Source organism: Pedobacter ginsengisoli, from assembly GCF_030244015.1.
Taxonomy (GTDB): Bacteria; Bacteroidota; Bacteroidia; order Sphingobacteriales; family Sphingobacteriaceae; genus Pedobacter; species Pedobacter ginsengisoli.
The window spans coordinates 519,045-749,730 of record NZ_JASSYX010000002.1; the positions used below are offsets into that span (position 1 = coordinate 519,045).

Annotated in this window: 196 protein-coding genes and 4 tRNA genes (2 of these 200 only partly in view); 114 read left to right on the forward strand and 86 right to left on the reverse strand. The window is 45.0% G+C overall.

Annotation, left to right across the window (positions count from 1 at the left end; genetic code table 11):
- From QEP08_RS09345 to QEP08_RS09360, 4 genes are all read left to right on the forward strand, one after another.
- Window positions 1-1,052: the 3' portion of a GH36-type glycosyl hydrolase domain-containing protein gene (locus QEP08_RS09345; RefSeq protein WP_285057455.1), read on the forward strand. 256 nt of this gene lie to the left of the window's left edge; the window shows 1,052 of its 1,308 coding nt (coding positions 257-1,308); its start codon lies off the left edge, out of view; it ends in the stop codon at window positions 1,050-1,052.
- A 42-nt stretch (window positions 1,053-1,094) separates the two neighbouring features.
- Complete coding sequence (locus tag QEP08_RS09350) at window positions 1,095-4,238, forward strand: GH92 family glycosyl hydrolase (protein ID WP_285057456.1); 3,144 nt, start codon at window positions 1,095-1,097, stop codon at window positions 4,236-4,238.
- A 152-nt stretch (window positions 4,239-4,390) separates the two neighbouring features.
- The gene (locus QEP08_RS09355) at window positions 4,391-5,326 is read left to right on the forward strand and encodes an endonuclease/exonuclease/phosphatase family protein (protein ID WP_285057457.1); all 936 of its coding nucleotides are present in this window, start codon (window positions 4,391-4,393) and stop codon (window positions 5,324-5,326) included.
- 14 nt (window positions 5,327-5,340) lie between these two features.
- The gene (locus tag QEP08_RS09360; protein WP_285057458.1) at window positions 5,341-7,647 is read left to right on the forward strand and encodes a GH92 family glycosyl hydrolase; all 2,307 of its coding nucleotides are present in this window, start codon (window positions 5,341-5,343) and stop codon (window positions 7,645-7,647) included.
- Between the two features lie 15 nt (window positions 7,648-7,662).
- On the opposite strand, the gene QEP08_RS09365 is transcribed toward QEP08_RS09360, so the two are convergent.
- Window positions 7,663-8,394, reverse strand: coding sequence for a GntR family transcriptional regulator (locus tag QEP08_RS09365; protein ID WP_285057459.1), 732 nt, complete (start codon window positions 8,392-8,394; stop codon window positions 7,663-7,665).
- A gap of 213 nt (window positions 8,395-8,607) precedes the next feature.
- Here QEP08_RS09365 and QEP08_RS09370 point away from each other — a divergent pair, with 213 nt between their 5' ends.
- Both QEP08_RS09370 and QEP08_RS09375 read left to right on the forward strand, forming a co-directional pair.
- Window positions 8,608-10,416, forward strand: a complete 1,809-nt coding sequence (locus QEP08_RS09370; RefSeq protein WP_285057460.1) for a class I mannose-6-phosphate isomerase — start codon at window positions 8,608-8,610, stop codon at window positions 10,414-10,416.
- A gap of 30 nt (window positions 10,417-10,446) precedes the next feature.
- On the forward strand, window positions 10,447-11,826 hold the full coding sequence (locus tag QEP08_RS09375) for a sugar porter family MFS transporter (protein WP_285057461.1): 1,380 nt from the start codon (window positions 10,447-10,449) through the stop codon (window positions 11,824-11,826).
- On the opposite strand, the gene QEP08_RS09380 is transcribed toward QEP08_RS09375, so the two are convergent.
- Window positions 11,827-14,187, reverse strand: a complete 2,361-nt coding sequence (locus QEP08_RS09380) for a GH92 family glycosyl hydrolase (RefSeq protein WP_285057462.1) — start codon at window positions 14,185-14,187, stop codon at window positions 11,827-11,829.
- 103 nt (window positions 14,188-14,290) lie between these two features.
- Between QEP08_RS09380 and QEP08_RS09385 the strand changes: the two genes are divergently transcribed.
- Both QEP08_RS09385 and QEP08_RS09390 read left to right on the forward strand, forming a co-directional pair.
- Entirely contained in the window at window positions 14,291-15,022 is a 732-nt protein-coding gene (locus QEP08_RS09385) for an endonuclease (protein ID WP_285057463.1), read from the forward strand.
- Window positions 15,023-15,124: 102 nt separating this feature from the next.
- The gene (locus tag QEP08_RS09390; RefSeq protein ID WP_285057464.1) at window positions 15,125-16,552 is read left to right on the forward strand and encodes a tetratricopeptide repeat protein; all 1,428 of its coding nucleotides are present in this window, start codon (window positions 15,125-15,127) and stop codon (window positions 16,550-16,552) included.
- Here the strand turns inward: QEP08_RS09390 and QEP08_RS09395 are convergent.
- From QEP08_RS09395 to rnhA, 9 genes are all read right to left on the reverse strand, one after another.
- Window positions 16,542-17,213, reverse strand: coding sequence for a lysophospholipid acyltransferase family protein (locus tag QEP08_RS09395; protein WP_285057465.1), 672 nt, complete (start codon window positions 17,211-17,213; stop codon window positions 16,542-16,544). The genes QEP08_RS09390 and QEP08_RS09395 overlap by 11 nt on opposite strands.
- Complete coding sequence (locus QEP08_RS09400; protein ID WP_285057466.1) at window positions 17,210-18,031, reverse strand: alpha/beta hydrolase; 822 nt, start codon at window positions 18,029-18,031, stop codon at window positions 17,210-17,212. The genes QEP08_RS09395 and QEP08_RS09400 overlap by 4 nt, the downstream gene beginning before the upstream one ends.
- A complete protein-coding gene (locus QEP08_RS09405; protein WP_285057467.1) occupies window positions 18,028-18,429 on the reverse strand; it encodes a holo-ACP synthase in 402 nt (133 codons plus the stop codon). The genes QEP08_RS09400 and QEP08_RS09405 overlap by 4 nt, the downstream gene beginning before the upstream one ends.
- Window positions 18,422-19,231, reverse strand: a complete 810-nt coding sequence (locus QEP08_RS09410) for an enoyl-ACP reductase FabI (protein ID WP_285057468.1) — start codon at window positions 19,229-19,231, stop codon at window positions 18,422-18,424. The genes QEP08_RS09405 and QEP08_RS09410 overlap by 8 nt, the downstream gene beginning before the upstream one ends.
- Window positions 19,232-19,233: 2 nt before the next feature.
- Window positions 19,234-20,583 (reverse strand): beta-ketoacyl-[acyl-carrier-protein] synthase family protein, encoded by a 1,350-nt coding sequence (locus tag QEP08_RS09415; RefSeq protein WP_285057469.1) that lies wholly within the window; start codon window positions 20,581-20,583, stop codon window positions 19,234-19,236.
- A 2-nt stretch (window positions 20,584-20,585) separates the two neighbouring features.
- Window positions 20,586-20,846, reverse strand: coding sequence for a phosphopantetheine-binding protein (locus QEP08_RS09420; protein WP_285057470.1), 261 nt, complete (start codon window positions 20,844-20,846; stop codon window positions 20,586-20,588).
- Window positions 20,847-20,851: 5 nt separating this feature from the next.
- Entirely contained in the window at window positions 20,852-21,400 is a 549-nt protein-coding gene (locus tag QEP08_RS09425) for a hypothetical protein (protein WP_285057471.1), read from the reverse strand.
- Between the two features lie 16 nt (window positions 21,401-21,416).
- A complete protein-coding gene (locus QEP08_RS09430; RefSeq protein ID WP_285057472.1) occupies window positions 21,417-22,139 on the reverse strand; it encodes an SDR family oxidoreductase in 723 nt (240 codons plus the stop codon).
- Window positions 22,140-22,247: 108 nt separating this feature from the next.
- Complete coding sequence (rnhA, locus tag QEP08_RS09435; protein ID WP_285057473.1) at window positions 22,248-22,712, reverse strand: ribonuclease HI; 465 nt, start codon at window positions 22,710-22,712, stop codon at window positions 22,248-22,250.
- A gap of 175 nt (window positions 22,713-22,887) precedes the next feature.
- Here rnhA and QEP08_RS09440 point away from each other — a divergent pair.
- Window positions 22,888-22,964, forward strand: a tRNA-His gene (locus QEP08_RS09440).
- 129 nt (window positions 22,965-23,093) lie between these two features.
- Here the strand turns inward: QEP08_RS09440 and QEP08_RS09445 are convergent.
- Window positions 23,094-23,552 carry a MaoC family dehydratase gene (locus QEP08_RS09445; protein WP_285057474.1) on the reverse strand — a complete coding sequence of 153 codons (459 nt, stop codon included), beginning with the start codon at window positions 23,550-23,552 and terminating at the stop codon, window positions 23,094-23,096.
- Between the two features lie 202 nt (window positions 23,553-23,754).
- On the opposite strand from QEP08_RS09445, the gene QEP08_RS09450 reads away from it, so the two are divergent.
- The 10 genes from QEP08_RS09450 to QEP08_RS09495 all read left to right on the forward strand — a co-directional run bounded on the left by QEP08_RS09450 (window position 23,755) and on the right by QEP08_RS09495 (window position 36,308).
- On the forward strand, window positions 23,755-24,348 hold the full coding sequence (locus QEP08_RS09450) for an RNA polymerase sigma factor (RefSeq protein ID WP_285057475.1): 594 nt from the start codon (window positions 23,755-23,757) through the stop codon (window positions 24,346-24,348).
- 79 nt (window positions 24,349-24,427) lie between these two features.
- Window positions 24,428-25,720, forward strand: a complete 1,293-nt coding sequence (locus QEP08_RS09455; protein WP_285057476.1) for a FecR family protein — start codon at window positions 24,428-24,430, stop codon at window positions 25,718-25,720.
- Window positions 25,721-26,022: 302 nt separating this feature from the next.
- Window positions 26,023-29,541, forward strand: a complete 3,519-nt coding sequence (locus QEP08_RS09460; protein ID WP_285057477.1) for a TonB-dependent receptor — start codon at window positions 26,023-26,025, stop codon at window positions 29,539-29,541.
- 23 nt (window positions 29,542-29,564) lie between these two features.
- Complete coding sequence (locus tag QEP08_RS09465; RefSeq protein ID WP_285057478.1) at window positions 29,565-31,028, forward strand: RagB/SusD family nutrient uptake outer membrane protein; 1,464 nt, start codon at window positions 29,565-29,567, stop codon at window positions 31,026-31,028.
- A gap of 31 nt (window positions 31,029-31,059) precedes the next feature.
- Window positions 31,060-32,442 (forward strand): DUF4832 domain-containing protein, encoded by a 1,383-nt coding sequence (locus QEP08_RS09470; protein WP_285057479.1) that lies wholly within the window; start codon window positions 31,060-31,062, stop codon window positions 32,440-32,442.
- Window positions 32,443-32,467: 25 nt separating this feature from the next.
- Entirely contained in the window at window positions 32,468-33,325 is an 858-nt protein-coding gene (locus QEP08_RS09475) for a PKD domain-containing protein (RefSeq protein ID WP_285057480.1), read from the forward strand.
- Between the two features lie 135 nt (window positions 33,326-33,460).
- Window positions 33,461-34,573, forward strand: coding sequence for a PQQ-dependent sugar dehydrogenase (locus QEP08_RS09480; RefSeq protein ID WP_285057481.1), 1,113 nt, complete (start codon window positions 33,461-33,463; stop codon window positions 34,571-34,573).
- 152 nt (window positions 34,574-34,725) lie between these two features.
- The gene (locus QEP08_RS09485) at window positions 34,726-35,289 is read left to right on the forward strand and encodes an RNA polymerase sigma factor (protein WP_285057482.1); all 564 of its coding nucleotides are present in this window, start codon (window positions 34,726-34,728) and stop codon (window positions 35,287-35,289) included.
- Window positions 35,270-35,542 carry a hypothetical protein gene (locus QEP08_RS09490; RefSeq protein WP_285057483.1) on the forward strand — a complete coding sequence of 91 codons (273 nt, stop codon included), beginning with the start codon at window positions 35,270-35,272 and terminating at the stop codon, window positions 35,540-35,542. The genes QEP08_RS09485 and QEP08_RS09490 overlap by 20 nt, the downstream gene beginning before the upstream one ends.
- A gap of 82 nt (window positions 35,543-35,624) precedes the next feature.
- The gene (locus QEP08_RS09495) at window positions 35,625-36,308 is read left to right on the forward strand and encodes an ATP-dependent Clp protease proteolytic subunit (RefSeq protein WP_285058360.1); all 684 of its coding nucleotides are present in this window, start codon (window positions 35,625-35,627) and stop codon (window positions 36,306-36,308) included.
- Window positions 36,309-36,312: 4 nt separating this feature from the next.
- Here the strand turns inward: QEP08_RS09495 and QEP08_RS09500 are convergent, their stop codons facing one another.
- The 3 genes from QEP08_RS09500 to QEP08_RS09510 form a co-directional block, all read right to left on the reverse strand.
- The gene (locus QEP08_RS09500) at window positions 36,313-38,184 is read right to left on the reverse strand and encodes a PAS domain S-box protein (protein ID WP_285057484.1); all 1,872 of its coding nucleotides are present in this window, start codon (window positions 38,182-38,184) and stop codon (window positions 36,313-36,315) included.
- A 296-nt stretch (window positions 38,185-38,480) separates the two neighbouring features.
- Entirely contained in the window at window positions 38,481-38,960 is a 480-nt protein-coding gene (locus QEP08_RS09505; RefSeq protein WP_285057485.1) for an Lrp/AsnC family transcriptional regulator, read from the reverse strand.
- A gap of 190 nt (window positions 38,961-39,150) precedes the next feature.
- A complete protein-coding gene (locus tag QEP08_RS09510; protein WP_285057486.1) occupies window positions 39,151-40,236 on the reverse strand; it encodes a phosphotriesterase family protein in 1,086 nt (361 codons plus the stop codon).
- 369 nt (window positions 40,237-40,605) lie between these two features.
- On the opposite strand from QEP08_RS09510, the gene QEP08_RS09515 reads away from it, so the two are divergent.
- The 3 genes from QEP08_RS09515 to uxaC all read left to right on the forward strand — a co-directional run bounded on the left by QEP08_RS09515 (window position 40,606) and on the right by uxaC (window position 46,112).
- Window positions 40,606-43,380: a carboxypeptidase-like regulatory domain-containing protein gene (locus tag QEP08_RS09515; protein ID WP_285057487.1), complete on the forward strand. Its 2,775-nt coding sequence runs from the start codon at window positions 40,606-40,608 to the stop codon at window positions 43,378-43,380.
- A 126-nt stretch (window positions 43,381-43,506) separates the two neighbouring features.
- The gene (gene uxuA, locus QEP08_RS09520; protein ID WP_285057488.1) at window positions 43,507-44,700 is read left to right on the forward strand and encodes a mannonate dehydratase; all 1,194 of its coding nucleotides are present in this window, start codon (window positions 43,507-43,509) and stop codon (window positions 44,698-44,700) included.
- A gap of 2 nt (window positions 44,701-44,702) precedes the next feature.
- Window positions 44,703-46,112: a glucuronate isomerase gene (gene uxaC / locus QEP08_RS09525; protein ID WP_285057489.1), complete on the forward strand. Its 1,410-nt coding sequence runs from the start codon at window positions 44,703-44,705 to the stop codon at window positions 46,110-46,112.
- Between the two features lie 130 nt (window positions 46,113-46,242).
- Here uxaC and QEP08_RS09530 read toward each other — a convergent pair whose 3' ends face one another.
- From QEP08_RS09530 to QEP08_RS09540, 3 genes are read right to left on the reverse strand one after another with little or no spacing between them, the layout of a single operon-like run.
- A complete protein-coding gene (locus tag QEP08_RS09530) occupies window positions 46,243-46,887 on the reverse strand; it encodes a LutC/YkgG family protein (protein WP_285057490.1) in 645 nt (214 codons plus the stop codon).
- A 1-nt stretch (window position 46,888) separates the two neighbouring features.
- Window positions 46,889-48,280 (reverse strand): lactate utilization protein B, encoded by a 1,392-nt coding sequence (locus tag QEP08_RS09535; RefSeq protein ID WP_285057491.1) that lies wholly within the window; start codon window positions 48,278-48,280, stop codon window positions 46,889-46,891.
- Between the two features lie 10 nt (window positions 48,281-48,290).
- Window positions 48,291-49,082, reverse strand: a complete 792-nt coding sequence (locus tag QEP08_RS09540; RefSeq protein ID WP_285057492.1) for a (Fe-S)-binding protein — start codon at window positions 49,080-49,082, stop codon at window positions 48,291-48,293.
- Window positions 49,083-49,499: 417 nt separating this feature from the next.
- Between QEP08_RS09540 and QEP08_RS09545 the strand changes: the two genes are divergently transcribed.
- Genes QEP08_RS09545 through QEP08_RS09565 form a run of 5 tightly spaced genes read left to right on the forward strand, consistent with a single transcriptional unit; the run spans window position 49,500 to window position 54,582 of the window.
- On the forward strand, window positions 49,500-50,534 hold the full coding sequence (locus tag QEP08_RS09545; protein WP_285057493.1) for a LacI family DNA-binding transcriptional regulator: 1,035 nt from the start codon (window positions 49,500-49,502) through the stop codon (window positions 50,532-50,534).
- Between the two features lie 27 nt (window positions 50,535-50,561).
- On the forward strand, window positions 50,562-51,752 hold the full coding sequence (locus QEP08_RS09550; protein WP_285057494.1) for a glycoside hydrolase family 88 protein: 1,191 nt from the start codon (window positions 50,562-50,564) through the stop codon (window positions 51,750-51,752).
- A gap of 51 nt (window positions 51,753-51,803) precedes the next feature.
- Complete coding sequence (gene kduI / locus QEP08_RS09555) at window positions 51,804-52,646, forward strand: 5-dehydro-4-deoxy-D-glucuronate isomerase (protein ID WP_285057495.1); 843 nt, start codon at window positions 51,804-51,806, stop codon at window positions 52,644-52,646.
- A 7-nt stretch (window positions 52,647-52,653) separates the two neighbouring features.
- Window positions 52,654-53,790, forward strand: coding sequence for a BT3233 family polysaccharide utilization protein (locus tag QEP08_RS09560; RefSeq protein ID WP_285057496.1), 1,137 nt, complete (start codon window positions 52,654-52,656; stop codon window positions 53,788-53,790).
- 21 nt (window positions 53,791-53,811) lie between these two features.
- Window positions 53,812-54,582, forward strand: a complete 771-nt coding sequence (locus QEP08_RS09565; protein WP_285057497.1) for an SDR family NAD(P)-dependent oxidoreductase — start codon at window positions 53,812-53,814, stop codon at window positions 54,580-54,582.
- Window positions 54,583-54,585: 3 nt separating this feature from the next.
- Here QEP08_RS09565 and QEP08_RS09570 read toward each other — a convergent pair whose 3' ends face one another.
- The gene (locus QEP08_RS09570; protein WP_285057498.1) at window positions 54,586-55,455 is read right to left on the reverse strand and encodes an AraC family transcriptional regulator; all 870 of its coding nucleotides are present in this window, start codon (window positions 55,453-55,455) and stop codon (window positions 54,586-54,588) included.
- A gap of 177 nt (window positions 55,456-55,632) precedes the next feature.
- On the opposite strand from QEP08_RS09570, the gene QEP08_RS09575 reads away from it, so the two are divergent.
- Window positions 55,633-56,052 carry a response regulator gene (locus QEP08_RS09575; RefSeq protein ID WP_285057499.1) on the forward strand — a complete coding sequence of 140 codons (420 nt, stop codon included), beginning with the start codon at window positions 55,633-55,635 and terminating at the stop codon, window positions 56,050-56,052.
- A 1-nt stretch (window position 56,053) separates the two neighbouring features.
- On the opposite strand, the gene QEP08_RS09580 is transcribed toward QEP08_RS09575, so the two are convergent.
- A complete protein-coding gene (locus QEP08_RS09580) occupies window positions 56,054-56,287 on the reverse strand; it encodes a hypothetical protein (RefSeq protein ID WP_285057500.1) in 234 nt (77 codons plus the stop codon).
- Window positions 56,288-56,520: 233 nt separating this feature from the next.
- Between QEP08_RS09580 and QEP08_RS09585 the strand changes: the two genes are divergently transcribed.
- From QEP08_RS09585 to QEP08_RS09600, 4 genes are read left to right on the forward strand one after another with little or no spacing between them, the layout of a single operon-like run.
- Window positions 56,521-57,084 (forward strand): UbiX family flavin prenyltransferase, encoded by a 564-nt coding sequence (locus tag QEP08_RS09585; protein ID WP_285057501.1) that lies wholly within the window; start codon window positions 56,521-56,523, stop codon window positions 57,082-57,084.
- Window positions 57,085-57,108: 24 nt separating this feature from the next.
- A complete protein-coding gene (mtaB, locus tag QEP08_RS09590) occupies window positions 57,109-58,428 on the forward strand; it encodes a tRNA (N(6)-L-threonylcarbamoyladenosine(37)-C(2))-methylthiotransferase MtaB (protein ID WP_285057502.1) in 1,320 nt (439 codons plus the stop codon).
- Between the two features lie 28 nt (window positions 58,429-58,456).
- Window positions 58,457-59,611 (forward strand): prolipoprotein diacylglyceryl transferase, encoded by a 1,155-nt coding sequence (locus QEP08_RS09595; RefSeq protein ID WP_285057503.1) that lies wholly within the window; start codon window positions 58,457-58,459, stop codon window positions 59,609-59,611.
- Between the two features lie 14 nt (window positions 59,612-59,625).
- Window positions 59,626-60,420 carry an inositol monophosphatase family protein gene (locus QEP08_RS09600; RefSeq protein WP_285057504.1) on the forward strand — a complete coding sequence of 265 codons (795 nt, stop codon included), beginning with the start codon at window positions 59,626-59,628 and terminating at the stop codon, window positions 60,418-60,420.
- Between the two features lie 212 nt (window positions 60,421-60,632).
- Here QEP08_RS09600 and QEP08_RS09605 read toward each other — a convergent pair whose 3' ends face one another.
- The 3 genes from QEP08_RS09605 to QEP08_RS09615 form a co-directional block, all read right to left on the reverse strand.
- Entirely contained in the window at window positions 60,633-61,190 is a 558-nt protein-coding gene (locus QEP08_RS09605) for a NifU family protein (RefSeq protein ID WP_285057505.1), read from the reverse strand.
- 123 nt (window positions 61,191-61,313) lie between these two features.
- Window positions 61,314-62,660: an adenylosuccinate lyase gene (gene purB / locus QEP08_RS09610; RefSeq protein ID WP_285057506.1), complete on the reverse strand. Its 1,347-nt coding sequence runs from the start codon at window positions 62,658-62,660 to the stop codon at window positions 61,314-61,316.
- Between the two features lie 106 nt (window positions 62,661-62,766).
- Complete coding sequence (locus QEP08_RS09615; RefSeq protein ID WP_285057507.1) at window positions 62,767-62,979, reverse strand: hypothetical protein; 213 nt, start codon at window positions 62,977-62,979, stop codon at window positions 62,767-62,769.
- 328 nt (window positions 62,980-63,307) lie between these two features.
- Between QEP08_RS09615 and QEP08_RS09620 the strand changes: the two genes are divergently transcribed.
- The 20 genes from QEP08_RS09620 (at window position 63,308) to QEP08_RS09715 (ending at window position 92,317) form a co-directional block, all read left to right on the forward strand.
- The gene (locus tag QEP08_RS09620) at window positions 63,308-63,874 is read left to right on the forward strand and encodes an RNA polymerase sigma factor (protein ID WP_285057508.1); all 567 of its coding nucleotides are present in this window, start codon (window positions 63,308-63,310) and stop codon (window positions 63,872-63,874) included.
- Window positions 63,875-63,879: 5 nt separating this feature from the next.
- On the forward strand, window positions 63,880-64,971 hold the full coding sequence (locus tag QEP08_RS09625; protein WP_285057509.1) for a S1C family serine protease: 1,092 nt from the start codon (window positions 63,880-63,882) through the stop codon (window positions 64,969-64,971).
- A gap of 252 nt (window positions 64,972-65,223) precedes the next feature.
- Window positions 65,224-65,832 (forward strand): Pvc16 family protein, encoded by a 609-nt coding sequence (locus tag QEP08_RS09630; protein ID WP_285057510.1) that lies wholly within the window; start codon window positions 65,224-65,226, stop codon window positions 65,830-65,832.
- Complete coding sequence (locus QEP08_RS09635) at window positions 65,829-66,938, forward strand: hypothetical protein (RefSeq protein WP_285057511.1); 1,110 nt, start codon at window positions 65,829-65,831, stop codon at window positions 66,936-66,938. Before QEP08_RS09630 ends, QEP08_RS09635 begins: the two co-directional genes overlap by 4 nt.
- 15 nt (window positions 66,939-66,953) lie before the next feature.
- Window positions 66,954-68,729, forward strand: a complete 1,776-nt coding sequence (locus QEP08_RS09640; RefSeq protein ID WP_285057512.1) for a phage tail sheath family protein — start codon at window positions 66,954-66,956, stop codon at window positions 68,727-68,729.
- A 3-nt stretch (window positions 68,730-68,732) separates the two neighbouring features.
- Window positions 68,733-70,157 (forward strand): phage tail sheath family protein, encoded by a 1,425-nt coding sequence (locus tag QEP08_RS09645; protein ID WP_285057513.1) that lies wholly within the window; start codon window positions 68,733-68,735, stop codon window positions 70,155-70,157.
- A 22-nt stretch (window positions 70,158-70,179) separates the two neighbouring features.
- Window positions 70,180-70,614, forward strand: a complete 435-nt coding sequence (locus QEP08_RS09650) for a phage tail protein (RefSeq protein ID WP_285057514.1) — start codon at window positions 70,180-70,182, stop codon at window positions 70,612-70,614.
- Window positions 70,615-70,624: 10 nt separating this feature from the next.
- A complete protein-coding gene (locus QEP08_RS09655) occupies window positions 70,625-71,104 on the forward strand; it encodes a phage tail protein (protein WP_285057515.1) in 480 nt (159 codons plus the stop codon).
- A 2-nt stretch (window positions 71,105-71,106) separates the two neighbouring features.
- Window positions 71,107-71,268, forward strand: coding sequence for a DUF5908 family protein (locus tag QEP08_RS09660; RefSeq protein ID WP_285057516.1), 162 nt, complete (start codon window positions 71,107-71,109; stop codon window positions 71,266-71,268).
- Window positions 71,268-71,987: a CIS tube protein gene (locus tag QEP08_RS09665; RefSeq protein WP_285057517.1), complete on the forward strand. Its 720-nt coding sequence runs from the start codon at window positions 71,268-71,270 to the stop codon at window positions 71,985-71,987. Before QEP08_RS09660 ends, QEP08_RS09665 begins: the two co-directional genes overlap by 1 nt.
- Window positions 71,988-71,992: 5 nt before the next feature.
- On the forward strand, window positions 71,993-73,723 hold the full coding sequence (vgrG, locus tag QEP08_RS09670; protein WP_285057518.1) for a type VI secretion system tip protein VgrG: 1,731 nt from the start codon (window positions 71,993-71,995) through the stop codon (window positions 73,721-73,723).
- A gap of 5 nt (window positions 73,724-73,728) precedes the next feature.
- Window positions 73,729-74,007 carry a PAAR domain-containing protein gene (locus tag QEP08_RS09675; protein WP_285057519.1) on the forward strand — a complete coding sequence of 93 codons (279 nt, stop codon included), beginning with the start codon at window positions 73,729-73,731 and terminating at the stop codon, window positions 74,005-74,007.
- Between the two features lie 3 nt (window positions 74,008-74,010).
- Window positions 74,011-74,430, forward strand: coding sequence for a GPW/gp25 family protein (locus QEP08_RS09680; protein WP_285057520.1), 420 nt, complete (start codon window positions 74,011-74,013; stop codon window positions 74,428-74,430).
- A gap of 2 nt (window positions 74,431-74,432) precedes the next feature.
- Window positions 74,433-77,687, forward strand: coding sequence for a baseplate J/gp47 family protein (locus QEP08_RS09685; RefSeq protein WP_285057521.1), 3,255 nt, complete (start codon window positions 74,433-74,435; stop codon window positions 77,685-77,687).
- Window positions 77,684-81,637: a hypothetical protein gene (locus tag QEP08_RS09690; RefSeq protein WP_285057522.1), complete on the forward strand. Its 3,954-nt coding sequence runs from the start codon at window positions 77,684-77,686 to the stop codon at window positions 81,635-81,637. The genes QEP08_RS09685 and QEP08_RS09690 overlap by 4 nt, the downstream gene beginning before the upstream one ends.
- A gap of 11 nt (window positions 81,638-81,648) precedes the next feature.
- Entirely contained in the window at window positions 81,649-84,783 is a 3,135-nt protein-coding gene (locus tag QEP08_RS09695; RefSeq protein ID WP_285057523.1) for a hypothetical protein, read from the forward strand.
- Between the two features lie 2 nt (window positions 84,784-84,785).
- Window positions 84,786-86,279, forward strand: a complete 1,494-nt coding sequence (locus tag QEP08_RS09700) for a contractile injection system tape measure protein (protein ID WP_285057524.1) — start codon at window positions 84,786-84,788, stop codon at window positions 86,277-86,279.
- Entirely contained in the window at window positions 86,246-87,625 is a 1,380-nt protein-coding gene (locus tag QEP08_RS09705; RefSeq protein ID WP_285057525.1) for an ATP-binding protein, read from the forward strand. Before QEP08_RS09700 ends, QEP08_RS09705 begins: the two co-directional genes overlap by 34 nt.
- A 3-nt stretch (window positions 87,626-87,628) precedes the next feature.
- Window positions 87,629-91,732 carry an eCIS core domain-containing protein gene (locus tag QEP08_RS09710; RefSeq protein WP_285057526.1) on the forward strand — a complete coding sequence of 1,368 codons (4,104 nt, stop codon included), beginning with the start codon at window positions 87,629-87,631 and terminating at the stop codon, window positions 91,730-91,732.
- A gap of 24 nt (window positions 91,733-91,756) precedes the next feature.
- A complete protein-coding gene (locus tag QEP08_RS09715) occupies window positions 91,757-92,317 on the forward strand; it encodes a hypothetical protein (protein WP_285057527.1) in 561 nt (186 codons plus the stop codon).
- Here the strand turns inward: QEP08_RS09715 and QEP08_RS09720 are convergent.
- Together QEP08_RS09720 and QEP08_RS09725 are read right to left on the reverse strand one after the other, a co-directional pair.
- A complete protein-coding gene (locus QEP08_RS09720; RefSeq protein WP_285057528.1) occupies window positions 92,314-93,294 on the reverse strand; it encodes an SH3 domain-containing protein in 981 nt (326 codons plus the stop codon). The genes QEP08_RS09715 and QEP08_RS09720 overlap by 4 nt on opposite strands.
- 78 nt (window positions 93,295-93,372) lie before the next feature.
- Complete coding sequence (locus QEP08_RS09725) at window positions 93,373-93,921, reverse strand: hypothetical protein (RefSeq protein WP_285057529.1); 549 nt, start codon at window positions 93,919-93,921, stop codon at window positions 93,373-93,375.
- A 140-nt stretch (window positions 93,922-94,061) separates the two neighbouring features.
- On the opposite strand from QEP08_RS09725, the gene QEP08_RS09730 reads away from it, so the two are divergent.
- A complete protein-coding gene (locus QEP08_RS09730; RefSeq protein WP_285057530.1) occupies window positions 94,062-95,006 on the forward strand; it encodes a DUF72 domain-containing protein in 945 nt (314 codons plus the stop codon).
- Window positions 95,007-95,068: 62 nt separating this feature from the next.
- On the forward strand, window positions 95,069-95,704 hold the full coding sequence (locus tag QEP08_RS09735) for a peroxiredoxin (RefSeq protein WP_285057531.1): 636 nt from the start codon (window positions 95,069-95,071) through the stop codon (window positions 95,702-95,704).
- A 304-nt stretch (window positions 95,705-96,008) separates the two neighbouring features.
- On the opposite strand, the gene QEP08_RS09740 is transcribed toward QEP08_RS09735, so the two are convergent.
- Window positions 96,009-99,002, reverse strand: coding sequence for a glycosyltransferase family 117 protein (locus QEP08_RS09740; protein WP_285057532.1), 2,994 nt, complete (start codon window positions 99,000-99,002; stop codon window positions 96,009-96,011).
- Between the two features lie 614 nt (window positions 99,003-99,616).
- On the opposite strand from QEP08_RS09740, the gene QEP08_RS09745 reads away from it, so the two are divergent.
- Window positions 99,617-100,585 (forward strand): Rpn family recombination-promoting nuclease/putative transposase, encoded by a 969-nt coding sequence (locus QEP08_RS09745; RefSeq protein ID WP_285057533.1) that lies wholly within the window; start codon window positions 99,617-99,619, stop codon window positions 100,583-100,585.
- 206 nt (window positions 100,586-100,791) lie between these two features.
- On the opposite strand, the gene QEP08_RS09750 is transcribed toward QEP08_RS09745, so the two are convergent.
- Window positions 100,792-101,763, reverse strand: coding sequence for an NADP-dependent oxidoreductase (locus QEP08_RS09750; protein ID WP_285057534.1), 972 nt, complete (start codon window positions 101,761-101,763; stop codon window positions 100,792-100,794).
- Window positions 101,764-101,853: 90 nt separating this feature from the next.
- Here QEP08_RS09750 and QEP08_RS09755 point away from each other — a divergent pair, with 90 nt between their 5' ends.
- A complete protein-coding gene (locus QEP08_RS09755; RefSeq protein ID WP_285057535.1) occupies window positions 101,854-102,717 on the forward strand; it encodes a helix-turn-helix domain-containing protein in 864 nt (287 codons plus the stop codon).
- Between the two features lie 71 nt (window positions 102,718-102,788).
- Window positions 102,789-103,121 carry a hypothetical protein gene (locus tag QEP08_RS09760; RefSeq protein ID WP_285057536.1) on the forward strand — a complete coding sequence of 111 codons (333 nt, stop codon included), beginning with the start codon at window positions 102,789-102,791 and terminating at the stop codon, window positions 103,119-103,121.
- Between the two features lie 217 nt (window positions 103,122-103,338).
- Here QEP08_RS09760 and QEP08_RS09765 read toward each other — a convergent pair whose 3' ends face one another.
- Complete coding sequence (locus QEP08_RS09765) at window positions 103,339-103,986, reverse strand: hypothetical protein (protein WP_285057537.1); 648 nt, start codon at window positions 103,984-103,986, stop codon at window positions 103,339-103,341.
- Between the two features lie 58 nt (window positions 103,987-104,044).
- Complete coding sequence (locus QEP08_RS09770; RefSeq protein WP_285057538.1) at window positions 104,045-104,497, reverse strand: hypothetical protein; 453 nt, start codon at window positions 104,495-104,497, stop codon at window positions 104,045-104,047.
- A gap of 235 nt (window positions 104,498-104,732) precedes the next feature.
- On the opposite strand from QEP08_RS09770, the gene QEP08_RS09775 reads away from it, so the two are divergent.
- Window positions 104,733-105,299 (forward strand): RNA polymerase sigma factor, encoded by a 567-nt coding sequence (locus tag QEP08_RS09775; protein ID WP_285057539.1) that lies wholly within the window; start codon window positions 104,733-104,735, stop codon window positions 105,297-105,299.
- Between the two features lie 45 nt (window positions 105,300-105,344).
- Here QEP08_RS09775 and QEP08_RS09780 read toward each other — a convergent pair whose 3' ends face one another.
- Window positions 105,345-105,917: a dihydrofolate reductase family protein gene (locus QEP08_RS09780; protein ID WP_285057540.1), complete on the reverse strand. Its 573-nt coding sequence runs from the start codon at window positions 105,915-105,917 to the stop codon at window positions 105,345-105,347.
- A gap of 211 nt (window positions 105,918-106,128) precedes the next feature.
- Between QEP08_RS09780 and QEP08_RS09785 the strand changes: the two genes are divergently transcribed.
- The 11 genes from QEP08_RS09785 to QEP08_RS09835 all read left to right on the forward strand — a co-directional run bounded on the left by QEP08_RS09785 (window position 106,129) and on the right by QEP08_RS09835 (window position 122,255).
- Window positions 106,129-106,680 carry a fasciclin domain-containing protein gene (locus QEP08_RS09785; RefSeq protein WP_285057541.1) on the forward strand — a complete coding sequence of 184 codons (552 nt, stop codon included), beginning with the start codon at window positions 106,129-106,131 and terminating at the stop codon, window positions 106,678-106,680.
- Between the two features lie 84 nt (window positions 106,681-106,764).
- On the forward strand, window positions 106,765-107,871 hold the full coding sequence (locus QEP08_RS09790) for a helix-turn-helix domain-containing protein (protein ID WP_285057542.1): 1,107 nt from the start codon (window positions 106,765-106,767) through the stop codon (window positions 107,869-107,871).
- A 66-nt stretch (window positions 107,872-107,937) separates the two neighbouring features.
- Window positions 107,938-109,200 carry an amidohydrolase family protein gene (locus tag QEP08_RS09795; protein ID WP_285057543.1) on the forward strand — a complete coding sequence of 421 codons (1,263 nt, stop codon included), beginning with the start codon at window positions 107,938-107,940 and terminating at the stop codon, window positions 109,198-109,200.
- 75 nt (window positions 109,201-109,275) lie between these two features.
- Window positions 109,276-110,451: a FecR family protein gene (locus QEP08_RS09800; protein ID WP_285057544.1), complete on the forward strand. Its 1,176-nt coding sequence runs from the start codon at window positions 109,276-109,278 to the stop codon at window positions 110,449-110,451.
- Between the two features lie 326 nt (window positions 110,452-110,777).
- The gene (locus tag QEP08_RS09805; protein ID WP_285057545.1) at window positions 110,778-114,188 is read left to right on the forward strand and encodes a SusC/RagA family TonB-linked outer membrane protein; all 3,411 of its coding nucleotides are present in this window, start codon (window positions 110,778-110,780) and stop codon (window positions 114,186-114,188) included.
- 5 nt (window positions 114,189-114,193) lie between these two features.
- On the forward strand, window positions 114,194-115,615 hold the full coding sequence (locus tag QEP08_RS09810) for a RagB/SusD family nutrient uptake outer membrane protein (RefSeq protein ID WP_285057546.1): 1,422 nt from the start codon (window positions 114,194-114,196) through the stop codon (window positions 115,613-115,615).
- 108 nt (window positions 115,616-115,723) lie between these two features.
- Window positions 115,724-116,803 (forward strand): TlpA disulfide reductase family protein, encoded by a 1,080-nt coding sequence (locus QEP08_RS09815; protein WP_285057547.1) that lies wholly within the window; start codon window positions 115,724-115,726, stop codon window positions 116,801-116,803.
- Between the two features lie 41 nt (window positions 116,804-116,844).
- A complete protein-coding gene (locus QEP08_RS09820; protein WP_285057548.1) occupies window positions 116,845-119,667 on the forward strand; it encodes a M16 family metallopeptidase in 2,823 nt (940 codons plus the stop codon).
- 130 nt (window positions 119,668-119,797) lie between these two features.
- Entirely contained in the window at window positions 119,798-119,959 is a 162-nt protein-coding gene (locus tag QEP08_RS09825) for a hypothetical protein (RefSeq protein WP_285057549.1), read from the forward strand.
- Between the two features lie 5 nt (window positions 119,960-119,964).
- Entirely contained in the window at window positions 119,965-120,474 is a 510-nt protein-coding gene (locus QEP08_RS09830) for a DUF6266 family protein (protein WP_285058362.1), read from the forward strand.
- A gap of 119 nt (window positions 120,475-120,593) precedes the next feature.
- A complete protein-coding gene (locus tag QEP08_RS09835) occupies window positions 120,594-122,255 on the forward strand; it encodes a hypothetical protein (protein WP_285057550.1) in 1,662 nt (553 codons plus the stop codon).
- Window positions 122,256-122,284: 29 nt separating this feature from the next.
- Here the strand turns inward: QEP08_RS09835 and QEP08_RS09840 are convergent, their stop codons facing one another.
- The 9 genes from QEP08_RS09840 to QEP08_RS09880 form a co-directional block, all read right to left on the reverse strand.
- Window positions 122,285-122,683: a VOC family protein gene (locus QEP08_RS09840; protein ID WP_285057551.1), complete on the reverse strand. Its 399-nt coding sequence runs from the start codon at window positions 122,681-122,683 to the stop codon at window positions 122,285-122,287.
- Window positions 122,684-122,685: 2 nt separating this feature from the next.
- Complete coding sequence (locus tag QEP08_RS09845; RefSeq protein WP_285057552.1) at window positions 122,686-123,219, reverse strand: DUF4199 domain-containing protein; 534 nt, start codon at window positions 123,217-123,219, stop codon at window positions 122,686-122,688.
- Window positions 123,220-123,331: 112 nt separating this feature from the next.
- Window positions 123,332-123,787, reverse strand: a complete 456-nt coding sequence (locus tag QEP08_RS09850; protein WP_285057553.1) for a response regulator transcription factor — start codon at window positions 123,785-123,787, stop codon at window positions 123,332-123,334.
- Window positions 123,788-123,898: 111 nt separating this feature from the next.
- Complete coding sequence (locus QEP08_RS09855; RefSeq protein WP_285057554.1) at window positions 123,899-124,327, reverse strand: DUF1810 domain-containing protein; 429 nt, start codon at window positions 124,325-124,327, stop codon at window positions 123,899-123,901.
- An 81-nt stretch (window positions 124,328-124,408) separates the two neighbouring features.
- Complete coding sequence (gene arsB, locus QEP08_RS09860; RefSeq protein ID WP_285057555.1) at window positions 124,409-125,476, reverse strand: ACR3 family arsenite efflux transporter; 1,068 nt, start codon at window positions 125,474-125,476, stop codon at window positions 124,409-124,411.
- Window positions 125,476-125,898 (reverse strand): arsenate reductase ArsC, encoded by a 423-nt coding sequence (locus QEP08_RS09865; RefSeq protein WP_285057556.1) that lies wholly within the window; start codon window positions 125,896-125,898, stop codon window positions 125,476-125,478. The genes arsB and QEP08_RS09865 overlap by 1 nt, the downstream gene beginning before the upstream one ends.
- 9 nt (window positions 125,899-125,907) lie before the next feature.
- Window positions 125,908-126,399 (reverse strand): GNAT family N-acetyltransferase, encoded by a 492-nt coding sequence (locus QEP08_RS09870; protein WP_285057557.1) that lies wholly within the window; start codon window positions 126,397-126,399, stop codon window positions 125,908-125,910.
- Between the two features lie 8 nt (window positions 126,400-126,407).
- A complete protein-coding gene (locus tag QEP08_RS09875) occupies window positions 126,408-126,986 on the reverse strand; it encodes a DUF6428 family protein (protein WP_285057558.1) in 579 nt (192 codons plus the stop codon).
- A 38-nt stretch (window positions 126,987-127,024) separates the two neighbouring features.
- Complete coding sequence (locus tag QEP08_RS09880) at window positions 127,025-127,354, reverse strand: ArsR/SmtB family transcription factor (RefSeq protein ID WP_285057559.1); 330 nt, start codon at window positions 127,352-127,354, stop codon at window positions 127,025-127,027.
- A 96-nt stretch (window positions 127,355-127,450) separates the two neighbouring features.
- Here QEP08_RS09880 and katE point away from each other — a divergent pair, with 96 nt between their 5' ends.
- Window positions 127,451-129,631: a catalase HPII gene (katE, locus tag QEP08_RS09885; RefSeq protein ID WP_285057560.1), complete on the forward strand. Its 2,181-nt coding sequence runs from the start codon at window positions 127,451-127,453 to the stop codon at window positions 129,629-129,631.
- A gap of 132 nt (window positions 129,632-129,763) precedes the next feature.
- Here the strand turns inward: katE and QEP08_RS09890 are convergent, their stop codons facing one another.
- From QEP08_RS09890 to QEP08_RS09915, 6 genes are all read right to left on the reverse strand, one after another.
- Entirely contained in the window at window positions 129,764-130,249 is a 486-nt protein-coding gene (locus QEP08_RS09890) for an ankyrin repeat domain-containing protein (RefSeq protein WP_285057561.1), read from the reverse strand.
- A 61-nt stretch (window positions 130,250-130,310) separates the two neighbouring features.
- Window positions 130,311-131,510 carry a class I SAM-dependent methyltransferase gene (locus tag QEP08_RS09895; RefSeq protein ID WP_285057562.1) on the reverse strand — a complete coding sequence of 400 codons (1,200 nt, stop codon included), beginning with the start codon at window positions 131,508-131,510 and terminating at the stop codon, window positions 130,311-130,313.
- Window positions 131,507-132,775, reverse strand: coding sequence for an aspartate kinase (locus tag QEP08_RS09900; protein ID WP_285057563.1), 1,269 nt, complete (start codon window positions 132,773-132,775; stop codon window positions 131,507-131,509). The genes QEP08_RS09895 and QEP08_RS09900 overlap by 4 nt, the downstream gene beginning before the upstream one ends.
- On the reverse strand, window positions 132,776-133,582 hold the full coding sequence (locus QEP08_RS09905) for a DUF3298 and DUF4163 domain-containing protein (RefSeq protein ID WP_285057564.1): 807 nt from the start codon (window positions 133,580-133,582) through the stop codon (window positions 132,776-132,778).
- Between the two features lies 1 nt (window position 133,583).
- The gene (locus QEP08_RS09910; protein ID WP_285057565.1) at window positions 133,584-134,069 is read right to left on the reverse strand and encodes a GNAT family N-acetyltransferase; all 486 of its coding nucleotides are present in this window, start codon (window positions 134,067-134,069) and stop codon (window positions 133,584-133,586) included.
- A 2-nt stretch (window positions 134,070-134,071) separates the two neighbouring features.
- Window positions 134,072-134,761, reverse strand: coding sequence for a YggS family pyridoxal phosphate-dependent enzyme (locus tag QEP08_RS09915; RefSeq protein WP_285057566.1), 690 nt, complete (start codon window positions 134,759-134,761; stop codon window positions 134,072-134,074).
- A gap of 72 nt (window positions 134,762-134,833) precedes the next feature.
- Between QEP08_RS09915 and QEP08_RS09920 the strand changes: the two genes are divergently transcribed.
- The 5 genes from QEP08_RS09920 to QEP08_RS09940 are packed head-to-tail and all read left to right on the forward strand — an operon-like array spanning window position 134,834 to window position 140,415.
- Window positions 134,834-135,484: a DUF4296 domain-containing protein gene (locus tag QEP08_RS09920; RefSeq protein ID WP_285057567.1), complete on the forward strand. Its 651-nt coding sequence runs from the start codon at window positions 134,834-134,836 to the stop codon at window positions 135,482-135,484.
- Window positions 135,485-135,486: 2 nt separating this feature from the next.
- A complete protein-coding gene (locus tag QEP08_RS09925) occupies window positions 135,487-137,862 on the forward strand; it encodes an endonuclease MutS2 (protein ID WP_285057568.1) in 2,376 nt (791 codons plus the stop codon).
- Window positions 137,863-137,909: 47 nt separating this feature from the next.
- Window positions 137,910-138,998: a PQQ-dependent sugar dehydrogenase gene (locus QEP08_RS09930; protein ID WP_285057569.1), complete on the forward strand. Its 1,089-nt coding sequence runs from the start codon at window positions 137,910-137,912 to the stop codon at window positions 138,996-138,998.
- Window positions 138,999-139,048: 50 nt separating this feature from the next.
- Window positions 139,049-139,750: a CoA transferase subunit A gene (locus tag QEP08_RS09935; protein ID WP_285057570.1), complete on the forward strand. Its 702-nt coding sequence runs from the start codon at window positions 139,049-139,051 to the stop codon at window positions 139,748-139,750.
- Between the two features lie 5 nt (window positions 139,751-139,755).
- Window positions 139,756-140,415 carry a CoA transferase subunit B gene (locus QEP08_RS09940; RefSeq protein WP_285057571.1) on the forward strand — a complete coding sequence of 220 codons (660 nt, stop codon included), beginning with the start codon at window positions 139,756-139,758 and terminating at the stop codon, window positions 140,413-140,415.
- Between the two features lie 18 nt (window positions 140,416-140,433).
- Here QEP08_RS09940 and QEP08_RS09945 read toward each other — a convergent pair whose 3' ends face one another.
- On the reverse strand, window positions 140,434-141,075 hold the full coding sequence (locus QEP08_RS09945; protein ID WP_285057572.1) for a uridine kinase family protein: 642 nt from the start codon (window positions 141,073-141,075) through the stop codon (window positions 140,434-140,436).
- Window positions 141,062-142,300, reverse strand: a complete 1,239-nt coding sequence (locus QEP08_RS09950) for a LysM peptidoglycan-binding domain-containing protein (RefSeq protein ID WP_285057573.1) — start codon at window positions 142,298-142,300, stop codon at window positions 141,062-141,064. The genes QEP08_RS09945 and QEP08_RS09950 overlap by 14 nt, the downstream gene beginning before the upstream one ends.
- 185 nt (window positions 142,301-142,485) lie before the next feature.
- Here QEP08_RS09950 and QEP08_RS09955 point away from each other — a divergent pair, with 185 nt between their 5' ends.
- The gene (locus QEP08_RS09955) at window positions 142,486-142,965 is read left to right on the forward strand and encodes a Dps family protein (protein WP_285057574.1); all 480 of its coding nucleotides are present in this window, start codon (window positions 142,486-142,488) and stop codon (window positions 142,963-142,965) included.
- Between the two features lie 173 nt (window positions 142,966-143,138).
- Window positions 143,139-144,989 (forward strand): UbiD family decarboxylase, encoded by a 1,851-nt coding sequence (locus QEP08_RS09960; RefSeq protein ID WP_285057575.1) that lies wholly within the window; start codon window positions 143,139-143,141, stop codon window positions 144,987-144,989.
- Between the two features lie 79 nt (window positions 144,990-145,068).
- On the opposite strand, the gene QEP08_RS09965 is transcribed toward QEP08_RS09960, so the two are convergent.
- Together QEP08_RS09965 and QEP08_RS09970 are read right to left on the reverse strand one after the other, a co-directional pair.
- A complete protein-coding gene (locus QEP08_RS09965; protein ID WP_285057576.1) occupies window positions 145,069-146,604 on the reverse strand; it encodes an OmpP1/FadL family transporter in 1,536 nt (511 codons plus the stop codon).
- Between the two features lie 17 nt (window positions 146,605-146,621).
- Window positions 146,622-147,569: a hypothetical protein gene (locus QEP08_RS09970; protein ID WP_285057577.1), complete on the reverse strand. Its 948-nt coding sequence runs from the start codon at window positions 147,567-147,569 to the stop codon at window positions 146,622-146,624.
- Between the two features lie 104 nt (window positions 147,570-147,673).
- Here QEP08_RS09970 and proS point away from each other — a divergent pair, with 104 nt between their 5' ends.
- The 4 genes from proS (at window position 147,674) to QEP08_RS09990 (ending at window position 152,060) form a co-directional block, all read left to right on the forward strand.
- On the forward strand, window positions 147,674-149,146 hold the full coding sequence (gene proS / locus QEP08_RS09975) for a proline--tRNA ligase (RefSeq protein WP_285057578.1): 1,473 nt from the start codon (window positions 147,674-147,676) through the stop codon (window positions 149,144-149,146).
- An 11-nt stretch (window positions 149,147-149,157) separates the two neighbouring features.
- Window positions 149,158-150,297 (forward strand): cystathionine gamma-synthase, encoded by a 1,140-nt coding sequence (locus tag QEP08_RS09980; protein WP_285057579.1) that lies wholly within the window; start codon window positions 149,158-149,160, stop codon window positions 150,295-150,297.
- Between the two features lie 89 nt (window positions 150,298-150,386).
- The gene (locus QEP08_RS09985; protein WP_285057580.1) at window positions 150,387-151,277 is read left to right on the forward strand and encodes a TIGR02757 family protein; all 891 of its coding nucleotides are present in this window, start codon (window positions 150,387-150,389) and stop codon (window positions 151,275-151,277) included.
- Between the two features lie 279 nt (window positions 151,278-151,556).
- Window positions 151,557-152,060 (forward strand): YdeI/OmpD-associated family protein, encoded by a 504-nt coding sequence (locus QEP08_RS09990; protein WP_285057581.1) that lies wholly within the window; start codon window positions 151,557-151,559, stop codon window positions 152,058-152,060.
- 1 nt (window position 152,061) lies between these two features.
- On the opposite strand, the gene QEP08_RS09995 is transcribed toward QEP08_RS09990, so the two are convergent.
- The 5 genes from QEP08_RS09995 to QEP08_RS10015 all read right to left on the reverse strand — a co-directional run bounded on the left by QEP08_RS09995 (window position 152,062) and on the right by QEP08_RS10015 (window position 158,336).
- Entirely contained in the window at window positions 152,062-152,787 is a 726-nt protein-coding gene (locus QEP08_RS09995) for a polyprenol monophosphomannose synthase (RefSeq protein ID WP_285057582.1), read from the reverse strand.
- 126 nt (window positions 152,788-152,913) lie between these two features.
- A complete protein-coding gene (locus tag QEP08_RS10000; RefSeq protein WP_285057583.1) occupies window positions 152,914-154,497 on the reverse strand; it encodes a peptide MFS transporter in 1,584 nt (527 codons plus the stop codon).
- A gap of 82 nt (window positions 154,498-154,579) precedes the next feature.
- Window positions 154,580-156,148 (reverse strand): peptide MFS transporter, encoded by a 1,569-nt coding sequence (locus QEP08_RS10005; RefSeq protein WP_285057584.1) that lies wholly within the window; start codon window positions 156,146-156,148, stop codon window positions 154,580-154,582.
- An 85-nt stretch (window positions 156,149-156,233) separates the two neighbouring features.
- Window positions 156,234-157,157: a hypothetical protein gene (locus QEP08_RS10010; RefSeq protein ID WP_285057585.1), complete on the reverse strand. Its 924-nt coding sequence runs from the start codon at window positions 157,155-157,157 to the stop codon at window positions 156,234-156,236.
- Window positions 157,158-158,336, reverse strand: a complete 1,179-nt coding sequence (locus QEP08_RS10015; RefSeq protein WP_285057586.1) for an acetyl-CoA C-acyltransferase — start codon at window positions 158,334-158,336, stop codon at window positions 157,158-157,160. It lies immediately after the preceding gene.
- Window positions 158,337-158,846: 510 nt separating this feature from the next.
- Here QEP08_RS10015 and QEP08_RS10020 point away from each other — a divergent pair.
- Both QEP08_RS10020 and QEP08_RS10025 read left to right on the forward strand, forming a co-directional pair.
- A complete protein-coding gene (locus QEP08_RS10020; protein WP_285058364.1) occupies window positions 158,847-160,853 on the forward strand; it encodes an HD family phosphohydrolase in 2,007 nt (668 codons plus the stop codon).
- A 66-nt stretch (window positions 160,854-160,919) separates the two neighbouring features.
- Window positions 160,920-161,006 (forward strand) — tRNA-Ser (locus QEP08_RS10025).
- 129 nt (window positions 161,007-161,135) lie between these two features.
- On the opposite strand, the gene QEP08_RS10030 is transcribed toward QEP08_RS10025, so the two are convergent.
- From QEP08_RS10030 to QEP08_RS10050, 5 genes are all read right to left on the reverse strand, one after another.
- Window positions 161,136-161,537 (reverse strand): DinB family protein, encoded by a 402-nt coding sequence (locus tag QEP08_RS10030; protein WP_285057587.1) that lies wholly within the window; start codon window positions 161,535-161,537, stop codon window positions 161,136-161,138.
- 83 nt (window positions 161,538-161,620) lie between these two features.
- Window positions 161,621-162,184, reverse strand: coding sequence for a DUF417 family protein (locus QEP08_RS10035; RefSeq protein WP_285057588.1), 564 nt, complete (start codon window positions 162,182-162,184; stop codon window positions 161,621-161,623).
- A gap of 64 nt (window positions 162,185-162,248) precedes the next feature.
- Complete coding sequence (locus tag QEP08_RS10040; protein ID WP_285057589.1) at window positions 162,249-163,106, reverse strand: helix-turn-helix domain-containing protein; 858 nt, start codon at window positions 163,104-163,106, stop codon at window positions 162,249-162,251.
- 361 nt (window positions 163,107-163,467) lie between these two features.
- A complete protein-coding gene (locus QEP08_RS10045) occupies window positions 163,468-165,456 on the reverse strand; it encodes a beta-L-arabinofuranosidase domain-containing protein (protein ID WP_285057590.1) in 1,989 nt (662 codons plus the stop codon).
- A 286-nt stretch (window positions 165,457-165,742) separates the two neighbouring features.
- Window positions 165,743-166,573, reverse strand: a complete 831-nt coding sequence (locus tag QEP08_RS10050; RefSeq protein ID WP_285057591.1) for a hypothetical protein — start codon at window positions 166,571-166,573, stop codon at window positions 165,743-165,745.
- 265 nt (window positions 166,574-166,838) lie between these two features.
- Here QEP08_RS10050 and QEP08_RS10055 point away from each other — a divergent pair, with 265 nt between their 5' ends.
- From QEP08_RS10055 to QEP08_RS10070, 4 genes are all read left to right on the forward strand, one after another.
- Window positions 166,839-169,271: a TonB-dependent receptor domain-containing protein gene (locus QEP08_RS10055; protein ID WP_285057592.1), complete on the forward strand. Its 2,433-nt coding sequence runs from the start codon at window positions 166,839-166,841 to the stop codon at window positions 169,269-169,271.
- Between the two features lie 83 nt (window positions 169,272-169,354).
- On the forward strand, window positions 169,355-170,485 hold the full coding sequence (locus tag QEP08_RS10060; RefSeq protein ID WP_285057593.1) for a YncE family protein: 1,131 nt from the start codon (window positions 169,355-169,357) through the stop codon (window positions 170,483-170,485).
- A 95-nt stretch (window positions 170,486-170,580) separates the two neighbouring features.
- Window positions 170,581-172,878, forward strand: a complete 2,298-nt coding sequence (locus QEP08_RS10065; protein WP_285057594.1) for a glycoside hydrolase family 95 protein — start codon at window positions 170,581-170,583, stop codon at window positions 172,876-172,878.
- A gap of 197 nt (window positions 172,879-173,075) precedes the next feature.
- A tRNA-Pro gene (locus QEP08_RS10070) sits at window positions 173,076-173,149 on the forward strand.
- A gap of 202 nt (window positions 173,150-173,351) precedes the next feature.
- Here QEP08_RS10070 and QEP08_RS10075 read toward each other — a convergent pair.
- The 14 genes from QEP08_RS10075 to QEP08_RS10140 form a co-directional block, all read right to left on the reverse strand.
- Window positions 173,352-173,843 (reverse strand): DUF6691 family protein, encoded by a 492-nt coding sequence (locus QEP08_RS10075; protein WP_285057595.1) that lies wholly within the window; start codon window positions 173,841-173,843, stop codon window positions 173,352-173,354.
- A gap of 9 nt (window positions 173,844-173,852) precedes the next feature.
- Window positions 173,853-174,461 (reverse strand): YeeE/YedE family protein, encoded by a 609-nt coding sequence (locus QEP08_RS10080; protein WP_285057596.1) that lies wholly within the window; start codon window positions 174,459-174,461, stop codon window positions 173,853-173,855.
- Window positions 174,462-174,543: 82 nt separating this feature from the next.
- Window positions 174,544-175,932: an MBL fold metallo-hydrolase gene (locus QEP08_RS10085; RefSeq protein ID WP_285057597.1), complete on the reverse strand. Its 1,389-nt coding sequence runs from the start codon at window positions 175,930-175,932 to the stop codon at window positions 174,544-174,546.
- A 155-nt stretch (window positions 175,933-176,087) separates the two neighbouring features.
- Window positions 176,088-176,879, reverse strand: coding sequence for a sulfite exporter TauE/SafE family protein (locus QEP08_RS10090; RefSeq protein WP_285057598.1), 792 nt, complete (start codon window positions 176,877-176,879; stop codon window positions 176,088-176,090).
- Window positions 176,880-176,933: 54 nt separating this feature from the next.
- A complete protein-coding gene (locus tag QEP08_RS10095; protein WP_285057599.1) occupies window positions 176,934-177,560 on the reverse strand; it encodes a Crp/Fnr family transcriptional regulator in 627 nt (208 codons plus the stop codon).
- A 90-nt stretch (window positions 177,561-177,650) separates the two neighbouring features.
- Complete coding sequence (locus QEP08_RS10100) at window positions 177,651-178,106, reverse strand: DUF2231 domain-containing protein (protein WP_285057600.1); 456 nt, start codon at window positions 178,104-178,106, stop codon at window positions 177,651-177,653.
- A 21-nt stretch (window positions 178,107-178,127) separates the two neighbouring features.
- The gene (locus tag QEP08_RS10105) at window positions 178,128-178,508 is read right to left on the reverse strand and encodes a hypothetical protein (protein ID WP_285057601.1); all 381 of its coding nucleotides are present in this window, start codon (window positions 178,506-178,508) and stop codon (window positions 178,128-178,130) included.
- Between the two features lie 306 nt (window positions 178,509-178,814).
- Window positions 178,815-179,585, reverse strand: coding sequence for a phosphatase PAP2 family protein (locus tag QEP08_RS10110; RefSeq protein WP_285057602.1), 771 nt, complete (start codon window positions 179,583-179,585; stop codon window positions 178,815-178,817).
- A gap of 1 nt (window position 179,586) precedes the next feature.
- Window positions 179,587-180,795, reverse strand: coding sequence for a DUF3570 domain-containing protein (locus tag QEP08_RS10115; RefSeq protein ID WP_285057603.1), 1,209 nt, complete (start codon window positions 180,793-180,795; stop codon window positions 179,587-179,589).
- Between the two features lie 11 nt (window positions 180,796-180,806).
- A complete protein-coding gene (locus QEP08_RS10120) occupies window positions 180,807-181,040 on the reverse strand; it encodes a DUF4266 domain-containing protein (protein ID WP_349019030.1) in 234 nt (77 codons plus the stop codon).
- Window positions 181,037-181,975 carry an FAD:protein FMN transferase gene (locus tag QEP08_RS10125; RefSeq protein ID WP_285057604.1) on the reverse strand — a complete coding sequence of 313 codons (939 nt, stop codon included), beginning with the start codon at window positions 181,973-181,975 and terminating at the stop codon, window positions 181,037-181,039. The genes QEP08_RS10120 and QEP08_RS10125 overlap by 4 nt, the downstream gene beginning before the upstream one ends.
- Before the next feature lie 7 nt (window positions 181,976-181,982).
- Window positions 181,983-182,414: a thioredoxin family protein gene (locus QEP08_RS10130; RefSeq protein WP_285057605.1), complete on the reverse strand. Its 432-nt coding sequence runs from the start codon at window positions 182,412-182,414 to the stop codon at window positions 181,983-181,985.
- 100 nt (window positions 182,415-182,514) lie between these two features.
- Window positions 182,515-183,780, reverse strand: a complete 1,266-nt coding sequence (locus QEP08_RS10135; RefSeq protein WP_285057606.1) for a sensor histidine kinase — start codon at window positions 183,778-183,780, stop codon at window positions 182,515-182,517.
- A gap of 2 nt (window positions 183,781-183,782) precedes the next feature.
- The gene (locus tag QEP08_RS10140; protein ID WP_285057607.1) at window positions 183,783-184,454 is read right to left on the reverse strand and encodes a response regulator transcription factor; all 672 of its coding nucleotides are present in this window, start codon (window positions 184,452-184,454) and stop codon (window positions 183,783-183,785) included.
- Between the two features lie 397 nt (window positions 184,455-184,851).
- Here QEP08_RS10140 and QEP08_RS10145 point away from each other — a divergent pair, with 397 nt between their 5' ends.
- Both QEP08_RS10145 and QEP08_RS10150 read left to right on the forward strand, forming a co-directional pair.
- The gene (locus QEP08_RS10145) at window positions 184,852-185,520 is read left to right on the forward strand and encodes a DUF6266 family protein (protein WP_285057608.1); all 669 of its coding nucleotides are present in this window, start codon (window positions 184,852-184,854) and stop codon (window positions 185,518-185,520) included.
- Window positions 185,521-185,522: 2 nt separating this feature from the next.
- Window positions 185,523-186,161 carry a DUF6266 family protein gene (locus QEP08_RS10150; protein WP_285057609.1) on the forward strand — a complete coding sequence of 213 codons (639 nt, stop codon included), beginning with the start codon at window positions 185,523-185,525 and terminating at the stop codon, window positions 186,159-186,161.
- Here the strand turns inward: QEP08_RS10150 and QEP08_RS10155 are convergent.
- The 4 genes from QEP08_RS10155 to QEP08_RS10170 all read right to left on the reverse strand — a co-directional run bounded on the left by QEP08_RS10155 (window position 186,158) and on the right by QEP08_RS10170 (window position 189,034).
- Entirely contained in the window at window positions 186,158-187,231 is a 1,074-nt protein-coding gene (locus QEP08_RS10155) for a class I fructose-bisphosphate aldolase (protein ID WP_285057610.1), read from the reverse strand. The genes QEP08_RS10150 and QEP08_RS10155 overlap by 4 nt on opposite strands.
- Window position 187,232: 1 nt before the next feature.
- Window positions 187,233-188,093 (reverse strand): universal stress protein, encoded by an 861-nt coding sequence (locus tag QEP08_RS10160; RefSeq protein WP_285057611.1) that lies wholly within the window; start codon window positions 188,091-188,093, stop codon window positions 187,233-187,235.
- 11 nt (window positions 188,094-188,104) lie between these two features.
- Entirely contained in the window at window positions 188,105-188,293 is a 189-nt protein-coding gene (locus QEP08_RS10165) for a hypothetical protein (protein ID WP_285057612.1), read from the reverse strand.
- A 69-nt stretch (window positions 188,294-188,362) separates the two neighbouring features.
- Entirely contained in the window at window positions 188,363-189,034 is a 672-nt protein-coding gene (locus QEP08_RS10170; RefSeq protein ID WP_285057613.1) for a BON domain-containing protein, read from the reverse strand.
- Between the two features lie 238 nt (window positions 189,035-189,272).
- On the opposite strand from QEP08_RS10170, the gene QEP08_RS10175 reads away from it, so the two are divergent.
- Genes QEP08_RS10175 through QEP08_RS10185 form a run of 3 tightly spaced genes read left to right on the forward strand, consistent with a single transcriptional unit; the run spans window position 189,273 to window position 194,168 of the window.
- Window positions 189,273-190,268, forward strand: coding sequence for a 2-hydroxyacid dehydrogenase (locus tag QEP08_RS10175; protein ID WP_285057614.1), 996 nt, complete (start codon window positions 189,273-189,275; stop codon window positions 190,266-190,268).
- Entirely contained in the window at window positions 190,265-191,665 is a 1,401-nt protein-coding gene (locus QEP08_RS10180) for a L,D-transpeptidase scaffold domain-containing protein (RefSeq protein ID WP_285057615.1), read from the forward strand. Before QEP08_RS10175 ends, QEP08_RS10180 begins: the two co-directional genes overlap by 4 nt.
- A 19-nt stretch (window positions 191,666-191,684) precedes the next feature.
- Window positions 191,685-194,168, forward strand: a complete 2,484-nt coding sequence (locus QEP08_RS10185) for a cation-translocating P-type ATPase (RefSeq protein WP_285057616.1) — start codon at window positions 191,685-191,687, stop codon at window positions 194,166-194,168.
- On the opposite strand, the gene QEP08_RS10190 is transcribed toward QEP08_RS10185, so the two are convergent.
- Window positions 194,165-194,629, reverse strand: coding sequence for a pyridoxamine 5'-phosphate oxidase family protein (locus QEP08_RS10190; RefSeq protein ID WP_285057617.1), 465 nt, complete (start codon window positions 194,627-194,629; stop codon window positions 194,165-194,167). The genes QEP08_RS10185 and QEP08_RS10190 overlap by 4 nt on opposite strands.
- A 211-nt stretch (window positions 194,630-194,840) precedes the next feature.
- On the opposite strand from QEP08_RS10190, the gene QEP08_RS10195 reads away from it, so the two are divergent.
- Window positions 194,841-195,218, forward strand: a complete 378-nt coding sequence (locus tag QEP08_RS10195; protein ID WP_285057618.1) for a patatin-like phospholipase family protein — start codon at window positions 194,841-194,843, stop codon at window positions 195,216-195,218.
- A gap of 31 nt (window positions 195,219-195,249) precedes the next feature.
- On the opposite strand, the gene pfkB is transcribed toward QEP08_RS10195, so the two are convergent.
- Entirely contained in the window at window positions 195,250-196,227 is a 978-nt protein-coding gene (gene pfkB / locus QEP08_RS10200; protein ID WP_285057619.1) for a 1-phosphofructokinase, read from the reverse strand.
- Between the two features lie 31 nt (window positions 196,228-196,258).
- Window positions 196,259-196,654: a hypothetical protein gene (locus tag QEP08_RS10205; protein WP_285057620.1), complete on the reverse strand. Its 396-nt coding sequence runs from the start codon at window positions 196,652-196,654 to the stop codon at window positions 196,259-196,261.
- Window positions 196,655-196,809: 155 nt separating this feature from the next.
- Between QEP08_RS10205 and QEP08_RS10210 the strand changes: the two genes are divergently transcribed.
- The 3 genes from QEP08_RS10210 to QEP08_RS10220 all read left to right on the forward strand — a co-directional run bounded on the left by QEP08_RS10210 (window position 196,810) and on the right by QEP08_RS10220 (window position 199,767).
- Complete coding sequence (locus QEP08_RS10210) at window positions 196,810-198,234, forward strand: MBL fold metallo-hydrolase RNA specificity domain-containing protein (RefSeq protein WP_285057621.1); 1,425 nt, start codon at window positions 196,810-196,812, stop codon at window positions 198,232-198,234.
- 4 nt (window positions 198,235-198,238) lie between these two features.
- Complete coding sequence (glk, locus tag QEP08_RS10215) at window positions 198,239-199,261, forward strand: glucokinase (RefSeq protein WP_285057622.1); 1,023 nt, start codon at window positions 198,239-198,241, stop codon at window positions 199,259-199,261.
- Window positions 199,262-199,377: 116 nt separating this feature from the next.
- Entirely contained in the window at window positions 199,378-199,767 is a 390-nt protein-coding gene (locus QEP08_RS10220; RefSeq protein ID WP_285057623.1) for a hypothetical protein, read from the forward strand.
- A gap of 161 nt (window positions 199,768-199,928) precedes the next feature.
- On the opposite strand, the gene QEP08_RS10225 is transcribed toward QEP08_RS10220, so the two are convergent.
- Window positions 199,929-200,483 carry a DUF1003 domain-containing protein gene (locus tag QEP08_RS10225; RefSeq protein ID WP_285057624.1) on the reverse strand — a complete coding sequence of 185 codons (555 nt, stop codon included), beginning with the start codon at window positions 200,481-200,483 and terminating at the stop codon, window positions 199,929-199,931.
- A gap of 398 nt (window positions 200,484-200,881) precedes the next feature.
- Here QEP08_RS10225 and QEP08_RS10230 point away from each other — a divergent pair, with 398 nt between their 5' ends.
- The 5 genes from QEP08_RS10230 (at window position 200,882) to QEP08_RS10250 (ending at window position 205,457) form a co-directional block, all read left to right on the forward strand.
- A complete protein-coding gene (locus QEP08_RS10230) occupies window positions 200,882-201,739 on the forward strand; it encodes a COG1470 family protein (protein ID WP_285057625.1) in 858 nt (285 codons plus the stop codon).
- Window positions 201,740-201,743: 4 nt separating this feature from the next.
- Window positions 201,744-202,691 (forward strand): ABC transporter ATP-binding protein, encoded by a 948-nt coding sequence (locus tag QEP08_RS10235; protein WP_285057626.1) that lies wholly within the window; start codon window positions 201,744-201,746, stop codon window positions 202,689-202,691.
- 5 nt (window positions 202,692-202,696) lie between these two features.
- Entirely contained in the window at window positions 202,697-203,662 is a 966-nt protein-coding gene (locus QEP08_RS10240) for an ABC transporter permease (protein ID WP_285057627.1), read from the forward strand.
- Window positions 203,663-203,811: 149 nt separating this feature from the next.
- Window positions 203,812-203,885 (forward strand) — tRNA-Pro (locus QEP08_RS10245).
- 348 nt (window positions 203,886-204,233) lie between these two features.
- Window positions 204,234-205,457, forward strand: a complete 1,224-nt coding sequence (locus QEP08_RS10250; RefSeq protein WP_285057628.1) for an MFS transporter — start codon at window positions 204,234-204,236, stop codon at window positions 205,455-205,457.
- A gap of 76 nt (window positions 205,458-205,533) precedes the next feature.
- Here QEP08_RS10250 and QEP08_RS10255 read toward each other — a convergent pair whose 3' ends face one another.
- Window positions 205,534-207,717 (reverse strand): phosphocholine-specific phospholipase C, encoded by a 2,184-nt coding sequence (locus QEP08_RS10255; protein ID WP_285057629.1) that lies wholly within the window; start codon window positions 207,715-207,717, stop codon window positions 205,534-205,536.
- A 168-nt stretch (window positions 207,718-207,885) separates the two neighbouring features.
- On the opposite strand from QEP08_RS10255, the gene QEP08_RS10260 reads away from it, so the two are divergent.
- The 5 genes from QEP08_RS10260 (at window position 207,886) to QEP08_RS10280 (ending at window position 212,387) form a co-directional block, all read left to right on the forward strand.
- The gene (locus QEP08_RS10260) at window positions 207,886-208,758 is read left to right on the forward strand and encodes a ThuA domain-containing protein (RefSeq protein WP_285057630.1); all 873 of its coding nucleotides are present in this window, start codon (window positions 207,886-207,888) and stop codon (window positions 208,756-208,758) included.
- Window positions 208,759-208,781: 23 nt separating this feature from the next.
- Complete coding sequence (locus tag QEP08_RS10265; protein WP_285057631.1) at window positions 208,782-209,666, forward strand: sugar phosphate isomerase/epimerase family protein; 885 nt, start codon at window positions 208,782-208,784, stop codon at window positions 209,664-209,666.
- Between the two features lie 82 nt (window positions 209,667-209,748).
- On the forward strand, window positions 209,749-210,915 hold the full coding sequence (locus QEP08_RS10270; protein WP_285057632.1) for a mandelate racemase/muconate lactonizing enzyme family protein: 1,167 nt from the start codon (window positions 209,749-209,751) through the stop codon (window positions 210,913-210,915).
- 26 nt (window positions 210,916-210,941) lie between these two features.
- The gene (locus QEP08_RS10275) at window positions 210,942-211,430 is read left to right on the forward strand and encodes a VOC family protein (protein ID WP_285057633.1); all 489 of its coding nucleotides are present in this window, start codon (window positions 210,942-210,944) and stop codon (window positions 211,428-211,430) included.
- Window positions 211,431-212,387, forward strand: a complete 957-nt coding sequence (locus QEP08_RS10280) for a 2-hydroxyacid dehydrogenase (RefSeq protein ID WP_285057634.1) — start codon at window positions 211,431-211,433, stop codon at window positions 212,385-212,387. It abuts the gene before it with no gap.
- Between the two features lie 10 nt (window positions 212,388-212,397).
- On the opposite strand, the gene QEP08_RS10285 is transcribed toward QEP08_RS10280, so the two are convergent.
- Window positions 212,398-215,571, reverse strand: a complete 3,174-nt coding sequence (locus tag QEP08_RS10285; protein WP_285057635.1) for a PVC-type heme-binding CxxCH protein — start codon at window positions 215,569-215,571, stop codon at window positions 212,398-212,400.
- Window positions 215,572-215,702: 131 nt separating this feature from the next.
- Here QEP08_RS10285 and QEP08_RS10290 point away from each other — a divergent pair, with 131 nt between their 5' ends.
- Window positions 215,703-217,184 carry a family 43 glycosylhydrolase gene (locus QEP08_RS10290; RefSeq protein ID WP_285057636.1) on the forward strand — a complete coding sequence of 494 codons (1,482 nt, stop codon included), beginning with the start codon at window positions 215,703-215,705 and terminating at the stop codon, window positions 217,182-217,184.
- A 7-nt stretch (window positions 217,185-217,191) separates the two neighbouring features.
- Here QEP08_RS10290 and QEP08_RS10295 read toward each other — a convergent pair whose 3' ends face one another.
- On the reverse strand, window positions 217,192-218,610 hold the full coding sequence (locus QEP08_RS10295) for a DUF1501 domain-containing protein (protein ID WP_285057637.1): 1,419 nt from the start codon (window positions 218,608-218,610) through the stop codon (window positions 217,192-217,194).
- Window positions 218,611-218,646: 36 nt separating this feature from the next.
- Entirely contained in the window at window positions 218,647-221,028 is a 2,382-nt protein-coding gene (locus tag QEP08_RS10300; RefSeq protein WP_285057639.1) for a DUF1549 domain-containing protein, read from the reverse strand.
- A gap of 225 nt (window positions 221,029-221,253) precedes the next feature.
- Between QEP08_RS10300 and QEP08_RS10305 the strand changes: the two genes are divergently transcribed.
- The 3 genes from QEP08_RS10305 (at window position 221,254) to QEP08_RS10315 (ending at window position 228,054) form a co-directional block, all read left to right on the forward strand.
- Entirely contained in the window at window positions 221,254-222,252 is a 999-nt protein-coding gene (locus QEP08_RS10305) for a glycoside hydrolase family 5 protein (protein WP_285057641.1), read from the forward strand.
- 116 nt (window positions 222,253-222,368) lie between these two features.
- Complete coding sequence (locus QEP08_RS10310; protein WP_285057642.1) at window positions 222,369-227,015, forward strand: PKD domain-containing protein; 4,647 nt, start codon at window positions 222,369-222,371, stop codon at window positions 227,013-227,015.
- 4 nt (window positions 227,016-227,019) lie between these two features.
- Window positions 227,020-228,054: a PorP/SprF family type IX secretion system membrane protein gene (locus tag QEP08_RS10315; RefSeq protein ID WP_285057644.1), complete on the forward strand. Its 1,035-nt coding sequence runs from the start codon at window positions 227,020-227,022 to the stop codon at window positions 228,052-228,054.
- A 139-nt stretch (window positions 228,055-228,193) separates the two neighbouring features.
- Here QEP08_RS10315 and QEP08_RS10320 read toward each other — a convergent pair whose 3' ends face one another.
- Window positions 228,194-228,535 carry a hypothetical protein gene (locus QEP08_RS10320; protein ID WP_285057646.1) on the reverse strand — a complete coding sequence of 114 codons (342 nt, stop codon included), beginning with the start codon at window positions 228,533-228,535 and terminating at the stop codon, window positions 228,194-228,196.
- 91 nt (window positions 228,536-228,626) lie between these two features.
- On the opposite strand from QEP08_RS10320, the gene QEP08_RS10325 reads away from it, so the two are divergent.
- The 4 genes in view from QEP08_RS10325 to QEP08_RS10340 are tightly spaced (at most 50 nt apart) and all read left to right on the forward strand, a layout consistent with a single transcriptional unit that may run on beyond the window.
- Window positions 228,627-229,454, forward strand: a complete 828-nt coding sequence (locus QEP08_RS10325) for an ABC transporter ATP-binding protein (protein WP_285057648.1) — start codon at window positions 228,627-228,629, stop codon at window positions 229,452-229,454.
- Between the two features lie 13 nt (window positions 229,455-229,467).
- The gene (locus tag QEP08_RS10330) at window positions 229,468-230,232 is read left to right on the forward strand and encodes a hypothetical protein (RefSeq protein WP_285057650.1); all 765 of its coding nucleotides are present in this window, start codon (window positions 229,468-229,470) and stop codon (window positions 230,230-230,232) included.
- Window positions 230,233-230,250: 18 nt separating this feature from the next.
- Window positions 230,251-230,625: a GntR family transcriptional regulator gene (locus tag QEP08_RS10335; RefSeq protein WP_285057652.1), complete on the forward strand. Its 375-nt coding sequence runs from the start codon at window positions 230,251-230,253 to the stop codon at window positions 230,623-230,625.
- Window positions 230,626-230,675: 50 nt separating this feature from the next.
- Window positions 230,676-230,686, forward strand: partial view of a GIN domain-containing protein gene (locus tag QEP08_RS10340; RefSeq protein ID WP_285057653.1) — the beginning only. Its footprint extends 850 nt past the window's final position; 11 of the gene's 861 nt are visible here — the first part of the coding sequence; its start codon is at window positions 230,676-230,678; its stop codon lies beyond the right edge, outside the window.

The following is a 230,686-nucleotide window of genomic DNA, read 5'->3' on the forward strand; positions in this document are numbered from 1 at the left end:
TCCGAAAACACCTGCTCACTTTTTTTCAGTTCCAGCAGCCCGATGGCGGTATCCTGGATGGTTATGTGCCAAATCCGAAGGGTTCCGGCGTACCCTACAATTATTACCATTCAAAACTGGCGCCTGAATATGCGGGCCATAAAAATACAGTGGAGACTGATCAGGAAACTTCATTGGTACAGGCTGTAGCCAAATACATCCGAAGTACAGGTGACAAATCGATCCTGCAGGATACGGTGGCATCGGGCACGGTACAAAAGCATCTGGAAGAAGCCATGCAGTTTTTACTGAAACATCGTTTCAGTGAAAAATATGGGTTGATATGGGGTGCAACTACTGCTGACTGGGGTGACGTACAACCGGAGCACAGCTGGGGTGTGGAGATCGATGCGGATACGCACAAGGCGATTGATATTTATGATAACGCCATGTTTGTGATCGCCATCAATGATTACCTGGGTTTTACTTCAGTTTCGGGCAAAGAACGCAAATACTGGTCGGACGTAAGGGGCAAACTCAAAACAAATATCCGGAAACACCTTTGGGACAAGTCAAGACAAAAGTTTGTTCCGCACATTTATTTAAACGGATCTCCGTTTCCGGCATCGCTGGATGAGTCTGCGATTTACTACCATGGGGGAACCACAATAGCAATTGAAGCAGGTTTGCTCAGCAAGGCTGAAGTGAAGGCTGCTTATCTGAAAATGCAGGAGAATGTAAAGGCCGCCAATGCAGCCACAATTGGTCTGACCATTTACCCGGTTTATCCGGCTGGTACCTTCAAGAATAAAGGAATGGGGCCTTATTCCTACCAGAATGGCGGCGACTGGACCTGGTTTGGCGGAAGAACGGTTTCTGAGCTGATCCGTTATGACCTGATACCTGAGGCTTGCGAGGCGCTGGAGCCTATGCTTCTGCGTGTGATCAAAAACAAGGGTTTTTATGAATGGTATACTCCGGACAACCGGCCGCAAGGTTCTTCCAGTTTCAGGGGAGAGGCGGGAGTACTTTGGACGGCTATAACCGCAATGCAGGCTAAAACAAAAAAATAATTTAAGAAATCATCCCGGATTGTTTAATAAGAATATACACACATGAATGACAAAAAAATAATGCTGACAAAAATACTCACACTGTGCCTGTTGTGCTTTGCCGGGCTACTGGCAAATGCTCAAAAGACCATTTGGAAGATCGGAAACGAGGATGACAAGGCTGATGGTATGGCACTGGCTCCATCGGGATACCAGCATTTCCTGGAACAGGATTTCGGCTGGGAAGATAAATTTTATCTGGTCGGTGTTTCTGAAGCTGATCAGAACTGGTCGTATATACTGCCGGGACCGAAAGATGGCTGGGGCGGAACTGGTGGTACGTCAGGTTTGAGGACGCACAATGCCAACATTCTGTTTGGACTGCAGAACAAGCCTTCGGTGGGCGATTGGAAGTTTGTAGTGGATCTGCTGGGATATCAGGGAGCTTTGCCGCCATTGCTAAAAATCAGTATAAATGGCAAGTCCTATGTAAAGCAATTGCCTAAACGCGATGAAGACAAAACATTTGACGGTGATCTGAAAGGTGCCCGGGAGTACAAAATAGAGATTCCGCTGTCAGCCGGGCAGTTGATAAAAGGCGGCAATGAAATTCTGATGACGATCCTGGAAGGTTCATGGCTGGTCTTTGACCAGGTAAGGCTTGAAGGACCTGATGGGACAAAACTCACCGCCGGCACGAATATATTTCTGAGAAGTGTGAAGCCGGCTGAATATCAGCTGGACGACAATGGTAAGAAGATCCAGCCGCTGCTGGTTGATGCGCAGCTCATTTCCGGTAAACCAAAACTGAGTGTGAAATTGGATGGTCGTTTTGTTTTTGATGCAAAACTGGATAGTGCGAGGTATCAGTTTGAGGTGCCTATGCCTGCTGTTTCTGTGCCAAAACAAAGTAAATATGAAATTTTCAGCGATGGGGTGTTGCTGGAAAGCGGGATGGTAAGACGTTCTCCGCAGCAGGTATTTACTCCTGCCGATTATGTGGACACCAAAATGGGAACAGCCCATTCCAGGTGGATGATCGCTCCTGGACCCTGGATGCCATTTAGTATGGTGAAACTAAGTCCTGATAACCAAAATAGTGGCTGGCAGGCCGGATACGAGCCGAGTTTTGAAAGCGTTGGCGTGTTTAGTCATATCCATGAATGGACAATGGCAGGTCTGGGTATGCTGCCTGTAAACGGTCCGTTAAAGATCCGCACCGGTGATCAGCGGAACGGAACCGATGGTTACAGGTCTCAGATCGATAAATCTACAGAGGAAGCACCTTTGGGTTATTACAAGGTCATGCTTACCGATTATAACGTTAAAGCAGAACTCACCGCTACTACGAGATGTGGTTTCCAGCGCTATACTTATCCAAAAGCAACAGATTCACGGATTATGATTGATCTGCAGATCCCTGCTGAATACAGATACCAGCTTAAAGATGTGACGCTTAAGAAGGTAAGTGATTATCGTATTGAAGGAGTAACCCGTCAGTTTACACCGGGGGCCTGGTCCGGGGATGTAAATCAGGACTACAAGGTTCACTTTGTCATCGAATTTGATCAGCCGATAAAGAAATTCGGTACCTGGTTGAACAACGATATCGGCAATAAGAATATAGTAGCGGCAGGTGAGGTTAAAGATGCAGGTGCCTATGTTGAATTTGATACCCGTGTAAATCAGGTTGTGCAGGTACGTACAGGGATCTCAATGGTGAGTATCCAGAATGCTTCGGATAACCTTCATCAGGAAGTGACAAAGCCGTATGGCTGGAGCTTTGATAAGGTACGTGACGGACAGCGCGGGGTATGGAATCAGCTGATCGGCCGTGTGGCCATTACTACAAATGACAGGCGGGAAAAGATCAGGTTCTATAGCAATATGTACCGTGCGCTGGCAAGCAGAAACATCTGGAGTGATCTGGATGGCAGCTGGGTAGATGCTTTTCAAAAAGTACAAAAACTCAAAGATCCAAATTCGCTGGCTTTGGGCTGTGATGCGTTCTGGAATACCTTCTGGAACTTGAACCAGTTCTGGAACCTGGTGACACCGGAGTGGTCATCTAAATGGGTAAAATCCCAGCTGGCCATGTACGATGCCAATGGCTGGCTGGCCAAAGGGCCGGCGGGTATGAATTATGTGCCGGTGATGGTCGCAGAGCATGAGATCCCGCTGATTGTGGGCGCCTATCAGATGGGGATCCGTGATTTTGATGCGGAAAAGGCATTTCAGGCGGTGAAAAAGATGCAGACCACGCCTTCGCAAAAAGTAGGTCTGGGCTATGCGGGCAACAGGGATCTGGCACCCTATCTTAAATATAAATATGTGCCTTATGACCTCGGCCGTTTCTCCAATACACTGGAATATTCCTACGATGACTGGACGGTGTCGCAGTTTGCCAGATCATTGGGCAAGAAAGAAGAGGAGAAAGAATTTGCACTGCGCGGCAACTATTGGAGAAATGCCGTCGATAAAGAAACCGGCTATGCGCGCCTGCGTCATTCAGATGGAAAATGGATGTCTGATTTTGATCCTTTTAAATCGGGTGCAAACGAACATTATGTAGAAGGGAATGCATGGCAGCTGACCTATTTTGTACCGCAGGATATACCTGGCCTGGCGAAGGAAATAGGTGTGGACAGATTTGTGGAGCGTTTGTCCTGGGGTTTTAACGAAAGCAATAAATTGAGATTTAACGCACCCGGGGACCAGTACTGGGATTATCCTGTGATACAGGGAAACCAGCAGTCGATGCACTTTGCTTTTCTGTTCAACTGGGTACAGAAGCCATGGCTTACCCAGCAATGGAGCCGTGCGATCATAGACAGGTATTATGGCGCAGATCTGGCAAATGCGTACCTGGGTGATGAAGATCAGGGCCAAATGAGTGCATGGTTTGTGATGGCAGCGCTGGGTCTGTTTCAAACCGACGGCGGTTGCAGTGCTGATCCGGTTTACGAGATCGCGAGTCCAATTTTTCCTGTCGTTACGATAGACCTTGGGGAACAATACGGAAGAGGAAAGTCATTCACGATCGAAGCACCAAATGTTTCAAGGGACAATAGATATGTACAGAAAGCAACCTTAAATGGTAAACCTTTAAACTCTTTTAAATTCCCGGCCAGCGAATTGCTAAAAGGCGGGAAATTGATTTTAGAGATGGGAGATAAGCCTAACACCAGTTGGGGTACGGAGTTATAAGCGTAAACTCCAGGGAGCATGTTCCGAATGCGTCCGTATAGCATGAAGCGTTAATTTAAGGCGATAGACAGGGGGAAATGGAAATTTTTACCAGATAGCTGATGAAATTTTTAGATATTCCAAATATTAAAAATTTAAAACTTATATAAATAATGATAAAGAGATTAATTTATTGCTTAATCCTGGCCGCTTTTTTTAATGTGGGAAACGTGTGTGCACAGCAGTTTACAGTTGCTTCATATAACATCCGTTATGATAATAAGTCAGATTCAATTACCGGAAACAGCTGGAAATCAAGGTGCCCCGTGATCACTAAACTCATAAGGTATAATGATTTTGAGATTTTCGGAGCACAGGAAGTACTTAATCACCAGTTAAAGGATATGTTAAAAGAAATGCCCGAATACAGCTATATAGGTGTTGGACGTGATGACGGGAAAGAAAAGGGTGAATATGCCCCGGTATTCTTTAAAAAGGAGCGGTTTAAAGTACTTAAGTCCGGCCAGTTTTGGTTATCTGCCATTACAGACAGGCCCAATAAAGGCTGGGACGCTGTTTTGCCCCGTATATGCACCTGGGGTAGGTTTCAGGACCTGAACAGTAAGCTTACATTTTGGTTTTTTAATCTGCATATGGATCATGTTGGCGTAGAAGCACGAAAAAACAGTGCTACCCTGGCCCTCAATAAGATTAAAGAAATGTGTAAAGGCGAACCCGTTATTCTTACCGGTGATTTTAATGTAGATCAGACACATGAGAACTATCAGATTTTGAACGGTTCAGGGATTGTAAAAGATGCTTATGAGACTTCAAATATACGGTATGCAGTAAATGGCACCATTAATAACTTTAATCCGAATTTAAAGACCGATAGCCGTATAGATCATATTTTTGTTAGTAATAACCTGCAGGTTGAAAGATATGGAATATTAACGGACACCTATCGTTCTGAAGTTAATGAAAGTAAAATCATAAAATCCGGAAATTTCCCAAAAGAAATATCTTTGCATGAATATCAAGCCAGGATACCTTCAGATCATTTTCCTGTAAAAGTAGTGGTAAAGTATGTTCGTGCTGTTAAGCGATAAATAAACAAATCACTATGAATTTAAATACCTTTCTTAAGAGCACCACATTTGTATTTTTTTTAGCTTCCTGTGCAGTGCTTGCTTCAGGGCAAAGCAAAAGAACTCCTGTTGATTATATCAATACGCTTATTGGATCTTTATCCAGTCGCGAATTATCTGCAGGAAACACTTATCCTGCTATTGCAAGACCATGGGGAATGAATTTCTGGGTTCCGCAAACAGGAAAGATGGGCGATGGCTGGGTTTATACTTATACTGCTAATAAGATAAGGGGATTTAAGCAGACCCATCAACCAAGTCCATGGATGAATGATTATGGTCAGTTTTCTATTATGCCCACTACGGATACTCCCGCTTTTGATGAAGAAAAACGTGCGAGTTGGTTCTCACATAAATCGGAAATAGCCCAGCCTCATTATTACAGGGTCTATCTAGCCGATTCTGATGTAGAAACAGAAATCACCCCTACTGCAAGGGCTGCTATGTTTCGCTTTACTTTTCCTAAGTCAAGAAAAGCTTATGTAACAATTGATGCTTTTGATAAAGGTTCTTATATCAAGATCATTCCGGCACAAAACAAGATCATAGGTTATACCACTAAAAATAGTGGTGGCGTACCTGATAATTTTAAAAATTATTTTGTAATGATTTTCGATCGGCCTTTTGTTTATAAAGCAACGGTAGCGGATGCTAAAATTACTGAAAATGAATTAGAGATGACATCTGACCATACTGGCGCTATTGTCGGCTTTGACGATAAAAATGGTCAAAAGATACATGCAAGAGTGGCTTCTTCCTTTATTAGTTTTGAACAGGCCGAGCTCAACCTAAAGGAACTTGGGACAGATGGCTTTGATGAGATCGTAAAAAAGGGAAAAGATATCTGGAATGGGGTTCTTGGTAAGATTGAGGTTGAGGATGATGATGCCGATAAGCTCAAGATTTTTTACTCCTGTCTTTACCGTTCTGTGCTATTTCCCCGTAGTTTCTTTGAAATAAACTCCCGGAATGAAATTATACATTATAGTCCGTATAACGGCAAAGTGCTTCCTGGATATATGTTCACCGATACTGGATTTTGGGATACTTTTCGGGGGTTGTTTCCTTTTCTTAATCTGATGTATCCTACTATGAATGTTAAAATGCAGGAAGGCCTGGTTAATGCTTATAAAGAAAGTGGCTTCCTTCCTGAATGGGCCAGTCCCGGGCACAGAAGTATTATGGTGGGAAACAACTCTGCGTCGGTTGTAGCTGATGCTTATATTAAAGGTTTGCGAGGTTATGATATTGAAACACTTTGGGAAGCAGTAAAACATGGGGCAAATCATGTTCATCCTAAGGTTCCTGCATCAGGGCGCACCGGTTATCAGGAATATAATCAATACGGGTACGTACCTAACAATGTAAATATAACTCAAAATGTAGCCCGTACCTTGGAGTATGCTTATGACGACTGGGCTATATATCAGCTGGGGAAAGCTTTGAACCGTCCAAAAAAGGAAATAGAAATCTACGCGAAAAGAGCATTGAATTATAAAAATCTGTTTGATCCCAAATTCAACTTAATGCGCGGAAGGCAATCTGAGGGCAAATTTCCTGAATATTTTAAACCTACAGACTGGAGCAAGGATTTTACGGAAGGAAATAGCTGGCACTACAGCTGGTCGGTATTTCATGATCCGCAGGGATTAATCAATTTGATGGGGGGTAAAAGCCAATTTAATACCATGCTCGATTCTGTTTTCATTATGCCTGGATCACTTGGGATGGACAGTCGCCGGGTAATTCATGAAATGCGTGAAATGCAGGTTATGAATATGGGCCAGTATGCGCATGGCAATCAGCCTATTCAGCATATGGTCTATCTTTACAATTATTCTGCTGAGCCCTGGAAAGCACAATATTGGGCGAGGGAAATAATGGATAAATTGTATTCATTTGGTCCGGATGGCTATTGCGGAGATGAAGACAATGGCCAAACCTCAGCCTGGTACGTATTTTCAGCGTTAGGATTTTATACTGTATGTCCTGGAACTGACCAATATGTCATTGGTTCTCCTTTATTTAAAAGGGTTAGATTAAATCTGGAAAATGGAAAACAGCTGATTATCAATGCCGATAATAACAATGAGAAAAACCGTTACATAAATTCATTGAAATTGAATGGTAAGAACTACAGTAAAAATTACCTTATACATAAGGCGATCAATGACGGCGGTACTTTAGATTTTGAAATGTCTGCCGAACCGAACAAAACCAGAGGTGTTGATGAAACAGATGCCCCATATTCTTTTAGTACTGGGCTTAAGACGTTAAATTAAGGTAAAAGTTTGCACCTAACTGCGCCTGCTTTCTACACTATAGACAAAACTGTCGGCTTTGTAATAGCCCAAGTTATATTCGACAGGCCGTTCGGCCTGATCGTATACAAAGCGTTTGCGGAACAAGATGGGGCTTCCTGGTTCGGTCTCCAGTTTCGCGGCTATGAATTTATCCGCACCTTTAGCACTGATCTCTTCTTTGGAAAGTTCTGTAATGATGTTGTGGTCCTTTTCCAGGATATCGTAAAGCGGTCTCTTGAAATCTTCTTCGCCGGTTAGGCCTGTTCGCGGGTGAAAATAGGAGACGAAGTATACAAAAGGACCTTCAGGCCTGCCCCTGAGACGTTCCAGTTTTAAAATCTTCTGATCGGTTTTGATATTAAAGAAATTGGCAATGACCTCTTCGGGATAGATCCAGCTCACATGGAGCTCAAAGTTCCTGATGGGAATACCTCTTGCTTTCATCTCCTGGGAGAAACTCAGCCAGTTGACAGATTTAGAACTGATCATTGCATCAGCTACCTTAGTACCTACCCCTTTTTTCCTGATCAGCAGTCCCTCGTAAACGAGTTTGTTTAAGGCCTGACGCAATGTGGTACGGGATATGGCCAGCTGATTGGCCAGATCAACTTCATTGGGCAGCAGTTTTCCGTTCTGAAACTGCGGGTCTTTAATCATTTTACGAAGTAGCTCCTCAGCCTGAATGTGAAGCGGTATGGGACTTTTATGATTAAGCGCGATTTTCATCTGTTTATGATTGTTTTTATTTGTGATGAAGTTATCATGATCTCAAATCATTTCTTATGGTGTTGTTTTGAAGATCATGAGGGTTTCACGGTGATAAAAATACACTTAATACTTGCAATATTATGAAAATATCTTTGCAAAAGGTGATTAAAACATTATGTTTGTACATATGTATGAATTGTAGTTACATACATCTAAAAATAACAGTATCAAATGAGCAAAACCAACAATACTATTAGTGCCGGGAAATGGAGAGAAAGTACGCAGCCCCTATTAAATAAACAGGTTTCAACTCTGACTACGAGTGGAGCTTTTTATAACCACACACCTTTTCATGCTTTGGGAAATGACAAGATCTTTAACGGTTATGGAAGTCTCGCCGATTGGATCATTGAGCAGAAAACAGTTTTAATTGATGGGTATGGTGGGGTATTTTATGAAGAGGTTCAACAATTTATTCAGCAGGAGCTGACAAAAAAAGGTTATTCGGCAAACTGGCAGGCTACAGCTGACCACTTTAACCCGGAAGAGGAGATCGACGCCATGGTTGGGCCGTTTACGGGCGAGGAAACGGATGTATGGGGAACTAAGACCAGTTTGGCGCTTAGGGATTTTTTTAATGAAGATTTTTTTACAATAGCAGCAGATCCATCATACGAGATTAATATTATCATCGGTATTGGTGCAGGGCTCCTGCAATGGGATGCGCCTGTAGTGTACCTGGACATTCCTAAAAATGAGATCCAGTACCGGATGCGGGCTGAATCGATTACAAATATCGGTAAAATGAGCAGCGAAAGTACCTTTTTGATGTACAAACGCTTTTATTTTGTGGATTGGGTAGTGCTGGACAATCATCGTAACCAGTTGCTGGACAGGATCGCCATTTTAGGAGACGGACAACAGTTTGACGACCTCAACTGGATGTTTAAAAAGGATCTTGTCGATGGCCTGAAACAAATGGGGCGTACGGTATTTCGTGCGCGGCCGTGGTTTGAAAAAGGCTCCTGGGGCGGACAGTGGATGAAGGAACACATTGGTGGGCTGAACAATAACGAGGTAAATTATGCCTGGTCTTTTGAGTTGATTACTCCTGAAAATGGATTGTTGTTTGAAAGCAATTGCCTGCTGCTGGAAGTATCTTTTGATTTCCTGATGTTGTATGCCTATAAAGATGTGCTTGGCAAACATGCGGAATTGTTTGGTAAGTATTTCCCGATCCGCTTTGATTTTCTGGACACCTTTGATGGCGGGAACCTTTCTATACAGTGTCATCCTTCTAAAAAATACATCTCGGACAATTTTGGAGAAACCATTACCCAGGATGAAACTTATTACATTTTAGATTGCGCACCGGGTGCAAGGGTTTATCTTGGTTTCCAGGAAGACATTGATCCTGCAGCCTTCAGGGCTGCGCTTGAACACAGCCAGGATAAGAAAGAGAAGCTGGAAGTGGAGAAATATGTGCAGAGTTTCCCTTCACATAAGCACGATCTTTTTTTGATCCCGAATGGTACGGTCCACAGTTCGGGGATCAACAACATGGTGCTTGAAATCAGTGCTACCCCGTATATTTTTACGTTTAAAATGTATGACTGGCTTTCATTGGACCTCAATGGAAACCCGAGGCCGATCAATATTGATCATGCCTTTAACAACCTTCGGTTTGAACGTAAAGGGGATGTGGTGACACGTGAACACATTTCCCGTCCGGTGAGCATGGATAGGGGGACAGACTGGGAGCTGGTCCACCTGCCAACCCATAAGGACCATTTTTATGATATCCATAGGATAGAATTTGATTCGGAAGTGCTGGTAGACACCAATGAATCTTGTCATGTTTTGATGCTGGTGGAGGGGACGTCGGTTGCTATTGAGATTGACGGGCAGCTGGCCGGTCATTTTGCATATGCAGAAACTTTTATTGTTCCTGCTGCTGCAAAAAGGTATAAACTGATCAATAAAGGTCCCTATAGGGCCAAAGCAATCAAGTCTTTCCTTAAGGATCAAATCAATTTATAACAATCGAACCAATTTATAAACCACTATATAATGAACAATTCTTATAAATTTTATCTGGGTTTAATTACCGTGGTCGCATCTCTCGGAGGGCTGCTGTTCGGTTTTGATATGGCTGTGATATCCGGTGTGCTGCCCTTTGTAGAAAAGCAATTCAGCCTGACACCTGTACAGGAAGGCTGGTTCGTTTCTTCAGCTTTGGTAGGTTGTATCGGGGGGGTGGCTTTTTCCGGTGACCTGAGCGACAGGCTGGGCCGCAGAAAACTATTGTTTCTTTCTGCTGCACTGTTTCTGATCTCTGCAGTGGGCTGTGCATTGGTACATTCGCTCAACCTGCTCATCATTGCGCGCCTGACCGGTGGTATAGGTGTGGGTATTGCATCCATCGTGGTGCCCTTGTATCTTTCAGAGATCTCCCCTGCAAATATCAGGGGCAGGCTTGTGACTTGTTATCAGCTGGCTATTACGGTCGGCATATTATTGGCGTATGTGAGCAATTCGTTACTGTTGAATTATTCTGAACATCATGTTGCTTCTGCGGCACCGCAATTATTTGACCTGATCTATGTAAGTGAAGTGTGGCGGGGAATGTTCAGCATCGGTACGATACTGGCGCTGTTGTTCCTGACCGGTTTGTTTTTTGTTCCGGAAAGTCCAAGGTGGCTGATCAGGAAAGGTTTCACGACAAAGGGACTGGACATTCTTAGAAAGATTAACAATGGAAATGTGGAAGGGGTGGATACTGAACAGGAAGATAGCAATGACATGGGTTCTTACAGAGAATTGTTTACACCGCGACTTCGTAAAGCTTTGCTGCTGGGTATATTGTTGCCTTTGTTCTCGCAGCTGAGCGGGATCAATGCGATTATTTATTATGGTCCTTCTATTCTGAATGATTCAGGCATTGCACTGAGCAATTCCTTTTTAGGACAGATTATATTTGGCGCAGCCAATCTTATTTTTACATTTATTGCGATATGGAAGGTCGACCAGTGGGGCAGAAGACCGCTTTACATCACTGGTACAATTGGCGCGACCATTAGCCTGGTGGTTACTGGCATCTTATTCTACCTGGGACTGACCAGCAGTATTTTGCTGATTGTGAGTGTAACCCTATTCCTGGCCTGTTTTGCTTTTTCTATTGGTCCGCTGAAATTTGTAGTGGCTTCAGAGATTTTTCCTACAAAGATCCGCGGTAAGGCAATGGGGATCAGCATCATGGTCATGTGGGTAGCCGATACGATCATGGGGCAGATCACCCCGGTATTATTGCGTGAAGTGGGTACGGCGGCTACCTTTTGGGTGTTTGCCTTTTTCTGTTTCGTTGCGTTTCTTACGGTTTACAAACTTTTACCCGAGACCAAAGGCAAATCTCTCGAAGAGATTGAATCATTCTGGGAAGAAAAGAAATAATTATTGAACAGAAGAGGGAGGGTTCGCTACTCCCCATTTTGTATTTGGCTGCTTGCCCATTATAAATTCCAGGTGCCCGCCTTTCATCAGTTCATCCCGGTACATCCAGCAGTTGTCCAGATTTTTTCCATTAAAAGTTGCTGACTGGACATAAACATGCTCTGCGGAATTGTTCCGTGTCGTAATCAGCAATTGTTTTCCGTCTCCAAGCCTTATCCTGGCAACAGGAAACAACGGGCTGCCGAACTGGATGATGGGTCTCAGGTCCGTTAAACCTTTTACGTCAAACAGTCCTAATGCGGCCATGACGTACCAGGAACCCAGCTGGCCCTGGTCTTCATCTTGTCCGTAGCCATACCCGTGGATATTGTCTGTACCGTAGAATTCTTTACAAATTGCACGTGTCCATTTTTGCGTGAGCCAGGGCTTGCCCGAGAAATTGAACAGCCAGCTCACATGAAGGTTTGGCTGGTTGCCATGGTTGTAATTGGATTTGATCCCAGAAAAGGCATCAATGGTTTTTCCACCGCCAAAGCCGTTTTTTTGCGCTGTTTGGAAAACACTGTTTAAGACAGTGTTGAATTTGTCCGGACCGATAGCTTCGATCAGTCCGTGCGGATTTTGAGGGACATAAAAACTGTACTGCACTGCATTGCCCTCCTGGAATCCTCTCCATGGCTGGAAAGGATCAAATTTATCTATAAAAGAACCGTCTGCTTTTTTTGGCTGGATGAGCTTGCTCTGCGGGTTCAGCAACAATCTCCATCCATTTGACCTTCGAATAAAGGTGTTGTAGTCGGCGGTTTTTCCAAGTGATTTTGCCATTTGGGCCAGTGCGAAGGCGCTGTAGCTGTACTCCATAGTGTGTGACGCTGAGAACCGGGAGCCGGCAGAGTCGGTTTTATCAGCTTCAAGAAATGGAACGTAGCCGTGTTGTATAAAAGACTTAACATCCATTTTGCCAGATCCTTCAGGCCTGTTCTGCCAGCTTTCTTCATTTTCCTTAATGGCTTTGTAGGCGAGATCTATATCATAATCACGGATGCCGGAATTGAAGGCGCCTGCAATCGCAAGCCCAACGAAGTTTGTTCCCACACCAGAGGTAAACTGGCCATTGGAGACACCGTCGGCAAACCAGCCCCTGTTTTTGTAGACTTCCAGCTGGGTCTGCACATAGTCTCTGTAGCGTTCCGGATAGGACAGGGCCCAGAGCTGTGTAAGGTTCCAGAATGCACCCCAAATGGCATCTGTATTGTAATAGTTATAACTGAGTTTTCTTTGCTTATTGAGCGGCAGATGACCTATGGAATCAGTTCCGAATTTTGGGAAATCGCCGTTGACATCATTCGCTATACCTCTGCCAAGCAATGCATGATACAGACCTGTATAAAACTTAACTTTGTCGTTTTGATTGGTTCCGGTCACCTCTAATTTGCCCAGTTCCTTCCGCCAGATCTGCTGTGCTCTTTCTTTTGCTTTATCGAATGTAAGTTTACCGGCTTCAGTAACCAAGTTTGCCTTCGCATTTTCTGCTGATGTATACGACAAACCGATCTTAAGCTCTATGGCCTCTTTGTCTTCGGTTTTATATTCGAGGAATAGCCCTGCACCTACTCCGTTAGCACTACTGCTGTTTTGCTGAATGCCCTTGTGGTTAAATGAACCCGTACTATTGGGCTTTTTACTAAGCTCCCCAAAGAAGTACATGGAGATCTTACCTTCAGGATCGTATTTTTTGATGTATTTCGGATAAGTGGTTACCCAGCCTTCGAAATGTATATCGTCAAGCATTTTTACGGAAGCGTCGCAAACAACATCACTTTCTCCTTGTTTGTTCCCGATGTCCAGGATGATTCTGGACTGCTCATTTTTCGGGAAAGTGTATCTGTGGAAACCTGTCCGCTCAGTAGCGGTAAGTTCGGCGGTGATTTGATAGTCGTCCAGCAGTACTTTGTAGTAACCCGGCTGTGCCAGTTCATTTTTACGGTTAAATGCAGATCGATAACCTTCTCCGGGGCCGTCGAGTTTGCCCGGTTTAACTTTAAGCTTCCCTGTGGCAGGCATTACGGACACGCCTCCGATCTGCCATTCATGGAAATGAACGAAGCCTTCTATAGAGGTATGCCTCGTATCGTAACCCACGGCCTCCCAGCCTGAAGGATTGCCATAATGTCCGTTAGTAGACGGCGCAAGTTTGGCCATGCCATGTGGCAATGCGGCAGGGGTATAGAAGAACCAGCGACTGTGGGCTGCGCCAATGTTCGGATCAACATATTTCAAAACATTCTCCCGGGGTACGCCGCAGGAAATGCAGATCATGATCAGCGCCAGGAGTAAATACCGCAATGAATGTGTGTACATTGTTAGTTGTGTTTTTATAGATTGTATGTACAAACATATTAATATTATTCCTTAATTTATGAAAAACTTTTAATCCTTACAGCTGTTTCCTAATAAATTCAAAATGCCTGAAGGACCATCAATCGTTATTCTGAAAGAAAAGGTCAGTTACCTTAAGCATAAGATTGTAGCCGGGGCTTCCGGATATGCAGATCTTGATATGGGAGCGATCGCGCACAGGAAAATCACCGATTTTAAATCCTGGGGCAAGCATTTTTTAATTTGCTTTTCTGACTTTACGGTCAAGATACATTTTGGTCTTTTTGGCAGTTACCAGTTACATGAGCCCAAAAAAGTAAACCCTAAAATAGCATTGCATTTTAATGATGATGACCTGTATTTTTATGTGTGCTCGGTGAAACGGCTGGAGCAGCCGCTTGACGAAATTTACGATTGGGAAGCAGATGTGATGGGAGATCACTGGAAACCGGCTAAGGCCTTAGAAAAACTGGGTTCACGCGGAGACAGGCAAATAGCTGATGTCCTGCTGGATCAGAATATTTTTAGCGGGGTAGGCAATATTATCAAAAACGAAGTGTTATACAGGTGTAAAGTACATCCGGAGAGCCTGGTCGGTAAAATACCCAAAGCAAAGCTTAAAGCCATTGTAAAGGAATGCAGGAACTATAGTTTTGATTTCCTCAAATGGAAAAGGAACAATGAGCTGGCCAGACATTTTGAAGTTTATGAGCAAAAGAAAAATAAGGGTTCGGGTAAGGAGGTGCATCGTAAAGCGACCGGAAAATTGAAGCGCAACAGCTACTTTATCGAACCTGTACAGAAATTATACAATTAATTTTTACTTACTTTGAATGCGTTAAAAATCACCTTTACGAAAATCCGCATGCCTTTTAAATATCTTTTACCTGCTGTATTACTTGTATTTTTTCATCATTCAGTGAAAGCTAATTTTGTGTTCGATCCCAACTCGGCGGCGGCATACAAAGCAATATTTGACCTGCGGCTGAATGATGCCAGAAGGTACATTGCAGAAGAAAAGAGTAAATATCCGCAAAATGGGATTGCGATTCTGCTGGAGAACTACGTGGATTATTTTCAGCTGCTGACTTCAGACAGTAAAGCAGATTATGATAAGTTTAAGACGCGCAGATCAGAAAGGATAGATGCCCTGGAAGAAAATGACGAGAATTCGCCTTATTATTTGTTTGCCCAGGCAGAAGTATACCTGCAATGGGGCCTGATCAAAGCAAAATTCGGAGACTATACTTCTTCAACCCTGGATCTGAGGAAAGCTCAGGGCCTGCTGAAAAAGAACAATGAGAAATTCAGGGATTTTCTTCCGAACCAAAAAAGCCTGGCATTGATAGAAGTAGTTTTTGGCGCAATTCCCTCAAATCTGAAAGGAATAGCAGACTTTATAGGTGTCCGGGGCAACATTTCAAAGGGTGTGCGGCAGCTGGAAGCATTTAAATCAAATATCGCCGGAACAAAGTATAACTTCTATGATGACGAAGCGATCTTTTTGTTGTGTTTTATGGATATTGACCTCCTGCATAACCGGGGCAATTACACCAAACTAAATTCTTATCTGAGTGAGATGAGCGACAAGAGTATGCTCAAAACTTATCTGCAGGGCTATGTGGCCTTTAAGACCGGGCATAATGATACTGCGATCACTTATTTTGAAAATATTTCTGAGTCAAACCAGTATACACCTATGCCCACTGTCCAGTATTTGCTGGGCAATGCCAAGTTGTGCCGTATGGATAGTGATGCACATGTTTATCTGACAAATTACCTGAAAAGCTACCGGGGGACAAATTACATCAAGGATACTTATCTGAAACTGGCTTATCATTATCTGTTAAAAGGTGATATGCTGGGATATTCAAATTATTTAAAGCTGGTGCGCTCTAAAGGTTATGCTATTGACGAAAAAGATAAGCAGGCGCTGAAGGAAGCCAATGATGCAAAGCCTGACACGGATCTTTTAAGAGCAAGGTTTTATTTTGACGGAGGCTATTATCCTAAGGCGCTCGCGCAGCTCCAAAACAAGCGTCAGAATGAGCTAAAGCTGCTGCGTGATCAGATAGAGCTCTATTACAGGCTGGGAAGGATCTATGACCGCATGAATTCTTTTAACGAGGCCATAACCAATTATCAGAAGGCCATAAATCTGGGCAGAAATGAAGCCTTTTATTATGCTGCCAATTCGGCACTATTTTCAGGAATGTTGTACGAGCACAAAAAAGACCATGCAAAAGCCGCAGCCTACTACAACATGACCCTGAAGATGAAAGGTCATGAGTATCAAAATAGTATTGATACTCAGGCAAAGGAAGGGCTGAGCAGAATTAAGCAATAGGTTGTTGTGAAGCAGTTTCTTCTGTGAACCGGATATTTTTTTTCATGGCATTGTAGTGATGCAGGTTTACTTTTTTTTGCAATGCTTCAAAATCAAATTCACTGTTGCTACCACAGTCCAGCATATTGAAATGGATAGACGGCTTTGTACTTTCAAAGTATTCGATCAGGTTACTGCTCCAGATGAGCTGACATTTGCCCTGGATTTGCGGGACGATCTGCCTGAGGCCGTCCTCGAACTGGATATGTCTGATATGGATGCTTTCCAGGTTTCCCTGCGGATAAAAAAGCAGGACATTTCCGGGAGTGGACAATACTTCGGCTGCATACTCAAAGCTTTGTTTAATGGAGCGTTTCCGGGGCTCAACAGAGAAACAACCGCAGTACTTGAGCCATTTATTTTTTTGCATCTGTTTTTTCAATACCATGATGTACAAACTCTTCATCGCGTCTTTCTTTTTCAGGGCTTTGTTGCAAAGGTAATAGGCAAGGAACCCGTCGAGAAAGCTGAAATGGTTGCACATCAGCAGGTAGGAGTGATCAGGTTTAATGGCGATGCCCTTAATGACAATTTTGTTGAAACGTCTTTTGAGCAGCCAGCCGATCAGAATGGCACCGCACCAGAAAAAGAAGGGGCTGAGTGGTCTTGCTTTGATCATCATAGGAGAGATTGGGCTAGTCTGTTTACAAAATTAAGGTTGATCATTTCGTGGTTTTCGTCGAGTATGATCACTTCATCCGGTTTGAATTTGGAAAAGAATTTCTTTCCGATTCGAGGCAGATACATTTTGTCGTATCGCCCAAATATAAATATACTTTTGATCTTATATAAATTGAGCAGCCTGATGAGTTTGTCTTCATTTGTTTCCAGCAGGCGCAGATAGGTAAAAGACGCATATAAGGCAAACCTTAGTTCAGAGGTTCCTACTTCTTTTTGTAAAATATCCCGGCCGGTAGCGTCTATGAATCTGGACCATTTAAAGAAATTGATGATCCTGCTCATTGCTTTTTCGCTGAGCATCAGCTTTTCAAGAATCTTGTTGCCGGCTTTGTTTTTGCCAAAGAATCGCGTCAGCATACCGGGATTAATGGAGGATGGTGCAGCAATAATATATTCTCTCACCATGGCAGGCAGCTCTTCGACAACAGCTGTTGCATAGTGGGAACCCATAGAATATCCTATCACTGAAAAAGCGCTGATCTGTTCATGTTTGCAAAAAGCGAGGATCATTGCTGCAAGTTCAGCTTTTTGCACCCCCTTTTTTACGGTCGCGAGAGTCTGATCTTTTAACCGGGTTTCTTTATGAAAAAAAAGGTCAAATCCCCAGAAAGTGTATTGATGTCCCAGGCTGGCTTCCAGCAGCTTAAACTGTTTTCCATGCATTCCAAATCCGTGAAAGCACAACATGTGTCTCGGTCCGCTGCCAAATTTATAGTAATGGAGCTTTACAAACTGGTCTTCAAAGTAGTGTTCTGTCATTTCAGTTCAGCAATAGCTATCGCCCAGGCATAATCACCATCGTGTGACAGCGTTAAACTGACCCGGAAAGGATTTGCGGGACTATGGTGAAACACGACGCGGGGACGGCCGCCGGTCTTTTCCCTGATGATCTCGATTTTTAACCAGGACAAGGCCGAGGGATCGATCTGTTTGATGGCTTTATATACTGCTTCTTTTGCGGCCCAGGTAGAGGCATACCGGAGCAATGAATCATCAAACCGGTCACAGTAAGTGATTTCTGCTGCGGTATAGACTTTGCTCTTGAACAGCGGAGTCAGCGAATGTTTAAAATCAGGGACAAACACCAGGTCATTGCCTACGGCAAAATTCTGATCTGCGGTCAATCCTTCAACTGATTTCAACAGTTTGCTATTCATCGATTGCCACCCCCATGATGTTAAAACCCCCGTCGACGAAATGGATGTTGCCGGTTATCTTTTTAGAAAGGTCTGAAAAGTAATACAGGGCAGCGTTACCCACATCCCCGGCATCAATATTGCCGAGGGGTGCGGTTACTTTTCCCAGCTTCCGAAGTTTGCGTACACCATTAATCCCGCCTGCCGAGGTCGTCATCACCAGGCCTGCCGATAGCGCGTTTACTCTTATTTTCTTATCCCGGAAATGACTGGCCAGGTATAATACCATGTTTTCCAGCGCCGCCTTATTGATTGACATGCCTGCATATCCAGGGAATACCCGCTGGGAAGCATTATAGGTCAGTGTCAATATGGAAGCATTAGCTGCAAGGAAAGGTTCAGCAACTCTCGCGATCCTAAGCAATGAATAGGCGCTAATGTTGAAGGAATCCATGAAATCTTCGAAGGGAATGTTCAGGTAGCTCGGAGCGGGGATGTCACTGCCAGGAAGACTGTAACACATGACCTGCTGGCTGCCAAATGCTACCCCATGCAGGACATAATCGATCGGGCCAAGTTCTGCGTAAATATGCTGCATAAATGCGGTGATCTGCCCCTCGTCTCTGACATCAACATGCATAGCGAATTTTTGAGGGATACCCAGCTCGTCCAGCAGGTGCAAGACGTTTAATTTGGTATCCTCTACATAGCTTAACGCAACCCTGCATCCGGACTGGTGGAGTTTGACTGCAACATCATAAGCGATGGAACTGTCATTTCTGACCCCGAAGATAACGGCGACTTTATTTTTATTGTCAATCATTTCTACAGATGTTTTGAGATGGACATTGCACTGTTGGTGCCGCCAAAACCATAGTTTAAACAAACGATCTGGTTGATCTCCTTGCGTACTATTTCCTTTGAGATCAGGTGCCTGTATCCTTCAAGAGGTTTTTCAGGTCCTTCCCATTCAGGTGATTTTTGAAAGCTCTCCAGCTCCGGATTCAATACGTCTGAGTTCAGGCATGGCAGCACCTGTTGTTTTTCAAGCATTAATATGGAGGTAATGAGTTCTACAGCCCCGGCTGCACCCAGCATATGGCCAAATTGCGATTTCGGAGCTGAGATATGATAGCCTTCATCACCCATAATGTCGACGACACTCAGCAGCTCAATGGCGTCCCCGACAGGGGTTGATGTGCCATGGACCTTTACTACCTCAGGTTTAATCTGCAGGTCGCCGATGAGCCCTTTCCATAATCTCTTCTGACCGGAGAACGAGGGGAAGAACATGTTACCCGCACCATCGGAATTGTTGTGGTAATTGTCGATCACAGCCAGGATCTTCGCACCTCTGGCCTTGGCCATTTCGTATTCTTCCAATGCCACGATGCCACATCCAAATGAGCATACAAAACCATTTCTGCTGGTGTCAAAAGGACGGGAGCTTTCACCGGCGGCAAAACCTTTGCTCAGGACCTGCATGGCATCAAAGCCGATGAATGTTTCCAACGAGGTTCCTTCTACTCCGCCTGCCACTACACGGTCCTGGATGCCGAATTTGATCAGCCGGTAGGCATAACCAATATTGCCCAGTCCAGTAGCGCAGGCAGAACCGATGGCCTCACAAACGCCTTTATTTTTGATCAGACAGGAAACATTGGCTGCGTCCCTGTAGACCATTGCCCTGTCTACGGTATGCGAACCGGCGATCCTGGTTTTACGTTTCAGTTCAAAAAAGTTGTGCCACGCTGTTCTTAAGATGACATGGCCTGCGCCACCTGAACCGATGACGACACCTGTCTGTTCGGATTCAGTTTCGGCATCCGACCACCCAGCCATTTTTATGGCTTCCTGTGAGCCGATCATAGACCAGATACTGCCCACATCAGCGGTAGATAAATTGCCGTCAGGAATTCTGCCGAGATGATCAATATAGGTTTCCGGATATCCTGCTGCAAGGGTAGAATAGATGGCTTCAAGGCCCATTTCAGCTTCTGTAATGTAACCGGAAACTGTGGAACGGATATTTTTTCCATGTGCCCTGGCCTCATCCCAGTCTCTGATCAGGCTTTCGCCGGCAAATAGCTTTTGTTTGAATTCATTCAGGTCCTTACAGTTGGGGAAGGCCCCGCCCATACCTACTATTGCCACTCTTCTTCCTTCTGCAGCCATGGCTATGCCCTTTCTTTAGTTCTGATGATGAGGTCAACAATATCTTTAACCGTCGATCCGAGGTCGTCGATGTCGTCGTCTTCAAACTCGACATCAAACTTCTGCTCTGCTTTTGCGGCAATATTGATCATTTCCGTAGATGGGGTCTTGAGGTCCGCTATGAAATCCGTTTCTTCGGTTAGGTTTTGCAGTTTTTCCTGATCTATTGTTCTTACAGTCTTTAAGATTTCTACTAATCCGTCAATAATTTCTTGTCTTTCCATATGGGTTATCTAGTTATTTTATCTCTTTTCATTCCTTTTCCGGTCACGTCAAACAGCTCTGTGATCAGGGTAAAGTCATCACCCAGTTCATAATTGAGAAACTGTTCTTTAGTATAATTGCGAAAATACGAATCAAGGTCCAAACCTTTAGGTACTTTGTAAATTCTGCCGTCACAGGTCATTTGCCTGAACTTGTAGAAAGTGATCTTTCCCATGCTGATGAAAACATCGCCTTCTTCGAGGTAGCTTCTGAAATTTACCTGTCCGATACTGATGAACAGCGGAATAAAATTGGCCTTGAGGTATTCAGGGTCACATTTTTGCTTAATGCATTCCAAAAATCCACTGCAGGATACAATGGTTGCCTGGGCAAATGCCTCGATCTGATCTACACCCCTGAAAACTCCGAAGTGATCTTCTACATCTCTGGCGGTAGGAGAATAGCTGGCTACAATCCCGGTATCAGGTAAATGCCAGTGGTAAGCATTTAAAAGCGTTTTTTTTGGTCCGTGGATTAATAAGCCTGCCGGGGATATTCCTAAAAGGTTATTCATAATAAATGTATCTTGATCAGGCCAGGCCTCCGTTAATGTGAATATTTGTCCCATTGACATAAGCGGACTGCTCGGATAGCAAAAAAGAAATCAATTCTGCAACGTCTTCAGCTTTACCAAATCTTTTTGACGGGATCATTTTTAAATACTTTTCCTTTTCTTTTTCCGGGAGCTTATCTGTCATGTCGGTTTCTATGAAGCCGGGGGATATGCTGAGTACCCTGATGCTGTGTTCTTCATTCAAGGCAGCCACTTCTTGTGCCAGTGATCTGGAGAGTGCAACTAAGCCTGCTTTTGTCGAAGCATATACCGCCTGAAATGCATTGCCTGTTTCTCCAACTACCGAACTGATGTTGATGATCACGCCCTTTTTACTAAGGCTAAAAATCTTCATCGCGGTTTTGCAGATCATGATCGGAGCCCTCAGGTTGACATTAAGCATGGTATCTATTGCCTTTTCCGGCTGAAATATCAACGAGTTGTCGAAGGTGACGCCTGCATTGTTGATGACACCATAAAGCTCGCCACCATGTTCTTTTTTTAATTGCTTGCAAAAATCAGATACCTGTTCAGGATTCGAAAGATCGGCACACAAGATGTGACTGTTTGGAAGTGTTGTGGTAAAACTTTCTTTGCTTGATGCATGCAGGATCAGTTCGTATTGCGAAGAAAGTTTCTTAGATATTGCTAAACCAAGACCCCTGCTAGCTCCGGTTATTAATATCTTTTTATTCGTCATGTAGAGTTCAATTTAGCTTAACAATGATGTTGCAACTACCGGTAAATGTTCTGGGAATAAGTAATGGTTAAATATGCTTATTTTTTTTAAATTATGTGGTAAAGATTTCTAAATAGCGTCTTTAGCGGCCTCAAATTCGACGTCAATTGCGAGTTCCGCTCTATTTTTTGAGGCAGCAACCGCAAGTACATCACAGCGTTCGTTTTCCGGATGGTTATTGTGGCCTTTAACCCAAACGAATTTTACATGATGCAATTTGTAAATGTTTAGAAACTGTATCCAGAGGTCTTTGTTTTTCTTGCCTTTGAAGCCAGTCTTTACCCATCCAAATACCCATTTTTTTTCTACGGAATCGATCACATATTTGGAATCAGAGAAAATCGTTACTTCCTGTCCATGCGCTTTTAAGGCCTTCAGTCCTACAATCACTGCAAGGAGTTCCATCCGGTTATTGGTGGTGAGCCTGAAGCCACCACTGATCTCTTTATAATGCTGACCGGACCTTAAAATAACCCCGTATCCTCCCGGACCGGGATTTCCACTAGCTGCTCCATCAGTATAAATTTCGATCATATGAACGCAAATCTAGCTTTTTAGGCGTTAAATGCAATTTTTTCAATTGAATTCGCCTGATAGTAAAAATTAAATCAACTGAGATTTAACTGGTTAAAAGAAATTGTTAAGCAAAATTTAAAAATATTTGAATAAAATGTTTTAAATCGTACTTTTGTAGCGTTGAAAAAACACGGTGGCTGTAGCTCAGTTGGTTAGAGTATTGGTTTGTGGTGCCGAGGGTCGTGGGTTCGAGCCCCATCAGCCACCCCAAAGCCCTTTAAGATACCTTAAAGGGCTTTTCTTATTTTTGGCTATTTTTAAATCGTAGAATAGGGTAAATAGAGACCGATTTTTGGTTACCTGTAAGATTGATAAAGGTAAAGCTTGCTGCCGGTTGAATCAAATAAAATGGTACAGGAATACAACACTACCTGTGTAAGCTGGTTTTGGCTGATCCTTAATGATCAGTGTGGCTTCGATAATAACTTTGGTAACCCCTCTTAGATTTGCTATCGAATTCAATTTAGCCTTTAGCTGAATTTCACTATCTACCAGGACCGCCTGGCCAAATTTGAAACTTTCGATACCGTAGTTTATTTCCATCTTAATGTTGCGGACATCTGCAATCTGTTTCCATAGATATGGAATTAATGATAAAGTTAAATAGCCATGCGCAATGGTAGCTTTGAAAGGTCCCTCAGTTTCAGCTTTTTCCTTGTCTACATGTATCCATTGGTGATCCAGTGTCGCGTCAGCAAATTTATTAATCTGTTCCTGATCTATTTTATGCCAGTTAGAAACACCTATTTCTTTGCCTAAAAGCGCGGCATATTCTTCGAAACTATTGATTATCAGCATATTTTTTCATTATCGGTTGAACCAATCAGGACAAAAGTCCGTTTTTTCCTTACTAACCATTCATAAATATATAAGTTTTAGCTTAATTCACTAAGGGAAAGACATATTTTCTCTTTAGCAGCGTCGGGGCATAGCCAGCCCGGGACCAGGGTCTGTCTTAACAATATTGTAGAAACTTATCAACTTATTGTTAACTTTAATTTTGGGAGAACTTAATATCATGGCTGCTTATAGTTCATACACCGATGCGGAACTGATTGCTTTACTGAAAAGTGGAGATAGGGCTGCGTTTTCTGAAGTGTACCAACGGTACTGGCCTTTGCTGTTCAGGCATGCGCGGAAGTTATTGCAGGAAGATGAAGGCGCTAAGGATGTAGTGCAGGATGTGTTTATTTCCCTATGGGCCGCTGTGTTTGGGTTTAACGAAGATACCGCACTGTCAGCTTACTTATATGCCAGTACACGCAATAAGATTCTGAATATGTTCAGACGAAACAAGGTGGCCGCGGCACATTTGGAAAGTCTGGGAAAGTTTATGGACCAGGGAACCAATGTAACGGACCACCTGGTGCGGGAACACATGCTGGCCAAACAGATTGAAGATGAGATAGCGAACTTGCCTGCAAGAATGCGTGAAGTATTTGAACTGAAGCGGAAGCACAACCTTTCTTACAAGGAAATCGCCACAATGATGAATATATCGGAGCTGACGGTAAAAACACAGATGAATAAGGCCATTGGTACGCTCAGGGGAAAGCTGGGGAATAGTGTCAACCTGTTTTTCCTGCTCTTCTGATTCTTTTTATATTTTCTTATACAACATTGATCTGAACAGGGTGTCTTAACCATATACGCACCAATCAGGCGATTATACAATGGAAAAACAGACACCACAGGAGCTTATAGATAAATACCTTTCGGGTAAGGCGACGATTGAAGAGAAAGCGACGCTGGAAAGCTGGTACCTGACACATGCTGAGAATATTAAGGATCTACTGCCCGAGCCGGATTATGCCAGGCTGGAAGAGGAGATGTGGCCGGTAATAAATGAACAGGCATTTCCGGAAAGAAAATGGATCAGATTGTGGCCGCGTGTAGTGGTTGCTGCAGCTGCGCTGGCTGCCATTACTTTAGGCGTGTGGTTATATTATACGTCATCTATAGACGGCCGTCATTCTGACGCAGGCCGGAATCCTGCACTCGCTATGAATGACATCGCTCCCGGAAAGAACGGTGCAACAATAACACTGGCTAACGGTAAGGTGATACAATTGAGCGATGCGAAGAATGGAGTAGTAATAGGAAGTGAGGTTAGTTACTCGGACGGGAGTGACGTTCGGTACTCCTCCGGGTCTCGCTCCTCAGGTTCGCTGAAGGGCTCACAGAGTAGCACAGGCCCCGTCGGAGTACGCTCACTTACTCCCACCGAGTTGCAGGGTGCAAATGGGGAAGCGCAGATTTTAACGGCGAGTACCGCAAAGGGGCAAACGTACCAGTTTACGCTTCCCGACGGAACGAAAGTCTGGCTGAATGCGGATTCAAAATTGGAGTTTCCATCAAACTTTAATGGGATTAAAGAAAGAAATGTAAAGCTGTACGGTGAGGGGTATTTTGAGGTAGTAAAGGATAAGACGCATCCATTTATAGTAGCGACGGATAAACAAAAAGTAGAAGTACTTGGTACGCATTTCAACATTAATAGTTATGCAGATGAAGGAAATGTGAAGACTACATTGTTGGAGGGCTCTGTTAAAGTCTCGTCATTGCAAGGAGGAACGACGCGGCAACCTCACACCAGTAATGAGATTGCTTCGATACCTCGCAATGACAAACGTACAGATGAGGTGGTGTTAGGGCCTAATCAGCAAGCGGTTGTAACGAAGTTTAATCGGATAGATGTGAATAGTGTAGATGTGAACGATGTTGTAGCATGGAAGAACGGCAAGTTTGTATTCGTAAGAGAAAATGTACGGAGTATCATGAATAAAATCGCACGGTGGTATGATGTACAGATCATATATGAGGGTGATGTGAAGGGTAAGGCTCTGGGTGGCTCAGTTTCCAGATTTAAGAATGTATCTGAAGTATTGGAGATGTTGAGCGCTACCAAAGCCGTGCAGTTCAGGATTGAGGGCAGGAAAGTGATCGTCATGCCATTTAAAGAATAAAAAATAACAAATCAACTGACCATAACCAACGAACCAACATGAAAAGAATCTACAAAAACGACCCTTAAAGCATTTGCGAAGCCATAAAGTGTTTTGCTGAGCGAATAGTCCTGTAAATGAAGGCCGCGAATCAGCAAAAAAAAACAGGGATGGTTGAAACACCCCTGTTTATACCAGGTGGCTGAAACTATGTATGAACACAATTTTAATCACTGTGTGTGCCTCACGTCCTGGAAGATAAAAAGCACATCACAGTCTAACCCAGTAAACAAATGTATAGAAATTTTACTAAAATTTTTTGTATGCCTTCGGGCAGCAAACAACTGTTCCTTGTGGTGGGGAATTATCGTCCGGCAGGAGGCGTAAGGAGATACCTCAGGGAGCTAAATATAGGTTTAGCGATGAAGATAACTACTATTCTATTGATCGTTAGTATTGTACAGGCAAGTGCTTCCTCCTTTGCACAGAAGGTAAGTATAAACCAAAAAAACATTTCCCTGGAGGAGGCTTTTAAGCAAATCCACTCGCAATCCGGTTATGACATTTTGTATGATGTAGACCTCTTGAAGGACAAACCATTGATCACTTTAAGCATAAAGCAGGTCTCTGTAGACGAAGCTATGAATGCAGCTTTAAGGAACCAGGCGCTGACCTATGCCGTGAAGGGCCTGACAATCATTCTTCAAAAAAAAGCAATACCCCTTTTTATGGGTGGGCCGGCCGGCCGGCTCGTCTATATTGATGTAACGGGTCGTGTTACCGATAAGAACGGGGCACCAATACCGGGAGTAACCGTTACCGTTAAGAACCGTAGCGCAGCGACCTCAACCAATACAGATGGAAAATTTGCGATCAGCGCAGACCAGGGAGAGATCCTGGTCTTCAGAATGCTCGGTTTCATCGGCCAGGAGATCACGGTGGGTGCTCAGGCCATCATCAACGTTACTTTGGAAGAATTCAGTTCAGGATTGGATGAGGTAGTGGTGATCGGTTACGGTACACAAAAGAAAAGAGACCTGACCGGTGCGGTATCCTCTGTCAAGACAGAGGACCTTGTCATATCTTCAGGTCCGGAGATTGGAAATATGCTGAAAGGTAAGGTGGCAGGTCTAACGATCCGGCAGAACAGTGCCCAGCCGGGTGGCGGAGTAGATATCCAGGTAAGGGGATTTGGATCGGATCAAACCGGTAATATGCCACTGTATGTTGTCGACGGGTTTCCAATATCAGATTTACAGCAACCAGATGAAGCTACTAACAAATACAGACCAGGTTCTCAGAGTATCCTGAATTCTTTTAACCCGAACGACATTGAGTCCATTGAGGTGCTGAAAGATGCCAGCTCAACCGCTATTTATGGCTCACGTGCCGCTAATGGCGTAATCCTGATTACCACCAAAAGAGGTGCTGAGGGGAAAACCAAAGTAGATTATTCAAACAACTTCACCATACAGCAATACAATGATTCATTTGATGTACTCCCTTTAAATGAATGGATGCAGGTAAGAAATGAAGCAGGCAAAGAGCAATGGGAGTTTGACAATGGCGTAATCCCCTATGGCACCAGGACCTTAGCTGATGCACTGGCGAATCCGGTAAATGGCTTATACAAGAATTTATATACTCAAAACGCCATTAACAATGTTGGCAAGGGAACAGACTGGCTGGAGCTGGTAACGCGTAACGGATTTACCCAGCAACACAACCTGTCAACCTCAGGAGGTTCCAGAACTACCAAATACCTGCTTTCCGGTAATTATTACGACCAGGATGGCATTATTAAAAATTCAGGTTTTAAAAGATTCTCCCTAAGGGCCAATGTGGATCAGGAGATCAGTAAATACATTAAACTGGGTGTAAACCTCACTACCAGCAGGATAGACAACAACAACAGTCAGCTTGGCGGAGAGCAGTTTGAAAACTCAGGTATCATCAGGGCAGCCATCCAACAGGGACCGCATATACAGGCCATCGATGAAGATGGCAATTATCCGCTCAATCCGCAATTGGCACTGCAGCCCAATCCTTATTCTTTGTTGACCATTTCAGACAAGGGAAGGATTGAACGTATGCTGTTGAACTCGTTTGTTGACATTACACCACTTCAGGGGCTGGTAGTAAGGCTAAAAGCTGGTATGGACAGGGGACTGACCAAAAGACAAAGCTATATACCCAATACAACATTAGCCGGAGCTTTGGAAGGCGGGAGAGCCTATATAGGAAGTGCAGATAATGATGATTACCTGCTGGAAGCTACGGCCAACTATACAAAAACACTAGGCACCGATCATAAGTTTGAGGTGCTTGCCGGTGTATCTCAACAGAAGACCATTAAAAGGTTTAGTAACAGTTCAAGCACGGGATATATTACAGATGCATTTCTTTGGAATAATTTGGGTGCAGGTACCAATCCGTTAGCACCAGGTTCATCTTCCAGTGAAGTGATGATTGCTTCTTACTTTGGCAGACTGAACTACAACTACAAAGGCAGGTATCTGTTTACCTTCACTACCCGTACAGATGGATCGAGTGTGTTTGCTGTAAACAACAAATGGGGTACTTTCCCATCGGCTGCTGTGGCATGGAACGTTGCGGAAGAGCCGTTCTTTAAAGGGCTTAAAAATGTAGTTTCCCAATTTAAAATCAGGTTAGGCTATGGGCAAACCGGTAAGGCGAGTATCAATACCGATGCATTTGCTGCTTACGGTACCTATCCGGCCTGGTTGTCTGGCGATGATCAACGTTTAATAGGCGTATCGCTTTCCAGACTTGAAAATCCTGATCTGAAATGGGAAACTACTACCGGTGCAAACTTTGGTATTGATTATTCCATTTTAGATGGCAAAGTTGAAGGATCATTTGAGTTGTTTAATAATGAGGTGTCGGATCTTTTGGCTTATAAAGACCTGAACTCTTATCACGACGTTAACAGTGTCATTTATAATGTTGGTACCACCAGGAGTAAAGGATTTGAATTTAGCATTACAACCCGAAACATCAGGACAAATAATTTTCAATGGAAAACAACCTTTAATATCTCCAGATACAAAGACAACTGGAAAGAAAGAGCACCGGACTGGAAGCCGCGGGTTTATCAAAGCGATACCGATCCAATCCGGGCGGTATACAGCAGGGTTTCTGATGGGATCTTGCAGATCGGCGAAACAGTACCCGTGTCGCAGCCAGAATTGAAGCCGGGGATGATCAAGATAAAAGACATCAACGGATATGTAAGGGATGCCAATAACAATCCGGCAGTGGATGCAAACGGCCGGTTCTTAAGGACAGGTACTCCTGATGGAATCATTGACGATGCCGATACCAGGCTGGTTGGTACATCTGACCCGAGTATGATGGCCGGCATCACCAATATCCTTTCTTACAAGAGATTCAGTCTTAATTTTGATTTTAATGGTTTGTTTGGCCGCTCAATGGCAGATCCTAACTACGTCACCTACGGCTTTAGTGCATACGGTGTTTACTCAAACGGTTACAACGCACTCAGAACAGTGAGAGACAGATGGACACCGCAAAACCCATCCACGACAACACCCAGTTCTTTCTGGGGATTTTCTCCATATGGTGTAGGAGACTTCTTCACGCAGGAAGCCTGGTTTGTAAGGCTGCAGAACGTTTCGCTTGGCTATAATTTGCCTACCAGATGGACCAGAGGGGCTTTCTCATCTATCAGGGCACATGTTGATGCGCAAAATCTTTTTGTCATTACACCCTACAAAGGAGTAGACCCTGAAACCGATTCTTACACAGCAGCTTATCCCAACATCCGCACCTTTACGGCTGGTCTGAACTTCACATTTTAGCAGCACGATTAAAAGACATAAAAATGAAAAGAAAAACATTATTATTCCTGTCAATAGTGCTGCTACTGGGTAGCTGCACCAAAGACCTGGTACCTCTGGACTATTCAGAGATCAATCCAAGTATTTTTCCTAAAAGCGCAGCAGATTTAGAGGCTATGGTAAATGCCGCTTACCATCCTGTTCGAGGGTCGTATAGCGACGGCATTTTTTCTACTTCCGAAAAAGGGGTGATGTACATCAGCGATGCGACCACCGAAACACTTTATGGCACTTATGGCGATCAGCAGATTGCTACTTTACACAATTACAGGCCAGAAAATACAGCCTTTACTCACTATTACGACGATTACAACAACAAAATCAGCCGGATGACGACCACGATAGATCTTATTCAGAATTCAACTGTAGGAGATGATTTGAAAAGAAGGGCAATAGCGGAAGTACGCTGTGCAAGAGGACTACTGGCGTATACCTTATTCGACCTGTATGGCCCGCTTGTCATTGCACCGCTCGAGCTCCTGAAAAACCCCTTAAAAGAAGAACCTCTTGCGCGGTTAACGAACCAGGAGACTGTAGATTTTATCACTGCCGATCTTGTAGCTGCTGCCGCCGACCTTCCGGGTCCGGCCGAGGCAGAATACGGCAGATTCAATAAAGCGCTGGCTAAAATGCTATTGATCCGGCTGAACCTTCACGAGAAGAAATGGGCCAATGTAATTACCCTGGCCAACGAGATCATCGCCTACAACAAGTATATCCTTGATCCGGACTATGTGGGGATATGGGATCTTGAAGGTGCTAAAAACAGTAAAGAAGTGATCTGGGCCATTCCGTGTGATTATGCCGGTACAAGTGAAAACCAATGGCAGCTGATGGTGCTTCCTGCTGTATTTTCACCTAAAGGTGGATTTGGGACCATTCAAAGTACCTGGTATTTCTATGATTCATTTGAAGACAATGATAAAAGGAGAACCATGCTGATCTCCGAATTCACCGGGACAGATGGTATTTCTTACAGCAGGGCTAACCCGGGGACGCTCATCAATTTCGGGCCGATCCCGCTGAAAATGAACCAGGATGCAACAAGAACAACCGGTGTATCGACCGTGGATATCGTCATGTACCGCTACGCAGATGTTTTATTGTCTAAAGCGGAAGCGCTGGCAAACCAGTCAGCCCCGACACAGGAAGCTATGGATCTGGTCAATATGGTACGAAGAAGGGCCGGACTCGAAGATAAGGTACTTTCTGGTTACACCAGTCTTGCCGCATTTAACGACCTGATCCTGACAGAAAGAAGTCATGAGTTCTGGTGTGAAAATGGCCAGTACAGGGCAGACCTGATCCGGATGGGCAAATTTGTGTCCCGCACACAGGAAGTTAAGAATTCGACCTATACCGCACCTTACAAAGTATTGTTCCCATTTTCTCCTGCAAGGATTGCTGAAGGAAAAGGCAAATTCATACAGAACGCCGGATATAACTAAAACGGGCAGAAACTTAAAATAAAAGAAAGCAATGAAGCAGGAAAAAAGTCTTAGCAGATGGCTAAGGAACGGGACGTGGACCGTTTTGTTATTCAGTATTGCATTTGCATGTTCAAAAAGTAAAGCAAAGGAAGCCGAAGTGCAGCCCGAACAGGGGATTAAATATGAACTCTCCACAGAGCTGTTTCCAAATCCGGAGAGAGGTTTTGCCAGGACATTTACAGTTCAGTCCGGAGGCGTGCCAATGAGCCTGGCACAGCTGAACACATTGCGCGGGCAGAACATTTCACTTGTCGTTCGGGTGTTCTATTTTAATTCCTATAAAGACAAGCCCCTGGATGCACCGGAGCTGAGCCTGATCCAGACAGATCTGGATAACCTGAGGACAGCCGGATTAAAAGGGGTGATCCGTTTTGCCTATACCGATCAGATGACCGGAACAGATGCGTCACTGGAGATTGTGCAGCAGCACCTGGATCAGCTAAAACCAATTTTTGAAGCCAACAAAGATGTAATCGCATTTGTACAGGCAGGGTTTATTGGCGCATGGGGAGAATGGCACAACTCCAGCAACGGGCTAGCAACGGTCCAAAATCAAAAGCTCGTTCTGGAAAAGCTGCTCAGTGTATTGCCAAAGGAGATCATGGTACAAGTGAGAACGCCCGGCCAGAAACAAGGGGTATTTAATACCACTGCAGCCCTTACAAAAGCCCAGGGATATTCCGGCGAAAATATAGCCAGGGTAGGACACCATAATGATTGTTTTTTGTCAAGCACAGACGACTACGGAACCTATAACAACGTCGTTGCAGAAAAACAGTACATCAGCAATGACGCCCTGTATGTCCCGGTAGGCGGCGAAACCTGCCCTCCTCTGGCGGGGTTTTCACCAAATTGCCTGGAAGGCAGAACACAGATGAAATTGCTGAAATGGAGCTACATCAACATCGACTACTACCAGCCGACAATCAATGCCTGGAAAGCCTCAGGATGTTTTGAAGAGTTTCAGCGCAGCCTTGGCTATCGGTTCTCTATGGTAAGCGCTGTGCTGCCTGCAGCAGCAAGTGGCAGCCTAAAGCTGAACGTGCAGCTCATTAATAACGGGTACGCACCGCTGTACAATAAAAAGATCATCAGTTTGGTCCTGAAAAATAAGGCAACAAGCGTTTTCCACACGGTTCCCGTTACCCGCGACCTGCGCGAATGCAAACCTTCAGAGACGATCACATTGGATGAGACCGTTAGCCTGGCAGGAATTCCTGCCGGAGATTATTCGCTTTACCTCAGGATAGCTGATCAGGCCCCAAGTCTGAAGGACCGGCTGGAATATGCGTTAAGGCTTGCCAATACAGGTACCTGGGTAACGGAAAACGGAGGCATGAACGACCTCAAATCAAGTTTAAAAATCAATTGATTAACCGAATATTAAATCATATAAGATGAAAAATAGCATTGTTTTAGTGTATTGCATCCTGATTGCACTGCTAACCAGCAGTGCCTGTAAAAAGGATGACGAAGGCAGCGGCACAAAAGCTGTATTTAGTTATGTGGCTGATGGCTATAAAGTGAATTTTACCAATTTCTCGACAAACGCAACCGAATTCGTCTGGGACTTTGGTGATGGCAGCAATGAAAGCTCCAACAAAAAATCCCCGCAGCATATTTTTAAAAGCAAAGGCAATTTCCTGGTTTCTTTAACAGCCAAAAGCGGATCTTTGACGAGTACCTTCATCGACACAGTAAGTGTCGTGGGGCCCAATATCAAGATCGATGGTGACTTTACCGATTGGGAATACGTAAGTTATTCACATACCAATGCACCGGGTACCGGAGGAAATTTGCAGGCCATCAAAACCTTTGCCTCGCCGACCCACCTCAATTTTTACCTGGAAGGAGGAGCGGACATGAAGATGGAGATCCTGGACCTGTATCTTGACGCAGACAACAACACCGCCACCGGTTTCAGTACCTGGCAATATCCGGCAGGATCGGGTGCGGAATTCTTATTTGAAGGCAGCTTTGTGGGTGGCTGGGGAGATATGTATGTGCATTCGGGGCCCGCTGCAGCGTTTAACTTTTCTCCGGTAAGCAGCTTCGCGAATGAACTCAGTTACTCTGCGATCAAAACCGTATCGGGAAAAAAGGTGATTGAATTTTCCATCAAGAAAGAAAAGCTAGGTGCGATAAGAAACTTTGTGAACTACTCGATTACAGAACTTACATCCGGATGGACTGATGTTGGAAGTATCCCCGTAAGCCAGACACCTGCATCTGCTTATGGTAAAATACAACTCTAAGCCTTTGCCAGCCGCTATGCCAACCGCGCCAAACAGATTTTTATCTAACATTTATGTGATTAATGTTTTTTACAAAACATTAATGATAAATTGCAGGTGTATAACACAATAGAAATTAATTGATACATGTATAAGATGAAAAGAGTTTGCTTCTTCCTGATGCTCGCATCCGGACTCACATTTTCCCTGGCCAGGGCACAGGATGCCGCTAAATCCGACGTTACGATAGAAAAACTATACGAGGGCAATGGCCTGAAAAATCCATGGGGCATGGTCTGGCTGCCTGACGGCCGCTTACTGATCACTGATCGCTCCGGTGAAATACTGGTGTTTAAGAACAATAAATTTACAGGGGAAAAACTTGCAGGTGTACCTAAAGTAGTTGCCAAAGGGCAGGGTGGACTGATGGACATCAAATTGCATCCCGATTATAAAAAGAATGGCTGGATCTACATCACCTTTTCAAAACCGGTAGGCGATCTTGCTTCCACTGCAGTGGTCAGGTTCAAACTGAAAGGCAACCAGATCGTTGACAAGCAGGATATTTTTGAAGCCAAACCAGCGCTTAAAGCAGACTTCCACTTTGGAAGCAGAGTGGTCTTTGACAAAGACAAATACCTGTTTGTAAGTGTGGGCGAAAGAGGAACACAGCCAAAGGTTTGGGAGCTGGACAATGACCATGGCAAAATTCACCGTATTTTTGACGATGGACGTGTACCGACAGATAACCCCTTTGTAGGAAAAGAAGGTGCACATGGTTCCATTTGGACCTACGGTCACCGCAATCCCCAGGGAATGGTTTACGACGCGGTCAATGACAGGATATGGGCAGTGGAACACGGGCCTAAAGGCGGAGATGAGCTGAACCTCATCGAAAAAGGCAAAAACTATGGCTGGCCTAAGGCATCCTACGGGATCAACTATGATGGTACCATCTTGACACCAGACAAAGAACTGCCGGGAGTAGAAAATCCCAAACACTATTGGGTGCCCTCCATCGGTCCATGCGGTTTGAGCATTGTGACCGGGGATAAGTACCCGGGATGGAAAGGCAATCTGCTGGTCAGCGCACTCGCATTTTCCCTGCTCAATAAAGTTACCCTTGATGGCACAGCATTTAAATCCGAAGAAAGGCTGTTTCAGGGCACAGGCCGTTTCAGGTATGCCACAGAAGGTCCGGATGGCTATATCTATGCGCTGACCGAAGGCGCAACAGGTACATTGCTGAAACTGGTTCCTAAGAAATAAGCTGGCTGAAAAGCCATTTAAAACCCCGCGGGGCCGATAAGGCTTCCTGGGTTTTTTTATACCCGCTCAAACCCGTAAATTAGAATTTCAATATTTTTTAATCTCCTGGTGATATTTGGTTTAAAACCGGCACATATTAATAAAAGCTCAAGATGAACCCAATGATCGTTGACGAAAAACAGCAGCCTGACAGAGAAGCCATGTTTATGTCGCTTTATCTGGAATCCTTTCCGGCCATTGCCAGGCACATTAGCAAAATGGGCGGCAGCTTTGAAGAAGCAAAGGATGTATTCCAGGATGCACTGGTAATCTATTATGAAAAGACCAGACTGGACAAATTGGTGCTGAAACAAGGAGAAATGGCCTACCTGTTTGGTATAGCCAGGTACCTTTGGAACAAGCGTTATAAAGAAAACAGCAAAGAAGTTTCCCTGGATCAGCTGGATGACAGTCTGGATGAAACCTCAGGTCTTGCCGATCCGCCATATGAAGAAGTATCCTCCGTCAGATTGCTGGGATTGCTGGCCAGGGCAGGAGAAAAATGCATGCGGTTGCTGAGCGCATTTTATTATGAAAATCTGGACATGGAAACTTTAGCCATACGCTTTGGCTTTTCGGGAGCACGATCAGCAACAGCACAAAAGTTCAAATGCCTGGAAAAAGTGAAAGAAACAGTCAGACAAAGAGCCCTGCAATATGAAGACATCATTGAATGACACCCGTCTGATCGAAGCGCACTTGCTGGGCAAAGCAACGGCAGAAGAGCGCGTACTGTTTGAAGCCAGGCTGATTTTACAGCCTGATTTAAAGCAAAGTATGTACTGGCAGCAGAAGACCTGTCACTTAGTGAAGCTATACGGAAGACAGCAGCTCAAAAAAGAAATAGAACAGGCACACCAAAAGCTGTTTTCTTCCGCAACGCCACATCAGTCGTTCAGACAGAAGATCCTGAGGCTGTTTAACAGATAAAAACCCCATTTAATTTAATAACCCGGTCAATACCCCTAAAAGAGGTACAGGCAATACTATGTCCAATTTTAAACAATCACCGATACCTATGAACAACAATGAATTTCGTCTTTACGCGGTAAAGCACCACAGGATCAGCAGCAATTACCTCGACAATTACATGTCCCGCACATCAGCCTATCCGGGACCAAAAGCCATGACACCTTACATCATAGAAGAACGCCAGCTGAACGTGGCGCAAATGGATGTATTTTCACGCCTGATGATGGACAGGGTGATCTTTATCGGAGAAGCCATAGACGACAGGATTGCCAACGTGATCCAGGCGCAGCTGCTTTTCCTGCAGTCGGCAGACTCTGCCAGGGACATACAGCTGTACATCAATTCGCCGGGCGGCTCAGTTTACGCAGGGCTGGGTATTTACGACACCATGCAATACATCTCCCCGGATGTAGCTACCATTTGTACCGGAGTTGCTTTGTCTATGGCCTCGGTGCTTTTATGTGCCGGATCACCCGGCAAACGCTCGGCACTTCAACATTCCAGGGTGATGATCCACCAGACATCCGGCGGGACACAGGGAACAGCCGCAGACATGGACATCAGCATCAGAGAAGTGCTTAAAATCCAGAAAGAACTCTACCAGATCATTGCCAGACATAGCGGACAAGACTATGATAAGATCACTGACCTCGCAGGACGTGACTACTGGATGACCGCACCGGAAGCACAGAAATTTGGTATGATCGATGAAGTGCTGAGCTGATTTTTTACAGGTCGAGGTAGAAGTAAAAGGTCGATCCGGCACCCTCCTTACTTTCTACTTCGATCTTACTGTTGTGGTAACGCAGGATCTCCGAGACCAGGAATAATCCGATGCCGAAACCTGAGATAGACTTTAGCTTATCACTATTTACCCTATAGAAACGCTCAAACAACCTTTTCTGATCGGCCTGACCGATGCCCACGCCTTCATCAGTAACGTAAATCTTTACTTTTCCCTCCATCACGACACAGCCGATTGTGATGTTGCCGCCTTCAGGAGAATATTTAATGGCGTTGCTCAGTAAGTTCATCAGGACATGACCTATCTTATCCTTATCTGCATTAACAATGATTTCATCACAGTCCTGCAGTACGATCTTATGTTTTGCAGTCTGGAACTGAGCATCTTCCGCGACTTCTTTCATCAGGGGATGTAATTCAAAAGCCTCCTTGTAGATCAGGATCTTTCCTTCTTCCAGTCTGGCCAGGTTCAGGAAATCCTGGATCATCGTTTTCATTTTTTTGGCCTGCGTCTCTGTCCTGGCCAATGCAGAAGCGGTAAACTCGTTTCCTTCTTTTATTGATCTGGCCATCAGCACCTGGAGGTAAGAGATGATCGAGGTCAGCGGTGTTTTCAGCTCATGGCTCACCATTGCCACAAAATCATGCTTGCGCTGTTCCTCCTGCTTTTTTTCAGTGATGTCCCTTGCTATTTTCGACAGGCCGATAATATTTCCGAGCTCATCCTTAACAGGCGAAATGGTGAGGGATACGTCCAGTAAACTGCCGTCCTTTCTGACCCTCCTTGTTTCGAAGTGCTCCACGCGCTCACCTTTTCTCAGTCTCGAAAGGATCCGAGGCTCCTCGTCCTGCCGGTCTGCCGGGATCAGCTTCAATATGGACTGTCCGATCATTTCCTCAGCAGTATAGCCAAAAGTTCTTTCCGCCGAAGCATTCCAGCTGGTAATGATGCTTTCCAGGGTTTTACTGACGATTGCGTCATCTGTGGAGTTAATAATAGCGGCCAGCCAGGCACTTTTTTCTTCAGCTTCTTTGCGGTCTGTGATGTCCAGGACAGTTCCGGTAAATCTTTTGGCCTCGCCCTCATCGTCAAAACTTACCATGCCCTGCACCTTGATCCATCTGGTCAGGCCATCACTAAACCGCAGTATTCTGTAGATAATATCATAATTCCCGTCACTGCCCCTGGCTATCGATTTCTGTATAGCTTGCTGCACATGCTCACGGTCCTCCGGATGAATACAATCAGAAAACACCTCGAAAGTCACAGGCTGATCAGGCGGCAGGCCATAGATTTGTTTACATTCATCAGACCAGTACAGTTCACCGCTTACCGGGTTCCAGTCCCAGGTGCCGAGGTTTGTAGACCTGATCGCCATTTTAAGCCTCGCTTCACTTTCTTTGAGTTCATTTAAAAGGTCCGACTTCCGTTCTGCTTCCTGTATCATCGGCGTCACATCCCGTGTAAAACAGCGGGTATGCATAAATTTGCCATCCTTTCTTAAAACATTGGAACTGATGAGCACATGCCTGATACTTCCATCTTTACGCCTGAGCTTTGCGGGGAAATTGTGTAGTGTTTCATTATTGGTCAGACGGTTCAGTATCTCCTGGATCGTCTCCTGATCAGCATGAAAAGCGCTGATATGAGTGCCTATATATTCTTCCATGGTAAAACCCAGCGTGTCAAGCTCCGCCTGGTTTGCCCAGATAATCATGCCATTGCCATCTACCCAATGCAGCGGCACAGCAGCATTTTCCAGAAAATCGCTGAGTTCTTCAACACGGAATTTAAGTTCTTCATTTTCCTTTTCGCAGCGGGCCAGCCGCTCTGGCAGGTCGTTTAGTTTTTCCATAGTTTTATGACCAGGTCAAAGCCTGGAGTGAAGAGGTTTTTAGAGACGAAATATAAGCAATTTATAGATACAGCCCAAGGCAGATTATCCGCGGCTTTAAACCAGGGGCAGGAGCCAAAGCAAGTATATGCCCTGACGGAAGCAAAACACAGTCTGTTAAAAAAGCGGAAAAGGTAGTTTCGCCGATATCTCCGGATGTAGCCGGGAGAGCTTTCTCAGCTGAACTGGTCATACTTAAAAGTCTAAAATACCCTATGATAAGTTTATCGCAGACTTTAACTTCCCGACTGACTTTTTCAGACCAGATTATCCAGTGGATAGGCCAGTTCCCTTTTGATTTCATTGATCACGAAGTGACTGGTATAGGCCTTAACATTCTGCATTTTAGATAAGTTCTGTACCAGGAAATCCTTGTATGCCAGCATGTCCTGTACCACCACTTTAATGACAAAATCAACCTGTCCGGTAGTGTGGTAACATTCCATTACTTCAGAATAGGCCTTTATATCACGTTGAAATTCATATAAAGCCTCAGCATGATGGTCATTGAGCTGGATATTAATGAATACAGCCATTAGCATACCTACTTTCTCACGGTCAATCAGCATGATGCTGCCTTTGAGGTAGCCGAGTGCCTTCAGTTTATTAAAGCGTGCAAAAATTGTTGTCGGCCGCTTGCGTAATTTAGCTGCGATTTCCTTGCTGCTCAGTCTGGCGTCCTGCTGCAAAAGAGAAATGATGTCACGATCCGTCTGATCCAAAATATGGCTGCTCATATAACCAATGGTTACTGTTTAAATAAATAAATATTAAATATTATTTAGGTCCTATATTAGAGACTAGGGATGAGAGTCTGTGTTACAAATAGAGCTTATTATTTTGGGATATGCAAGTATTTTGAAATATAATTTCACGTAAAAACGAAAATTGCCAGCTGCCGGAATTAAATTCTGATTGCGCCCAAAATTACATGCTCAGAGGTTTCCGCTGTATTGTAAATGCATCAGCCGGATTGCTGACCATAATCTGATGAAGCTCCCGGTCTGAAAAACCCCCGTTTCTCAGTGCCGGCTTAAGTTTGTTCAATACTGAAGTATAAGGACTGGTGTTTTCCTTATTGAAAAGCTCAAAACCCGAACCGTTTTGGACCACTGCAAATCCTTCATCCTGAGAGATCAGCACTTTATTGAGCAGTCCGGCCGCTTTAAATGCCCTCAGGTACCCGGTATATTTCGCTACCGCCCTCTCAGACCCGTTAAAACCGTCCAGGCTGATCCAGCAGCCTTTCCGGGCCAGGTCGGTATGATATTCGCCGTCATCGTCATTTTGGGCATGCACCCAGATCATTGCACCGGGATCTACACCCAGAGCCGCCAGCAATCCGGCCTCCTCAGCGACAGCCTCCCCATTGCCAGTATGGATCGCAATCTTTAACCCGCTTTTCAGGTGAGTGACTGCCGCCGCACTGATCAGTTTCTTTTCCAAAGATTTCAAGGGTGCATTTCCGACACCGAGCTTGATGAATCCGGGCCTGATGCCTGTGTCTTCTATTCCGTATTCCCACTCTCTGATCCATCTTGCCGCCAGCTGTTCAGCACTTTCAGTATGGACATGTGCAGGCAGGTATTTGAAATCTACCGCCGCATAGTAACCCGTATTGGTGATGATGTGGATTCCGCTGCCGCGGGAAAGCTGTTTCAATAAAACAGCATCTCTGCCGATATAAGCCGGTGTGCACTCTGCCAGCGTGCTTACCCCGCTTGCCTTTAGCCTTTTAAGATGAGGCAGTATGAATTCAAGAGCCTTTTTGCGGTCATACTGAGGCTGGACCACCTTTTCAGCACCAATAAAGTCTGTAAAAGTATGCTCATGCGGCAGAAAGACCCCCGCACCGGCCAGCTTCATTTTTCCGGTTACGCTAATGAGATAGCCCTCTTCCGCTCCGCGGGCCGGGCCGGAGCCTGATGCATGCCCATAAGCAAGGATGCGGGAAGGGAATGCAGCATACACTCCCGAAAGGAGCGACAGGCTGATAAAACAACGTCTGTTCATCTTATATTTTGATCAACTGCATCTTACATTTTGATCAACTGCTTAAATGTACCAAATTTCGACCATATCTCACATTCAGCAGCTTATTTTCTGACTGACAAGCAATCGGTCCTATATCCTTCCGTATCCCCGCTGATTTTTACAATGGAAAAAGGATGTCTTAAGTAGTGAATTGTCAAAGAGTTGATTAAGCTGTATCTTAACCAACCCTTAATTAACCCTTAAGCAAACCTTAAGAAATTAGGGGGCGGAGTCGGAAGAAATCAGGACCACTGTAATATGGGTAATAATTTCATAAATAAGAAAATCTGTTACAAGCTTCAATAATTTTAATATATTTACTTGATTAAAAAACCAAAACAAACAAATATGAACTTAAAACGCTCTCAATGTGCCAAACGCTTTATGCGATCTCAGCAGTCTTTGCGTTCAAAGGCCGCAGTAGCAGGTCTGGCAATGCTGACCCTTGCGGGAATCTTCGCTTTCACATCAAAAGAAGACGACCCTTTTGAAAAAATAATTGCCGCTCTTGAAAAATGGGCGAGCACCAATCCCCAGGAAAAAGTATACCTGCACACCGACCGGCCGTACTACCTGGTAGGCGATACCATATGGTTTAAGGCCTATGTTACCCTGGGTGCCAAACATCAGCTGAGTATGCTGAGCGGGGCGGTGTACGTAGACCTGATCAATGAAAAAGATTCCACCGCGGCTTCCTTAAAACTTCCTTTATCGGCCGGTATGGCCAATGGTGACTTTGTGCTTGCCGATTCGTCTATGAATGATGGCAATTACCGGGTCCGGGCCTATACCCAGTGGATGCGCAATGCAGGTCCCGAATATTTTTATGACAAGGTGATCAAGGTCGGAAACTCGATCAGCAACCCGGTCTTCTCATCGGTCAAATATGAATACACAAAAGACCCGAAGGCTCCTGTCACAGCGGTTATCCTTTATACTGACGAGAAGGGCGAGCCATATGGCAGCAAGAAGGTCAATTTTGAGTTGCTGGAAAACAGCATGCTGATCATGAGCGGAAAGGGAGAGACCGATGCGAAAGGCGAGCTGCGTGTCGCGCTCAAGCCAAATAAAGAAGGTAAATACATCGGTGCCTACCTGGTGACCAAGCTGGAAGCCAAGGACAAAGAAATGGTAACCAAGAGTTTTCTCATAAAATCTGTCGCTACCCAGTCTGACATTCAGTTCTTCCCGGAGAGCGGGCACATGGTCAACGGGGTGCGGACCAAGGTGGCATTTAAGGCGATAGGTACGGAAGGAACCGGTGTTGCGGTAAAAGGTGTAGTGACTGACAATACCAATGCACAGGTTGCTGAATTTGAAAGTACGCACCTGGGTATGGGCTTTTTCCAGCTGATGCCGGAAAGCGGCAAGACTTATCAGGCAAAAGTGACTTACGTCGACGGATCTGAAAGTACGGTCAAACTGCCTGTGGCTTCGGAAACCGGGTACGTGCTGAGTGTATACAATACGGAGTCAGATACGGTTCTGGTCAGGATACGTACGGGTGAAGAGACGCTGAAAGGCGGTGAACAGACTGTAGGCCTGGTAGCGCAGATGGGCGGGGTTGTTTATTTTGGCAGCCAGATCAGTGTGGCCCGGCCAATGGTTTCTATTCCGGTACCGGCAAAGGATTTTCCTTCGGGGATCATGCAGTTTACGTTGTTTTCTGCAGCAGGTGTGCCAATCAACGAGCGGATCATTTTCCTGCAGCGCAATGACCAGATGGACCTGATGCTGAGCAGTGCAAAACAGACTTATGCGGCACGGGAAAAAATTGGCATAGACCTGGATGCTAAAGATGCTAAGGGGCAACCGGTTACGGGTAGCTTTTCGGTGTCTGTGATCAATGAAACTGCGATTCCGGTTGACGAAACTAAAGAAAATACAATCTTCTCACAATTGTTGCTGAGTTCAGACCTTAAGGGCTATATCGAAAACCCAAATTACTATTTTCACAATTCCAGTGAGGAAACCCGGGGCAATCTCGATATCCTGATGCTGACCCAGGGATACAGGAGGTTTACCTGGAAAGAGCTGACTTCGGGCAAGCCATTCGTTCCTGTACATAAACCGGAAAAAGTTGGAACCACTATTACGGGTAAATTACTGACCCTGAGCGAGAAACCAGTAGCCGGTGGCTCGATCATCCTATTGAGCAACAAAGCGGGCGGCAAGCCGCTTGATACGGTGACGGATGCCCAGGGCAATTTTAAGTTCAGCAACCTGATCATCATGAAGGGAATGGGCATGACCCTGCAGGGCAGAAATGAAAAAGGCAGCAATAAAGTGGAACTGAAGGTGGATAAGGTCAGCAGTCAGCTGCCTACGCCCAATCCGAATATCGGGGATATTGAAAATGATTCAAGACAGCTCATGGCAGCCGCGCTGGAAAACAGCCGCCAGCAGGAGAATGATATGCTGAAACGGGGCATGATGGGCCGTACCCAGCAGTTGAAAGAGGTGGTGATCAAGGCGCGTAAACGCTGGGCAGTGAAAAGCACGAGCAGTTACAATATCCCCGAAGGGCATGCTGATTTCACTTTAAAACCAGATCCGCGGGACAGTTTTAAAGATGTGCTGGAGTTTCTGACCTTGAGGCTGACCAATGTTACTTTCCCTATGCAGGATACCCAGGAGTGCGGTATGATGCCTGTGCCAATGTCCAGGGGCGAAAGGCTCACCATTATCCTCAATGGAAGTAAATTGAATGTCTGCCAGAACCTGGCGCTTTATGAGGCCGATCCGTCTGACATTGTAAAAGTAGACGTGGTGCGTACAAACCAGGCGCTGATCAATATGGTGGGCGGTCCGGCATTGGTGATCACCACTAAATTTGGTAATTACCGTACGAGCAACGACTTCTCCATAAAACATTACGCTCCGCAGGGCTTTGATGTGGCCAGGGCGTTTTATTCACCGAAATACAACAATAACGACACCGATCCTAAACTTTCCGATCTGAGGACTACGATTTACTGGAATCCGGGACTGATCTCTCAAAGTGGCAAGGGCAGATTTGAGTTTTTCAATGCCGACAGCAAGGGTTCTTACCGTGTGGTCGTTGAAGGGATGAATGCTTCCGGCGTGCTGGGCAGACAGGTATACCGTTACAAGGTTGAGTAGCAATATTTTTAATGCGGGACGGCCCTGAAAGGGCTAGGTCCTGCGCAAACGTTTTCGATAATAAAAGGGGCAGGTGATGCCCCTTTTGTTGTTGACAAGCTATATATTTAAGTCGATTAAATATTTATGAACGAGAACAATACGATATATCGAATGGAACAGACCATGCGCTGGTTTGGGCCTAAAGATCCGGTGAGTTTGTCTGATATCAGGCAGGCTGGATGTACTGGAGTAGTGACTGCGCTTCACCATATTCCCAACGGGGAAGTGTGGACTGTTGAGGAGATCACCAGGCACAAGGCGCTGATCACAGCGGCCGGACTGAATTGGGACGTGGTAGAAAGTGTGCCCGTCCATGAGGCCATCAAGACCCGCTCTGCCGGATTTGAAACCTATATTGACCATTATAAGGTTTCCCTGCGAAACCTGGCGCAATGCGGAATTTCTGTGGTCACCTACAATTTTATGCCGGTGCTGGACTGGACACGTACCAACCTGGCTTTTGAACTGGAAAATGGGGCTAAGGCGCTGAAATTTGAAAAGGCGGCCCTGGTGGCGTTTGATGTGCACATGCTGCAAAGGCCTGATGCGGCAGCGGATTATTCTGCGGAGGAACTGGCTGCCGGCAAAGCGCGGTTTGATCAGATGTCTGCCGGAGAACGTGCTGTACTTCAGAAAAACATCATCGCCGGACTGCCGGGCAGTGAGGAGAGCTTCTCCCTGGAGCAGTTCCAGCAGGCATTGGACAAATATGAAGGCATAGATGCGGAACGGCTGTCGGCCAATCTGATCTCTTTTCTTTCACAGATCGTACCTGTTGCCGATGAAGCGGGGCTGAAGCTGGCGATCCATCCGGATGATCCGCCATATCCGATCTTTGGTCTGCCAAGGGTAGTGAGTACTGCTGAACTGCTGCAAAAGCTGTTTTCGGCAGTGCCTTCTTTAAGCAATGGCCTTTGCTTTTGTACCGGCTCGTTTGGCGTAAGGGCCGACAATGACCTGGTGGCTATGGTAAGGTTGTTTGCGGACAGGATCCACTTTATCCACCTCAGGAGTACGCGCAGGAATGCTCAGGGTGACTTTTATGAAGACAATCACCTGGAGGGGGATGTGGACATGTACGGGGTAGTGAAACAAATCCTGGAAATACAGCAGGAGCGGAAGGTCAGCATCCCGATGCGGCCGGATCATGGGCACCAGATGCTGGACGATCTGCATAAGAAGACCAATCCGGGTTATTCTGCCGTAGGCAGGTTAAAGGGACTGGCAGAATTAAGGGGGCTGGAGTTTGGCCTCATCAACGAATATTTAAAGAAATAAAAATGAAAGACGGAGCTGTAATACCTGAGGATTTTTTGCTGGGCACTGAAAAAGCCAGGATATTGTTTAATGAGTATGCAAAGGATCTGCCCATTATTGATTATCACAACCACCTTCCGCCTCAGGAAATAGCGGAGAATAAGAAGTTTGCCAACCTGACGGAAATCTGGCTGAAGGGAGACCATTACAAATGGCGGGGCCAGCGGGCGCTGGGTGTCAGTGAGGAGCTGATCACCGGGAATGCTTCAGATGAGGATAAATTTATGGCCTGGGCCAAAATAGTGCCGGCTACCGTGCGCAATCCTTTATTTCACTGGACGCATATGGAATTAAAGGATCCGTTTGGTGTAAATTCTTACCTGAATGCTGCCTCTGCGGCCGAGATCTATGAGCATTGCAATGCTTTGCTGACTAAAGATGAGTTCTCTACGCAGGGTCTGCTCAGCCATTTCAAAGTGAAAATGCTAGGGACGACTGATGATCCCTGTGATGATCTGGTATACCACAAGCAATTGGGCTCAAGTGATTTTGGGGTAAAGGTAAAGCCTTCTTTCCGGCCGGATAAAGCGCTGATGATCGATAAGACGCAGCAGTTCCGGGATTATATGAAACGCTTGTCGGCCGCTTCGGGCCTGGAGATCACAGACCTGGAGTCGCTGATCCTGGCTCTCCAAAGCCGTGTGGATTATTTCGCTGCGCATCAGGGCAGTATTGCTGATCATGGCCTGGCTTTTTTACCTGCGTCTTATCAGTTGAGCGATGCGGAGAAAAGAGAGTTTGCTTCGTTCCTGAAGAGCAGTGATGCGGTATATTCCAATCCGGATGCTTTTGCGGGTTATGTACTTACGGCGCTGTCAAAAATGTACCATGAGAAGGGTTGGGTGCAGCAGTTTCACCTCGGTGCCATCAGAAACAACAACCTGGGAATGTTCAGCAAACTCGGCGCGGATACCGGTTATGATTCCATTGGTGATTTTAAGCACATCGAACGGATGTCTGCTTTCTTTGGGAATCTGAGTTCGACAGATCAGCTGACCAAAACGATCGTATACAATCTGAACCCTTCGGACAATGCTGCTTTTGCGGCCATGGTGGGCAATTTTGCGGATGGCTCGCTAAAAGGCAAGATGCAGTTTGGCTCGGGCTGGTGGTTTCTGGACCAGAAGGATGGGATAGAGCAGCAGCTGAACGCATTGTCCAATATGGGCATCGTCAGCAATTTTGTGGGGATGCTGACGGATTCACGCAGTTTCCTTTCTTATTCCCGGCATGAGTATTTCCGCAGGATCCTGTGCAATTTGTTTGGCGCGGAAATGGAAAACGGCCAGCTGCCCGATGATGAGCAATGGATCGGACAGATCGTAAGTGACATTTGCTATTACAATGCGGAAGCGTATTTTAATTTGAAATAAGGTACACTATGGCGTCATTGCGAGAAGCTTTTCGCGACGAAGCAATCTCATCATGGGATTGCTTCGTGCCTCGCAATGACGATAAATGACGGTTGATGACAGTTAAGACGGTTAATGCCGGTTCTCCGTACTAACCGATTAAAAACACCGTCATGCCTTTAGGGCCGTGCGCACCGAGGACCAGCGATTGTTCAATGTCCGCTGTTTTCGATGGCCCGGCTATAAAGGCGCCAAAGCCATATTCGGCTTCGCCGATTCTGGCATAAGCATCGTGCATGGTGGCCAGTATTTCGTTTTTGCTGACCACCACTGCCAGTTGCTGACAGATGAACGGCGCTACCCGCTGCTGCATCAGGTCTTCGGTGATCCATAACGCTGCATTTTCGGCTACACCAAAGTGTGCGCTGATGATGGCCAGGTCTACATTTTCCAGGCTATGCGGATCGTTGTTTTCCCAGCCGGGTTCAGCAATGCTGCTGAGCTCGGGCAATGTCGAAATGATGCGCTGTTCCGCCTGGTAATGTTCTTTTAAATATTCCAGGATCTCCCCGTAGCTGGGTACTTCGATCAGTGCGCCGCCTATTGTGGTCAGTACACTGCGAAACTGTTCCAGGTTATGCAACGTCTGACCGGCATTCGCGGATGCCGGCTGCTGCTGAACTGTGTCCGGAGTTTTACCCCAGTTCTCCGACAATATGAGTTCAGCCGGCGGGAGGGGTTTCAGCTCAGGCTGATTTTCTTTTACCCGGGCAAGTATCTGTGCTCTGCTGGTCATGCTAGTTTGTTTTTTCTTTGGAAAAGTCCTGCTGCTTGTACCATTCGCCAAAAGATTGTTTGGGCGGCTCGGGCATTTCCCGTTGGTTATACCAGAGGTTGAGTTTATTGTTTACCATAAAAGGAGCGTATTTCATTACCATTCTGCCTGTTTTACCTGCTATTTTATAGACTGAAGGGCTGGATAATGTGAATTCCATGGCTTTCATGGCGATGCTTTTCGCAGGGTCGGCATGGCCTTCTTTTACAATCACCTGCCGCCATTTATACAACTGTTCATGGATGTTGATCTTTACCGGGCATACATTGGTGCAGGATCCGCAAAGGGTAGAGGCAAAAGGGAGGTCAGCATATTGCTTCATGTCCAGGTTGGGCGCCAGGATAGAGCCGATTGGCCCGGCTATGGCGGTATGGTAACTGTGCCCGCCGCTGCGGCGGTAAACCGGGCAGGTGTTCATACAGGCCCCGCAACGGATGCATTTCAGTGAATTCCTGAAATCCGGCCGGCCAAGCTGTTTGGTCCGTCCATTGTCTACCAGTACAATGTGCATGGTCTGTCTGGGCCTTGGTTTTTTAAAATGGCTCGAGTAGGTCGTGATCGGCTGCCCGGTGGCACTGCGTGCGAGCAGCCTGAGGAACACGGAAAGGTGCTTGCGCTGGGGTACCAGTTTTTCTATTCCCATGCAGGCTATGTGCACATCAGCGAGGTGTGCGCCCATATCGGCATTGCCCTCATTGGTGCATACCACAAATTCCCCCGTTTCGGCTACTGCAAAGTTCACCCCGGTAATGGCCGCCCTGCGTGTAATGAATTTTTCTCTAAGATGGACACGTGCGGCGGCGGTCAGAAATACCGGATCGGACATCCCTTCCGGTGTTCCCAGGTGCTCGTGAAAGAGTTCACCTATTTCTTCTTTCTTTTTATGGATGCAGGGCAGTACGATATGGCTCGGCGGCTCTTCTGCAAGCTGCACGATCCGCTCGCCCAGATCCGTATCAATGACTTCTATGTCGTGCTGTTGCAGGTATTCATTGAGGTGGCATTCTTCAGTCAGCATAGATTTGCTTTTCACGATCCGGTCAACACCGTTTTCTTTGAGGATCTGGCGGACAATGCGGTTGTGCTCTTCACCATCGGCGGCCCAGTGTACGGTGATGCCATTTTCCTGCGCATTGGCTTCAAACTCCAAAAGGTAGCTGTGCAGGTCTGACAGTACATTGTCCTTGATCTGTGAGGCGATTTCTCTGAGCATTTCCCATTCAGGAATGTTGTGTGCAGCCTTATCACGTTTGGCACGGACAAACCACAGGGTTTCATCGTGCCAGTTTACACGTGCTTCATCTTCGTTAAAAACATCAGATAATTGTGCGTGGTCTTTAGTTCCGGTACCCATCTGTTCTATATTATGCGTTTAATGGTTTGTTTGAATTCGCTGCTGTTGTTCCTGTCGCTGCAACCGGTGCTTCTGCATTCAGGATCTCTGCAATATGGATCACCTTGACCTTGCTTTTTTGCCGGCGCAGTATGCCTTCCATGTGCATCAGGCAGGACATGTCTGCGGCAGTGATGTATTCTGCTCCGTTCAGCAGGTGGTCGGCCACTCTGTCTTTACCCATTTTCACAGAAACTGCTTCTTCGGCCACGCAGAAGGTTCCTCCAAAACCACAGCATTCATCCGGACGGTTGAGTTTTACCAGTTCCAGGCCTTCAACCATATTGAGCAGCTGCATCGGTTTGGAGTAAGGTCTGTCTACCAGCTCGGTCATCTGTGCCAGCATCAGCCCCCGCTGCCCGTGGCAGCTTTGGTGCAGGCCTACTTTGTGGGGAAAACTGGCTGTCAGCTTTTCTACTTTCAATACGTCTGTTAAAAATTCGGTAAGCTCGTAGATTTTTTTGCGGATCTGGATTGCCTCCTCTTTCTTGCCCTGTGCATGCAGATGGTCTTTGATGTGCAGTACGCAGCTTCCCGAAGGGGAGACAATGTAATCGAACTCAGCAAAATTATCGGTAAACAGGTCGTTGCAGCCCTGGGTAAGGTGTTCAAAGCCCGAATTGGCCATTGGCTGGCCGCAACAAGTCTGCTTTGGAGGATAAACAACATTTACGCCGAGTTTTTTAAGCAGGGTTAATGTTGCAATAGCTGCATTGGGATAAAACTGGTCAATATAACAAGGTATAAACAGGCCTACAGTCATGGTATTTTTGGTGTGAAGAGGGTAAAAATAGTTTTTAAAGTATATTGAAATTCTACGTTTTTGGCTAAAAAGTAAATGATTTGAACATACGGGACTGACAGGGAATGCGGGTAAAGCTATTCACACTTTCTTCACACCTCGTTCACACCAAAGCCACAAAAGGGTACCTTTTTGTGAAGAAAGTGTGAGCCAGGTGTGTTTTATGTGAGGACTAGCCCTCAACCGTACCATATCTGTTGCTGAGCTGATCTGAAACCATACGGGAATTAAAGAAAGGATAATCTACTATAAATAAGTGACATTCAAATACTGAAAACGTTTTCATAAAATTAAAAATTATGATTAGCTTGCGGTTCAATTTGTGTTTTGTGAAGGGTTGCCAGCCCGCAGACTGAATTGGCCAGAACAATAAGTAAAATGACCAGAAAAAAAAGAGCTCAGGAAAATACGATTCTTGATATTGCAGGCGCATTAAATTTGTCTGCGGCTACTGTTTCAAGGGCGCTAAACGGTCAGATCCATGTCAAAGAGAACACGAGGAACGATGTGCTTAAAATGGCTGAAAAACTTGGTTACAGGCGCAATCAGATGGCTTCCGGACTGCGCAGCAATAAAACTTATACAATAGGGCTTATTGTACCGCGTATTTCTATGTTTTTTCACGCAGAAGTGATTACGACAATTCAGAACAACCTGCACAAGCATGGCTATAACCTGATGATCTGCCAGTCCAATGACGACATCAGCATGGAGAAGGAACTGACAGAAATTCTTTTTTCATCAAGGGCGGACGCACTTATTGTGGCCTGTACGTTGTTTACTGTCGATTTTAGTCACTTTCATAAGTTTACGGAGTGCGATATTCCTGTGCTTTTTTATGACCGTGTGCCTCTGGACCTTCCCGGTGCAATGGTCATCAGGGGAGACGATAAAAGAGGTGGGTATCTTGCGGCATCGCATCTGATAGAGACCGACTGCAGACGTATTGCGCACATTTCAGGACCGCTGAGCTGCAATCTTTACCAGGACAGGTCTGCCGGATTTTACAGCGCTATGGAGCAGCATGGATTGCCTGTCAATGAAAACTGGATCTTTCACCAGGAATTGACTATGGACAATGCACGTGATGCGATGAGAAAGCTTTTTGAGGGAAAGGAGGTTCCTGACGGACTCTGTACTGATAATGATGCGAGCGCTATTGCTGCACTGGAATATGCACGTGAAACAGGTATTGACGTACCTAAAGACCTGAAGATCATTGGTTATTCAAATGATCCGCGGACTGCTATCATTTCACCGGCGATCACCACTATTGAGCAGTTTCCACATCAGGTGGGCAGGAAGATAGTTGATGTGCTGATGGAACTGTTAAAGAACGGAAAAAACATAGATGAGCTTAATGATGCTCCCGTCATCATCCCAATAGAACTGATCAGGAGGATGTCTACTTAAACCGATACACATTAACCAAATATCAATATGCGAAGACTATTATTTATTTTTTCATTGCTTTTGTTGCATCAGGGAGTGGCCGATGCTCAAACTAAGGATCTGCCAATGGCAAAGCTGATCGATGAGCAGTTCAAATTTGCAGGCCAGCAGTATAAAGTGCTTGCCGGAAATGTACCGACAGATCAAATGCCTAAGACATTTTACCCGCAGACGGGAAAATCAGAAAACAGCAATACGGGTTGGTGGTGCAGTGGATTTTTCCCGGGGTCATTGTTGTATATCTATGAGTATACCAAAGATGCGGATGCTTTGAAGGAAGCTAAGGCGAGACTGGCCATACTGGAAAAAGAGAAACTGAATAAGGGGACTCATGACCTGGGTTTTATGATGTACTGCAGTTTTGGTAATGCTTACCGGTTATTTAAAGATCCGGCTTACAAGGCCATTATTGATGAGTCTGCGGCGTCTTTGTCGACCAGGTACCACCCGGGTGCAAAAGTGATCCAGTCATGGAATTCCAGCAAGGCCTGGGCGGGTCCGGTGATCATTGACAACATGATGAACCTGGAGTTGCTGGGCTGGGTGACAGATCAGGGCGGGGATAAAAAGTACAAGGAAATCGCGGTAAACCATGCGAATTCGACGATAAAGAACCATTTCAGGTCTGATTTTAGTTCTTATCATGTGCTGGATTATGACATGAAGACGGGGGATGTATTGCAGAAGAAAACGGCTCAGGGTGCTGCTGATTCTTCTGCCTGGGCAAGGGGACAGGCCTGGGGACTGTATGGTTTTACAGTGATGTACCGCATGACAAAGGACAAGCAATACCTGGAACAGGCAAAAAAGATTGCTGCTTTTATGCTCAATGACAAGAATATGCCTGCTGATCTGATCCCTTACTGGGATTATGACGCTCCCGGGATTCCTGATACTTACAGGGATGCTTCTGCGGGGGCAATTATGGCTTCGGCTTTACTGGAGCTGGCGCAGTACGCGGATAAAAAAGAGCGCAGGCGATATCTGGATGTTGCGGAAAAGGTGATCAGGGTGCTGTCCTCGGATGCGTATCGTGCAAAGCTGGGAGAAAATGGCGGCTTTTTATTGCTGCACAGTGTAGGTTCGCTGCCCCATAAGTCGGAGGTAGATGTGCCGCTTACTTACGCCGATTATTATTTCCTGGAAGCGCTGCTCCGTTATAAGAACTGGTATTTGTAACATGCCGGGGCGTTGAATTAGACCGAATGAAAAGATCAATAAAATACTACGATGAAAACACATTTTGAAAGCCGTTATGCGCATAGTCCGACTGAGGTGAAACACATGGTCACCGCAGATCTCAGAAAGAATTTTTTGATCAGCGAGCTGTTTGAGGCTGATCATATTTACCTCACACTCACACACTTTGACCGCTATATCGCCGGTGGTGCGATGCCTGTCAGAGAGACTGTTCATTTGTCGAATCCTGACTACCTGAAAGCCTCTTATTTTTTAGAAAGAAGGGAACTCGGTATCATTAATGTTGGGGGCAAAGGAACGGTAACTGCTGATGGCCAGGGCTACGAGCTGGATTTTAAAGAGGCATTGTATATTGGCAGGGGTACTAAAGAAGTGGCTTTCTCTTCTTCAGATCCGGCAAATCCTGCGAAGTTTTATATCAATTCGGCTCCAGCGCACCATGCTTATCCGACGAGGAAAGTGTCTAAAGCTGAAGCTGAGGTAGTGGAGCTTGGTACTCCGGAAACGGCCAACCACAGGGTGATCAACAAGTTGTTGGTGAACAGTGTATTGCCTACCTGCCAGCTGCAAATGGGCATGACCGAACTGAAAAGCGGCAGTGTCTGGAATACCATGCCGGCGCATACGCACGACCGGAGAATGGAAGTTTACTTTTATTTTGAAGTGCCGCAGGGACAGAGTGTATGTCATTTTATGGGTGAACCGCTGGAGACCAGGCACATCTGGATCCAGAATGAACAGGCGGTGATCTCGCCGGACTGGTCCATACATTCGGGTGCGGGTACCAGTAATTATACTTTTATATGGGGTATGGCCGGGGAGAACCTGGATTATGGAGACATGGACCATTGTGCGATTAATGAACTGAAATAATATGGCTATGAAAAAGATGATGGGTGTTTTGCTGATCTGCGGATCAGGCTTGATGGTTAAGGCCCAGGCAAAACGGGATACTGCATTTATACATGCAAGTTACCAGATAGAGATAACCGAACAGCGAATTGTAGCCATCAGCTGGTCTGATATTCTATCTAAACATCCTAAGTTGGTGCCCGGCAATTTCCGTGTTCTTGAGCAAAAGAGTGGTACGGAAATTCCCTATCAGCTGCTGTACCTGGGAACAAATGAGCCTAAGAACCTTTTGGTGAAATTAACTTTTGAAGGACCTGGTGCGGATATCATGATCGTGCAGGGTAAACCTGCAGCGTTTCCGTTGAAAACTTATGGCCGGTACGTTCCGGAGCGTAAGGACGATTTTGCCTGGGAAAATGATAAGATTGCCTTTAGGATGTATGGTAAGGCATTGGAAGGCAGCAGTGATAATGCTTTTGGTATGGATGTTTGGGCAAAGCGAACTGATCAGCTGGTGATTGACAAATGGTATAAATCCGGTGATTATCATGTGGATCATGGCGATGGCCTGGATTATTACCATGTGGGTTTTACCCTTGGAGCCGGTGATATCGCTCCTTACGTGAACAACGCTATTGTTTTTCCCAAAAACTACAGAAGGTGGAAGGTTTTAGACAAAGGGCCGCTTCGCTTTACTTTTCAGCTCGAATATGATGGCTGGGATGTGGCTGGAAAAACAGTCAGTATGATCAAGAAAATATCCCTGGATGCCGGGTCGCAGTTCAACAGGGTAGAAACGACCTTTGATTATGGAAATGATACTGCTTCGTTGCCCGTAGTAATCGGTATCGTCAAGAGAAAAGAACCTGGTGTGATCAACCTGAATGAAAAACGGGGCATTATGAGTTATAGTGAGCCTGAACATGGCAAAGATGGTGTAATGAATCTTGGAACAATATTGCTTTCAGCAAAGCCAGAGGGGATGCTGGTGTCTGATTCACACTTGCTGACAGTGGTAAAAGCTAAAAGCAGGCAGCCTGTGGTTTATTATACCGGGGCGGTATGGAGCAAATCAGGAACCAGAATTGACAATTGGGCTAGGTATCTCGATTTGCATTCATTGACAGATATGCTGTTAAATAACATCTCAATAACGGTAAAGTAGATTATTTATAAAAATTTAAGGATGTCAGTATTGAATCTGTTTGAGTTAAAAGGAAAAACAGCGCTGGTGACGGGCTGCAAAAGAGGTATTGGTAAAGCGATGGCCGAGGCGCTGGCTGAAGCCGGAGCGGACATCATCGGGGTGTCTGCCAGTTTGGAACTGAATGGCAGTGAAGTGTCCCGGTCGGTTGAGGGCCTGGGTAGAAAATTTTATGCGTATCAGTGTGATTTTAGCAGCAGAGATTCTCTGAGAGGTTTTTGTGAGCAGGTTAAACAAGATCACCCAATGATCGACATCCTGGTCAATAACGCAGGAACGATTTTAAGAAAACCGATTGCCGAGCATCCGGATGAGTTCTGGGATGAGGTGATCGCGGTCAATCAATCTGCTCCTTTTATCCTGACCAGGGAGATTGGACGGGATATGGTTTCCCGCGGCAGCGGAAAGATCATCTTTACGGCATCGCTGCTTACATTTCAGGGTGGGATTACTGTGCCTGGCTATGCAGCGAGCAAGGGTGCCATTGGTCAGCTGACCAAGGCCTTTGCCAATGAATGGGCTTCAAAAGGGGTGAATGTAAACGCCATCGCCCCCGGATACATTTCGACGGATAATACGGCTGCGCTGAGGGCTGATGAAGGCCGGAGCCGCGCTATCATGGAAAGGATCCCGGCAGGCCGCTGGGGTGAGCCTGCGGACTTTAAAGGACCAGTAGTCTTTCTGGCGTCTGCGGCATCAGCTTATATGCACGGTACAGTGATGACTGTGGATGGGGGCTGGATGGGCAGGTAATCCTTATTTTTGCAGATAGGATTTCTGATAGGTCAGGGGGCTTTTCCCTGTGATCATTTTGAAATGCTTGTGAAAGCTGGCGAAATTGTGAAAGCCGCTTTCATAGCAGATCTGTTTGACATTCATGCTGTCTTCAATCAATAGCTTGCAGGCATGGCCTACCCTGATTTCGCTGATGAACTGGGTATAGGTCTTGCGGGTCCTCGATTTAAAGTAACGGCAGAACGAATTTGGACTGATATTGGCAACTGAAGCCATTTCTTCCATTTGTATCTTGCGCTTAAAATTGGCAAGGGAATAATTGTAAATGGCATTGATCCGGTCATTTTCCGTTTCTTCGAAGTTGTGACGGAAGCCCATGGAAGATAAGAGATTGGTCTGTGCATTGACCTCGATGGCCAATAAAGCTTCCATCAGCAGGATGATTCTTTTGGTGCCTTCTGCATCCAGTATGGATTCGATCAGTTCACCAATGTGTTTTTTGCTTTTATCCTGTACCACAACACCCCGCTGTGCTTTTTCGAGGATCAGTTTTAGCGATTTGTTTTCCGGCAGGTTGAGAAATGTGCTGCCCCAGAAGTGCTCGCCAAAATGCACCACTACGACATCGGCATGGTTTTTTTGCTCGTCGCTGAAATAGACCTCGTCAAATTTCCAGTAATGTGGTAAATGGGCCCCGACAAGGATCACGTCACCGGAGCGAAACCTTTTGATGCTGTCGCCGATGAACTGGGTGCCATTGCCTTTTTTGAAATAAATGAGCTCGACCTCTGAATGGTAATGCCAGCGGTTGTTGATATAAGGAAGATTGTCCCTTCTTACATTAAAGGAATTGATGGGATGGTTTGAAACTTTGAGCAGTTGCGGTTTCATACATTTGGTTTATTGTGTGTGGTGTTAAAATTATAAAAATCTTTTATAATTACATATTTATTTAATGGATTGATCAATTGTCGCCAATATTACTGAATCTTTAAAAAAAAATAAAACCAGGGTTGCTTTCGTTTGTTATCATAGGCCATTACCAAGAAGCATGGCCGACTTACCGCAATGAAAGAACTTAAACCGAAGGGTATCCTTATAATTGAGAATGATGAAAGCGTGCTGGAATTGTTGCAGGAGATATTCAAAAATGAAGGTTATGAAACTCATTGTTATCGGCAGGCTGATGACATATTTAAGCTGGTAGATGATTTTAAGCCGGACCTGGTATTGCTGGATTATATATTGCCAGGCATAAATGGCGGTGAACTTTGCGCGCAGCTGAAGAAAGATCCGGAGACCAGGCACATTCCTGTGGTCATTTGCTCTGCATATCCGCAGGTCATGTTGTCGCTGGGCAGTTACGGTTGCAATGCTTTTATCGCCAAGCCTTTTGAGCTGACTGACATGGTAGCACAAATTGAGGATTGCATAAAAAATCCGGATCAGGTGTTTTCAGGCAGGTATCAGCGTTCTGCAAGGGTATAGCTTATATTTCTTTCTCAATCGCTGCCCCGAGCTGCGCTACTGTTTCCGGCTTTAAGTCGCCCCAGATCAGTTCCCACTTTTCATCTTTGCGGAGCTGGATCTTCTGGCCCGCAATATTAAGTTCATAATAGGGTGCCCCGTCGGTGGTTTCTTTATAATTAACTTCTACAGGTGCTTCTTTCCTGCCTTCAATGCCGACGTTTATTGTGAAATTTTTGCTTTCTAATGCTTTCATAAGAATGGTTATTACTGCTATTAGAACAATAGTTGCGGGCAAAGGTTTCGATGGGAATAATTTTATAATTGACCCGATAAAAAAGTATGTTTAAACTTTCATTTATTGAAAAAGATATTTACATTTGAGCTTACCCTTTCAAAAGGGTATGTTTTTCATAGGTAGATGTAGGGTCGAATATTAATATTCGGCCCTTTTTTGTGGACCTGGTTCTGTATCTTTGCTGCGTTTATATGAAGAAGAAGAAAGTCATTGTTGCCATTACCGGAGCCAGCGGATCAATATATGCGAAGCTATTGCTGGACAATTTATTGGTACTTTCAGATCAGGTGGATAAAGTGGGTGTTGTCATGTCTGACAATGCCAAAGAGGTGTGGCGCTTTGAGCTTGGTAATGAGGCTTACGATAATTATCCGTTTACATTTTATCATAAAATGGATTTTAATGCTCCCTTTGCTTCAGGCTCCGCGAGATTTGACACAATGATTATCATTCCCTGTTCTATGGGAACACTGGGCAGGATCGCACATGGCATCTCCAATGACCTGATTTCAAGAGCGGCTGATGTAATGCTTAAGGAACGTAGAAAACTGATCGCTGTAGTACGTGATACACCTTTCAGCCTGATCCACATCAATAATATGAAAGCTGTTACGGAGGCAGGCGGCATCATTTGCCCGGCCAGTCCTTCCTTTTATTCCTTGCCAAAAAGTATAGCCGATGCAGCACAAACGGTGGTAAGCAGGGCGATAGACCTTGCCGGATTTGAGCAGGACAGCTATCGCTGGAATGAATAGTTTTTTCTTATCTTTGCAGCCTCAATGAAGACGGTAGCATTTTATACACTAGGCTGTAAGTTAAATTTCTCTGAAACCTCTACGATAGGCAGGTTGTTTACCGATGCCGGATATGGGGTAGTGGATTTTACAGCCGGTGCTGATGTATATGTGATCAATACCTGTTCGGTAACAGAACATGCGGATAAGAAGTGCCGTAAGGTAGTAAAGGAAGCGCTGAAGTATGCACCTCATGCCTATGTAACGATTGTAGGTTGTTATGCGCAGTTGAAACCTACTGAGATCGCGGAGATCGAAGGGGTGGATATGGTTCTTGGTGCGGCGGAAAAGTTCCGCATTGTCGAATACATCACTGACCTGACCAAACAGCCAAAAGCTGTGGTGCATCAGCAAAATATTGAAAAGGTAAACCATAATTTCATAGCCGCGTATTCAATAGGCGACCGGACCCGTACTTTTCTGAAAGTTCAGGACGGTTGTGATTATCCCTGTACTTATTGCACCATTCCGCTAGCCCGTGGCGGCAGCAGGAGCGATACCATAGAGAATGTGATCGGCAGGGCGCGGCAGATCGCGGAGAGTGGTGTGAAGGAGATTGTGCTTACTGGTGTCAATCTTGGTGATTTCGGAATCAGGAATGGCGAGCGTGAGGACAAGTTCTTTGACCTGGTAAAGGCGCTGGATGAAGTGGAGGGCATAGAAAGAATCAGGATTTCGTCGATTGAACCGAATCTGCTGAGCAACGAGATTATTGAGTTTGTAGCCACATCAAAGAGATTTGTTCCCCATTTTCATATCCCGTTGCAGTCCGGCTCTAATAAGATACTCGGATTGATGCGCAGGCGCTATCAACGTGAACTGTATACAGAAAGAGTTGCCAAAATTAAAGCTGTAATGCCAAATTGCTGCATCGGGGTTGATGTTATAGTGGGTTTCCCGGGTGAAAAACAGGAGGATTTCCTGGATACTTACCAGTTTCTCAATGAACTGGATATCTCTTATCTGCATGTGTTTACGTATTCGGAACGTGAGCAAACCGCTGCTGCGGAAATGAAAGGCCGTGTAGCAGGAAGTACCCGTGCAGACCGCAGTAAGATGCTGCACATCTTATCTGATAAAAAAAGAAGGGCCTTTTATGAATCGCAGATCGGTGCTGTTGCGGAGGTGCTGTTTGAGGATGATCAGAAAAATGGTTTTATGCACGGTTTTACCAGGAATTATGTGAAGGTAAGGGCCAAATATGATCCTGTGATGGTCAACGAGATCAAAATGGTAAAACTCGTGGAGTTCAGTGCCGGCGGTGAGGTAGAAGTTGCAGAAACAGAAGAAGTTTTAGCGCATTAATCCTATATTCGCATAAATTTTTATCCGTATGTTTCCTACTGTATCTCATTTTTTAGAATATCTTTTCGGCGTACAAATCCCACTTCCCTTTAATACTTTCGGGGTATTCGTTGCGCTTGCCTTTATTGCGGGATACTGGGCTTTTTCTCAGGAGTTTAAACGAAAACAAGCCCTGGGAATACTTCATCCGGTCAGGAAGCTGGTTACAGTGGGTAAACCTGCTACCAGCACGGAGTTGGTCCTGAATGGCTTATTTGGCTTTTTGATCGGATATAAGCTCGTACACGCTCTGCTAAATTATAAATTGTTTGTAAACGACGCCCAGACGGTTTTACTTTCTACACAGGGAAATCTATTGGGCGGACTGTTCTTTGCCGGCCTGTTTGCCTATTGGGACTATAAGGAAAAGAATGCCCATAAACTGGATAAACCTAAAACTGTTGAGGTTATACAGCAGCCCAATGAGCTGATGGGCAACCTGATCGTGTGGGCTGCCGTATGGGGGTTTTTGGGTGCCAAGATCTTTGATAACCTGGAGCATTGGGATACTTTTGTGCAGGATCCTATCGGTGGTCTGCTTTCTTTTAGCGGACTCACTTTTTATGGCGGGCTGATCTGCGGTGGTGCTGCGGTATTGTACATCGCCCGCAAAAACGGAATTAAGCCTTTACATATGCTCGATATCGGCGGGCCGGGTATGATGCTGGCCTACAGTGTAGGCAGGATTGGCTGCCATATGTCTGGTGACGGTGATTGGGGGATCGTCAATTTGAATCCTAAACCTTTTAGCTGGCTTCCGGACTGGTTGTGGGCTTATACCTACCCGAATAATGTTGCGGGTGAGGGCGTGCCTATTCCCGGTTGTACAGGCAAGTTCTGCAATGTGTTGCCAGACCCCGTGTATCCAACACCAATATACGAGGTGATTATCTGTTTTATTTTGTTCCTGTTTTTATGGAAGATGCGTCACCGCATTAAGTCTCCTGGTACCATGTTCGGGATTTATCTCATGTTAAATGGTATTGAACGTTTTTGCATTGAATTGATCCGTGTGAATACCAAATATCACGTGGCCGGTATCCCCTTTACCCAGGCGGAACTGATAGCCAGTCTGCTTTTCCTGGCTGGCTTGCTTCTTGTGGGCTATTCTCAAAGGAATAAAGAAAAATTGGCTAATTATTAAACTCATTTACGGATTTGGATTACGAACTGCTGTGCAATAAAGTTATCGCCATTACGCGTCTGACGGGCAATTTTATCAGGAAAGAATCTATGAATTTTGATGCGAGTGCCATCGAGTTCAAGGGGTTGAACGATCTGGTCTCTTATGTGGACAAAAATGCGGAGAAGCAACTGGTGAGGAACCTGAAGAAACTGATTCCGGAGGCCGGGTTTACAACGGAAGAAAAAACCATCAATAGCAAAGGCGAAGTCTACAACTGGATCATAGATCCCCTTGACGGTACTACAAATTTCATCCACGGGATTCCAGCTTACGCCATCAGCATTGCCTTATATGAAGGGGAACTGCCCGTAATAGGAGTGGTCTATGAAATCAACAGGGGCGAAATGTTTTATACCTATAAAGGCGGGGCGGCTTATCTGAACAATAAAGAGATCAGGGTTTCAGGGAGAACAGCCTTGTCCGGTTGCCTCCTGGCCACCGGATTTCCTTATTATCAGTTTGACAAACAGGCGAAATATATGCAGCTCTTTTCTGAGATGATGCAGAAATGTCACGGTCTGAGGCGGATCGGTTCAGCTGCTGTTGACCTGGCATATGTGGCATGCGGCAGGTTCGATGCTTTCTTTGAGTATAACCTCAATGCCTGGGATGTGGCAGCGGGTGCCTACCTGGTACAACAGGCTGGAGGAAATATACTTAATTTCAATGGTGGCGCTGAGTTTATCAATACGAGGGAAATCCTGGCTACTAATGCGAAGATCGACGGGGAGTTGCTGGAGACGATTGACCGGCATTTTAATCAGTAGTGAGTCGCTGGTATCAACTGGTCTTTCTATTCCGGGATCCTGAAATAAATTCAGGAGACGACCGTAAAATTAGGCGCATAAAAAAACCTTTGTACTTTGAGGACATGTAAAATCTTTCCTTCAAAAGATTTTGGGTCCGAAAAGTACAAAGGTTTTTATTTGTTGAAATTTGCTGATACTTTGAATTGTCATTTTAAAAGGCGGGTTGCCTCTTACAGTGCTTCAGACACCACTTCCTTCACTTCAGGTACCATTCTTTGCAATAAGTTCTGTATACCTGATTTAAGAGTGATTATCGAAGAAGGACAGCCGCTGCAAGAGCCTCTGAGCTCTACGGTAACTACGCCATCATTCTCATCAAATGATTTATAGCTGATTGCTCCGCCATCCTGTTCTACCGCAGGACGAACATAATCGTGCAGGATCTGCTGGATCTTGATCTCAGTATCTGTGCCCTCAAAAGCAGGAGCCTCTTCGGAAGTATCTTCCTTGATCTTATATTCTGACTCAACGGCACCTTTGACAAATTCTTTCAGGATGGGTTCCACATCTGCCCAGTCCGTACCTTCGGTCTTGGTGATGGTTACGAAATTACTGGCAAAAAAGACACCGTTTACAAAGTTGAACTTGAACAGTTCTTTGGCAAAAGGAGAATGCTCTGCACTTTCCTTAGTTGCGAAATCCTCACTGCCATTGATCAATAATTTATTGACCATGAACTTCATTGTAGCAGGGTTCGGTGTTTGTTCTGTATATACGTTGATAGTCATTGTCTTATTTTTTTCTACAAAAATAATTAATTCATTGATGTAAATTCAGACCACGGTGTCTGTTTTAGGTCATTATATTTTAGAATGATTATAATCTGCTTATGTGATGCGGATACGAAACAGTTAAAATACGCCTGTATATGTAAAAGGAGTGATCTTTTTAAGTTCTGCCTTTACCTGTTCATTTACATCCAGTCCGTCTATGAAATTGGCCATGGTCAATGCTGTGATTTTCTCATTGGTACGGGTGAGGTCTTTCAGGGCCTCATATGGATTGGGATATGCTTCCCTTCTCAAAACAGTCTGTATGGCCTCCGCTACTACCGCCCAGTTGTTTTCCAGGTCGGCGTTTATAGCGTCTTCGTTCAGTAATAATTTGTTCAGGCCTTTTAAAGTTGATGCTATAGCTATGGAAGTATGTGCCATCGGCACGCCAATGTTCCTGAGAACCGTAGAGTCCGTAAGGTCTCTTTGGAGTCTGGAAATCGGAAGTTTGGCTGCAAAGAATTCAAATAAAGCGTTGGCTATCCCTGCATTTCCTTCTGCGTTTTCAAAATCAATGGGGTTTACTTTATGCGGCATGGCCGATGAGCCCACTTCACCTTCTTTAATCTTTTGCTTGAAGTAGTTTTTAGAGATATAAGCCCAGATGTCCCTGTCCATATCGATCAGGATATTGTTGATTCTTTTTAAGGCATCGCACTGTGCAGCAAACTGATCATAATGTTCGATCTGGGTAGTGTATTGGGCACGGCTCAAGCCCAGGACCCCGTTTACAAAATTATTCGAAAATACTACCCAGTCAGTTTGAGGGTAAGCGATATGATGTGCGTTGAAATTGCCTGTCGCTCCGCCAAACTTGGCACTGTTCGGAATGCTCTTTAAATTATTCAGTTGTATTTCGAGGCGTTCGGCAAAAACCATAAATTCTTTGCCCAGCTTAGTAGGAGATGCCGGTTGTCCGTGTGTATGCGCCAGCAACGGGATGTTTTTCCATTCTGCGGCAAGTTCTCTTATTTTAGTAATCAGCTCAGCAATCTGAGGATAGTATACCTCATTCAGCGCCAGCTTTACTGTAAACGGGATTGCGGTATTGTTGATGTCCTGAGAGGTCAGCCCGAAATGGATGAACTCTTTGTAGTCCTGCAGGCCAAGGTCATCAAACCTTTTCTTGATGAAGTATTCTACAGCCTTTACATCGTGATTGGTAATTTTCTCGGTGTCTTTGATTTCCTGGGCATGCTGGTCATTGAACTGCTCATGTATAGCCCGGAGCCTGGTATAGTTAGATTTATCAAAATCCTGCAGACCGGATATTTCCGCCTCACAAAGTGCAATAAAGTATTCTATTTCTACATGTACCCTGTATTTGATGAGTGCATATTCAGAAAAATATTTAGAAAGGTTTTGTGTGGTATTTCTATAACGGCCGTCAACCGGAGAAATGGCTTGAAGAGGAGATAAATTCATGGACTATACTGTTTTTTCAAGCGCAAAGGTAGCATTATTAGTCCAACAAAAAAGGCGTACGATGTTGATCGTACGCCTTTTTATAAGTTTTTGACTTAGCTTAGTACTAGTGTTTTACTGTATCAGTAGTTGTAGTAGTAGTAGTAACAGCTGTATCTTTTACAGTTGAATCAGTAACTGTAGTATCAACATCAGTAACAACTGCTGAAGAATCAGTTAAGGTAGTATCTGTAGATTCGCCAGTTTTTTCTGAGTTACAAGCTGCTACTGATAAAGAGATTGCTAAAGCTAAAAAGCCAAATTTAAATGCGTTTTTCATTCTAATTCTGTTTTAAATAATTAATTAATTTTAGTGGTTAATACCTTAAAGTTTAAAAGGTAACCCAGGTAACCGAAAAAAAATAAAATATTTTTTATTTGTTCCTGTTTCACAGCGCAAATGTATTGTTTCTGCTTAAATAATCAGGAAAAATTTAAAAAAATACAATTTGGGTTACCCTTAGAGGTTGTAATGTATTAAGCAATGAGCATCAGGAGCTGCATAGTTCACTAAGATGAGCAGTAAACGATGTATGAATGAAAAAATCAAAAAAGATTATTTTTTTATTTAACATTGGGTTACCATTCACACATAAATGTATTAATTGGTGAGTAATAAGTTAAGCAGTTCAGTTCCAACAGATAGAGAGGTAGTTTTAGGGATCTTAAACAACTCGGAAGATGCGCTAAATAAACTGTATACCGGATATTTTCCGATGGTATTGCAGTTTATCCTGAATAACAATGGCGACGAAGATGATGCAAAAGATGTGTATCAGGAAGGGATCATTGTTCTTTACAATAAAATAAAAGGCGGAAATTTTGAGTTGAGCAGTAAACTAAAGACATATATATATTCGGTATGCCGGCGCATCTGGCTAAAAAAGCTAGCCCAGCAAAGCAGGAAGACCAGTAATATCGCCGACTTTGAAGATGTCATCGCTACTGAAGATGATGTGGAACAGCACGAAGAGAAAGACTTGCAGTTTGAGAAAATGCAGGCTGCGCTCCTTCACCTTGGTGAACCCTGTAAAACTATTATTCAGGACTTTTATATCAATAACCTGTCTATGCAGGACATCTGTGAAAAATTTGGTTATACCAATACAGATAATGCCAAGACACAGAAGTATAAATGTCTGCAGAGACTTAAAAAAATATTTTTTCAAACCTAGTTGAAATGAGGAACGAGATAGAGTTAGAAGGTATCATTGAAGATTACCTGAACGGCAAGCTGACTGAGGGAGAAGCCAAAGCTTTTGAAGAGTTACGTTTAAATGATCCTTCAGTTGATCACCGGGTGGTTACACACAAGGTTTTTCTGGAATCTTTGCAGGACTATGCTGCGATATCGGAACTTAAGCATAAAATGGATCATGCGCATGCGCAGATCGATGTCGATGCACTGAGCAGGAAGCTTGGGCCACATCCTTCATTTGTAGTGAACATCTGGCGTAAAAACAAAGCGGCTTTAGGTGTGGCAGCATCTTTTATCCTGCTTACGATGGCGATGCTTTATTCTATACAGCAGAATACACAGCAGATCGGGAGTGTGGAACTGATGAGAAGTGAGCTTGGTAAGATTAAAAATTCCCAGAGCAGCCTGATCAGAAAGATCAATTCTACTGCAAGCGAACCGAAAAATGAACGTCCTGCAAATTATGGGGGGACAGGTTTTGCGCTGACTGCAAATGGCTATGTGCTGACTAACCTGCATGTAATTAAGGATGCGGAATCCATAACCGTTGTGGATAATAATGGCAATTCCTATAAAGCAAGGGTGATCAGAACTGATTCTCAGTATGACCTGGCTATTCTTAAGATAGCTGATGACAATTTCACGCCGCTTTCAAATCTGCCTTACAGGTTAAAGCAAAATGGTGTAGCTATGGGGGATGAGGTTTATACTTTGGGATTTCCTAAGGATGACGCTGTGTTTAATCAGGGTTATGTAAGTTCGAAAACAGGTTACAATGGTGATTCTACGCAATACCAGGTGTCGATTCCGGTCAACCCGGGTAATAGTGGCGGTCCGCTTCTTGACCAGCATGGCAATATTATAGGAGTGATCAGTGCCAGGCAATCGCAGGTTGACGGTGCAACGTTTGCCGTGAAAGCGAAATATATCCAGGAGACGTTAAATACCATTCCAAGTGATTCTTTAGGTAAAAAGCAGGTTTTCAATAAAAGGAACTCCATGCAGAACTTAAGTAAGAGTAAGATCATTCAAAAGTTCGATGATTATGTGTTCATGATCAAAGTATATAAATAGGCCTGAACTGTTCTTTTTGTCTCATTACGCGCAGCGGGTTATCGGGTTTGTTTATGAAACCTGATAACCCGCTGTTTGCTAACCCATATGCCCACTTCACTTAGTAGAGAAATTAGCGAAGATCTAAAGCTATACTTTAGTGCTAATCATCCTTATTGAATTTTTTTTTACGCTAATTAATTGCCATTAACCGTGCTGTTGATTTAGCGAAGCGTTTTCATTGAGGGAGATTATGTATTGTAATTTAACTCTATGATCCACAATGCTTTAAGTTTTATTTCTCAGGAGATTAACAGGTACCTCAACAATGCTGCGGGTACAGCTAATGACAGCCTTGTTGCCGTGACCAGTATTGTTTCCAGTGGAAAGCTGGCCATTCCGGGAAAAACGATCGGCCTCACCCTGATGAATATTGAGGAAGACCGTGTGGCTAAAGACCAACGGGTTACGGTTAAGAATGCGCTGGGTGAAATTGAAACCAGGAACCCGGATATTTACTTGAACCTTTTTATCCTGATTTCCGCGAATTTTGAAGCGGAAGATACAGAAGATCCCACTGAAGACTATTTGGAGGGATTGAAACAGCTCTCGCAGATCATTACTTTTTTTCAGGGCAAGAGTGTATTTACCCAGTCAAATTCCCCGTTGCTGGCGTTGATAGATCCGTCTATCGAACGTCTGAGCGTCGAACTGTTCAGTTTCAATTTTGAACAGATGAACCATTTCTGGAGCATAGTCGGTCATAGTTATCTGCCCTCTGTGCTGTATAAAATACGCATGATCACCATTCAGCAAAATGTACAGCTGGTACCGGATGGAATAGTAACCAATGTTGAACTGCTAACCAAACACAGATCATGACAGCCTACAGCAAACTGATTTCTTTAAGAGTTAAGCACGATTATTACCAGGATAATCTGAGTGCAGACCTATATTTTAATCCGGTAGCAGCTGTAAAAAATACCTTTAAGAATCAGCGATGGCTGAGTAAGGTATATGATACCGGATTTAGTGTGATCTGCCAGGCCGATGCGACCAATAAGCCGGTCATAGGTATCGGTGACATTATTTTGCATTATGGTATTGGACTTAGAAATGCAGCGAAATTTAGCGCGGTTACGGTTCTGGACCAAATGGCACCTGCCAAAGCGTTTTCAAATCAAAAAAAGATGTATTTCTACAATGATGCTTTGAATGAAGTATTGAAGTATAAAATTCTTGACGACATTATACCGGATGTGTGTAGTTTGAGGTTTTCAGTAGCAGATGTCCATACTGCCGTGACACTGAGGGTCAATAGTGAAGCTGTCGATAACCATACTGTTGAGTTTGATGTCAGCGGTGCTCCTCTTCCCGGGCCTTATCACATCGACAGGAAATCGGATAAGACTTTCTCAAAGTTATTGGAGATGCGGCATTTGCCGGATGGACTGTATACCATCTCTGTGAAAAATGCCGCTGATACCGGTGCAGATATCGTAACATTTACCTTTTTCAAAAGTACTGAACTGGCAGCAATGTCAATTTTCGGAGTTCTTGACCTTAGTATACCTGCGAGCAATTCAGCTATTACGGAAACGAAGTTCAGTATCGATTTTAAACGTAAGTCCACCACATGGAAGTATTTTGTTGTCAATCAAAGCGGAATTGATCTCGATGATTTTGACATTCTTTTAAAAGACAAAAGCAATGACGGTACGCCGGATGGGAACCCGGTATACAGTAAATATAATTTTTCCGGAAACCCGCCCGCACAGCCAATACCTGATTCTCTTAATAATGTAGCGGGAACGAGCACCCTGCTGTTTGCCAGTACGGCGAAAATCCCATTTTTTGAAACGGTTAAAACAGGACTTAAACTGATTAGAAAAGAAGGGGGGACTGAAGTTGTATTGTTGGAAAATTTACCCAACCCAATGCCGGAAAAACAGGCCGGAGAGGAAAGTAAGATTTATGTATATGTTTAAATAATTCATTAAGATATGGCGTTGACCTATAAACACCCCGGAGTTTATGTTGAGGAGATCTCAACAATTCCACCCTCAATTGCACAGGTAGAAACTGCTATTCCTGCATTTATCGGTTATACCGAGAAGCGGGAAAAAAATGGAATTGAATTTGGCGCAAACCTTCCTCAGCGGATCACCTCGCTCCTGGATTATGAAAAGATGTTTGGCTATGCTTTCAAAGAAACGCTGGACGTAGTGATCAATGAGCCCAAACCCGGCGAGAACTTTCCGGCTATTGCGGTTTCCGCACCGACGCCTTCACCTTACATTTTATACTACCATGTGAAGATGTTTTTTGAAAATGGCGGCGGACCATGCTATATTGTATCCGTAGACAAATTTGACCTGGGAGCCCCTGCGGTGACCAAGGCAAAGCTGAAGTCAGGTGTCCAGGCATGCGAGAAGGAGGATGAGATCACATTGCTGGTACTCCCTGAGAGCATTGGCCTTGTGGCTGCAGATATTAAAGAACTCAATGACGCCATGCTTGCCCAATGTGCCAAATTGCAGGACAGGTTTACACTTATAGACGTCCCGCAGGGCGGTACTGCAGTCATCACGACAGTGGCCGATAATTTCAGGAATAACCTGGTGAGCTCGGACAATTTGAAATATGGTGCCGCTTATTATCCGCAGATACAAAGCGGGGCTACCTACAACCGTTTGGGAAATGATGACATAAAAATACAGGCAGATAACAGGGGCGGGATCAACGCCGGAATCTACAAAAAAACAGGAACTGCTAAAGCAATCACAAAGGTCATCGATACCGCTGCGCCTGTGGCGGCTGTTAAGGCAAGTGCAAAGATAACGATTACCGGCATTCAAATTGAGAATCATGCGATCTCCATTAATGGAATGGGGCTGTTTTTCGGAGCTGGAGGCATTGCGATCGGGGCAAATCCAACGGCTGCTGCCGCTGCGCTGGTAATCGCAATTAATACGCATACTGACATTAAAGAGCTGGTTGTGGCATCGAGTATTGCCGATGTAGTCACGCTTATAGCTAAAGTAGCCGGCAGCGACGGCAATAAGATCACGGTAGTCTATGATCCGAAAGGAGGTGTACCCAGGATCACCGTGAGTGGCAAGACACTAACCGGTGGTTTTAGCAGTGTGGATTTTGGCCTGTACAATTCCATTCTTGCTGCGCTGGACGGCTTTACGGTTCCATTGTACCCGTCAGGTATGATGGCAGGAGTGATGGCCAGGGTAGATAGCGAAAGAGGAGTCTGGAAAGCACCGGCAAATGTAAGCATTAGGACTGTCGACAAACCGCTGGTCAACATCAGTGATGAAGACCAGGATTACCTGAATATTGATGCTACGTCCGGAAAAAGTATCAATGCAATCAGGAAATTTGCCGGAAAAGGGACATTGGTATGGGGAGCAAGGACATTAGCAGGCAATGACAACGAATGGAGGTACGTTCCGGTGCGCCGGCTTTTCATTATGGTGGAGGAAAGCGTAAAGAAAGCCACTGAATTTGTGGTTTTTGAACCAAATGATGTCAATACCTGGTACCGGGCCAAAACCATGTGTCAGAGTTTTTTAACCCAATTGTGGCGGCAGGGTGCCCTGGCTGGTGCAAAACCTGAAGATGCTTTCTTTGTGAATGTTGGATTAGGGATCACAATGACTGCACAGGACATTCTGGAAGGCAGATTAAACATAGAAATTGGTATGGCTGCAGTAAGGCCGGCTGAGTTCATCATCTTAAAGTTCTCTCACTTATTAGCAAAATCTTAAATTATGGCAACGAATTACAAAACACCCGGTGTTTATATTGAAGAAATAAGCAAGTTACCGGCTTCCGTAGCCGCTGTTGAAACGGCTATACCCGCATTTATGGGCAGAACAGAATTTGCCAAAGATGAAAACGGGCTTGATGCTCCAAATGTCCCGATCAGGATCACTTCCTTTTTAGACTATAGCAAATACTTCGGCGGAGCGAATCCTGAAACTGCAGTTTTTTCAGCTTCAGGGACACCAACCATTACTGATGTAACAGAGTCTGGAAAGATCCGCCGTACGATTACCTGCGAGGCCAGGAAAACTGCTGTTTCGGGGGCTTATATGTATTACGCCATCCAGATGTTCTATGCAAATGGTGGCGGCCCTTGTTATGTTGTGTCAAGCGGACCTTATGGCTCAAATTTTACCAATGCCCTGGGCACAGCGAGTCTGGCCGCGATCGCAAAAGTGGATGAGCCAACGATGCTGATCTTTACAGACAAGCACACCAGTGCGACTGCTACCTCATCTGGCTACCAGACCCTTTATGATGCGGTTTTAGCCCAATGTAACAGGTTGCAGGACCGGATCGGGATCTTTGATCCCTGGGTGCTGACAGACAATCCTTTTGATGACGCAGCTAAGATCAGGGACAGCTTTAGCATGGATTACCTGAAATATGGCTGTGTGTATTATCCATGGCTGCAATCTGTGCTGAACTATGGTTATGACGAAGGTGTGGTCACTGTGGCTCATACACTTGACGGAGTGAACAGCGCCTATAACGGGTTGACCTTGTCGGCAATAAAGGCAATAGACCTGAGTACTTACCGTGCTGTAAAACTGGAGATCGACAAAAATGTGATCGATCTGCCTCCATCAAGTTCTGTTGCAGGGATCATGGCCAGGGTAGATAACAACAGGGGCGTGTGGAAAGCACCTGCCAATGAAAGCGTAAAAATGATCAGCGGACCGGCTTTAAAAGTGACCTCGGAACAGCAGGAAGGTTTGAATATCGACGCGACCACAGGAAAGTCCATCAATGTCATCCGGTTCTTTACCGGTAAGGGAACTCTGGTCTGGGGAGCGCGTACACTTGCCGGAAATGACAATGAGTGGCGATATATTCCCGTCAGACGTTTTTACAATTTCGTAGAAGAAAGTGTGAAGAAAGCAACTGAATTTGTGGTCTTTGAACCCAATGATGCCAATACCTGGCTGCGGGTGAAGACCATGTGCGAAAATTTCCTGAATACCCTGTGGCGCCAGGGGGCCTTGCAGGGTGCTAAACCGGATGACGCTTTTTTTGTAAAAATAGGCCTGGGCATCACCATGACCTCTCTGGATATCCTGGAAGGGAGAATGAATGTGGAAATTGGTATGGCTGCGGTCAGACCTGCAGAATTCATCATCCTTAAATTTTCTCACAAATTACAAGAATAATAAATCATAAAATTTAAATATTATGGCAAATACTTATCCATTGCCGGTGTTTCACTTTCAGGTGGAATGGGGCGGTTCAAGAATTGGTTTTACAGAGGTTTCCGGACTTACGGTCGAAACCCAGGCTATCGATTATCGTGAAGGCAATTCACCGGAGTACCATGTTACAAAAATGCCCGGCATGCAGCAATTTGCAGCAATATCCATGAAACGGGGCATTACCAAAGGCGATAATGAACTTTTCCAATGGTTCAATACTGTGAGCCTCAACAAGATCGAGCGACGGGATCTCACCATTAGTTTACTCAACGAGAGCCATGAGCCTGTAGTCGTCTGGAAGGTTAGGAATGCCTGGCCATCAAAAGTGGACGGACCAACTTTGAACTCTACAGGCAACGAGGTTGCTATAGAAACTGTGGAACTGGCGCATGAAGGTTTAAGCATAGAATTCACCTAGTTTTTGACGTATGCTCCCGTTTTTATCTCCCCCGGTTGGCTTCCACTTTCTGCTCCGTATAGAGGGCCTGCTCCTGGAGTTTCCGGGCATGCCGGATATTGGTTTTACCGACGCTACCGGACTGGAAGCTGCGATTACTACCGAGGAGTACAAAGAAGGCGGCGAGAACCGTTTTGCACACAAACTGCCGACTGCGGTGACCTATAGCAACCTGACCTTAAAGCGCGGCCTTTTACTGGGCTCTTCTGCAATGAAGTGGTTCAGGGAAAGTGTGGAAACCTTCAGCTTCAAGCCAAGGGACATCACCCTGATCCTGCTGAATGAAGAGCACATTCCTCTGCAGGCCTGGAATTTTGTGAATGCATATCCGATAAAATGGACTATTGAAGGGTTCAATGCGCAGCAAAACGGATTGGTGATAGAAAGCATCGAGTTTGCGCATCAATATTTCAGAAGAATAGACGTAACGGATTTATCAGGAGGAATTTAACCATGCCAGTAGAAATTAACGAGATCATCATTACGACTACCGTCACCAATAATGTAGCGGGATCTGCCGTGGTAAGCGCAACCGGACAAACGGCAACCGATAAGAAGCTGAAAAAGGCGCTGGAAGAGCTTAAGAAACAAATAAAAACCAAGAACGAAAGATAATGTCGATCAGTCAGCTGTTAGGAGAATTGGGCAACCTGGAAAAACTCGTGATTGAGGTTTATACGGGAAGGGACTATTCGGGCTCGCCTGCGGAGACCTTTAATGTGCTCTACAATCCGAATACTTATTTTATTGAGTACAAGAATGAGCTGGACAGCGAGACCCCGGTCAACGCAACGGACAGTGTAAGGCAATTTAAAACATCAGGGGGTAAAGAATTAAAACTTGACCTGCTCTGGGATGCGACATCTGCTTCCTATTCGGGAAACTCGACTTTTCAGGCCGACATTCAAAAAGACAAAACGGTACACAAGGTGATTGAAAAATTCATCGACACCTGCTTCAAAGTAAAAGATGATACCCATCAGCCTTATTTTTTAAAGATACACTGGGGTGAATTTACTTTTCAGGGGATACTGACAGCGGTGAAAGTGACTTATACCTTGTTTGACAACACCGGGAAGCCCCTGCGGGCAAAAACGGACTGTACATTCAGCAGCTATACTTCACTCGTGGAGCAGTCGAATGAGCAGCAGAACAATTCACCCGACCTGACCCATCAGCGCACTGTTGAGGGTACGACTCCGCTGCCTTTGATGACCTTCAATATTTACAAAAATGACCGCTATTATCTGGAAGTCGCAAGGGCAAACCGCCTGAACAATTTCAGAAAATTAAAACAAGGACAACAGATCTTATTTCCACCAATTGAAAAATAATTGCCATGCCAGAGAATAAAGGAGCACAGAGCTTTAGCATTACGATTAACGGACAGGTTTTACCGGATTCGGTGGGCTTGCTGGAAATCGTCGTGACTAATGTAGTCAATGCTATTCCGAAGGCAAGACTGGTGGTGAAAGACGGAAGTGCTTCTGCACAGGACTTTGAACTGAGCAACGGGACAGATTTTATTCCCGGTGCGGAGATACTGATCGCTGCCGGAAACGGCGGGGAAAATGAAACCATCTTTTCCGGGCTGATCGTTAGTCAGACCATCAGAGCGGATCAGGACGGCAGTTTTATGGAAATAGAATGCCGTGATCAGGTCGTCAAACTGACTGCCGGTCGTAAAAATAAGGTATTCGATGAAGACATCTCTGATGCCGACGCCATTACCCTTATCGCTGATGATGCCGGGATTGCCGCGGACATCACCGGACTGGACATGGTGCACAAGCAACTTGTCCAGTTCAATTGCAATAACTGGGATTTCATTCTGGTCAGGGCAGAGTTAAACGGCGCGCTGGTGATTACGGAAGGTGGAAAGCTGATCATAGCTCCTCCCGATGCGGCACAGGAAAGTACAGCTACTTATACTTATGGCAGTGAGATCTATGAATTTGAAGCCCAGATGGATGCCCGGACACAATTTCCGAAGGCACTCACGAAATGCTGGGACTATAGCAACCAGGAAGTACAGGAAAGTGAATCTGAAACCACCGCACTGCCGGAGCAGGGTAACCTGAACGGGGATGACCTCGCTGAAGTACTGGGCTGGGCAGATAATTCCTATTACCATTCGGGTAAGATTTCCAGTACAGAAAGTGCGAAATGGGCCAGTACGGAATTGTTCAGAAGCCGCCTGAACCGGATTGTAGGGAACTTTAGGGTGATGGGGGACAACAAGCTGAAACCGGGCATTGTCGTTGAACTTCTGGGTATAGGCGAAAGATTTAGCGGGAAATGCCTGGTAACAGGCGTGATCCATTCTTATTCTAACGAAGCTGCCTGGTATTCCCATGTTCAGTTTGGTCTGGACAAGACCCTGCACAATTATAAGTTTGACGATGTGGCTGAAAAGCCTGCTACAGGAATGGTCCCCGCGGTTAACGGATTGCAAGTCGGACTGGTCACCAATATCCATGAAGACCCGGACGGAGAGAGCCGGATAAAAGTGAAAATACCGACAGTAGACAATGACGGAGAAGGAATATGGGCCCGCCTGTCAAATATGGATGCGGGCAACGGACGCGGCTGGGTATGGAACCCCGAACCAGGCGATGAAGTCATTGTCGGGTTCATTAACGACGATCCGCGCGATGCTTTGATCCTGGGCCGCCTGTACAGCAGCGCCAACCCGCCGCATTTGACCGCGGATGAAGACAATAAACAAAAGGGGCTTTTAACCAAAAGCGAGCTGTCTGTTTTATTTGACGATGACAAAAAGATCATTAAGATCAGCACTGCCAAAGGCAACCTGATCACGCTGGATGAAGATCAGGGCAGCATCACCATCCAGGATGAAAACAACAATAAGATAGAAATGACATCCTCCTCGATCAATATAGAAAGTGCCGCGGACATCACTATAAAAGCGGCTGGCGACATCAAGATTGAGGGTGCCAACATCACCACTACTGCCAATGCGCAGCTTAAACAGAGTGGCAGCGGAGGAGCAGAAATCAGCTCGTCTGCGATCACAAAAATTAAAGGAAGTATGGTCAATATAAATTAAATGATATGCCAAATGCAGCCAGAGTAACAGATTCTACAAATCACGGGGGAATGATCATTGGCCCCGGGGTACCAACAGTTTTAATCGGCGGTATGCCTGCCTGTGTAATGGGAGACAATCATGTTTGCTCAATGCCGCCCAATGCGCATCAGCCTACCGTAAGTGCTTTCCCGATGGGAAGCGTGACAGTCATGATTGGGGGAAAGGCAGCCATAAGAACGGGTGATGCCTGTATTTGTGGCGCGAGTGCAGTGGTAGGTTGTCCAACAGTAACAATAGGATAGGATATGGAAACAGAAAGCAGCTTTTTAGGTACGGGTTGGTCATTTCCTCCAAAGATCACCAGGTATGCCGGTTCAGACAGTTTTGCAACCGACATGGTCTCCGATGTAAAGGACATCAACCAGAGCCTGGAGATCCTGTTTGGAACTGCAGTTGGTGAACGGGTGATGCAGCCGGATTATGGCTGCAACATCAATGACATGATCTTTGAGCCTATAAACGTCACACTCGTGACCAGAATTACCGAACGGATCCGGAGGGCCATCATTTATTATGAGCCGAGAATAAAACTGGAACGGCTGGATGTCGTCAAAAATGACGAATACGGAATCATCAACATGGTTGTTGAATATACCGTTCGCAGTACCAATACCCGCAACAATATTGTATACCCTTATTACCTCAACGAAGCAACAAATCTTTAATTATGGGCGCCTCCTGCAATAAAAATAATTCTCCAAGAAACGGCACAAACCGTTTGAACCGCTTGCCCAAAGCTTTGGATGCATCTTTTGTTGCCATTGATGAAAGGGACAAGGCGGCGCTTTATGATTTCTGTGAGAAACTGAGTGCATTTATCAATTACTACTATTTTGATGGCGTCGAAAAAAGCGGTAAATGGAATACCGTTTTTAAAATTGAAGAACTTAAAGCGGATGGTTCAACGGAACCCCATCAGGGACTTTTCGACGCATTCTTAGACTTATATTCCATCGCACAAAAAGACTTGAACGGGTTTACGGCTAAGCATCTGGATTACTTTTTTGAAACCGTGCTCGGTTTTAAAAAGAAACCTGCCGTGCCCGATAAAGTGTACCTGACTATACAATTGGCGAAACACATCACGCAATATATTCTGGACGACAGCACCCAGTTTAAAGCAGGCAAAAACAAAGATAAAAAAGAGCAGTTCTATAAACTGTTATCTGAATTTAGTTTTAGCCACGCACAGGTGAGCCAGATCAGATCGATCCTGGTTGATCAGGACGAAAAAAGCAGGGTTTACCTTTCACCGGTGGCCAATTCAGGCGATGGTACAGGAGGAGATCTGATAAATGCAGATGGCAGCTGGGATACTTTCGGGAATGACGAAAGAGCTGAGGCTGTTTCCGGTTTTGCCATTAGTTCTCCCTTATTTCGAATGGCGGAAGGCATCAGGATCATCACTTTGACCATAAATTCCATTGCTGATTTTGGCCCTTTTCCAATCATTGCCAAAGAAAAGTTTAAGGCATATGTAAGTGCCGAAAAAGGCTGGAGCGAAATCAGTGTAGAATCCGTGGTCTTTCCTGCGGCAAACCGGATGGTGATGACGCTTAAAGCCACCGAAACGACACCTAAAATTGTAGACTATCAGCGCAAGCTGCATATTGAACCGTTTGAAACGGAATATCCGGTTTTGAAAATAACTGTGTCAGCTGGTGCAGCCACTAATGTTTACAGCACGCTGACCCATTCCGGGCTCAGTTCGGTTAAAATTGACACCAGTGTCACCGGGGTTAAAAACTTGCTGGTGCAGAACAGTTTGGGTAAACTTGATCCTTCAAAACCCATGGAGATCTTTGGTTCCACACCAACTATCGGCGCAAACTTTTACATTGGCAGTTCTGAAGTATTACAGCATGACCTGAGTTCGCTGAAGCTGAATTTCGAGTTTCTGAACCTGCCGGGGATTTCATTTGATATTTACTACAAGGCATATGTAACAGCCGGCGATTTCTATACGGTCATTTTAGACCTGAATACTTATAAAGAAGAAAAGCTGGGGCTTAAAGAGAAAAAATCAAACGAATCCAAGAAAGAATCTTTTGCATTAGAAGCAGGTACAATCATGTACATGGGATTTGTTGATTCGCCGGTATATATGCTCCTTGCCAATAGTTATGTCTATAACTCCAGCTTTAAAGCAGAGGTATCTTATTTGTACCACCGCAACTGGATTCCTTTGCCACCACAGGCCCCATCAAAGGTAAACCTTTTTGGCACGGATGACACCCATGCTCCGAAGGCTGTCTTTAGTGAAGCATTGGTTGTTCCTGCTTCTATGGAAGAAGATTATGAGACCAATGCCGGAGAAGGCTATACCCTGGATACAGAACGTGGTTTTTTGAAGCTTAAATTTACCGACGGCAGATTTGGACATGCAGATTATCAGCTGGCTTACAGCCGGGCCATTCTAAACGGGATCGATGACCCGACAAAAATTGATCTGCCAAACGCGCCGTATACTCCTTTGATCCAAAATCTAAGCCTGGACTATACCTGTACAGCAACTTTGGATTTCAGTGCGGCAAACGCAAATAAAAGCCAGTACGACAACCGGGTACATATATTCTTTAATCTGGAGCCTTTTGGTCCTGCTGAAGTCCATCCCTATACCCACGAACTGGTTACCCTGCTTCCTTTAAGGGCTTATGAAGGCGAATTATACATTGGGTTGAGCAATGCTGTGGTTGCACAGAACATCAGTCTCCTCTTTATGGTCAGTGAAGGCAGCTCAGATCCTGATATAGAGAAAGCCATAGTGAAATGGGCTTACCTGGAAAAAAATGTCTGGAAAGAATTTAAAAAACCGGAAATATTAAGGGAACAGACCAATGGCCTGCTGACCAGCGGGATTGTGACCCTTCAGATCCCTAAAACGGCAACTCATAACAATACATGCCTGCCATCAGATCTCATCTGGCTGCGTGCAGCTGTAGAAAACCACGCCATGGCAGTTTGCGACATCATCTCAATTGATGCACAAGCTTCCGAAGCCGCGTTTTTCTGCTATGAGGATGTGGTGCCGGAACAGATATCGATACCGGCCGGTACCATTTCCAAACTTAAAGAACCGGACGCTTCCATCAAAAAGGTCGTGCAGCCTTATGCATCCGTAAACGGCAAACCAGCAGAGCAGGGGAATGAATATTACCTGCGGGTAAGTGAACGGTTAAGGCATAAAAACAGGGCCATTACCCTGTGGGATTATGAACGGCTGATCCTGGCTAAATTTCCTGGAGTATACACCGTTAAATGCATCAATCATACCTATTATAACGGGACGGTGAGCACCTATAACTCCTTATCCCCGGGCTCGGTAGCGATCATTGCCGTTCCTGACATCAGCATCTCCAATGCGCCAAATCCGCTGAAACCCAAGGTGTCGAAAAATACGCTGGAGGAGATCAGGTCATACATCACCAAAACAAACTCTGCATTTGCCGCGGTAAATGTTCAAAACCCGATTTTTGAAGAGATCAAGCTTGATTTTCATGTCAAACTGAGGGACGGATATGAAGAGAACATCTATATGGAACAGCTTCAGCAAAAGATCAAATCCCTTTTGGCACCATGGATCAGCAACAGCAGCATACAGCTGGAATTTGGCGGTAAAATAGAAAAATCAACGCTGATCTACCAGCTCGAAAAACTGAAATATGTGGATTATGTGACCTGCTTCAAAATGTACTTGTTCCGGCCGGCGGGGCTGGAAGACATATCGGCCAAAGACCTGGACAGTGCTGAAACCGCCACAGCAGCAAGTATCCTGACCTCGTACACCAGTCACAACATCCTCAATATAAGCGATATTCCATCAGGAGGCAACCCTGATTGTGACTGCGGTGACTGCGATGACAACGTGGTGAAAACAAATGAAAATACATCTCCTGTAAACGAATGCGGTTGTAACTCATGAGCGAACTAAAAACCATATCGAAAGAAACGCCGGAACAACTGAGCCTGCAGTTTGATAGACTGCGGGAACTAGGTCTGGCCAGGATTCAGGACCTCAGCAAAGAGGTATGGACCGATTATAACCTGCACGATCCGGGAGTTACTACACTCGAGGCATTGTGCTATGCAATAACCGACCTTGGTTATCGCCTTACATTTGACATACAGGACCTGCTGGCCAACAACCCCCATGACGCAGATGAAAAGGATGTTGATTTTAAAAATTTTTACACGCCCAGGGAAATTCTGCATAACGCCCCCGTCACGCTCAAGGATTTCAGAAAGCTCCTGATGGATGTTGCGGTAGAAACAGACGATACCCATGAACTGCTGGGGATCAAAAACGCATGGCTCCTCCTGGCGACTGATGCCGAGAAAAAACTGTTTGCGGACTATGTTGCTGACAAGCTTTCCTATACGCCTACCGTTACAGATCCAACAGGTTTCTTTGTGAGGGGCCTGTATAATTTCTTATTGGAGTTTGACAGTTCCGTTGTTCACGGAGATCTGAATTCCAATGCTTTAGATGGTATATACCTGATCAATAACTTCTCTGACCCTCATCTGGACGGGGTAGAAATCAAGATCAACATTCATTTCCCCCGCTGGGATGACCCTGCTGTAGATTTTGAGGACGACGGCAGCATCATCGACCATATTGAAGCCCTGGAAGTAGAATTTGACGAATTGCCGGCCGGATACACGCTGGAGGATACCGATACAACTGACAATAAGATCACGCTTGCCGGCATTAAAAAGATCGGTGGTGTTCCCGTTGCCATTCCGGATCTGAATGTCATCGATGCGGAGTTAAACGCATTCCTGTTTACCGCGGCTGACAGTCTTTTGGCACAATACAAACGCAAGATGGCCATTGTAAAAGCCATCATAAAAAAAGCTGAAGACCGCCTGTACAACAACCGCCCCCTCTGTGAGGACTACTTAAATATTAAAGCGCTCCGTGTGGAGGAAATTGCCATCTGCGGGGATATTGAAATTGACCCTTTTGCTGACCCTGCTACCGTTGCAGCACACATTTATTATGCGGTTTCCAAATTTCTTTCACCCGATGTCTACTTCTACAGCCTGCCTCAGATGAAAGATAAAGGCAAGACCACAGAAGAGATCTTTGACGGGCCGGCATTGGAGCATGGCTTTATTGACGACGAGGAACTGGATGCCTCCGCACAGAAATGCAACATCAGAACCAGCGACCTGATCCGTCTGATCATGGACGTGGAGATCGACGGACAGAAATCCGTCAAATCTGTCAGCGGCCTGCAGATCGCCAATTTTCCGGAAGACAATGACGGAACCATCACCCAGAAAAGCGTGAAATGGTGCATGAGCCTGGCCATTGACCAGCTCTACGTTCCAAGATTGTCTACCAAACTTTCCAATTTATCATTTTATAAAAGTGACCTGCCATTTTCTTTTGATGACGAGGATATGGACCTCATTTTTAACACGCTAAGTATCAATGCACAAAAACGCTATCCTTTGAACCCTATCTTAGACCAGCCGGTACCAAAGGGGCAATGGCGGGAAACGACAGATTATACCTCAGTTCAGGAAGATTTTCCATTGGTCTATGGAGTGGGTTCTCAGGGCATCCCCAATTTACCGGTGACGGAGCCGGAACGTTCAGAAAGAATCACCAGTGCCAAACAGTTCAAAGGATTTCTTTCCTTCTTCGATCAGCTGCTCTACAATTACCTGCAGCAGGTGAACGGTTTAAAATCCCTGTTTAGCCTGAACCAGGAGCTTGATATCTACGGACAGCCCCTCCTGAACAAAACCTATTTCAGCGAATCGCTTCTGGGCGATGCGGCTGTAGCGGAGATTGTGCCGAACGGGGCTGACCTGGTGTTGTTTGACAACGATTATGGAGTCAGCCTGCAGGGGATTACCGAGTCTAAAGCCGATTTTGAGAAAAGAAAAAATCGGTTTCTAGATCATTTACTGGCCCGCTTTTGCGAGCAATTTAGTGACTATGCCATCATCGCTTATACCATTGACGGGCAGAAAGCCGGAGCAGAACTGATCAAAGATAAACTCTCGTTTTTAAATGCATATCCCGAAATCAGCAGCAACCGGGGAAAAGCCTTTAATTACAGACATGCTTTGAACTGGTACTATCAGAATGTATCTGGCTTTGAGAAGAGAACATCCATGCTGCTGGGCATTGATCCCAGAAAGGCAGATGAGCTCCTGTTCTCCAAAGAGTTTATCATTAGCGAAACAGCGGGGAAATGGGGCTTTGAGACCAAGATCATTACCAAATTGTATTTTAAGAACCCACTGCCTTTTAAAACTAAAAATGAAGCAAAGGCAGGGGTCGAACAATTGGTGAGTGCGGGCGCGCTGCTCAAAAATTATAAACTGGTCCCGGGTACTTCGGTCAATAAATTTCAGATCGCAATTTACGGCGATGGCCTACAGCAAAGTTTGGTCGCGCTGAGTAAAAGTACCAATTTGACAGAAGTTGCTGCGACAACCATGATCGGCGAACACCAGGCACTCTGTCTGAATGAACTGCAAACACAGATTCTGGCCAGCCGCAAAAACCTGGCTCCGCCCATTGAAAACTATTTTACGGTTTCTACCCATACCATCGACAACACTACTACGCCCCACTTGCACAAGATCAGCTACAAGTTGTTTGACAAACCCGTGCAGGATTCTACCCGAAAGGTGATCATGACAGGTGAACTGGAAGGGCCGGAGCAAAAAGGGGTAAATTCGGCAGAAATTAAGAAGAATACCAGGTTAAGCCTGATCTGGAACTTCATCAGGTTTGCTTCTGATGAAGATTATTACCGCTTCGATCCGGAAAATGTAGTCGTTGCCGATCCAAATTATCACTTTGAAATATTTGACATCTACGGAAATACGATAGGCAAGCACCTGGGCAAAAATTACAATAAAGCACTGGCGGAAAGGATAGAGGATGCTGTGCCGGCCACTGTGATGATTACAGATTCCATTTCCAATAATGGTATGTACACCGTAAACAATACCGTAGCAGTGGGCCCCAACATTAAGATTGAGGTCAACGAAACTTTGCCGGATAGTTATCCGGATGGCAAGGTCGTTTTTGACGAGATATTTACTGGCAGTGTTGCCTCAAACCGGAGGGAAATCACCATAAACGGTACTGATCTGACTGACCAGTTGAGGGCAGGTGATGAGTTGTCATTAAAGCGGGTCTCCGGTGATTTTCAATACTTCAATATTCTGAGCATCAGTTTCTCAAGCAACAAAACGCTGATCGTTTCCGATGTCTTACTGGATAAGCCGTTTGTTCCGGAACAAATCAGCTATACCAAGACTTTTGGCATTAAGAGCTTGTCTGCCAAAACCATCATCATCAGGGCAGGGATGGAAAAAGTCGCGGTTTCTGATATGGTGGCTTTTATCAACAAGGTCTTTATTGAGCGTGAAGGAATGCACTTAATTGAGCACCTGCTGCTTCGTCCAAAAACAACCCTCGATAAATTGCTTGACATCCATACCGATGTGGACTGCGAGCAATGTAAAATAACCGACACCTATAGCTTTGTGATGACCGCAATATTGCCCTACTGGCCCAACCGGTTCAGGGACAGGAACTTCAGGAATTTCATCGAAAAAACACTAAGGGAAGAGACTCCGGCGCATGTGGCTTTAAACGTCTGCTGGGTCAGCCCTCTGCATATGGATTTATTTGAAAAGGCCTATAAATACTGGCTGATCCAATCCAACACGCTTCCTGTTGATCATCCGGAAAGGATCAATGCACTAAAAGAATTCATCGAGATCACGCAGAACCTGCGCAGCGTCTATCCTTCCGGTAAACTGCACAGCTGCGACGAAGACGATGTGCAAAAAAATACACTTATCCTCAATCAAACTAACATTGGCATTTTTTAACTAATTGACTTATGGAACTCATTAATAAAACAACGGTATTTGAAGAAAATCAGGTCCTTACTGCCGGGCAGCTGAATACCATGCAGGATTTTTTGTTTCAGGAGAGCCGATTGACCAGAATCCGACTGATAGGGAGAGGTATAGCCTGTGGGCTCGAAGCCAGCAGGACCGGCAATGTGTACCACATTACCAAGGGCGTGGGGGTATCTTCATGGGGGTTTTTAATTTCCCTGGGTGATTGTGAGCTTACCCATTATAAAGAATATGTATATCCGGATGGAATGGACTATCCGTATTTTAACGACAGTACAGGCAACCGGGTTAAGCTCTATGAATTGGTGAAAGCGGAAAATGCAGTATTGCTGGGCGCCAAGCTGATCGATGCTGTGATCACCGCGGGCAACTATGTCGTGGTACTGTTCCTGGAGGCGGCTACAAAAGACCTGAAAAGCTGCCTGGGCAAGAGCTGCGATGATCTGGGGATAGAGAAGACCTTTACAGTAAGGAAGCTCCTGATCTCTGCTGCTGACCTGATTAAAGTTAACACCGTAAATAAGAATAAGGGCGGGGCAATGTACCCGGCGTTGTATAATCTGGAAACCATAGAATACCCAAGGGCACTGATCTCGGCAAGCCAGGCTTCAGATTATTTTGACCTGGTATTCAGTTATTTAAATCCAGTGGACTCGGTCCTGGACCAACTGATCAAGCAGCTGGAAACCATCTATAACGAACTACCGGTTTTACAAAAGAACTTTAATGTGGTACTGGCCGATATCGGCACCGAATGGCATCAAAAGTTACTGGAGCTCGCGACGGGGTATATAAGCGGATCAGCATATGGTTTTCAATACGTTTACGACGCCTTTGAAGACATCATCAAATCGTATGAAGAACTGAGGTGTGCCGCCATGCACCTGAACAGCGTTTGCCTGCCTGACAACGACGCCTTTCCGATGCACCTCATGCTGGGCGATATGGCTTGTCCACCTGCAGACAACCGCCAGGAATTTGAATATTCTCCTTTATTCAATGACTATAAAAGCTGGTCTAAGAAAGTCGTGACCATATTTGGCCGTATTCTGACAATGCTGAAAGGCTATCATGCGGAATTTATGAAGGAAGCCGATGAACAGGGGGTACTGGCCACTCCGAGTAAAGAAAAGCAGCAGCCACTGGGGAAAAAAGCATTTCCGATCTACTTCAATCCTTACCTGCCGGACTTTGAGAAGTTCTGGAATGATTGCTCTTGCCATGGCTGCGGCGGTGAAAAAGGGCTTAGCTATCACTACCAGCTGCCGGAAGAGGACCAGGACTATGGCTTCAGTAAACTGGAAACACCGTTGTTCTATAACATCAATGAATATAATTTTTTCAGGATGGAAGGGCATTTGGGGCTTGATGAGGCAGATGCCGTTAACCGGTACAGAAGGATCAGGCGCAAATTTAATATGCCATTTAAAGTAAAGTCCCTGTTCATAGGGGATGGCGATGAAATAACAACCACGTGCCGCTATCCCGACCTGGATTCGCAATATCTCGTCTGGCGGAATGTCATGCTGTACTATCTCAATAACCTTTTGAAATACGGTAAAATTGCCGAAAGCATGGCGGCAAGGTACAAAGACGTGGCCGATGCAGTAAAAAATGCGGCCGGAAGTACAAAAACTGCTCCTGAGACAAATGTCCGTACTGCAAAAATGGCCGGAACCACTGAGGCGATAGAAGTTAGCACAGATAAGGTATCTTTCTTCCGGAAGGCAAGTGAAGGTGTTTTTGCCGCAGGAGCTTTTACAGAAAACCTTAACCGTACCGATCATTCCCGGATCTTTAAAGACAATCCCCGGGCCGCCGCACCTGAAAATGAAATCCATAAAGAGCTGCTCAACTGGATCGCCGATTTTAATGACAATATTGAGGTACTCATAGCAGCCCTGCCACTGGAATTCACTGAATTTGATGAGGATGCATTTAAAGATAAATATGTTGCTGAGCTCAACCATTATGTAGGTTTAATGAAAATCCTGGCCAGGATCATCAACCGGGAGAGAGATAAGGAGATGCTTTCGTACCTGCTGATCCTGACATTGGCGCACCGGGTTTTGAATACGATGATGATCAGGCCTTACATCACGATAGGCACGCTGACAGACATTAGGAAACAGCGAAACCTTGACTTAAGAACCAGCAAGTCTTTTGTGGATTACCTGAAAGCACATGGGGGCGCAGAACATTTGGCAGGGGTAGAAAGAGGCAATACATTGCTGCTGATCTATCATGCCGGGGAACAGGGAGGTGAAAAAAGGCGGGTCGCTGCAGAAAAGGAACATTTAAAGGTAGAAGGCGATCTGGTTGAGGTCGATATAAAACGGAAACCGTTCGGATTCAGAGATGGTGAGCAAACAGAGTTCAGTAAGAACTTTGCAGCGCTGTACGAAAAAATAGGAGCCGATCAGGCCTTAAAAGAATTGGGCGATACTGTCATTGCGGATTTTACGGTTTATGAAGACGACAGCTGCTGTGAATGTGATCCTAAGGACTATAAGAACAAAGAACTGACCCCATTGGCAGTGCCAATTTCCAGGGTAGTTTCTTATAGCGCAACCAGAGTAGTTGTTTCAAAAATACAGGTACTGAATAATTTATATCATCCGGGATTTTATAAGGTTTCATTGGCGACAGAGCCCGTCTATGGCGAGGTCGAGTTTACTGAAGAGGATTATGAACCGATCCCCGGACAGAAAAAGCAGATCCTGAACTATACGCTGAACAATGAAAAAATCAAGGCAAACAGAAAAGCAGGTTCGGCGATTGTGGATATAGACGAATTTGATTATCTGATCACAGACGATAATGGTGATGAAGCCGGACGGGCGACGATTACGGTTTTTATAAATTTCGAAAGCCTTACTCCGCAGACCTACAAGCTGAGCGGTACGGTAAGTTATTCTAAAAGATACACGATCACTGTACTGGATCCTGCAGGATCTGTTGTGCAGGAAGGTGTGTTTACGGATGGGACTTATAGTTTTCAGCTCAAACCTGGAGACTATGTCGTAAGAGCAATAAATGAACAGCAGGATTCACAAACAGGCAATGTACGTATTGTGGACAAAGACGAAGTGGTTGATTTTAATTTCGGATAACCATGCTCAGCAAGCACATCATACACTCGCAAAAAATGGTCATCAGTGTGGATAACCAGCAGGATGCGCAAAAACTGCAGCTCGAGCTCAGGGATTTTTGCCGGGATGTGCTGCCTCATCTTTTTAATGAAGTATTTGATGCAGTGGCGCCTGTCAGGACGCTGCGGATCGAACAGATCAAACTTGATCTTGGCAGTATCCGTACAGATCATTTTATTGCAGACATCAAAGAAAAGATCATCGCCCAGCTTTATGAGCAGTTGAGGGAACATCAGCTGAACATCAGCAAGAGCAAACCATATCAACTGACACAGGACGAACCGGTATCTGATGCCTACTACGGCCCTTTCTCTGCCGACAGGCAGCCGGGACATTTTGATGAGACAAATGACATTAGCAGATATGAAGCATTAGTGCATTATTGCCTGCACGGATTAAGACCATGGTGGATCTCAGGTTCGGCCGGATTTTTTCCTTCAAAAATGCTTAAGGATCTATATGTATCGAACTGTGGTGTTTTTATCAGACTGATAAACAAGTTTGCTCCCGCATCAAAAGCGCAGCAGCGTTTAATGGCATTGATCAGTAAACAACAGTTTTTTTTTCAATACAACCTGTTTCGGGGTAACGATAGTGAACTGGTCATGCGCTTTGCCGGTAAACTTGATTTTCAGAATTATCAAAAGGTGCTGCAATACTGGCTGTCCGCCATTGAAGAACATCAGGAAGAAAACGAGCCGGTTAGTTTTGCCTCATGGATCTTGAAATGTGTCCACGCGGTTCCGGAATCCGGAAAGAAATCCCTGCAGATCATAGCAGACCTGATCACCAAGATGGAAGATGATCAAAGCGAAAGAGCTTTGGTAAGCTCCCTCAGCCAATTGGCTGATCAGCTGAAAACGGTGTTCAAAGTCAAAAGGCCTGCCGGGGCTCCCAAAAAAGAAGAAAATACGAAGCCGGTTCAACCGTTGAAAAGACCGGTTCCGGTTGCCGGGCAGTCCCTTGCCATTGAAAATGCAGGCCTGGTACTGGTCTGGCCGTTTTTAAAAGCCGCTTTTTTAAAGCTGGACTGGCTTTTGGAAAATAAACTCAAAGACAGGACGATTGCGGAAAAGGCGATATGCTGGCTTCATTTTTTAATTTATGAGGAAATGCCGGATGACGAAAGTCCCTTGTTGCTGAATAAACTCATTTGTGGTATTGAAGCTGACGAAGCATTGGCCCTGAACCAAATCAGGTTTAGCAAAAAGGAACTCGCTGAAGCAGAGGAAGTCAAGCGGGCAGTGATCCAAAACTGGCCCGCCTTAAAGACAACAGTGACCTCTGCTTTGAAAGAGAATTTTTTTAAACGGAATGGCCTTTTAAAATCGAAAGACGACAACTGGTATTTAAATATTGAAAGAAAAGGAATAGATGTTTTGATTGACCGGTTACCCTGGCCAATAGCCCATATAAAATTGCCATGGAACAACTATATGATACACGTAAACTGGTAAGCAGGAACCTGCGTGCCAATGCTGATGTACTTGCCGCGGAGCTGGACTGGTTTGAAAGTGTGCTTCAGCTGAGGAGTGCAATAAATGCGGGAAGTGTCGCCGAAGGCGCCTCCATATTTGACCTGCAGCCCCCAACGCTCGAACCAAACAAATCGGCCTATGGTGATTTTGTGATCAGGCACGATCTGCAGTTTTGCGACCGGTTCCTGCTTTTCCTGGCAATGGCTCCGCAGATCAAGCCGCAGTGTCTGGATATCTTCCTGGTTCAGAACTCGAGGACCGGACAGATATTTACCGAATTTGGGGGAAGAAAGGGCAGTGTTTTCAGTGGTTTTCTACCTACCGCTGAAACCTTTCTTTTTTTACTTGCTGCCGATGACCTCGCTTTGAGGTTCGACCTCCTGAAGCTTTTTGACGCTACACGTCCTTTGTTTGCGCTGAATGTTCTGGAATATGAGCCACTCCCTCCCGGAGAACCCTTGTCAAGTATTCCATTAAACGTCAGCAAAACCTGGTTTGAGGAATTTACCACAGGAGAAAGAAGCAGGCCCAGGTTTTCGGCCGAGTTTCCGGCCCAGCTCATTGAAACCGATATAGACTATGATGACCTGATCGTTTCCGGCCATACCAGCGGGCAACTCGATCTGATCAATTCCTGGCTGATACACGCTGACTTCATGATGCACGAACTGGCCTTGAAAAACAGGCTGAAACCTGGCTTCAGAACCTTGTTTTACGGTCAGCCGGGTACCGGTAAATCTCTGGCAGCAGCCGTGCTGGGCAAGAAACATAACCTGCCTGTGTACAGGATCGATCTCAGCAAGATCGTCAGCAAATACATCGGTGAGACCGGGAAGAACCTTGCCAAAGTTTTTGATGTTGCAGAAAACCAGGGATGGATCTTATTTTTTGATGAGGCAGATGCACTGTTTGGCAAGCGTACCAATGTAAGCGATGCCAGGGACCGTTATGCCAATCAGGAAACTAGTTATTTACTGCAAAGGATTGAAGACTATAGCGGATTGGTCATTCTAGCCACCAATTTTAAACAGAATATAGATCAGGCTTTTTTAAGGCGTTTTCAGTCGGTGGTCGAATTTCCAATTCCGCAACCTGACCAGCGGGCCTTAATCTGGCAGCAGGGATTCTCAGCTAAAACTCCATTGGAATATAAAGCCAGCATACCCGAAATTTCAAAGAAATATGAGCTGTCGGGCGGCGTGATCATAAACGTGATACAGTATGCTACCATGCAAATGCTGAAGGACAACAACCCCGAAATCAGGTACAAAGATATTATAGAGGGCATCAAACGTGAATTGAAAAAATCAGGCAGGACATTGTAACCCATGAGCGCAGCTTTAGCACATAGCGATCCCCATTTCAAATCTGTTACCCACAACAGACCGGGGAAGACCTGTATCCAGGCAAAGCTGCAAATCGGAGGAGTTAATGACCCGCAGGAACAACAAGCTGATCAGATCGCAGAAAAAGTAATGCGGATGCCTTCGGGGGCCAGCGCAGCAATGACGGGATTGGGCAAAGGGGAAGAGATGAAAGTGCAGCGCAAATGCAGCAGCTGCGAGCATGAAGAAGAAACGATAAAGCGCAAGGAGAAGGAAATGATCTCTCTGAAAGCTGATGAGAAACTGGTCAGAAAAGAAGAAGAGAAGTTAACACGGAAGGAAGACGAAAAGCTGCTGAGAAAAGAAGACAAAAAACTGCTCAGGAAAGAAGATGAAAAGATCGCCAGAAAATCTGAGGAGTTACAAAATATAGACCAGCCTGAAATGCTGCTGGCCAAAGGCGGAGCAGCATTTTCAGGAGGAGGAGCCGCACCATCCAGTGTACAATCAGGGATCTCATCTACCAAAGGCGGGGGCAGCAGCCTGCCAGGCAGCGTAAGCAGCGAGATGGGCAGTAAAATGAATGCCGATTTTAGCGGAGTACGGGTGCATGACAATGCCCATGCCGCAAAAATGAACACCCAGATCAGCGCAAGGGCATTTACTGTTGGCAATAACATTTATTTCAACCAGGGCGAATACAATCCATCATCACAAAGCGGAAAATTCCTGCTGGCGCACGAGCTGACCCATACGATACAACAGGGTGGAGCAGTTCAGCGCAAAACTGAAGATCAGGAAAAGATCAGCAGGTGTGCCGATTGCGGACCAAAAGAAGAGAAAGTGCAAAGAGGACTGGGCGACTGGCTCGCAGAGCGCGCATGGGACATTGCAGAAGAAATAGCTCCGGCAGAGTTTGTGCAAATGCTCAGGGAGGTCAGCAATAAAGGTATTTTAGGCTTCCTGCGTGACAAGCTGATGGAAGGCCTGAACCACCTTTTCGACCGCTTCCCATCCGTAGGCAACTTTGTGACCAACCTGGTAGCGGTATTCACGATGCTGTATGACCGGGTATCCGTCATCATGCAGGCCTTAATCGCCGGAGACTGCGCCCCACTGCTTGCCGCGGTAGAAGAACTGAAAAATATAGTCACCACCATAGCCACTGATGCCTGGAACGACCTGACCGAATTTGTCCGGCCGATAGGCGACTTCTTTACGGGCTTGTGGGCTTCATTTGGAGCTCCCGTAGTGGACTGGCTTGGCCAGACGGCTTCAGATATCTGGGAATGGCTTCAAGGTGTAGGACAGCGCATATGGGACTGGACAGCCCCGGTGAGGGAATACGGTGCCATGGCCTGGGACTGGGTGAAATCTACTATAGGCATTGGCAGTGACAGTTCCGGTGCTGAAAATTCCAACGGAATCATCCAGTGGATCCAGGGCAAGGCGGAAGAAGCCTGGACCAGCATCAAAGAAATTATGCGCCCGGTCATCGAACCGGTACAACAAATTGCGGCTAAAGTAGCGGAGATTTTGCCGCTTGACGCCATTACCAACCTGCGGGACATCGTTTCCAATTTCGCCCAGGGTGTCAACGGAATGGCTGCGGCGATGGGCGAAGACGGGGCAGGAGTTGCCGCGCAAGCACAACAGGCCTCACTCCGTGATGTCATCCTGCCTGCCGTACAGAACGCCATACTGGACGTGCGAACCGGCATCAGCAATACGGGACTCTGGATTGCAGATAAAGTAGGCGGTTTTGTCGGCATGGTGACCGGCTTCTACAACTCGGTTGCATCCAGCTCCATTTTCAGTGCTGCTGCGCCTGCCATCGCCTGGATCAATGACATCGCCGTTAGCCTGGGCAATTGGGTACAAACAGGAGTGATCAGCCTCTTTAACATGGCGAGTGATGGATTGGGCTATCTGGCCACATTCATTGAACCGGTTCTGAATGCATTACAAAGTATAGTAAGTACCATTTCCGACCTTATGGGCAGGGCGGCTGACTTCATCCTTGGGCCATTTATGCTCATTCCTGAATGTATCCGAACGCCGATAAAGAACTTCCTGATCGAACAGATCCTGAGCAGGATACCGTTGTTCAACCAGATCATGGCCATAGGCGATCTCTGGTCGAGAGCACAGCAGGTGGTGATGACCATCTTGTACCAGGTATTTGTAGACGGTAATCTGCCTGGGGCAGTCTGGACCTTCTTCAGGGAACTGCTGAGCCTGGTCGGCATCCCACCGGAACTGATTGTTTCCATTCTGGCCAATGCATCATCGGCGATAGTTGATATCCTGGCAAATCCGATCGGTTTCTTCATCAACCTGCTGAGCGGTTTGAAACAAGGATTTACCCAGTTCTTTGGCAATATTGGAACCCATTTGATCAATGGAGTGGTCTCCTGGCTAACGGGTGCAATGCAGACCATGGGTATTCAGCCGCCTGCTGATTTCTCATTCGGATCCATATTCGGCTTTATTCTCCAAGTACTGGGTATTACCATTGACAACATTTTCCGGCTGCTGGCCACAAGGATCGGCGAAGAAAGGGCACAACGCCTGCGCGGCATGCTGGACATGGCCACCGGTGCCTGGAGCTTCGTCGCCGATGTGGTCGAACGCGGCCCGGTAGCCATATGGGAGCATATCGAACAGCAGCTGAGTAACCTATGGGACACCGTACTGACCAATATCATTACCTATATCAATGAAAGGATCATTGCACAGGCCACCGTCTGGCTATTGGGAATGCTGGATATCAGCGGAATCATGCCAGTCGTGAACAGCATCATCGCCATATACAATGCCGTGCAGAGCTTTGTTGAATATTTTGTACCGATACTCAGGATCATTAACCAATACGTCAGCATGCTGGCCGATGTCGCGCGCGGCAACATTGCAGGAGCCGCTGATTATGTGGAGGAATTGCTGGGCGATTCGATGCCGATTATGATCGGCTTCCTGGCCAACCAGTTCGGTTTTGGGGACATAGCCAACCGGATGCAGGAAATACTGGAATCTGTTAAGCTGCGGATTGATGCAGGCATTTTATGGGTGATAGATCAGGCCATCGCCATTGGCGGGGCTATCATGGATGCGGGTAGGGCTGCTGTCGACGCGATACGTGGCTGGTGGAACCGCAGAAGATCATTTACTGCCGCAGACGGAGAACACCATGAAATGTATTACCAGGGAGAAGGCCAGGCTGCCCAGCTCTATGTGGCCAGCGCCAATCCGCGTCCTGCAAGACAACTGATCACTGAACTGGAGACTGAATATGCAGGCGCTACCGCTGAACCCGAATTGACGAAGAAAAACAGGGTGCAGACTGCAAAAACATTATACGACGGAGACATCGTCAGGCTGCTCACCAATGTAAAAGCGTTGTCTGCAGACCCTACGCAGGCAGAACTCGTTGAACAGCATCCAGACTATGCCGCACTGCTGACCAAGGAAACAGAACTGATGGATATTTTAAGAACTGTTATGGGCAATGGCAGGCTGGCAGACATGCGGAGAAGGTACTTGTATGAAGGTACAGTCGGAACCTACACTGGTGTTCCAACCCCTACTTATGACAGCATAACTCCGGACCATCAGCCACAATGCGCCACACTGAAAGCAGCCGAGAGAATGGTCTTCGGCCCGCTCGCTGCCCCTGTATTCTTACCTGGCAACCCGATTTTCGGACTGACCAATGGTAGTCATTGCAGTGGGGCCTATGTCGTAAACCTCCACAGCTACCGGCATAATTTTGGAGTGAGCAGGACTTATGGCACTACCCCGCACACCGCCAATTTCGTAACCAGGACACAGCCATTGCTGAACGCAGCTCCAACAAGAGGCGCGGCGCAGCAGATCGTCGTCACCCAGCTCCGCTCAGAATTAAACGCCGACGCGGAAGCCATTAGGACCAACGTGATTAATAAGCCACTTACAGATCACGTTTGGAGAGACATTAATACCGAAGGTATGGAAGGGCTCACATTAAGTATGGCTGACAAAGACACCATGTACACCTTTGTCAAAGGTAACATCGCCCAGGGCGAACGTCAGATGGCCAACCAGCCTCTGAATTCCATCAGAACAGACTAGACAAAATTCCAAAACTCTGCAGCCATGAAAAATCTCATACCTCTATTCAGCGATACCCGGGCGATTCAATTACTGGATGACATACTAAAGCACAATAAGGAAATATTTGGGTTCTTTAATGACGACGAAGATGCAAAGTTCTTTAAAGAAAGAATGACCAGGAAAGATAATTTTAAATATCTGCTGCACGCCCAATCCGGAACCATGATCTTGCTTTACAACAGGACTAAAGAGGTCAAATGGGACAATGCCCATGTCGTATGGAATGACTCCTCGGGTGAACCCACGGGTATTGTGGCAAAGAACCTGGATGACTTTTTATCGTTGCTGCACTTTGGAGACGGCTTTCTTTCAGAATTTTTAATGGCCGCATATATGAACAAGCTGATGCTGGATACCTATAAAAATCCTTTAACAACTGTGACCGATGTCAAAATAAATTCCATCATAACTAATACCCTTGCCAGCGACAAAAACTTTGGCTGGTTAACGGAGAAATTAACAGAGAGCGGATATCCCAAAGTAGAGAACCCGGTTGAAATGGCCTGGAAAGCATTTAACATTGAATATCCTGTAGTTATTTAAATCAGGAATTGCTTTTTCACCCATTTGTTATCTGCACTGATCTTGCACCAGCCCTGCTGCTCGTCAATGATGAACACCTCCTGACCTTTCATGAAAGAACCTACTTTTGGAAAGCTTGTTCCGGGGCCGCTCCTGACGTTGAGCGTCGTTGCGTTCACAGTCGCCCGTGTCACATCCAGTGTATACGATCCGTTGACCCAATGCTGCTGAGAACCCGAGATCCGGTACCAGCCGTTCTTTACCTCAAAAACCCGCAATACGGAGCCCAGCACAGCAGGTAAAACCCCGCTCACCTTAGCGCTTTGGGCACTGGCACCGGTGCGGATGTTCAGACTATCTGTATTGGCAGAAACATATTTCATAATATTTGCAGGCCCAGGAGTGGGCGTGCCACTTAAAACCACATTGACCAGTGGCAGAAAGTTCTGTTCACAGGCGCTCACCGAATTGCCACCAAAGAAGGCGGTTCCCGGACAGGTCTTGTTGTTTTTTGTGCCATTGTTGCGCTCACCAGTAGTCAGGTTGAACCAATGGTGGTATACGACCTTATTGCTGTTCACCGTTATCCCAAACTTTTTGCAGAGTGCGGCAGTCATTCTGATGATGGTGTCTTTATGTGCTGCAGTCATAACATCTTTACCCGTATCAAAATTGCCCAGATTTTCGATACAGACCGAGTTGGAATTGAACCCAAAAATGCAGGCCGGTGTCTGCTCCAGGTTCCTGCCCGTCAGGATGCTCCCGTCTGGAAAAGTGGTAAAATGCTGTCCGATATCCATCCAGCCGTTATTGCTCACGTGATAAGTTTTCATGCCCTGCTGGACTTGAAAATGATTGGTTGGTGTGCAGGAGGCGTAGCTCGGGTTCCAGGTATGGTGTTCCTGAACATAAAGAATGGTTCTTGCTACTCTCAGATTTGAAATCCAGGATTCAAATTCAGAGATATTCATTTTGGTGAAACCAAATTTGGTAGTCATGATCGTTGATTTAGATGCTTTATTAAAAATAATAAAAAAACAAATAAAAAACAACCTAACTTTTTTTAAATCAAATAGTTAATTCTTTTTCCAGACCCGGCTTTCATGCCTCGAAAAGTAAGAAAAAGAACTGTACAGTAAAAAACTGATCACCCATATACCGGCCTTAAAGAAAAATCCGCTTTCGCTGTAAAATAAGGTGAGCTGATAGGCACCAACAGCGATCAGCACCATGACCGGCATACTGTAAAACCAGATCACGCGCGGCAGTACACCCCGGTTGCCATGAAACTCCAGCATATTGTGCCTGATCTGCGGAATCCAGGGATGCTGTTTTTCCAGGAGGAGGCCTTCTTTAAAATTGGCATCCAGCAATTTCTGGTAGACGCTCAGGTCCATGTTCCAGAGCATGATCATGCCTATAGCACCCGCATAGCAGATCAGCGCGATGAACAATAAAGGATGAAACGGCAGTGCAGCTTTCTGTGTCAGCGCGAAACCTATGCCCGCGAATGTCGCCAGCAACCAGCCGGAGCCAATTTTGCGGTATTCATTCTGCATGTTGTTGAAATGTTTTTCACTGTCAGTGATCTGCTTGTTCAGATCCAGGATTTGTTGTACCTCCATAGGGTTGAGATTAATTAAAATAGGTACATAAATATAACGATCTCCGACCGCAATAAATGAAAAAACAACGAAAAAATAACGATAAGTAAGGGAAACTTTGCTTAAGTTTTCGGAGTTTTATATTTTATAATCAAAAACCTATGGATTTTGGAAAAGTAGCCGATAGCGCAGTTAAAGACGTAGACTTCACATTGCCCCCGGACGGTGTGCAAACAGCAAAAACTTTGGCGCATACCCAACCGGTAAAGCACCCGGATTTTTTTGTCGGCTGTGCCAAATGGGGGCGAAAAGAATGGGTAGGCATGATCTATCCGCCAAAGACAAAAGAAGCCAATTTTCTGGATGAGTATGTAAAACATTTCAATTCAATAGAGCTCAATGCTGTTTTTTACAGCATACCCAACGCAGATCTGATCCGGAAATGGAGGCAAAAGACTGAAGAGAACGCCGGACATCATTTTGTCTTCTGTCCTAAATTCTCCAGGACCATCACACATATTAAACGACTGAAAGATGCCGAAGTACCTACCGACCTCTATCTGTCCAGCATCCATGAGTTTGGTCAATACCTGGGCCCCTGCTTTTTACAGCTGGGCGACAACTTTGGCCCCAGGAATGCAGACATTCTGGACAATTACCTCAAACACCTGCCCCAGGACCTCGAGGTATTTGTAGAAGTACGGCACGAAGAATGGTTTTCAGATCCGGCAGTAAGGAGCACGTTTTTTGAGATGCTTGCCAAATATAAAAAAGGGGCTGTTATCACAGATGCCAGCGGCAGGAGGGACTGTGTGCACATGGAACTGACCATACCGGAAATCTTCATCCGCTTTGTGGGCAATGGAGCAGCGCACCAGGCATCAGACTTTGCAAGAGTAGACGAATGGGTGGAAAGGATTAAAGCATGGCAGGAAAAAGGACTTAAAAAGACCTACTTCTTTCTGCACCAGCACGACGAAAAGGATACCCCGATACTTGCAAACTATACGATACAGCAATTCAACAAACATCTTGGCTCCAATATCCCGCCAATAAAATTTCTTGGAGATGATGGAGATATTACAAAACAAGGAGAATTATTTTAAATACTATACTTAATTTGTAGACATTAATTATTTAATTTAGCAACACCAAAAAATAGAACATTATGAGTTTAAGAATAGGGGACATCGCTCCCAACTTCAAAGCACAAACCTCAATAGGCGAAATTGATTTTTATGAATACCTGGGCGACAGCTGGGGCGTTCTGTTTTCACACCCCGCAGACTATACCCCGGTATGTACAACAGAACTGGGACGTACAGCAGCGCTGAAGGGCGAATTTGAAAAAAGAAACGTAAAAGTGCTTGCCCTGAGTGTTGACTCCGCTGAATCACACAAAGGCTGGATCAAGGACATCAACGAGACCCAAAACACCAGCGTAGAGTTTCCGATCATTGCCGATGAAGACAGAAAAGTAGCCGATCTTTACGATATGATCCATCCGAACGCATCAGACACCCTTACCGTGAGGTCTCTGTTTGTGATCTCACCTGATAAGAAGGTTAAACTGACCCTGACATACCCTGCATCTACGGGCCGCAACTTTAACGAAGTATTGAGGGTTATTGACTCCCTGCAACTGACCGCCAACTACAGTGTAGCCACACCAGCAGACTGGAAAGACGGAGAAGACGTGGTTGTAGCCAATAGCATCAAAACTGAAGACATCCCCGCAAAATTCCCTAAAGGGCACAAAGTAATCAAGCCTTATCTGAGAACAACACCTCAGCCAAACAGGTAATACCTCGGCCGAGCAAGTAATCCTTTAGCCGAACAGGTAATTCTTTAGCCAAACAGGTAATACTTCGGCAACGGTCATTCACTTATTGGTTTACAATTACGTCATTGCGAGGTACGAAGCAATCTCAGGAGTAGATTGCTTCGTACCTCGCAATGACGTTTTATATGCAGATCAGATGAGCTGCTTCCCAACCCTTCCGAAAGCGGGACTTTAAGCCAAACTTTTGAGCTCAGACTAAACTTTTGAGCTCAGACTAAACTTTTGACTTCAGACCAAAACTTGACTTTAAGCCAAACTTTGACTTTTATCCAAACTTCACCTGCAATTCCTTAAACTTCTCATTGATCTTTTTGCTCAGTTCCTTTTGCTGATAGCCAGCAGCTACCCGGTCAAGATTAGCGAGCACATACATACCCAGCTGTATATCTCTTTCATAAGAAACATACCTTCCCTGCTCAAGAGAAGCAATATAACTCAGTTCCTGATCTAAAAAGTCCAACGTTTCGACCGCCAGCGCATTGGCAGATTTTACCTCATTTACCGCATACAAATTCTGGATCGTCTGAAACCTGTTGATGGTATCACCAATAGAAGAATTTTTTAGCGGGATCTCCCTCAAGCCCTTCACCAGGATGTCCCTCGCCTGGCTCAGCTTACCATCCTGCGTCAGGTTGGCAGATAGCGTGTTGGTGATCTGCCAAGTGCCCTGCGCCACCCTTCTGCTCTCCGGATCAATGTATTTTGCAGTTTTAAAACCCTTCAGGTCAAACTTCATCATGTGGTCATACATCGCATCATTATTCGTTTTGTCCATGATCTCCTGTTTATCAGCTGCAGGATCAGTTTTAAACGGAAGCAAACGAAGCGCATAACCCTCCAGGTACAAATACTTGTCCAGCCCGATATAAGTATCCTCAGAAACATTACTTTCAAAATAAACCGGCCTTTCCCAATTGTTATTGGCCAGAATATCAATCAGTGCCAGATCGTATTTAAACATCACATTCTTACCATAGTTCCATTCCATTTTAGGCGCAATCCTATCCCTGTCCTTCGCGTCAACCGTCCCGGTTTTCAGCACCTGCGCCGCATCCACCGTCATCATGAATTTTTTAGTAGGAAGAAAATTTTCATAGGTACCATCGTTCAGAGGCAATTTATCCGCCTGCTCATCAGACGTCATTACCGCCAGCAAATCCTTCAGCTCCACACTATCCTTAAAGCCGTAATCAAAATAATGCATATAATCCCGCACACCATTCACATACTTTTCATTCGCCATAGAAATTGGCAAAGGAGCTGACTGGTTCAGTTTTACCTTCATCTGGTTGATGTAAGCATCGTCAGAAAGATACTGGATATTGACCACCCTGATGTCCGTACGGATGCCCTCAACCTCCTGTGCGTACCACAACGGAAACGTATCATTATCTGCCGTCACAAACAGGATCGCATTAGGCGCGCAGGAGTTCAGGTAATTCTTAGCCCATTCCAGCGCGATCGTTTTGCCCGAGCGGTCATGATCATTCCAGCCCTGTGCACCCATAATCACCGGAGCTGCCAGCAAACCAACCAGACACGCCGTAATCAGGCTCAGCTTTGGTGCATTAAAGCGCGATAGCCATTCCCTGATGGCAAAAACTCCAAAACCAATAAAGATCGCAAAAGCATAAAAAGAACCCACATATGCATAATCGCGTTCCCTGACCTGCAAAGGATCCTGGTTCAGGTAAACAATAATAGCAAGGCCAGTGAACAAAAACAGCGACATCACCACCAAACTGTCATTCCTGTTCCTGCGGTATAAAAATATCAGCCCGGCGAGCCCCAAAATCAGAGGCAGCCCGTAAAAACGGTTATAACCCTCATTACCAGTAATGCTTGGCGGCAAATGCTTCTGGCTGCCGAGCCTTGCTCCATCCAATGCCTTAAACCCGCTGATCCAGTTGCCGTCACTATAATTTCCCTGGCCCTGGTTGTCATTCTGTCTGCCAACAAAATTCCAGAAAAAATAGCGCCAGTACATAAAACCCATCTGGTACGAAGTAAAGAACTTCAGGTTTTGCGCAAAAGTAGGCGTCTCGCCCTCAGCCAGGTTTAACCACTGCCTGTAGAAATTGATATGCGGTGGCTTATCGCTATATGTCCGCGGAAACAATAAATTCTTATCGTATTCAATTTTTAAGCCCTTTCCGGAAACCTCATACTTCTCCTTTCCCTTCCTGTATTTTGTATAAGTATCCTTTGCACTGACCTGGTTTGCGTCAAAAGTCTGCCCGTACAGCAAAGGCGTCTCCCCATAATTGGTACGTCCCAGATAGTTATATAGAGAAAAAGCATTGTCAGGATTGGTCAGGTTCAGGCTGGTCTTTGCATCAGCCCTGATGATGATCAGGAAGTAAGAACTAAAACCCAGCAATACAAAAGTAAGGCAGATCATGCCGAGGTTGAGGTTGTATTTTTTATGTTTGATTGAATAATGAATGGCGTAAGCAATCCCGGCAGCAAGCAATACAATAAAAGCCATGGCCCCATAACCAAAACCAAAACCAAGCGTATTCACGAAAAACAAGTCGAGTTTAGCCGCAAATAATACAAAATACTGAATGATCACAAACTGCACCGCAACCCAGATCAGCCCCGCGGCAGCAAGCGCTTTGATGATGCCGAAAGTGGTGGTTTTTGCCGTTTTTTTGAAATAATAAACCAGAACAACAGCCGGAATAGCGAGCAAACTCAATAAGTGGACACCTATAGAAAGACCGATCACAAAAGCGATCAGGATCAGCCAGCGATCGTCGCCTTTGCTTTCCCATTTCAGGATTGCCCAGAACACCACCGCGGTAAACAGCATCGAGAGCGAGTATACCTCTGCCTCAACCGCCGAGAACCAGAACGTATCAGAAAAAGTAAATGCCAGTGCACCGATCAGTCCTGTTGCGATGACTGTGAGCATATCCATGGTGGATTTTTCCTTTTTGTACAGTTTGACCGCCAGTAAAGTGATGGTCCAGTACAGAAACATCACGGTAGCTGCGCTAAACAAAACCGAGCTAAAGTTGATGAAATAGGCGATTTTGCCGGTATCGCCGATGGCAAGCAGAGAAAACAGCTTTCCAATCATGAGGAAAAGAGGGGCGCCCGGCTGGTGTCCGACCTGCAGTTTATAAGCTGCGGCCAGGAATTCGCCGCAGTCCCAGAAACTTAAAGTAGGCTCCATTGTGAGCCAGTAAACAATACCGGCAATAGCGAAAACTGCCAGTCCGGCGATGTTGTTGATCTTTTGAAATCGGTTCATGGTTGAGGTTGTGGTTTTAGTGAGGGTCAATGAGGTTTCAAATGAGTATTTATATCGTGCAGGGAGATTTGGGTACTTAAATGTAAGTATGAAATTGAACCGATTTCAAAATTTAACATTTTTTCACATTTGGGCGTTGAGGGTTGGTTGTGTTATGACGTGTGATGGTTTGCTTTTGATTACTCGTCCCGGAATCGGAATCGAAAGAATGGAACGCCTGGAGCTGGAACCAGGAAATGGGAACCGCTTGGAGCTGGAAAAAATAACCATTCTCTTCGAAGACTGCATTTAATTCGGTAGTGTTTATTGTTTTTTGTCTCATTGAGCTCCTTTCAGTCGGTTCTTAGGTTCGCTGAAGGGGGAGCAAAGAGCGCTGATGTCTTCTCTGAGAAGGTGATTTTTCTGCTCCGCGCTAGTGCAGAACGAGCAGGTGCGTGTTCCTGGTGATGATGCAAGGATGATATTGTTCCCGGTAAATTCAACCATTACATTGTATTTTTATACAATTAATTGAATTATTAAGAAATATAATGGAAATTATATTAATTAATAATTACATTTCATTTGTTTAATTCTATCTTCTGTCTTACATTTGACGAATAAGACACTTGAACATGCAGGATAAATCAATAGAAAACGACAATGATCTCGCCGAACCCGGGGGGAATTACCATGTAGAGCCCCAGTCAAAATATGTCCGTTATGTTCATCCCCTGTGGGACAAGTACTTTAAAAAGATATTTGCTTCGGAAAGCAGTAAAGAAATATTGAGGTCTTTCCTGAATGGCGTACTGGAAGGTATCAGGGAGGTGGAGACGGTCACTTACGGCAAAAATGAATATCCCGGAGAATTAAAATCCGAAGGCAACGCTGCATTTGATGTGATATGCACAGATACCGACGGGGTTACCTTTTTAGTGGAAGTACAGCGGCATGACCAGCGGTATTTTAAGGAGCGGTCGATTTACTATGCCGGCCGCCTCATGAGCGATCAGGCACCAGTAGGCAAACTCTGGGAGTACAACCTCAAAGACATTTATGTGATTTGCCTGCTTGAAAATTTTGTGCTGCCGGGTGGTGAGGAAGGGGCCTACCGTCGTGATGTTTGTCTATGCGATAAGACTAATGGCGAAATATTTTATGATAAGCTTGATTTTATTTACTTGGAACTTAAAAAGTTCAATAAAAAGCAAGGAGAACTGCATACCATACTGGATGAATGGCTGTACGCTTTGAAACACGCAGACAGATTTAATGAGCGGCCCTGGTTTTTTAAAACCCCTGAACTGGTCCACTTTTTTGAACTTGCCCAATATTCAAACCTGACGCCCGAAGAAAGGGAAATGTACAGGGCCCAGCAAAAGGTATGGTGGGACACTCAGAATACCCATGATTTTGCTATTGAAGAAGCGGAAAAGAATGGAATGGCACGCGGTTTAAAAAAAGGAATGGCCCGCGGAATCAAACAGGGGAAAGAACTGGGGAGGAAAGAAGGAAAGACAGAAGGAGTTAAAGAAGGAATAGAACTAGGCTTAAAAAGAGGGATAGAAAAAGGAATAAAACAAGGAATAAAGATGGGTTGAAAGAAACTGTGCTGAAAATGAAGCAGAAAGGTATCGATTTGGCGGTTATAGTTGAGTGTACAAGTTTGTCGAAAGAACAAATTGAGGCTTTGTAAAAACCGCCGAATTGCACTGTATGCTTAGGCTGGCCTGCGATCTATCTGAAATGAAAGATCTCTTGAACTGTGCCTGCTCAAGAGATCCTTCTTCTTCCTGTTTTCCTTTTTTCAGCGATCATAACCGCCAAACACAGCTCTGCTCAATTCCAGCACCACTTTTCCAACGGTACGGCCGCTCTCAATCTGCTGATGCGCGGCTGCCATGTCCTCAAAAGCAAATACCTTGGAAACATGCGACTTAACAATCCCTTTTTCCAGCAAATCCGCAACAGCCGCCATATCCTCCGCAGAAGGATGCACGAGGATAAAATACCCCTTGATACCCAGGGCTGTAGCTTTCTCAGTCACTGTCTCATTCAGGCCGGAAGGAATGCTGATGATCGTGCCCCCCTTTTTGATCACCTTCAGAGAACGGTCAATATATTCCCCGCCAATCGTATCCAGTACAAAATCCAGATCTGAAACCACCTCTTCAAAAGGCTGCGCTTTGTAGTCAATATGCTCATCAGCACCCAAAGACAACACAAAATCCTTGTTTTCTGCGGAGGAAGTACCAATCACATATGCGCCCAGATGTTTGGCGATCTGCACCGCATAATGGCCAACACCCCCGGCAGCCGCATGGATCAGCACCCTTTGTCCGGGCTGTATTTTAGCGTTGACATAAAGCGCCTGCCAGGCTGTTAAGGCCGCCAAAGTGCCGGCAGCAGCCTCATTGTGGGAAATGTTTGCCGGTTTCAGCGCCAGGTCAGCTGCTTCGGAGGCTACAAATTCCGCATAGGCACTCGCCAGTTGCGGGAAAGCCACCATGCCGAAAACCTCATCACCCTTTTTAAACGCAGCTACGTCAGCACCCGCCTCCACAACAACTCCTGAAATGTCCCAGCCCAGTATTGCCGGCAGCTGATCCTTGATCCGGCCGGCAATCCCCTTCCCGGCACGGGTTTTTACATCCACAGGATTGATACTCAGCGATTTTACTTGAACTAGTACTTGTGTTGGGCTGATGGCAGGAACAGGGACTTCTGAATTGCTGAGCACCTCAGTGCCGCCAAAACCATTTAATAATATTGCTTTCATTTATTTCATCTTTAAATTAATAAAACAAAGTTATACCAATATTTTACGATAAAATGGTATAACTTTTCTATAGTTCGGTATCTTTACTCCATGAAAAAGGAAAACCTGCACGAACCATTTTCCATCAGTTACGTAACCATGGACAAATGTCCAAAACAGGAACATCAGCACAGCTTTTTTGAACTGGTCTATATCATGTCCGGTACCGGAACACAATGTATCAATAAAAACAGTTTTAAATACCATGCGGGCCACATGTTCCTCATCACACCGGAAGACTGTCATTCCTTTGAGATCGAAAGCACTACCGGGTTTTTCTTTTTGAGGTTCAATAACATCTATATCAAAAATAAAGGTCTGCTGAGCGAAAATGTTCAGCGACTTGAATATATATTGCAAAACGCCAACCATCAGCCCGGCTGTATCCTGAAAAACCAGACCGACAAAGGCCTGGTCAGACCAATGGTCGATGCGGTGATCAGGGAAATGGAAAACCGTGACCTTTACAATAAAGAACTGGTGCAGCAATTGGTCAATACCATGATCATTGTAGTGGCGCGCAATATAGCCAAGTACCTTCCCGGGCAGATAAACCTGGGCACCGAAGAAAAAGCGATGGACATTCTGCAATACATACAGGGCAATATTTTCCTGCCAGAAAATCTTAAAGCCGGGGTGATCAGTGACCATTTTAACATTTCAAATGCCTACCTGGGCAAGTATTTTAAACAGCATGCCAACGAAACCATGCAAGGTTATATCACCAATTACAAGACCCGGCTCATCGAACACCGGCTGCAGTTCAGCGACAAGAGGATCAATGAGATCGCCAGTGAATTTGGTTTTACAGACGAAAGCCACCTCAACAAATTCTTCAGAAAACAAAAGGGCAGCAGCCCCAAAACCTACCGGCAGCAGATGCGGCTGGAGAGCAACCACAAAGCTATTCAGTAAAACAAAATTCCGCAACAAAAACGTAGTTCAGATGTTATCCAGTTGAGCTGACATCAATAAAAACTACTGTCATGAAAATGAAAACTGCAAGCATAGCACTGGCCATTGCCATTTGTACCAGCGTATCCTTTACTGCCGCTGCCCAGGAAAAGAAAAAAGAAACCGTTGGTGAGACCGTTGATAAAACCGGGAAGGCCATTAGTAAAACTGCTACTAAGGTAGGCAACAAAACCGCTGAAGTCGCTGTAAAAGGCGGGGCAAAGGTGGTTGACCAGACTTACAAAGGCATGATGGCCCCTGACGGGTCCAATGTATACATCGATGGCAAAAACCGCAAATACTATATCAATAAAAAAGGGGCAAAGATTTACCTCAAAGCTTCACAGATCAGGAAAAGACCCTGATCTCATATGGGCGTGATTAGGAGCACCCAGCTTCGGGTCTCTTTCGGTTCTCTCTCGTCCCAACTTCAGGGTTGAGACACCTTTGATACACATCACAGACAGGGTTGGTTCAGTCTGAACTGAACCAACCCTGTCTGTGATGTGACGCAGTCTGAGTAAATACTGAGGGTAATCTAAGAGACTACTGAAGTATACCTTGCGGGAAAACAAGACAATACTAGCTTTTTGAGTAAGGAAAATTACGCGAAACTTTGCGCATCATGTGTTCTACCATATCATCAGTAGAAGCCATAATATTGTCGTTCATGGTTTTGAAAAAGCGCCAGAGCAGATCACCGGATTGACCACTGTTTAAAGTAAGTGTCAGCGTGCCGGTACCGGTTTTTCCACCTAAACCACCAAACATCACTGCAGAAACAAGCGCACCAGCTTCAGATTTTGTCTGTTCAGTTTCAAAGGATCCGCCAAGGATGGCATCAACACCTAAAATTTTTGCGACCTCATCTTTAGTCATTTCATCCATCTTTTCAGAAACCCCTGCTTTTTTTAAGAGGATGTTTGTTTTTTCCGGATCCTGAAACTCGACTGTAAAGTTCTTTGCCTTCCTCAAAAGAAACGTGTACATACTTGACTGGATAGATTTCGACATTGTCTTCTCCTGATCCCTGTTGGCTTCAGCATTGAAGTTTTTTGGCATTTTTTTGTAGGAGATTTTTGTCGCAAAAGGTAAGATCGCTATGATCTTGTGGGTGACTTTTTCATCATTCAGTTTCGGACTTTCAAAAACTTGTTTTGATCCTTCAAGTTGAGCGTTTGCACCATAGGCGGTCATTACGACTAAGAGTGTCAATAAGATTTTTTTCATTTTTTTAAAGATTTGTTTGGTATGCCGAATATAAAAAAAAACTATCATATCGTTAGATTTACTTGCTCAGCCAGGGAAACAACAGGGCGGCTAGAGCAGCGATGGTGCAGGTTCCCCTGATGACGATGAGCTTTAGCCAGGTCAGTTGCAAAGTTCTCCAGTCAGCATTCATATCCGGATAGTTCTGAAATGAATTGTTAATCGGCACACTCCCTTTTATTGCCAGAATTACATCGGCCAAAACCAATACTGTGGCCATAAGCGTGGTGATAAAAATTGTACCCCGTATATTATCCCTGCAGATCACCAGGATGATCACACCAGCGAGCAGGTTGGCATAATACAAAAACCGCAACCTGTCTGCGATCACAAGGTCGATGGCTTTACGTGTTTCAGCGAATGTGGGCACGGATATATTTTTGAACGCCTCGGCCAGTGCCAGGATATAAAATATGCCTTGTGAGGCAAGAATAATGGTAATAAACAATTGAAATAATCTTAATTTGTCCATGTCATGTAGTTTTCCGGTAAAGATCGGCGTAGTCAAACTACTTTTTTTGGCCGATATCACTAAAAGAAAAGGCAGGCCTTTATAAAACCTGCCAAAAAGAAATTACTTCTTGTGCCTCACAACACAATGGATGTGGTTCACCATAAATACTTTTCCTGTAATTACCGTTATTTCACTGGAATAGCATAAGTTTACAGCAACTTATAGTTACCTTTATTAGAGGACATTTCATAAAATGACGGCTCATGGCGCATATACCGATCGGGAACTGGTTGCTTTGCTTAAGGGCGGCGATGAGGCTGCGTTTACAGAAGTATATGAACGTTATTGGAAGACCTTGTATGCTATCGCCTATAACCGTTTACGGAACAATCAAACTGCTGAAGATGTGGTGCATGATGTGCTGGTGAGCCTTTGGAAGCACCGTGATACTGCGGAAATTGAGAACCTGTCCGGCTATCTGGCTAGGGCGACCAAGTATATGGTGTTTCATGTGATGAAGCGCTCCAGAAAGTTTTCTACTGAGGAGCATGAAATGGAACAGGCCGAACAGATCCGGGACCGGGAAGACCTGGAGGACCGGCTTCATTACAAGCGGCTGCTGGAAATGATCAGTGAAGAGGTGGAGAAGCTGCCGGAAAAGTGCCGGCTGGTTTTTAAATACAGCAGGGAAGATCAGCTGACCAATAAGGCGATTGCCGAGAAAATGGATATTTCCCAAAGTACGGTGGAAAATCAAATGAATAAGGCGCTGAAAACCTTACGTGGTAAGGTCAAAAACAGCCACCTTATTCTATTTTAAGTGCTGGTGTATTTTTTCATCAGGGGATACTCTATCATAGGTGTTTTATGATTTTTTTAGCCGTCCAAGGTGTTTAAAGGTGTTGATGAGCAAGCCGCTTGGTGTAGTTTTCGAATCGACAAATTCCAGTTCACGGGCGTCAATACTGTCGGCTAACAGGCGTTTGCCATGACCGAGCAGGATCGGGTAGGTGATGAGGATGACTTCGTCGGCGAGTCCCTGGTCGAGCAATACTGAGGTTAGTGTTGAACTTCCGATGACGATCAGGTCGGGGCCATCGCTTGACTTAAGGTTGCGGACCCCCGCTACAATGTTCTCGCCCAAATTCTGTACCGGATTCCAGGTTAGGTTGTCTGACCTGTGGGTTGCTATATATTTCGTTGCCGCGTTTAGTGCGTTTGCCATTGGAAAATCTCCGGCAGTGGGCCAGTAGTTGCCCAGTGCGTCGTAACTTTGGCGGCCAAGCAGCAGGTCAAAGTTTGAGCCGTATGCCTCCAGGAGCATTGCCGCACCAGCGGGAGTGCGATAGGGTATGGTCCAGGCGCCATAAGCATAGTCTCCGGCATGCTCTATTACTCCATCAAGGGAAATGTGTTCGAATATTCTGATCTTTCTCATTTTGTTTCTTTTAGTTTAAATTGTTATTTCAAATTTAAGGAGGCATAATTACACCGGTGAGGTGTATTTACGTCAAAAAAAGGGGCTATTTTGACAGCTGATAGCCCGGTTACCCAAGAAGTTGTGATTTTTTTACACCGTGTACTGAGGGTTCAACATCTGTGACAGATATTTATTCGTATCTGCTTAAGAAAAAACAAAACATCTATCTATGAAAAACATTTTTTTATCAGTTGTTGCTTTAGTAGCTATGGCATTTACAACTCAAACTTATGCACAGAAAAATCCGATGGTTGGGGGAGCCGCAATGTATGCCTCTAAAGACATCGTTGACAATGCTGTAAATTCTAAGGACCATACCACATTGGTAGCTGCTGTTAAAGCGGCAGGTCTGGTTGAAACGCTGAAAGGCAAAGGTTCTTTTACGGTTTTTGCGCCAACAAACATGGCATTTGACAAACTGCCGAAAGGCACAGTGGAGTCTTTGCTGGAGCCGGCTAATAAGCCTATGCTGACCAAAGTATTAACCTACCATGTGGTGGCGGGTAAAATGGATTCAAAAGCGATCGCAAAGGCCATTAAGATGGGCAAAGGCAAAGCTGAACTGAATACTGTAAGCGGCGGTAAGCTGTGGGCCTGGATGGAAGGCGGCAAGCTGATGCTGAAAGACGAAAAGGGCGGCATGGCCAGCGTAACTATTGCTGATGTGATGCAAAAAAATGGTGTGATCCACGTGATCGACACCGTATTGATGCCCGAATAAGTAGCTTAATTGGGGGGATGATTGAAGCCGGTCGCTTAGTGCGCCGGCTTTTTTTAGCATCAATATATTTTGTTATTTTTGATAATGAGCTCGCTTCGTTTTGACTTTTGGGACGCATTGTTGTTTTGTGGTGTGATTCAGGGAGTAATCATGTCGATACTGGTGAGTGCCAGGGGAAACAGACGGAGCACTGCCTCCTGGTTTTTATCGGCCATGCTGATGATCTTCGTGCTTCACAATGTATTGATCCTGATTCATGACAGCCATTTGTCCCAGGTTTATCCGGCACTCAGTCATCTCCCGCTAAACCTGATCCTGGGATTTGGTCCGTGTATTTATTTTTATGTGCTCTTTTCGCTGAATCCCGGTGCCAGGCCGCAAGTCTTCATTCACTTCATTCCGGTATTGGTTCAATTTTGCTATTACCTGCTGTGGTCGGCGGGCGTAAATTTGCACATTGATTACCCCGTTTGGAAGATGATCAGCCAAACCGAGCAGTTAGGTGGGTTGACTTCGGTATGTGTTTATAGCCTAATGTCCCTGAAAATCGTCAGAAACCTGCGCCGGCAGGGCAGAGCTGCTGAACTGAAAATAAGAAAGGGGGTGCTGGGCTGGCTGACCAAATTGCTGATATCGTATTCATTTTTATGGGCGGTTTGGCTGGCTTATACACTGGCTGATATCTTTTATTTCAATTATCAGTTACACCTTCGCGATTACTTTCCGCTTTATCTGCTGGTTGCGGTTTTGACTTACTGGATTGGCGTCATGGCGTATTTATACCCTATCGGAGTCGTTCCTGAGACAGGCAATAAAGCCTATAACGACATCAGTGAGGAAGAGGCTGCCAGAAATTTGTCCCGGCTGGGGAAAATCATGGATCAGGAACAGATGTATCTTGACCCAAACCTCAATTTAAAGCAAGTGGCCAAGCTAGCAGGCATTCCGGCCAATATGATTTCCTTTCTGATCAACAACAAGCTGGACAGTTCTTTTAATGAATGGGTAAACCGGTTCAGAATCGAGGCGGTAAAAGAACAAATGACCAGCAGCCGTTTAAAAGAAATCACGATTGCGGGTATTGCGGCTGAATGTGGTTTTAATTCTAAGGCTACCTTTAACCGTGTTTTTAAACAGCAAACGGGTATGACGCCAAGCGATTATCTTGTACAGGTAAATGGGGATAAATGATGTCTCAAAATGCGTTATAAGACGCTGGATGATTAAAAAAGGAATTTCTTTGTAAAAAATAAGACCATGAAACCCACTATCATTCTATTTCTCTTTAGTATTTTTTCTGTAACGGTACAAACCGGGGTAAGTGCGCAAACCCAGGCCGATGGGCAAAACGGACTGACTGTAATCAAAGCGAAAGGTATGGTCGATGTCAGGCGGGGCAAACTCATTGAACCGGCGATGGTCCATATCCGCAATGGCAAAATTGAAAAAATTGACAATGATTTAAGCATTCCTGCGAATTCAACGGTTGTTGACCTCTCCAATCTATATTTATTGCCGGGGCTGATCGATGCGCATACACATCTGTGCCACGAATACCAGTATGAACTGGAAAAGGTTCCGGGCGCAAATACAGTTGTCGAAACTGCGATTGTTGATGATGCCACGCGTGCGTTGCTAGGCGCCCGAAATGCCAGGGATCTAATCAATTCAGGATATACGACGGTAAGGGACCTGGGAAATTCAGGTGTAAATACGGACGTTGCGCTGCGTGACGCGATCAATAAGGGCTGGCTCACTGGCCCGCGGATGTTCGTGTCTACCCGTGCGCTGTCTCCGATCGGTGGGCAGTTCACAAAAATGCCTGCTGATATGCGCCATGCCATCATTCCAAAAGAATATGTTGAAGTTAGCGGAGCCGAGGAAGCGAGAAAGGCTGTAAAGCAGGCCATTTATGACGGGGCCGATTGTATCAAGATCATCGTCAATGAGAACAGGATGGTTTTGAACCAGGAGGAACTCAATGCGATAGTGGATGAAGCAAAAAAAGCCGGACTGAAGGTCGCTGCACATGCCACTAATGGCGACGGTCCGGCATTGATGGCTGTCAAAGCCGGGGTAAACTCTATTGAACATGGGTATACGCTGTCTGCGGATGTGCTTAAACTGATGGCTGCGCAGGGCACCTACCTTGTTCCGACAGACCAGACAGGGGTGGACAGGTATCAGAAAAGAATTCAGCGGGCGCTCCAGGCCAATGTGAAGATCGCTTTTGGTTCAGATATGTATTTTTATGATCCTCAGCGAAATCGCGGACAGGTGACGGTAAGTACCTACCATTCTTACATTGAAGCAGGTATGAGCAATGTTCAAATTCTGCAGTCGGCTACGATGCATCCCGGAACACTGGTAGCGGGTGAGGGCAAGGTCGGGCTGCTGGAAGCGGGCTATTATGCAGATGTGATTGCTGTTGAAAAAAATCCATTGGAAAATATTGAGGCGATTGAAAATGTGGTGTTTGTGATGAAGGAAGGGAAGGTCGTTAAGTCTTCTGATCATTAAGTTCTAAATTTTTTTATTCCGGGCGTAGGTGCTGGGATTGTTTCGGTACACATACTATAAAAGGGCAAAGATAGTATGCAGCAGACAGACGAACTTTTAGAGGCAATTGAGCGATACCTGGCAGGTAATGCGACTGCGGCGCAGCGGCAGCTGGTCAATCAATGGTACCATTCATTTGATGATGAGCTGGTAACTGTTGAGACAGTTGATGTTGCGTATGAGGAGTTGCTGGAAGCGCGTTTGAGGCTGAGGCTGGCTGAAAGCACGGGTATTGGTGTGGCTGGTAAAACGGAAGTGAAACGGGTAAGATTGTGGCCGAGGATTGCGGTTGCGGCCGCTGCGGTTGCGGCGATTACTCTGGGGACATGGATATATATGAATGTGAGTCCCGATGTAAAATCGGGAGACGAGGTGGCAAAAGTGAATGATATTGCTCCTGGCAAAAACGGGGCAACGATTACATTGGGTAATGGAAGGGTGATCCAATTGAGCGATGCGAAGAACGGGGTTGTGATTGGTAGCGAGGTGAGTTACTCGGATGGGAGTGACGTTCATGACTCACTTACTCCCGCCGAGTTGCAGGGCGCAGATAGCAAGGGGCAGATGTTGATTGCGGCTACAGCGAGGGGGCAAACGTATCAGTTTATGTTGCCGGATGGAACGAGGGTCTGGTTGAACGCAGATTCAAAGTTAGAGTTTCCATCCAGTTTTGTGAATAGTAATACAAGAAATGTGAAATTGATAGGTGAGGGGTATTTTGAAGTGGCAAAGGATAAGGCGCATCCGTTCATAGTAGGTACTAAGAACCAGGATGTAACCGTACTCGGTACACATTTTAACATTAGCGCATATCAGGATGAGCATGTGACCACGACAACATTGGTGGAAGGATCGGTGAGGGTGAGTTCGTTTGATGTAGCGCTGGGGCGGAGAACTGAGACGCTGAAACCTAACCAGCAGTCTATACAAAATCCAAACGGGGGAATGCAGGTCAGGAATGTGGATGTGTCAGAAGCGCTGGACTGGAAGAACGGATTGTTTATTTTTAATGATGAGCCCTTGCAAAATGTGATGCGCCGTGTTGCCCGCTGGTATGATGTTGAAGTCAGCTATGAAGGGGTAGACCAGAATGAACTATATGGGGGAAGTGTTTCCCGTTATGATAATGTATCTAACGTATTGAGAAAATTGGAATTAACAGGGGGTATACATTTTAAAATTGAAGGGAGGAAAATCAAAGTTATGAAGTAAACTTTACCAAACCAGAAACCCAGTCCATTTGGCTAACCACCTTCTAGCGAATGCAAGAAAAACCGGAAGTGTTTTACCCACCCCCGGTTTAGTGTCCTTGGTCCATCCCTAAAAGAAATGTTTATTCAATGCACCGGCTTGAAATTTTCGACGATCCAAAGGCCGTTGCGATCAACCAAAACACAAACGAATTTATGAATTTTAATCATGTATTTGGGTGCCGGATACTTTTTATCGTACCCAGACAAATACTGCACGTTATGACCTCGCAGCCAGCGCAGCTGGGAAGAAGCCATAACACAGTTAAAAATAAGATATTGCGCGTTATGAAACTGATTATTATCTTAATGACAGCTTTTCTACTGCAGGTCAGTGCTTCGACCTATGGGCAGTATATTACGCTTAAAAAAGACAATATCACTCTTAAAAGTGCTTTTAATGAGATCCGTAAACAGACCGGGTATACGGTTCTGTATAAATCAGGACTGATTAACCATATCAGGCCGGTTAAGCTGAACTTACAAAATGTTTCTGTGGAAAATGCTTTAAATCAAATTTTAGCGGGGCAGAATCTGGCGTATTCGATAGAGGATAAAGCAATCATTATAAGGGAAAAAGATCCGTCCTTTATGAATAAGATCGCAGATGCTGTGCCCAGTGCTTTTAATTTTAACAAAAATGTGAGCGGTACAGTTACCGATAGTACAGGAAGACCCTTGGCAGGTGCTTCTGTTTCCTTAAAGGGACCGAAAAATTATCATGCGTCAACAGATAATGCCGGAAGATTTGATTTTGGATCGATTCCGCAGGGAAAATATAAACTGACTGTCACCTTTGTCGGATATTCTCTCCTGGAAAAAACACTGGTTATTAAAGATGAGGATGAATTCAGCCGGCTTGTCCTGATTTTAAGTATGGCTAATTCCAAACTTGATGAAGTCCAGGTGATCGCTTACGGTACTCAGTCCAAACGCTTTAGTGTTGGCTCGGTTTCAACCGTTACTGCAGAAGATATTGGAAAACAACCTGTAACCAATCCGTTACTGGCTTTGCAGGGGCAGGCACCAGGATTGGCCATCACCTCCACAAGCGGTATTCCCGGCTCACAGGTACTGGTACAGGTGAGAGGGCAAAATACTATAAATGCTTTAAACCCGGCTACTAACTTTAACCTGAATAAGCCTTATGATCAACCTTTGATTTTGATTGATGGAGTGCCATTTGCCACCCAAAATAAAAACATCAGCCAATTTGCCTCGCTTTTGAGCGGGCAAGGCAGCCAAAACCTCAATCTTAGCCCGGGTAATGTAGGTATAAGCCCTTTTAATAATATCAACCCTGCAGATATAGAAAGTATCAGCATTTTGAAAGATGCCGACGCAACATCTATATATGGATCACAGGGTGCCAACGGTGTGATCCTGATTACGACAAAGAAAGGAAAAGCCGGAGCTACGGCTTTTGATTTGAATGTAAACACAAGTGTCAATTCGGTTGGCCGCCCAGTTCAGTTGCTGAATACAGAGCAGTACCTGCAATTAAGAAAAGATGCTTTTGCTGCCGATGCCACAACACCAACCGATAATCCGAATGCGTATCCAGCTGTTTACGCACCCGATCTGTTAATTTATGATCAAAATAAATATACCGACTGGGAGAAAATCATCTACGGGAAAAACACCAGCAATACAGATGTTCATGCCAGCCTGTCGGGCGGGTCTAGTAACAGTACCTTTCTCATCTCGGGTGGCTTTAACAGGTCAAATTACAATTATCCCGGCGATTTTTCTGATCAGCGATATTCACTCCATAGTAACATTGCCCATAATTCGAATGATAACCGTTTCTCGCTTGACCTCATCACAGATTTTGGCTATGAAAAAAATAAGTCCGCAGGGTTTGGGGGCGCACAGGATGTGATCTTTTCGCCCAATTTGCCTGATTTATTGCGCCCTTCAGGTGACTTAAACTGGAATTACAAGGGGGTAGATCTAACCAGCTACCAGTTTTACGCCTCTCTGCTTCAGCCAACCTACCTGGAAAATTATAATTTCAACACCTCATTTCAGATTGCCTACAAATTGTTTAAAGGGTTAAGGATTTCGGCCAACATGGGTTATAACCGTAATACTACTAATGAAAATTCGAAGACCCCGGGCAGCTCACAAAACCCGGCATCTTTTAGTTTCCTGAGACAAGCTAACTTTTCTACCAACAACGCTCAGGCCATTAATATTGAGCCTCAGATTAACTATAACAGAACTATTGGCAAGGGTGTATTTAGCGCCCTGCTAGGGGGTACTTACAAGACGAATCCTACCAGGTCAACATACGCAACCGGAACCGGGTATTCAAACGATAATTTTTTGGGCTCATTAAATGGTGTTTCTGTAACTGCCAGTGACAACAGCAGTAATTATAAATATGTTGCTGCTTTCGCCCGTTTAAATTATATCTATAATAATAAGTTTATTATCAATATAACCGGCAGGCGTGATGGCTCAAGTAATTTTGGCCCAAGCCACCAATTTGGTAATTTTGGCTCTGTTGGTGCAGGATGGATATTTTCGGAAGAAAACCTGATCAAAAAATTCCCTGTTTTGAGTTATGGCAAGCTATCCGGAAGCTACGGAAGTTCCGGGTCTGATGGTATAGCGGCGTATCAATATCAGTCTTTATACCAGGCGATCCCTTATGTCCCTGCTTTCCAGGGTATCGGACCGAGTTATTCGTCAAATCTTTACAATCCTGATTACAGTTGGGCATCAAAACTATCTCTTAATCTGGCTTTAGATCTTGGGTTTTTTAATAACCGGCTTTTGTTGAATGCGACTTATTACCGAAACCGGGAAGGTAACCAGCTCAGCTATTACCCATTGGCTATACAAGCGGGTATTTCGCAGGTATTGGGTAATTTGGATGCTACTATTCAAAACAAGGGTTTTGAGTTCTCTGTATCTTCAACTAACGTTAAAACGAAAGATTTTACCTGGAGAACCAATTTCAACCTGTCGTTTAACCGCAATAAATTAATTGAATTTCCTGGCCTGGAATCATCTTCATACAGCTCGCAGTACGCGATAGGCCAACCAACTTCTATGGTATATGGATATAATTATAAGGGTGTGAACCCGACTACCGGCCTTTTTGAATTTTATAAAAAAGACGGAACTGTTACCTCCAGCCCTAAGTATGGATTAGCGTCAGCAGGCGGGGATCAGGTCGTCATTGCAAACCGCGAGATTAAATACATGGGTGGTTTTGGAAACACTTTTACTTATAAGCAATTCAGTCTGTATGTGTTCTGCCAGTTTGCCAGTCAGAATGCACCCAATTATTTGTATCAGATATATAACAGTAACCAGCTTGGTATGATGTATAACCAGCCTTCGGAAGTACTGGGTAATTATTGGAAAGCGCCGGGAGATGATGCGCAGTTGCAGCGTTTAACAGCCAGTTACAGCTCTCCTGCTATAAGCACTGTGTTTAATTTTGGACAATCAAACGGAGTTTACAGTGATGATACTTATCTGCGTATAAAAACAGCTTCCTTATCCTACCAGGTACCGGGTACACTTGTTAACAAAGTACATATCAAAGGGGCAAGTGTTTTTGTAAATGCACAAAACCTGTTTACGGTTACAAACTACAAGGCGGGAGATCCGGAGCAGCCCGGTTCCTTTACTGCTGTTCCTGTACAGCGTGTGGTGGCATTTGGTTTAAACCTCAAATTTTAATGATCATGAAAAAGATACTCAATCTATATACTACAATGACCGGTCTTTTATTGGTTGCCGTGTTATTTACATCCTGCAAAAAGCTGATAGAGATTCCCAACCCGCCTTCTGCGATTACACGGGAGGTACAATTTGCCGATAGTTTAACCGCATTGTCTGCCGTAACGGGTATTTATGCATTAGATAATGCACACGGGTTTGCCTATAGCAATGTGGTTTTTACGGCTCTTCCCGCACTTTCGGCCGACGAATTAACCTATATAAACACTACCAGTGACTATCAGCAGTTTTATAACTATTCCCTGACTCCGGTAAACGGTGGGGCAGCCACTTTATGGGGAAATATTTATCAAAGCATTTACCAGGTAAATTCGGTATTGGGTGGTGTTGCTAACAACAATAGTTTATCCGCAAGCTTCCAAAAACAAATTAGCGGCGAAATGGAAGTTGTCCGCGCACTGTATTATTTTAGTCTGGTTAACTTTTTTGGCGATGTGCCCCTGGTAACCACAACAGACTATAGTACATCAGCCCGTTTGCCAAGAAGTCCGGTAGCTGCTGTTTATAGCCAGATTATGGCAGACCTGGCAGATGCCCGTAAAAAATTAACACCGACTTACCCTTCAGCAGGACGCGCAAGACCAAATCTGTATGCAGCGATAGCCTTGCAGGCAAAAGTCAATTTATACCGGGGTAACTGGCAAAGCGCTTATAACGGAGCCGATTCAGTGATCCGGCTGGGTGGTTACAACCTGGTACAAACCGGTCTTACTAAGGTGTTTTTGAATGGAAGTACCGAAGCGATATGGCAAATACCCGGAGCCCAGGCATTTAGCAATGGAGTGCCGGATGCTGTAGCTTTCGTTCCTGCTGCTTCCGCTAATTCCTTCCCTAATTATATCATCAGTCCGTTTTTACTGAATGCTTTTGAGACGGGAGATCAGCGCCTGGCAGATTGGACAGGTTCAAAAGTCAGGGTTGTTGGTGGGGTAAATCAAACACAATATTATCCTTACAAGTATAAAAACCGCTTGTCAACTGCCGCTCCGGCAGAAGATCAGATGGTGTTGAGGCTTGCTGAAATGTACCTGATCCGCGCCGAGGCTGCTGCGCATATTGGTGGTGGGGACAACCTGGAGCAGGCTTTGGCAGATGTAAATACCATCCGCCTCAGGGCAGGGTTATTGGCCAGTAATGCTGATGTAACATCGCAGGCTGCCGTGCTGAACGCGGTTATGAAGGAAAGGCAAACAGAGCTTTTTTGTGAATGGGCAAACAGGTGGTATGATCTGAAAAGGACAGGTACAGCGGCGGCAGTACTGGGGGCAGAAAAGACAGGTTATAATAATAATGCCACATTATATCCGGTACCGCAGGCACAAAGAGATTTAAATAACCAGTTGACCCAAAACCTGGGATATAACTAGAAAATCTTTTTGATCATCATAGCGTCTTAAAATCAACTTCTGGGGTATACCTATACCCCGGCAGTGCTTTTATCTGAAAAAATTATTTACATCAAAATTGAATATCATATGAAAAGAATGACTTTACTGAGCAGTATACTGCTTGTTCCAATGTGTTTGCTAAACTTCAAGGCCCATGCACAAAATACAGAGCTTACAGGCGAGATAAAAGGCCTGTCTGGCGCAACTGTTGAAATCAACTATAGTAACAATGGCGTATTTAAAACGGATTCAGTAACAGCAACCGGTGATGTTTTCACCTGGAAAACAAATTTAAATGAACCACAGCTCATTTCAGTGATCATCAGTCAGAGCAGTTATCCTTTTTTTGCAGAGCCGGGCCATATGAGATTTACGGGCGTTAAAGGCGCTATGCAGACTTATAAAGTAACTGGTTCGTCTATGCAACAGGATGCAGAAGCATTTGCCAACTCTGTTAAAGATCTGACAGACCAGCAAAACCTGCTGAGCATGGGATATAATAAAGCATCTGCAGAAGAAAAAGCAGCATTGGGTAAAAAAATGGATGCACTTCAAAGCCAAAAGAAAAACCGGGCGGATCAATTTATAGCCAGCCATCCCAAAAGTTTTTTTAGTGTTTACCTGATTTCAGGACGGACATCCTACGGTTACGACGAGGCTAAACCTCTGTATGATAAGCTTGATGAGTCGGCAAAACGGAGCGTAGCCGGTAAAAACCTTGCCCAGAAGCTGCAATTATTAGAAAAAAGCCAGATCGGAAAACAGATGGCAGATTTTACACAGGCAGATACCAGTGGTAACACGGTGAAGCTGAGCAGCTTTAAAGGAAAATATGTGCTGATAGATTTTTGGGCCAGCTGGTGTGCGCCCTGCCGTGCAGAAAACCCTAATGTGCTGAAAGTTTACAATGCCTATAAAGACAAAGGATTTGCCGTTGTGGGGATTTCGCTGGATGATAAAGCAGCCAACTGGAAAAAGGCGATCCGTGATGATAAAATGCCATGGACACAATTATCCGATCTAAAAGGCTGGAAAAATGCAGTGTCTGCCAGTTATGGTGTACAGTCCATCCCCAGCAACCTGCTCATTGATCCGTCCGGAAAAATTGTGGCAAAGGACCTCAGGGGTCCGATGCTTGAATATAAGCTGAAGGCATTATTGAATTGACCTGGGATGATCTGGAATTAAAAACCTCATAAAAAACAAAAATGAATATAAGCTTTAAATTAAAACTACTGGCAATATCGGCGCTCGTTCCTTTGACGCTGTCCGCGCAAACTGCTAAAACATCTGATAGAGCGCTGCCGCTTGACCCGGCAGTACGTACCGGAAAATTGCCTAACGGCTTTACTTATTACATTCGTCATAACGAAGAACCTAAAAACAGGGTGACATTTTACCTGGCCAATAAAGTAGGTTCGATATTGGAAACAGAGGAGCAGCGTGGTCTTGCCCATTTTTTGGAGCATATGAGTTTTAACGGAACCAAACATTATCCTAAAAATAAATTGGTTGATTATCTGCAAAAATCAGGTGTCAGGTTTGGCGCCGACTTGAACGCCTACACCAATTTTGATGAAACAGTATATCAGTTGCCTATACCGTCAGATAAGCCGGAACTGGTGCAGGGCGGATTACAGATCATGCGCGACTGGGCGCAGGACGCTACACTGGATCCTTTGGAGATGGATAAAGAACGCGGTGTAGTACTCGAAGAAAAGCGCCTTCGCAAAGGCGCGGGCGAACGTATGCGGGAAGTGTATTTTCCTGTTATTTTGAACCAGTCACGTTATGCAGGCAGGTTGCCTATCGGCGTGGATACGGTATTGAACAATTTCAGACCCGAAACACTTAAAAGTTTTTATCGGGATTGGTACAGGCCCAATCTTCAGGCGCTGATCGTAGTGGGTGATATCAATGTAGATGAGATTGAAAAAAGCATCAAAGCCAAATTCGGCGACCTTAAAAACCCTGTAAAAGAGAAGCCGCGTACTGTTTATACGGTTCCGCTTAAGGGAGCAAACCATTTCATTTCAGTGACGGATAAGGAAAACAGGGCTACCTTTGCCGAAATAATGATCAAGCATCCGGAACAAAAAATAAGGACCGCCGCCGATTACCGTAATATGATCATCCGCTCCCTGTTTAACGATATGCTTAGCGACCGATACGAAGAAGTAACCAGGCAAGCTGATCCACCTTATATTTCCGGCGGTGGAAGTATTACTAATTTTCTAAACAGCCTGGATGTCTATTCTGCCCGTGTGACGGTCAAGCCCGGTCAACTCGAAAAAGGCTTGAAGGCCGTATGGCGCGAAACGGTCAGGGTTAAAAAATTTGGTTTTACCGAAACGGAACTGGAAAGGGCTAAAAAGAACTATCTGAATATTTTAGAATTTAGTTTAAAAGAAAAAGATAAGACTGCTTCAGCCCGCTATGTTGGTGAGTATCTCCAATACTTTTTGAAAGGTACTGCTGCACCTGGAATCACTGAAGAGTACAGGCTGACACAAAAGGATATGTTGACCATCAGTGTACAAGACATTAATGCGGTTTCCAGGGCAATTGTTAAATCCAGGGACCGTGATATTTTAATTACGGCGCCTGAATCTGAAAAAGTGGGTTTACCAAACCAAAGTACCGTAGAAGACTGGCTTGCCCAGGTAGAAGCAGAACCGTTGCAGCCTTATAAAGATGAAACGAGCAAGCTTCCTTTACTAGCGCGGGAGCCTGTGCCGGGCAAAACCGTTAAGCTGGAGACTGACGAGGTGATACACACGACAACATTAACGCTAAGCAATGGCGTCAAAGTAGTACTAAAGCCTACGGATTTTCAAAACAACCAGATCATACTCAGTGGTTTTGCACCCGGTGGAAGTTCTTTATATAGCGGCGCCGATATACAATCTGCAAAATATGCCGCTACTATTGCATCTTTAGGCGGTTTGGGCAACTATACCGTAGGCGAGCTTAGGAAATGCCTTGCGGACAAACAAGCCGGCGTAGGCGTAACGATCAGCGAAAATTATCAATCGATGGGCGGTGGATCGGCCACAAAAGATGCTGAAACGATGCTGAAACTGGTATATGCCAATTTTACGGAACCCCGTATGGACAAGGTCATGTTTGATGGCTTTATCAATCGCAATAAAGCCGCCCTTGCCAACCGGTCCAACGATCCGAACGTTGTTTTTGCAGATACGGCGATTGCAGTTTTGAATCAGGGCAATATCCGCCGGACTAGTCCTTCAGCTGCAACTTTTGATCAGATCGATCCAAACCGGTCCCTGGAGATCTACAGGGAACGTTTTTCAGACGCATCTAATTTTACTTTCGTTATTACGGGAAGCTTTAATATTGATGAGCTCAAACCCCTGCTGGAAAAATATCTGGGCGGGCTGCCATCTACTTTTAAAAGCGAAAGCTACAAGGATCTGGACATACACCCACCTGCTGGAGTGATCGAAAAAACGGTTTATAAAGGGACCGAGCTTAAGTCCCAGGCTAACCTGATCTTTACGGGAACTTTCGACTATAGCGATGGCGAGCAAATTCAATTAGATGCTTTAAAAGAAGTACTGCAGATCAGGCTAACAGAGCGTTTGCGTGAAAACGAAAGTGGTGTCTATAGTCCTCGTGTAGGCCAATCTGTAAGTAAATATCCTCAAGCCCGTTATAATTTTTCCGTTTCGTTTGGCTGTAACCCGCAGAATGTTGAAAAATTAATAGCCTCTGCATTGGATGAGATCGCCAAAATAAAGACTTCAGGGCCACTGCAAGTCAATGTTGATAAATACAAAGCTGAGGTTCAGCGTACGCAGGAAACCAACCTGAAATCAAACAATTGGTGGCTTGATTATTTGGTCGCCAGCTTGCAAAACCATGATGACCTGCACAGCCTGAATAATTATGACCTGGAGTTATCAAAGGTTACCCCTGAAAGTATAAAGGCCATAGCAAACAAATATTTGAGCGGAAAGAATTATATCCGCCTGGTTTTAATGCCGGAGCAAGCTGCTGCCGGTAAATAAGAAATGAATACAGCTGCCCTGGATGGGGCGACTGTATTTTTTATTTTCCCTGATTCACATTGCTACTGAAAAAATATATAAACTTGCCATAACTTATTATTAACTTTAATAGGAGGGATTCATAAAAACGATGGCTGCTTATAGCTCTTATACCGATCAGGAACTGGTTGCTTTTATGAAGAACGGCCCTCATGGGCCGATATATGGTAAGGTTGACAATTTGGTCACTTATAGGCTGTTGAATAAGGATGTGCTAAGAATGGTGGGGAAAATAATAGAGCGCCTTCTGTAAAACAGCTGGCCTGCAGGCAGCAGATGGGGGTGGTCATTAGTTTTCTGAAGCCGATCGTTGGTTTTATTAATGTGGGTTTTAAGGTGGAGGCGGCCAGGGCTAGTATGTATGCGCACAACATGGCGGTTTCTTATAATAAAAAGTTTGCTTTACAGGAGATGTATCCTGATGTATCGATCGATTTTAGCAAGGTTTTAGTGGTGCAGGGTGGTTTGCCGGTTGCTGTTAATGCGGCTGTTTCAATGGTGGCGGAGGGGCTGCGGTATAACTGGGCTACGGGTTCATGGATGGATTTTCCGGAAAGGAGACATATTGCGATGATCATGGCTTATTTTCCTGAGCTGGGAAGGGCCGCTTATTGTATGAATGGGGCGACACGGTATGAGGGCACTGATGTGTTGTATCTGCCTGATGATTTGAAAAATGCGTATATGGAAACGTATTTGTCATTTATGGAGGTGGGAAGTAATGAGGTAGCGGATAGTGTGTATCTGGGCAGGTGGCCGATGTTGTAGGTGCCTCTTGCGCAGGATGGTGCAGGTTGCCACATCAAGATAATTGGTACAAATTGCCTGGATCGAAACAGAGAATGCCCCTTATTCAGGTTTACAGAACAAAAAATACCATCACCAATATGACAGAGAGATTTATTTTTCAAATAACGACTTTATTATTTGCCATACTTTTGCCATCGGTTTGCCTGGGGCAGCAGAAAAAAATGGCCGGCCGGAAAGAACCTAAGATTGTCAATATTGTCAATTTTATCCGCGACATTGAACCGCGTGAAGCGCATGTGACCAGGGATGTGCTTTATCAAACGGTAGTTAAGCAGATAGAACTTATGAACAGGTATCATCTGGGTGGTACCTTTTTGCTGCAGTATGATGCGCTGATAGACCCGCGATATCAGGAATTGCTAAAAACACTGCCTAAAGGCGAATTTGAAATCGGAGCGTGGTGGGAACTTCCCCAGCAGTTAATTGAAAAATCGGGCATCAGATGGCGTGGTAAATATTCCTGGGACTGGCATTCGGATGTCGGTTTTTCCGTAGGGTATACTCCGCAGGAAAGGGAAAAGATCATCGATACGTATTTCGCTGATTTTAAAAAGGTATTTGGCTATTATCCGAAGTCTGTAGCTTCATGGGTCATTGATGGGCATTCACTAAGCTACATGTATGATAAATATAAGATTGTGGCTTCTGCGAACTGCAAGGATCAAGTGGGAACGGATGGTTTTACGCTTTGGGGCGGATACTGGAACCAGGCTTATTATCCGAGCCGGGTCAACGCTTATATGCCTGCTCAACATGCTGAAAAGCAGCTGCCGGTTCCGGTATTCCGGATGCTGGGCAGTGATCCGGTCAGGCAATATGCGGATGGCCGGTCAGTGACGACACTTGAACCGGTATATCCTCATGCCGGGGGCAACGAAAAATGGATCAATTGGTTCCTGCAAAGTTTTTCCAGCGATCCTTCGCTTGGCTTTAATTATACCCAGGCTGGTCAGGAAAATTCTTTTACCTGGCAAAACATGAGTAAAGGCCTGGAGATTCAATTTCCGATCATCGCCAAACTTAAAGAACAGGGTGATGTGCGGGTGGAAACCATGTCGCAATCGGGAGAGTGGTTCAAAAAAACATATAAGGTCACGCCTGCAACGTCTTTCACCGTCACTAAAGATTTGGGTGACAGCGATGCACAGACCATTTGGTATAACAGTCGTTTTTACCGGGTTAATTTGATGTGGGAAAAAGGCAGCATGATGATTCGCGATATTCATTTTTTCAATGAATCTATAGCTGATAAGTACATGAAAGAGGTGACTACCATCAATCAAAGCTTCTTTTATACGTTGCCGGTAGTGGACGGGTTTAACTGGGGCAAAACCGAAAAAACAGCGGGATTGAAATTGATGGTTTCGGCAAATGGTACTGAGCAACCGGTTTTGGGAGGGAAAGCAACCTTTGAGAATTCAGGAAAGCATACTGCCAAAGTTTTCTGGACCTCTGATGCGGGAAATTTCACGATAGAGCTGAAAGAAAGTGAGCTGACGATCGACTGCAAAAACGAGACAAATGGCGGTTGGTTTTTGGATCTGAATGTGGCTGATGCGGCTAAAACGCCTCTGAAAAATGTCGGTGATAAGAGCATTGATTACGAATTTGACGGTCATAGCTACAAAATGAATGCTTTGAAAGGCTCATTTGAGAAGCCGGTAAATGGCGCCTTGTACCGGATCAGACCGGAAGGTCAGCGCATCGTTTTGAAAATGTCCGATCAGCAGGTTCCCTGATCAATGGAGCCCTGAGGGAATGGCAGCTTCTAGGATAAATTCACCTGCCAGGAGATGCCGAACTGATCTGCAACCCATCCGAATTTTTGACTGAAGCCATAGTTGTCCAGCGGCATCATCACACGGCCACCTTCCTGCAGTTTTGAAAAGAGCATTTGAAGTTCGTCCTCATCTTTGCAGTCGACCCAGTTTGAAATGGCGGGAGTGAAATCCCAGTTGTGTTTAACGAAGCTGTCACTGCAAATGAATTCCTTCCCGTTCAGCTCAAATCTGGCGATCATAACTGAGCCTTCTGGTCCGGGGCCTTCTTTTCCGTACCTTCTGATATCGATAATTTTTGAGTTGCTGAATAAAGTGATGTAAAAGTTCATGGCCTGCTCTGCGTTGTTTTGCTGGAAGGTCAAAAATGTTGTGATTTGTGTTTTCATAATTATATCTGTTGTTGATGATCTGTTGAATTTATTTTCGCTTTTTTCTTTAATATCAGTCCGCTGATCAGGGCCACCACCAGGCCGACAGGCAGTACTTCCGAATAGGTGATCAAGATCACGAATAAGGGATTTTTGTACATTTCTTTAAGGTTTTGAAGCTCCTGGGTTTTTAGGGGCAGGTCCGAAGGTGCACATTGCCGGAGTACGCAGGTTGTGTATACGTCGATAAAGTCCGGGACGAACAGGTAGTAGTAAAAGAGCCAGACAACAACATAGACCGTTGCGGCTGTGAAAGCAATAAGGGCACCTGTTTTAAAAGCTTTTCCAAATGATAACTGATTGCCGGGCTGCTTGCTCCGGTAATTTCTTACGCCAAAGAAAACGAGGGAAAATATGAGGACCATTGTGGCATATCCGACAAGGTCGTTGCTTTTATGGGTGACATTGCTATAGATCATTTGTACCATCGCCACCATATTTATTACCAGGACGGCTCCGATGATCAATCCAAAAATCCAGACTGTTTTTTTCATGTGCTATTTTTTTAAAACTGCTCCAAAACTAAAACAGGGAAGTGAAAATTCCATCATACTTTAGTACCAAAAACAGGATTTTGGCAGTTTGGTACTAAAGTATGCAGCTTGATTACTTGATGATCCCCAGTCTTTTGGCTTTGTCTACAGCTTGGGTCCTGCTTTTCACATCCATTTTTGAAAAAAGATTGGATACATGGCTTTTGATGGTGCTCACTGAGAGGAATAAGGTTTTGGCGATGTCTGCATTGCTGTAACCTGATGATAAAAGTTGTAGTACTTCAAATTCCCGGCGGTTCAAATGGAGTTTTTGTAATTCAGTTTCATTTAGAAAAAAACTTTCCGGCACTTTTTTTTCTATCACTATGGTCTGGACTTTTGGTGTCAGGACCTGAGTGGCGACCCATACGCCCAATGCGGTAAATAATAGTGCGACAAGTCCGATGTATATCTCAATGGCATTGTCCAGGATAAAAAATCTCCACTGCAGCCATTTGAGTACGAAGGTCAAAACCGCTAAAATTATTCCGTATAAAAGAATGTGTTTAAAGTCGTTCCATCTGTTCATGGGGATGCTGCAGTTAATGGGTTCGTGTTGTTGTTTGCAACAAAAATACGAAAATGATTAAATTGACCGGATCCTGTTCTATAAAGGATTATCCTGCAGGAAATTTAGCTCCTAAGGCTGCAGGCCTAGTATTCTTTGGGTTTTCGGGTCTTTTTCGCCATCGAAAAACTGATCCAGAACTTGTTGAAATACCGGGTCGGCATTGGGTACTGCGGCAAACAAAGTCATGCAGGAACGCAATTTAAGGTCATCAGGACTCCCGAAAATCTCATAGGCGCTACGGTCCTGGTGGCGGAGCAGTTCTTTGGAAATTTTAACCAGCCTTGGCCCAAGGACAGGATGCATCAAATAGTTCGCAGCTTCTTTAAGGTCTTTGATGGCGTAAAACTTTGCAGCCTCCGAAGAGCCAAGGCCCTGGATCTGAGGGAATATGTACCACATCCAGTGGGTCTGTTTCCTGCCATAGCTGATCTCAGTTAATGCTGTCGGGAAATCCCGTTCTTGTGCTGTTGTGTAACGATCTAAGCTTTGTTTTTCCATGTTTTCTGTAGTATCCGTGATGCGCTCTTTTGGAGAGCTTGTGATAGCATAACCGCAATTACTGGATTTGGTTTTGGAAATTTAATACCCCATATAATACTTTTTCCTGAACCAGAAGGCCAGGTTGACCAGGGCAATGAGTGCAGGTACTTCAACCAGCGGGCCGATGACTCCTGCAAATGCCTGCCCGGAGTTGATGCCAAATACACCAATTGCAACGGCTATGGCGAGCTCAAAATTATTACCGGTAGCGGTGAATGCTATAGAGGTACTCCTTGAATAGTCCGCGCCAAAGTATTTGCCTGCAAAGAAACTGACCACAAACATAATGGAGAAATAGATCACCAATGGGATTGCTATCCGAACTACGTCCATTGGTATTTGTACGATCAGGTTGCCCTTCAGGCTGAACATGATGACAATGGTAAAGAGCAGTGCAATCAATGTTATCGGGGATATAAAGGGGATGAACTTGTTCTGGAACCAGCCTTCTCCTTTCAGCTTGATTAAGGTATACCTGCTGATGATGCCCATTGCAAACGGAAGCCCTAAGTATATGCCCACACTTTTGGCGATTTCTGCTATTGTGATGTTTACCTCAAGGCTTTTCAGGCCAAAGAACGGGGGCAATACTGTGATGAAAATATAAGCAAATACGCTGTACAGTAATACCTGGAATATGCTGTTCAATGCAATCAGGCCCGCTGCATATTCGCGGTTGCCCTCTGCGAGTTCGTTCCATACCACTACCATTGCGATACATCGTGCCAGACCGATCAGGATTAGCCCAACCATATATTCAGGATAGTCTCTTAAAAAGGTTATGGCTAAAAAGAACATCAGGAGCGGGCCGATCACCCAATTCAGGATCAGGGAGATACCGAGTACTTTAGTGTCTTTAAATACTTCGCTCATTTTCTCGTACCTCACTTTTGCAAGTGACGGGTACATCATCAATATAAGACCGATGGCTAAAGGAATGTTGGTTGTTCCGCTGGAAAAGGAATTGATGAAGCCGGAGGACGAGGGGATCAAATAGCCTAAGCCTACGCCCACGGCCATGGCTATAAAGATCCACAAGGTGAGATACCGGTCAAGAAAGCTTAGCTTTTTTCGTTCAGCTGCCGGGGCACAATTGTTTGCGCTCATTATTGGTTTTTGATATGCTGGCTTACAAAATCAGCTGAATAGGCTTTGATCATGTCCCGTACTCTTGTGAATTCGTTGATGATCTCTTCAGGTGTTCCTGTAGCTTTTGCCGGATCCGGGAAGTTGTAGTGAAAGCGTTCTACGTTTCCGGGAAAGAAAGGGCAGGCTTCATTTGCATTGTCGCAGACGGTGATTACTGCATCGAAATCGATCCCGGCGTATTCATCGACATTGTTTGAAGTATGCCCTGAAATGTCAATGTGATCTTCGGCCATGACCTGAATGGCTTTTGGATTGACCCCGTGGGTTTCGATTCCGGCGCTGTAAATTTCTGCCTGGTCTCCGGCGAAATGTCTTAAATAACCTTCTGCCAGCTGGCTTCTGCAACTGTTTCCTGTACAGAGTACTAGTATTTTTTTCATCTTTAAGTTTTAATCTTGTCCTGTTATTTTACTTCTTCTTTCCATCATCACGGTATCCCGCCAAAGTCCGTCCATCTTCCCGATCTTTTCTCTGTAACCTATTTTGCGGAATCCAAGCTTTTCATGCAAGGCAATACTCGCAATGTTCTCGGGGAAAATGCCTGATTGCAACGTCCATATATTGTTTGTCTCACTTTCAGTAATGAGTTTTTGCAGTAATGCCGTGCCAGCTCCTTTGCCCCGATAATCTTCGTGTACGTAAACACTGACCTCTGTTACACCAGCATACACGCATCTTGATGAAACAGGGGACAGTGCGGCCCAACCGGCAACAGCACCGTCAATTATCGCAACATATCTCAGTTCGGGAAGGTGTCCCTTATCCCATTCTTCCCAGCTTGGCGCCTCTGTTTGAAAGGTTGCCTGTTTGGTAGCAATTCCATGCAGATAGATGGTTTTTACATCATCCGAGTGTGCAGGGAGTAATTTGATGATTTCCATATTTTCGTTTAGCAGCAGCTGGAGCCTGGTTCACAAGTTTGCCCTGCGCCTGCCAGGTTTACCATTTGCAGTTTTGGTTTTTGTACAGTTTCTGTTTTGGCAGCTGGCGCGCAGCATTCTTCGCCTGAATCGGTTGTACCACAACTACCACCACGTCCTACAGCTTTACATTGCGTAAAATCAGGAATCAGGTTGACGATCAGGTTGTCACCGTCGATGATAAATTCACCGGGGTACATCTGCCTGGTATCGAACTGAGAGTTCCCAAATTCTATTTTAACTGTGCCAAGCGGGTTTAAGGGCAATGATTTTTCAACAGTTCTTACGATAGATAGCGCTTTACTGACCTGCATTGCCATGCCTTCGTCCTGATGGGAGGGCTCCCAAAGCTGTACAATGATCTCTGTCCAGGTATTCATCTTGCCGCCGCAGTCAACAGATACGATAGGTGCCTGTTTGATCTCGGTGATGTGATAGGAGGCATCGACCCATTTGTCTTCTGCATATTGGAACTGCAGGGTGAGGTCATGGTTTTGCTCCAGGGTGGTTTTAAATGTCTGCCAGGTGGTAAATTCTGTAGTATTCATAATATTGCAATTTAACGATTGATGTAAATAAAAAAAGGTTAGCAGCAGGACGTTTCTCCTTTATAGGATCCCAAAAAAGTGCCTAGCTGTTCTTCCAGTAATTTCCAGGTTTTGGGGTTGATGCAGTAACAAACGCTGACGCCTTCTATAGTTCCTTGTATGATTCCTGCATTTTTAAGTTCTTTCAGGTGTTGTGAAATGGTCGCTTGTGCCAGTCCCAATTCACCAACAAGATCTCCGCAGATGCAAGTGTTGGATAGGATAATCCTTTGCAGGATGGCAATGCGGGCAGGGTGGGCCATCGCCTTCAATAAGGTCGACAACTGGTTCTGCTCTTCTGTGAAAATTTCTGTCTTTGTAAGTCCCATAGCTTTATATTGCAATATTACGATTAATATTTTAAAATACCTAAAACAATATATTTTTATTTGGGTTCTGATAGAGCACCTGATCTATACTGAACTATGAAAAAAAAATCTCCTAAAACCGGTACTGAAGCAGCGATCGATAAGAAGCTTGTACCTCAGCCTGAAAATGCGAAAACTGAAAAATTGAAAGTACATACTGCCGACAGCAGTGAAGAGTCGATGACCACGAATCACGGTGTGAAGATCAATGACGATCAAAATTCATTGAAAGCCGGGGAACGTGGCGCGACGCTGCTTGAGGATTTTATCCTGAGAGAAAAAATCACCCATTTTGACCATGAGCGTATTCCTGAGCGCATTGTGCACGCCCGTGGGTCGGGTGCGCATGGGGTTTTTAAACTCTATGAATCGCAGTCAAAGTTTACCAAAGCACATTTTCTGAACGATACAGAGACGGAAACCCCGGTTTTTGTACGGTTCTCGACTGTTGCGGGTTCCAGGGGATCTACGGATCTGGCCAGGGATGTGAGGGGCTTTGCGGTAAAATTTTATACACAGGAAGGAAACTTTGATCTTGTCGGTAACAATATGCCTGTCTTCTTTATACAGGATGCGATGAAGTTTCCTGATCTGGTCCATGCAGTGAAACCTGAGCCCGACAATGAGATCCCGCAGGCGGCTTCAGCGCACGATACTTTTTGGGATTTTATTTCCATGATGCCGGAGTCTGCCCATATGATCATGTGGCTGATGAGTGACCGTGCCATACCGAGGAGTTACCGGATGATGGAGGGTTTTGGAGTTCATACCTTCCGGCTTATCAATGATAAAGGTGATGCGTCTTTTGTGAAGTTTCATTGGAAGCCACTGTTGGGCGTACATTCTGTTGCCTGGGATGAGGCGCAGAACATCTCGGGAAAAGATCCTGATTTTCACAGAAGAGACCTGTGGGATGCTATTGAGGCCGGTGCGTTTCCGGAGTGGGAATTGGGTGTTCAGATCGTGCCGGAAGCCGATGAGTTTAAGTTTGAATTTGATCTGCTTGATCCGACTAAAATAATTCCTGAGGAACTGGTGCCGGTGCAGCGTATCGGAAAAATGACGCTCAACCACAATCCTGATAATTTCTTTGCGGAAACGGAGCAGGTGGCTTTCCATGTGGGCCATATTGTGCCGGGTATAGATTTTACCAATGATCCGCTGTTGCAGGGAAGGTTGTTTTCTTATACGGATACTCAGCTGATCCGTTTGGGCGGGCCAAATTTCCATGAGATCCCGATCAACAGACCTGTGGTGCCTGTTCACAACAACCAGAGGGATGGTTTTATGCGACAAACGATCAACAGGGGTAAAACGAGTTATGGGCCAAATGGCCTTGGCAACAATGATCCGCAACAGGTCAAGGCTACTGATGGCGGGTTTACGAGCTATACGGAGCGGGTTGATGCGAAAAAAGTGCGGGCAAGGAGTAAAAGTTTCTTTGACCATTTCAGCCAGGCCAGGCTCTTTTACAACAGTCAGTCTGCTCCTGAGAAAAATCATTTGATAGATGCGTTCAGCTTTGAGCTGGGTAAAGTTAAGACAGTAGCGATTCGTCAGCGGATGATTGGCATACTCTCGCTGATTGACCGGAAACTGGCTACGGAGGTGGCTTTTGGGTTGGGACTTGTTGTTCCTGAGAAGCCGGAACTGCCAGTCAACAAAAGCATCCCGGCAGACGGTAATCCTGCTGATTTTGAGCCTTTACAGGTGGAAAGCAAATTGAAATCTTCTGCCGCGCTGAGCATGGCCAATACAGTGAAGGACACGATTAAATCACGAAAAATAGCCATACTTGCTGCGGATGGTGTAGACGGGAAATCTCTGAATGCTGTGAAGGCTGCGCTTGAGGCTGAAGGGGCGATTGCGGAAGTAATCGCGCCGAGATTGGGCTCGATCGTTGCTGCGGGCAAGGAAAAGATACCGGTTGACCAGAGTTTTTTGACAGCTGCTTCGGTATTGTTTGATGCGGTTTATGTTCCGGGTGGGGAGGCTAGTGTCAAGGCGGTAGCTGCGGAGGCCAATGCGGTACATTTCCTGAACGAGGCTTTCAAGCATTGCAAGGCGATAGCTGCTGATCAGGGTGCGAAAGCTGTACTGGATGCCACTTATTTTGGTTCAGCTAAGCAGCCGGGGCTTTTGATTGGCGATGCCAACAAACTTGCTGCGGAATTTATTGCGGCTATTGCAAGGCATCGTGTATGGGAACGGGAACCGGCCAGAAAGGTACCGGCTTAAGGCAATTAAGTCGCTGGCTTTTATTGGTCGCCGGCTGATGTAATTGAAATCTAATGTAATTGTAAAAATCAGAAGCCCCGCGATGTCAATCAGCGGGGCTTTCTTATGTATTAGATAGGTATATAGGGCCGGTTAATTGACGATGTTGTTATCCAGGATGTTTATGGCTTCGGTATTGCCCTGCTGTGCGGCAAGGTCATATACATCGAGCCCGCGGACGTCGAGCAAATGCTTGTCTGCCCCTGCTGCCAAAAGCAGCTTGAGCAAGTCGTGTCTGCCAAACATGGCCGCAAACATCAGGGCTGTGCCTCCATTTCCGTGCTGGATATCGGTATGTGCACCTTTGTCGATCAATAACTGCGCGATGTCGGCATATCCTTTGAATGCCACACCCATCAGTGCGGTATTTCCTCCGTTGTCCTGAGCGTTCACATCTGCTCCGTTTTCCAGCAGCAGCTCTGCGGCTTTATACTGGTTGTTGTAACAGGCGATAATGAGTGGGGTATAGCCTTTCGCATCGCGGACATTGACGTCGGCATTTTGGCGGATGAGTTCCTGCAGGACTTCCAGATTTCCCAGCCTGGAAGCATGGATGATGATTTGAGCAATATCGGTCATAATGGTATAACAATCTGCATTTGGGAAATGTTTACCGTTCAGATAGATTTTTCAGCCTCTGTTAGTAATACTGGATGATCTCGGCCTCGATGATCAAATGACCTTTAGATTTGCTATGGGTAAAGATGAGGAACTTTTCCCGGTCAGGTTTGATTTTGTATTTTTTGGTGAGGTTTTCTGCTTTGTCGGGATAGTTCCTGACGATCACATTGCCGGTTAACTCTTTTTGTTTTTTGAGCGCTGCGGCCGAAATGAAGCTGCTGATCCTGAAGATCCTGCCTGGAAAGGTAGGGTTTATGGCTTCGCTAAAATACAACTGCGTCTGGCGGTCCAGTTTCGTGAGGTTGTATTTGTCTCCGATCAGGTCAAATGCACCGCTTTTCATCAGTGCGGCATCCGGCTCGTAAAGATAGGGGGGTGTACTGATTTGCGGTGCAGAGGTGTCTTCCTTTGTAATGTCTCCATTGTCATTCCTGTAAAAGCTGAACTGCTTCACCACGTCATTGAGGGTTACTGCTGCGATTTTTATCTGATGATCTTTTGGTTTATCCTTTTCTATGATCCAGAGGAGTTCTTTGACTTCGTTTCTGACGCTCAGGATATGGATTTCAGCGACATTGGAAAGTTCTTTCAGTCCTGCGCTAATGTCGAGCAAGGGAGCGGTCTTAATGATGACGCGTTTGGCTTTGGAGAGCATCAGGTCAAGGTTGCTGACCACATCGGGTGTGCAATCTTTGAGCATGAAGACTTTGCCACTGCTGCTCCGTCTGGCGGGGTCGATATAAATGGTATCGAAGGTTTGATCTGTGGCGGAAAGGTACCCAAGACCATCGCCTTGCAGAAACTGTATGTTGGTCTGCCCGAATACTCCTGCGTTGTGGGCTGCTATTTCTGACAGATCGTCATTGATCTCGCAATGGGTTACTGCACTTGCGGATTTGGCAAAATAATGACTGTCCACACCAAATCCGCCTGTAAGGTCTATTAAAGGGCTGGTTAAGGCTAGACTGGATTTGTACTGTGCGGTGGCTTCTGAGGAGCATTGTTCCACAGATAAGAGGGAAGGGTAGTAGATCCCTTTCTGCCGGAACCAGGAGGGCAGTTTCTTCATGCATTTGCTCTTCGCGGCAATCTGGCCGGCGAGGTCTGCTGCGGAAACATCCGGGAACGGGCTTTTGGCCATGGCGATTTTATGCACATCGGCAGTCAGGTGACTGTTGATGTATTCCTGGACATCGCTATCTGTGATCCGCTTGTTCACACCACTTTATCCCTCATTACGATCTGGCAGGTATGCCTGCTTTTTACTTCCAGAATGATGTTTTTATTGACTGTTACCCGGTCTATAGTTTGCTGGTTATAATACCTGATGGTCACCAGTTCCAGTCCGGTATTGTATTTTACCTTGTAATGGACGGACAGATCGGCAATGAGTGCCTCCAGCTTTGCCGGATCATGGTCAAAACTTACCGAAAAGCTGATCGCAGAATTGAGCATGGTGTTGATCTTGACCTTATGCTTGTGGAAAAGGCTGAAGATGTCACTCAGGTTTTCTTCTATGATGAATGAAAAATCCTTCGGAAATATAGAGATCAGCGCCTGGTTCACTTTAAAGATGAAGGAGGGGACAGGCAGGTGGTTGTTTAAACCTGTGATGTCTGTACCCGGGGCGTCCGGCTGTAAAAAGGAGCGTACATACAGCGGGATGTTTTTGTTCTGAATGGGTTTGATCGTTTTTGGATGGATGATCGTTGCACCGTAATAAGCCAGTTCTATCGCGTCGTGATAAGAAAGCTGCGGAATTCGCTGGGTCTCGTCAAACCATTTGGGGTCTGCATTGAGCACTCCGGGTACGTCTTTCCAGATGGTCAGGGCATCTGCCTGCAGGCAGGCGGCAAATATAGCGGCGGAATAGTCGGAGCCGTCCCTGCCCAGGGTGGTGGTAAAGTTTTCGCTGGTACTGCCGATGAAGCCCTGTGTGACCCCGATGCTCTTCTCGAGCACAGGTACCAGGTGTTTTTGGATTTCCTGTTCGGTTTTCTCCCAGTTTACCTTGCCTTCTTTATAGGTATTGTCGGTGTGAATGAAATTGCGGGCATCGATCCATTTGACATTGCAGCCCATTTCGCTCAGATATGCGCTGACGATTTTAGTGGATACAAGTTCGCCGATGGATACGATCTGGTCGTACACATAATCCGGTGCGTCATCAGGTGCGTCTTCCAGAAGCCAGTCGATCTCCACAAAGGTATTGGCCACGTCATCGTAAACGGGATTGCTGTGGTCCGGAAGCAGGTCGTTCAGGATATGGAAATGAAATTGTTTGATCTCTTCGAAGATCTGTTGCGTGTTTTCCCCGCCATATTGATAGGTCTTGCAGAGCTCTTCCAGTTTATCGGTGATCTTGCCCATTGCAGAGATCACGATGAGCAGTTCCGCTCCGGGCTGGTTTAATAGGATTGAGGTCAGATTTCTAACGCCATCGGCATCTTTTACCGATGCGCCGCCAAACTTAAATACCTGCATTTAATTGGATGGACTAAGTAAAGAATTCGGTTTAGCAATGCCTTTGAGGGCAGAAAATGGGATCAGCAGTTCAGTCGTGCCAAATACATAGGCCTTGATTTCATAGGGGTTATAAAGAAATTTCAGGCCTTCTGTTGTGACTGTAAAGTTATGATTGAGGCTGAAGATGTTGTTTTCAAAGAAATAACCGTCTTTTAAACTAGCTTCAGGGCTTAGTTTTTCATTCTTCCTGAAGATCTCTTCGGCTACGGCAGTCAGTTTAGGCATTGTGCCGGGAAGCAGCAGCGAATCCAGCAGGATCTCCTGCTTGCTGGTGGTGTTGTAGTTATGATAGGTATAAACTGTGTTGGGATGTGCCCCGCCCATATAGCTCACAAATCTGCTTTTCACAGACAAATAGCCTGGCTTTTGAGCAGCTACTTCGTTCCTGATTTCCAGGAACCAGGTTTGCGGACTGTCTTTTTCTGTTTTTTGGAAATCGTCAAAGCCTTTGATGAAATCAGCAGCATAGGCCTGGTAAGAGGTGTAGTTCTTGCCGGAATCTGCAGTAAGCATGACTTTTTTCAATATAAAGTCATTGACGTCTTCGTCTGCAAACACGGGATAGGAAATCACTGCTTTTGAGGTGTCTGTGGTGTTCTTGTCCCTGGACAGCGGGTTTTTACTGTATACCTTTACGGAGTCGTAGCTGTAGGTCAGTGTATCAGCTGCACCGGACAGGGTGGTGTCTGTAGCATCTGTCGTTTTTTTCTCACTCTGACAAGCCATGAAGCTGATCAGCAGCACAAATAGTCCTGTTTTTCTCATGTTAGTTTGCAATTTGCGCTGTTAAATTCTCGATTTGTTCTTTCGAAAAAGAGGCATTGAGCCAGCCGGGCTCTATACCGGCGGCATATTTGTTGTAAAAGTTGATGGCTGGCTCGTTCCAGTCGAGTACTTGCCATACCATGCCATTGTAATTGCCTTCCCTGGCTTCCTGCACTACCTTTTCAAAAAGGATTTTGCCGATGCCTTTTCCGCGGTAATCTTCGGTGACCAGGAAATCCTCCAGGTACAGGCGGCAGCCTTTCCAGGTCGAGTAACGTGTATAGTAGAGGGCGAAACCTACAATAATGTTATCATCTGTAGCCACAAAGGCCTTCCAGACAGGATTTGTACCAAAGCCGGCATCTTCAAATTCTTGTAAGGTAACGGTAACTTCTTCAGGAGCTTTCTCATAAACGGCAAGCTCATTGATCAGTTCAAGTATCCGCGGGCAGTCTGCTTTTTCAGCAATTCTTATATTGAGGTCCATTGTTATTGTGCTTTGTAATGTTTGATCACTCTTTTACCAAAAATACTGCTTCCTATCCTCACCATGGTGCTTCCCGCTTCGATGGCGAGCTTGTAATCTCCGGACATACCCATTGACACTTCTTTGAAGGCGTCGTCTTTTCTGAAGAAGCTCATTTTTATACCGTCAAAGAATACTTTTAATTCAGTAAACTCGTCAACGGTCTGCTTTTCAGTTGCGTTGTTACTGGCTATACCCATCAGTCCGGTAATGCGGATGTTCTTCAGCCCGGCAAATTCTTCCGACCGGAGCAGTTCTATGGCTTCATCAAATCCCAGACCAAATTTCGTGTCTTCATCGGCGATATAGATCTGCAGCAGGCAATCGATCACCCGGTTGTGTTTTGCAGCTTGTTTGTTGATCTCGGCCAGTAGTTTTAAACTGTCTACAGATTCGATCATGCTGATGAATGGTGCTATGTATTTTACTTTGTTGGTCTGCAAGTGGCCGATTAGGTGCCACTGGATATCTTGCGGTAACTGTGCCTGTTTTTCAACGAGTTCCTGCACCAGGTTCTCGCCAAATACGCGGTGTCCGGCATTGTAAGCTTCCAGCACAGCGTCGGCCTGCTGAAATTTGGATACGGCCACCAATTGCACGCCATCGCTTTCTATTTCCTTTTTATATTTTAATAAGTTCCCGGCTATACTCATTTATCAGTATTTTTGGTAAAAATAAGAACCTTGGCGAACTTTGGCTAAGAAATAATGATGTTTTAGATTCTAATGAAGAACTTTATATATATAGCGTTTTCCTTTTTATTGATGATTGGCTGCAAGCCGGGCATTCCCAAAGACCTGATCCAGCCAGATAAGATGGCTCTGGTTCTGCACGACATTCATGTTTTTGACGGTTACATTAACGTCATTACCCATAGCGATACCGCTAAGATGGTTGCAGCGAGTTACTATAAAGGCATTTATAAAAAATTTGGTATTGATTCTGCGCTTTATGCGAGGAGTCTGGCGTATTATAGTAAAAATCCGAAGGTAATGACAGAGATTTATGATCAGGTGGTGAGCCGGCTGGATAAAGAAAAGAAGGCATTTGTAAGGGCAGACTCCCTGGCGAATGTGAAAATACTCAAGACGCAAAAGGCAAAGATGAAGGCAGATTCGCTGAAGCTCAAAAACGATTCAATAAAAAAGTCTGACTCCCTTAAATTCGCCAGGGAACAGAAAAAATTCTTGCGGCAAATGGATTCTCTTAAAAATGCGAGGTTGTCGCCGGCAGAACGTCTGAAATCAAAGGAACGGATTAGAAAAGCGTTTGATTCACTTAGGCTGGTCAGGAAAAAGGATTCGATTAGAAAAGCGAAACAGGTTAAAGCAACCACAAAAGTTAACTCAGTAAAAAAAGCTAAATCAGTAAAATAAGTATGTTGTATCCGGAGAATTGTTTGGAGCGGTTGGGTTTTAATGAGATAAAGCAACTTATTCATCAGCATTGCCTGAGCCCGATGGGCCAGCAGATGGTCGGCAAAATGCAGGTCATGACCAAGTTTGATCAGATCAATAAGTTTCTGAGACAGACCTACGAGTTTAAAAGTATCCTTCAAAACCAGGAGCCCCTGCAGATCAGTACATTTTTTGACATCAAGACCCTGGCCGAAAAGATCAGGGTAGAGGGGACTTATCTGGTAGAGGAGGAGCTGCACCAGATGTATGCTTCGTTGCAGACTGTCTTTTCTGTACTGAGGTTCTTTGATGAGCGCAAGGAGATCTACCCGAACCTGGAGGCTTTGTTTGAGCACTTGCCGGTAGAAAAGAACATCCTCAAAAAAATAGAGGCGGTGCTGGACCCGAAAGGGAAGATCAAACCCAATGCTTCTCCGTTGTTGCAGCAGATCATCGGTGATATCGCTAAAGGCGAGCAGGATGTGCGCAAGCGCATGGACTCGATCTACAAACAGGCAGTAGCCAGCAATTGGGTGGCCGATGGCAGTCTAACGATACGTGACGGCAGGATGTGCATCCCGGTGCTCGCCGAAAACAAAAGAAAACTAAGGGGATTTGTACATGATGAGTCCGCCAGCGGGCAAACGGTCTACATCGAACCGGAGGAGGTTTTTGCTTTAAACAACAAGCTGCGCGACCTGGAGTTTGACAAGCGCCGCGAGGTCATCAGGATTCTGATTGCACTGACCAATGATCTGAGACCTTATACGCCGCTATTGCTGTCTTATCATGGTTTCCTGACCAAACTTGATTTTGTACGGGCCAAGGCTTTGTTTGCGATTGATGTACAGGCAGATATGCCAGTGCTGCTCAATGAGCCTAAAACCAAACTGGTGAATGCGACGCATCCACTGCTGTATCTTTCTTTTAAGGAGGATGGCAAGACGGTAGTGCCTTTAAATGCACATCTAAATGAAAACCTGAGAATACTGGTGGTGTCGGGCCCTAATGCCGGCGGTAAGTCTGTGTGTATGAAAACCGTTGGCTTGCTGCAGGTCATGGTGCAATCGGGTCTGCTCATTCCTGTTCATGAGTCGAGCGAGGTGGGGGTTTTTGACCAGATTTTTGCCGACATCGGCGATGACCAGTCTATAGAGAGTGACCTGAGTACATATAGTGCGCATTTGACTAAGATGCGGTATTTTGTGGCACATGCCACGCCAAAATCACTGGTACTGATCGATGAGTTTGGTACGGGTACAGATCCGCAGTTTGGCGGGCCGATGGCAGAGGCTGTACTGGAGGTACTCAATAATAAAAAAGTCCGTGGGGTCATTACAACGCATTATTCCAATTTAAAGTTGTTTGCCGGCAATACACCCGGCTTGGAAAATGCTTCCATGTTGTTTGATAACGACCGCATGAAGCCGATGTACGTGCTGGAAATAGGCAAACCGGGCAGTTCTTATGCTTTTGAGATCGCCCAGAATATCGGCTTGCAGAAAGAAGTGCTCGAACTTGCAAGGGCAAAGACCGGAACCAATCAAAACAGGATCGATAGTTTGCTGGTCGATCTGGAACGTGAAAAGAAACAGATTCACGATACGAAGGTTCATTTGGCCAATCAGCAGAACAAGGTAAAGAACCTGGTTGCTGAGAATGAGAAGCTGAAGCTGTTTTTGGATGAGAATAAAAAAGTACTGATCAAAGAGGCCAAGCTAGAGGCCCAGAACATCATTAAAAATGCCAATAAGCTGGTGGAAAATACGATTGCGGAGATCAAGGAGACCAAAGCTGATAAGACAGTTGCGAAAGAGCTGCGGCAGAACCTGCAAAAACAACTGGTGCAGCATCAGGTGAAGGAGGAACCGGTAAAGGCTGAACCTGTTAAACCGGTGAATACGCCAATTGAGGTGGGTGACTGGGTGCAGCTGAACAACAGTGAGACGACAGGGCAGGTGCTGGAGATCAACAGGGATAACCTGGTGGTGGCGCTTGGTGACCTGCGTTCTGTGCTGAAAAAGAACCGGGTACAAAAGATCAGTAATAAACAGGCTAAAAAGGCGGTACAAAGTAATTCCTATACTGGCAGCATCTCTGAAGCGATCTCCAGTTTTAATGCCGAACTGGACCTTAGGGGCCAGCGGGGTGATGATGCGCTTTATGAACTGGAAAAATATCTGGACAAATCCCTGATGCTTGGTTTTCCTTTCATCAAGATCATTCATGGCAAGGGCGACGGTATTCTCCGGAAGCTGATCCGCGAATATTTAAAGAAATACAGCCAGGTGAACAGGGTGGAGGATGAGCATGCAGACCGCGGCGGTGACGGAATTTCCTATGTTTATTTCAATTAGGTAAACATATTTATTATCAGTATGTTATAAGGTAAAATGCTTGTCTTATGAAATCACTGGTCATGTTGCTTGCCGTACTGATGATCCCGGTACTGGCCTGCAAAAAGAATGCTAAAGATCCGGGTGAGGAACTGCCGGATGCGGACATTAAAACCCGTGTCCTGAGCAGTGGTCTTGCTCATGTGTGGGAAATGGTTTATGGCCCCGACCAGCAGATCTGGATCACCGAAAGATCGGGTAAGATTAGCAGGGTAAATCCCCAAACAGGGGCTGTTTCACTGGTTTACAGCATTCCTGATGTAGTTTCCAATGGCGAAGGCGGCTTACTGGGCATGGCATTGCATCCGCAGTTTGATACCAATCCCTGGGTATATGTGGTTTATAATTATGGCAGCCCTTACAAAGAAAAAGTGGTCAGGTTTACTTATAGTGGCGGTACGCTGGGGCCTCCGCTGATCATTCTGGACCAGATCCCTGCGGCCTCCATCCACAATGGTTCAAGGCTGCTGATCACTTCCGATCAAAAACTGCTGATCACAACCGGTGATGCGAGCACAGCCAGCAATGCGCAGAACCCCGGTTCTTTGTCGGGCAAGGTCTTAAGGGTCAACCTGGACGGTTCTGTTCCGGCCGATAATCCAATGGCGGGGAACAGGCTTTGGAGCCTGGGGCACAGGAATCCGCAAGGCTTGGTGGAGGCCAATGGCCGGATCTATTCTTCAGAACATGGGCCGAATAGTGACGATGAGATCAATGTGATCCTGAAAGGGCGAAATTACGGCTGGCCGAATGTGGAGGGATACTGCAATGAAACCGCCGAAAAAACATTCTGTACCGCCAATGATGTGGTTGAACCCCTCACTGCCTGGACACCGACGATAGCGACGGCAGGACTTAATTATTACAATTCCGATCACATTCCCCAGTGGAAAAACTCGCTGCTTCTGGTGACTTTGAAAGCATCCAGATTTATACAACTTAAACTGAACAGTTCCGGAGACCAGATTACCGGCACCAAGGACTATTTTGTAAATGAATTTGGCCGGTTAAGGGCCATCTGCCAGAGTCCGGACGGCAAAGTATATATTGCCAGTAGTAATAGTTCGAACGATAAAATTATAGAAATCACTAAATAAGTTGTGTTGGATGCCGGATATAGTATAATTTAGCAGCAAAACTTATTATCATGATAAACAAGGTTGTTTCCGGTGCTGATGAAGCCATTAAGGACATAACAGATGGCAGTACGCTCATGCTGGGCGGTTTTGGCCTCTGCGGGATTCCTGAAAACTGCATTACCGCATTGGTAAAAAAAGGGGTCGGGCAACTGACCTGTATCTCTAACAATGCCGGTGTGGACGATTTTGGCATAGGGCTGATGCTGCAGCAGCGCCAGGTAAAAAAAATGATTTCTTCTTATGTTGGTGAGAATGCCGAGTTTGAGCGCCAGCTTTTGAGCGGCGAACTGGAAGTCGAACTGATTCCGCAGGGTACGCTGGCTACCAGGTGTATGGCTGCAGGATACGGTATGCCTGCCATTTATACACCGGCAGGAGTAGGTACTGAGGTCGCCGAAGGCAAAGAAGTGCGAAACTTTAATGGGAAAGATTACCTGATGGAATATGCTTTTGATGCGGATTTTGCCATTGTAAAGGCTTGGAAGGGCGATACAGCCGGTAACCTGGTCTACAGGTTTACCAGTCGCAATTTTAATCCGGTCATGGCCATGGCCGGCAAGGTAACCATTGCTGAGGTGGAGGAACTGGTCGAGGCCGGTGAACTTGATCCGGACCAGGTGCATACGCCAGGTGTGTATGTGCACCGCATATTTCAGGGCTCAGGCTATGAAAAGAGAATTGAACAAAGGACTGTTAGAACTAAAAGCTGACCGGCATGCTGGATAAGAACGGAATTGCGAAACGTATCGCAAAAGAGATAAAAGACGGGTATTACGTAAATTTAGGGATTGGTATTCCTACGCTGGTTGCCAATTACATTCCCGAAGGGGTCAATGTGGTGCTGCAGTCCGAAAACGGTTTATTGGGCATGGGCCCGTTTCCTTTTGAAGGAGAAGAGGATCCTGACCTGATCAATGCGGGTAAACAAACCATCACGACTTTGCCGGGTTCTTCGATATTTGATTCTGCAATGAGTTTTGGTATGATCAGGAGCCAGAAAATAGACCTGACAATTTTGGGTGCTATGGAGGTGTCTGAAAATGGTGACATTGCCAATTGGAAGATTCCGGGAAAAATGGTAAAGGGGATGGGAGGTGCGATGGATTTGGTGGCTTCTGCCAGGAACATCATTGTGGCCATGCAGCATGTGAACAAAGCAGGGGAGAGCAAATTGCTGCCAGCCTGTACCTTGCCGCTCACCGGAGTGCGGTGCATCAGGAAGATCGTGACAGAGCTGGCCGTATTTGATGTATTGCAGGAAGGCGGTTTTAAACTGATAGAGCGGGCACCGGGTGTGAGTGTGGATTACATCAGGAAGGCTACTTCAGGTAAGCTTTATGCCGATGACGATGCGCCGGAAATGGTGCTGGATTAACCCGGAATCCGCTGGTATTTATTTGTTGCAATATCTTGGCTTCAGGTCCTTTGAGATCTCCTCCGTAATTCTGATGATGTCTTCAGGAGTATCCAGATTATTGATCACAACCTTGTCTGCTGCTCCTTTATAAGGCAGCAGGAATTCCTTGTAGGCAGGTACTACATGGTTGTGCCATTTGTACAGCACGTCATCCTCCGGATAGCCACGTTCCATGCCGTCCCGTTTTATTCTGCGCTGCAATGCGACCGCTTCTTCTGCTTCTACAAAGATCCTGTAATCCAGTAACGCGGCTATTTCTTTGAAATGTAAAATGAACAGGCCTTCAACAATGATGATAGGTGCAGGGTTGACTTCGAGGATTTTGACTATCGCCAATGGGTTATTGAAATTGTATTCTTTTTTATAAACGACCTCGCCTTTTACCAGTCGCTTAATGTCCAGTAAAAACTGCTCATTGTCTATCGTGGAAGGCAGGTCGAAGTTGTACAGTTTATTTTCTTCCTGGGTCATTTCCCCTGCCGGGAAATAATAGTCGTCCTGGGAAACAAGGGTGACCTCGTCATTTTTAAAATGGTGTAAGAAGGAATTTAAAAAGAAGGTTTTTCCGGAGCCGCTGCCACCGGCGATACCTATGATGAAAGGTTTATTTTTGTTCATTTTCTTGTCCGCCGTACGTTAAATTGCAATAAAAACGTCTGTCGAGTGCACCCAGTGCGTCTGCGACAGCTTTCGTCATTACAATGATAACATCTTTTGTGGACTCATTTTCAGTAAATTTACCAACAACCTTTGCAAAGGTAGACCTGTTGCTCATGGGGTTGGTAATTTTGATAATGCCGCCTATTGGGGCAGTACGGTGCAATACGAGCATTTTAGAAGGATCAAGATCTGCATCAGCAATCCATACCGCTGTTCCTTTTTCTTCAATCTGGTTCAGACCATAACGGCTGGCCGGATATCTTAGCGAAGGATCCTTGATGGAACGCAGGGAGTCAGCTTCGCTGGCAAATGGTTCATTCTCAGATTTCACAGGATACTGACCTTTGATCAGCAGTTTTTGGCCTACATGCAGTGAGCTGGTAGTCAGGTCGTTTTTAGCTTTAAGCTGATCGATGGTCAGCTTATATTTCGTAGCGATGGAATAAATGGTTTCATTTGAGGCTACCGTATGAACGATGAGCTCATCGCTGTCCGGTTTGCTCTCCACAGTCGTCTTCTGGTTCAGGTCAATGTTCTTGTTGATCTCTTTTTTGTCCGGCACAGGTGCAGACGTCACTGGCTTTTGCACTGGCTGCTGCACAGTAGTTTGTACAACCGCAGGTTGAACTACAGCTGGATTTACCTTTTGCGCCGATGCTGTCTCAGTATTTTCAGATGCTTTCTCTCCTGCTTTAACCGGAATCTTTAATACTTGTCCGATCTGGAGATTTATAGACCTTAAGTTATTTACTCTTTTGATCTCATTTACCGTAGTGCCATACTTTTCCGCAAGCATATTTAGATTTTCTTTCTTTTGTACGGCATGGTCGACCAGTTCCTGTTCGGTGCTTTTTGTATCAGCAGCAGAAAGTGTTGCCGTTGTGCTTCCTGGCGTGTTTTTAGCGGTCGCAGTACCATAATTGACCGTATATGGCATGGAAGTTGGTACTTTAATAATGACACCGATCTGCAAATATTTGCTGTCGTTAAAGTTCATCACATCCTTGGGATTGACATTGTATCTTCTGGCAATGGAATAATAAGTGTCTTTGGCTACAACCTTATGAATGATCACCTTTTTACCATTTTGATTTTCAACCCCTATTGAATCCCTGGTGTTTGCTGATGAAGTATTTATATTAAAAAGAATAGCAGCAACTGCTATTATACAGTATTTATACATTAATGTCCTGATAAAAAAATTTTGAGCAATAATACGAATAATAAAGTAACCCCCTGTTGAATTGTAATTATAAACGCTGTTTAGCGCATCCTATTGTCTTTTCAGAGATATTTTTAAACCATTTTCAGCTATCTTTGTTATACCACCTAATCCCGGAAGAAGGGCAAAATAAAAAAATTAATACCATGGACGCAAAAGAAATCAGTTTAAATGAAAAAGAAGTAAAACCTGTAGTTGACCTGCTTAATGATTACCTGGCCAACTACCATGTTCATTATCAGAAATTAAGGGGATGTCACTGGAACATCAAAGGGCAGAACTTCTTTACATTGCACATCAAATTTGAAGAGTTATATACCAACGCTCAGCTGACCATCGACGAGATCGCAGAACGTGTACTGACGCTGGGAAAACCACCGCACAGCCGCTTCGCGGACTATATCAAAGAATCGGGCATCAAAGAGGTCAATACTATCGGGATGAAAGACCTGGATATGGTTGACGCTGTGCTTGAAGACATGGCCCACCTGATCCAGCTGGAGCGTGAGCTTCTGGAAGCTACGGAACAGGCTGGTGATGATGGCACCAATGATATGGTAAACAAGTTCATGCAGTTTAAAGAGAAAAATACCTGGATGCTCCGTTCCTTTGCAGGAAAGAAATAGTACCTGCATTTAACAATATTAAGGTTCGGTTACTCGTCATTGCGAGGCACGAAGCAATCCCCTCATGAGATACTTTGTGCCTCGCAATGACGTTTTATGGCATTCCCGTTTTGCCAATATTTGCACAGCGACTTTTTTTCTTAGCATCTCTGATTTAATTACCTTTGACAGATATGGGATATAAGAGCTTAGCCGAATGTGTTGCGGATCTGGAAAAACATGGTCATCTGATCCGAATAAAAGAAGAAGTCGATCCTTATCTGGAAATGGCTGCCATACATCTTAGAGTATATGAACAGCAAGGCCCTGCTTTGTTTTTTGAAAAGGTAAAAGACAGTCCGTTTCCTGCAGTTTCCAATCTGTTTGGTACCCTGGAACGCTCAAAGTTCATGTTCAGGGACAGTCTGCCTAAGGTTGAACAACTGGTAACCCTGCGTTCTGACCCTGTGAGGGCATTGAAAAATCCGTTTAAGCTACCGGGGATTGGCCTTACCGCTTTAACTGCGCTTCCGCTGAAACAAAGCATTTTTAAAAATACATTCAGCAAAACTACCATCTCCGCACTGCCGCAGATTGTAAACTGGCCTATGGATGGCGGCCCGTTCATCACTATGCCACAGGTTTATACAGAAGACATTGACAAACCAGGAGTACTCAATGCCAACCTGGGTATGTACCGTATCCAGCTGGCAGGCAATGATTATATCCAGGATCAAGAAATCGGGTTGCATTACCAGATCCACCGGGGGATAGGGGTTCACCAGAGTAAAGCGAATGCCAAAGGCCAGCCTTTAAAAGTGAGTATATTTGTTGGTGGTCCGCCATCACATCCCCTGGCGGCAGTGATGCCGTTGCCGGAAGGCTTGTCTGAAATGACATTCGCCGGGGCGCTGGGCAACCGAAGGTTCAGGTATTTTTATGATGATGAGGGATTTTGCATCTCGGCTGATGCTGATTTTGTCATTACCGGAACGGTTTATCCGCAGGAAAATAAACCTGAAGGACCGTTTGGAGACCATCTGGGCTATTATAGCCTTACTCATCCATTCCCGCTGATGAAGGTGCATAACGTATACCATCGCAAAGATGCCATCTGGTCGTTTACTGTCGTGGGGAGGCCTCCGCAGGAAGATACCAGTTTTGGTGCGTTGATCCACGAGATCGCAGGATCAGCATTGCCCAAAGAAATACATGGATTAAAAGAAGTGAATGCGGTGGATGCCGCCGGTGTACATCCTTTGCTTTTTGCGATAGGCAGCGAACGCTATACGCCATATCTTAAGGAAAGACGGCCGCAGGAGATCCTGACCATAGCCAACCACATATTAGGTAAAAATCAGCTGAGTCTGGCCAAATACCTGTTCATTGCCGCAAGGGAAGATAATGAGCAGCTGGATACACACAATCTTTCTGCATTTCTGCAGCATGTGCTGTCCCGTATGGATTTCAGCAGGGATCTGCACTTTCATACGCAGACGACCATAGATACACTGGACTATAGTGGCGAGGGATTAAATGCGGGCTCCAAAGTTGTGTTTGCTGCAGCGGGTGACATAAAAAGGGAGCTTTCTACTGTTGATCCAAAAGGGTTGTACATTGAAGGAACAGGTCTTTCCGATGGTTTTGGTGAGTTTAAACTGGCCATTCCGGGGGTACTCGCTTTGCAGGCTCCGACATATATTGACGGAGTAAATACCGAAAAAGAAATCGGCAGGATCAATTCAATACTCAAACGAGACGAGCTAAAAGGCATAGCACTTATTGTACTCTGTGATGATGCTGAATTCACTGCCGCAAATATCAATAATCTGGTATGGGTCACTTTTACCAGGAGTAATCCTGCTACAGATATACATGGTATTGATGCTTTTATTCAAGACAAACACTGGGGTTGTAAAGGTCCTGTGATTATCGATGCACGTAAAAAGCCGCATCATGCGCCTGAGCTGATCAAAGATGCTGGTGTTGAAGATCGGGTGGACCAACTGGGCTTGCCGGGCGGTCCGCTCCATGGGATCATATAAGGCCGCATGGAAACCCGGGAGATAAAAAAGGGCTGGCAATCAAATCGCCAGCCCTTACAGAATGAAAAACTTATATTTTTTAGAACCTAACCCCAAAGGTCAGAAATACATTGTTTCTTGCAGTTTTAATGTTTGCAACAGGCTCTTCTGGATTTTCAGCAGAGCCAACTATATATGGCGATAAATCAGTATTTGTTTCCGCACGCTGATAAGTTAAATCAAAATAATAATTGTTTACTCGATATCCGAGACCACCGCTGTAATACTTAGTGTCAAAATAGCCATCGTCATCTCCTTTTATCGCACTTCCGTTATTGCCGTAACCGCCTCTTAAACTAAATGCATTGTCAACTTTATACTCTGCTCCAAGTCTGTAGTTAACAGCACCCTTGTAAAAATTCTTTACGGTATTATTTTCATCAATAATTCTATCCGGGTCATTTCCCTGATCAGTAGAAAATCTGATGGTTGAATAATCAATATAGTCTACGTCTGCAGAAATCAACGCTTTACCGCCAATTACATAGCTGGCACCCAATGATCCTTTTAATGGGGTACGGAGACGGTAAGTAAAAGTATAGTTGGCGGGAGCATTTGTATAATCTTTAGCGTTCGGCCCGGTAGCTATCCTGGTATCCAGTTTAAATGTGGTGTTGTCTTCAATTAGCAACCATGTTGGTGTCTGCATAGTCGCCCCGATCCTGAAGTTTCCAACCGGTCTGAAGATCACACCCAGTCTTGCATTAAATCCTGAACCTGTAGTTTCCTGGTTTTTTGCAAATGTGAGGTCATATCTTGAGTCTTCCGTAAAGTTATAACCGGATTCAAAATATTGGGCATCATTGGTGTAACGGACGTTTACCAGTCCGATACTCGCACCTATATAGACCTGATTAGCGATATTCAGTGCTCCGCCAGCTGTAAGTTCAGAGGTAGACCCACTTCTCATTTCACCTTGCCTCTGCGTATTTGACTCTGTCTGGACGTCGCTGTTGTTTCTCGTAGAGGCACGGTAGAAAGGCTTGGATGGTGTAGTGAAATCATCATAGTCTATGATGAATCCATCAAAAGCCATTCTACCTAAGCTTCCTTCAGGAAGTTGATTAGGGGCTTTGTTGTAAGCATTAGCATCGTCTGTAAAATAATCCGCGATCGAGTTCGCGGAGTTCACTCCGGTATAACTAAAATCGGCTCCGAAGTCATTGTTGCGTGCATATCCAATTCCGAAAACAGAACTGACCACACCTGTTTGCATGCTTTCGCCTTTGGCCCGGAGAGAAGGGCTGTATAGCACAACACCCAAATTGTTGAGGTTCAGACGATCTTTATTGGAATCAGTTGTTGTATTCAAAAAACTTGCTTTACCGGTCATGCCATTGAATTCCGGAGTTAAACCAAACTCAGACTTAGTAAAAAGGCCTAATCCTGCCGGATTACCACCCAGAGAACTCATGTCGCCGCCTACTCCAATTTGGGCGCCGCCCATTCCTTTGAATCTCGCAGTGCTTCCATAATTGGTCTGAGAGAATTTTAGGGCATCAGGAGCGTAGCTCTGGGCATATGTCGATACTGTAGCGGCTACTGTAACCACTAGAGATAATGTGATTTTCTTCATCTTAAATAAATAAATAATTAGCCTCTTCCTGCTCTTCCTGATCTTGCACCACTACTACTACCGCTGCTACCGCTCCCACTACTGCCGGAGCCACTACTTCTTGATCCACCCCCGTCACTTCTTGCTGGAGGCGGAGTATAGGTCGGTCTGTCAGCCTGACGGGCAGGGGGTGTATAGTTCTCGGTTCTTGTTGGCCTTTGTGCTGGCTGAGGGGAATCCTGGGAGCGCCTGTTGCTTGTTCTCGGATTTGTGGTAACGTTATTGTCACTGGTACCATATCTTTCAGATCTGGTCTGTCTTGAAATCACGCTGCCATTTACGTCTGACCTGGTTGTGCCTGATGTTCTGCCGCCGGGACGGTAAGTACCGATACCATTTTCCCTGCCCACAGCCGGTCTCGCCCGGTAATCCGGCGCATTAGTTGTTCTGCCAGTGTAAAAACCGCCTCCATAATAGCCGCCTCCATAATAACCACCTCCTAAAAATCCTCCGCCATAATAGCCGCCTCCATAATAGTAGTTGTTCCAGCCAAAATTGTTATAACCCCAAAACGGAGAATAAGCATAGCCCCATCCTGAATACGGAGAGTTCCAGTAGCTATTGTAAAACGGACTATAGCCGATACCTACAGACCAGCTGTTGTACGGATACCATCCGCTATAAAAATAAGGATCGTAATAGCTCCTCCACGGACTGGAATAATAGAACCTGTTGATCCGTGAGGAATAATCCATGTCATAGTATGGATCACTTGTGCCATAGTAATCGCTTTCAGCGTACTCCTGGTCATCTGTAGTGGTTTGAGATGGCTTAACCGGTGCCGGGGTGTATATCTTCACCTTCGCGGTAGTGTTATAAACGTCATCATCATTGGTGCTCTGCTGCGCGAGTTTCGGCGCAGAACAGGACGTGACAACGATCGTTGCCAGCGCGAGCATACTTGTGAATAAATGGTTAGGTTTCATAACTTATATGTTGTTTGTGTGTCGCAATTTTTTTGTAGCTATAAATTTATAAATTTGCAGCTTACTATACAAGGTATTTAACACAAATAACGTTCCATTCAGATATGAGCAAAGGCATTACAAGTAAAAACGAAGATTATTCCCAGTGGTATAACGACATTGTTATAAAAGCAGACCTGGCAGAGCATTCTGCGGTTAAAGGCTGCATGGTCATAAAACCTTACGGATACTCCATTTGGGAGAAGATGCAGGCGGTTTTAGATCAAAAATTCAAAGATACCGGGCACAGTAATGCTTATTTTCCTTTATTCATTCCTAAGTCATTTTTTTCCAAGGAAGCTTCTCACGTAGAGGGTTTTGCGACAGAATGTGCCGTTGTGACACACTATCGTCTGAAAAATGACGGAAACGGAAACATTATCGTAGATGAAACCGCTAAACTGGAAGAAGAACTGATCGTAAGGCCTACATCTGAAACCATCATATGGAACACCTATAAAGGATGGATCCAATCGTACCGTGACCTGCCCATCCTGGTCAACCAATGGGCCAATGTTGTGCGATGGGAAATGCGTACGCGTTTGTTCCTGCGGACTACAGAGTTCCTTTGGCAGGAAGGGCATACCGCTCATGCAACAGCTGAAGAAGCAATCGCTGAAACCAGACAGATGCTCGATGTTTATGCCGATTTTGCGGAGAACTGGATGGGCGTGCCAGTGGTTAAAGGTGTAAAAACTCCCAACGAGCGTTTTGCAGGTGCACTGGATACCTATTGTATTGAGGCATTGATGCAGGACGGTAAGGCCTTACAAGCCGGTACCTCGCACTTCCTGGGTCAGAACTTCGCGAAAGCATTTGATGTCAAATTTACCAGCAAAGAAGGTAAACTGGAACATGTATGGGCCAGTTCATGGGGGGTTTCAACCCGCTTGATGGGTGCGCTGATCATGGCGCACAGCGACGATGCCGGATTGGTACTTCCGCCTAAACTGGCACCTATACAGGTGGTCATCGTGCCGATCTATAAAACAGACGAGGAACTCAATAATATTTCAGCTTTTGTGGATACCCTGATCGCCAAGCTAAAACGCCTGGGCATTTCGGTTAAATACGACGACCGGGATACACAGCGTCCGGGCTTCAAATTTGCAGAATACGAGCTTAAGGGTGTGCCTGTCCGTCTTGCGATTGGCGCCCGTGATATGGAAAACGGAACTGTAGAGCTTGCCCGCAGGGATACCCGTGAAAAGCAGACAGTAAACCAGGAAGGGCTGGAGATCTATATTCCACAACTGTTAGAAGATATACAGCAGAACATTTATAAAAAAGCGTTTGATTTCAGGGCGGAACACATTACCCCGGCCAATTCATACGAAGAGTTTAAAGAGTTGCTGGACGGCAAGGCCGGTTTCATCTCCGCACACTGGGATGGCACTCCTGAAACTGAACAAAAGATTAAGGAAGAGACTAAAGCCACTATCAGATGCGTTCCTTTAGATAATCAGCAGGAAGACGGGGTTTGTATCTACTCAGGCAAGCCCTCTACCCAGCGCGTGCTATTTGCCAGGGCTTATTAATCTCAGTAATTATGAAATTCGCAACTAAAGCTATTCATGCCGGTCAGGAACCTGACCCTACAACAGGGGCAGTCATGACCCCTATATACCAAACCTCCACCTACTGGCAGAAGTCTCCGGGTGACAACAAGGGATATGAGTATTCCAGAGGCACAAACCCGACCCGTAAGGCATTGGAAGACTGTTTGGCTGCTCTGGAGAATGCCAGATATGGTCTTGCGTTTTCCAGCGGAATGGGAGCGACCGATGCGGTACTTAAGTTGCTGAAGCCCGGTGACGAAGTGATCACTGGTAATGATCTTTATGGCGGTTCTTATCGTATTTTCACTAAGGTTTATGAAAAATACGGCATCAAATTTCATTTCCTGGATCTGTCCAAACCTGAAAACATACTACCGGCCATCAATGACAAGACCAGGCTGATCTGGATAGAAACTCCTACCAATCCAACCATGCGGATCATTGATATTGAGGGCGTTGCAAGGATTAGTAAACAGCATAGCCTGCTGCTGGCCGTCGACAATACTTTTGCTTCACCATATCTCCAAAATCCTATGGATCAGGGTGCTGATATTGTGATGCATTCTGTTACGAAATACATAGGGGGCCATTCAGATGTTGTGATGGGCGCTTTGGTGGTCAATGACGACCAGCTCTACAAAGATCTTTGGTTCATCTATAATGCTTGTGGTGCTACCCCGGGTCCCCAGGATGCTTTTTTGGTGCTGAGGGGGATCAAAACGCTTCACCTGCGGATGAAAGCGCATTGCGAGAATGGTGAAAAGGTTGCCCGTTTTTTAAAAAACCATCCAAAGATCGACAAGATCTACTGGCCGGGTTTTGAAGACCATCCTAATCATGACATTGCTAAAAGGCAGATGCGTGGTTTTGGCGGGATGGTTTCCATCACGTTGAAAGATGCAGATCTGAAAGAGACTTTTCGCATTGCTTCTTCGTTCAGGGTTTTCACTTTAGCAGAATCGCTGGGTGGCGTGGAATCCCTGATCAACCATCCGACGACTATGACGCATGGTTCAATTCCTAAAGAGGAACGTGAAAAAGTCGGGATAACAGATAACCTGCTGCGTTTGAGTGTTGGCGTTGAAGATATCGATGACCTGCTTGAAGATCTGGAACAGGCGCTTAAATAATTAGCTGATCGTCATGCTGAGTGTTTATTCCCGGGCCCGCTTCGGAATAGCCCGGCATCCCGGCCTGACTAAAATAAATACGATAGCTATTGGAATTTTTAGAACTGAAGGATTTTTTAGATTTAAAGGCTGCTCAGTACAACAGACCTGATTTTATTCAGAATGATCCCATCTGTATCCCTCACCAGTATACCAAAAAACAGGATATTGAAATTGCTGCTTTCTTTGCGGCAATTTTAGCATGGGGACAACGCAAAACCATCATCAACAAGTGCAATGAGCTATTTCAGCGTATGGATAATGATCCCTACCAGTTCATGCTGCACCATACTGATGATGATCTGAAGGGTCTTTTGGGTTTCAGGCACCGTACATTCAACGATACGGACTTGTTGTATTTTGTTGCTTTTTTTCGGGAGCATTATAGTCAGCATGAGAGCCTGGAAGCTGCTTTTCTTGCGCCTTCTGATGTTTTTCTCGATAGCTATTCTGGTATTGACTCATTAGCCGGTCTTGTTTCTGCTGATGAGTTGTCTGACAACAATGCTGCTTACAGTTCTTCCGCCTGCATGCTTTCTGAGCTTGCTTTGCAGCAGCCTAAAATAGAAAGGGCTCTCAACTATTTCCGTGCTTATTTTTTTTCTCTGCCTGATTATCCGCGCCGGACCATTAAGCATGTTTCATCACCTTTGCAGAAATCGACCTGTAAGCGGCTCAACATGTTTCTCAGGTGGATGGTCAGAAAAGACAATATGGGTGTGGATTTTGGTATATGGAACACGCTTAAACCATCAGATCTTATTTGCCCATGCGACGTTCATGTGGATCGTGTGGCCCGCAAACTTGGCCTCATTGAAAGGAAGCAGACGGATTGGCGTACTGCTGTTGAACTCACTGCTCAACTGCTTCGGTTTGATCCGCTGGATCCTGTAAAGTATGACTTTGCGTTGTTTGGGCTGGGGATTGAAGAGAAGTTTTGAGCTTTCGAAAGTAGATATTGTTATTTTAGACTGCACTTCATACTAAAAACTCCATGTTTTTATTTAATTAAAAAGTCGGGTTAGCTTCGGACTGGATCTTGCGCCCTGAAAAAGGGCACAATTCCCTATGTCCTCATCTTAACCCGACTTTTTTTGGGTGCATATAGCAAGTGTGTTTTCCATCCCATACCATTTTTTCAGATGCCGGTAACTATGTATTTTTGCTTTGCCAGATTCTTAATATCTTTAATTCTTATATGATCACTTTCAAATTCTTATATGATCACTTTCAAAGCTGAGATAGAGCGTTTTGCTGAAATGGGCGAAAAAACAGGCTGGAGCTATGTGTTTATCCCCGGCACTATAGCCAATGAAATTAAGCCTGATTGTAAAAAGAGCTTTAGGGTTAAAGGTAGGATAGATCACGTCGAAATTGTCGGAATGGCTACTGTTCCAATGGGAGAGGGCGATTTTATCATTGCATTGAAAGCCAGTTTGCGAAAACAGCTAAGAAAAGAAAAAGGGGCAATTGTTGAACTTCAGCTGGAAGAAGACAAAGATTTTAAAATTGAAATACCCGAAGACCTGGAGCTTTGTCTGTCAGATGAACCGCATTTGATGGAAGGTTTTATGAAACTGCCAATGTCGCACCGGAACTGGTATATCAACTGGCTAAACTCAGCTAAAACGGAACCTACCCGAACCAAAAGACTGGTTAAGATCGTATCCGCAATGGACAGGGGAATGACATTCAGTGAAATGATGCGTGAGGGAAAGGAATGAACTAACTGTATTTCCTGAACCAGCTCCAGACCTTCATTTGGATTACACCAAGAAATGCTTCTCTAAAAATCCTTGTGCTCATTTTAGAAGTGCCTTCCGTACGGTCTGTGAAAATGATGGGTACCTCTACTACTTTAAATCCATATTTAATGGCTGTAAACTTCATCTCGATCTGAAAAGCATAGCCCACAAACTTGATCTTTTCCATCGGAATTTTCTCCAGCACCCGTCGCTTGTAACATTTAAATCCCGCTGTTGCATCCTGAATATCGATCCTGGTGATCAGCCGCACGTACATGGAAGCAAAATAAGACATGAGCACTCTGCTCATTGGCCAGTTCACTACATTTACTCCTCTCACATAGCGGGAACCGATGGCTACATCTGCGCCTTCTATGCAGGCTTGTCTGAGTTTGATCAGGTCGTCAGGGTTGTGAGAGAAATCGGCATCCATCTCAAATATATAACCGTATTGTGGTCTTTCCAGCGCCCATTTAAAACCATGTATATACGCAGTACCCAGGCCTAGCTTTCCCGTTCTCTGTTCCAAATGCAGTGCAGGATATTCCAGCTGCAGCTTTTTTACGATATCAGCAGTGCCGTCAGGTGAGCCATCATCAATGATTAAAATTTCAAAAAAGTAACTTAAAGAAAAAACCTTTCTAATGATCCGTTCGATATTCTCTTTTTCGTTGTAAGTAGGAATTATGACTAAGCTGTCTGACACGTAGAATAAATTAATGTGCGAAATTATATAATCTAAATGAAAAAACCTTTAGCAGTATCGACATACTAAAGGTTAATTTGTGTTAAATCACATTAAAGTACCCTGTACAGCGAAAAACCGACTGCGTTATTTTACCTCTTGCATCAGCTTTCTTACAAAAGGAGAGATTACAATTAATATCACTCCTGCTATCAGCGCATAAATAGCAAGCTGTTTATAACCATCAGTAAAGGTGATCAGTTTCTGTTGCAAAGTATCGTTTTCGTCGGCGGTAGACAGGCCCGCACCCAATAATCCTGCTACGTATTGCCCGTAGGCACTGGCCAGAAACCACATGCCCATCATTACGCCCTGAAGTTTTTTAGGAGATAATTTGGTCATTATAGAAAGCCCTATCGGCGACAGGCAAAGCTCTCCAAAGGTTACAGCAAGATAAGCAACCGTAAATACATCCAGTGAGGCGATACCTGAACCGTTTGAAAAAAATCGTGTAGTGTAAAAAATAAAATAACCCGCGCCCAGAAACAGGAAGGCCAGTCCAAATTTAATCAGGGTATTGGGTTCAATTTTCTTTCTGGCCATACCAATCCAGATCACACTGAATATAAAGGCGAATATGATCACAAAGAGTGAATTTGCAGAGTTATTTACGCCATTCGGATCCAAAGTTATAGTGCCCAAAATTTTGTTATCAAGGTTCCTTGCAGCGAACAAACTTAGTGAACCGCCGCTCTGCTCGTAGATTCCCCAAAAAATAATAGAGAAGATGATGAATACCAGTGCGGCAACCAGTTTTTTACGTTCAGCCACATTGTATTTGAACATTTCATAAAAAAGATAAAGTAAGGTTGCCGGCCCGATGATATACATGAAATAATCGGTATACTGTGTTTTGGCAACCATAGTCATGATGACTGGAATTACAGCCAGCGAACCAATGTAGACCGCATAAGTATACCATTTTTTTGGCATTGCCCGTTGACTGATCACAACAGGTTCCGGCACGACCTTTGAATCGATGCCCTCTGACACAACTTCTTCAAAATTTTCATTGCCGGAAGGCGGGAGACCGATAGGCCCGAGGGTCTTTTGTGTAAAAAGAAAGGTGACAAGGCTTATCGTCATGACGACTGCCGCCAATCCAAATGCTACGTTCCAGGTACTTCCCGATGGCACAATGGAGCTGAACAATTCACCTTTTCCGATTGCAATACAAGCATAGCCGCCCAGCAGGGCACCAATGTTGATACCTGCATAAAATAGAGAAAATCCGGCATCACGTCTGTTATCACCCTTTTTATAAAGTGTACCCACCATTGTTGAAATATTGGGCTTAAAGAAACCTGTGCCGATGATGGTAAAGCTAATTCCGAGAAAGAAAAACTGATGCGGATCAGTTGCCAGAATGGCACTGCCAACAATCATCAGGATGCCCCCCCAAAATAACGATCTCCTGAATCCAAGAATTTTATCAGCAAATAAGCCTCCAATGAATGTAAAAGCATAAACGAAAGCCTGGGTGGCACCATACTGCAGGTTGGCATCCCTGTCGTTCATGAACAACTGCGTTACCATAAAATAGGTAAGCATCCCGCGCATTCCATAGAAACAGAAGCGTTCCCACATTTCAGAAAAGAAAAGTGCCCAAAGTTGTTTAGGATACTTTCCTTTAAAGCTCTGGATTTCGTTGAGGGTTATAGTTTCAGCCATACGATAAAGTCTTTTGTTGCGGAGCCACCGCTTTATTATTATATCAAAAAGCCTCTGAAAATATCCAGAGGCCCTAATCTTTTTATTTTACACCGTGCATCAGTTTTTTTATCAATGGATGAAGCGCTGTAATAAGCAGTCCTGCAGCAATAGGGATTATTGTAAAAATAAGGAAAAATGTAGACAGGCTATATTTGTTGCTGATCTCCTCAATCATACTTCCTGTAGCACCGGCCAACTTATTGCCCATTGCGATGAACAGATAATATACACCGAACATAAAACCTATCCAGGCAGCAGGTACCAGCTTGCTGACATATGACAGACCAACCGGTGAGATGCAAAGCTCACCTAAGGTGTGAAACAGATAGGCCAGTACCAGCCACACCATACTTACCTTTATATCCGGAGAAGTAATCGACGTTGCCGCATAGGCTAGAAAACCGAAACCGATACCGAGCAGGACCAGTCCGAGGCCGAACTTCATCGAAGCTGGTAAATTGAACTTACTTTCCCACCATTTTGAGAATACCGGGGCAAAACAAATGATAAAGAGGGAGTTGAGAATGTTAAACCAGGAGGCGGCAATCTCTGTTGTTTCAGCCACAAACTCACGGTTCACTTTCCAGAGCACAATGGCCCAGATGATCAGAAAACTACAGGAAAGAATGGTATTTCCAACCTTGTATCTGGAGAAAGTTTGTGCAAATAACCTGGAGAGCACATACGTGATAATTCCCAGGGGCACAATGGTCAGCAGGGCATCTACGATCTTAAAGGTAACACCTGCATTGCCGGTAAGTATCCGGGTGGTATTCTCTTTGGCAAAAATGGTCATACTTCCGCCGGCCTGCTCAAAGGCGGCCCAAAAGAAAATAGTGAAGATCGAAAAGATCAGAACGACGATCAGCCGGTCCCTGACGACATGCCCCGGTACCTTTTCTTCAATGACAGTTGGGTTTGGATTGGCCAGCTCTTCAGCGGCCTTCAGCTTTTTCTCTTCGCCGGGAAGCAAGCCGATATTGCCAAATATGCCCTTAGTGAAGTAAAATTGCATCATGCCCAGGAACATAAAAATACCGGCGAGGCCAAAACCCCAGCTCCATGAAATCTTTTCCCCGACATAGCCGCAGATCATGATCCCTAAAAAAGCACCCGCATTTACTCCCATATAAAAGATCGAATAAGCACCGTCCTTTTTCTCCGGGAAATCTTTGTACATTTTAGAAACGATCGATGTCATGTTAGGTTTAAACAATCCATTTCCTGCCATCAGACAGCCAAGTCCGACATAGAGAAATACCGGCGTCTCCAGCGCCATACTCGCATGGCCTATTGTCATGATCAAAGCACCAAGAATTACTGCCCAGCGATACCCGAGCAACCTGTCTGCGATCAGTCCTCCCAGTACAGGAGTCAGGTAGACACCCATTGTATAGGTGCCATACAATGAAATAGCTTCGGCTTTTGACCATTCCCAGCCGCCGGTAGCAATACTGGATGTCAGAAAAAGTACCAGCAAGGCCCGCATCCCATAATAAGAGAAGCGCTCCCACATTTCAGTAAAGAAAAGCACGAACAATCCTGCCGGATGTCCCAATACTTTACTCTCAAAAAAATTATTTGGGGTATCCAAAGTTTTTGTGTTCATTTTAGTCTTTTAGTGTATAATATTTAGCTTGTTTAGTTAGTTTGTTGCGCAATATAGGTACATGGAGGCAAAGTCCCAAATGCCTCTATAACTTCTTAATAGGCTTGGTATTTTTGTCTGTGGGGTCTGTATAAAACTCATCCATTACGTTAGGCTCATTCTTAAGCTCTACATTTTCCACCAGTTTTAGTTTTCCATTTAATATCTTATACGCATCAAAACTCAAATCGGATGCGTAATATTCAAAATTTCCTTCCATTTCCGCTGTAAACGGGGCAAGGTGGTCAAAGACGATCATATTCACCGACTTATCCATAGTAAGGGTCATAGAATTCATCTTGTTGTATTCAAAAATTATCCTGTTTTTTATGCCGGCGCCCTTTAAACCTTCAAATACCGGTTTACCGAATACCGGTTCACCCTTTTCAAAAGAAAGCACATCGATCACTTTTTTAGAAGTCTTAGCATTGTTACCTTTCCAGCCGATCAGCGTGTAAAATGGCTGTCTGCCGCTCACGATAACCGGCACAATTTCATAATAACGGGCACCATACCAGTTCTTGCTGCCGGTTACGGCATTTGGATCTTTGATCTGCTCTGTGTTGTCAATCAGCGGGTACAGTTTTAACTTACCATCGGCTGTGGCCATTTGAATAGTACCGAAATAACGATAAGAGCCATCATCCACAGGGACATACCAGGTAAAGATCCGGAAAGAATTATCCGGTGCCTTTAATATAGAGACTTTTTGTAGGGAGTCGAAGTTAAAATGAAAGGAGTGGGGTGTTTTCAGGGCGTTGACCAGGGTCTTGATGAAAGTGGCATTGAGCGCAAACCGTCTGGCATTGCTTTCCGCATCAAAGGTCTTTGCGCTGATGGTCTTGAGCGAATCCTGGTATTTAAACATCACAGGTCCGTTGTTGAACGTGAAACTATGTTGTGCCTGCATATTTTTTGAGGCGCAGCACAGCAAAAAGAAGATCAGTAAAGCTTGTAGGCCCTTATGCATTTATCTTAAGTTTTCTATTACAATGGCGCTGGCACCGCCGCCGCCATTGCATATTCCCGCAACACCTATTTTTCCATGATTTTGAGTGAGCACAGAAAGTAAGGTCACTACGATTCTGGCACCTGATGCACCCAGCGGGTGACCCAATGCTACAGCACCGCCATTTACATTTACTTTATCTTCTGTCAATCCCAGTTCCTTATTATTTGCAAGTGAAACTACAGAAAAAGCTTCATTAATTTCAAAAAAATCTACATCTGAAATGCTTTTGCCTGCCCTTTGTAATGCAAGTGGGATGGCTTTGGACGGAGCAGTGGTAAACCATTCGGGTGCCTGCTGTGCGTCAGCATATGCCAAAATCTTCGCCAGGGGTTTCAATCCAAGTTCTTTGGCCTTGTCTGCACTCATCAGGACCAGCGCCGCTGCGCCATCATTTAATGTAGATGCGTTGGCTGCGGTTACAGTGCCATCTTTCTTAAAAACGGGCTTTAGCCCGGGAATCTTATCAAACTTTACGGCAAAAGGTTCTTCGTCTTTATCGATCAGTGTGATTTCGCCTTTGCGGTCCGTTACTTCGACTGCAACGATCTCTGTGGTAAATTTACCGCCGGTCTGTGCCGCCTGGGCCCTTTTATAAGAACTGATCGCAAAAGCATTCTGGTCCTCACGGCTGATGCTGCATTCTGATGCACACAGTTCAGCGGCTGAACCCATATGATAGTCATTGTAAACATCCCATAATCCATCTTTCAATAGTCCATCTGTCAGTTGCCCATGACCCAGACGATAGCCCGTACGTGCTTTATCCAAATAATAGGGTACATTACTCATACTTTCCATACCGCCAGCTACAATGACGTCGTTTTGGCCCAGGGCAATACTTTGTGCTGCAAGCATAATTGCTTTGGTTCCTGATGCGCATACCTTATTAATTGTGGTAGACGGGACATCTGGCAGGCCTGCGAATTTTGCGGCCTGTGTAGCAGGGGCCTGGCCCAAACCGGCCGAGAGCACGTTGCCCATATAGACTTCCTGGACATCATCAGTTTTGATGCCTGCCCTGGCAACGGCTGCCTTTATGGCCAAAGCGCCCAGTTGCGTTGCAGAAAAGCCAGACAATGAACCGCCAAAGCTGCCGATAGGAGTTCTTACCGCAGAAACAATTACTACTTCTTTCATGTATACTTTAAGTTAGTTGAATGCAAAGTTATGTAATTTAGAATTACTGACGTTAAACTGGAAAAGCATTTAACACAATTTAATTTGTATTATTTTTGTTCCTTCAGTGAACTTTTGCCCAGCCTGCAACAGCCTAATCAAAAATCACAATCCGGATGGTTTCTTTCAATGATCACGGTTATTGAGTAGCTGTTCTGCTTAAATTTTCTTTTGCTTTCCTTTTGCTATTGTTTTGCTATTCTTTTGCTATCCTTTTGCTTAAGCAATAAAAAAGTAAAATAATAGCAATATTAAAGCATATAAAAAGCAAAATTAAATAAGAACGAAAATAAACCCTGTTAGCTGCCTGCGACTAAGTTATTTTGTTTTTAGGGAAAGGGGGAAGCCGATAAAACTAAAATTTTATCTAAGTTTGAATAAAATCAGGAGGCGCTAACGTTGGCAAAGATCAAGAAAAATTCTCATAAGGTTCTGTACCGCAAGTACTCATCAAATATAAAATATATCATGATGGTACTTTCTGTGTTGATCATTACTATCTTTCTTCCCAAACAACCCAGGTTCAGGTATGAATTTGAGAAGGGGGGCATCTGGAAGAACAAAGACCTCATTTCACCTTTCAGCTTCGCAATTCTCAAGACAAATCCTCAGGTCAATACTGACAAAAAAGATGCCCTGGAAAATATATTGCCGATCTATTCCTTCAATAGATACCTCTTCAATGAGATTGAAGAAGCTTATTTAAATGAATTTGATGTCAAATGGCGGAGCAGTGCTTTGCCTGAGGCCGATAAGCCAGTCAATAAGCAGGCATCTCTTAAATTGTTAAAATCGATTTATACAAAGGGTATTATAGCCATAAATAACAAGCACCAAAAAGGAAACCGCTATTATGATTTTTCATTGCTGGACGACAACGTCAGCAAAACTTACAGTTCCCAGGACGTTTTTACAGTACAGACCGCCCTTGAATATTTTAAAGATAACTTTTCTTCCGTAGATCTTAGGGTTAAGGATGTTGTTGTCAACCTGGTGGAAGATCACCTGAGACCGAATATTATTTTTAATGAAAAGCTGACATCCATTGTACAGGAAACGACCATCAACAGCCTGTCTACTACCAGGGGAATGGTGCAGAAAGGAGAACTCATTATTGCCAAAAACAATGTAATTGATGACGAGGCCTTTCAAAAGCTGCAGTCATTTAAGGAGACTTATGAGGCGCAGACCAAAACCATAGGAAACAGTACGCTTGTGTATTGTGGTCAGGTTTTACTGGTTGGCTTTATTGTGAGTTTACTGATGGTATTTTTAAAATTGTTCAGAAAAGATATTTTCGCGGACAACAGGCAGCTTTCCCTGCTTTTGCTGGTCACTACAACCATGCTGCTGTCTCTTACCTGGGCCATAAAGCTGAATCTGCCAAGTCTTTACTACATTCCTTTTTGCATTGTACCGATCATCATCAGGATCCTGTTTGACACCCGGCTTGCGTTATATCTGCATTTGCTGGTGATCCTGATCGCGGGGTTCTTTGTACCCAATAGTTTTGAGTTCGTTTTCTATCAGACCACTGCGGGTATGGTAGCCATTTACAGCATTAGGAACCTGATCAAGCGTGAGCAGCTGCTATTGTCTGCCATGTATATTCTGTCAGCCTATCTGATTTCCTTCATTGGTATTGCTTTGCTCAGGGAAGGTTCGCTTAGCGAGATAGAATGGATCAATTTTGTGCCTTTTATAGTGAGTGTGCTGCTTTCTTTGCTGGCTTATCCGCTCATTTACGGTTTTGAGAGGTTGTTTGGAATTACGTCAGATGTGGCGCTGATCGAACTGACCAATACCAACAATAAATTGCTAAGGGAACTGGCCTTTAAAGCGCCGGGCACTTTTCAGCATTCTTTGCAGGTCGCGAATCTGGCGGAAGCTGCGATATTTAAAATAGGCGGGAATTCGCTGCTGGTCAGGGCAGGGGCTTTGTACCATGACATCGGTAAGATCGAAAATCCTCAGTATTTTATTGAGAACCAGAATACAGGGATAAGCCCGCACGATAAGCTGCCCTATGAGCAAAGCGCCCAGATCATCATCAAGCATGTCCACAAGGGCATAGAGATCACCCGTAAGCATCAGCTGCCGGAAAGTGTGATTGATTTCATCAGGACACACCACGGGAATACCAGGGTTGATTATTTTTACCAGTCGTTTTTAAAGAACAGTCCTGAAAAATTTGTTGACGAGAATATTTTCCGGTATCCGGGGCCGATTCCTTTTTCAAAGGAAACTGGTGTGCTGATGCTCGCGGACTCAGTGGAAGCTGCCTCAAGAAGCTTGAAAAATCCGGATGCCCAGAATATAAACGACCTGGTTGAACGCATCATTGATTATAAGCTGGAACAAAATCAGCTGGACAATTGTGACATTACATTAAAAGACCTTGAAACTATAAAGCTGATTTTCAAGACAATGCTCATGAGTATTTATCATGTGAGAATAGATTATCAGCAAACACTGTAATTTTCTTTTGCAAATATCAATGAATTGCTATATTTGCAACCTCAAAAGGAATATTTTTGAGTATTCGGAGGGATGCCTGAGTGGCCGAAAGGAACAGTTTGCTAAACTGTCGTACTGGCAACGGTACCGAGGGTTCGAATCCCTCTTCCTCCGCGATGTGCAATGCTGCCCCAAAAGGGTGGCATTTTTGCATAAAAATGAAAAAGGTGCACATCAGTGACCAGTTTAAGACAGGAAAGTTCCACGCGGGATACCTAAGATTCAAAACGAAGACTGCAATAGCTAATCATCATTCAAGTCATTAGTTAAAATCCTGCGGTGATAGTTAATTTGCCCCAGGTGATAATTTACATGACTAACCAGGTGCACGAGAAAATAATCGGTTCTCATTGTATTTTCCATTATTTTAGCGGGAAATTCCTTGAAGAGATCTTCATCGTTAGTGCGATGTAAAACCTCCTGCACGACATTTTTGGCATTGTTTAGCTGCAAAACGATTTCCCCGGTAGTCGTACTGGTTGCACTGAATTCCTTATCCCTGTCCCGGACAAAACCATTACTGCCTAATACAGCTCCTATAAAGTGATGAACCGCTCCGGCAATATGAAGGGCAAGATTTCCCGCTGAATTGTTTATTGAACCTTCCCTGATCCAAAGTATGTCCTGATTTTGATAGGCTGACACTTCATCATGGTCTTTTGTAAATCCCGGACTAGAATAGCTGAAATGGATGATACTATTGATTGCGTTTCCATGATGTAAACTGATTAGTGTTTTTTGCTTAAATAATATCTTGCCGATTCACTCATGGTAATGAAAGAGCCTCCCAATAACAACAGGTCCTTAACGACCATCCTTCCTCTGCCTGAAAGATAGGGGAAACCATGATGTTGGTCACCCAATGCAGGCACCCAGCTTTCCGGTGTTGTAACTAAAAACGATAACGTGCCCAGGGTCATGATAAAGATCAGGATGCTTCCCGTGATGCTCAGCAGCGGCGCCGCTTTATGTAAAGCTACCAAAATTCCCATCCCGATTAGCAATATTCCCAGGCCTTTTGAAAACCCGTAGGTATTGTTGGCAATGTGCCACTGGTGGTTTCCGGCGATAAATTCACCTTCTTTGTTCACATGCGCTTTGTATTCTGAAGGATGGTTATAAAAGAAAGACATAAACGGGCTGTTTGCAACAAAAGGGGTAATGCCGTCTGCCTCGTACGTTGCGAATTTTAATGCGCCTATCCAGACTAAAATGACAACTGTTCCATAGCGGATAATCCTGTTGCCAAGACCGTCAAGATGTGCGAGTGTTGTAAGAAACGAATTCTTCATGATGTATTTGTTTTATCCAAAATTACATCAATACGAATCAGGATAACATGGATGAAAAAGGATTTTACATGTGCGAATCTGCCACAACAGAAATTCCTGTCATGTCCCTGAAAGCCTGTGGTGAGACCTTGGTAAACCTTTTAAATACACGGCTAAAATAAAATTCATCTTCGAAGTTGAGTGCAAAAGCAATCTCTTTTATGCTTTTTCTGGTAAGGTGGAGTTGTTTTTTAGCTTCCAGTATCAGCCTTTCAGTGATCAGGTGCGAAGGCGGCTTTTTATAATAACTGTTGCATCGTTTAGTAAGGGTATTTGGTGCCATGCCCAATAACGAAGCATAGTCTTTTGGCTTGCGTAACAGGAGGTAATGCTCATCTACCAGTACCCTGAAACGTTCCATTGGCTGGTCGTACTGGTTTTGCGCAGCCACCTCAGACAGCGTTCTCATTTTTATCGTGCTTGACTTTGCCAGAAACAGCTGCAGGTAAGCTCTGATTACAATTTCCGAAGGATTCTCTTTCTCAAATTCCTGCACAATCTGAGACAAAAGAAGCTCGAATTCACGGGCCTCATTTATGGTCAGGTTTACCGACGGCTCAATGTAAATGTTATTGAACAACAAACCGTTACAGCAAACTTCTGCGCGGTGATATTCAATGCAATAAAAATCGCCATGAAATCGGAGCATCCATGATTGTTCCGGTAACGAAGTGTCAATCTTCAGGGTCTGCAATGGCGTCGCAAATAAAAGCACCGGGCCCTCAAAGGGAAATACACCGAAGTCCGCATGATAACAGCCTTTGCCAGCCGGAATATACTGGATTGCATACTCTTTATACTGAGCAGGCTTGGATTGCAGTTTGGTCAGCCCTCTTGTGAGCCCGAACATATATTCACCAGATTTCGACAGTACTTCTTTCACCTGGTAAAAATAGAACAATATTTTACATACACTATGGATTCTTACAATATGGTAAACTAACTGTTAAATCAGCTGGTAGATTAAAAAACTGTATCTTGCTTCTAATTTAGGAATTGGCACCGCAGTGAAATACACAGAACTTAGACCGCACAATCTATTGTCGTCTTTAATAGATGTGTATTGGGAGCTTACCTGCAATCCAGAATTTCCGGTATTGGTCGATCCATTCAGATGCTTCCCTTTTGCGATCATTTGTATGATAGCTCTCCGTGTTGGGTCAGCTATAGCCTGAATACGTCTCTTCTCGTTTCCATTTACTTTGTGATATATAACCAAGTGGTTCCCCAAATGTAATCATTTTCTACCTGATTACCGGAAATTGAGATATCCTCAACTCAGTACACCCGTAAGGTACCAATGTAATTTCCTCTGTGTTTTGATCGGTTTCCAGCTGAAATATTGTGCTAAAAGGCAGAGGCCCAGCCATTTCATTATATACCTGCCAGATTGGAATTCGTTTTGCCCTGGTTTTGATTTTTACAGGTGCGTTTTCCTGGTTCCATGGATAATTGGCAAGGGGCGCGTTTTGCTTTTCGACAATGAAGTTCTCTGCAAGTTTATCGTTCCTTACATTGAGTAAGCCGTAGTTCCAGGGCGTGGTAGGTTTAATTTCGTAATAACCTTCTCCGTATTCCTGCGGGTCGGTTACATTTTTTACGAATTTTTTATCTTCGCCTATCTTCAGTCCGTAAACCAGCGGACCCCGTTCTATCGATACAGAGTATTCCTGCCAGGTGTTTTTATAAATGTGCATTGGTAAAGCCAATTCGACGACGTCCCCTGATTTCCATTCTCTTTGAATTTTCACAATCTGATTGCCGGGTTCTTCTTTATAAGTGTTGCCATTGATTTTAATACTTGCTTTTTTGCACCATGCCGGAATCCTTAAATGGAAGGGAAAGGTCGCATTACCTTTCTTTTCAATATTTACGGTGAACTTAATATTCTCATTAAATGGATAGCCCGTCTCCTCTACAACCCTGATCGGAATGTCATTAGCAACTTTCATGCGCACTTCACTTGGCGAATAAACCAGTGCGGCTATTCCTTTGTCAGCGGTCGAGTAAAACAGGTTCTGGGTAAATTTGGGCCAGCCCTGGTGCATGTTCGAAGTGCAGCAGGGGTAACCTGTCAGTACTCCGTAACACACGTCAGTGCCATGATGGTTCACTTCAAAATTCCTGGTCTTTCGCGTGGCCATAATCTGATTGGCCTGCTGGAAATATTGGTGGGTCACAAAATCATCTGATGCCTGAGCTGGCAGGGCATTGAACGTTATTTTTTCAAGGTGATCAGCGTAGCTCACGTTACCGGTGATCTCCAGCATACTTTCCAGAGAAAACATCATCTCTACTGCCGAACAAAACTCCGAGCCCTGGGTGGGGTTGTTGCCGTGAAGTGCTTCATCGCCGCCATAGAGTCCATGTGCCATTCCATTATAATGTATAAGGTCTTCAAGGCCTTTTTTTGTCGCATCAAGGTATTTTTGTTCTGGATGATGCTGGTAATAGATGATTGGTTCTTTAAATCCTTGCGCAAGGTTTACGCAATGGATACTGGCTGGTGTAGCCAGCATTTTTGTATTTAAAAAAGCATTGGTATAATCAAATGTCTGCTTATGGATGAGATCACCGAGTTCGAGCAGGAAACTATCTTTAGTGATTTCATGCAGCCAGTAAACAAGCATCAGATTGTCCCCACCGCGATATTTTGCCCAGAATGTCCAGTTATCTAGAGGTTTACCCGGCAATTCTTTGAGCTGGTATTTGAAATAATTAGTCATCAGCTTAATGATCCGCTGATCGCCTGTTGCTGAATAATATTGTTTCAGCACTTTCAGCATCACCATTTTTGGCCACCAATCCTGGCTGTTGTCCCGCTGGATCCCATTTTCAGGACCGTAGTCCTTAGAAGGTCCGAAATAGCCGTCGGGCCGCTGGCTTTTAATAGACCACTCAATCCAGGGCTTGGTTTTGGCAATCAGTTCCTTGTCGTTTAAGAGATAGGCAAGTGGCAATAGTCCGTCGAGCCAGTAAGGTCCTCTTTCCCATTGGTCACCGTCACCACCCAGCCAGCCATTGCGCTGGCCCATCACTGCGGGGTAAAGTTTATCCAGGCTTCCTGTCGATCCGGTTTTCTGGCGTACCAGCATTTCCTTTAACCAGCCTTGTGGTTTAATGGCACCCAAAGAAAGTTCCTTGTAAGGGTTTTCTATGTGCGGCGAGGATTGTCCGCTGGAGGTTAATGATTGTGAGAAGAGTATTGCAAAAAGCACGATCCATAATCTCATATATTTTGATAATTTCTTTGGCGTGGAGAACCGCCGCCTAAGTAATAATTGTAAGTTTGGTTTCATATTAATTATGTTAGGATCATTATTGGTGATTGATCTTAAACTCCAATTCAGAATGCCGGCAACCTGAGTTTGGAATTTGCTTGCACAAAATAACCATAGAATTTGATATCCTCAACTGTGGGCCTCAAATGTTATTCAATTTGATTCAATCGAAATCAAGTCTTAAAGAAACATAAATTTTGATAGCTATTGAACATGATGATGCTCAATTTTGCTGATTTTATGGATATACGGGATCAGGAATCATACCTTCGTCAGATAACAATGCATGATATTTTTTGGATTGCAATATTTTTTTAGCCGATCGTTTATGGCCGTTTATGTAAACATTATTTTGTATCAGCCGAATACCGTGACTATAATCGACCCAGTCATATTTATGACCGTTGTATAATGGCTGAATAGCTTTGCCGTCAGGTTTATGCCAGCCATAAATTACTACGCGTAAAGTCCCGTCATCAGCAACAATTTTATTGGATATCACGACGTCTTTTTTATTTCCGGCTGTAAGGACACCAGGAGTCGAACCGATTTTAGCCATTTGCTCATGTATAAGCCTGTTGTGGTCTTCAAAGACAGGAACAGTGATCATATGTGGAGATGGCGGAATCGGCTGTGGATTCAGCTTTAAAGTTGCTGAACGATAAATCTGGCCGGACATTTTGCGTGTAGGGAGCGTGCAATTAAGATCGGCTGCAATTTTTTGTGCAGAGCTGGCAGTCAGGGGACAATAAAAATAATCAGTATCCGATCCAATAACCAGGTAATCCGGTGCTACAAAGTAAGTTATTATAAATTGTTTTTTTTCTATCACAGCCGTATCTGTTACTGCGATAAATCGACGGAAGAACCGGGGTACATTCCCTTCTTCAACTTCCTTCAGTATCATTTGTTCACGTGCGGGAAGAGAAAGTGTGGTATCCCGGATTGTGGCTGCAAAAGCTGAACCTGATAATGCATTTTTGCTGCGTTCCGGTAAATTTAAGTGTTGGGCCTGGGTTGAAGTGCCAATAGTACTTAAAAGTAAGAGAAGTAACGGATGTTTAATCATTGTTCATTGCCATGCATTCCTGATTATACAAAAAACAGAATAATTTTATTCAAAACCTAAGTCAAAATGATAGTGAGTTCTAATCGTCCTTTTCATCAAATTTGATCTGCATTTGCAACAATTATTTTATAATGATTTGATATAAATATCTTCCGGTTCATTGACCGGGAGTGGTAATTGAATAAAATGACCATACTTATAAAATTTCAATCGTGCTGTAACCAATTCTTTTTGATTTCGTCTTATTGGTATAACCACACTATTGATGAGGACCTATTTGAGATTTACATTTCTGTTTTTGCTGTATGTTTTACCTTTTGGTTTATCTGCTCAGCAAAATCAGAAGATTGCCGGAACCGTAAAAGATGATAAACAAACATTGCCAGCGGCAAGTGTACTTTTATATACTGCGAAAGATTCTGTGCTGGTCACGACTGCAATCACTGACGGAGAAGGAAAATTCGGTCTCACCGCTGCTCCCGGATTTTATTATATTCTGGCAACCTCAGTAGGATATGAAAAAAATAAAAGTTCAGTGTTTGAACTTAAAGCACCTGTACATAACCTCCCGGTTATTTTACTAAAAGAAAATGCCAATAAGTTAAGTGAAGTAAATATCACAGCATCTAAACCTGTTCTTGAGCGAAAAGGGGATAAGCTGATCTTCAATATCGAAGCGACGCCTTCGGCAGCGGGTCTTACAGGGCTGGAAGTATTGAAAAAAGCGCCGGGAGTGACTGTTGATCATAATGAAAACATCTCTCTTGCCGGGAAAGGCAATGTCTTGGTGACGATAGATGGCAAGCAGACTTATCTAAGCGGCGCCGAAGTGGTCAATCTGCTGAAATCGATGTCGAGTTCTGAAATAGAAAGCATTGAAATTGTAAATAATCCCGGAGCCCGGTACGAGGCAAATGCAACTGGTGGAATTATTAACATCAAAACGAAGAAAAGCCGGGCGGAGGGCTTTAATGGAAGCCTGACAATTGGCGCCGGATATAACCAGCGCTTACAATCCAATAACGCTGTCAATCTCAACTACCGTAAAAATTTTTTTAATGTGTTTGGCTCTTACGATTACAACAGGTGGCCATTTCAGGAGAATCTGACCATCGACAGGATCACGCCCGGTATGGACTCAAAGCAATTGTATTTTAGCCAGCGAAATAAAGATACTTCAGTTTTTGCATCCAATAATTTTAAAATCGGGACTGACTTCTTCCTGACCAGGAATCATACGGTGGGCGTATTGTTTAAGGGAAATCTAAACGGATTTGATCAAAAGGGTTTTAGCAGGATTGCTATCGGCGATTCGTTTGCGCAGCCTGATTCAATATTGCAGACACCAAGTAAAAATGCTTCAGATCGTAAGAACTTTTCATATAACATCAATTATAAGGGTGTTTTGGATACCGCCGGACAGGAGATTACGGTTGATTTGGATTATTCCACGTTTGACGGTACCAATAATGCAAATTTTGTGAACCGGTTTTTTTTGCCAGATGGTTCCTTTTTTAAGAACGGACAGATTTACAGAAACTTTGCACCTTCTGATATCAACATCAGGGCAATAAAAGGTGATTACGTATTGCCGCTCAATAAAATGTTTAAACTCGAGGCGGGTATTAAGTTTGCCAGTGTGAAAAGTGACAACAATTTTGTCTTTGAGAATGATGTCAACGGGGAATGGATCCAGGATAACAACAGGAGCAACCGCTTTAAATATGATGAGCAGGTAGGTGCGGTATACACCATTCTGAATATTACCGCGGGTAAAATGTCAGTACAGGCAGGCCTGCGTGCTGAACGTACTAAGTCTACCGGCAATTCAGTCACCATAGATCAGCTGACTGAACGGACTTATACGGACTTTTTTCCGTCCATGACGCTGAGCCGTAATTTTGATGCAGATCATGTGGCCAGCCTGTCTTATTCCAGAAAGATCAACAGGCCAAATTATCAGAATCTGAATCCTTTTATTTTTTATTTGGATCAATATACCTACAATGAAGGAAATCCAAATTTGAAGCCTGAGTATTCCACAAATTTTGAGGCGACTTATCTTTTGAAGCAAAAGTATAGCGTTGCCTTAGGATATAGTCACACTTCAGATGTGATTACGCAGATTTTGCTGCAAAATGAGGCAAAGAAGTCCATGTATCAGACTGTGTTAAACCTTGCCTCGAATGATATTGTATCGCTAACCTTTAATTTTCCAGTTAAGCTCAGCAAATGGTGGAATATGACGAATAACCTTGTGGGCTATTTCAAACAGATCCAGGCGCCGGATCTTAATGGTACAGATTTGAACTCAAAGCAATTTAGTGCAAGTCTGTACACTCAAAATAACTTTACGCTGAGCAAGCAATTTAGTGCCGATGCTTCTGTATACACCAGTACTCCTCAGATTGACGGAGCTTTTAAATTAAAAAGTATGCTCAGCGCCGATGCAGGTTTACGCTATAATTTCCCAAATCAGAACGGCAACTTAAAACTTGGGGTTGGTGATATTTTTCATAGCCAAAGGGGGCGGGTATTCAGCACCCTGCCAGGTAATGTATATAACCTGGTACAATGGGGTACTTCAACTAATGTACGGTTGACTTTTACTTACCGCTTTGGGAAAACAACTGTTAAATCTGAGAGAAGCAGACAGACCGGACTTGATGCTGAGCAGAAAAGGCTGGGAGGAAAATAAGCACAGCAGTTGTTGTGGTTTAGGAATGGACTTGTTATGTTTGATAAATACTAAGTGTTTAACTCACAAAACCTAAACAAGTTATGAAGAAGGGAAGCCTGCCTGTTCTGTTCCTGCTGATGACACTAATGCTTACTGCACGGACATTGCCTGAAAAGCATTGGCTAACCGGCAAGACTATACCCGATACCGGCCGTTACTTGTATGTTGCGGTTCCGGGAATACGTGATTACCTGGGTTATGGAGGGCATGGCTTGCTTATCTTTGATATCAATAACAACCATCAATTCATAAAACGGATGGAGACCGGGGGCTTTCATCCAAATAAAAAGCCTTCAAATGTTAAAGGGATTGCAGTAAGTATTCCCAACAATAGTATCTATATCAGCACTTTAGAGTCTCTCCAGCGTATAGATCTCAGTTCTGGAAAAATCATCTGGGAAAAAATGATCGAAGGAGGGGCCGACAGGATGTCGATATCACCTGATGGCATGATCATGTATCTCCCTTCTTTGGAAAATAAATTTTGGAATGTCGTAGATTGTAAGACCGGGGAGGTGATTAAAAAAATCCAGGGATTCAAAAGAGCGCATAATACTGTATATGGGTCATCAGGAGACCATGTTTATCTGGGTGACCTGGGATCTCCCTGGCTGAAAATAGCAGAGACAAAAACACACACGATCATCAACCAGGCTGGCCCTTTCGGTAATTTTATCCGCCCGCTTACAGTTAATGGAAAAGAAACAAGAGCATATGTAACTGTAGACAGTTTGCTTGGTTTTGAGGTAGGGGACCTGACGACTGGTAAAAAACTTGCGCGTGTAACTGTTGAGGGATGGGAAAAAGGACCGGTAAGACGGCACGGGAATCCGAGCCATGGCATCGGTCTCACACCTGATGAGAAAGAGATATGGCTTTGCGACGGGTTTAATATGCGCCTCCATGTTTTTAAAGCAGAAGAACCTTATCAGCAATTGACCACAATACCGCTGCAGGATATGCCTGGATGGGTGACTTTTAGCCGGGATGGGAAGTACGCTTACCCTTCAAGTGGTGAGGTCATCGATGTAAAGACCCGTAAAGTGCTGTTGACGCTTAAAGATGAGTTTAACAATAGCGTCGCAAGTGAAAAAATGATCGAAGTAGATTTTGAAAATGGTAAAGCAGTACGGTCTGGCGACCAGTTTGGTGTCGGACGCAGAACAAATTAACCGATGTCAAAATCGCTTATGAGGATGTTAAAATAATTGAATATATCAAGTGTACGTTTGACTATCATTGATTATCAATTAAACCTGCACAAGAAATGAAATTACTCCGTTGTCAATTTTACCTGATCATTGCGTTTGCAATCTTTCAGGTGTTGGTTGTTACTCAGCTGTCGATTGCTCAGAACAAAAAAACTTCAGCTGTCTCATCTGGTTTAACGATCTGGGATAATAAACCTGCCCAAAAATGGATGACTGATGCATACCCAATGGGTAATGGAAGAATAGGCGGGATGGTTTTCGGTGGTTTGAAGCAAGAGCATATCCAGTTCAATGAGATCAGTTTGTGGACAGGTGATGAAACCGAAACAGGTGCCTATCAAGCCTTTGGTGATCTTTTTGTCGATTTTAATAATGGTCAGGATACTGCATCCGAAGTGCCCTCAGACTACCGTCGTGAACTTGACCTGAGCAAAGCCATACAGCAGGTCAGTTATACCAGTGATGCTGTAGCCTATAAAAGAGAGTATTTTTGCAGTTTTCCAGATAAAGTAATGGTACTCAGATATACAGCAGGCAAAAAAGGGGCTTACTCTGCTACAATCCAGCTTAAAGATGCACACAAGGCAAAAGTATCAGCATCAGGCCTGACTTTACAGATCATGGGTAAACTGGAAAATGGACTTGCCTATCATGCAACTGTTGCGGTAAAAACGGAAGGCGGGTCTAGCCTTATAGAACCAGATGGGAAAGGCGGCTTTCAGTTTAGCATTCGCCATGCAGATGCTTTTACGGTATTGCTTTCAGCAGCGACCGATTATAGCAATAAGCGAAGCCAGTTTTGGAGGGGTGCTGCGCCGGGACCCAAAGTAAAAGCGCTGATTGCGGCTGCATCCGCTAAAAGTTTTGCGGCATTGAAGGCGAATCATCTAAAAGATTATCAGGCTCTGTTTAATAGGGTTGGCTTGAATTTGGGCGGTGCCAGTCAGGCACAGCGTGCAGTACCTACTTATCAAAGGCTGATCAATTATAAGCATACGCCAGACCATGGTCTGGAGGAGATCTTGTTTCAATACGGACGATATTTGCTGATCAGCTCATCCAGAAAAGGAGGATTACCGGCCAATTTACAAGGTTTATGGAACGAAAGTAACAATCCGCCGTGGCGTTCGGATTACCATTCGAACATCAACGTCCAGATGAACTACTGGCTGGCAGAACCTACCAATCTGGCTGAATGTCATTTTCCATATCTGGACTATATCAACAGCATGCGCGAGGTTAAAAAACAGAATACCCAGAAACAATACCCGGGTGTTCGGGGCTGGACGGTAAAAACAGAGAATGGCATATTTGGCGGAGAAAGTTTTTTATGGAATACCCCCGGAAGCGCGTGGTATGTACAGGATGTATGGGAGCATTACGCATTTACAAAAGACATTGCTTACTTAAGGACCTTTGGTTATCCTTTGCTGAAAGAAATCTCTGAGTTTTGGGATGACCATTTAAAAAGGAGACCAGACGGTACCCTGGTAGCCCCCAACGGGTGGTCCCCTGAACATGGCCCTACAGAGGATGGGGTAACTTATGATCAGGAAATCATATATGACCTGTTCACCAATTACATAGCCGCTGCAGATGTATTGAAAACAGATAAAGCATACAGGGATCATATCTACAATCTAAGAGCACATTTGTTGGCGCCTAAAATCGGTAAATGGGGACAGCTGCAGGAGTGGGAGACAGATCGTGATGATCCTAAGGATACTCACCGGCATGCGTCACATTTGTTTGCATTGCATCCCGGTAAACAGATCAGTACTATAAAAACTCCTGAGCTTGCCAATGCAGCAAAAGTAAGTTTATTGGCCAGGGGCGACGCTTCAACAGGCTGGTCTATGGCCTGGAAAGTAAATTTTTGGGCAAGATTGCAGGATGGAGATCATGCTTACACCATCATTAAGAATTTTATTACCCCGGTCGGTGGCTTAGGGACAGATTACAATCAAGGTGGTGGAGTTTACAGTAACTTGTTTTGTGCGCATCCCCCATTTCAGATTGATGGTAATTTTGGCTATACTGCCGGTGTGGCGGAGATGCTGCTCCAAAGTCAGACCGGGGATATCCAGGTGATCCCTGCACTACCAAAGGAGTGGGTGAGCGGAAGCGTGAAGGGCTTGCGTGCGAGAGGAAACTTTGAAATTGTGCGCATGGTCTGGAAGAATGGGAAAGTGGTTTCACTAAGTATTAAGTCGCTGTCAGGCGGTGCATGTAAACTTCATGCACCAAATGCATTGAAGGCTGGTTTTAAGTTGAAGAAAGAAGTGAATAATACCGGTCATAGCTATAGTTTTAACACGGTTGCAGGTGAAACATATGTGTTTGCGGGTGTTTAAACTAATGTCGTAAAAATGTTTTTAAATGAAATGCAAAAAAAGCAATGAGGTAAGTGATTGATTCCTAGCAAATAGCCCGTTGATGTGCTTTGGGCTGGATAATTTAGTGTTAAACGCGGCTTAAATATTTGCATCGGTATGTTTTTTTTATATCTTTGCATCCCGTAGCAATCAAGGCTATGGAAAAGATACCAGTTCGGGGTGTAGCGTAGCCCGGTATCGCGCCACATTTGGGATGTGGAGGTCGTAGGTTCGAATCCTGCCACCCCGACAAAAGCTAAAGTCGAAAGGCACAAAAAAGCTCTTAAATCATTGATTTAAGAGCTTTTTTATTTAAGCCAATACTTACCAAACAAAACCTGACCTGTTCGGTATCCATTTATATTGGGTATTTAATTGAAATGGACATCTGATTATCAATTAGGTTTTTCCTGGGTCTTACTAGTATTGGGTAGGCGGGAAGGGTGAATCTATTAATGAAGCCTTTCCCTCAATAACCCATACACCCAGGTACCCGCAATGGCGCTTAAAAGTGTTACTGCAGTTACCGTTGCGCCAGTACCAATTTGAGCAAAAAGTGGTCCGGGGCATGCACCAGTAATCGCCCAGCCCATGCCGAATATCAAGCCACCAAAAATTTGGCCCCTATTGAAAGTTTTAGGGTGAAACTCTATGGTTTCGCCATAAATGGTTTTGATGTTAAATTTTTTGATGAGCCAAACTGAAATTATCCCTATTGCAATGGCGCTACCAATAATGCCATACATGTGAAACGATTGTAGACGGAACATCTCCTGAATGCGAAACCAGCTTACTACTTCTGATTTAACGAAAACTATTCCAAATAGAACACCTACAATAAGATATTTAATGTTGTGATACCATTTGTGTTGTAGATGGCTTTCGTTTATGCACATTGCATCTAAAGATCGGGTTTCAAAATCTGTATTTTTATTTTGTTGCATGATGATCTGTTAAAGTGATAAAATGTGCGGTAAAATGAGATTAGCCATGGCGAAGCCACCGATCATAAAACAGATTGTAGCTACCAGTGAAGGCCATTGTAAATTAGACAAGCCCATAATCGCATGCCCGCTGGTACAACCACCGGCATATCTGGTACCGAAACCCACCAAAAAACCACCTATCACAATTAATATAAAACCACGAAATGTAAATAGCGATGGCCAGCTCATTACATCGGCTGGAATCAAATTATCATAATTGGTAATACCATAGCCTGCCAATTCAGTGGCTAACTTTGTATTTACTTCCATGGGGTTAGGATTAGACAATAAGCCCATCGCAATTGCGCCACCCAGTAATATCCCAAACACAAAGAATAAATTCCATGCTTCTTTTTTCCAATCGTATTTAAAAAACGGGATGTTTGCAGGAATACATGAGGCACAAATATGTCTTAATGAAGAGCTGATCCCAAAGGATTTGTTGCCTAAAATCAAAAGTGCTGGCACAGTTAAACCTATTAGCGGTCCAGCCACGTACCATGGCCAGGGTTGTTTTAAAAATTCTACCATATTGATGTGATCTATTTCTGAATGGTACAAAAGTGCAACATCCATAGACTGATTAGAATGCGTGCTCTTTATTGCTATCAATTTTGTATTGTCCTGCGTACTAAACAGCGGTGAAAAAATTCCATAACTATATTGTTTTACCTCCGTTAGCCAACCATTCTTTCATGCCGCCATAATAGTTCTTGACACCATCAAAGCCATTTCTTCTTAAAATGGAATTAGCAATTGTTGCACGGTCGCCGCTTTGGCAATGAATTACCACTTGTTTGTCTTTGCTGATTTTATTGAGGTTATCTTGCAAGGTTCCAACAAAAACATGTTCTGCACCGTCAATATGCCCGTCTTCGTATTCTGTTAACCCGCGCACGTCTACAATCTGAACATTATCTTTACCTAAATAAGTTTTAAATTTTTCCAGGCTAATAACATCGGCAGTTTGCAGTTCAATTCCGAGATCGTCGACATTATTTATGAAACCATAAATGTTATCTAAGCCAATGCGCATTAGTTTCCTGGTGATTTCTTCCATTTCGCTGGCATTGGCAACAATGATAAATTGCTCTTGATAATTCATAATCCACCCAGCCCAGGTCGACAAGCTGTTGTTGTGCTGGATATTGATGCTGCCAGGAATAAATCCTTTTGCGAAATCTATTTTGTTACGTGTATCAATTACCTTAATGCCATCGCTGAAGGCTTGTGAAAACTGCGTGGTGCTAAGTAAGTGGTGTTGCGGAATTTCTACCAACAATGGGCGATTAACCTTATTCAGCTGTTTCATCATAGCAAAATATTTGGGCGGTTCAGGCTGTCCGGTCAGCAAATAATCTACAAATCCATTCTCGTCATTTTCGTGTTGGAAGGCCCAATTCCTAATTTTTTCATAACCTACAGTTGAGCTTGGTACTGCACCCAGGGTTTTACCGCAGGCAGAGCCCGCGCCGTGACCCGGCCAGACCTGTAAATATGAAGGTAATTCAGCAAAACGTTTAACAGACTGGTACATCTGTTTTGCACCTGTTTCTTGTGTGCCTACCAATCCCGCCGCCTTCTCCAATAAATCAGGACGACCAATATCACCTACGAAAACGAAATCTCCGGTAAAAATCATTACAGGTTCGCTGGTTGCCGGATGGTCAGTTAACAAAAAACTGATGCTTTCGGGCGTATGACCAGGCGTGTGTAGCACTTCTAAAGTAAGATTGCCTACTTTAATTATATCACCATGTTTTAATCCTATGTGATCAAATTGATATTGCCAGTCTGCACCGCCTTCGTCCGATAGATACAACTGAGCGCCAGTTACCGCCGCCAGTTCTCTTGACCCCGCTAAGAAATCGGCATGAATATGCGTTTCGGCAATGTGCGTGATATTAAGGTTATTTTGTGCAGCTATTTTCAGATATACATCCATATCACGTTGTGCATCAATTACAATGGCCTCGCCTTTGGCCTGGCAACCAATTAGAAAGCTCGCCTGGGCCAGGCTTTTATCGTATACGTGTTGAAAAAACATAATGTTATATTTTTATAAGTTTGCAATTATTCAATTGATACTTCAAAGTTCGATGATCTGAATCGGCCTCACAGCTACTTTTGTTACAGAGAAAAATGATTGACATTATATTTTTTATTTTCATTATCTCATTATAAGCAGAATAGTACATCAATTTATTTTAATAAAATTTCTTTAATTATGATATAAATGCCAGCCACAAGCACAAACCAGCCGAAAGCAGGCTTCAGTTTTTTACTGTCTATCTTAGTTGATAAATAACTGCCTATAAAAATGCCGACTATGGCAATTAGGGTAACAGGGAGAAGAAAAGACCAATTGATGTGATTTTGGCCTAAAGAGAACACAAAACCAGTCAAGGAATTTACAGCAATGATAAGTAATGAAGTTCCAACAGCAGTTTTTATTGGTAGTTTTAAAAGTTTAACCAGCGCTGGGATAATCAAAAAGCCGCCACCCGCGCCAATTAATCCCGTCACCACTCCAACAACCAAGCCTTGCGCAATTATCCAAATATTGCTGGCCGGTTGCCGATCAGTAATTTTTTCTTCTCTATCTTTTTTGATCATACCGTAGGATGCGAAAACCATGAGCAAAGCGAAGAATACCATTAATAAAGTGGACTTTGTCAGTGCAAAATGGCCCATATATATGATGTGCTCTGGAATGGCGGGGAGCATATAATGGCGGGTGAAAAAAATTGCTGCAATAGAGGGCAAACCAAATAATATTGCGGTACTCAGATCTATGAATCCTTTTTTGAAATAAGATGCCGAACCCACCAGACTGGTTGAGCCGACCACAAAGAGGGAATAGGTAGTGGCCAGAACTGTGTCTACAGCAAACAAATAAACCAGTACGGGTACGGTTAGTATACTACCCCCACCACCGATGAGCCCGAGTGAAATACCTATAAGAATTGAAGCCGAATAACCTGTGATTTCCATCGCGTTGATTTAATAATTCAAAAGTAGCTCAAGCGAAATGGCAATACAGTTACTTTAGTTACACAAGATAATTTTGTTTCTGCCGAGTTCAACGATGCCGTTGTCCTCTAATTGTTTAAGCAGCCTGGATACCACTACACGGGCAGTACCAAGTTCGTTGGCCAGTTGCTCGTGGGTAATGGCAATGGTTTTACTATCAGTAAGCTCGGCTTTTTTGCCAAGCAGGTTAAGCAAACGTTCGTCAACTTTTTTAAAGGCAATGGCATTTACTATTTCTAATAGTTCTTCGAATCGTTTATGGTATAAACGGAAAATATAATCCAGCCATTGAGGATATTCTTTGATAAAAAGGGAGACCTTATCGATCGGAAGAAACAGAATTTCCGCATCCTCTTCCACTTCGGCTTTTACTTTGCTGGTCTCGTTATGCATGCCACCTAAAAAAGACATGATACAACTTTCCCCGGCTTTAATATAGTAAAGTAAAATCTCCCTGCCATCTTCTTCCGTTCGGATGACTTTCATGCTTCCCTTAATCACAATCGGAATTGCACGTATGTATGAATTCTCATTTAGTATAATACTGCCAGCTTTAAAATTTTTCCTGATACTGTTCTGGTACAATTTAGCAACTAATTCAGGTGATGACCTGAGCTCTTCAATTTGATCGAGTTTTTCCATGTATTAAAGGTATATATAATGGATAGAATTCGCTTAAACTTCCCATACATCCATGATTGACCCGATTCATTACACGCACATTAGATTCCACTAGGGTACCAAATTTGGACTGCCTACTTCGGTGTGGCGGATTTGCCCGCCGAGGTAACCGGTCCTGGCAGCCAAAGCAAAACAAATGACGGATAAAACCAATATGACAACGGCTATTTTTCTATTAAAAGCCACTAATTTGTTCTTAAAAAACAAGGCGAGAAAGGAAACTACCCATAAAATTCCAAATCCGATAACAGATACTTCAGCAGACTCTTCGTGAGATTCGACCAGGCTTTTTGATATTCCCCGAATGTGTTCCACTGTTTCCTCTGCAGACTCTCCGGTCACGTAGGCGATTAATCCGCCTAAACACGCAACTGAAAATACTAAATAAGAAGCGAATAATGTTTGAGAACTATTTATATAAAGCCCATAAATGAGTAAAAGTATGCCCAAAAAGATACCAAAGATTGGTAAATGGGTAATGATTAAGTGAAGGTGTGTTAAGTCCATGACGATTCTTTTTAATGTGTTTTACATCCATTTTGCGGCAAAACGGTTAAATTCATGCCGAAGCTCATTAATACTTTGTTCCAAAGAAAGATATCGTTCATAGAGTTTGGTCTGCGCTTCATCGGCATTTTCGGATACGAAATAACTGGTCTTTTCTAATTGGTGCGTGATCAGCCTGAGATGCTCATTTATAGTATGGCGCAGTTCATCCATATTGTTCCGCTGAATAATGAGCTGGTTCTGGAAATGTTCTACATTCTTCATTACCTCGATATGGGTATTGTCTTTTGTGATCTCTTCCAGTCTACCCTGGAGGATGTTCATTTCTTCCTTGTAAAACTGAAGTCCGCGCAACGCTTCGTTATGCAGATTCTGAACGTGTTTAATGTTTATCTTTTTCATGACACAAGTTTAAGTAAAGCCAGTTCAGCAATAGCTGATGCAGATCACGGTTATTTTTGATATTGCACAGGAACCAGTATCTGCCGCCTATCGGTTTTTCTGATTTCTCCTCAAAAAGAGCCGCGATCTGACGAAGATCATATTGTTAGATCAGCCAGCTTATAAAATGAAAACTCTCATCGTCTAACTTTGATGTTAAAGTGATAACGATTCCTGATATATAGACAATAACTTGTTATGGTACATGTCCGATTCAACATACATGCGCTGGAAATATGGATATAGCAGCTGCATTTGGCCTGGTCACTAAAAACTGCCGCTCAAATAAAATCCGGCCTTTCCATTTTGATACGCCGGCAGTAAGTTCAAAGCAGACTTATTCCTTCCGGACATGAGTTTTCGTACCTGTGGATACAGCAGATAGGCGAATTTGGTAGATAAGATTCCAAATCCGGCACCAGCCACCACATCACTAAACCAATGCCGGTTGTTGTACATCCTTAAGGCGCCGGTTGCCGTTGCTACAAAGTATCCTGAATAACCCAGCCAGGGATAACGGTGACCATATTCCTGCTTCAGGAATTCTGCTGAAGCAAACACGGTCGCGGTGTGCCCCGAGGGGAACGAATTGAAAACCGAATGATCAGGCCTTTCCCGTTTGGTGATGTCCTTAAGTGCTGTTACCGACCCCGTCATCATTGAGATAGACATAATATAGATTGCAGCGGCATCACCTATCTCATGTTCACCTCTGACCCCTGCTGCCTGCAAACCAAACGCAATGGCGGCCGGCGCAAATTGGAGATAATTGTCTGCGTGAGCAGCAAACAGCGGATGATCCTCCTGGAGTTCATTTTTGGTTGTAAGATCCAGGCTCCTGACCGGGTTTTTCCCCGCCAGAGAGAACAAGCCGTAACCAATTAAGGCGGCCGGAAGCACAAAAGAAGCAACTTTGGGACAATAAGTCTTTTGCGGCAGCGTATCAGCCACCTGGGCATTACAAAACACCGGTGGCCACATCAGCGAAGCAGCTAAGGCCACCCGAAAAAACCGGTTAAACCACCTCGGATGTTCCATGCTATTTTACTTTCAGGTTTAACGAAATGATGTTGGAGGCCAGACCGGTCGATCTGCTGTAATGACCATAACGTAGCTCCAGCATGCTGATCCGGCGCCACCCAAATACCCCTCCTGGCGGGGCCAGCCTGATTCCTGCACCGTAAAAATCACTGCTTAAGCTCGACAGGTCGTAGTCACTGGTAAAATAGGTAGTACCTGGAGTATGCTGCCCGTACCCTGCAAAATAGCGTGTCCCTGTCTGCTTGTTATACCGGTAAAAAGGACTGATGGAAATGAAAGAATTCAGTTTTACAGGGACCTCCAGTTCTGCGGTATGTGCCCTGATTCCCCAGTTGTCCATATAATAACGGTAGAACGACCTGAGCAGGATATGATCGGTAGCGAAGTAATTCAGCCGTGCCGAAACAGGCAGCTTGTACCGTTGATCAGGCAATGTTTCGGCGAGTAAAGAGCCGTCTGTGAAATAATCCCGCTGGTATTTTGTGGCCAGCAATCCCTTTTGGAACGACGGTTCAACCACGATGACTGCCTGAAGTTTCTGATTGATGGCCTGTGAAATTGAAAACGAGGAACTGAATGAATTCCGTGGGCTCGTCCCCTCACTTTTCAATTCACGGTCACCTCCGCTGCGGAGTTCGACAGGCAATATAACTGTCCAGGTATCTAAAAATGCCTGAAGCTTAAAATCAAACTGGGTATTCTTGTCTGCTGATAAGCGGGTCAGATTGAATCCGGCACCAATGGACTGGTAGTCATATTCACCTGAATAGGATCCGGTAAATCCAAAAGAGTTGCCGGTAGATTCATTGGAATGCGTCCAGTTTAACGAAGGATAGATTCTTGTATCTGCACTTGAAGCAGAAGAGATGGTGCTTGGATCTATCTTGTCAGAAGATGCAGAAGAGTAATGGTCAATCCCCAATTCGAACAGGAAAGTATTTTTTTTGCCCATTCTGTTGAATTTAGACATTTGAATGTCAATCGTATTGGCGAAGTCGGTCAGTTTTTCCGTGCCGATACCTCCGGTCACGGCAGAATTGTTGCCGGTCTGGCCATAATAAGCTGAGACCAGGTTGATCTCATCGATCTTAAGTTTACGGCTCTGGTAATTGCCGCTGCCGTCCAGATCAGGTTTTGATTTTATTTGTCCCTGAGCGCCTAATATACCCAGGAAAAGCATGATGACATGCAGATAGATCTTTCTCATGTGATATCAGATTAATTACAGCCGCATCCCCCGCCGCTTTTACCCCCATTGGCCCCGGAGGCACCTTCTCTGTAGAGTTGAAAACTCTGCTCAAACTTTTGCACCTTCCTCGAAGAAAGGCTCATCTCCGCATCATTCAGCTTGCTTTTTTGATAGGGTTTAACGGCCGTACAGGAAGCGAGCGAGGCAATCTGGACCAAAACACACAGCGGCAACAACAACACTTTATTTAAAAATTTCATCATTGGTATTTTATGTTAATATTTTTAGAAGTATAGATCTGGTTGTGATCATCCACGATCACACAAGCTACATTATTCAATTGGTTGATCAGGTCCAGCCCGACCTTTACCCCCATAACAATGACCGGTGTGGCCAGCGCATCTGCAAGTTCAGCGCTTGGACACAAAATGCTGACGCTTTTGACACCCGTAACCGGAAGGCCAGTTTTAGGATCAATGGTATGCGAATATTTTTTACCGTCAATTACCGCATATTTTTCATAGTTTCCGGAAGTTGCTATTGCCATGTTGCTGATGCTCAGTGAAGAGAAAGCCTGATGCTGCTGATCAGGATCTGCAATTCCGATCGTCCAGGGCTTTCCGCCGGGCTGCGTACCCCAGGTCACGAGATCCCCGGCTGCATTTACGATTCCACTTTGTATCCCCCTGTTGGTCATGACCTGCTTTGCCAGGTCCGCAGCATAGCCTTTTCCAATTCCCCCAAACCCGATCCGCATCCCTTTTTTCTTTAGCATTATCGTGCCATTCTCCACGCTGACCACAACATTTTCATAGTTGATCAGTTCCACTGCCTTTAATGCAAGCGCCTGATCAGGCAAAGCCTTCATGTTCACATCAAAGTTCCACAGGCTTTTGTCGATTGAACCGTAAGTGATATCAAATGCACCCTGGGTAATGGATGAGATTTTAAGCGACCGCAGAACCAATCCAATGACTTCCTGATCAACTTTCACCGGCCTGATCCCGGCAAAGCGGTTGATCTCATTGACCTGGCTGTGTTCCTTAAATGTACTCAGCAGTTCTTCAATCCTTCTGACCTCAGCAACAGCTTCCGCAATGGCCAGCTCAGCAGTAACTTTATCCTCACTGACTGCCGTAAACTCAAAACGGTTTCCCATCAGCTTTACAATCTCTCTGTAAGATGCCGCGCTGGTCATGATCTGATTATTTTACCGCAGACTTTGCGAGTTCCTGAACAAATTCTTCAGGACTTTCGTCCGGAAATCCTTCCCAGGTCCTGATCACTTTACCGTTTTCACTGGTCAGAACAGTGAAGGGAAATTTTCCGTCGGGATTGTAACGTTCTGCCAGCGCTTCGTTGAGCCTGGTCTGTTCTGCGGAAAGCCTGTTTTTCTTCTGCCTCGGGAAATCTGCCCGTACCAGTACCAGATGCCTTCCGGCGTAGTCCCCAAAAGCGGCGGTTTCCAAAATTTCCTTTCTTAGCCGGATACATGGGCCGCACCAGTCAGAGCCCGAAAAGTTGATCAGGATCTGCTTATGAGATTCTGCCGCCTGTTTTAAAGCATCGTCAAAATTGCCCATCCATGTCATTGGAGGTGTGAGTAAAAAGAGAAATGAGACCAGCAGTAGTTTCATGATATTTAAAAATAAGACCCCTAAACCGCAGGCAATATCCGGCTCAAATCTGGAGACAATATGAAGTTGAATGTTAAAATTGGTTAACAGCTAAAAGCCCTCATGGTAATGCACTTTTGAAAATGATCTCAAAACAATGCCGGTCACCTGCATACACATAACTGAATCCAAAATGCTGCCGGTTACAGATCTGCTTAAGGATCGACAACCCCAGGCCCGTACCCTCAGAGTTACTGTCCTTATAAAAACGGTTGAATATCTTATTTGCATCCAGAGCTTTGGCAATTCCCGTATTTTTAAAGACAATACCCGTCTGCGACAGCTGAATCTCTATATTCCCGTTTTCGTAATTGTGCCTGATCGAATTGCTCAGCAGGTTATTGACCAATATTTCAAACAATTGCCTGTTTGTTTCCAGATGTACAGGGTTAAGGGTGGTGATCAGGCTTAAGTTCCTGTTTTGGATCAGCTCCTGAAAATAACTCACCCGTTCGACCACCAGTGCAGAAACATCAACATTTTCTGTATCACGAATGAGGTCATTGTCTATTTTTACCAACAGAAGTAAACTCTGGTTGAGTTTTGTTAACCTGGAGGTAGCCTTATAGAGGTCAGCCAGTGTTTCACTTTCTTCCTTTCCAAGCCGGTCTGACTGCAGCATGGTGTCCAGTTTTGAATTGATCACCGCAAGCGGGGTCATCATTTCATGCGACGCATTTTCTGTAAAAAGCCGGACCTCCCGGAAATCCGACCGGATACGGAGTGAAATGTCCAGAATCGCCTGGTTCAGTTCACGAAATTCCTGGACAGGAGTGTCAATTACCTCAAATGGCTTGTCGTGGTTTAAGTTGAAGGTTTTGAGATTGTCCAGTATCTGCCTGAACGGACGCCACAATTTTCTGGTCATAAACCGGTTGACCAGCAACAGTGCGAGCAATAATAGTAAGACTGGAGAAATGATGACCAGCAAAATGCTTTTGATCTGCTCTTCCCGTTCCACTTTAGAAGTTAAAATTAATACCTGGTAATTTGAACCCCTAAAGCTTACTCCGGTCCTAAGGTACCTCGCTGCCTCCCGGATGCGTTTCTTTGGATTAAAAAATAGGGTGTCGGCAAATTTTTTAACCGTATCTGCATGTTTGACTTTCTTGTATTCTATTACCAGGTCATCAAACAAATCTGGCGCGGGGGTAATATTCCGGCTATGCGTAAAATCTCTGACCTCCATTAACTCCTCTACCAGGTGGTTGTCTATTTGTTTGTTGAGGTAAAAGCTCAGGGTACGGTAAAAAAGAAAGCCGATGCAAATCAGCCCGATAGTGCTCACAAATAATAAGATCCTGTTATAACCGGTAAGTAACTTCATTTTTATTGAAATTTATAGCCAACGCCATATATGGAGTGAAAGTAGTCTTTACACCCAGCATCTGTTAATTTCTTCCGGATGTTTTTAATGTGCGTGTAGATGAAATCAAAACTGTCTGCCATATCCGCGTCTTCACCCCAAATGTGTACCGCGGCAGCAGATTTTGAAATTACTTTAGACTTATTGGTCACAAAATATAAAAGAATATCAAACTCCTTTTTTGTCAGATAAGTCTGCTTGTTATTCACTTTTACTTCCTTTGAGATGACATCAATTTCAATCTCATTGAATATCAGCTGGTCATTTCCCTGAAAATTTCTCCTTCGGACAATGGCTGTAATTCTCGCATTAAGTTCTGAAAGATGAAAAGGTTTGACCAGGTAATCGTCTGCCCCGAGGCTCAATCCTTCAACCCGGTGTGCTATCGAATCCCTCGCTGAGATGATCAGTACGCCATCCTGCTTTTTTAGTTTTTTTAGTCTTCTGAGTAATTCTAAACCTTCTCCGTCCGGTAAACCCAGATCCAAAAGAATACAATCATAATCATATATGCTGATCTTTTCAATCGCATTGTCGAAAGTAACCGCGATGTCACAGACGTTTCCCTCAGCAGTCAGATACTGCAGAATACTTCTTCTCAGACTTTCTTCGTCTTCTATGATCAGCAACTTCATCCCGTAAATATCCAATTAAAATCTGAAGACTCTTTGAAGTTAATTGAAAGTCAGTCAACAGATGTGTCGGATTTTTTTGTCATCTGACCATAATATTGAGTGCCTTAACAAGTAGTTATTAATAAAGACTAGATATTAACTGATAAAATACATATAAACACCTGAATTAACTTACCCTTGAGTTACTGTTAGATTACCCTTGGAATACCCTTAAATTACCCAATAGGGTATCCCAACCCTATTCCAAGGGTATTCCAATAGTATTTCAATTATTGATTTTATCTTATATTAAATAATCATCATATCAAAATTATTCAAAACAATGCTGCAATTTAAGTGTTCTCTTCAGTAACGGGCCTGTAGCGCAGGCTTTTGTTTTTATAAACGGAAATGAATTATGGCGGTTACAGAAAACGGCCCTGGCGGTAATCACAGGGGTAAATTGGGCAATGTTGTTTATTACATGCTGAACGGTAAGAACGTATCGCGTGAAATTGGCGTGACCACCAAACCGCCTACCGAGCTGCAGCTAAAATACCGGATGGAAACCAAATTGTGCAGCGGGCTGCTGCGCCGTTTACTGGATTTTATCAATACGGGCTTTGGCATTCAGGCGATAAGGGCCAGGGACAATGCTTTTAACCAGGCGGTTAAATACAACAAGAAGAACATCATCAAAGGCAGCTATCCTGACCTGGAAATTGCCTACGACCAGCTCCTGGTGAGCAAGGGGCCGCTAAAGCCCGCGCAGAACTGGTCGGTGACGCCAATCCCGGTCGGGCTGCAGTACAGCTGGGATACCGACCCGGGGATGCCCTGGCCGGAAGCTACCGATCAGGTGATGATGCTGGCCTGGTTTCCAAAACAGGAAAAAGTTTTCTTTACGCTTTTCGGCAACAGCAGGTTATCCGGAGGCGATGTACTGGAAATATCGCCAAGCCTGCAGGGGGAATACATGGAAACCTACCTGTCCTTTATTGGCGCCAACAGAAAGCAGCTGGCAGACAGCACTTATACGGGGAGTTTTAATGCAGAATCTCCGGAAATCTTACAAATAAATTCCTGATCATGGGCATACAAAAATCGGGGATATTGGGCCCCTTTCGCAATAAAGTAGGGGCGGTGGTTGGCCGCCGTCACCGGGGACAGGACCTGATGACCGGGCTTCCCCGGAAAAGCAATAAACCGGCCACTGCGAAGCAGCTGGAGACACAGCATCTATTTGGCCTGCTGAACAGTTTTTTGAGTGCGATTGACCGGCTGGTGAACACCGGCTTTAAGGCCTTTGTGAAAAACAACAGCCCGGTGAATGCGGCCTTCGCTTATAATTATGACCATGCCTTTGTAAAAGAAGGCAGCGAATACCGGCTCAATTATCCGAAGCTAATGTACAGCAGGGGACATATGGTTAGGCCGGAAGGGGCGCAGGTGGCATCGGACGGGGGAAAGATAGTTTTTAGCTGGCTGCCGCAAAACCAGTCGGCTTATTGCCAGTATACCGATCAGGCCAGTTTCCTGGTATACAATCCGGTAAAGGAAAAGGTGATGATCCGGCCTGGGGCAGTGAACAGGTACGCGCAAAGTTTTGAGGTGGAAATGCCGGCAGACTACCCGGGTGATGCCCTGCATTGCTACATGAGCTTTGCCTCTGCCGATGGGAAGATGCAGGGCGATAGTCTGTATGTTGGTGAGGTTACGGTGGTTTAAGCAATTTGGATCTGTTCATCCATGTAGACCTGCTGAATTGCATTTAACAATTCAATTCCTTCCCTGTAGGGCCTCTGGAATGCCTTTCTTCCGGCAATGATGCCAGTGCCGCCGGCACGCTTGTTGATGACTGCAGTCTTTACTGCCACGCTGAGGTCAGAGCTGCCAAGCGAAGGCCCCCCTGAGTTGATCAGGCCCACGCGCCCCGCAAAACAGTTCATGACCTGATACCTGCAAAGGTCTATCGGATGCGGCGAAGTAAGCGAACTGTACATCCGTTGGTCAAACTTACCATAGTTTTGTCCTTGTGCATTTAATGCGGGATACCCTCCGTTGATGTCCGGTAATTTTTGTTTGATGACGTCAGCGTGCATATTCGCACCCAGATAATTGGCCTGACCAGTCAGATCAGCGGCCGTATGGTAATTTTTTCCATTCTGAATAAAGTGATCGTTTCTCAAATAACACCACAATATTGTGAACATACCCAGTTCATGGGCGTGTTCAAAGGCGCTGGCAATGACTTCAATTTGCCTGGAAGATTCGGCTGAACCAAAATACACCGTTGCACCAATTCCGCAGGCGCCCGCATTCCAGGCATTTCTCACTGAACTGAAAATAACCTGGTCATATTTATTGGGAAAGCTCAGCAGCTCATTGTGGTTTAGTTTAGCGATGAAGGGAATGTGATGTGCATATCTCCTGGATAAAGCTGAGAGAATGGCTGTTGAACTTACTACCGCATTGCAGCCGGCTTCCAGGGCCAGCCTGATGATGTTTTCAGGATCGAAATAGATGGGGTTTGGACAAAATGATGCTCCCGCTGAATGTTCTATGCCCTGGTCTACCGGAAGAATGGACAGGTAGCCGGTTCCGCTGAGCCTGCCTGAATTGAATAGTGTCGTTAAACTGCATATGGTTTTAGTGCTTCTGGAGGAGTTGAGCAAAACCCGCTCTATGAAATCCCGTCCGGGCAGGTTCAGCTGTGATTTAGGGATGGCCTCGCATTGATAACTAAGCAGCGATTGCTGCTGATCGCCAAGCAGGGAGATGAGCTGATTGTGGTCCATATTAAAGGGAGTTATTTTTTTCGGGAATGATCAATAAAGGAATATTGGTTTTACCGGCCATTTTCCGGCTATGACTTGCAGAGAGGATATCCTCCATAAGGCTTCGTTTTCTATGTGTCATGACAAGCAGGTCAATTCGTTCAGCTTCGCAAAGTAATTTTAACTGTTTTTCTACCGGTCCTTTTATCGCGGTCTTAACTGAAACTCTGAGCTGATCAGTAAGCTTTTTGATTCTGGCGGTCAGGTGCTGTTCCAGGGTGTGATCAGGGTTAGGCCTGCGCTGGTCAGCAACACGGAAAAGAAACAGTTCCGCGTTCAGTTTTTCGGCAAATGCGGATACGAGCTCCAGTGTGTCTAAATCGATGTCGCGGCTATCCGACGCAAGGGCTATCTTAGAGATGTTATGGTATGTAGACTCTGCCGGAACTACCAGAACAGGGACTTTTGCGATATCAATAAGCTCAGATACATGATTGCCTAAAAACCATTCTACCAGTCCTTTATTGCTATGAATGCCGACAATCACTATGCCGGGCTGGTACTGCTGAACGAGTTTAAATACAGTGTCTACTACTCTTCCGACTTCTTCGATACAGGTAATGAACGAATGAAAATTCTGATCATTGTCCAGTCCCTCCAGTTTTTTTCTGGTTTGATCCAGGTCATTTTTACTTTCTGAGACCATATGGTCATATCCCGATAAAGGAAGCACAGGTACTTCAAACTGCGGGATCTCGGCTGGAATGTTCATCACATTACAGAGCAGGACATTGGCTTTCAATTGTCTGGCAAGCCGGTAGCCATAAATGACCGCGTTTTCTGCGGTTGCGGAAAAATCGGTCAACAGAAGGATATTTTTCATGAGGAAAACAATTAGATGTGGAGGTATTCAAATAATTTGTACACCAGTACTGCCGGCCAGAAGATGGCTTCAATGATTCCAAGGATACCTGTCCAGAGGGTCTGGGCATGCTGAATGAAATAGATCAGCGCACCAATGACGCCGAACCCATAGATCGCCGAGTGTATCTGTGTTCCGGTTATTGTTGTTTGGGTTTTCATGTGATGAGATTTTGTCATTGAAGAAACCGCCTTAGCTACACTTAAAGCGGTTCCTTTTTGAATTAATTGCTAATTGTAGGCCAGTTCTGGGATTTCGATACTCAGGTGATTTTCCACCGAAGTCACTCCCGGAGCCGCCCATGCAGCGTCAGCGGCGTCATCTCTTTCTGTAAAGGACCTCACTTTTCCGCGCAGGATCACTTTACTGCCTGATACGCTTACATCAATGGCTTTGGCGTCAATACTGGCGTGGCGCTGAAAAGCGGCGCCGATTTTTTCCTCAATGCCATCGGCCGAAACCCTGGGTTTCAGGCTGATGAGGTTAATGACCATTCTAACCCCGGTGAGTGATTCGATTGATCTTTTGGCTTGTGTACGCTGGTAGTCCCACTCTACTTCCCCTTCGAGTTTGACAATGCCGTCTTCCACTTTGATCTTGATCTTTTCTTCCTGAACGGCGGAGTTCCATTTCAAAGCAGTTAGTGCTGCAGCTGCAATTTCGCTGTCGGTCCTGGCGTATAAAGGAGAGGAGCCAACCTGAATGTCTTCTGCGACAGCCTTTACGCCCGAAACACGTTTAGCGGCACGTTCTGCGCTTAGCTTTTTAAGGTAGGTATCTACCTGTCCGGATAACGTAACGACGCCATCTTTGGCAGTTACACCAATTTCGGAGGTCTTTAATCCAGGTTCCCATTTGAGTTCGTCCATTACGTCTTTTTGAATTTGAACATCAGTTTTCATAATCCTTAAAATTTAAATTAATAATTGGTTGATTTTTTCAAAGGCTAATTTCTTGCTGTCTCAGGGATTTTCATATGAGGGTAATTACCCGGACTCATGATCTTCATCAGTTTGTTTTAATCCCTTGGCATTTCTACCTGCCATATTGACGACTGTCATGTGCTAATATGATCATTGTCACTATCTTGCGGGGGTTTTGACTGTAGCTTTGGGTGTTGTTTAATTTAATTATATCACGATGAAAGCAATCGTATACAGCGCCAGGAGAAACGAGAAGGATATATTAATGAAGGCCAATGCTGGCAAGCATGAACTGACCTGGCATACCGCACCGCTTAGTGATGAAACGACCCGCAACGCTGCGGGACATCAGGCCGTTATTGTATTTGTCAATGATGAAGTTTCTTGTTCTGTCATCGCTAAACTTGCTGCCGTTGGAATCAAATACATCCTGACCAGATCTGCCGGAACAGACCACATCGATTACCAGGCGGCTTCCAGACACCAGATTGAGGTAAAGAACGTTTCTGAATATTCTCCTTATGCTGTGGCTGAGCACGCCGTGGCACTCTCGCTTGCGCTGAGCCGCCATTTGATCGAGGCCAGCCGGAATTGTAAAGTTTATGACTTCAGCCTGAACCGGCTTACCGGCTTTAACCTTCATGGTAAGACGGTTGGCATTATCGGTCTGGGCAACATCGGGAAAGTAGCCGGTAAGATCTTTCATGGTTTTGGATGTAAAGTAATTGGTTATGATACAGATCCGGCTGCGGGAGATCCGGAGATCAAAGGTGTGGATTTGGCTGAACTGCTGAAAAAGAGTGACATCATATCCCTGCATGCACCATTGAACGATGCAACCTTTCATATGATCAATAGCGAAAGCATCAATGGCATGAAAGACGGAGTAATGCTCATCAACACCGCAAGGGGAGCTCTGGTCAGTACTGCGGATATTTTGACCGGACTCGATTCAGGGAAAATCGGATACTATGGCGCGGATGTTTATGAGTTTGAAAAGGGATTGTTTTTTGAGGACCATGAGACTGATCAGGTCAGAGACGATCTGTTGACCAGGCTAATGGATCATCCCAATGTGCTGATCACCCCGCACCAGGCTTTTCTCACCATTGAGGCACTCGTTGATATTGCAGCCAAAACTATTCAGCGTCTGGATGAGGGGGAGCACCAACTCAGTCGACTTAAAGTTAAACCGTTAAATCAGGTGTTATGAGAACTTTCATTTATATTTTTGCGTTTCTGCTGGCTGGATTACAGGTTAATGGCCAGGATTCCCGGATTTCTGCTCAGTTGTCGGCTCAGCTGGCCGTTGATGCCAAAGAAACCGGACTGTATTTTCCGCTTTCTGTAAAACGGTTCTACATGAAGAATGGATTTCAGCCAGCCTGGATTAAGTTGCAGGATGGGATGGGTCAGACCTGGCAGGCAATGCTCATGCTGGATTGCGTACTGCAGTTCGGCCTGGCCCATGCCGATTATCACCCTTATGAGTTATCTTATGACAGCCTGCACATCATGATGGAGGAACCAGATAAGCTGGGTCCTGATGTTAAAGCAAGGTTCGACATCGTGCTGACTGATGCGATGATCACCTTCATGAACCACCTCCATTATGGTAAATTTAATCCCGGTTATATTCCTGAAACAATTGATCGCGGCAGGGAGGTCCCTTTTCAGGCAGAAAATAAATTAAGGGAAGTCCTGTTGGAGAGAGATTTGATGACTGCGGTTGCAGATGTACAGCCAAAAAATAAGGAATACCAGGAGTTGCAGGAGTACATGCGCCTGGTTAAAGGACAGTACGTGGGCGATTGTTATGAAACTCCTGAAGCTGATGTGCGGCTTGCCGCTATTAATATGGAGCGCTTGCGCTGGGCAAATTTAGGTGACGCGCCCTATTTGCACATCAATATTCCATCCTATGCGCTCAAGCTGCATGAATCTGATTCTGTTTATGATTTTAAAGTGATTGTCGGCAAGCCGGCAAATCCAACGCCGTCACTGAATAGTGCGATTGGTTATTTTACCACGGCTCCGGACTGGAAAGTGCCGCAGAAAATATTCATACGGGAACTATTGCCTAAAGCGCTGCAGCAAACGAGCTATTTTCAGGATCACAATTATATGGTGTATGATAAAAGTGGCAGCCCTGTAGAGATCAACAGCGTGAAATTAAAAGCAATCAGTAAAAACCCGTCCGGCTATTCCCTGAGGCAATCTTCTGGCTGTGACAATGCCCTGGGTGCGGTGGTTTTCCGTTTTCCAAACAGCTTTGACATTTACCTGCACGACAGCCCTGATCAGAAACTGTTTAACAGGGAAGTCCGGTCGCTGAGTCATGGTTGTATCCGTGTTCAGAAAGCTGCGGAACTTGCTGCATTGCTGTTGCGGTACGACGGTGCCTCAGCTCAGATCCCGCTGATGCGCAGAAATGTGGACCGGTATTTAAGAAGCAACTTTGTGCTTAAAAAACCTGTTCCGATCAAAATCACTTACATTACCTGCGCAATGAAAGATGGGGAACTGGTACGGTATAAGGATATTTACCGTCTGGATAAACTTCTGGAAAATAAACTGTACAATATTCCAGACCAGCTGGCTTTGAACTAATTTATCAATCCAGGGGATAGTGGAACTGCACGGAATCAAAGGCTTGAGTACAGCGGAAGTTTTAGAGATCAAAAAGAATGTCCAAACAGAGAAGACAGCAAAATTGGCCTTTCCTGCATGGGTCCATACCTTAGCGGGCCTGGTAAAAGAACCCATGGTTTTGCTGCTGTTACTCGCTTCGGGGTTTTACCTGAGCAGCGGTCAATGGCAGGATGGTTTATTCCTGGGTATTTCGGTAATTGTTGTGGGTGCAATCTCTATTTTTCAGGATGCCAGGAGCCGAAATGCGCTTGATGGCCTGAAGGTTTTCACGGCTCCCAAGTGCAGGGTGATCAGGGACGGAATGCTCACGGATCTGGATACCGGTGAATTGGTACCGGGAGATGCGATCGTAGTGGAAGAGGGCAGTCTGGTTCCGGCAGATGGAACTATACTGCATGCTAATGATTTTTCTGTGAATGAGTCTGTTTTAACAGGCGAATCCTTGCCGGTATTAAAATCGCAGGATAGCGCGGATCAGCTGGTTTATCAGGGAACATCGGTCACAACAGGACTCGCCATAATAGAGGTTACAGCTACAGGTCAAAGCACACGGCTCAATGCGATCGGGACAAGTATAACGGGCATTGAGATCGAAAAAACGCCACTTGAAATACAAATCAACAGCTTTGTGACAAAGATGGCCATTGCCGGAAGCATTGTTTTTCTTTTTGTCTGGACACTCAATTACCTGCATTCCACTAATTTAAAGGATAGTTTGCTCAAGGCGCTGACCATGGCCATGAGCGTACTGCCCGAAGAAATACCGGTCGCATTCACTACTTTTATGGCGCTGGGTGCCTGGAAACTTATGAAGATGGGTGTTTTGGTGAAGAACATTAAGACTGTCGAGGCGCTGGGCAGTGCAACGGTGATCTGTGTGGACAAAACAGGCACGATTACGCAAAACAAAATGAGTCTGGCCAGTGTCTGGTCGTGGGAATCGGCGGTCTTAACTGATCCTGGTGCGTTGTCCTCGGCGGCTGATATTGCGCTGATCGAAACCGCCATGTGGGCGAGCGAACCGATCCCGTTTGATCCAATGGAAAAAGCCATTCACGAGGAATATTCAAATGTAACTGCGAAAGACAGGCGCGCAGAATTCCGGATGATCCACGAGTATCCTTTATCTGGAAAGCCCCCGATGATGACGCATATTTTTGCTGATAAGGCCGGTCATCAGGTGATCGCCTGTAAAGGTGCTCCGGAAGCGATTTTGGCGGTGTGTGGAATTTCCGGCAATCAACAGGTTTTGCAGGTTATCGAAAGCATGAGCACACATGGTTACCGCGTGCTGGGAGTGGCTGAAGCTTCAGATAAGCTGATTGCATTTCCAGCTATGCAGCAGGAGATCCCTTTTACATTTAAGGGATTGATTTCCTTCTACGATCCGCCGAAAGATAATATTCAGCGGGTACTGGCATCATTTTATAATGCCGGAATAGACGTGAAGATCATCACAGGCGATAATTCTTTGACTTCAGCTGCGATAGCAGAGCAGATCGGTTTCAAAGGCACAGAACAGTCAATTGGAGGAGAAGCGCTTATGCAGCTTACGGATACCGAGCTCTACAATAGTGTCTCTGAACTGCATTTATATACCAGGATGTTTCCGGAGGCAAAACTGAGGGTGGTAAATGCGCTGAAATCCAGAGGTGAAGTAGTAGCGATGACTGGCGACGGTGTGAATGATGCACCAGCGCTTAAAGCGGCACATATCGGCATCGCCATGGGAAAGAAAGGAACTGAGATCGCAAAAGAAGCTGCAACACTAATTTTACTGAAGGATGATCTGCAGGGAATGGTGAAAGCGATTGCGCTCGGAAGACGAATCTATGGGAATTTGAAGAAGGCCATCCGCTATATCATTTCTATACATATTCCTATTATCTTAACTGTTTTTATTCCGCTGGTACTGGGCTGGGTCTATCCAAATTTATTTTCTCCCGTACATATCATCTTCCTGGAGCTGGTAATGGGTCCGACCTGTTCACTGATCTATGAAAATGAACCTATGGAACAAAATACAATGCTGCAAAAACCCAGACCTTTCAGTTCGACGTTTTTCAGCCTCCGGGAGCTTTCAGTCAGCATCATCCAGGGTCTGGTCATCTCATCCTGTGTGCTATTGCTTTACCAGTATGCTGTAAGCAGGCATGCCGATCTGGCTGCTACAAGGTCTATGGTTTTTACAGCCCTTATTTTTGCAAATGTAGCCCTGACCCTGGTCAATCGCTCCTTTTATTATTCTGTGATCACAACGCTGGGTTATAAGAACGACCTTGTGACGCTGATCATCTCCATCACCATTCTGCTGCTGATGGGGTCGCTGTATATTGCGCCGTTAAGCCATTTTTTTGGATTTGCACCGCTTGAGCTGTCTGTTTTGTTAATCAGCGGGGGTACAGGCATATTGTCCGTTCTCTGGTACGAGCTGGTGAAATGGCGGCAGCGAAGGGTTTAAACCCCGTCGCTGAATTCAAACTTTCCGGTTTTTTCTGAAATTTTGATCTGATAAACGATCAGCTCTATTTTAGTTCTCAGATCACTTTCGTTTGAGGTGATTCCATGGGAAGGGTGGCCTGTTGGCGTGGTGGCCAGCGGCATAAGCCTATGGGTAATCCCCTGCATGGCCTGGTGCTTTTTCTCCGGATCTGTAATTTCTTCGTAAGTACCCCATAGTATGGCACTTTGCCAGCGGAATAATATGCTGGTGATGTCGTCTACCTGGAAACATACTTCCGGATTTTTGCGCATCATTTCAATCTTCTTGCCCGGAGCCGAGTGTGCATAAATTGTGGAATTTTTATAAAAATAGTTGATGGGGACGATGTACGCTTTGCCATCAGCAACACAGCCCAGGCGCCCTGTTACCTGACGGGTAACAAGTTCATCAATTTGGGTTTCAGTAAGTACACCTAACATATGACTTTGATTTTATTTAAATAAAGCATAAAGTTACCCGGAATCGGTTATAAGAAATTGACAGTGGTCTGTTTTTGTCGTGATCCTGATCACATGAGATACGGGGTGCTATTGTGCTTAATCAATATTCCTATCTTTGAGGGATATAAAAAGTGTGAGGGAGTTCCAGGTATCAGCAATTACCAATGATATGAAAAAGAAGGTTTTTTAAATGCGCATAGGGGTTGTATTTTCGGGTGGAGGTGCCAGGGGCATCGCCCATCTTGGTGGATTACAGGCGCTGGAAGAATTAGGCATTCGTCCGGCGATGATTTCCGGAGTAAGTGCCGGTGCATTGATCGGCGCATTGTACGCTGCGGGGAAATCCCCGATGGAAATATTAGAAATGATTAAGCAACAGTCCCATTCCAGCCTGGCCGCTCCTGCTGATGCAAATGAAATCATAATGATGCTTGCTGGCATAGCCCATGATCTCACGGTCTGCATAAGTTCCGTTTTTAGCCACGCAATGCCGCTCCGCAACTGCAAGTCCCAGGCTTTTATAGAGCTCGGTTACAAACTTATTCAGTTTCTTCAGCGCCTGTGTTGATTCACTTTTTTCAAATGAAACAAAGGAGGCATTACTCCAGCTTGTTGGTCTTAAAATATGATAAGAATGGAAAAAAGTCAGGCTGTCTCTGCAGCTGTTTATATAATTCCTCTACATCAGTCAGGTGACAGAGTTCCGTGCCCGGACTAAGTGTAGCGGCAGTGCCGCTGGCGATTCCGTATCTGAAAGCCTCTGCAATGTCTTCGCCCTTTGCCAGCAATGTAACGATGCCCGCAACCATGCTGTCACCTGCGCCAACGGTGCTTTTCACGTTTACGGTTGGTGGACTGAGCTTCAAGATTTGGTCGGCCGTGACCAATATGGCTCCCCGGGCACCAAGAGAAACGACTACCGCCTGGCAGTTACCAGATTTCACCAGGGCTTGTGCAGCAGCGACAATTTCCTCTTCCGATGAAAGTTCTTTCCCGGTCAGTGCGCTAAGTTCCCTTAAGTTCGGCTTGATTAAGTAAACACCTGCTGCAACGGCCATGCGCAGCGCTTCTCCAGAGGTGTCCACAACCAACTTCGCTCTTCTATGTTTCGCCATTTTTGCCAGTTCCTCAAAAATGTTTACCGGAATTCCTTTTGGAAGGCTTCCACTTACCACGAGATAGTCCATTTCTGGTATCGCGGTTATAGAGGCCAGACATTGCTGCCACTCTGAGGTGCGGATTTCAGGCCCCGGCATTCCAAAACGGTACTGCTGGCCCGATTTGGTTTCAAAAACCACCATATTCTCTCTGGTCTGAGCGTTGGTTTGGGTAACTAAACATTTAATCCTTTCTTTTTCCAGTAGCTCATTGAAGTAATTTCCCGTATAACCACCCGCCAGGTAAGCGGCCGTGACATGACCGCCGAGTCTGGAGGCGGCCCGTGCTACATTGATGCCGCCTCCCCCAGGCTGGTAAACAGGAGTGGTGCAGCTTAGTTTCTTTTCCGGAATCAGTTCCGCAACTGTCGTGCTTTTGTCTATTGCCGGGTTAAACGTTACAGTTATAATTTTTTTCATATGCCTATTTTTCTATAACGATAATCGTGTATTATGATTTAATTTTGATGAGGTAAAACCCTTCGTAAATAAAGAACGATGCCATCAGTGCAATTGGGATGTGCAGGAAATAAACCGGTGGAACAAAGATGAGTTGAACCAGTAGCCAGCTTATTAATATCATTCCCTCACTAAGCAGTAGCCAGGAGGATTTCTTATGTCCGATGCGAATAAATGCCGCTGTCAGTAAGCTAAGGATGCCGATCAGGCAAAAAAGCACAATGCCGGGAATGCGGTAATCGCCGAAGGGCGAATTCGCAAGTAGGCTGGCAGAAAGTCCGAGAACGGAACCATCAGGATGGAGTACCAATGACCAGCCGCCCATTACTGCGCTGATCCCATTTAGCAGCAGTAAGAATATTAAAATCGATTTTAGGAACTTTTTCAATCTTTGTTAATGTTGTTTTTCCAAAGTTCTTCAATATTGATCGGCTAGAAGATGATTCAGGGCGTCTGTGAAGTTGATGCTGGTCACTTAAAAGCGTGCCTGTGCTCATTGTTATGCCATAGCTAAACTCACATCTTTAGGAACTTAATTGTAGAATGATGAATGGCGTTATATTAAAATCACTTGGAGCCGCTGAAACTGTTACCGGATCCAAACATTTACTGCAGACCCCTGAATTTAACTTGCTGGTCGATTGCGGGCTGTTTCAGGGTATAAAAGAACTGAGGCTGCAAAACTGGAACCCATTAACGATCAATGCCTGGGAAATTGATGCAGTCATCCTGACCCATGCCCATCTGGATCATTGCGGTTATATTCCCGTGTTGATAAAAAACGGATTTAAAGGTAAAATATACATGACTGCCCCAACCGCCGCACTGACAGAACTGATCCTGCTCGACAGTGCCAAGCTGCAGGAGGAAGATGCAGAGAATGCCAATCAGCATCATTATTCGAGGCATCACCCGGCCAAACCACTATATACAGAAATGGACGCCAGAAAAGCTTTTAAATTCTTCGTTGTTTGCCCTGAGAAAACACAGATAAAGTTGAACGAGGATGTAGAATTTCGTTTTCAGCTAAGTGGGCATATCATTGGGGCCAGTTCTGTTGAGATCACCTGCTATGGAAGGAAGATTGTGTTTTCCGGAGATATCGGTCGCAATCACAGTGCTATTCTGCCGCCTCCGGATTTCTATAGTCAGGCAGATTATGTGGTTATGGAATCAACCTATGGTGACCGTCTTCACGGTGATATGGATCCTTACCAGGAACTGGAATACTGGATCAACCATACACTAAAAAAAGGAGGCAACATCATCATTCCTAGTTTCGCTGTAGGCAGGGCGCAGGAACTCATCTATATGCTGAACCTTTTAAAAGCGCAGCACCGCATCCCTATGGACCTGCCTGTGATTATGGACAGCCCGATGGCTGCTTCAGCTACTGATATAATAGTTCATTATGCTGATGATTATACGACCATCAGTAAAAATGACTGGTTGGAAATGCTTCGGCATGTCAGGGTCAACAGAGAGTACAGCAATACATCAGGCTTCATTGCTGACAAGCGAAGCAAAATAATTATCGCCGGCAGCGGGATGTTAACCGGAGGGCGCGTGCTGGAGTATTTGAAGCATTATGTCGGAGATGCCAAACATACCGTGCTGATTATTGGTTTTCAGGCCGAAGGCACAAGAGGGCGGGCTCTGCTGAATAAATCTCATGAGTTAAAGATTCACGGAAGATATTACCCGGTGCGGGCCACAACAGTTGAATTGCTGGGTCTTTCTGCGCATGCGGATCAGTCAGAACTGATTGGCTGGATAAAGAAATACGATAAGGGATTAAAACAAGTTTTCCTGGTTCACGGAGAGCCATCAGCTCAGGAAGCCCTGAGGGTCAAAATTTCTTATGAATGTCATCTGCCTGTTAAAATTATGAAACAAAATCAGCAGGTCGTGCTATTTACTATAGAAGACGAATCGCCGATTCCGGCAACCCCACTGTCAGATAATTAGTCTTATGTATATACCTTTAAATTTAACGAACAGATATACAAACAGTGATGGAATCTTTCGCCGGGTGCTCGCCGGAGATATTGGAGGAACGAAGAGTAATCTAGCTGTTTTTGAGTTTAAGGGGAGCCAGTTCCGTGTTTTGAAAGAGGTGCGCCTGCAGACAAAAGATTTTAAGGATGCAAAGACGATGATTTCCTCTTTTCTTTCTGGTGATGAACAATTAGATGCGATATCCCTGGGAGTTGCAGGCCCTGTGACAGGGGACAGCGTACACATTACCAATCTTTCCTGGGGGATGAATGTTAAAGACATATCCGCCGCGAATAACCATATGCCGGTTCATTTGATCAACGATCTGGAGGCAACATCTTATGGCCTGGGGTTATTGACACCCGAGGAGGTGTACAGCCTTTACGAACCGGAAACAGAGGTGACAGGAAATATTGCGCTGATTGCCCCTGGAACAGGACTTGGGGAATCAGGTTTGTATTTTGACGGCGAAAGCTATCATCCCTTTGCAACCGAGGGAGGGCATTGTGACTTTGCGCCCAGGACACCTTTGGACACGGTGCTCTTTTTTCATCTTAGTCATAAATTTGGTCATGTAAGCTGGGAACGGGTGATCAGCGGCAGTGGCATTGTGATGATATTTGACTTCCTCTCAACCCAAACGGGTAGAGAAATTCCGCCGCCGCTGCAGCAGCTAATTGGCTCAGGTGACAAGGCTAAAATCATCACCGATCATGCAGCTTTGTATAGTATATGCCAGGAGACCCTTGTGTTGTTTTTGCGTTATCTCGCTGTAGAGTCCAGTAACCTGGCGCTTAAAATGAAGGCTACAGGCGGGATATTTATTGGCGGCGGGATCATCCCCAAAATAATAGACAAAATTGATCCGGGTGTTTTTCTGGAGAACTTCAGAAATTGCGGCCGTTTGAGCACCTTGCTTCGGGATATACCGATAAGAATTATTTTAAATGAAAGGACCGCGCTGCTTGGGGCAGCATATTATGGTGTCTGCAAGTAAGCTTGCAATCGGCAGTGTGCAAGCAGCTGACAATTGATGTATATCAGCTTTTTTCATGCCGACTGTCATGTGCATTGAACAGCTAAAACCGAATATTTACAGTTTATCAGTTGGTTATGCAAACAATAGAAAGGAAGGTAAATCCGAAGGTTCGGGCTAAACAGGCAGCTTCAGCCAATATCTTATGGATCACGACAATGAACGCTCTTGAAGAGGAACTGGAACGCTTGTATAAGCTCTTTTCTGCGGCTAGTTTTATGCTCTCTGAACAGGATTTTCAAGGCCTGTTTCGCCTGCGTCAAAGCCACTCAGGTTTAAAAGCGAAAATGGCAGAATATTTCCGGAAGTTTAGGGATCCCCGTCCCAGACTGAGAAGAAATACACGCAGGTCACAAATAGAAACACGCGATAAGGTTCAACTTGAACTACAGGATCTGAGTAGTCGCCTGCAGAAATTCATCGATAAGCTGTTAAAGGCGAGTGTCAGCTCGCGCGGTTACCTTTGATAGAAGAAATTCGAGTCAGCCGACGGTTGCTTTTCTTGTATCCCGTCCGTATCTAGATGCGCGGCTTTTTGCCGCTGGATATTCACAAGTGATTTAAACCTGAAGTTGCCTTCATAATGCACCTATCTGTCAATTCATGAAAATAGCCTTAGTTTGTGTATTTAGCTCTTTTCTGATTTTAATGCATGTTTCTCTTTGATGTCATTGAGCAGCTCAATTTCAATTGCCTGCAGGTCGTATAACTTTTTGATTTGCTCTCCAAGTAATAAGTCCATTTTCTGATGCAAACTGCGAATTCCCATTTCAGCTTTAAGGTTGATAAGATAATCGTTTTCGCTTCTCATTCTGTCTTTTTCCTCCTTGCGGTTTTGACTCATCATGATGATGGGTGCCTGAAACGCAGCTATGCAGGACAGGATCAGGTTCATTAATATAAAAGGGTAGGGATCAAAAGCCCTGGAGTTGATGGCAGTCACATTGTAGATAATCCATAAGGATAGTAAAATGGTAAAGAAGATGATGAATTTCCAGCTCCCGCCAAAACGAGCAACTTTATCGGATATTTGCTGGCCGCTTGTAAGCTGTTCTTTAGCCGGATGCAGGAGGTTATTTAATACCAGATCTTCTTCTTTAATAGTTTCCTCAACGATTTTATGAAGCTTGCTAAGAAATTCGTTTTCAGCTAAGGAGAGGTCTTTGATTAGTTTCTTTTTCATAAATGTTGTTTTTGTCGCTAAGTTCCTGGCTTAACCGAGGCTTATACATGATCACGGTCATTACTTTCAATGATTGGTGTCAGTTAAACATATGGCAACTACGATAGCTATCATCAGGAGCTTACAAACGATTTTATTTGAAATTCGGTAAAGAAGTTGACTTTTAATCTACTTTTTAAAGTGTAATGAAGTATTCGCTTTCTTGTCAGTGCAGCCGTCCAGGCTAAACAAGTCATGACCAGGAAGGGTTAAAAAAATGGAATTGCGAATGATTTTTTTGTTAAAAAATGTTAAATCCATTTGAAAATTTTATTTTGTTTTTTTGATTTGTTCTGTCAAATTAAACTATTAAACAGACATTTTTTTAGGCTATTATTATAAATTCTAGTGTTTAGATCATGTTAGCAAAATGCTCACCTACCAATCCTCCCTCAAAGTTCAGATTTCTATTGTTTTTTCTCTTCTTTTTTTCACTCCGTCTGGCATTATATGCCCAAAGCCCGGCTGCAAGTATTGATGGACAATCCGGTTTTACGGCAAAACTGATCAACATTGAGGCTGCCACAAATGAAACATTTCGTTACAATGCAACCCTGCATAATGGGTCTGGAAAACCGGCCGTGTTCGAATTCAAAACCAATTTGCCCATTGGCTGGATGATCAGCTACAAGGTTGACGGCAGCCAGGTTACTTCACTTAATATGGATCCCGGAGGCAGCCGGGATGTATCTATCGAAGTTAACGCTGCAGCAACTGCCACACCCGGTAAATACAAGATTCCTGTAAAAGCAATAACCAATACCGATACGCTATCCCTGAATCTGGAAGCTGTAGTAAAGGGATCCTATGGAATAACACTGACTACACCAACCGGGAAGTTGAGCGAAGAGCTTACCTCCGGCAGCCATAAGGAAATCAATTTGGAGGTAAAGAATTCCGGCACGCTTCCGTTGAACGATATTGAACTCTCCTCGCAACTGCCTGCCAATTGGGAAGCCACTTTCGAGCCCTCAAAAATTAAGCAGCTGGAGCCAGGGAAGAGCATAGCTGTAATTGCAAAACTTAAAGTACCGGATAAGACGATCGCGGGAGACTATGCCGCTACTTTTACCGCAACAAACAGCAACAGCAGTTCTCCTGCTGCCTTCAGAATGGTTGTGACAACCTCATTGCTCTCTGGATGGATTGGCATATTGGTTATCTTACTGGCCATATCCCTAGTGTATTATCTCATCCGCAAGTACGGCAGAAGATAGAAAAATGAAGGATCCTATCATACAACTTAAAGGCCTGACCAAATGTTATGGCCCTCAAAAGGCTGTCGATAATTTGAGCCTCGACATCTATAAGGGAGAGATCTTTGGACTGCTGGGGCCAAACGGGGCAGGCAAAACGACCACGATACTAATGATGCTGGGACTTACCGATCCAACAAGCGGTTCTGCATTTGTTTGTGGTCACAACGCAACAAATAACCCCATTTCTGTGAAAAGAAAAGTGGGCTATATGCCTGACTCCTTAGGCTTTTATGACAACATGACTGCACTGGAAAACCTGATATACATTGCAAGGCTGAACGGACTGAATGAAAATGAGATTTTGAAACGCGGCACGGAGACGATGGAGATCGTCGGACTTTCCTCCGCTTTGCATAAGAAAACATCAACTTTTTCCAGGGGTATGAAACAGCGGCTAGGCCTTGCTGATGTATTAATTAAGCAGCCTGATGTGATCATCCTGGACGAACCGACTCTGGGGATTGATCCCAGTGGTGTACGGGAATTTCTGACACTTATAAAGCGTTTAAGTAAAGAGCAGGAGTTGACCGTTCTGCTTTCCTCGCATCATTTACACCATGTGCAGCAGGTATGCGACCGGGTGGGAATCTTCGTGAAGGGCAAACTATTGGCACAGGGCAATATCGATACTTTGTCCGGAAACCTGTTTAGCCATGAGGCACATGTCGTATCTTTTACCTTAGCGGATGTGATTCCTCAACCATGGTCACTGCAGCAGGAGCTGGAACAGTGGGGGTCTGTCAAGCAGATCACAATAAATAAAAAAACGATAGAATTTGAGTGTAGGCAGGTCATCACACCAGCACTGGTCCGTTTTTTTGTCGAAAAGGGATACGACATCCTTGGCGTACATCAAAAAGACTATGGTCTGGATGAGATTTATCAAAAATATTTTGAGGACATCAATTGAAGACAATGAAGAGTCAACCACTTTCCAGCCCTTTTAGCGTGATGGTTCACAAGGAAATAGCAGACCATATCCGAAGCTGGCGCTTTATCGTACTGATTGGTCTGATCATACTAACGTTTGTTGCATCGATGTATGTATCCCTGGGTAATATCCGGTCGGCCATGGGTAACGCAAATGATCCTGACCGCAGTTTTCTATACCTTAAACTATTAACTACCACAGACAATTCCACACCGCCCTTTCATGTTTTTCTCAGTTTTCTGGCGCCGTTATTAGGGATCAGTCTGGGATTCGATGCCATCAATTCCGAACAGAACAGCGGAACACTTACAAGGTTGCTGGCACAGCCCATTTACAGGGACAACTTGCTATTGGCCAAGTTTGTAAGTGCTCTGATCATGGTAAGCGTCTTGTTCCTGGTACTGACCTTGCTGATGACTGGAGGGGGACTGGTTTTAACCGGGGTAAGGATGGAGCCACAGGAACTACTGCGGATACTAGGCTTTCTTTTGATCTGTGTTATCTATGTCAGTTTTTGGCTGAGCTTGTCAATCGTACTGTCGATCAGGTTCAGGCAAGCAGCAACCTCAGCGCTTACAGCGGTAGGTATATGGCTGTTTTTTACGGTGTTTTACCAAATTGTTGTCAATCTCCTAATCAGATCTTTTTTGCCTGATCCCTCTTTTTTGACACAAGATCAAATCCTGCGTTACAATGAGTTGATCCTGGATATCCTGCGCATAGCACCAAACCAGCTTTATACAGACGCCAGCACTACAATGCTGATGCCTTCTGTTCGAAGTCTTAGCCCGATGACGATGGAGCAAATGGCCGGGGCAATACCCGCTCCTCTGCCATTCAAAGAGAGCATAATGATCGTATGGCCGCAGGTAAGTGGTCTCATAGGGGCAACTGTAGCTTGCTTTGCACTTTCTTACTATCTGTTCATGCGCCGCGAGATTCGGAGCTAGAAATGAAAATTTACTGCCTGTATATCTTTGACATACATCATCTATTTATAAAAATTGGCAAGAAAAAAACAGCATTTGCTTGCAATAAATGGAATTTTTATATCTTTGCGTCCCGTAGCAATTAAGGCTATGAACAAAGATACCAAGTTCGGGGTGTAGCGTAGCCCGGTATCGCGCCACATTTGGGATGTGGAGGTCGTAGGTTCGAATCCTGCCACCCCGACGATAAAGCTTTTAAATCGTGAGATTTAGAGGCTTTTTTCATTTAATGTTGTACGTTTAATTTGCAAATGTACAACTGCACCTCACTTGGCCGGATACCGAATTGTTTTTGAAAGCTGTTGAAAAAGCTTTTCGGCTGCACAGAATATTTCAATATGGAAAGGAATGTCTTTAGTACCAATATCGGTTCTGTTAATATGAACCGGTCCGGGAAGTTACATATACGGAATAGAGCGGAGCTTTTATATACTAAAATTTACTATTCTTAAAAATCCAAATAAATTGTATATTTCCAAACCGCTTGACTATACAAATCTTGCACACTTTAAAAACCAAATAACTATAAATTATGAACGAAAACATTAACAGAAGTGCTTTATTCAACGGAAGTTGTCTTGCCATCATTACTACGGCCTTTTCCTTTAGTATCAGGGCTGGTATTCTTCCTCAGCTGGGAGCAGAATTTGGACTAACTGCTGAGCAGCTGGGCTTTATCAATTCAATGTTCTTTTTCGGATTTCCGATTTCCATGATCATCGGAGGACTTGTTTACCACACCATTGGACCTAAAATTATTATGCAGGTAGCGGTGATTACGCACACATTGGGGATTTTGCTTACCATTTATGCCGGCGGTTATACGGGATTGCTGATATCCACATTTTTTATTGGTTTCGGAAATGGCTGTACGGAAGCTGCCTGTAATCCGATGATTGCCGACATGTATGAGGATAAAAAAATAAATAAAATGCTTGGCAGGTTCCATATGTGGTTCCCTGGAGGAATTGTGCTGGGCAGTTTAATTTCCAAGTTCATGACCGATGCCGGTGCAAGCTGGCAGACTCAGATCTGGATCCTGATGATTCCAACTGTGGCTTATGCAATCTTGTTCTATGGAAAAACGTTTCCAAAGGCACACGTGGAAGGTGTGACCTCTATTTCAAAGAATTTCAAGGCTATGCTTAGTCCGCTCTATATCTTTATATTCTGCTGTATGGCGATGACAGCAATTACAGAATTTGGACCTAACCAATGGGTAGCTGTTGTGTTGAGCAGCAGCGGCGCAGATGCTATGCTGGTACTGGCATTGACGTTCGGTGTAATGACGCTTGGAAGGGTTTTCACAGGACCTGTAGTTGATAAACTAGGACAAACAGGAGTTTTGTTAGGCGGTGCAGTTCTGGCAGCAATAGGAATTTATATGTTTAGCACGGTTACCGGCCCAATTGCTTATCTGGCAGCTGTGATCTTCGGCCTTGGTGTGTGTTTCAACTGGCCGGTGATCATCGCCGCAGTGGCCCAGCGGGTTCCTGTGAGCGGTGCTTTAGGAATGTCGATTGTGGGTGGGGTTGGTATGTTCTCTACTTCCATTTTCCAGCCGTTTATTGGAAGCTGGATTGATTCGTCAATGGCTGTCCACAAAGCAGCCGGCCTTACCGGATCAGCGTTAGAGCTCGCAGCAGGTCAGGATACGCTGGTTAAGATGCTTACATTTCCTTGTATATTGATTGTGCTGTTTACTATATTCTTCTTCTGGCAAAGAAAATCACCTGTTGTAGCGAAAGCTCATTAAGAAGAATCTCAAATAGGTGAGGATTTTATAAACCCTGCTGCTGAACCCGGATAACCAGGGAAGATAGCAGCGGGGTTTATATTTCAGCAGCCATGGCCGGATCGCTGATTCCTGGCTTTCCAGTCTCTACTCTTCCTGCTAACCTGTAATGAAAAGCATTTGCGGTGCTGAGGGTAAAATCATACCAGTTGGAGCTTTTTGCCAATTCCCATGTAAATTTATTTTTAGTGCGGGCTCTGCATATTGCTTTTTTGGCAGGATATCCATAAGCATTTGAAACGATAGAAACTTCAATATCCGAATCACCGCTGTTGATTACGGTCTGGCTCAGGCCTCCTTTTCGGTGATCATATTCCAGTTCAACAATCGGCTCGTTCTCTGTCAGATTGCCGGAGAATTTATGGAAATACCCATTTGGGCCAAATACTTCAAGGTCATAAAGGTCCGATCGGACAGCCCATTCGTCTTGCAGTGACCTGCCTGCTTCAACTGTGTATCTTCTTGGGATCTTATCCAGGTCTTTTAGGTCATAGACATGGAAAACAACACCTGCGGCGCCACTATTTTTAAAAGTAAGCCACACCTTTTCCTGGTTTTTCAAAGGCTTTAATAAAGTCTTGATCCGGTATGGCAAAGCCCTTGAATACCTGCTGCCTTTTTCCTGGTACAAACGGGAAGGTACTTCAGGAGGAGTAGCACTGGGTAGTTTTTTGGAAGCCTCATCTAAGGCCGCATAGTTGGCTGTTTCGGGCATTTTTGGAAAAACAGCGTCATTAGGCCTTTCAAAATCAAAGGCTGAAGTCAGGTCACTGCTGACCGCCCGGTGCCAGGGACTTATTGCCGGAATAGTTACGCCAAATCGTTTCTCAATGAACTGACCTACAGAGGTGTGGTCTGCGACTTCGGAATTGACCCAGCCGCCTTTGCTCCAGGGCGAAATGATATACAGTGGCACCCGTGGACCCATTCCCCATGGGCGAAGGTTTCCGCTAATGGTATCTCTTTTGTCCTGGTAGTACCGGGTCTTAATTTCCGGAACGGGTGCTCCGGGTTTGGGCGGATATGCAGGAATTGGAACACGTCCGGTTCCTGCTTCGTTATTAAAATACATGCCGGCTACATCGATGGTGGATTTTCCGGCCAGCGTATTGTCAAGGTTGTAGGACGGAACGGCCGGTGCAGGGATATGGTCAAACAGTCCGTCGTTTTCATCAAACGTGAGGAAGAACACGGTTTTGCTCCAAACTTCTGGATTAGTGGTAAGTGCTTTCAGCACCTCATGTGTAAAATCTGAGCCGCGGTAGGGGCTGGATGGCGCGCCAGGATGCTCAGAATTCTTCTGGGACGGGAGCACCCAACTGACGGCAGGAAGGGTGTTGTTCTCTGCCTGGGTTCTCAGGTCGTCCAGCGACCAGTGCTTCATGCCGTTCTCGTAGTGCGGGGATCCTGGTTTTGCATTTCTGAAACTTTCAAAGGCCAGTCCACCGTGCATGGCACCCTCCCAGTTATCATTAGGATCCTGGTAGATTCTCCAGCTTATCCCGGCTTCCTGAAGAACATCAGGAATTGTAGGCCATTTAAATGCATTGCCACGGTAAATATATCCTGGTTCGGGCAGTGTACCCTTAACCCAGCACCTAAGGTTGGACGGTTCAGAATCTTCTTCAGTACAATTGATTCCCTGAGCCCGTTTTTCAGGATTGAAGTTTGAACCCGACCAAAACATGATGCGGTTTGGATCGGTGCCAGTGGCGACAGAACAATGGTGCGCATCGGATATGGTGAAGGCTTCGGCCAGAGCATACTGAAAAGGGACTTCTTCCCTGGTGTAATAGGCCATGGAAAAAGGAGTTTTGAATTTTGGCCAGAATCCGTATTTACCCTGGTTCCAGGCTGCCTGCATATCAGGAAAATCATGCGGAGTTCCATTGATCAATGCGGAGTTACTCGTTTTTCTACTGGCATGGTAGGGTGGGATGATCTGATTTCCGTCAGATTGGAAAAAAGCACGCTGCCCGCCGGCCAATGGAATGGGGAATCTATCACCAAAACCCCTAACACCCCGCATAGTGCCAAAATAATGATCGAACGAACGGTTCTCCTGCATCAGGATGACGATATGCGCTACATCTTTGATAGATCTTGTTTTGTTATGTGCCTGGATGGCAAGTGCTTCTTCAAGCCAACCTGCCCAAACGGTAGTGGCCAATCCCGCACCAGCGGATAGTTTTATAAATTTTCTTCTGTCGATCTTAGACATTGTTGCAGATTAGGTTTAAGAATCATATGGTTTATGAGAATCAGGATGATGTACCAAGATACGACAGAAATCTTCATAGCGCAAACGATTGATTAATCCCTTGCTTTCCATTTAAATAATCCTATTTTTGAATAAGTCAACACACGTCTAACCATTAAAACCGTTCGAATGAGAAACCTGAGGATCATCCTTTGTTTAGCTTTATCATTTATATTATTGTTCTCTTCATCTTGTTCAATTGCCCAAAATAGATCCGGACAATCCAAAAAGCCACTTGTGGTATTTGTGACAGGAGACCATGAATACAGCAGTGAAGCAACTATGCCGCTGATCGCTGCGGAGCTGGAAAAAAATTACGGGATGCGGACCATCGTATTGAAATCATCACCCGATCACAATTCAGAAGAAAATATCCCGGGTTTGGAAGCGCTGAAAGAAGCGGACCTCGCTGTATTTTATTTGCGCTGGAGAAGATTGCCTGAAGAGCAGGTGAAATATATAGACGATTACCTCAAGTCAGGAAAGCCTGTAATGGGTTTCAGGACAAGTACGCATGCATTCAATTACCCTGCGGGACATAAACTGGTGCATTGGAATACATTTGGTGAGTTTGCCCTGGGCGCTCCCGGAGGCTGGGGAAAAGGCGGGCATACTCATTACGGACATAATTCTTCTACTGATGTTTCTGTAATTCAGGCGCAGGTCAAACATCCGGTGCTTACCGGTATAAAGACTGGATTTCATGCCAGATCATGGTTATATCAAGTATTGCCGGATTATCCGCTGAAAGGGTCGACCTGGCTGCTGATGGGCAAATCGGTCAACCCGGATAAGGCGGCGATAGATAACCCTGTGGCCTGGGCCTGGACTACACCGGCCGGAGGGCGTGTATTTACCACCACACTCGGGCATCCTGAAGACTTCAATGAAGAGGGTATGCAGCGGCTGGTCATCAATGCGGTGCATTGGACCCTGAGTAAACCTGTTCCAAAAAACTGGGCGGGAAAGATCGCCATGAACGTACCTTACAGACAGCTTTAATTTTTCTTGTACCCAATTTATATATGGAACTTTCGATACACAACTGGATGCGGTCCGAAACCATAGAAACGACAATACGAAGAGTTTCCGGTCTCGGTTATACTAAACTTGAAATTGCCGGCAGTCCGGAACACTATGATACCAAAACGGTAAGAAAATTATTAAAAGATTACGGCTTGTCCTGCTGGGGCTCTGTCACGCTGATGCTGGAAGATAGAAACCTGCTGGCCAGGGATGAAGCCCAGCGGGCAAAATCGGTGCAGTATGTAAAGGATGTGGTCCGGATGGTCAAAGAACTGGACGGACACATGGTCTCCGTGGTTCCGGGCACGGTAGGCAAGATCGTCCCGGACGGAAGGCCCGAAGAAGAGTGGCAATGGGCGGTAGACGCTATGAAGGAAGTTTATCAATACAGTGAAGCTTCAGGGATTTTGCTGGGCATAGAACCGATCAACAGGTTTGAGACTTATTTCATCAACCGTGGCGATCAGGCTCTGGCACTTGCTGCAGCTGTCGGGCCCAATTGCGGGGTTTGCCTGGATACCTTTCACATGAATATTGAAGAACTGGACATGTTTGAGGCGATCCGAAGGGCAAAGGGAAAACTGGTAGGTTTTCATGTGGCAGACAACAACAGGATGGCGCCGGGCATGGGCAATCTCAACTGGCCGAAGATCGTCGATACCCTCAAAGAGGTCGGCTATGATGAGGTACTCTCTGTCGAATTCTGTTCTCCGCTGGACAGGACACCTGCCAACCCGTATCCTGGATCTTTGGATGAAAGCCCTGAAAACCTTTCAGGCGAACAGAAGAAATTTTTGGAAGACCACGGAAGTACATCGGTAACGGACGAGTTTTATACCATGCTGACCAGCAAATCATTTGATACACTGTCAAAACTGATCTGAAACAGGGTTAAAAACTGATTTAAATATTGTTAAGATGAAACTGTCCTGTGGGCGACAGCTTCACAACTAAAATATATACCAAATGAAAATAACGAATGTAGAGGCGTTTTGGCTGCGCTGTCCTATTCCAAAAGAGAAGCAGCATTTTTCCGATTATGGACTGCTGACCAATTTTGACATGACCCTGGTTGTAGTGACTACTGAGGATGGTCTTCAGGGCTTTGGCGAAGCCAAGGCAGCTGTGGGCTCTTCAGGTGTCTGCGCTTCGATTGTAAGCTGCGTAGAGAATGAGCTGAAACCAAACCTGATCGGTAAGGATGCCAGGAATATTACCCGGTTATGGGAAGAAATGTACAATGGTACACGTGATCATTATGCCTTGTCCAGGGGCCGGAAATTTCCGATCCTTGGCAGAAGGGGCCTGACGGTTTCGGCAATGAGCGGGGTGGATACCGCCCTTTGGGACCTGAAAGGGAAAGCGCTCGGTGTGCCGGTTATGGACCTGCTTGGCGGTGCCTGCCGGGATGAAATGCCTGCTTATGCCAGTGGTGGCTGGGCGGATGTGGAAAATATCGGCGCACAACTGAACGGATATGTGAGCAGGGGTTTTAATGGGGTGAAAATGCGTGTGGGCGTGATGGACAAAACGGTGCAGACCAGTATTGACCGTGTGAAAGCGGCAAGGGCGGCCCTTGGGCCGGACATTAAGCTGATGGCCGATGCCCACGGGACTTTTAGCGTTCCTGAGGCCAAGCAATTTTGCCGTGGTGTGGAAGATTGTAACCTATATTGGTTTGAAGAACCCATCAGTCCGGACAACAGGCATGGTACAGCTGAAGTCAGGGCTGCGACGGCTATTCCTATCGCTGCCGGAGAGAGCGAATATACGAGCTTTGACATCCGTGACCTGCTGGAAGTACGGGCGCTGGATGTGATCCAGCCGGATGCGGCCATCATTGGCGGTATTTCAGAGGCGATGCGTGTCGGGCACCTGGCCAGCGTGCAGCAGCTCGAACTGGCACCGCATTGCTGGGGCTCTGCGTTTTCTTTTATGGCCGGCCTGAATGTGGCATTTGCCTCGCCTGCGGCGACGATCATAGAGTTTTCCCTGGGCGGCAACCCGATGATGTATGACCTGGTACAGGAGCAGATCACAGTCACCAACGGTGCCATTGCGGCACCGGTAAATCCTGGACTCGGCTTGACTCCGAACTGGGACTTTGTACACGAATTCAAACAAAAAATGTAATCATTGTATTTATAAATTATTGAAATATGGCACGGGCAATCAAAATCAATCACGTCACCGTCATCGTTGACAATCTGGAAAAAGCGGGCGAATTTTATGAGCATGAACTGGGTCTGGAACCTCTGGCAGCTTTTCGTTTCGACTATCCGGTAATGTTTTTCAAATTCAACGAAGAGCAGCAGCTGCACATCTCTGAATGGGAAGGTGACAAGACTTCTTTTCGTGGTCATATCTGCGTGCAGGTAGACGATTTTAACAGTATTTTCTTTCGCATGAAAGAACTGGGTGTGATCGACATCCATCCATGGGGCAAGGTGAGAAAATTGCCTGACGGAGCGATGCAGATGTTTGTCCGTGATCCTGCTGGAAATCTGGTGGAAATATCTTCCGTTCCGGGATCTGAGGTAGACCCAAAGATCTTTGAGGATGAGCTTTATGAAGAAGGGCTTTATGTTTCCAACAGAAATGATTTCAGGGGATTCCGGTCTGACAACGCTACTTTATATCATAAATAGATGGGTAAAAAGAACGTACTGTTGCTGGAGACGATAGCGGAGGAGGCTTTGGCGATACTGGAAGCCAATACACAGGTGTTTACCGGTTATGACCCGGATACATTAAAAACGGTTTTGGCAAACGAGGAAATTCATGCCGTCATCACCAGGGGAAAGGGACAGATCAATCCCGCACTGATGGATGCCTGCCCTAAGCTGGAAATAGCGGCCAGGTGTGGTGTAGGGCTGGATAATGTGGACGTGGTGGGTGCTACTGCAAGAAACGTGAAGGTAATCAATGCCCCGGGTAGCAATGCGGCCACCATTGCCGAACATACTTTGTCGTTGATGCTGATGCTGATGCGCAATATGTATACTTCGGTAGCGGAAGTCAAACAGGACAACTGGAACTGGCGCAACGCCTATAGTGGTGACGAACTGAGTGGCAAGACCCTCGGGATCCTGGGTATGGGAAATATCGGTAAGCGCGTGGCCAGGCTGGCAACTGCCTTTGGCATGAATGTCATTTACTGGAGCAGATCGATCCAGGATGTGCATTATCCTTATTTGAGCATGGAAGAAGTTTTGTGTCAGTCGGATGTGCTTAGCCTCCATTTACCTTATACAAAAGAAACTGGGGTGCTGATTTCTTCAGCTCAGCTGGCGCTGATGAAACCTGGTGCACAGCTGATCAATACCGCCAGAGGGCAGCTGATCGACCATGAAGCACTTTTTGAGGCTTTGCAGACGGGCAGGCTGTCGGGTTTTGCGGCAGATGTTTTGCCGGAAGAGCCGCCTGCAAGCGGTTTCCACATCGTACACCATCCAAATGCACTCATTACACCACATTCAGGCAGCCTTACAGCGTCTACCTTTAGGAAGATGTGCGTACTGACGGTTCAGAATGTGGTAGCCGCGCTCAATGGTCAGGAGCCGGATCCCCGCAGTATCTTTAACCGCGAAGCACTTTATTTATAACCCTGAGGACTTATTTCTCCATCGGATGTTCTTTTAATAACTCCGACGGTGCATAAAATCCTGTTTTTGCTTTTGTTTTTGCCCTGATGGTTTTTACTTTCTCTGCTGATACAGGTGCTGCGCTGTTGCCAAAAGAGTTTCGAACATAGGTCGCTATTGCAGCAACTTCATCATCCTTTAACATGCCTCCGAAAGGGGTCATTGGTACCTGTCCGGCATACTTCTGTCCGTTCACTTCTATCGGGCCATGCAGTCCTTTCAAAATGATCTTGATCAGCCGTTCTTCGTTTCCGGTCACCCACTTGGTTCCTTTCAAAGGGGGGAAGCCAGATGGTGAAAGTCCGTTGCCGTCCGGCTGATGACACGTGATGCAAAAGCCTTCTCTGGCATAAATGGCTTTTCCTTTTACATACTGGATACGTGCGGCACCTTTCAGGCTGGTTGTTATTTTTTCTTCCTGTTTTTCTGTAACAGACCTGCCGTTGAGGTGTGCCAGGACGGTTTCATAGGATACCTGCATCCAGTCGTCTATTGGCTTTTTTGCCGCTTCGCTGAGAATGGCCAGTCCCTTGTCTTTTGCCAGCCATGATGCGGTGACGATCGCTTCCAGTCTGACTCTTCCATGCAGATCAGCTGCAGCCTGCATGAGCAGTTCCTGCTGGTTTTTTACCTGGTGTCCGGTATAGCGGAGCACCCGTACGGCAGCAGCCCGCGCATGATAGTCTTTTGCCGCCAGCAACCGGGTCAAGAGCTGTTGATCTACTTTGTTGAGCCCCCAGCTTACCCAAAGGGCTTCCAGGAGGTTGTGCTCATATTTTGGATCTGTCTTGTCGAGACCAGCGGTCCATGTTTTCAATTGAGCAAGGACTTCTGAAGCGTTGCGTCCCCTGAGTTCGGCCCTGGTATGGTAGCGTGTCCTGTATTCCGGTAATTTAAGGTTCTCCAGCAGTTCAGATATGGAGGCCCCGGCTACTTTGGCCGGTTTTACCAGTGGTCTTGACGGGTAGGTGATCCTGTAAATACGTCCGTGAACGTGGTCTCTCAGCGGATCGCGCGCATTGTGCTGCATGTGTCCAATCAGGATGTTGTGCCAGTCTGCCACATAGAGTGAACCGTCGGGTGCAAACTCCATATCTACCGGCCTGAAGTTTTTGTCGCTGGCGATCAGCAGGTCTTGTCTGTGCCTGCTTTTGTAGCCTGTACCTTCATCTGTCAGGGTATGTTCTTTGGTGCCCAGAAAACCAATGGTATTGTTGATCAGGAAATCTCCCTGTAATTCGTCCGGAAAGTGGCGGCTGGATATAAATTCCAGGCCTGAAGTAGGGCGTACACGGTGTTCGGGCTCAATGAGGTCCCTGGAGGTCTCTATGGTCGTGCCATATCTCGGTTTTACACTGACAGGCATCATCCAGCGTACTGCCGGGCCCGAAGTTTCGGCATAGAAATTTTGTCCCCAGTCGTCAAAAGCGATACCCCATGGATTAGGGACATATGGCTGTGCGGTGCGTTCCAGTTTACGGAGCTGCGGGCTGTACCTATAAAAACCGCCATTGGTAGCCCTGACAGGGCCATAAGAGGTCTCCACATTGGTATGAAGGAACACGCCCTCGCCCATGTAAATGGCGCCGGAGGGATCTGATGCATAGGCGTGTATATTGTGGTGGGTATCGTGGTCATCAAATCCGCTCAGCAGAATATCCCTGATATCGGCTTTGTCGTCGCCATCTGTATCTTTCAGCAGCATGAAGTTCGTTCCCTGCGAGAGGTAAACCCCATCTGAGGTGATCTCAAATCCAAGTGGCAGGTGCAGGTGATCGGCGAATACGGTTTGCTTGTCAGCTTTGCCGTCGTTATTGGTGTCTTCCAGGATGATCAGTTTGTCATTGGGTTTACTGTCTCCAGGTTTGTAATGAGGGTAGCTTGGCATGGTCGCTACCCAAAGACGGCCTTTATTGTCAAAAGTGATCTGGCAAGGTTTGGCCAGATCGGGAAATTCCTGCTCTGAGGCAAAAAGATCTATTTTAAAGCCGGGGGCTACTTTTAGCGCGGCCAGTGCAGCTTTTCCTGACAAATATTCGAGACTTCCGTTGTGATCAGGGTTATAATTGGTTTTAACCGGCGGAATTGGTGTAGTTTTTTTGTCTGCTGCTGCCAGGTCTATCTTTTTACCGGCTGCTGCCTGCCAGATGGCGGTATCGCGAATTGCAGTAAGCTGGCGTAACTTGGCGATCTCTGCCGGATAGTTATCAGGTCCAAACGGATCAAATCTCCTTCCATAAGCATGGACCCCATTGGGTATCTTAAAGTCATTGTGCCACATCCAGTTCTTTTCTAAAACAGCCGCATGTACAGAAGCACGCAGGGCTTCCGCCTTTACCCGTGCTTTGCCAAATACCAGGTCTGTCAACAATGGCGCAAAACGTGTATAGCCTTCCTCACTCAGTTGCGAACCGTCTATAGTGAGTGGTTTTTTAGTATTTTCGAACCATTCTTTGGTAGCCGGATAAACATCTGCATAGAGGACATTGTTTTTTCCGGCAACTTCTTTCATCGCTGCTGAATACATCGACAGGTTGATGTTTTCTTGTTTGCCGTCCGGCAGGTCAAATTCTTTCGAGCGGTCTTCAAAGGCGATAGGGGAGACAATGGCCAGTTGAGGTGCTGAACTGCCATTGTACTGTTGCTTCAACGTGTGTTTAATGAAGGCATCAAGCTCAGCTTTATAGTTGTCCAGTCCTTTTGGACCTTCAAATGATTCATTGTAACCAAAAAAAGCAATGATGACATCGGCTTTCAGCCGCGTGAGCCACTGGTCTTCGGTTTCAAAAAAGCCCTGGCTGTCTGAGAAATTGGCGAGTTCTGTCTGGAATTTTTCCGCACCTGGAAATGCCCATGGGGAGACCCTGCTCGCATGCGGGCGGAAACCGGGGGTATTGCCGCCATCGCACATGTTTCGTATGAACAGGTTAAGGTCGGGATACCGCAAATGCATTTCCGTTTCAAAATGACCATAGTTCATCATTCTTGAACCTAGATTATTTCCGATCAATACAATGTGTGCATTTTTTTTTACGGCCAATGAAGGCCCGGAGGATTGTGTAAATTGAAGAGTTATCAAGGCGATTAGCAAAATAGCTGATATTCTGAGCGCAGTTTTCGCGTTTGTTCCGACAGATCTGATCATCTGGATTTGTGTTTGGTTAGATTTCTTTGTGTGTTGTCTACACAAGATAAGTTTTTTCGATTAGATGTTTAAGTTTAAATTGATTTTTGTTTGTGTCATGTTCATCCTGTCAACTTTTGTATATTGGACATATGAAGAAATGTTTGTTGTCATTGTTATTGATTATGGGCAGCATATGCCTTAAAGCGCAACTGGGGGTTCGCTATGATCCTAAAATTCAAAGCACCAGGAATTTACAATACTGGCGCCCCAAGGGCAATTTATTTGTAGGAGATTGTATGCCTTTTTCCAAAAACGGCGCCTATTCGTTCTATTGGCTTCTGGATTCGGCGCATCATGCCAGCCTGAAAGGACTGGGCGGTCATCAATGGGCACTGAGTACTACCAACGACTTGAAGAACTGGAAACAGGAACCTGTTGTACTGGGAATTGATGAGGAATGGGAGAAATCAATCTGCACGGGATCGATAGTGTTTTATATGAACAGATATTATGCGTTTTATGCCACCAGGCTGGTCAATAAAGAAGGTCAGGTAAATGAACAACTAAGCTATGCTATCAGTCCTGACGGCGTTCATTTTGAAAAACAAAAACCAAATCCTTTTTATACTTCAGCTCCGGGATACAGTAAGCGGGATTTTAGAGACCCTAAAGTTTTTGTAGACGAAAAGACCGGTGAGTTCCATTTGTTTGTTTCCAGTTGGCAAGAGAACCCCATACTACGTCATGCCGGTGGGGCTTTGGTGCACCTTACTTCTAAAGATCTAAAGGACTGGAAAGTGCTGGATCCGGTTTTAACCGGACAATCTTCAGTGCCTGAATGCCCAGATTATTTCTTATGGAACGGCTGGTACTATTTGATCTATGGCGATAACGGCGATACTTATTATGTCAAATCCAGAAGCCCGTACGGACCCTGGGAGGAACCCCGGTACCAAACTATCAATGAATCCTGGATAAATGTTGTAAAGACTGCGGAATTCAAAAACAACAGACGTATTGCTGCCGGCTGGATCCCCTCAAGAGATCAAAATAAAGACAATGGCGGTGAACGATTTGGCGGAAACGCAATCTTCCGGGAACTCCTACAGGAAACAGACGGAACGTTGAGTGCTAAGTTTCCTGCAGAAATGATTCCTGAAACCGGACCAGAAGTACAGTTGAAGATGGTCGCTGATCTTTACGCCACTGCAAGCGGCCAAAATCTTTCAATTAAAGCCACCAATGGTGTTGGTGCTGCTCACCTGGAGGCAGTGCCTCAAAATTGTAGGATTACTATGGAAATTGTTCCTAATGGACCTGTTGATGAATATGGTTTATATTTAAGATCAAATGACCATGCGGAAGCAGGCTACAAACTCAATTTTTCACCGAATAGCCAAACTGTTAGTCTCGGCAATACCATGATCAAGGCTGTTGCCGGATTAAATAAGCCGATTAATGTGGACATCATCGTTAAAGACGACATCATAGACATTTCCATTGACCGCAAAAGATGCATTGTGAACCGGACACCTGAGCAAAAAGGTGAACTTTTATGGTTTTACGCCAAGCATGGAGAAGTTAACTTCAAATCTGTCAAAGTCTACCCGCTTAAAGAAGAAGATCAGTAGAACGGCTTTAAGAAAACAAATCAAGTACCGGCTTACCCAATCCATCGGGAGTGGTATAGAATGGCCTTTTTTCCACGACATAATTTGCATCCGGCGCTATACCGAGCGCATGATAAATGCTCTGGTGAACCTGGTCAATGACGATCGGGTTCTCTATCGTTTTGCAAGGTCTTTCATCCGCTGTTTTGCCATAAACATTTCCTTTTTTTATTCCTCCGCCAAACATTAGCATAGAGCAGCCATCGGTAAAGTGCCGGTGCATGCCGTAATTTTTAATGTCCTGGATGATATCCGGCTGTTCAACCTGCTCCTGTACTTTGAGGTCCGGACGGCCCTCTACCATCATGTCGCGGCTAAATTCACTGGCCAGGATGACCATCGTACGGTCAAGACGTCCGGTCTTGTCCAGGTCTTTGATCAGCTGCGCAACCGGACCATCGATTTGCTTTTTCATGTCAATCAGGCGGGTATAGCCATTGTCATGTGTATCCCAGCCCTTGAAGGGCTCGTATTCAGTAGTGACACTGATAAACCTGGCGCCCTGTTCAGTGAGTCTGCGCGCCATCAGACATCCCAGGCCAAATTTGCCAGTATTGTAAATGTCATAAATCTCTTTGGGTTCCTGGCTCAGGTCAAAAGCTTTTGCTTCAGGTGAATTTAACAGGATGTAGGCTTGTTCCATAGACCGTTTCAAGGATTCCTTCTGATAGTCGCTGCCATATTCACCCATCGGGCTTTGGTTGATCAGGTCGTAATAGAGTTTATTTCGTCTTTCAAATCTGCTGGAGGACATGCCAACTGGTGGCTGCACGCTTTCCAGACCGGCTGAAGGATCAGGAATAAGGAACGGTCCAAATTCGTTGCCGAGAAACCCAGCGGTGTGGAATGCTTTCAATTCTTCGCCCTCGCCGAGCGTAAACCGCTGGCCTATATCAATAAAAGCAGGAATTACCGGATTTAGTGGTCCAAGTTCCTTAGCGATCCAGGAGCCGATATGCGGTGCGGAGACAGATTGAGGCGGCTTATAACAAGTGTGCCAGTGGTACTGGTGCCTGGAATGCAGGATGTGCCCCATGTCACCTGCGACATAAGACCTGATCACTGTACCCTTGTCCATCACCTTTCCGATAGATTCCAGTCCCTCAGAAAAATGTACACCATCTAAAATAGTAGGTACAGATTTAAAGGTACTCAGCACACTGTTGGCTTGCATCCCTTTTGAAAAAGGAGTGTATTTCTTTGGATCGAAAGTATCGGTATGCGCCATACCGCCCGCCATCCAAAGCAGGATCACAGTGTCCGCTGTGGCGTGGCTGTTCTTTTTGTTGCAGGACGACAGCAAATTGGTCAGTGGTATGCCTGCGGCCATTGCAGCCAGGGTTGCGGCACTGGTGTTTTTTAAAAAGTCTCTTCTATTCCAGCTCATCTTAATATATATTATTCTGTTAGACCATCATTCCCGTTAATAAATAATCTGAAATTCAGGAAGCAGGACCATCGCCCAAAAAAGATCCTGAATGGCTCCTGTATCAGGAGATTTTCCCAGCGCCTGCCTGGCCAGTTTAAGTTCTTTTTCTACAGGGGTACGTCCCAATGTTCTGCCGTAAATCTCTCTGATCAGTAAATCCGGATCCTTGAATTTCGCTTTCCATTGTTCGGCTCCCTGTTTCAGGACAGCATTGAACTTTCCGCCGTTAGTAAGCTCAAGCGCCTGTAAGAGATTTGCCTGGGAATCCCTGCTTGTTGCCACTGTCTCGCGGTTTGGTCTGCCCAATGCGGTTAGGAAGCTGTTATTTGCCACCAGGGACGCGCGTACAAATGCGGGCTTGTAGGCTGCGTTTGTAAATGGATTGTATTTAAGATTGGAATCTGCGAAAACGGGCGAGATGATGTTGCTTACCGCATCGGTAAATTGTTCTGCAGACATTCTCTTGCGTGTCATCCCTTTAAATTTGTATTTCGGGTCGCTGATCTGCGCCACTTCTTTAAACCCAACAGATGGCAGCTGATAGGTATTGGACGTAGCGATCAGATAGATTAGCTCTTTGATGTCGGATTTTCCGGAAGTAAAGTTAAAAGCCATCCAGTCCAGTAGGTCCTGGTTCCATGGCTCATTGTCCATGACATCTACCGGCTCTACCAGGCCACGCCCCATGAGCTGAGCCCAAATGCGGTTCACGATGGTCCGGTACAGTCTGCCATCCTCTGGCCTGGTCAGGTTTTCGGCAAGTTGTTTTCTTTTTTCAGCTACCGGTGCTTTGGCATCAATTGTGCCGAGCTGCTTCCACAACATCCGCGCATCCACAAACTTGCCGGTAGGCTTTTCACAGCGGCTGATCTCCAATGCTGTATCAGCAAAAATATTGGCGAAAGCATATGCGTCCTCCAGTTTCCAGTCGCTAATGAAGCTATTGTGGCACGAAGCGCATTTCAGGTTCAGACCCAGGAATACCTGGGATACATTCTGGGCAGCCTGCATTTCAGTTTTCTGACTGGCATTGACCACACCACGCCATTTTATGCCTTCAATAAATCCCTTGGATTCATCAGTCGGACTGATCAGTTCCTTTACAAACTGGTCATAAGGTTTGTTGGCTTTGAGGGATTTATAGAGCCAGTCGGTGATGTTATATCTGCCACCGGTAATGTATCCTGTTCCGGAATAATCATTTCTTAAAGCATCATTCCAGAAACTGAGCCAGTGCAGCGCATAATCATCCTCACGATTGAGCAATTGCTTTACCCACAGGGCTCTTTTATCCGGCCGCGTATCTTTTATGAACTTCTCCTGTTCTTCAGGAGATGGTAAAAGCCCAACGATATCCAGGTAAATTCTCCTGAGATAGGTATGGTCTTCGACCATAGCAGGCCATTGGATATTGTTCTTTTTAAAATATTGGTTGGTCCAAAGATCAACCGGATTGGAAAGATTGCCGGATGCTGCAGGCAGGGCTGGGTTGCGAGGCTCCAGTTTTGCGACACGGAATGCTTTTTGTTTGCTGCCATCTTCCGGCCATGGAGCGCCTTTAGCAAGCCAGAAACGAACAATTGCAATGTCTTTTTCAGGCAGTTTTTTGCCTTTGGCCGGCATGACATCTTTGTGGTCGGCAGGCAGATTTATTCGCCTGAACAGCTCACTTTCAGAAGGATTGCCAGGCACAATAACAGGGCCGTTTTCACCACCCTTAAAAGCCATATGCTTTCCGTCCAGTCTTAAATCTCCTTTTACTTTTTCAGATCCGTGACACTTGTAGCAGTTGTGGGCCAGAATAGCCCTGACTTCTGTATTTAATTCGATTTCCTGCTGTTTGCTGAGTTTGGCAGTATCTTTTTCCAGGCTTGCCAGATCAAAGTTGCCTGTATTTACCGGACTATAATCTTTGCTCCACGGCAGGGTTTGAGATAAGAAATCATCACCGTGTGTCAGGCTGGCGCCAAAATGTCCTGCAACCGAAACGCCAATGGCCGTTGAAAACAATAAGGTACGGTAAGTTCTGATATAGCCTGTTTTATTTTTCCTGCGGACCAGGTTTAAAAAGAAGAGGGTAATCAAACTGAATGACGCGGTGGCGAACCCTATCCATTGGTGCAGGAGCAGCGTATTACCGCTATAATCGCCATGTTGATACAACAACCATCCAAAGACTGCGGAAAGCAGAGCAGCGAAGGTCCCCGCAAGCAATAAAGCGTCAATGCCTGAACGGAACTTAGAATTGAAATTCCTTAACGTAAACAGTTCCAGAAATGCTGCGAATAAAAGTAAACTTACCGGGAAGTGTACCGCTAGTGGATGTAAACGGCCTAAAAAATCCCAAAGCCAGAACGCCTTGTCTTCTAACATCATATTAAATTTATATCTGGTCTCACATAAACGCGCTGGCTGAGCGCTTTTTTTAATACCTAAATATCCGTTTCTTTTTTAAAAGAACCAACCTGTACTGTCCTGACAGTTCTGGATTTATTGGCCGTTTTCTCCTTTATTAACATTTACGCCAGTGTTTTTTAGCAACAGAATGATTTTAAATGCTTTATTTTAGACTTTATTGTACCGCTAAAGGAAAACCAGATTATGAATAAGCTAATGCACCATCCCATCAGATTTGCGTGTATATCCCTTCTTTTATCAGGGATTTGTTTTTATAGTGCTGCACAGCAAGTAAGTCCTGTAGAGAAACACGGTGCCTTAAAGGTGGCAGGCGGAAAGATGGTAGACAGGCACAATCGACCGCCGCAACTCAGGGGCGTCAGCCTGTCCTGGAGCATTTGGGCTGGAAGAAAATATTATAATCCTGAAGTAGTGCGCTGGCTAAGAAATGATTTCAACATCAATCTGCTCCGGGTGTCCATGGCTGTTGAGCCACAGGGGGGGTATTTAAAAGATCCTCAAGGACAGGAAAAATTAATTACACCAGTTATAGATGAAGCAATCAGGCAAGGCATATATGTGCTGATTGACTGGCATGATCATCATGCAAACGTCAATGTGGCTCAGGCAAAGTTGTTTTTCAGCAAGATGAGTAAGAAATATGCGGATGTGCCCAATGTGATTTATGAAATATGGAATGAACCCGAAAGAGTGGAATGGAAGGTTGTAAAAGATTATGCCAATGTAGTTGTAGCAGAGATTCGTAGGAACGATCCGCAAAATATCATAGTAGTCGGCAGCCCGCATTGGGATCAGGATATTGACGTTGTAGCTAAAGAACCGCTAAAAGGGTTCAAAAACATAGTTTATTCATTTCATTTTTATGCTTCAGAACCAAGCCATCAGGAAGCACTGATGCACCGGGCAGATCAGGCGCTGAATTCCGGGCTGCCTGTTTTTGTAACAGAATGGGGTGTAGGTGAGGCAAATGGCGACGGCGTCTTTGATGTAGAAAAAACAGAGAAATGGTTCAGCTGGATGGAAAAACATAAATTAAGTTCTGCCAACTGGAATATAACCGATAAAAAAGAAACCACTGCATTATTACTTCCGGGTGCAGCTGCAATCGGCAACTGGCCATTAAATATGCTCAGTCCTGCTGGTCTCTACATCAGGTCACAACTGAAAAAATTCAATAAATAACAGGTACTGCTTTCGTGTAATTCTTAACCCCGGGTTGTATTTAAGCGAAAAAATTGTATAACACTTTTTGCTTTTGCAATTGGTGAAATAGTTTCTTAGATTTATATCGTAGCTAAATGAGGAAATTATTACCCATCCCAATTGTTTTAATTCTCACGCTGTTCACACTTCATGTTAATGCTCAATTAAACATAGGGGTTGTAGAGGGCGGACTATATGGCCGTGGAAGTAGTATTTCAGTGCCAATATCTATACCATCTAATGTCAATTGTTTTTCAACGTCAAATGTCTTTGAGCTTTACCTTTCAGATGAGAATGGAAATTTTGTAAGTGAAACAAAAATCGGGGAAATAGGAGGTTTTTTCTCTACGCACATTAACGGGGTTATTCCTGCCAGTGCCAATGCGGGATCAGGGTATAAACTGAGGATTAAAACTACAAGCCCGCAGGCGACAATCGAGTACGCAGGAACTGTAAATATTACAGGTGTGCAGGGCGCCACAGTTGATGTAGTGCCAACCATAGCAAGTCAGGTTTTATCATCTGAAACTTATGGCTGGTGCGGCAGCGCTGTTGGTGCGGATAAAGCGATCGTCTTAAAGCCGGCCGACAATTCGGTGGCACAGTCCGTTACTCTAAAAAACATGCTGACCGGTACTACGCAAACTTATACTCCCACAGCCCTGGGATTTAGTCTTGATCATCTGGCTGTAGGCTATTATACAGTGACTGTTAGCGGAACCGCGTCCTCCGGGACCGAACAGATCAAATCGGTAAAAACCTATTTGCTATTAAATGCGCCTTCTAAAGTAAACATTCAGTCCGGTGGAACAGATTTTGGCTGCATTGATCCTGAAACAGGAACCGGAGCAGATATCTCTTATTCTGTAAACGTTACAGGAGAAACTGGTATACAAAATAATTATCCAGGGTCGACCTATCTGATCACCTGGGGAGACGGTACAGAAGACCGGTTCACTCATTGTGAGCTGATGGCAGCAAAAGGTGTTCTGAACCATAATTATAAGAAAACATCATGCGGCGAACCCCCGATAGATTTGGGCAATGGAAGTACCAAATTAAATTCTTTCCGGGTGTCGGTTACAACCATTAATCCGTTTTGCCAGTCAAGTCCCGTGTCGGCAACTACTTATCCACAAATCTTTTCCAGACCGGTGGCGCATATAGATCCGATTATTGCTACTACCGCATGCCTGAACATACCCATCGCATTTAGCAATAAATCAACCGGCGGCAACAATTCAGACTGCTCATTGGGCATGCAGTGGAAATGGTACATAGACGATGTTCTGGTTAGTGAAAGTGAGGCCTTTACCTATCCCGGGTTTACGACACCGGGAATACACAAGGTACAACTGATCGCCAATAACGATGTAGGAATTTGCCGGCCGAGCGAAGATGTGAGGATGTTATGCGTACAAGCCCCTCCAAAACCAGAATTCAAATTTAACGGCGCACAGGGAGCGATGAGTTGCGGCCCCTTAAGTATCAAACCAACAAATACCTCAGTGATCGATGCGAACTGCAACACAGAAAATACATATTTGTGGACAATAACAGGAGGAACGGTTGAATATGAGAATGGAACAAATGAAACCAGCGCGGAACCAGAGTTCAGATTTACAACTCCGGGTTTTTATAAAGTATCACTTTCTGTCAATACTGCTTCCTGCGGAACAGTTACCGCCCCGGAACAGATAGTAATCATAAACGGACCACCTACCGCAGTCTTGTCCGGTGATGCCACAGTATGTAACCTGACGGCTTACGATTTTAACGACACCACCAGTGGCCCGACAAAAACAGAACTGACCGGCACGCAGGAGACCCTGGCCGAGACCTATACATGGACAGTGAGCGGCGGCGATTATGAGTTTTCACCAGGATTCGATCTTCATTCGCAATATCCTCAGATAAACTTTAAAGAATATACCACCTACACCGTAACAGTAGTACACAAAAACAACTGCGGCACCGCTACTGATACACAGCTCATTACTTTTAAGCCCTCACCAGTGGTCAATCCGGGCACCTATACACCGGTTTGCTACAACGATGCAGTCAATCTTCAAGGTACAATTACCGGAACAGTCGATTCTTACGGATGGGTTGGCGGTGGCGGTACCTTTAGTCCAAACCGCAATACGCTAAACGCCACTTATACACCCTCTGATGATGAACGTGCTGCAGGCAAGATAGAACTAACCCTCAGGGCTAATACTCCGCTGGATGCCCCTTGTAATATCATCGAAGCATTTGTAACCATAGCGATCAAACCTACCAATGTGATTACGACTGAGGCATCCAAGTCGATATGCAATGGAAAAGCAGTGGATTATACTCCGGCGGCTCAAACCGGAAGCACTTTTAAATGGACAGTTACCGGTTCAGTAAATGCCGGAGGATTTGTAACACCAGGTTCCGGTACAGCGATCAGTGATGTACTGACCACAACCAATCCCGCTTTGGCCGGATCAGTGACTTATACTATTGTACCTGTCCTGGATGGCTGCGATGGCAATGCATTTGAACTCACAGTGACCATAGCTGCAGATCCCACAGCCACCGCTTCAGCAGCTAATGCTACCATTTGCAATGGGTCCCCTGCCGGAATTACCATTATAACTGCGCAAACAGGCTTAAAATATTTATGGACAAGTACTGCATCTGGCGGGCAGATCACTGGAAATACACGCAACACGGCCGCACCTGAAGATATCAATCAGATTGATGATGTGCTGATCAATAACGGAACTGCGACAGGAACTGTAACTTATGTGATCACCCCGGTCAATGAAAACGGATGTTCCGGACAGCCGGTAACCGTATCGGTCTCTGTTAAATCCGCGCCGGTAATTACGAACAATAGCATTACAGGCAATCAATCTGTTTGTGAAGGCACACCTTCAGCAGGATTAACAGGAACTTTACCTAGCGGCGGTGGCGGAGTATATACTTATCAGTGGCAATCCAGCCCGGATGGCGTCACCTGGACAGACATCTCCGGGGCAACTGCTATAAATTATAATCCTGGCATAATAACACAAACTACTCAGTACCGAAGACTGGTCATATTGCCAAATTGTAATGGTACCCTGGAATTTCCCGGCAATACGGTTTCTGTTACTGTCAACTACAATGCAAAGGCAGAGTTCTCCCCTGTATCGGATAAGGGATGTGTTCCTTTCAGGATAGATGCAGCGAACATTACAACCACGCCTTATCCTGATAGAAACGGCGTGTACACCTGGTATGTCAATGATGTTGAAATTGGTCAGGGCGTTAGTTTTCCCGGTTACACAATCAGTAATGAGAACGAATCCGTAACCATCAAACTTCGGGTTACCAGCAGCAAAGGATGTGACCCGTCAGAAATGAGCCATACATTTTCATCAGAGAGAAATATCGTCGCATCCTTTACCCAGGATAAAACTGAAGGCTGCGGTCCTCTGACCGTAAACTTTGTCAACAAATCCAACTTACTGGTCAATACGGCCTTTGCCTGGGACTTTGGCAATGGAACATCCTATGCGGTAAATCCTCCTCCGATCACATTCTTGCCGGACCCTACCGGGAAAGACAAAACGTATACCATTACCCTTATCGCAACCAGCGATTGTGGCATATCCACTCCGTTCACTTCAACTGTACTGGTACAGGCACCAACGAAATCGATGTTCAAACCGAGCAAAACAACAGGCTGCTCACCATTGATGGTCAATTTTATCAATACCTCTCCTGTGGCAGCCAATACGACCTACACCTACGAATTTGGCGATAATAAGGATACAACTGTAAACAACAGAAATCCAGTGTCGCATGTCTATACGGTAGCGGATACCGCTGAAAAATTTGTGGTAAAAATGACTACAAACGGACCTTGTGGTATTGATACAAGCAGTTACACCATCGTGGTGTCGCCAAGCACTACTGTGGCTGCACTAACGGTAAACGGGACAGATAAACGGGGTTGCGCACCTTTTACAGTTCCTTTTTTCAACGCAAGCAGCGGAGGCGAAACATTTGTATATGATTTTGATGATGAGACTACGGCCACTACCATCACCCCACCGGAACGGGTCATGCATACTTTCACCAAGCCGGGCATGTATACGGTGAAGCTTACTGCAATAGGATGTTCCAGTTCAACTGATACAGTTACTATTGAGGTTCTCGCCCAGCCCGAGGTTAGCTTTACGTCTAGAAGAAATGAAGACTGTACCTGTCTGGACGTGAAATTTACCAATACGAGTGTGGGCGGTGTCGCTTACCTGTGGGACTTTGGAGATGGAGTGACCTCCATAGAAGCCAACCCAAGTCACATTTATGCAGCAACAGGGGTCTATAATGTGAAACTTACCGCAACCAATCAAAACGGATGTAAAGATGTATCCGTAAATGAAGTAACGGTAACAGGTATTCCGGGTACGCTGTTTATGCCCAACTCCTTTATCCCCGATAGTCCAAATCCGGAACTTCGCTTGTTCAGAGCAAAGGGCTTCGGGCTAAAATCCTGGCGTTTCAGCATCTTCGATAAATGGGGCGAGATGCTCTGGGAAACAACAAGCCTTAATGACGGAAAACCCGCCGAAGGATGGGACGGAACATTCAAAGGCGCACAGATGCCACAGGGCGTTTACTTCTGGAAAGCTGATGTACAGTTTCTCAATGGCACAGGGTGGCAGGGAATGTCCTATGGCGGCACACCAAAAAAAACAGGGATTGTTAATTTAATCAGGTAAAGAAATGGGAAAGCTGAGGAGAATTTATTTAATATGTACAATAACGATAATCTGGAATGCATCAGCCGTCATTGCACAAGACCACATCTACTCACAATTCTTCAACGCGCCGGTCTATTTAAATCCGGCCCTCACAGGGCAATTTGAAGGAGACATCCGGATGAACCTGATCTACAGGAACCAATGGACCGGGCTCAGTGGAGACCTGTCTTATATCAGCGCTTCCGCGGATCTCAATATCCCCAAATTTGGGGGCGGAGTAGGGTTGCTGTTCACCAGAAGCAGTGAAGGACAGGCCTATCTCAATAAAAACAATATTGCCGCTACTTACTCTTATAGTGTTGGCGGCGATGACATTGTTGCTTCGTTTGGTATCCAGGCAGGCTTTACCAACAGAAGGGTTGACTGGAACAAGCTCGTGTTTTCAGACCAGATCGATATGCGCCTGGGCTATATGCCAGGCAGTACATCATCCGCCCAGATCCCTGATGTTTCCAGTAAATTCTATTTCGATGCAGGCGGTGGGATCAATATTGTCTACCATGACTTCATGATCGGTACAGCACTCCACCACATCAACAAGCCCGATGAATCGTTTACAGGCACACAGGCCAAATTACCCATGCGGCTGGTGGCAAATGCCAGCTACCGCTTACTGATCAGCGGCGGCTATAATTATAACCAGGATGACGGCGCGTACATTATCCCTTCAGTAGTCTATTACAAACAAGCAAGCGCCAGTTCCATAAGTGGCGGCTTTCAATTTAAATACAGAGGTATCAATACTGGTCTCTGGTACAGAACAAGCGGGGCCGGAAGTCCGGATGCCATAGTGGTCTCCCTGATCTTCGATATTTTTATGAACCGTGACAATGGAGAGAAACTGAGGCTGGGCATCAGCCACGATGCCACCACCTCGAGGATCAACTACACCAACACCAATGGAACAACCGAGGCCAGTATTGGATATGAAAAGTATTTCCCAAACAGCTCAGGCTACAACAAATTTAATGGGCTGCGGTGTTATAATTTCTACTGACCATTTAAATTGTTAGATGACATGTCGGAATCAAATGCCTGGCTTTATGCAAGTTGATCAAATCACAAACGCCTGATCCGGTTTACCGTAAACACAGACACCAAGCCGGCCAACCTTGCCTAAACCCTAACATCTGTTGTCACTTTTTTGCAGTAATGGCCCTGTATCCGGATTCCAGGATGGCCTTAAGCAATTCCCTATTGTAGTTGCCCACGTAAACTCCGATATAGGGATAATTTAGGAAATGCGCGTTGATAAAACAGCTTTCAGGATATTTCTCCAGGAATAGCTCCCTGCTTTCAAAATCCGTCCGCATTGCCAGCCATTCCCCACCTTCATGCAGCCGGCACAATAAATTTTTTTTGATCTTGACCGAAGGAGTATCGTAATGGGACAGACTGTCCGATGCATCAGGAAACTGAAGCGCTATTTCTCTTACAAGCGCAAAATCAGCAGGATTAAAATTGATTTCCTTGGCCATAGCGACAAGATAATACAAATAATTCTAAAATAATTTGGTGATTTCAATATTACATTATACTTTAGTGTATTAATAAACTAATACACTAATCATGATAGAAATAAAGAACCTGAATTTTGGATACAGCAAAAAGAAGCTGCTCTTCAAAGATCTGAGCATGCAGCTCAAGGCAGGACACATTTATGGACTGCTGGGCAAGAACGGGGCCGGCAAGTCCAGTCTGTTAAAGAATATGGCCGGGCTGGTCTACGCCTTCAGCGGAAAAATCGACGTGATCGGATACAATCCGGCCAAAAGGCAACCAGCTTTGCTGAAAGAAATCTGCTTCATCCCTGAGGAATTTTACCTGCCTTCGGTAAAGATCGATTCCTATGTGAAAGCCAATGCGGCATTTTATTCCAATTTTGACCACAATTATTTCGGCGACCTATTGGCCGAGTTTGATATTCCGGTTGACCAAAAACTGGTTAACATGAGTTACGGACAAAAGAAAAAGCTGATCATTGCCTTCGGTCTGGCTACAAAGGCGCAGCTGATCATTATGGATGAGCCAACCAATGGACTGGACATACCATCAAAAGCACAGTTCCGCAAAATTATGGCTGCAGCATTGACTGATGATCGCTGCATCATCATTTCCACACACCAGGTCCGGGACCTGGACAACCTGATCGATACCGTGATCATGCTGGATGAAAGCTGCGTAGCATTGAAGGCTTCAGTGGAAGAAATCACCAAGAAACTTTGTTTCAAACGCATCAAAGAGCTGGACGATACCGTGATCTATGCCGAACCTTCATTGTCCGGATACCATGCATTAATGCCAAACTACCATGACGAAGACAGTAAACTCGATATGGAGCTGCTGTTTAACGCCGTACTTGCGGAAAAAATTAAAATAAAAGCAGCCTTTAATTAAAATCAGAACAAACATGAACAACACATTTGACATACAACGTTTTGGCCTGCTGCTAAAGCGAAAATGGCTGGAATTCGGGAAGATCTACCTGATTACACTTGCTGTGGTATTTGGGGTGATCCTGGCTGCCTATGCAATAGCCTTTTGGCCCGTATTTACCGGCCTGGAACCTTTTAATGAACGCAAGATATCTTTTAGAGTGCCTTTGTTCATAGGTCTGGGGTTTCTGTTCCTTACCGCAGTAGCGAGCAGTTATTTTGCGCACCTTGGTCAAAAACCTAAAACGATCATAGATTTGCTGATTCCCGCTTCCACATTTGAGAAGTTTCTAGCCGGAGTTTTCTTTACAGGAATCCTAAGTACAATCAGCTATCTGCTGATCTTTTTCCTTACAGATGTAGTTTTTGTGGCCAACCTGCAAGATGCAGCCAGGGATAAAGTCTATTTTTTCAGCATCGTCCGGCACGGCCTTTATGCGCCTGTATACATCCTTCCTTTATTTGTAACCAGTATTTTTTTACTGGGCTCAGTGTATTTTGAGAAGTTTCACTACATCAAAACGGCACTTTCCGTAATGGTTTTTATAGGCGTGTGGATGGCAGTAGTCTTTAAATCAGGAGAACTGCTAACCAGGGGCAGACACGCAGTAGAAAATAATCCTATTGTGCATAGCGGAGACAAGAGTCCGCTCGAATGCATGCTGACTTTATTGCTGATCGTGCTGACTATCGTATTCTGGGTAATCACCTATTTACGCCTTAAAGAAAAAGAGGTTTAATTTTAAAATGGTATAGATATGGAATTCAGAGACAATAAGGCAATATACCTTCAAATAGCAGAGTACGTCTGCGATCACATTTTGCTCGAAAAATGGAAGACCGATGAAAAGGTACCCTCCGTAAGAGAAATGGCAGTAGACCTCGAGGTCAATCCAAATACAGTGATGCGCACTTACGAACTGCTTCAAAACAAAAACATCATCAATAACAAAAGAGGAATTGGTTTTTTTGTGACCGAAAATGCGGTTGCCAATGTGAAAAGCTACCGGAGAGGGGAGTTTATGGACAATGAGCTGCCCTCGGTTTTCAGGAACATATACCTGCTCAACATCGGTTTCAATGAACTGGAAAACCGCTACAACACTTATGTTAAAGAAACTTTTAATGTTTAAGACAATGAACCCGAAAGGCTCCCATTTAACAAAATATAATAAATAAACAGATGAAAACAAG

Coding starts and splice junctions, on each gene's coding strand:
- QEP08_RS09705 (WP_285057525.1), top strand. CDS start 86,246: ATGGAACAACTATATGATACACGTAAACTGGTAAGCAGGAACCTGCGT.
- QEP08_RS09775 (WP_285057539.1), top strand. CDS start 104,733: ATGACGGCTCATGGCGCATATACCGATCGGGAACTGGTTGCTTTGCTT.
- QEP08_RS09815 (WP_285057547.1), top strand. CDS start 115,724: ATGAAAAGAATGACTTTACTGAGCAGTATACTGCTTGTTCCAATGTGT.
- QEP08_RS09685 (WP_285057521.1), top strand. CDS start 74,433: ATGGGCGCCTCCTGCAATAAAAATAATTCTCCAAGAAACGGCACAAAC.
- pfkB (WP_285057619.1), bottom strand. CDS start 196,227: ATGAAAAAAATTATAACTGTAACGTTTAACCCGGCAATAGACAAAAGC.
- QEP08_RS09380 (WP_285057462.1), bottom strand. CDS start 14,187: ATGTACACACATTCATTGCGGTATTTACTCCTGGCGCTGATCATGATC.
- QEP08_RS09630 (WP_285057510.1), top strand. CDS start 65,224: ATGATCCACAATGCTTTAAGTTTTATTTCTCAGGAGATTAACAGGTAC.
- QEP08_RS09420 (WP_285057470.1), bottom strand. CDS start 20,846: ATGGAAAGACAAGAAATTATTGACGGATTAGTAGAAATCTTAAAGACT.
- QEP08_RS09415 (WP_285057469.1), bottom strand. CDS start 20,583: ATGGCTGCAGAAGGAAGAAGAGTGGCAATAGTAGGTATGGGCGGGGCC.
- uxaC (WP_285057489.1), top strand. CDS start 44,703: ATGAAAGACGGAGCTGTAATACCTGAGGATTTTTTGCTGGGCACTGAA.
- QEP08_RS10310 (WP_285057642.1), top strand. CDS start 222,369: ATGAGGAAATTATTACCCATCCCAATTGTTTTAATTCTCACGCTGTTC.
- katE (WP_285057560.1), top strand. CDS start 127,451: ATGAAAAAAAAATCTCCTAAAACCGGTACTGAAGCAGCGATCGATAAG.
- QEP08_RS10110 (WP_285057602.1), bottom strand. CDS start 179,585: ATGGAACATCCGAGGTGGTTTAACCGGTTTTTTCGGGTGGCCTTAGCT.
- QEP08_RS10220 (WP_285057623.1), top strand. CDS start 199,378: ATGCAAACAATAGAAAGGAAGGTAAATCCGAAGGTTCGGGCTAAACAG.
- QEP08_RS09715 (WP_285057527.1), top strand. CDS start 91,757: ATGAAAAATCTCATACCTCTATTCAGCGATACCCGGGCGATTCAATTA.
- vgrG (WP_285057518.1), top strand. CDS start 71,993: ATGCCAGAGAATAAAGGAGCACAGAGCTTTAGCATTACGATTAACGGA.
- QEP08_RS09655 (WP_285057515.1), top strand. CDS start 70,625: ATGCTCCCGTTTTTATCTCCCCCGGTTGGCTTCCACTTTCTGCTCCGT.
- QEP08_RS09500 (WP_285057484.1), bottom strand. CDS start 38,184: ATGGAAAAACTAAACGACCTGCCAGAGCGGCTGGCCCGCTGCGAAAAG.
- QEP08_RS09505 (WP_285057485.1), bottom strand. CDS start 38,960: ATGAGCAGCCATATTTTGGATCAGACGGATCGTGACATCATTTCTCTT.
- QEP08_RS09645 (WP_285057513.1), top strand. CDS start 68,733: ATGGCAACGAATTACAAAACACCCGGTGTTTATATTGAAGAAATAAGC.
- QEP08_RS09820 (WP_285057548.1), top strand. CDS start 116,845: ATGAATATAAGCTTTAAATTAAAACTACTGGCAATATCGGCGCTCGTT.
- QEP08_RS09395 (WP_285057465.1), bottom strand. CDS start 17,213: ATGATGATCAAAGCAAGACCACTCAGCCCCTTCTTTTTCTGGTGCGGT.
- QEP08_RS09605 (WP_285057505.1), bottom strand. CDS start 61,190: ATGACTATCAACGTATATACAGAACAAACACCGAACCCTGCTACAATG.
- QEP08_RS10285 (WP_285057635.1), bottom strand. CDS start 215,571: ATGATCAGATCTGTCGGAACAAACGCGAAAACTGCGCTCAGAATATCA.
- QEP08_RS09950 (WP_285057573.1), bottom strand. CDS start 142,300: ATGTATAAATACTGTATAATAGCAGTTGCTGCTATTCTTTTTAATATA.
- QEP08_RS10115 (WP_285057603.1), bottom strand. CDS start 180,795: ATGAGAAAGATCTATCTGCATGTCATCATGCTTTTCCTGGGTATATTA.
- QEP08_RS09545 (WP_285057493.1), top strand. CDS start 49,500: ATGACCAGAAAAAAAAGAGCTCAGGAAAATACGATTCTTGATATTGCA.
- purB (WP_285057506.1), bottom strand. CDS start 62,660: ATGAATTTATCTCCTCTTCAAGCCATTTCTCCGGTTGACGGCCGTTAT.
- QEP08_RS09680 (WP_285057520.1), top strand. CDS start 74,011: ATGGAAACAGAAAGCAGCTTTTTAGGTACGGGTTGGTCATTTCCTCCA.
- QEP08_RS10060 (WP_285057593.1), top strand. CDS start 169,355: ATGAAGAAGGGAAGCCTGCCTGTTCTGTTCCTGCTGATGACACTAATG.
- QEP08_RS09790 (WP_285057542.1), top strand. CDS start 106,765: ATGAGCTCGCTTCGTTTTGACTTTTGGGACGCATTGTTGTTTTGTGGT.
- QEP08_RS10120 (WP_349019030.1), bottom strand. CDS start 181,040: ATGATGAAATTTTTAAATAAAGTGTTGTTGTTGCCGCTGTGTGTTTTG.
- QEP08_RS10290 (WP_285057636.1), top strand. CDS start 215,703: ATGAAGAAATGTTTGTTGTCATTGTTATTGATTATGGGCAGCATATGC.
- QEP08_RS10075 (WP_285057595.1), bottom strand. CDS start 173,843: ATGCAACAAAATAAAAATACAGATTTTGAAACCCGATCTTTAGATGCA.
- QEP08_RS10085 (WP_285057597.1), bottom strand. CDS start 175,932: ATGTTTTTTCAACACGTATACGATAAAAGCCTGGCCCAGGCGAGCTTT.
- QEP08_RS10335 (WP_285057652.1), top strand. CDS start 230,251: ATGGAATTCAGAGACAATAAGGCAATATACCTTCAAATAGCAGAGTAC.
- QEP08_RS09960 (WP_285057575.1), top strand. CDS start 143,139: ATGGGATATAAGAGCTTAGCCGAATGTGTTGCGGATCTGGAAAAACAT.
- QEP08_RS09565 (WP_285057497.1), top strand. CDS start 53,812: ATGTCAGTATTGAATCTGTTTGAGTTAAAAGGAAAAACAGCGCTGGTG.
- QEP08_RS09720 (WP_285057528.1), bottom strand. CDS start 93,294: ATGACTACCAAATTTGGTTTCACCAAAATGAATATCTCTGAATTTGAA.
- QEP08_RS09470 (WP_285057479.1), top strand. CDS start 31,060: ATGAAGCAGGAAAAAAGTCTTAGCAGATGGCTAAGGAACGGGACGTGG.
- QEP08_RS10195 (WP_285057618.1), top strand. CDS start 194,841: ATGCGCATAGGGGTTGTATTTTCGGGTGGAGGTGCCAGGGGCATCGCC.
- QEP08_RS09485 (WP_285057482.1), top strand. CDS start 34,726: ATGAACCCAATGATCGTTGACGAAAAACAGCAGCCTGACAGAGAAGCC.
- QEP08_RS10160 (WP_285057611.1), bottom strand. CDS start 188,093: ATGAAAAATATCCTTCTGTTGACCGATTTTTCCGCAACCGCAGAAAAC.
- QEP08_RS09800 (WP_285057544.1), top strand. CDS start 109,276: ATGCAGCAGACAGACGAACTTTTAGAGGCAATTGAGCGATACCTGGCA.
- QEP08_RS10105 (WP_285057601.1), bottom strand. CDS start 178,508: ATGAAAAAGATAAACATTAAACACGTTCAGAATCTGCATAACGAAGCG.
- QEP08_RS10135 (WP_285057606.1), bottom strand. CDS start 183,780: ATGAAGTTACTTACCGGTTATAACAGGATCTTATTATTTGTGAGCACT.
- QEP08_RS09460 (WP_285057477.1), top strand. CDS start 26,023: ATGCCTTCGGGCAGCAAACAACTGTTCCTTGTGGTGGGGAATTATCGT.
- QEP08_RS10020 (WP_285058364.1), top strand. CDS start 158,847: ATGGTACTTTCTGTGTTGATCATTACTATCTTTCTTCCCAAACAACCC.
- QEP08_RS09455 (WP_285057476.1), top strand. CDS start 24,428: ATGGAAAAACAGACACCACAGGAGCTTATAGATAAATACCTTTCGGGT.
- QEP08_RS09835 (WP_285057550.1), top strand. CDS start 120,594: ATGACAGAGAGATTTATTTTTCAAATAACGACTTTATTATTTGCCATA.
- QEP08_RS09710 (WP_285057526.1), top strand. CDS start 87,629: ATGAGCGCAGCTTTAGCACATAGCGATCCCCATTTCAAATCTGTTACC.
- QEP08_RS10265 (WP_285057631.1), top strand. CDS start 208,782: ATGGAACTTTCGATACACAACTGGATGCGGTCCGAAACCATAGAAACG.
- QEP08_RS10055 (WP_285057592.1), top strand. CDS start 166,839: ATGAGGACCTATTTGAGATTTACATTTCTGTTTTTGCTGTATGTTTTA.
- QEP08_RS09595 (WP_285057503.1), top strand. CDS start 58,457: ATGTTTCCTACTGTATCTCATTTTTTAGAATATCTTTTCGGCGTACAA.
- QEP08_RS10280 (WP_285057634.1), top strand. CDS start 211,431: ATGGGTAAAAAGAACGTACTGTTGCTGGAGACGATAGCGGAGGAGGCT.
- QEP08_RS09430 (WP_285057472.1), bottom strand. CDS start 22,139: ATGACGAATAAAAAGATATTAATAACCGGAGCTAGCAGGGGTCTTGGT.
- QEP08_RS10165 (WP_285057612.1), bottom strand. CDS start 188,293: ATGAAAACCCAAACAACAATAACCGGAACACAGATACACTCGGCGATC.
- QEP08_RS09370 (WP_285057460.1), top strand. CDS start 8,608: ATGAGCAAAACCAACAATACTATTAGTGCCGGGAAATGGAGAGAAAGT.
- QEP08_RS10015 (WP_285057586.1), bottom strand. CDS start 158,336: ATGAAAGAAGTAGTAATTGTTTCTGCGGTAAGAACTCCTATCGGCAGC.
- QEP08_RS09355 (WP_285057457.1), top strand. CDS start 4,391: ATGATAAAGAGATTAATTTATTGCTTAATCCTGGCCGCTTTTTTTAAT.
- QEP08_RS10315 (WP_285057644.1), top strand. CDS start 227,020: ATGGGAAAGCTGAGGAGAATTTATTTAATATGTACAATAACGATAATC.
- QEP08_RS10260 (WP_285057630.1), top strand. CDS start 207,886: ATGAGAAACCTGAGGATCATCCTTTGTTTAGCTTTATCATTTATATTA.
- QEP08_RS09865 (WP_285057556.1), bottom strand. CDS start 125,898: ATGAAAAAAATACTAGTACTCTGTACAGGAAACAGTTGCAGAAGCCAG.
- QEP08_RS10090 (WP_285057598.1), bottom strand. CDS start 176,879: ATGGAAATCACAGGTTATTCGGCTTCAATTCTTATAGGTATTTCACTC.
- QEP08_RS09635 (WP_285057511.1), top strand. CDS start 65,829: ATGACAGCCTACAGCAAACTGATTTCTTTAAGAGTTAAGCACGATTAT.
- QEP08_RS10140 (WP_285057607.1), bottom strand. CDS start 184,454: ATGAAGTTGCTGATCATAGAAGACGAAGAAAGTCTGAGAAGAAGTATT.
- QEP08_RS09540 (WP_285057492.1), bottom strand. CDS start 49,082: ATGACTGTAGGCCTGTTTATACCTTGTTATATTGACCAGTTTTATCCC.
- proS (WP_285057578.1), top strand. CDS start 147,674: ATGAGCAAAGGCATTACAAGTAAAAACGAAGATTATTCCCAGTGGTAT.
- arsB (WP_285057555.1), bottom strand. CDS start 125,476: ATGAGCGCAAACAATTGTGCCCCGGCAGCTGAACGAAAAAAGCTAAGC.
- QEP08_RS09575 (WP_285057499.1), top strand. CDS start 55,633: ATGAAAGAACTTAAACCGAAGGGTATCCTTATAATTGAGAATGATGAA.
- QEP08_RS09780 (WP_285057540.1), bottom strand. CDS start 105,917: ATGAGAAAGATCAGAATATTCGAACACATTTCCCTTGATGGAGTAATA.
- QEP08_RS10130 (WP_285057605.1), bottom strand. CDS start 182,414: ATGAAACTACTGCTGGTCTCATTTCTCTTTTTACTCACACCTCCAATG.
- QEP08_RS09875 (WP_285057558.1), bottom strand. CDS start 126,986: ATGAATACTACAGAATTTACCACCTGGCAGACATTTAAAACCACCCTG.
- QEP08_RS09365 (WP_285057459.1), bottom strand. CDS start 8,394: ATGAAAATCGCGCTTAATCATAAAAGTCCCATACCGCTTCACATTCAG.
- QEP08_RS09900 (WP_285057563.1), bottom strand. CDS start 132,775: ATGCAGGTATTTAAGTTTGGCGGCGCATCGGTAAAAGATGCCGATGGC.
- QEP08_RS09735 (WP_285057531.1), top strand. CDS start 95,069: ATGAGTTTAAGAATAGGGGACATCGCTCCCAACTTCAAAGCACAAACC.
- QEP08_RS09905 (WP_285057564.1), bottom strand. CDS start 133,582: ATGAGAAAAACAGGACTATTTGTGCTGCTGATCAGCTTCATGGCTTGT.
- QEP08_RS10210 (WP_285057621.1), top strand. CDS start 196,810: ATGATGAATGGCGTTATATTAAAATCACTTGGAGCCGCTGAAACTGTT.
- QEP08_RS10275 (WP_285057633.1), top strand. CDS start 210,942: ATGGCACGGGCAATCAAAATCAATCACGTCACCGTCATCGTTGACAAT.
- QEP08_RS09725 (WP_285057529.1), bottom strand. CDS start 93,921: ATGGAGGTACAACAAATCCTGGATCTGAACAAGCAGATCACTGACAGT.
- QEP08_RS10005 (WP_285057584.1), bottom strand. CDS start 156,148: ATGAACACAAAAACTTTGGATACCCCAAATAATTTTTTTGAGAGTAAA.
- QEP08_RS09915 (WP_285057566.1), bottom strand. CDS start 134,761: ATGAGTATAGCCGGGAACTTATTAAAATATAAAAAGGAAATAGAAAGC.
- QEP08_RS09745 (WP_285057533.1), top strand. CDS start 99,617: ATGCAGGATAAATCAATAGAAAACGACAATGATCTCGCCGAACCCGGG.
- QEP08_RS10270 (WP_285057632.1), top strand. CDS start 209,749: ATGAAAATAACGAATGTAGAGGCGTTTTGGCTGCGCTGTCCTATTCCA.
- QEP08_RS10150 (WP_285057609.1), top strand. CDS start 185,523: ATGGGCATACAAAAATCGGGGATATTGGGCCCCTTTCGCAATAAAGTA.
- QEP08_RS09940 (WP_285057571.1), top strand. CDS start 139,756: ATGCTGGATAAGAACGGAATTGCGAAACGTATCGCAAAAGAGATAAAA.
- QEP08_RS10325 (WP_285057648.1), top strand. CDS start 228,627: ATGATAGAAATAAAGAACCTGAATTTTGGATACAGCAAAAAGAAGCTG.
- uxuA (WP_285057488.1), top strand. CDS start 43,507: ATGAACGAGAACAATACGATATATCGAATGGAACAGACCATGCGCTGG.
- QEP08_RS09855 (WP_285057554.1), bottom strand. CDS start 124,327: ATGGAAAAACAAAGCTTAGATCGTTACACAACAGCACAAGAACGGGAT.
- QEP08_RS10240 (WP_285057627.1), top strand. CDS start 202,697: ATGAAGAGTCAACCACTTTCCAGCCCTTTTAGCGTGATGGTTCACAAG.
- QEP08_RS09785 (WP_285057541.1), top strand. CDS start 106,129: ATGAAAAACATTTTTTTATCAGTTGTTGCTTTAGTAGCTATGGCATTT.
- QEP08_RS09795 (WP_285057543.1), top strand. CDS start 107,938: ATGAAACCCACTATCATTCTATTTCTCTTTAGTATTTTTTCTGTAACG.
- QEP08_RS10180 (WP_285057615.1), top strand. CDS start 190,265: ATGAGAACTTTCATTTATATTTTTGCGTTTCTGCTGGCTGGATTACAG.
- QEP08_RS09360 (WP_285057458.1), top strand. CDS start 5,341: ATGAATTTAAATACCTTTCTTAAGAGCACCACATTTGTATTTTTTTTA.
- QEP08_RS10225 (WP_285057624.1), bottom strand. CDS start 200,483: ATGAAAAAGAAACTAATCAAAGACCTCTCCTTAGCTGAAAACGAATTT.
- QEP08_RS09640 (WP_285057512.1), top strand. CDS start 66,954: ATGGCGTTGACCTATAAACACCCCGGAGTTTATGTTGAGGAGATCTCA.
- QEP08_RS09350 (WP_285057456.1), top strand. CDS start 1,095: ATGAATGACAAAAAAATAATGCTGACAAAAATACTCACACTGTGCCTG.
- QEP08_RS09760 (WP_285057536.1), top strand. CDS start 102,789: ATGAAAATGAAAACTGCAAGCATAGCACTGGCCATTGCCATTTGTACC.
- QEP08_RS10190 (WP_285057617.1), bottom strand. CDS start 194,629: ATGTTAGGTGTACTTACTGAAACCCAAATTGATGAACTTGTTACCCGT.
- QEP08_RS09405 (WP_285057467.1), bottom strand. CDS start 18,429: ATGAATAGCAAACTGTTGAAATCAGTTGAAGGATTGACCGCAGATCAG.
- QEP08_RS09385 (WP_285057463.1), top strand. CDS start 14,291: ATGCCTGAAGGACCATCAATCGTTATTCTGAAAGAAAAGGTCAGTTAC.
- QEP08_RS09570 (WP_285057498.1), bottom strand. CDS start 55,455: ATGAAACCGCAACTGCTCAAAGTTTCAAACCATCCCATCAATTCCTTT.
- QEP08_RS09515 (WP_285057487.1), top strand. CDS start 40,606: ATGAACTTAAAACGCTCTCAATGTGCCAAACGCTTTATGCGATCTCAG.
- QEP08_RS09965 (WP_285057576.1), bottom strand. CDS start 146,604: ATGAAGAAAATCACATTATCTCTAGTGGTTACAGTAGCCGCTACAGTA.
- QEP08_RS10065 (WP_285057594.1), top strand. CDS start 170,581: ATGAAATTACTCCGTTGTCAATTTTACCTGATCATTGCGTTTGCAATC.
- QEP08_RS10175 (WP_285057614.1), top strand. CDS start 189,273: ATGAAAGCAATCGTATACAGCGCCAGGAGAAACGAGAAGGATATATTA.
- QEP08_RS10035 (WP_285057588.1), bottom strand. CDS start 162,184: ATGAAGAATTCGTTTCTTACAACACTCGCACATCTTGACGGTCTTGGC.
- QEP08_RS09765 (WP_285057537.1), bottom strand. CDS start 103,986: ATGAAAAAAATCTTATTGACACTCTTAGTCGTAATGACCGCCTATGGT.
- QEP08_RS09665 (WP_285057517.1), top strand. CDS start 71,268: ATGTCGATCAGTCAGCTGTTAGGAGAATTGGGCAACCTGGAAAAACTC.
- QEP08_RS09490 (WP_285057483.1), top strand. CDS start 35,270: ATGAAGACATCATTGAATGACACCCGTCTGATCGAAGCGCACTTGCTG.
- QEP08_RS09920 (WP_285057567.1), top strand. CDS start 134,834: ATGAAGAACTTTATATATATAGCGTTTTCCTTTTTATTGATGATTGGC.
- QEP08_RS09650 (WP_285057514.1), top strand. CDS start 70,180: ATGGCAAATACTTATCCATTGCCGGTGTTTCACTTTCAGGTGGAATGG.
- QEP08_RS10320 (WP_285057646.1), bottom strand. CDS start 228,535: ATGGCCAAGGAAATCAATTTTAATCCTGCTGATTTTGCGCTTGTAAGA.
- QEP08_RS09825 (WP_285057549.1), top strand. CDS start 119,798: ATGGCTGCTTATAGCTCTTATACCGATCAGGAACTGGTTGCTTTTATG.
- QEP08_RS10095 (WP_285057599.1), bottom strand. CDS start 177,560: ATGGAAAAACTCGATCAAATTGAAGAGCTCAGGTCATCACCTGAATTA.
- QEP08_RS10045 (WP_285057590.1), bottom strand. CDS start 165,456: ATGAGATTATGGATCGTGCTTTTTGCAATACTCTTCTCACAATCATTA.
- QEP08_RS09535 (WP_285057491.1), bottom strand. CDS start 48,280: ATGGGTACCGGAACTAAAGACCACGCACAATTATCTGATGTTTTTAAC.
- QEP08_RS09980 (WP_285057579.1), top strand. CDS start 149,158: ATGAAATTCGCAACTAAAGCTATTCATGCCGGTCAGGAACCTGACCCT.
- QEP08_RS10100 (WP_285057600.1), bottom strand. CDS start 178,106: ATGGACTTAACACACCTTCACTTAATCATTACCCATTTACCAATCTTT.
- QEP08_RS09840 (WP_285057551.1), bottom strand. CDS start 122,683: ATGAAAACACAAATCACAACATTTTTGACCTTCCAGCAAAACAACGCA.
- QEP08_RS09930 (WP_285057569.1), top strand. CDS start 137,910: ATGAAATCACTGGTCATGTTGCTTGCCGTACTGATGATCCCGGTACTG.
- QEP08_RS09845 (WP_285057552.1), bottom strand. CDS start 123,219: ATGAAAAAAACAGTCTGGATTTTTGGATTGATCATCGGAGCCGTCCTG.
- QEP08_RS09970 (WP_285057577.1), bottom strand. CDS start 147,569: ATGAAACCTAACCATTTATTCACAAGTATGCTCGCGCTGGCAACGATC.
- QEP08_RS09690 (WP_285057522.1), top strand. CDS start 77,684: ATGAGCGAACTAAAAACCATATCGAAAGAAACGCCGGAACAACTGAGC.
- QEP08_RS09955 (WP_285057574.1), top strand. CDS start 142,486: ATGGACGCAAAAGAAATCAGTTTAAATGAAAAAGAAGTAAAACCTGTA.
- QEP08_RS09925 (WP_285057568.1), top strand. CDS start 135,487: ATGTTGTATCCGGAGAATTGTTTGGAGCGGTTGGGTTTTAATGAGATA.
- QEP08_RS09755 (WP_285057535.1), top strand. CDS start 101,854: ATGAAAAAGGAAAACCTGCACGAACCATTTTCCATCAGTTACGTAACC.
- rnhA (WP_285057473.1), bottom strand. CDS start 22,712: ATGATCGAAATTTATACTGATGGAGCAGCTAGTGGAAATCCCGGTCCG.
- QEP08_RS09400 (WP_285057466.1), bottom strand. CDS start 18,031: ATGACAGAACACTACTTTGAAGACCAGTTTGTAAAGCTCCATTACTAT.
- QEP08_RS09750 (WP_285057534.1), bottom strand. CDS start 101,763: ATGAAAGCAATATTATTAAATGGTTTTGGCGGCACTGAGGTGCTCAGC.
- QEP08_RS09990 (WP_285057581.1), top strand. CDS start 151,557: ATGATCACTTTCAAAGCTGAGATAGAGCGTTTTGCTGAAATGGGCGAA.
- QEP08_RS09580 (WP_285057500.1), bottom strand. CDS start 56,287: ATGAAAGCATTAGAAAGCAAAAATTTCACAATAAACGTCGGCATTGAA.
- QEP08_RS09730 (WP_285057530.1), top strand. CDS start 94,062: ATGGATTTTGGAAAAGTAGCCGATAGCGCAGTTAAAGACGTAGACTTC.
- QEP08_RS09770 (WP_285057538.1), bottom strand. CDS start 104,497: ATGGACAAATTAAGATTATTTCAATTGTTTATTACCATTATTCTTGCC.
- QEP08_RS09425 (WP_285057471.1), bottom strand. CDS start 21,400: ATGAATAACCTTTTAGGAATATCCCCGGCAGGCTTATTAATCCACGGA.
- QEP08_RS09550 (WP_285057494.1), top strand. CDS start 50,562: ATGCGAAGACTATTATTTATTTTTTCATTGCTTTTGTTGCATCAGGGA.
- QEP08_RS09465 (WP_285057478.1), top strand. CDS start 29,565: ATGAAAAGAAAAACATTATTATTCCTGTCAATAGTGCTGCTACTGGGT.
- QEP08_RS09880 (WP_285057559.1), bottom strand. CDS start 127,354: ATGGGACTTACAAAGACAGAAATTTTCACAGAAGAGCAGAACCAGTTG.
- QEP08_RS09805 (WP_285057545.1), top strand. CDS start 110,778: ATGAAACTGATTATTATCTTAATGACAGCTTTTCTACTGCAGGTCAGT.
- QEP08_RS10000 (WP_285057583.1), bottom strand. CDS start 154,497: ATGGCTGAAACTATAACCCTCAACGAAATCCAGAGCTTTAAAGGAAAG.
- mtaB (WP_285057502.1), top strand. CDS start 57,109: ATGAAGACGGTAGCATTTTATACACTAGGCTGTAAGTTAAATTTCTCT.
- QEP08_RS09695 (WP_285057523.1), top strand. CDS start 81,649: ATGGAACTCATTAATAAAACAACGGTATTTGAAGAAAATCAGGTCCTT.
- QEP08_RS10145 (WP_285057608.1), top strand. CDS start 184,852: ATGGCGGTTACAGAAAACGGCCCTGGCGGTAATCACAGGGGTAAATTG.
- QEP08_RS09700 (WP_285057524.1), top strand. CDS start 84,786: ATGCTCAGCAAGCACATCATACACTCGCAAAAAATGGTCATCAGTGTG.
- QEP08_RS10300 (WP_285057639.1), bottom strand. CDS start 221,028: ATGATGTTAGAAGACAAGGCGTTCTGGCTTTGGGATTTTTTAGGCCGT.
- QEP08_RS09850 (WP_285057553.1), bottom strand. CDS start 123,787: ATGAACAGATGGAACGACTTTAAACACATTCTTTTATACGGAATAATT.
- QEP08_RS10235 (WP_285057626.1), top strand. CDS start 201,744: ATGAAGGATCCTATCATACAACTTAAAGGCCTGACCAAATGTTATGGC.
- QEP08_RS09560 (WP_285057496.1), top strand. CDS start 52,654: ATGAAAAAGATGATGGGTGTTTTGCTGATCTGCGGATCAGGCTTGATG.
- QEP08_RS09910 (WP_285057565.1), bottom strand. CDS start 134,069: ATGGACCTCAATATAAGAATTGCTGAAAAAGCAGACTGCCCGCGGATA.
- QEP08_RS09475 (WP_285057480.1), top strand. CDS start 32,468: ATGAAAAATAGCATTGTTTTAGTGTATTGCATCCTGATTGCACTGCTA.
- QEP08_RS09615 (WP_285057507.1), bottom strand. CDS start 62,979: ATGAAAAACGCATTTAAATTTGGCTTTTTAGCTTTAGCAATCTCTTTA.
- QEP08_RS10155 (WP_285057610.1), bottom strand. CDS start 187,231: ATGGACCACAATCAGCTCATCTCCCTGCTTGGCGATCAGCAGCAATCG.
- QEP08_RS10230 (WP_285057625.1), top strand. CDS start 200,882: ATGTTAGCAAAATGCTCACCTACCAATCCTCCCTCAAAGTTCAGATTT.
- QEP08_RS10255 (WP_285057629.1), bottom strand. CDS start 207,717: ATGTCTAAGATCGACAGAAGAAAATTTATAAAACTATCCGCTGGTGCG.
- glk (WP_285057622.1), top strand. CDS start 198,239: ATGTATATACCTTTAAATTTAACGAACAGATATACAAACAGTGATGGA.
- QEP08_RS09945 (WP_285057572.1), bottom strand. CDS start 141,075: ATGAACAAAAATAAACCTTTCATCATAGGTATCGCCGGTGGCAGCGGC.
- QEP08_RS09585 (WP_285057501.1), top strand. CDS start 56,521: ATGAAGAAGAAGAAAGTCATTGTTGCCATTACCGGAGCCAGCGGATCA.
- QEP08_RS09530 (WP_285057490.1), bottom strand. CDS start 46,887: ATGACCAGCAGAGCACAGATACTTGCCCGGGTAAAAGAAAATCAGCCT.
- QEP08_RS10050 (WP_285057591.1), bottom strand. CDS start 166,573: ATGATTAAACATCCGTTACTTCTCTTACTTTTAAGTACTATTGGCACT.
- QEP08_RS09510 (WP_285057486.1), bottom strand. CDS start 40,236: ATGAACAGACGTTGTTTTATCAGCCTGTCGCTCCTTTCGGGAGTGTAT.
- QEP08_RS09625 (WP_285057509.1), top strand. CDS start 63,880: ATGAGGAACGAGATAGAGTTAGAAGGTATCATTGAAGATTACCTGAAC.
- QEP08_RS10305 (WP_285057641.1), top strand. CDS start 221,254: ATGAATAAGCTAATGCACCATCCCATCAGATTTGCGTGTATATCCCTT.
- QEP08_RS10330 (WP_285057650.1), top strand. CDS start 229,468: ATGAACAACACATTTGACATACAACGTTTTGGCCTGCTGCTAAAGCGA.
- QEP08_RS09480 (WP_285057481.1), top strand. CDS start 33,461: ATGAAAAGAGTTTGCTTCTTCCTGATGCTCGCATCCGGACTCACATTT.
- QEP08_RS09810 (WP_285057546.1), top strand. CDS start 114,194: ATGAAAAAGATACTCAATCTATATACTACAATGACCGGTCTTTTATTG.
- QEP08_RS09890 (WP_285057561.1), bottom strand. CDS start 130,249: ATGACCGATATTGCTCAAATCATCATCCATGCTTCCAGGCTGGGAAAT.
- kduI (WP_285057495.1), top strand. CDS start 51,804: ATGAAAACACATTTTGAAAGCCGTTATGCGCATAGTCCGACTGAGGTG.
- QEP08_RS09660 (WP_285057516.1), top strand. CDS start 71,107: ATGCCAGTAGAAATTAACGAGATCATCATTACGACTACCGTCACCAAT.
- QEP08_RS10250 (WP_285057628.1), top strand. CDS start 204,234: ATGAACGAAAACATTAACAGAAGTGCTTTATTCAACGGAAGTTGTCTT.
- QEP08_RS10010 (WP_285057585.1), bottom strand. CDS start 157,157: ATGCATAAGGGCCTACAAGCTTTACTGATCTTCTTTTTGCTGTGCTGC.
- QEP08_RS09410 (WP_285057468.1), bottom strand. CDS start 19,231: ATGATTGACAATAAAAATAAAGTCGCCGTTATCTTCGGGGTCAGAAAT.
- QEP08_RS10125 (WP_285057604.1), bottom strand. CDS start 181,975: ATGACCAGCGCGGCATCTTACAGAGAGATTGTAAAGCTGATGGGAAAC.
- QEP08_RS09375 (WP_285057461.1), top strand. CDS start 10,447: ATGAACAATTCTTATAAATTTTATCTGGGTTTAATTACCGTGGTCGCA.
- QEP08_RS09740 (WP_285057532.1), bottom strand. CDS start 99,002: ATGAACCGATTTCAAAAGATCAACAACATCGCCGGACTGGCAGTTTTC.
- QEP08_RS09870 (WP_285057557.1), bottom strand. CDS start 126,399: ATGGAAATCATCAAATTACTCCCTGCACACTCGGATGATGTAAAAACC.
- QEP08_RS09445 (WP_285057474.1), bottom strand. CDS start 23,552: ATGCTGATAATCAATAGTTTCGAAGAATATGCCGCGCTTTTAGGCAAA.
- QEP08_RS09675 (WP_285057519.1), top strand. CDS start 73,729: ATGCCAAATGCAGCCAGAGTAACAGATTCTACAAATCACGGGGGAATG.
- QEP08_RS09935 (WP_285057570.1), top strand. CDS start 139,049: ATGATAAACAAGGTTGTTTCCGGTGCTGATGAAGCCATTAAGGACATA.
- QEP08_RS10080 (WP_285057596.1), bottom strand. CDS start 174,461: ATGGATGTTGCACTTTTGTACCATTCAGAAATAGATCACATCAATATG.
- QEP08_RS10170 (WP_285057613.1), bottom strand. CDS start 189,034: ATGAAAACTGATGTTCAAATTCAAAAAGACGTAATGGACGAACTCAAA.
- QEP08_RS10295 (WP_285057637.1), bottom strand. CDS start 218,610: ATGAGCTGGAATAGAAGAGACTTTTTAAAAAACACCAGTGCCGCAACC.